The following is a 230,686-nucleotide window of genomic DNA, read 5'->3' as shown; positions in this document are numbered from 1 at the left end:
TGCTTACTACGATGTAGAGCGTGACGAGCAGATGCGCGTGGAGCTGGAGAAAGAGCGTATGCGCCTGGTACAGGCCATGCTGAATGCTAAAACAGGCGGTGCCAGAACACAGGCTCCTGTTACCAGAAGAGCCAGCGTAGTGCATTGCGAAGACGTAGCGCACAGCGAGGAAGAGTCATACTTTGCGCATTAATCATTAAACTGTTTTGAAGATGAAGATTCATAAAAGATATATTTCTGCATTTGTGGCGCTGATGCTGAGCGTGCCGGCTTTTGCACAAGTACCAGCTGCCGCACCAAAGCAAAGTAAGCCGGTGCTGCTGAAAGGTGCTACGCTGCACGTAGGCAACGGCCAGGTGGTAGAGAATGCCGCTGTAGGTTTTGATAATGGCAAGATCACGTATGCCGGCCCGCAGAGTGGTGCCAACCTGAGTGGTTATGATGTAGTGGACGTAACGGGGCAACATATTTACCCGGGTCTGATACACCCTAACTCTACTCTTGGATTGAACGAAGTAGAAAGCGTACGCGCAACTATCGATTGGCGTGAAGTTGGTGATATCAACCCGCATGTGCGTTCGGTTATCGCCTACAACACAGACTCTGATATCATCCCGACTATCCGTACAAACGGTGTGCTGATGACGCAGGTAACGCCTGTTGGTGGTACCATTGCGGGTTCATCCTCTATCGTGCAACTGGATGCCTGGAACTGGGAAGATGCCATTATAAAAGCTGACGAAGGTATACACTTGAACTGGCCGAACATGCTGATCCAAACCGGCAACAGCGCCCAGGATGCCCGCCTTGCCCGCATGAAGGAGCAGCGCGAGAACGCCCTAAAGGAGCTGACTAGTTTGTTCAGAGATGCCGCAGTATACAAGTCTGGCAAGCACGACAACGAAAACCTGAAACTGGCTGCCACCGCTGGCTTGTTTGATGGGTCTAAGAAGCTGTATATCCATGCCAACTATGGCAAGGAAATCATTGAGTCGGTGAATTTTGCGAAGCAGCATGGCGTGAAAGACGTTGTGATTGTAGGCGGACAGGATGCCGTAGCCGTTGCTGACTTTTTGAAGGCGAACAACATTGCCGTAATCTACTCTGGTGTGCATGCCTTGCCATCTCGCGCTGAAGAAGATGTAGACATGCCTTATAAAACGCCATACTTGCTGCACAAAGCCGGTGTACAGTTTGCATTAGACTATGACCTCAGCATCCACGGTATTCGTAACCTGCCTTTTATAGCTGGTACTGCTGCTGCTTATGGCCTGGATAAAGAGCAGGCATTGGCCTCTGTTTCGCTTAACGCAGCCAAAATTCTGGGTATCGAGAAGCAGGCTGGCTCTGTGGAGGTAGGCAAAGATGCTACTATCGTGGTATCGTCTGGCGACCTGCTGGATATGCGCACTAACAATGTAACGCTGGCGTTTATTCAGGGCCGTAAAATTGACCTGAACAACAAGCAGAAGTACCTGTATGAGAAGTTTGAGAACAAGTATAAGGAGGAGAAGAAAGCCCCTGCTACTGTAACGACTTCTGCGGGTAAGTAAGCTTAAGAATTTATACTTTGATATTGAAAGGGAGCTGCCGGTTTGGTAGCTCCCTTTTTTGTTTTGGGCTATTTATACTTTGTAGCTGAGGTTGTTACTTAGATTGTTTTAGCTTCTGCTTTTCCCTGACGAAAATGTTCGCTTGTGCCTTTCTATAGCCGCCGCTTTCTGCAGCCAGAAGTAAGCTATCCTCACTAGCTGCCTCTCTCCCTCAGCCTTACTTGCTGTACCGTTTCACCTTTGGTTTTGGTGCCCTCTCAGGCCGGGGGGCCTCGTTTCTCTGCATCGCTGCTGTGTTCCCTCCTGCGCTGGGGGCGCTGCCACTAGCGTGGCACCGGATCTCACAAGGCAGCTCTTTAAAGAGGGCCCCTACCCCCACAGAGAAACTGGGATCATCACTTCTTCGTGAGCGGCTTTTGCAGCAGGCACCGATTCCCCTCCTCGGAGGGGGCTGTGGTGGGTTTACACCTTCGTAGTGACAGGTCGTGACCTGTCCGGTGAATGGCAGATGCTACAGCGTATAAACTCCAGTCCGAGCAGCAGCGGCAGGGATGGTTGGACCTGGTACAACATAAAAGAAAGCCCGATAATCGTACTCACTCCGCGTCACCAGCTTAGTTTTAGTGCCCGATTGAGGTTTTCCTTGCTGTTAAAAGTGGATCTATGAGTCCTGATAAAACCCCAACCTCTTTAAAGGCTGGGGGTTTATCAGGAGTATAAAATAAGCGACGAACACGATTACAAATTACGCATCCAGTTATTTCTTAAGGCAACTTGCTCTGGTGTAGCCTGCTCGTTTACCTCAAAGCGGTGCTTTAGGATTTTCTCTCTTTCGATCATTTTTAAGTCCAGCTCCTTTTGCTGGCCATCACGGCTAACTGTAAACTTGTAAGCATCTCCTGGTTTAAGGGCACTTAAACCTCCTAAAACCTGGTTTGCGTTTTGTAGTGTTAATGGGGTGCCATTTACTGCCACTACCTCGTCAAAGTCCTGCAAACCTGTTGTTTTTATACTTTCGTGGATGTTTGCCACACGGATTTTACCGTCCGGAGCTCCAAAGTTAAAGCCCAAGGACTTTATCATTTCTCCGGTGCTTACGGTAGGAGTGTAGTTGATGCCCAGTTTACCGTAATACTCAGTAAGCGGCAAAGGCTCTGCATTTTTGATGTAACGGTTAAAAAAGTCGCCTATCTCAGGATATGTTTTAGCGGTGAAAACATCAAAAAACTCATTCTCCGGGAAAGCCTTTTTCTGGCCATACTCTTTTGATAGTTCATTAATCACCTCTCGCAAACCACGCTTGCCGCCAGATAGCTCCAACAAACGAATGTCTAACAAGGCTGCTGCAACCGCACCACGGTTATAAATGTTGCCATACTGTTTCTGACCTTCCGGGGTGTAAGACGTTAAGGCCAGCTTCAGGATGCTGTAGTTTTTATCCAGGTTGTCATCTACATAAAGCTTTTGCGTCAGGTCCTGGAGGTATGCGGGTAGGTCTACCAGGCCACCACGCAGCTGCATCATATCCGAAGCCCACTCCGTAGTGCCCTCGTACAGCCAAAGGTGCTGCGATGGGGTTGGCTCCACAAAGTTGAATTGCTCTATAATTTCGCTGTGTATGTTAAGCGGCGTGATGATGTGGAAGAATTCATGAGCGGCAATATCGGTTAGCTGTTTGGCGTACTGCGGTGTTAAGTCATGCTCCTTCATCACATAACCAGAACTGAAAGAGTGCTCCCACGCGCCCCAGTCCTGGTCTTCGAAGTGATACAGGAAAGTATAACGATCTACCGGGAAATCTACCACAAACTTATGCGCAGCACCTAGCATAGAGGTCATGTTCTGCATCAAATCCTCCGACCTTATCTTACCTGTTTTAGAGTAAGTATAAATATCGATGGTGGTGCCGTTGTAATCGGTGGCGGCTTTGGTCAGGTTGCCCAGCATAATAGGCGAGTCCACGATGTGGTCGTAACTGTTGGCCGTGTAATAACCCTTTGCATCAGTTTTAAGGGCTGTACCAACCAGCCACTCCTGCGGGTGCTCCAGTTTAATGCGCATAGGTGCTGCCTGCAAACCCTTGAGATAGCCGAAAACACCCTGCCCATTAATTAGGGCATGGTCCTGCTCCAGCGATGTGCCGCACATTCCGTATACTTTCCTGTCTTCTACAGGGGTGTCCCAGGTTTCGGCAACCTGGTAAGAGATTTTACGCACTTTGTCTGGCTTACTTAATTGCCATTGGTTTGTGCTGACCTGCTTTACTTCCAGTTCGCGGCCTTTCTTGTCGTAAGCTTTAAACGCTTTCACAAAGCGGCCGATATCCATGGTCTGGTAAGTGCCGGGTGCTGTGGCTGCAAACTGGAAAATGTTGTTTTCAGCTTTCAGTCCTTTCACGTCCAGCGTTACCTTGAAGTGGTCGTCGGCACGGTCGTTCAGGTTGATCGTATAGGTTAGCTCAGGGCCTTTGCCAGCAGCTGTTGCATCCGGTGAGAAAGAGAGCATTGCTGCAAGCCCGCAGGCGGCAATAATTTTTTTCATATAGCTTGGATTGGTGTTCATCAAGCTGAAAGTATAAAACAAAAATGCTACTCTCTAATCAAATAGATAAACCTGCTTAACAACTCGACCAACTTATACTTTGTAGTGCCGGTGTAGGCAATTGTAAATTTTATATGTCAGCTATACGATGACAGCTGCGAAGCCATTGCAGCTATACACCGCGGTAAGCAGCCATGCAGGAACACCTAACTAAACCTTTCCCTTTGAGGCATCTTTCAGGGGTAAAGAAGGCGCATTAAAAACGTTGCCGGCTGAGGTTCGTTTATAAGGTAGAGTTAACACATAATTTAAAAATACCTCACCTATGGAAAGAGACGAAAGATATTATGGCGATAACCGCCGAGGCAACCATGGTAACAACCGTGACGATCAATTTGAAAATTACCGCGACCGCTACAGTAACCGCGGCAACTATTATGGCATGCAGGACCAGGGGCATGAATACAGAAACGTGCGAGGTACCGGTGGAACATCCTTCGGCGCTGGTGGCCCAGTAGGAGGCTACGGCGCAAGCAGCCACCGTGGTGCAACTGAAAATCGTGGTGATCAGGATAATTATCGCTACGGGGACCCAAACCCATACATGGGCAACAACCGCAACAGGGGCTATAACAGCAACAGGGGCACCGGCTGGCGCAGTGAGTCTGGCAGAGACCATGGCAATTATTCTGGATACGGCTACGGCAACAACGACCGCTATGCACGCCAGGATAACAGCTACCGCTACAGCGGGGAAGGCCGTAACTATAACCAGTTTGCCCGTGATGAAAACAGGACAGATGATCGTTACAGAAGCTACAATGCCGGTACTGCCGACCATTACACAGACCGCGGCCCACACCGTGAGCGCCGCGAAGAAAATAATTACGGGCACAACCGAAGCCGTAGCGAAAGCCCTTACTATGATGGCTCGTACGACGACAGCGACTTTAGATACAGCGGCGAGATTAAAAGCTCAAGAGGTAACCAGGACGAGAACTATGCCACAGGATCTTATTCCTCTAACCGTGCTTACATAAGCGACCAGAAAGCCGGCTCTAACGATGGAGAGCACAGAAGCAGCCGCGATGACAGGCGCTCCGGCCGATCCGGACCTGACTACAGCAGCTGGAGCAGCGCAGGAAGCTACGGTTACGACACCTATGGCACTTGATTTTAAGCCAGTCATATTAAAGAAAAAGCCCGCAGCTAAAACTGCGGGCTTTTTCTTTAATATGATGCCAATTATACTTTATTTACCGTTGCTGCGTAATGTATAAGCAACCTAACCAAACTATGAACACATTAACCAACATGAAAAGTATTTTATCCGCAGCGTTTATACTTGTAATGGCCACTTGCCTGCAGTTCTGTACCATGAAACCTGCCACACCGCTCTCTGATGACGAAACCATACTTGACGCCTACTGGATGTTGTTATCCGTAGAGGGGCAAAATGTTCCGGAGCGTCAGGACAACCGCATGGCTTATATTCGTTTTCAGGAGCGGGAGAGTGATGTAAATGGCTATGCCGGTTGCAATAAGTTTTCAGGAAAGTATAAGCTAACCGATACCTCCCTCCAGCTATCAGACCTTGCCACTACCCGCATGAGCTGCCCAAACATTGCGCTGGAGAATAAACTAATGGAATCGTTGCGAAAAACCACTACCTATCGCCGGTCTGGCGACGTGCTGACACTCTATGCCGGAGATAAAGCTGTAGCTACTTTCAGAGCTGGCAACCCTGCCGATGCCGGTGTGGATATGCGTGAGTAGTATGCCTGGCAGCAGCCTGTAAATTTTAATTTGCTGATGTTTTTAGCAGCAGTTCGTTAAACTTCTCCAGCAGGGCAATATACTTACGCTGTAGTGTCACCAGTTCGGCTTCGCACTCTTTCAGGTTGTTTGGCTTTGGGGTTTCTATGGGCTCTCCGTCAAATGGCAACAGTAGGTTGGTGTGTACAGGCGACTGCGGCATGGCAGGCTCCTTTTTTACACTTTTACTCAAATGCGGGAATTCCTGTGAAAAGTCGTGGTGTATAACCTCGCCCAAACGAAGTATAAAGCTAAACGGAATGCTGCTTTCCTTAAATTTATTGTAAAGCGTTTTACGGCTGATACCGAGCTTATCGGCTACAACACCAATGGCTACTCCGCTTGCTTTGATAGCCTCACGAATGATTTCCCCTCTGTGTGTATTGTTTTTCATTACTGCGCGCTGCATCGTTTCCATGGCACTTTTGTCTAGTATATCTCTACAAAAATATGTAATAAACAGGCAGGAAATGTGCATGTGGACAAATTTTACACAGATGCTGTTTACGTAGTTGGGTAACTATTGAGATCTGTTTGAAAGTCAGGAAAGTATGAATTATGCGTGCGCGTTTATTAACATCAGGTATACATTATCCACAATGGTTTAACGGCTTGTAGATAAGCAGCAGAAAATGAGGTGTAGCGTGATGAAGCAGAAACAAGAAAGCCCTGGCACTACTTCTGTAATGCCAGGGCTTTTATACTTTAGCTGTTGTTACTTTGCAAAGCGTATTCCGAAAAAGTCGCCCTCGTTCCAGGTTGGGCGCTGCTCGCCCTGGGCAACAAGGTAGCCAATCAGGAAGTTAAGCTGCACGTAAGTTTTGCCGGCCTCAAAATCAAACACACCGTCAATGCCGTCCTGTGGCTTGTGGTAATACTTGGCGCGCCATACTTTTACTGTTTCGTCCAGGTTGTTTTTACCATCAGGCGTTTTGTTGCCATACTTAATGTGCAAGGCAGGTATACCTTGGGTTACAAAGCTATACTGGTCGCTGCGCACAAAGCGGTTCTGCTCTGGTTCAGGGTCTTCCTCAATATCCAGCTTCAGGTAGTTGGCAGCTTTGGTTACCGGCTCCATTAGCGTAGAGTGCGGTGCGCCCAATGGCACTACCGAAAGTAACGGCGCTATAATGGTTGGCATATCGGTATTGATGTCGGCTACGATGCTGTTGGCCGGTACCGTTGGGAACTTGGCAAAGTATGCAGAGCCCAGTAAGCCCATTTCCTCGGCAGTAACCATAACTAAAAGGACAGAGCGCTTCGGTGTTTTTTTCAGGCGTGAGTATACACCGGCAATCTCGAGCAGGCTGGCTACACCAGAGGCATTGTCATGTGCTCCGTTGTAGATAGAGTCGCCATCAACAGGCCGGCCAATGCCAACGTGGTCCAGGTGGGCGCTGTGTACAACGTACTCATTTTTCAGCTTCGGATCTGAGCCTTCAATTTTACCAACTACGTTGTAACTCTCAATATCGGTGTAGCTGGAAGTATAGGCTGCGTTAACCGAATGGCCTAGCTCTGTAGAGGCAGGTTTTCCGCTTTTAAGTCCTGCTAGTGTTTCCGTTAGATTAAGCCCTGCTTCAGAAAGCAGTTTCTCTGTCAACTCATGGTTTACAATACCAAAAAGTTTGATGGCTGGGTTATACGTTCTCGAGAAAGCCACTTCGCCGTTGGCATGCATTACATTGTTAACGCCATTGCCAAAGTTTGGCACACCGGCTCTTGGGTTTGTGCTGCCAAGTATAACGCCTACAGCGCCACGGTCTGCCGCATTCTTCAGGATGGTTTGCGTATCCATGCTATAAGATGCTACGGTGTTAGGGAAGCCCTGAGGAGCGCCACGCAACACAAGTACAATTTTGCCTTTCACATCCAGGTTAGCATAATCGTCGTAACCCAGATCTGGGGCACTAATGCCATAGCCGGCAAATACAAGCGGAGCCTGAAGGTTTACGCTGGCATCTTTCGGGTTAGGGTAAACGGCAAAGTCTTTTCCTGCTGTAAGGGTGGTTGCAGTATTTTTTCTGTCCGATAGAACCATGGTGGCGTTGGTGCCCGGTTTAGCAGTTCGCAGCCTTACTGTTTGCAGGTAGGTACCGTTTTCGCCGGCAGGTTGCACCCCCAGTTTTTTATAGTTGTCGGTAATATAATCAACGGCAGTCTGGTAGCCTGGCGTGCCTGGTTTACGGCCTAAAAGTTTGTCGTCGGCTAAAAACCAGATATGTTTTTTGATGGCTTCCGGCTCAACCTTTTTAAGCGATTTGTCAACTTTCTTGTCAACTTTAAGGCCTTGGGCTGGTGCCTGGTGCACAGCTGCCAGCAAGCAGAGCCCAAGTATAAGGCGGTGTGGTTTCATGAGTTAAGTTTAGTTTACAAACCAAATATAAGAAATGAAACCGGAACCCATACATACCATTCTTTTATAACTCTTATCAGCCTGTGTCTCGTAGGTAAAGCTTAACTAAAGCGCGTATGAAACAGCAGGCAATCATTGGCATTGATATAGGGACCACCAGCACCAAAGCGGTGGCGTTTAGCGCCGATGCCAAGCCCTTGTTCCGGTATGCTGTTGAATACCCCATTGACAACCCTGAACCACAACATGCCGAACAAGATCCTGCGCTTATTTTTGATGCAGTTATAGCCAGCCTGAAAAACGTTATCAGGTTGCTGAGCAGCAGCGGTTATACGTTGGAGGGCGTTTGCTTTAGCAGCGCCATGCACAGCCTGATAGCTATGGGCAAAGATGGTAAGCCTCTATCAAACTGCATTATATGGGCGGATGCGCGCAGCGCGGCACAGGCTGCCAACCTGAAGCGCAGCGTAATCGGCCACGATATTTACCTGCACACCGGCACCCCATTGCACCCGATGTCGCCGCTGCCTAAAATTTGCTGGCTACGCGAGGTGCAGCCGCAATTGTTTAACCAAACAGCAAAGTTTATCGGCATAAAAGAGTATGTGTTCTACAGGCTTTTCGGGGAGTATAAAGTAGATTATTCTATTGCGTCTGCCACAGGGCTATTCAATATTTTTACCCTTGGCTGGCATCAGGATGCCCTCGAAATGGCAGGCATCACGGCAGCGCAATTAGCTGAGCCCGTACATCCGGGTTATACCTTCAGGAACATGGACGCCGTATTTGCGCAGCAGTTAGGCATACCCAACAATTTGCCTTTTGTAGTTGGGGCAAGCGATGGATGCCTGGCCAATCTCGGCTCCGATGCAGTTTGTGAGGGAGATGCCGTCGTAACCATCGGCACAAGCGGCGCTATCCGGATTACGGCAGACAAACCTGCAACTGACCTGAAAGAGCGGATATTCAGTTATGTGCTGAGCCCGGAGAAGTATGTTTTGGGAGGCGCTGTAAACAACGGTGGCATTGTGCTGCAATGGTTTAAAGATAACTTTTACGGAGCAGAGGCAAAGGCCGCAAAAGAGAAGGAGGAGGATATTTTTGAGTTGCTTAATACGGAGGCAGCTGCTGTTAAGCCAGGTTCTGATGGGTTACTGTTTTTGCCATACTTGTTGGGTGAGCGTTCGCCGCATTGGAATGCCGCAGCCAGGGCCTGCTTTATTGGCGTACACTATACGCATACCCGCGCCCACTTTTTAAGGGCTTTGATGGAGGGCATCATCTTCGGGGTGTATAGCGTGGGTGTAGCACTAGAGCAGACAATGGGGCCAGTAAAAAGAATTTTCGCAAACGGTGGCTTTACGCACTCCGATCTTTGGGTGCAGATGCTGGCAGATATGTTTCAGGTAAAAGTATACTTAACAGAAACCTCTGAGGGCTCTGCCCTGGGGGCAGCCATACTTGGCATGCATACCTTGGGCATGCTCGAAAAGCTGGAAGATGCAGGCAAGCTGATAAAAGTGCAGAAGACCTTTACTCCAAACCCACAGGCACACCTTATCTACAGGCAAAACTATGCCCTTTTTGAAGCGCTTTACCCAAAACTGGAAAGTAGCTTTAATCAGCTGAGTTCAGTTAAAAGTATAAATAAACCGGATGTAGTATAAACAGCTACTGCTGATGATTAACATATAAACAAGAGAACGATGCAAATAGGATTGGTAGGATTAGGCAAAATGGGCTATAACCTGGCCCTGAACCTCAGAGATCATAAACACGAAGTTGTTGCTTACGATATAGTGCCCGGCACAACCGATGCCATTGCAAAGGAGGGAGTCGTGCCGGCGTATACTATACCCGAAGTAGCAGAAAAGCTGGCTGGCCGAAAAGTAGTTTGGATCATGGTACCGGCCGGCAATGCAGTAGATGCTGTTATCGAGCAGCTGTTGCCACACCTGCAGCCTGGTGATATAATCATAGACGGCGGTAATTCTAATTACAAAGATTCTGTAAAGCGGGCCGAATTGTTAAAAAACAGAGGCATTTTTCTGTTAGACTGCGGCACAAGCGGCGGCTTAGAAGGTGCACGAAACGGAGCCTGCACCATGATAGGAGGGGAGGCAGAACCGTTTGCTTATTGCGAGCAGATTTTTAAAGATGTGTCAGTAGAGAAAGGCTATTTGCACGTGGGCAAGCCGGGCAGCGGGCACTTTGTGAAGATGATACACAATGGTGTGGAGTATGGTATGATGCAGGCCATTGCCGAAGGCTTTGAGGTGCTGCATAAAAGTGAATTCGACATGGATTACAAAGAGGTGGCCCGCGTCTGGAACCATGGCTCTGTGGTGCGCAGCTGGCTGATGGAACTGGTTGAGAACGCGTTTAGCAAAGACCCGGATCTGGCAAGTATAAAAGGTGTTATGCACTCTTCCGGCGAAGGCAAATGGACTGTGGAAACCGCGCTGGATATGCAGGTGGCTACTCCCGTAATTGCCATGTCGTTGCTGATGCGTTACCGCTCTTACGAAACAGATACTTTTTCGGGTAAAGTGGTGGCTGCCTTGCGCAACGAGTTTGGTGGGCACAAAGTAGAGAAAGCCGATGAATAGCCCTGTGTCTTTCTTTACAAGCCATACTATTGTAAACCTTATAGCTTAAACATCTGCAGCCTGCGTTTTCAAAACGGTAGATCTGCCAGTAAAGCCATTTTGAGAGGCCCTGTACTGGCAGATCTACCTTTGAAACTTTTTGGCTACTTGTGCATTAAACTTTGATGTCGTCGTGCTCAGGGTGTGCCTTTAGGTACTTAGCGACAGCAGGGCATTGTGCCTGCACTTTGTAATTCTGCTCTCTAGCGTAGGCAATTCCCTTCTCTATGAGTTTAGCTGCAAGGCCTTTTCCTCTTTCTGGTTCTGGTACATACGTATGGGTAAAGCAGATGATCCCTTCCTCTGGTAAAGTATAAGCTAGTTCTGCATCGTCATCGCCTAGTTTTATGGTAAACTGCTGGTCGTCTTTCTCGTGGTCTATATTTGCTGACATGGTTGCGTTATGATTATTGGAAGTATAACATACGGCTATGCCTGTACTAAGATGTGAGGCAGAGGCGGTTTTAACTTGTGTGGGGTGGCATGCAAAGCAAGTATAATTCCTGCGGCATCAACTTAAAAGCCACCTTGCCATTGCAATCTCAGAAGCGTTTGAAATAGTCTCAAAATACTGCTTTATGTCAGATGGCGCTATCCTTAACAATTATGCGCAGCTTCTTTGTTGCAAGGCCATGCAGCTGGCGGTTGCTTGTTAATCTAAAGTATAAACCCAGGCAAAAGTATACACCTTAGTAAGACCGGTACTTCTTTTTAATCGGGTCGAGCAGGTACTCCAGGCCGTTTATTTTTATCTCGTAAATAGTAGCTAGCTGCATGCCCAGTTTGCCTTCCGGAAATCCCTGCCGGTAAAACCATTCCAGGTAAGAAACCGGCAGGTTGCAAAGCAGCGTGTCCTTATACTTTCCGAAGGGCATTTTCATGCGCACCAGCGAAACTAAAATATCCGAGTCAGGTTGTGAGGTATCTGCCATGTAAGTGTAAAGTATAGCTAAGGCTTAAGTTGCGTTGCAGGAGTAGCGTTTAAGTTAAAATGAACCTGTGGTATACTTTAGGGCTTGATCATGTGAATGTGGTCGATGCCATCTTCGTCGTATACTTCGCCGGTTTGCTCAAAGCCAAAGGCCTCGTAAAACCCTTTGGCGTAAAGCTGCGCTCCAATTTGTATTGGGCCACCTCCGAACAGGCGGTAACATGCTTCAATAGCTTCTTGTACAAGTATTTTTCCTAAACCTGTGCCACGGGTGGCGGGGCTGGTTACAATCCGCCCGATGGACATTTCGGGGTAAGATGTGCCCGGTGGCACTAATCTGGCGCAGGCTTCTAACGCACCGTTTTTGTACAGCAGCAGGTGGTAACAAACCTGGTCTTTGTTGTCGAGGTCTAGGAACACGCAATTTTGCTCTACCACGAAAACCTCACTCCGGAGGCGAAGCATATCATACATTTGCTGGGCCGTAAGCTCATCAAAGGCTTTGCATATAAACGCTAGGGGCATACAATTTTATTTAGAGTCCCAAAGATAACACGGTTGGCGCAAATAACAGGGTAGGAGGCAGTTTTCTCAATGCATTACGCTTACCGGCCCCTGCAACTTTGTGTAGCGGCCACCAGCCAATCGTAGCTTACTCGTTTTTGCCAGCTTTTGGGTTTAAGTTAAAAGGCTCGCTTTACGCTTACATATAGCTGGTATAAACTTTATTTCTTTGGCAAGTATAATTTCATTTTGCCTATCTCTAAATCATCGAGATGGCCCATTTTGCTTTCGTCTTTTGTGATGAGGTGCATGTGCAAAAAAGAGTCGTGATGTGTAAATACGGCTTTGTGTTCCTTCGAGAAGAATCCAATTATCTCAGATGCTTCGTTTTCCAGCTTATAGCTCGTCTGTCCTTGGTGCGCTTCGTCAGGGGATGATACTTTTGTTCCTTCCGGTAAGTTTTGGATATGAATAACGGCGCTAGAAACTACTCCAGCCAACTTAAAGGCAAATGGCCGCTTAAGATCCGTTGTCTTATCGTCAATAAACTCTTCCAGGTCTTTAATGGTCTTGATGCTTGCTGGTAATTCCGATTCGCTCCACTCTGTTACGTTGGCATATACAAAGAAAGGCGCCGAAACGTCAAATCGCTTTTCAACGGTCATTGTGGTGTCAGAAGTTACTCTGGAAACGTAGCTTTTCCCGTTGTTAATCAGCAATTCTCCTGTAAGATAGCTTACTGGCCCAAGCCCGTACAGCCCCTTTTTATCCGAGATGGTGTCAAGGTTAATGTTGCCTCCTAATTCTCCTTTCCACATTACGTTTCGCATCGCACCAACAATTTTTATGTCGGCAAAGGTACCTGTGTCACTCAAACCCGTTTCCTGTTTTGTTGCGTTGCAACTAATCATTACAAGGGCAAATAATCCGGATGCGATTTTTCTCAATGTCATTTTTACGCTATTTCGATTTTAAAATTACTGTGGGGTTTTACATATGGCTTGTGATTGTTTTCAAAGCATTTCTTTACCTGTAAAATGCTGAGAAGAGAAAACTTAAAATTGGCTTCCTCACTTGCCATAAAAAGTTGTATTACTTTCTCGCTTTACTTAACTCGTTCAGTTTAACAGAATACTCATCTAATAAATCATAAATTGCCTTCTGGCTTTTGCCAAATTCTTTGGTGTTGCATTCTGTATTCACTATAAAATATCTGCCAATGCCGCTGTCTTTGTCAAACCATATTACTGAAAACAAGCCAGGGTCACCGCCTGTATGGCCAAAATTTCCGGTAGAGCCGAACCCAATGGTTATACCCATATTATATTCGTCGCTATATTCACTTGTGCTTCTATCGATGAAGTTTTCGGTGTTCAGGTGTGGTGTAAAATATTCTCTGTAGCTTTCTTTTGAGAGAATTGTGCCTCCACCATAGTACCCTTTCATTAACTCTAAAATGTATTTACTCATATCACCAGAGGTTGTTAACATGCCACCATCTGGATAGGTATTAAGCGAGTAGTAAGGATATGGGGTGGTCTTATTTTGAAAGGTATGGGTGTATTTTGAAAAGTCTATTGTACTTATACTCCAGCCAGAACTATTCATTTGAAGCGGCTCCAAAATATGAGTTGTTGTAAATCTATTGTAGGATGTTCCTGTTGCTTTCTCTAAAACAAGAGCGGCAAGTGTTGAGCCTATGTTGGAGTAATTAAAAATTGCGCCGGGCTCATTTCTCAAAAAACCTTCTGCCTCATACCATTTTCCATTTGGGTCAAGGATATTAATCAAGAATTCTTCAATAGAAATTTTTGCAGCTGGAGGATTAAATTTTGTTGGAGAAATGTCTATTTTAAGATTTTCAGCAAGGTTTGTCGTGTCCTTCAATACGATGGCATTTGTGAGGTATCCTTCTGTATCGTTTATGGAAGAAGTATGGGTTGCTAAATGCCTGATGGTAATAGGTATATCAGGATAATATGGGTTAGCTACCTTAAAAGGAAGATACGCATTGATGGGGTCATCTAATTTTAATTTTCCTAGTTCCTGTGCTTTAAGTAGTGCAATGCCTATAAACGTTTTGGAAACAGAAGCTATATTCTGAACCGTATGCTCATCATATTTTTGTTTTGTCTCATAATCAGTTATCCCAAAGCCATTCTTATATAAAATTTCTCTATTGTTTACCAAGGCTATCCCAAACCCGTTGAAGCACAATGTTGGGCTAATGGCAGTTAATTTTTCTGTCAGCTCTTTTTGGATGTCTGCAATTTCTTTTGACTGATTTCTTTTTAATGTATTACAGGATATAAGAAAAAGACTTAGTAATACGAGGGTACTTATTCTTCTCATTTGTTTATTTTGAGTTGTACCTTAACCTTTAGTTTAGCTGCAAATGAGATGTAGCCGAAGTATGAGGCATACACGTAGTTGGCATAAGTTTTTTATTCTGGTTCATTTGCCAGTACCCATGGCAGGTAGCAATCAAACTCAATTTGCACTAGCCCTTTCTTGTCTTTGAATGGTGTCAATGCATCACCATGACAAAAACCAATATAAAAATTGTCCGTGATTTTCATTAAATCAGTTGAATATCCTCCATTCGGTAACGCTATGGAGCAATCTACTCCTTTATAGTCACCTTGGCAGTACATTAGCTTATATTTAAGAGCAATATACTAAATATTTAATATAGAGGGAGCTGGAGTATTTGTAAGCCTATTATAAGATATGAGTTCTTAATTTGAGAATGGAGTAAGGTGAATTTGATGCTGTGCAAGCGCCTTAAAGTATAAGCGGCATTTAAGCCAAAGTATAAGCAAGAGCAGCAGCAGGTACATTAAATGCACTTAGTGTTGCCTGCAACTAAGTATAAATAAAAAGCGCCGATGATCTTTCATCGGCGCTTTTTATTTATGGTGCAAAACTGCTATTGCTCTTGCATCAGTAGTTGTACTTTGGCTTGTACAGCCACATCCTTCTGAAATGCAGCATGTATCTTATCATATTGTTCAAGCGTCAGGCCTTCGTCGGTAATGGCCTTCTCAAGTTTCTGCTTGTTCTCTGGCTGTAGCTTTACAACAGCTTTTACTGCGTTTGCAAAAGCCTCCTTCTCTTTGGCGTCTGTGGCTACTTCGTCAAGCTTTTTCTGCTTGTTGGCCTGTGCCAGTTCGTTAAAGCGGTCTACTGTTAAGTTGGCCTCTTCAATGGTGGTCACAACAGCGTCGCGGCCTTCTTTTTGCACCTCTACGGCAGCGCCATTGGCTTTGATGAATTTGCGAAGCTCATCGTCGGAAAATTCAACTGCCTCCAGTTGCTCTTTGGTAATAGGGGTAGACGCATCTTGCGCGGACGCAGCCTGTCCGGCAAACACAGATGCCACTATAACTGCGGCTGCGATAGTCCCTTTCTTTAGTAGTACCATGTTTGGTTTCTTTTTAGGATTGGGTTAAAAGATTTATTTAAAGTTGCAGGTGCCATGCACTTGGTTAAACAATGCAGCAACAGCTTAGCATACGTTAAAAACATACAGGCTGGTTTACCTACAGCTTATTTAAGTATAAGCAAAAAAGCTCGTAAAATCAAAAAAGCCATATACTTTAGCTTTAATCTATGCAATGGTTTATGTTTGATATTGATTTTGTTTAAAATGAGGTACAGCAGCTTGCTATGAAAGTGAGTAAGCTTGTGCCTGTAAAATGAAGGCGTTTACTTGTGCATCTGCCCAATCCTGGTCCTTTTGCAGCTCCCGGGCAAGTATACGCGCTATTGCCGGAGCTGCCTCTATCGCAGCCCTGGCATCCAGAAAAAGCAGCCGTAGCCGCCTTGCCAATACATCTTCTACGGTGCGTGCCATTTCGTGCCTTGCAGCCCATACTATTTCTGCTTTTGTATAAGTATAAGCCGGGTGTATGCGCTTTGCTAATTCAGGGTGATGCCGCATTAGTTCTTCTATCGCTGCGGCATCTGCCCCGTAGGTAGACAGGGCTCTATTTTTCGTTGTGGGGGTGGCACCATGTATAGGTACGTTTACTGTGCGGCATGGCCGGTGGGGCAGCAGTTTAGCGGCAATAAGCGTGTTTAAAAGGTCTTCTGCCATCTTTCGGTAAACAGTCCACTTGCCACCGGTTATAGTAGCCAGGTTGCTGCCAGAAAGTATGATCTTGTAGTTGCGCGAAATCTCTTTGGTGGCTTTAGAGTTGCCTTGGTGCGCAGCCAGCGGCCGTAGTCCGGCAAAAACAGAAAGTACATCTTGCGGCTGTGGTTGCCGCAGCAGGTAATTACCTGCTGTTTTAAGTATAAATGCAACTTCGTGCTGTAATGCCTGCGGTTCCAATTCTGGTTTGGTGCGAGGGGTATCGGTGGTTCCCAGCAAAAGTTTGCCTTGCCAGGGCACGGCAAACAGCACGCGCCCATCTGAGGTTTTCGGGATCATGAGTGCGCTTGAACCAGGCAAAAAAGAACGATCCACCACCAGGTGCACTCCCTGACTTGGGCGCACAAGCGGTATGGCTTGGGGCTGCTCCATTTTAAGTATGGCATCCACAAACACACCGGTTGCATTAACTACAACCTTCGCCATTGGTTTATACTTTACACCCGTCTCCAGGTCCTGGGCTACCACACCGCATAGGTGGCCCTGCGCGTTTTTCTGCAGCCCCGTTACCCGCATATAATTAAGTACACAAGCCCCATGCGCTGCGGCAGTTTGGGCAAGGTTTAGGGCAAGTCGGCTGTCATCAAACTGGCAGTCAAGGTAGCGGATGCCGCCTTTCAGGCCTTGTGGTTTAAGCGAGGGCAGCGCCTTTAGCGTTTCGGTTTTATGTATAAAAGCCGAGGTGCCCAAACGATGCTTGCCAGCCAATAAATCGTAAAGCTTAAGCCCGCAGAAGTATAAAAAGGCATCCCACCAAGTATAAACCGGCACTATAAAATGTTGCTGTTTAACCAGGTGCGGCGCATTCTGTAAAAGCAGATCGCGCTCTTTTAGTGCCTCCATTACCAGTTTTAAGTGGCCCTGCGCCAGGTAGCGTACGCCCCCATGAATAAGTTTGGTGCTGCGGCTAGAGGTGCCCTTCGCAAAATCGCTTTGCTCCAGCAGCAAAGTCCTGTACCCACGGGTAGCCGCATCAACGGCGATGCCCAACCCGGTTGCCCCGCCGCCAATAACCAGCACATCCCACATGGCGTTGGCTCTGTCTTCTAGTTGGCTGATCATTTTTAGCCGGTTCATGTGCGCCGTTTTAAAGGTATATCAGGTGTATTTTGCTGTGGATTTTACTTACGGCAATGCGTTTGCTTCAGCTAAAGTTAAGGCTTGCTCGGGCTCACGTGCTATAAAAAGTGATGCAGTTATCTGCTCTGATAGGTTGTTTTGGCCTATTTCTGCTTAAATTTTCATAAAATGCAAACAATACGAATATGTGTTCCGTTTCTATCTAAACGTATTCTAAAACCTAAAAATAGAAATAACTATGGACGCAAATGAGTTAAAAAGAAAGGCAGATTCGATGAACCCACAAAAAGAAGAAGGTCCTGTAGCCGCAGCAATAGAAGAGTATACCGCCCGCATACCATCTGATGTGTATCTTTGGGCTGCTCTAGGCTCTATGGCGGTTTCTGCCACACTTAAAGTATTGAGAAAAGATGAGGAAGCACTATTTGTAGGACAATGGGCTCCGTCTTTCCTGCTGCTTGGTGTTTACAACAAGCTGGTAAAACAACTTGGTAAGGACAAATATAGAAGTTAGCAGGTTACTCTAAATACCTATAAACCAGAAGAGGAAGCTAAGTAGCTTCCTCTTCTGGTTTATAGGTATTCGATACGCATCAAGAGTGAACTTCGTGTTCGTTTACCCGCTTGTATTTTACTGCTATCTCGGTGGGTGCTACGTCGCGGTTATGGTGGCTGGCATATGCTTTTGTCACTTCGGCTCCCAGCATCAGGATCACCGCTGAATAAAACACCCAAAGCAACAGAACAACCAAAGAGCCTGCTGTGGCATAGATGCCTGCTACCTTCACATTCTCAAGTATAAGGTTTATGACTTCTTTGCCAATCAGGAAAAGAACAGAAGTGATTATACCCCCGGCTAATGCATTTTTCCAGCTGATTTTAGCATCAGGAAGCACCTTGTGTATAGCTGTGAAGAAGACCAGCATCATCAGGATGTTAAAAGCGGTGTTAATGGTGCGGATTGCCGGGCTAAGGTACTCCTCAAACAGATCGTGGAGTTGCTCGCTGAAAATGCTTAGTATCATATCTAAAAGTATGCTGGAGATAAAGAAGAACCCGAGGCTGGCTACAATCAGGAGGGTTAGTATCCGGTGTTTAAGTAGGGTGAGGTATTTTACATCGTTTTTAACTTTAACCTGCCACACCGAGTTAAGGGCTTTCTGAACAATAAAGAAGATAATTGTGGCGCTTTTGATTATTACCGCCAGGCCTACCACAATGCCCCAGAAGCTTACAGGAATATCTGTTATATTGGCTAACACTTCGTTTACCTGCCGGGCGGCATCTTTACTTATCAGCTCTTTTATGTGCTGCACAATTTCGCCTTGCACCTCATCCTCCGAAAAAAAGAAAGACCCTATAAAAGAAAGAAAAATAAGTATGGCCGGTAACGAGAAAATAGTGAAAAAGGCTATCGCCGCACTATATACGATCGGTTCGCCCTGCTGAAAGTTGTTTTTAGAATCTTTCAGGATTTGCCAGCTGGATTTGAGAAATGTGTTCAAGTATAACGCGTTGTATTTTGCCTGTTTATAAGCATACAAAACGCGCCGGTGCCACAGAGGTTTATACTTTTTACTTTGGATTAAGCATAATTAGTGACACTACCTTTTTTACCTCAGTGCCTTTAAGTTGCCAAGGGGTTAGGTTTTACTTTACAACAGCTTTAACACCAGGTAACTAATTACTTGATCACATCCTCTGAGTATACCAGCCACAACGGCACATTTATATCGGTGTTATACATTTCGGTGGGTACGCTGCCAAGGCTAAGCGACGGGAGTGGGTTGTTTCCCTTCAGGCCGAGCACCAAGAGGTTGTGCCTGCCTTTCTCCAGTTGCAGGGCAATGCGCTCTGCTATACTTTTGTTTGCGGCACGCACCAAGGTATAAGGAACATCCGCAATCTCCTGGTGTCTTTTCTGTAGATCAGCGAACTTTCCACGCACCACTTCTTCGGCCTTTTTTACAGCCTTCTCCTCCGATATCAGCGGGAAAAACTGAGTTGGAAGCCGGTATACGTGCATAATCTCCAGCTGCAGCCCCAACTGGTCGGATAAGGATTTGCTGAGCCTTAAGGCATGAACGGAAGTATCAGAGAAATCTATCGGTACTAAAACCTTCTGAATGTTGAAGCTAGCTGTCTCCGGAAATACCAGCACGCTGCACGGCAGTATACGCAGCAGTTTGGTACCCAGGGACCCGGTGCTTTTATCACTCATCTTTTTACCTAGCAGCGTCAGCTTCACCTTATACCGTTTCACGAGGTCGGCAAGTATAACTTCGGTGTTTGGCTCTTCGCTTACCAGTATTTCGTGGTCGCAGGCTCCGGTAAATTGCTCTGCCACAATGTCGGCAATGTTGGCCTCTACTTCTTTACTAAGGTCCACATCCCCCAGCATCTCCCGGAAGTCCTCGCCCAGCTCATACAGCTTGATGTTGTGCACGAAGTATACTTTCCGGACCTCCAGGCGTTCGCAAATGGAACGGGCAAAGGCAACCAGTTTCTCATCAATGTCGCTCAGGTCTAAGCAAACCATCATGGCTTCTATCGAAATCATAGCTTTGTAGGGTTAGGAGGTGTATTTATGTTACTTTTATTTGGCGTTGTTCCGGCATCCTGCTTTTGCGCGCGTTTCGCCAGCATTTCGGCTACTAATTGCTGGTATGCCTTGCGCTGTTGTGCCTTGCCTAACTTGGTTTCTTCCTCGGCTTCCTCGCTTAAGCCCCGGTACAGGCTGAAACACATCAGCAGAAGTATAATGGCGAAGGGCAGGCCCGTAATAATAACGGCCGTCTGAAGTGCCTGTAAGCCGCCGCCCAGTAATAATACAGCTGCAATGGCGCCACCTGCCAACGCCCAGAAAACACGAATGCCAACTGACGGATCCAGTTTACCGCCCGATGTGAGGCTGACCACTACCAGCGAACCGGAGTCGGAAGAGGTTACGAAGAAGCCGGCTACAAGTATAACTCCAATCACGGAGAGTACCGTTGAAAATGGCAGCTGCTCAAAAAATACAAACAAGGCTGTAGACATGTCGGCGGCCACGGCCTCGGCAATGGTAGGGTCTCCTGCAAGCGTCTCGCGCAGGGCGGTGCTGCCGAAGGCGGTCATCCAAAGGAAGGAGAGGAGCGAAGGGGCAATGAGCACGCCAAGTATAAATTCTTTTATGGTTCGCCCTTTAGATACCCGCGCAATAAAAATGCCTACAAACGGAGCCCAGGATATCCACCAGGCCCAGTAGAACACCGTCCAGCCGCCTTGCCAGTTTCGGGTAGAGTAGGCCTCGTTCCAAAACGAAAGCTGCATGAAATTACCAATGTAAGAGCCGGTGTTCTGCACATAAGAGCCAAGTATAAAAACAGTTGGGCCCAGCACCAGCACAGCTACAAGTATAAACAGAGCAATGCGTATGTTCCACTCACTCAGGATGCGCACGCCTTTGTCTACACCTGTTACTACTGAGATGGTGGCAATGCCTGTGATCACAACAATAAGTATGATCTGTGTCGTGATGTCGTTCACGATGGCAGGGAACACATGGTTTAAGCCAGCCGCAACCTGTTGCACACCCAGGCCTAGGGAGGTTGCCAGGCCAAAAAGGGTTGCAATTACTGCCAGAATATCGATCACATGCCCCACCACACCATGGATGCGCTCACCCAGAAAAGGGTAAAAGGCTGAGCGTACAGTAAGAGGCAACTGCCGGTTGTAAGTGAAATAGGCCATTGCCAGCGCTACCAGCGCGTATATGGCCCAGGCATGAAGTCCCCAATGCAGAAACGTGAAGTTCATGGCTTGACGGGCGGCGGCGGGTGTATTGGGCTCACCCAAAGGAGGGGTCTGAAAATGGTTTAGCGGCTCTGCAATACTCCAGAAAAGTAACCCTATGCCCATACCGGCACTAAACAGCATGGCAAACCAGGCAGAGGTACTGAACTCAGGCTTCGCATGCTGGCCTCCCAACCTTATTTTTCCGAAACGGCTGAAAGCCATGTAGAAGCAGAATACGACAAAAATGTTTACACTAAGTATAAACAGCCAACCCATGTTAGACGTAACGGCCGCCTGGGTTGCGCTGAAGAAAGCTTCAGCATCTTCTCTGAAAATTAGCACCAGGGCTATACTTATCACCAGAAACACAATAGAGGACCAGAAAACCGGCCCATTCACGTCTAAGCCAAACGATTTCTTTGTGTCATTTTTTACTTTACTCATGCATCCTGTTTTATAACGTTAGAAATAATAGCCCATGTTAATGTTAAAGCGCATGTGCCATTTAGTTGTACCTGGCGTGCCTGTGGCAAAAGCGTTTGTCCACTCTGGGCCCAGCCAGGGGTGGTTGTAACCCAAAGCTGCATCGGTATAGATATACATGGGGCCGGCTGTGAAAAGGGCTCCGAGAACATTCATGTGTGCATTTTCAGAGCCATGCTGCCGTTTGTTGTAGTAGCCATAGTTGTTATAAATGTCTATGGCTTGCAGCAGGCGGGTATCCACAGGGATATGGTATGCGATGCCTGCCGTATAAATCTCTCCTTTGTTGGCAACATTGTAGTTAGAGCCATAAGCGCCCATCTCAACATAGCCTAGGTCGGTACCGGGGGCATACTTCGGGTTGATGCGGTAGAGCATAGCCTGCAGCTTTAAATTCCAGGGGCTGTGGGCTGCCTGATGCTCGTAATGCACCGCGCCTGCGTAGCGAGTGCCGTTCTGCTCGGTGTCGATGTTGTAGAGCAGCCCGCCCTGCAGCGATATGCCCAGTTTATGCGCCAGGCTATCGCCCAGTCGCCTTACAACTTTAAAATCAAGCTGGTTGTTTTCTTTGTTGCGGCCTGTTACGTCGTAGGAGTAGCGGTTGGGGCTTGGTTCTGCCAATCCAAACACAAACTCCTCGGCACTTTTGTAGTATGCTGCCTGCCATTGCCAGCGGCCGGAGTCGTGGATATACTTTACACCCATGTCGTGGTCATCTTCAAAGCCCACATAATAGGTGATGTTAAAGAACCAGTTGTTGGAGTTGTACTGCTGAATGCCAAAAGGCACCTGGTTAAGGCCGACCTGAAGCTGAGAGCGTTCTGAAAAATCGTATTGGAACCATCCCTGTTTCAGAAAGCCGCCCCCAAAGGCCTGCGAGTAGTGGCGAAACTCTGCATTTAGTTTGATTCCGCGATATTCAGCTTCAGCGTTGATACGGAACAGGTCGAAACCAAAATCCCCGCCGCGCTCCAGTTGGTCCTCTTTCCAGGTGGAGAGGTTGTAGTTAAAGCGTACTGCCCCTCCCAATTTAAGGTATGGCTTTTCTTCGGGTTTATCCTCCGGATATTGCGCGTGGCAGATGGTACTGATCAGGAGAAAAATCCAAAGTAAGCCGTGTGGTAAAGTTATCTTCAATAGCTCCAGTCGTTAGTTTGATATATTGTACTACTAAAGACGAAGCGAACTTGTAAAAGTTATGCCACACAAGCGCCAAGGAGGTAGGGGCACGGCTTTCCGAAGCAAACACGTTCTAAAAACAAGAAGCCCCACAGATTACATGGTCTGCGGGGCTTCTGTTATACTTCATACTTACTGCCTAAAACAAATGCATCAGCAGCACACGGGGGAGTTATTTCTTCGACTGCGGCTTCGGAACCGGGAAACCGCGGTCACGCATCAACGCATCAATCTTGGCGTCTCGGCCACGGAATTTACGGTATGCCTCGGCAGGGTCCATGGAGTTGCGCGGTGCAAACAGGTACTTAACTAATTTGTCTGCTACTTGCTTATCATAAAACCCGCCTGGTGCTTCTGCAAAGGCTTCTGCTGCGTCAGATGTAAGCACATCAGCCCACAGGTAACCATAGTAACCCGTAGCGTAACCCTCGCCAGAGAATACGTGTCCGAAATGCGGAGAGCGGTGACGCATCACAATCTCTTTTGGCATGTTCATTTTAGCAAGTGTTTCACGCTCGAACTTGGCCGGGTCCAGGTTGTTAGGATCAGCCAGGTGGAAGTGCATGTCCATCAAAGCAGATGCCAGGAACTCGGTAGTGGCAAAGCCTTGGTTAAAGGTAGAGGCTTTCTCAATCTTGGCTACTAATTCCTTAGGCATTGGCTTGCCTGTTTTGTAGTGCTTCAGAAACTGGTTAATCACTTTATCAGTAGATAACCAGCGCTCCAGCAACTGCGACTGGAACTCAGTATAATCGCGTACGCCGCTGTTTAAGGTTGGATACTTTACGTTAGATGCCAGGAAGTGCAGCGCGTGGCCAAACTCATGGAAAAACGTCTCCGCATCGTCCCAGGATACCAGCACCGGCTCGCCTGGGGCAGGCTTCACAAAGTTCGAGTTGTTTGATGACAATACAGTTTCTTTGCCGTCGAAAGTAGTGTGGGCGCGGTAAGTAGTAGCCCATGCCCCGGAGCGCTTACCCTGGCGTGCAAACGGATCAAGGTACCACAGGCCGATATGCTCGCCTGTTGTCTTGTCTGTTACTTCCCATACTTTCACATCCTCATGAAAAACAGGCACAGAGCCTTCGGCTACCGGCGTGAACTTAAAGTTGAACAGCTCACCGGCAGTATAGAAAATTGCCTGTGTCAGGTTGCCCAGCTCCAGGTACTGCTTCACCTCATCAGAGTTCAGGTCATACTTTTCCTGGCGCACTTTTTCGGCGTAGTAGCGGTAGTCCCAGGGCGCTATGGTAATCTTAGTCTTGCTTGTTTTGTTGGCTACCTGCTGCATATCGGCCACTTCTTCTTTGGCTCTGGCAATGGCAGCAGGCCATACGGCATTCATCAACTCCATGGCAGCCTCAGGGGTTTTGGCCATGCGGTTCTGCAAACGCCATTGGGCAAAATTGTCGTAGCCCATTAGCTGCACACGCTCTTTGCGCAGTTTAAGGATGTCTACAATATGCTGTTTATTATCGTTTGCGTCGTTGTTGTCGGCACGGGAGTAGTAGTTTTTCCATACTTTCTCACGCAGCGCGCGCTCATCCGAATAGGTCAGGAACTGGTCCATGGAAGAACGGGTGTTGGTTATGGCATACTTGCCTTCCTGGCCACGGTCAGCGGCTGCTTTGGCCGATGCCTTCACAAATGACTCCGGCAGACCTCCCAGTTGCTCCTTGGTAAGGTATACTACATACTTTTCTTCGTCGGCCAGTATGTTGTTAGAGAACTTCGTGTAAAGCGAAGAAAGCTCTTTGTTTATTTCGGCGTAGCGTTTTTTTGCTTCCGGGCTCAGGTCTGCACCCTCCATGGCAAAGTTTTCATACACCAGTTGCACCACACGCTGCTGGTCAGCAGGTAGTGGATTTTTCTGGGTATTGTCGTACACCGTTTTGATGCGCTGGAACAGCTTTTCGTTCTGCGAAATCTTAGAGTTGAATTCAGAGATTTTCGGAGCCATCTCAGCCTGAATGGCTCTAAACTCTGGTGTGGATACATTGCTGCCCCAAATACCGTAGTAAGTGAACACACGGCCTAGTTCTTCGCCGGCTCTTTCCATTGCCACTATGGTATTCTCGAAAGTTGCTGGCTGCGTGTTGTTGGCGATTGCCTCTATCTCGGCAAGGTTCAGGGCCATGCCTTTTTCTAATGCTGGCTTCAGGTCGGCCAGGTTCATCTTATCAAATGCTGGCACGCCACCGTAAGGCCCGGTCCATTCTTTAAGCAGCGGGTTTGTTTCTGTTTGCTTCTGCTCCATGGCTGTTGGCGTTTGCTGCGACTGCTCCTGTTTCTGTACAGAAGTACAACTCGCTAAAGCTAGTAATGCCAGCAAACCTGATTTTTTACTGGCTGTTATAAGTTGCTTTTGCATATAATTTTTAGTGGATTTAAAGTAGCCTTCACCAGGCCTGGTCTTATAAATTTAACAACAAGGTACGAAATATCCTGGTTTTATGCCGGTTTAAGTGTTTCTGGCAGCTCTGCTTCGTTTTAAGCTTAAGTATACTTGCTGATGCCCAGGCACTTGATCTGATATGGACAAAATTGGGATAGAGGGACGGAATACAAAATAATTAATCTGAAATTTGAAATTTACGTAGAATGTATTGTACCCACAAAGTATAAGCCATGCATACAACCGTTTTTAGTTTTGGAGAAGGCAGCCCGTTTATTAACAGCAGACGGCCTGTAAAAATGGAAATACAGGACAGGCTAATGTGGCAGGCAATACGTCTTGCCAAGCCAGGAAACAAGGTTTTTAAAGATGGATTAGTGATTTATACCCCGCTTCCTGCTTACCTGGATAAGCCTACTACCCTGGAAGTATACTGGGACTTTAAGATTCCTGAGGAGTCAGAAAGCCATTAAAAGTACTCCTGCCAGAATAGCATAACATAGCCTGTACCGGGTAACTGTTTTATTTTTTGCCTTCGTATACAATTGCATGAACCTCGAATTTTTCAACACCCACTCGCATGCAGCAAGATTAGAGATAATTTGGCAGCATGGCACCTTCTTAGCACATCGGGGTAGGAGGGGATATCGAATTGCACTCTATGACCTGGGTAATTTTTTTGCTGAAATATGGACCAACCCTTATACAGATTATGTAAGTATGGTAAGAGGTTATAAGAGCAAAAAAGCCCTGGAGCCATACTTAGCCGAGATCAACATTGAAAGTATGATGGAGTGGTAAGGGCTTTGTTTTGTTGCCAACACACGCATTATAAATTGATGCCCACATGTTACTGCCCAACAACATCTGTAGTATAGTATAGTATAGTATAGTATAGTATAGTATAGTATAGTATAGTATAGTATAGTATAGTATAGCGTATTGTATTGCTTTTGCGAAAGCTATACGTATACTTGCCATAGAAACAGTATCGGCAATAACATAAACACTACCCTACATGGACGCACAAAGTACGCGTAACAAACAAACCATACAGCACCTGTATAATACCATACTCCCTGCACTCGCGCAGCATATAAACCAGAATATAACCCCTGTTACAGCCTTGTTCAATGATTTTGGGCTGGAGCGCCTGGTTGACACCTGGACCAAAGACCCTACAGCAGCCGAAGCGGAAGAAGTAAGTATAGAAAATGGCAATGTACAGCAGTTAGGTTTGAAGCTACGCCTCGAGGGTTTTAAAAGAGCTGGAGCCGGCGCGTTTGACCTTACCAAAGACTTGATTTTTAAACTGGAACGCAACTGCTATACAGTAGGCCCCGATAAAAATACCAACTGGCTTGAGAAAGAATACAGCCAACGCTGGGAAACATCAGAGTATGAAACGATAGCAGCGCGTTGGAGTGAAGAATTAGTTGACGCCATCACAGAAAGAATACAAAGTATAACCGGCTAGTATAAATTTATACTTTAAATAGCAGCCCGTGCAGCACCTGTTTGCATGGGCTGTTTTTTTCTATGTTAACCAACTTGTATAGCCGTTGTTACTGAGCTTGCTACTCACGGAACACCTTCAGGACTTGCTGTTGTGTTTCGGTTTTTACTGTTAAAAAATAAAGACCTTTTGCAAGTGTAACATCAGAAAGCTTGATGAGATTATCTCCGACACTTAGCTTTGTGTTTTGAGCGTACAGTAAATCCCCGTGCACATTATACAGTATAAGGGAAGCCTTCTCAGCCACAGGTGCTACTAGTTGTACCTGCAGTTGATTTTTGAACGGGTTTGGAAATGCCTGAACCTGCAGTTCCTCCTCCATAGCAGATGGATTTACAGCTCTGACAGGGCTTAAGGTTTCATCGCCGGTATTATCGACTTGCCTTAGCCTGTAGTATACTTGGTCGGTGTGGCGGCGGGATATATACTTATCTGTAAAACTGTAGCTACTTTTAGCGTATGTAGTGCCATTTCCAGGAACAGAACCAATGGTAGTGAAGTTTGCTCCATCTGCACTTGCCTCAATCACAAAATACGCATTGTTTTCTTCTGATGCAGTTGCCCATTGCAGTACCGCATCATGTTTCTTCTTAAGAACTGTAAAACTCATAAGCTCTACAGGTAACGTAGCAGCCGGAGTTCTTGCTAATACTCCTACAGCTTGGCTGCTATTGGAAGCAAGAATAACTACCTCTCCGTTAAAGTTATGTTTGGTGCTGGTTACGTTATTGTATGATCCTGCTATTAAAGTACGCTGTATGCCAAAGGAGATTTGAGAAGTGCTGGATTCTTTATAGTATATGTTTCCGCCACCGTCTTGTTCCGTGTACACAACTCTAACTACAGCATTAAACTCATCAAGTATAACGATACCCCTGGTGCCGGCCCTGGATACATCGTATAAATTATCCCAACTGCCGGAAGGCCGCCGCACAAGCAGGGCAATTTCTGGATAGCTGCTATTATCATATCCTGTTTTAACGGCACAATATAAGGTGCCGTTGCTAGCTATGGCTAAGTTCACATGGTCGTCAGCCATACCTATACCAATATTTAAAGCAGATTGCGAAGCGGGTACCTCATTGGCAGTCCAGGAGGTTGGGGCCTCACCATCAATATGCGTTCTAAAGCCAAAGCGTTTCGTATTCTGGTCAGACCAGAATACTCCTATTTTTCCTGGCATGGCAATAATAGCGCATAAATCATCTTTATTCACATCCGTGGCCAAGGCGTGCCGCTGGCTCCAGGTAGTATAGGGGTGATCGCTCCAGCGCACAAAAATATTATCGGTCTCTTTACCATCATAACCTTCCTCGTCATCGTCATCATCTCCGTTAAAGGCAATCCACATGCGTCCTGTTCCGTCTATATCCAGGGTGGCTGTTTCTGTATCATCGTCAAGTGGGATTGTAACAGCAGAGGGGCTGGATTGCCATGCCTTGTAACTTCCTGATTCGTGGTCATAAGCAAGAGATACTAACTGAGCGGTTCCTCCTTGTTGGAGCAGGATGTGAGCAACGCCATCAACTACTTTACAATCAGCTTTTGAATCTGTTTTAGCAGACAACCTGTAGACATTTCTCCAATTTTTCCCATCAAGTTGCCATAAGTGGGTGCCGCTGGAGTTCGGCAGCACAGCCCAATGCTTTCCAGCGTATGTCCATACTTTAGATTGTGGTTTTTCGCCGGTGCTGGCAGAAGATATTGTTATAGCATCTAATGGTTCTACAGATGTAAAGCCTGGCTGAGAAGCTACGTTATAGCTCAAGAATATTGTAAGGGTAAATACAAGTAGAGTTCTTAACATGGCGTGGTACTATAAGCGTAAAAATTATAATATAGATAGCTGTATTATAATAATTGTTATAACGAATATTCATATATTTTGTTTTTGCATAATTTTTCTAACACGGGTTCTTGATTTTTTTAGGCAATTAATCTATAAATAGAAGCTAGCTGGAGATTTCAGCTGTTGTTATAGATTCTGATGCCTGTACCAGATATATTTGCAGCCATGAATCATATTGATCTTAGCGCATACTACAGGCTTTATTCTTTTTCGGATTATAGAAGTATGAAAGCTGCTTTGCCCTACATGCAGCGCGTTGTGCTTGCAAAAGGATTGATGGAAATAGAGGAAGCTGAGATTAGAAATTATCTGTGGCGGATAAAAGGAAAAGGGTACAAAAACTACCTTGGCTCCTTAAGCCGCCAGGAACCGAAATATGCAGCCATGCAGTCTCTAATAACTGCGCTGCAGCTACTCTACAAAAGCAATGGCTACTCGGCCAGGTATATCGTTATCGAAAGGCGGTAAGCTAGCCAGGTAAGATTACCCGCTTTAATTTATGTTGTATACTTCAATCGGTTTCCTGATTTGTCTGGTAATACGAACAACATGCTTGATCAACTTTTATAGGCTTAGCAGGTGCTTTACGCTAACAACAGGTGTACCTGGAACTAAAATACGCTAAAGCCAGGCCCCTGGTGCTTAACCTGAAAGTTGTTGCATGCAATGTATGCAGTTGCTGCCGTGGCCGTTATTAACTAGAAAAATCACATAGTTTACCTGCTCTAGTGATTCCTCTTTTGATGGTTAGGTGTTTTTTCTCTATCTTAAAAAATAAGTTTTGATAAGTACAGTTTACATATAGGAGGGAGAAAGCCATGTTACAGCAGTTTTGGAAATACGTTTGGGTAACACTAATTATTTTGGTGGCACTACAGTTGTGCAGCCAGCAGCAGATAATGCCAGCTGGTGACGTAGACGTAGCTGCAGAGAATGACAGCGCGCTGAAACCGGTTTTCAGTCCGCCAGCTGTGCCCAGTTCTCTTAGTTTTGCAGGTGAGCCGGTGCCGCTTCATGTGCCGGATGTGGCAGAGCGGCTGGATCGCGAACTGCTTGTGAACTCCTATCTGCATGCCACTACGCTTTTAGGCCTGAAGCGCATGCAACGCTACATGCCAGAAATAAAGGCCCTGCTAAAGGAAAACAACATACCTGAGGATTTTGTATACCTGGCGCTGGCAGAAAGTCTGTTTGGGCAAGTTACCTCTCCGGCGGGTGCTGCTGGTTTCTGGCAGCTGATGCCGGATACTGCCCGTGGTTATGGCTTGATTGTAAACGGAGAGGTTGATGAACGTTTCCATGTGCGTAAAGCCACGCTTGCCGCCGTGCAATACCTTAAAAGAGCCAGGGAGCGTTTTGGTTCCTGGACAAATGCCGCTGCCTCGTACAACAGGGGGATGGCTGGCCTTGGCCGTGCACTAGAGCGCCAAGGGGTAAATTCTTACTACGACCTCTACCTAAACGACGAAACCTCGCGCTACATGTTCCGCATACTTGCGCTTATAGAAGTACTGGGCAACCCGAAAAAGTATAACTTTGACCTGCCCGCTGAGCATGGCTATCAACCGCTGCCTTCCCGTTCGGTTAAGGTTACCGCTACTATTGCTGACCTGCCTGCTTTTGCCTTGCAAAAAGGTACCAACTATAAAACCCTGCGCCTGTACAACCCCTGGATAAAAGACTACAGCTTAACGGTGCCTCAAGGCAAGGAGTTTGAACTGAAGCTGCCTCAGGAGACGATGTAAACTAAGGTTTATACTTTGTTCTTAAATTTTACTAGTTGCTTAACTGTTAAATCAAAGCATAAGCCTTAAACTATATTAAAGCAGAGCCTGCCGTACTATTAGCTCATATCCTGTTTTGCTGCGGCTTCTTTAATAACAGCATCCAATTGCTGGCTGCTGTCAATAAGCATCTTGCATATATTCCGAAGGTTCTGGTCTAAATCCATGCGCTCTAGTATTTTAGCAAGGCCCATAATGTTGGCTAGAGGTCTTCTTACTACATGCGACTGGTAAAATGTAATCTCTTTCAATAGTGATTGAGCATCCTTGAGTTGCTCTTGGTAAGCAGTATAATCTGTAATGTCATAGCCTAGGCAGAATACGCCTGCGGGGTTTCCGTGCTCATCCAGCATTGCTTTATACTCCCATTGTGTAATAAGGTACCCTCCTTTGCCATCGTGTTTGCGAATAGTGGCTGGAAAGGTGCTATCTGGATAAGTGAAGCATTTGGCGGAAACCTCCTCGCATACTTTCGTGTCATCTGGGTGCATGGTAATCTCGTAAGGCTGCCCCACAACAGACCCGTAAATATGCTCAAAGGCTTTGCTATAGCAGGTATACCTTCCCTCCATGTTTGTAATAATGATGTAGTAGAAGGTAGAGTTCTCCAGCAGCTTTTTCGTTTCTTCAAAATCAGTCATTCAACAAAAATATAAGAACTTATAAAGTTTTGTAGTTATAACAAAGATTATTATAACTGTATAAGCTGCCAACAAAGTATCTTTCTTCTTCCCCGACTCCACAAACGCCTAACACTCGTCACGCTCACTTTTGTAAATGAGGTTAATGATCAGCAAGCTATTAAGGTGCTCAGGAAGTTTATTGATAACACGAAGAAGAGAAGTAAGGATTTTCGATATCTCTGGGTTGCTGAACGACAAACTGAAAACAGGATCTTCTCTGATAACATTCTGTTCCATATGATCACTAATAAGTGCTAGGATATGCAAAAGACCTCGAATTATTGGCTTGATCTGCAACGTAGGAACGGCATTGTTCCGAGAGGTGAAAGTTTTAAAGCATCTTCTACTTTTGATGCGAAGAAAGTAGACACGAAGAACCTTTCAATGATGAAACTTAACAAACTTTTAAATCTTCGCATTATTAAAAGTAGGGGCTGTGGTGGGAAAAGAGATGAGTTTTCTTTTGGAGAGCTATCAGATGAGCAACAAGTGCATTGGGTAAAATCAGGAATAATAGATTAAATAGATTACTTTCTGATACGTTCTACCTGTAATGAATGCTCAGCTATCTTTAAGGAGGATGAACATTAATGAAAATGCCAGAGGGTTTTCTCTGGCTGTCTTGTTTTTTAAGTATTTAACGTATTTGGCTAAACGGCGGCGGAGGCCGTCGGGCGAAGACTGACGTTTAGGTTTTGTTAGTGGTGGTTCTTTTTTTCAGACTTTTTAATCTATTCCATTCCTCTGGAGTTTCAAGACATAAATTGTCAACCATCTGCAAATAACTAATCTTTCCATTGACGTAATATTCTAACAGGACCTCTTGAAATAGCGCCAGTTGACAAGCTTCAAATTTTTGAAATCGAATTTTTCTTTGTGAAGAGTCATTCAAATAAACTATAAGCCAGTTTTTTGTCCCATTGGAAAGGCCATTTTCAAGAGAAAACCTATTAGGTTCAAAAAGGCCCAGCCAATCCGATCCTTTAAATTCAATTTTTTCAACCTTGTCGATTGGTATTATTTCTTCTTGAATTCTAATACTGTCTTTCAAAAAATGTATTTCTCCACTTAATTTGCCATAAAGAGGCTTGTATTTACCAAGAGAAAATAACTTGATGACCATTCCACATATAAAACAAAATAAAGCTAGATAAACTACCCCATCAAAAATAGCCGTGTTATGGTCGAATCCAAACTCTTGAAGAATAAAGCTTAAAAACAGTAATAGTACTACTGTAGAATATATGATAAATGTGCGGCTTGGGTAAAACTTGTCTGGATGATATATTTCAAGCTTCTCCATATTTTATATTTGAGAATTACTACTAACGTGCTGGTGCAGCCGATGGGCGAGGCGGAGCCGAGCATAAAGGCTGAACTTTGTTGTAGCTCGTAATTTTTCTTTTACATCCCATCTTCTCGGCCAGATAGCCAACTTTTATATTTAGTTTTAAGCCTATCACGTTTTTCCTTCGAGTCAACAATCACATCAACTCCACCATCATAAGGCGCAATAATACATTTTCTTGCAGGGCAGACGAACATTGCTCTAATTTCATCATCAGCAATGGCTTTTAGAATTTCGTTTCTACTATCCTTTTTCCATATTTCAGTTTTTACGAAAATGTCAAAGTACATTACATCTTCATATTCTTCAGGCCGTTCTTTGTGTAGGTCAATCGTTAAGACTTTTTGAAATTCTGAAAAGTCTGTCAGTTCTTTGTAGTTTTCATTAGTTATATCGTCTGTGTAAAGCCCAAATGAAATAGCTATTTCTTCTCCTTCTCCTATTAGGTCTTCAAACAATTTCCTTTGTCTGTCAAGTATGATTTTATACTCGTCTTCTGAATCAGCATATCTTTTGGATTCGGGCAGACTGTGAATTCTAAACCATCGGTCCTGATATATCCATTTTAGTTCGTGATTAATAGGATGTGCTTCAGGATATTCTTTGTTCCAATAGTCTATGAAGTCTTTTTCTTTCATTTTTATGTGCTACAACGTACTTGGCCATAAGGCGGCATAGCTGGCTTATGGGTGTGGTTAGCCACTATATTTTTACTTGATGATGGTACTATTGATTTCACCCAATAATGGTTGGATAGAATTTAGGTCTTCTGGCCAATTATCTTCCCAAGGGTATACCCCACTCACAGTAGGATAAACACATTGCAGCACAGGAAAATCATTGCTTTCATAAAATCTGCTTGCCTGACCAAAGTATTCATCATAGTATTTCGCTTCTACGTCTAGCATTAGGCACTCAAAATCATCTAATATATCAGAGTAAAACTGTCCACCCTTGTATGTTTTGCCTTCTTTGATGTCAAAGGCGATATTGTTGATTAGGATATGGGCTAGTTCTCTTTTGAGACCAATCATTATTATTTCTGGATGCTGATAATTGTGAAATAGCCCTACTGAGTAAGAAAAGTTAGGCCCTTTTTCATCTTCTAAAACATGTATAACATGCAGCCCATGTTCCTTAATGTCTGAAAGCTGTTTTTCATACCCTGTCTTCTCTTTATTCATGTTTTTATAATTACTTATACTGGCTAACTACTGTGTAAACGTCATCGTGACGTTTATCTGCACTATGTGCGGAGTAAAACATACTGTTTATTGTCGTTTTTAGCAGATAACCGTAACTGCATTAACGAATATACTATATATGCTTTAGAATATATAAGCTTATAAGGTATTCTACTTTTAATTTTCTAAATGATATTTCTTAAATATAACATTTAAGAATCATTTAAAGAAGATAAATCCCTCTAAAACAAAAAAGCCCTGTAAATGCTTGATTTACAGGGCTTTTTTGTTTTAGAGTACCCAGAGCCGGAGTCGAACCGGCACGAGTGTAACCTCATTGGTGTTTGAGACCAACGCGTCTACCAATTCCGCCATCTGGGCATGTTCCTCTGTCAGGAACGAGATGCAAACTTAGATAATGTTTCCTGAATACGCAACAAATATTTTTTCTTCAGATAGTATGTTTTTACCTGCTCTAGGGCCTCTTCTTTGGTAACTCCGTGTAAGTCAGGGTATCGCTGCAGTACAGGTAAAATGTCGGCATCTAAAGAAGCCATGGCGCCTGTGCTTTTTTCACCAATTTCATGCAGTTTGGCAGCATCGAAGTCAAACTCCAGTTCCATCAGTTCCTCATTCAGCTCCATCATCTCCATCAAAAAATCGCCAGGAAGCTCGTTTTTGCCTTCTTCCAGCATGCCGTGTTCTTTTAGAATGTACTGCATCCGCAGGTCCGGGTCGGAGAGGGTGCGGTAAGCGTTGGTGTTTTGAGTGCTCAGCTGTAAAATTTCCTGCTGCTTTTCCTGCGGCTCGTTGGCGTAAAAGTCTGGGTGATATTCACGGCTAAACTTGTAGTACGTGTTCTTTAGCGCCTTTTCGTCAAGTATAAAACTTTCTGGTATACTATAAAACTCGAAGTAGTTGCTCATCAACGTAAGGTTTTGAATTTCGTGAGCCATACATAAGAAGCGGCTCATACTTAACAAAGGTACATTAAAAAGAAGAGCTTTGTTGTACGAAAGCCTTTCTAGTGGCTGCCTTTACTTTAAAGGGGGCTTACTGCCAACTACAAAATATAAAATCCACACCGGAGCGTGGGTTTTACAGCATGTACTGCGATCTATATAAAATGCTACTTCAGTAGCGTGATTCCGGCTGTGTTGCCTTGTTGCGTAGCCAGATCCAGGGCGGTAAGGCCACGCTGGTCTTTTATCGTTTTATCGGCACCGTTTTTTAGAAGTACCTGCAGCATATCGTTGCGGCCAAACATGCTGGCAAACATAAGTGCGGTGCCGCCATTGCCGCTTTGCAGGTTTACATTGGCCCCTTTGCTGATGAGTAGCTCGGCAATTGCAGGGTAGCCTTTAAAAGCAGCACCCATCAAGGCTGTATTGCCAGATGCATCCTGTTGGTCTGCGTTTGCGCCAGCCTCCAGAAGTATGGCCGCAGCTTCCTGGTGTCCACCATAAACAGCTAGTATTAAAGGTGTAAAACCACGTGGGTCGGTAGCATTTACATCAGCTTTATTTTGCAGGTGTTGTTTAATGGCAACTACATCGCCGGCACGTGCCGCAGCTAAAAGGTTATCAGACTGGGCAAAAAGCGCTGCTGGTATAAAAAGAAATAAAATGTGTAGAAGAAATGATTTCATGGTAAAGTGTAAGTATAAATGGTTCTTAATTATCCTGTGAAGTATAAAACAGCTCCCCGACTGCCTGCAGCAACTGTTGCCGCGATGTACCTTCCGATGCTCTTAGTGCCCCAGCCGGACGGCGTATCAGCCTGTCTAGCGCAGCTTTGGTGATGGCATGTGCCGTATCAGGCTGCTCGGGGTTAGGGTATTTCTGAAACTCGCTGCTTAGTACATCTGCAAAAAAAGCTTTCAACGCGTTAATAGCCTTGGCAACGGGCAGGTCCTGGAGCCACCCAGCGAACAATACCGCCTCTTCAGCGATGATGTTCTCTACAGCTGCTATGGCAGCCTGGCGTGTGGCAAGTACAGCCTGTGTGCGGCTACTGATCTGATCAATATTAATCAATGTGGTATGGGCCAACTGCCCTGCTGCCGGGGCTATGCCCTGCGGAACAGAGAGGTCCAATAGCACACGCTTTGCCTGTGCCTGCCCAAACTGTTCAGGCTGCAGTTGGTCACCTCCTCCTACACAGCTCACCACCACATCATATTCCTGTAGCTGCAGCAAATAATGCTCGTAAGGTACGTGTTGCACGTTCAGCTCCTGGGCAAGCTTAGCAGCTTTGGCGTTGGTGCGGTTGGTTAGGGTGATAGCTGCAAAGCCAAACGAAGCAGCATAACGGGCAATGTCTGTGCCCATCTGGCCGGTGCCGATAATGAGCATGCGTTTAGTCGGAAACTCTTTTCTTGGGAAAAAATCAGTCAGGCGCTCCAGGGCAGCATATCCCACAGAGGCAGCACCTGCCCTGAAATCGGTTTCGTTGTGTACGCGCTTATGTGTTCTGAAAAGCGTTTGCAGCGCCTGGTGCAGCAAAGGGCTGCCCATCTTCAGGTTATTCGTTAGCTTATAGCTGTCCTTAAACTGGGTGATGATCTGCCTGTCGCCGGTAACTTGGGAGCGCATGCCTAAGCCTACCTCCAGCAGGTAGTGCAGGGTACTTTCGCTGTGGCTGTAGTGGGTAAAGCGTGGTGCAAAGGCTGCTGTGTTTTCTATGCCTTTAAAAAGCAGCAGTTTTTCCTGTATCATGCCGGGAGTGGCATGCTTTGTTTCATAGTATACTTCGGTGCGGTTGCAGGTTGTTACTACCATGGCCCCCTCTATCAACTGCGCTTGCTTAAGCTCCTGCATAAAGGCTGCGGCTTCTTCTTTGCTCAGCTGTAGCGCCTGTCGCCACTCCAGCATGGCTGTTTGGTGGGAGATAGAGATAACCTGTAAAGCACTCATGGAAATAGAAAGTATAAAGTGTAACTGGGTTTTGTTTGCAGTAGCGTAATACTGAGGGTGGTGATAGCGGACTAGGTATTTTTACCCGGCCCGCTATACTTTTTAGTTTTTGGCTACCAATCCGATGACCTCTGCTTTGTTCAGTTTCAGGGCTTTTATCAGGCGGTTGCCATAGTCGGCATCAGCCTGGTAAAAATAGCTGGCCATTTTGTTCACGATCTCCTTGTTCTGGATCTGGCCCAGGTCGCCGGCCAGGTTGCTGATCAGGTGCTTTTTATCAGCTTCAGAAAGAGAGCGGTACAGCTCGCCGGCCTGCGCAAAGTTGTTCTCCTTAGAGATGATGCGCTGCATGGTTTCAGCATCAATTTTACGAACCGAGTACTCATACTGCTTGTTGTCGGCATACGTGCCTTGCCTGGTCACGCTTGGCTCGTAGTTGATGTTGGAGTTTTTGCCACGGTTGCTGAACGCTCCGTTCTGGTTGTTGCTGTTTACCTCTACCTTCGGGGCGTTTACATCAATGCGCTGGAAGTTTGCGCCCAGGCGGTAGCGCTGCGTATCAAAATAAGAGAACACACGGCCCTGCAGCAATTTGTCTTCAGATGGCTCGATGCCCGGTACAAGAGTGCCCGGCGAGAAAGCTGCCTGCTCTACTGCTTCGAAAAAATTGCCTGGTACGCGGTTCAACGTCATTTTACCGATCTTTATGCTCGAAGCAATGGCCTCAGGCCAGATCTTGGTCGGGTCAAGTGGGTTAAAGTCAAACTTGTCCAGGTCCTCTGGTTTCAGCATCTGCACAGATAACTCCCAACCGGGGAAGTTGCCCTTGTTGATTTGCTCATAAAGATCTGCGGTGGCGTGGGAGTGGTCTTTGCCCTGCATTGCAGATGCTTCTGCAGCTGTCAGGCTTTTTACGCCCTGCAGCGATGTCCACTTATACTTCACGTAAGTTACTTCGCCCTGTTCGTTTACCCATTTAAAGGCATGTACTCCAAAACCATCCATCTGGCGGTGGCTGGCAGGTGTGCCCAGGTTAGTATACAGGTAAGTAAGCATGTTGGTAGCCTCAGGCTGATGCGATAAAAAGTCGAACACACGGGCCTGGTCCTGCTTGTTATAGATAGGAGAGGGTTTAAACGAATGTACCATATCCGGGAATTTCATCGCATCGCGGATAAAGAACACAGGCAGGTTGTTGCCCACCAGGTCGTAATTTCCCTGGTCGGTGTAAAACTTAACGGCAAAACCACGCGGGTCGCGCAGCGTTTCCGGAGAGCCTTGCTCATGCACTACAGTAGAGAAACGCACGAAAAGCGGTGTTTTCTTTCCTTTTGTGTTAAAGAGAGAGGCCATGGTATACTTCGAGAAGTCGCCGTAGCTTTCGAACTCACCGTAGGCTCCAACGCCACGGGCGTGCACTACGCGCTCGGGTATACGTTCTCTGTCAAAAGAGGCTAGTTTCTCGATCAAGTGAACATCTTCCAACAATACCGGACCGTTTTCGCCAGCTGTTTTAGAGCTCTGGTTGTTGCCTACAGGGGCACCTGTGTTGGTGGTTAATGGCTTTTGCTGTGCAAAAGTCACTTGCGCTGATGCCAACAAAGTAACTCCTAATAAAAGTACTTTTTTATACATGTTTGTGATGTGTTTAGATTAATGACATCACAAAATTGACGTAACAGCGCTTATAATTCAAATTGATAATTGCTATTGCATTATAGATGTAAACTATATGTGTGTGCAGTTAATTAAAGGCCAGCAGGTTGCGGGGTTTTGTACTAGAAGCGCGTGGGTAAAACTACTGCAGTACGTGCAGGTGTGCTTGGTTTATACTAGTACTTTATACTTGCCTGTACGACCACGCCTCGGGTTTAGCAGCAAAAAGTGTTTTAGTAGCCGGCCATACTTGCCCGAAAAGTTCTGAGCGGCGGTAGTTGTTCAGGTGCTCTTCGGAGTCCCAGAGGCTGTAGGTGCTGTAAATGTTGGGGTTGTTCAGGTCCTGTAGCAGCTCCACATGGTTACACCCTATAAAAGCCTGTATCCTATCTTTGGAGTTATGGAAGATTTCTAAAAATTCAGCTGTTTTTTCTGGCTGAAAGGTCATCCGGACAATGCGAATCAACATAATTGGAAAAAGTAAAAGTAATTTGCTAAAGCGTAATGGCTCGATACAGGCGGCCTGAAATTGCCATAAAGATAGTGGTTAATGGGATGATTGTTTATCTTTTTTGTAATGCATAAAGGCAACTGCCAGGTACGCTAAGGCGCTGATCCCAAAAACATACTGCAGGTATTGGCGCCCTTCCTGGTAAAAGACAAAGGCAATTATAAACAAAGCAGTTGACTCTATTAATAAGCAAGCTTGCTTTACTGTATGATGGTTTAAATGCACCTTCTTCTCGAGTAAAAGCAGCAGGAGTATAGCCAGCGCCAAGCCGATAAGTGTTATGCCCGAAAGCAGGTGGGCGTGCGTGGTTTTATCTATACCTTTCAGCAATAACACAAAAGCCGTCAGGAGGTGTATAAACAAGGACAGTTTAGCTTTTGAGACCTTCATTTGTTGCTGGCATAAATGATAGAGTATAAATCAAGCCCAAGATATTGCCATCAGCTTCCCGGATAGAAACGCACATCTACCTGCGAGTCGAAGCCCAGGCCAAGCAGCTCGGCGGCGTGGCCTTTGTTAATGCCAATGCAAAGCTGCCCCAGGCTGTTGTAAGTGCAGCAGCAGTCGCCATCATCAACCTGGTTATATGTGGGGTAAATGCGGCCCATCGTTTCACGGGCAAAATGGATCGTATAAGTTCTGCCATGGGCAATTGTTTCGATGCTGTCGCGGGTGATGTTTGTGATCAGGTTGCCGTAACGGTCCACGTGAATTATGTGGCCGGTTATGGAGTGGTCGTTCAGGCGGAGCTGGCGATTAAGCAGTTGCCTGAAATTATAAGTCTGATCACCTAAAACCTCCAGGTCGCCGCCCTTGGCCAGGTAAACGGCAGCGGGAGCAAGCAAGTCTTTAGCCGGGAAAGCCAAGTGAGGGTGTTCGGTTTTTAACTCTACCACCACATCGGGCCTGCCATCGGTTAAAAGCGAGAGCAAACCATTGTCGCAGAGTAAAAAGTAATGGCCTTTATACTTTGCCGCATGATATTTGCCCTGTTTACTGCCATGGGTGTTTACGGCCACCAGGTGCACCGTACCCTCCGGGAAATCCCGGAAAACCGCACCCAGCACATACTCGGCCTGCGCAATGTTGTAAGGCTCGATGCCATGCGAGATGTCCACGATAGTGGCATCAGGGTTTTGGGATATTATTTTAGCCTTTACAGCGGCCACGTAATGGTCGGTGTACCCAAAGTCGGAGAGAAACGTAATTACAGCCATACTACGAACTATAATTTAAGTAGATTTGTATTAATATTAAGTAATTTAAGTAAATTAAAAGAATATAACCAACTTACTATATACGGAGATAAGCATTTGGTAGAGAAAGTAATAACCCTAGAGAATATTTCTCTGATTGATTTTTTGGGAATAGAGAACCAGAACATCAAGCAACTGGCAGCCGCTTTTCCAAGCAGCAAGATTATTTCCAGGGGCAACGAGATCAAAATTCAGGGCCAGACGCCCGAAATCACCAAAATTCACGAGATACTCGCATCTTTAATAGACCATTATCATAAGTTCGGAAAGATTACGCATAACAGCGTAAATAGATACCTTTCTACGGATCCTTTTACCGAAGAAGAAGTAATTGCTACCTCTTCTGATGTGATTGTGTATGGTAGCAAGGGAGGCATTATCAAGGCCAAAACCCCGAACCAGCAGAAACTGGTGGATACTGTAGAGAAGCATGACCTGACCTTTGCGCTTGGTCCGGCTGGTACGGGTAAAACCTATATTTCGGTGGCAATGGCTGTACGAGCCCTCAAGAACAAGGAGGTACGGAAAATTATCATCTCAAGACCTGTGGTAGAGGCCGGCGAAAGTCTTGGTTTCCTGCCCGGCGATATGAAAGAGAAGGTAGACCCTTACCTGCGGCCGATCTACGATGCCCTGGAAGACATGATTCCGGTGGAAAAGCTGAAATATTACCAGGATAACAAGATCATCGAGATAGCACCGCTGGCCTACATGCGTGGCCGTACGCTAAACAACGCTTTTGTGCTGTTGGATGAGGCACAGAACACCACGCCAGCGCAGATGAAGATGTTTTTGACGCGTATGGGACCGAACGCCAAAGTAATGGTGAACGGCGACCGCTCGCAGATAGACTTACCGCGCGGGCAACGTTCGGGCTTGTTTGAAGCCATGAACATACTGCGTGATGTAAAAGGCATCGGATTTGTGGAAATGAAGGCCGAAGACGTAGTGCGCCACCGCCTGGTAAAAGACATCGTAAACGCTTACTCTGTGATGGAGGAACAGAAACGTGCTGCCAGGGAAGCCGCAGAAGCTACTGCTGATGGAGAGCCGGTAAAAGTGAACGGTTACCGAAGAAAGCAGAATACTGAAAAAGCAGAAAGCTGATTTGTTTGATTGCCGGCGCAAGCACTAGCGAGGCCAGGTAATGCATTTAATAACTGTTTCAGGGTACCAATTTGTGCCTGTACAGCATGTGATTTTATACAAAGAGACGCAAAATTTTGCGTCTCTTTGTTTTACTAGTTTTATACTTTTGCCGCATGATAGCGCTTAAGAGAATTGATAACGAACAGGACCTGCAAGCTGCACACAAAATAAGGGAGCAGGTATTTGTGCACGAGCAGAAGGTGCCGCGAGATGCAGAGTATGACCAATATGAAGGTGTGGCCAAACATTACCTGGCTACCTATCATGGTGTGCCCTGTGGCGCTGCCCGATGGCGTAAAACCGATGATGGTGTGAAGTTGGAGCGTTTTGCCGTGCTGCAGGATTACCGTAGCAAGAATATCGGCGGCCTGCTGCTGCAGGCTGTGCTGGAGGATGTGCTTAAAGCTTATCCTGGCACGAAAATATACTTAAATGCCCAGTTGCCGGCTGTTAACTTTTACAAGCGTCACGGCTTCGTAACTGAGGGCGAGATGTTCAGCGAGTGCGACATTGATCACTTTAAAATGATTTACAAAGGCTGATGCTGCGGTGGGCGCCATATCCGTTCGTGCGCGTCACGCTAAGCTTTATAGCGGGAATACTGCTTTATATTATTTTGGGCAGGGAGTTCAGGTTTAGCCTGGAGCTTCTTGCCTTTTTCTTTGCAGCTTTTGTAGCGGCAGCCATACTTTCTAAAAAGTATAAATCTGCTTTTGTTACCAACATTGCCGGCATAGCTGGCCTGCTTAGCTTTTTTGCTGCCGGCCTGTTTACCACCCATTATCACACAGAAACCCATGCTACACAGCATATAACTCATGTAGATGGCACGCCAACACATTATGTAGGTGTGGTAGAGGATTATGTGCTGCAGAAGCCCGGTTACCAGAGCACCGTACTACAGGTAGATCAGGTAAAGGTTGATGGGCAATGGCAGCAGGCAAAAGGTAAAGTGCAGCTATCGGTGCCCCACGATTCGGAGCGGCAATACGAACTTGCCTACGGCGACAGGTTGCTGATAAAAGGTGCGCCCCAGCTTGTAGCAGCTCCGCTAAATCCCGCTCAGTTTAACTATAAGCAGTTTCTGGCTAACAAAAACATCTACCACCAACACTACCTTCATACTTACCAGTACCAAAAATTAGGGAGCTCGCCGGGTTCTGGTGTTTTATACTTTAGCATACAGCTTAGGCGAAAATTAGACAACCTGCTGCAGGTGCGGCTTAACGAGCAGCGGGAGTATGGTATTTCGTCGGCGCTTATACTTGGCGTGAAAGATGAACTGGACAACAGCATCCGGAATGCTTATGCCCAAACCGGAACCATGCACGTGTTAGCTGTGTCGGGGCTGCATGTGGGGCTTATCTTTTCGGTATTGGTACTGTTGCTGGCAAAGTTTAACCGGACTGTTAGTCAACGTGTTGCCGGAGCTATACTTACGCTGGTTATACTTTGGTTATATGCTTTTATAACAGGGCTTTCTCCATCGGTGTTGCGGGCGGTGCTTATGTTTAGTTTGGTTACGGTTGGCATGGCGCTGGGCCGCAATACAAATATTTACAACACGGTGTCCATTGCTGCATTGGTGCTGCTTTTCATTAACCCGTATAACCTGCTGGAGGTAGGCTTTCAGTTATCGTTTATAGCGGTGCTGGGCATTGTTTACCTGCAACCGCGTTTTTATAAGTTGCTGGAGGTAAATAACTGGCTGCTGGATAAAGTATGGGCTTTGTTTACCGTTGCCATCGCGGCGCAACTGGCTACAATGCCTTTGGGCCTTTTCTACTTTCACCAGTTCCCGGTATACTTCTGGCTGGCTAACCTGGTGGTGGTGCCGCTGGCCACATTTGTGCTATGGTCGGGGGTGGCGGCGCTTGCCTTTAGCTGGGTGCCGGGTTTAAGTTGGCTGCTCTTCAAGGTACACTTCGTGATCATCTGGTGCATGAATGAGTTTAACCTGTGGGTGCAGCAGTTGCCACAGTCCATCATCAACGGCATCGACATTACGTTTTTTCAAACCATACTTTTATACTTGCTGCTGCTGGCTTTTATACTTTTTATGGCATTTAAAAAGCTCCGGTATCTAAGTATAGCAACCGGTATTGTGGCCATACTTTCGGCGCAGGAAATAAGGGAAGCGGTGCAGCAGCAAAACCAGAAGATACAGGCGGTGTATAGTTTGCGGGGTAGTACCGGGCTTGCCCTTTTTAAAGGACAAAGCGCACGGCTGATAGCGGATTCTGCCTTGTTACAAAACCAAAGCAATTATACTTTTAACGTGCAGCCGCATCTGTGGCAACTCGGTGTGCAGGAGCCTCAGTTTGTATCGCTGGAGCAAAGTATAAATTCAGGTATTGCTTCAGAGGTTTTACCAGATAGTAACCAGTTATTACTGGCAAACGGTAATCGCTGGCTTATACTTTCGCGTGTGCCTGCGGTGCAGCCTAGGGGTAATTTTACTGTAAACTATATATTGCTGCGGCGTAACGTGCGGGTAAGGCCAGAAGTTTTACATGTTTACACTTTTGATAAAGTTATACTTGATGGCTCCAGCAGCGCCTGGTATCGGGAGCGCATGCGGCAAGAGTTAGACACTTTGGGTATCGCGTATCATGATGTAATGGAGGCAGGGGCATTTGTGGTGAATGAGTAATGCAAACGTGAATTTAATACCACAACCAGGCTCTGCAGCCAACAGCACAAACACAACGTTGCCACTTTAGCACAAACAAACGCTTTTCCTTACCTTTGCATCTTCAAAGAGAGAAAACTATGAGTGAATTTACCCCATTAAGCGAAGTAGGTGAATTTGGCCTGATCAGGCTGATAAACGAAAAGATCGAGATTCAGAACCCATCTACTGTAAAAGGAATCGGCGATGATGCAGCTGTATTGGAGCCTGGAGAAAAGCAGATTGTAGTATCTAGTGATATGCTGTTAGAAGGCGTTCACTTTGACCTTACCTTTTGCCCCCTGAAGCATGTGGGGTATAAAGCGGTAGCTGTTAATGTGTCTGATATCGCGGCGATGAATGCTAAGCCTACTCAGATAACAGTAAACATCGCACTTGGTGCACGCTATACGGTAGAGGCTGTCGAGGAATTGTATGAGGGCATCCGGCTGGCCTGTGATAACTATAAAGTAGACCTGGTTGGCGGCGATACCACATCATCTCATGCAGGTTTGGTGATAAGTATAACAGCCATAGGAGAGGTGGCTAAAGGCGAAGCTGTGCTGCGTAATGGCGCTAAAGTAAACGACCTTATTTGTGTTACCGGTGACTTGGGTGCCGCTTACATGGGCCTGCAGATTCTGGAGCGCGAAAAGCAAGCGTTTATGGCAAACCCTGAAATGCAGCCGGAGCTTGAAGGCAAGCAGTACATTGTAGGTCGCCAGTTAAGGCCGGAGGCACGTATGGATGTTGTTTACGACCTGAAGGAGCGTGGCATCAAACCTACTTCAATGATCGATGTGTCGGATGGACTGGCTTCGGAGCTTTTCCATATCTGCAAGCAATCGGGTGTGGGCGCTACTGTTTACAAAGACAACCTGCCAGCTGATGAACAAATGCTGCAGACGGCACTTGAGTTTAATATCGACCCGCTTACCTGTATCATGAACGGTGGCGAAGATTACGAGTTATTGTTTACGGTGCCACTGGCAGACCACGAAAAACTGAAAAACCACCCTGACATAAGCATTATAGGCGTGATAACCGAGGAGAGCGCAGGTATAAACCTGGCTACAAAACATGGTAACTCTTACCCGCTTCAAGCGCAGGGCTGGAGCCATTTTTAGATCTCCTGACAAAGGCTATTTTGATGATAAACAAAGGATGATTTTATACTTTAATGAAGTATAAAAAGAGAAGAGGCAGCTATTTCAGCTGCCTCTTCTCTTTTAAACCTATAGTTTTTTGTCCTTTGTCAAGCAAAAATCAATCTTCCGGGAATGGTATGAACACGAAGTTCTGGAATTCGCCGTCTACCACAAAAAGGCAGCAGAACTCATCAGCGTCTTTGTAAGCAGCTTTAAACTCCTCCACCTTGTCCGGCATTACCAGCTGGCGCTGCACAAAGTCCTCTAAATAAGACGCGTTAATATGCCAGTCCAGCGCAACCTCTTCTTTGGCCAGGAAAATTGAGCCAACCGGTACCTGTGTGCGGCTGAAAACAAAAATCGGGTAATCTGATATTTTACGCTTACGCACCTGGTAAGACGCTTCTTTCAAAGTCTCGGCTACTACCACAAAATCTTTGGAAATAGTGCCGAGGTATTTGCCGTTTAATTCCGGATCGTTTTCCATAATGGTTTATCTAGCTGTTAACAGTACTATATTTTCTACGTGATGCGTCTGCGGGAACATATCTACTGGCTGTACGCGGGCTACGTCATACTTTTCAGACAGCAGTTCCAGGTCACGGGCCTGAGTGGCCGGGTTGCAGCTTACATACACAATGCGGTTCGGGTGCACCTGCAGCAGCTTTTCTACCACATCCTGGTGCATGCCTGCGCGCGGAGGGTCCGTAATAACCACATCTGGCCTGCCGTGTCGCTCAATCAACTCATCCGAAAGTATATCCTTCATATCACCAGCATAAAAGGTAGTATTAGTGATGTTGTTTATGTGTGAGTTGACTTTTGCATCCTCGATAGCACTAGGCACATACTCAATGCCGATAACTTCACGGGCCTGCTTTGCAACAAAATTGGCGATGGTGCCAGCTCCGGTATATAGGTCGTATACCAGCTCATTTCCAGTTAAGGCAGCCAGCTCGCGGGTTAGCCTGTAAAGTTCGTAAGCCTGGTCTGCATTGGTCTGGTAGAATGATTTTGGACCGACACGGAATTTGATGCCCTCCATTTCCTCGTGTATGTAGGGTAAGCCCTTGTAGCAAACTACTTCCAGATCGTGGTAAGTTTCGTTGCCTTTCGGGTTTACCACATATTGCAGCGATGTGATTTCCGGGAACGTTACCTCCAGGTGCGCCATTAGCTTTGGCATTGCCTCCTGGTCTTCATACTTCACCTGCACAATCACCATCAACTCGCCGGTGTTGGCTGTGCGGATGATCAGGTTGCGCAGCCAGCCTTCCTGCTTCACTACATCATAGAATGGCAGGTTGTGTTCTTTGGCAAAGTTTCTTACTTCTAAACGGATTGCGTTAGACGGATCGGGCTGCAAATAGCAATGCCTGATGTCAAGTATTTTATCAAAGCGGCCTGGAATATGGAAGCCTAATGCGTTGCGGTCAAACTCCTCGCCGGACTGAATCTGCTCATTGGTAAGCCAGCCGTTGTTAGAGAAAGTATACTCCAGCTTGTTTCGATAGTATCGGGTTTTGGCAGAGCCAAGTATAGGGTCAAATTTAGGTAAAGCCACCTTGCCAATACGCTCGAGGTTGTCTTTTACCTGCTTTTGCTTGTACTGCAGTTGTGTATCGTAGCTGATGTGCTGCCACTTGCAACCGCCGCATACACCAAAATGCTCGCAAAAGGGCTCTACGCGTAAATCAGAAAACTCCCTGAAGGCTACAGGTACAGCTTCCATAAAGCTTTTCTTTTTGCGGGTAACGCGCAGGTCAACTACGTCGCCGGGTGCTACGCCGCCCACAAAAATAACCATGTTGTCGTGGCGTGCCAGGCATTTGCCCTCGGCCACCATGTCCTCGATTCTTATATTCTCGAGTATCGGTAATTTCTTTTTATGCTTATTTCTCACGATGGTGCAAAAGTACAAAAATATGAGCAGATAGAACGCAGATTATAGAAGTTCGAAGCGGAAGTATAAGTTCCAACACGTTTTTCATGGCGGTTGAGGGTAGGAGACCACGATAAGCTGGTAAACAGAAGCGTCTCATAACTCTGAAATATTCCAGATTTCTCAATGCTTTAGAAATGACAGTCAGCACAATTAGCAATAACTTTTATCTTTGCAATTGCACAAACATCAGAACAAAGTATAAATGAAAGATAAGGTTGTTTTAATTACAGGCGGAACATCAGGTATAGGTAAAGCGTTGGCATTTGCCTTTGGAAGGGAAGGGGCCAAGGTTGCATTTTCGGGCCGCAAGCAGGTTGGTTTAGACGAAACGGCCGCAGAACTGGCAGCAGCTGGCATAGATAACCTGCCTGTACAGGCTGATGTAAGTATAGAGGCTGACTGTGAACGCATGGTGCAGGAAACCGTGAACAAGTATGGCCGCCTGGATATCCTTATCAATAACGCCGGTATTTCGATGCGTGCTTTATTTGAAGACCTTAACCTGGATGTGCTGCGGCAAGTGATGGACATAAACTTTTGGGGTACCGTTTACAGCACAAAATACGCGCTGCCATACATAAAAACAGTAAAGGGCTCTGTTATTGGTATTTCTTCTATTGCCGGTTATAGAGGTTTGCCTGCCCGCACAGGTTACTCTGCTTCTAAATTTGCCATGCACGGTTTTCTGGAAACCTTGCGTACCGAGTTGTTATACTCTGGCGTACACGTGTTATTAGCCTGCCCTGGTTTTACAGCATCCAACATACGAAACTCAGCTCTGGCTGCCGATGGCCAGCAACAAGGCGAAACACCGCGAGCAGAAGAGAAAATGATGAGTGCTGAAGAGGTGGCTGACAGAATATTGATCGCAACTAAGAAACGCAAACGCGACTTGGTAATGACCACACAGGGAAAACTAGCTGTATGGGTTAACAAGTTGTTCCCGAGCCTTGCCGATAAGCTGGTTTACAATGTAATGGCCAAAGAGAAAGATTCTCCACTTAGTAAAAAGTAGCTTCCCGAGAAAAGACTGTTTGACAAAGGGCAAAGGAGTAAGGTAAAACAAACTTAATCTTTTGTCCTTTGTCAGGGTAACTACGGCAGCTCCAGCAGGTTGTTTTTGCGGATATAGGCTTTGGATCCCTTCCACCTTATTTCATACCAGATGTCCTGCTCGCCTGTAATAGGCACCTTGTGGCCCTGTGAAGCTGTAGCCAACCAGGATGCACCCGCCGACGGGGCCGACATAATGGCTACATGGTTATTTTTGATAATACCAGCATCGCCCAGGCTAAGGAAGTTGATGTAATAAAGTATAAACAGCAGGTACAGCGTAAAACCAATCTTAAATGGGCGTGTAAAGCGATGCCCCCTACGCCAGCTAAAAAACATGACTGTAACAGTAACCACAGCAGCAAGCAGCATTACCTCCAGTATGCGCATGTAATGCTTGTTAAACTGCGTTTTAAAAAACTGCAGGTCGTTGTACTCATAACCCTGCAAGCGGTGAGCCTGCGCCAGCTCTTCCATCTTTCTAAGCGTAGATCGGCTGGGCTCCTTGGTGTAGAACATGTGCAGGTAATACATGGCACCGGTATAATCGCGCAGCCCTTCTTTTATATAAGCCATTTTTAACAGCATTTGTGGCGAGTAAGCCTGCTGATTTTGCAGCACATGCTCGTATAAACCTTGTGCCTCGGAGTAATGCTGCTTCAGGAACAAAGAATCTGCTTTAAGAAGGGTAGAATTATCTGCCTGAGAATAAGCTGGTTTAGAGAAAAGCGTTAAAAAAAGTAATATAAACGCCGATATTTTGAACCAAAGATTTTGCATTTAAACAGATGGTTGTTACTTTTGCATCGCAATTCAGGGAAACGACCTTGAGAATGCAAGTTAGTAAAAAGATTCTGTAGCTCAGCTGGTAGAGCAATACACTTTTAATGTATGGGTCCTGGGTTCGAATCCCAGCGGGATCACTATAGAAGTAAAAGCCTTTTCAAACGGAAAGGCTTTTACTTCTAACTTTTACAAAACTTGGCAATATCTGAAAATTTATTTTGCAGTTTAAAATAAAACTTCTAATTTTGCCCTCCCAAACAACGGGAAACAGTACCGATTCTGTAGCTCAGCTGGTAGAGCAATACACTTTTAATGTATGGGTCCTGGGTTCGAATCCCAGCGGGATCACAAATAAGAAAGCCACTCCGAAACGGGTGGCTTTTTTTATTGCCCTTGTTACAAAATATATTCCGCTTACCGTTAATGTCAATGCTTTTAAGGCTATAAATAAGAATAACATTACCCAAATACAAGCATTACAGAGCTTAATTAAGCGGAATAAGGCTTATGTTACCATGCTTTTGATAGCTTTTTGCTATTTTTAAGTATTAAAACTTTTAGCAAGCAGCCGGCAACCGCTTCTTTCACTAAACCAGTTTGCCATCACACCTAATCTATGGAGAACGCAATCAGTATCCGAATACCGATCTCAGTAACTTATCCAGCAATTGAAGAAGTGCTGAAGAAACGGGTAGTCGGAGAGTACATTCCCAAGCCAGAAGAAGGTATTGACGCGCCACCTTACGCCCATATTTTGGATGCTGGAATTGCAAAGAGCAGCACCGGTGCAAATGATATTATTCTTGCAGTTAAAATTCGGATACTGCGCACCATGCTGAAGCGCGACAAAGTAGATTTGTATGTGCAGGCAACACTTGACTATGATGCGGCTACTGAGCAGTTGTTTGTACAGAAATTTAAACTTGAGTCAAGAACCTCCAGCGGTTTTTATAACACGGCCCTGGAAGTGCTGGCAAATAAAGTAGCCTATAACCAGATTTTAAAGAAGACCAGATTCAACCTAAAGGATATCATCTCGAATGAGTTGGAGAAGGCTAATGGCATGCTGCATAAAGGGCTGCAGGTAAAAGGTGTAATGCTTACAGGGAGCGTGGAAACAGTTCGTGTACAGGAATTTGCTTTTCAGCCAAGTTGTGTGGCGCTTATGCTTGAAATGCAGGGAAATTTGGAGGCTGATGTTTTAGACCTGCTTAGCCTTCTGGCGGAGTAGTAGTGCCCGTTATTTTCTTGTAGAAAGTATAAGCCCCGGCAATATAAAGTTGCCGGGGCTTATACTTTCTAGGCTTCTGCTTTAAAAAGCGTTTCAAAGAGCTTATACTTATACGTAGCGTATTCTCTCATAACAGCTGCCAGGGCAAAGAACATTACGCCTATCAGCACCGGGTAAATTAAGTACAACACCGGGTGCAGCAGGGGCAGGAACAGCATGGCATAAAGCGCCATCCCCAGGAAGTTGTAGAAGTATGACGACTTTGCCTCAAAGCTAAACAGGCCGCCTTTGATAGCCTTTGGGCTTATAATTGAAACAATAATGCCAAAGGGGGTAAGCAGCAGTACAGAACCTATGTACAACGAAAAGATGAACAGCGCATTGTCGTGGTTAAAGAGCGTAACATACAAGCATGTGAGTGCAGCATCCATCATCAGCGGCACGCGCAAAGGCATCAAACTCGCCTTCAGGAAATCAACATAACTGCCGCTACTGCGTTCGATCGAAAGCCACAGATTTTTGTAAAAGCCCCACGAATTGTTAAACACATAGCTGTAGATAATCATAGGGCCTACAAAGATCCACATAACCACATTCTTATCGAAGATGTGTGTACCTGTCTTGTAAGCAGAAAATGCATCTACGGCTAGGAAAAAGCCTTTAAACACTAATCCAAAAAGAATCATCTGCTTGGCTAGCTTGTGGTTTTTGAATAACCTCCAGCCAAGGCTGCGGCGGGCGTTTGTGCTGTAGGTTACCTCGCGCCGTTTAGGCTCGGCAGCGGCCTGCTCCACAAAAAAATTAGCAGCTATCAGAAAGCCTAAGCTTGCTATGTGCACAATCAGGTATAACCATTCTTCAGAGGCTGTAAACATAGGCACTCGTGCCTGCAAAGCCACAAAGCCACCGGCCAGTACGGCAGCGGAGATAAAGTTTATGTGCAGCCAGCGCATGCGCCTTTCTACAAACACCTGCAGCGAGCGCAGCGTTACGTGCGCTGTAAACAGCACGAGCACACTTTGCAGCAAATGCAGCAATGTATACTCCGGCGACATCAGGAACAGCAGCACCAGGAAGTTTAGAAGTATAAAGTAAAATGGTGACACCAGCTCTACCACAAACTCCGTCCAGAATTTTTGCAGCGCCCTTACCGGGTAAATGCGCTGTATAACCTGCGCCTTAGGTATGTATGCCGGAAAAAAACCTCTAAGTATGATAATAGCTAAAAGAGAAAGATTGGTATATTGTAGCACCTGCTGCACTCCCGGGTTTACGCCACCCTGATCCGCTTTGGCCAGCAAAAAGGAAAAAAGCCAGGCATATAAAGCAGACCCTATAATGCCCAAAGATAATAGCAGCACACGCTGTAGCTTCTTCTGCCTGAAAAAGCTGGCAAAGCGGGCACGGCATGAAAACAAGATCAAATCCATGTATAAATTCTTTTAATGCTTAAGTTGATTTCAGGAGCCGGGTCGCTGCTATCAGGTAAGCATCCAGTCGATGTTTGTTTCTGTGGTGGTGTGGTGCGGCAACAGCAATTGGAACAGCGCCTGGTCGATCAGGTTTTCGCCGTTCATGGTAAACTCCTGCACAGAGCCGTTATACATCAACTGCCCGTCGTTGAGCACACCAATATGGGTGGCTACTTTCTCCACGTAGTTCAGGTCATGCGATGAGATTAGCACTACCCTGTTCGGGGTGCTGTAATTACGTATCAGGTTTACCAGCAGCTGCGCAGCAATCGGATCTAAGCCGGTAAAAGGCTCATCTAGCACAAGTATACTTGGTTTATGAAGTATGGCAGCTGCTATGCCCACCTTCTTTTTCATGCCTGTAGAGTATCCTGCAATGTTCTTATGCAGCGATTCTCTGTCGGTAAAAAAATAATTGGTAAGGCTGGTAATACGCTCTTCGGCTTCTTCCTTTGAGAGCTTGTACAGCTTGGCAACAAAATTCAGGTACTCCAAACCCGTAAATTCTTCAATAAGCGGATTATCCTCGCAAAGTGCACCAAGGTTCTGTTTTACCTCGATCGGGTTTTTATGGTAATCCTGTTCAAATAAGGATATAGTGCCGCTATCCGGCTGAATGAGATCAAGAATGCAGTTAAGAAAGGTGCTTTTACCAACTCCGTTCTTTCCTAAAAGGCAGTAGCATTGCCCTTTCTCTATGGTGATGTTCAGGTCCTGGAGTACCTGCTTTTTCCCAAACGCTTTTGTTAGTCCGTTGATCTCTATGCTCATATACCTTTGATGCTAAAGTGCCAATGCCCTAATTATTAAACAGTTACTTTTTAATAAAGTTAAAGGGTAGCTACAAAACGTCCTAATTATTGCTATATAAAAGCTGCTTGTTGTTTTTAAACTTGCGCCGCAATAACTAAGAATACAATGTTGCTAGTCTTCTGAACAAGCGGTAGCCCAAATATGGTTTCTGAAATACAGAATTAAATCATATTATTTTCTGAGGAAGGTGCAAAGCAACCTAAAGGTGCTGAAAGGGCTTTTTAAAAAGATAAAATAAGAAAACTTACTTTAAAGCTATTGTAGCGTAATGTTGCATATATCGGAACGGCTATTTACTTTTGTATCCACATTTTACCTGCGCACGTGGTGAAACTGGTAGACACGCCATCTTGAGGGGGTGGTGCCTTCGGGTGTGGGAGTTCGAATCTCCCCGTGCGCACTCAACCTTCCTGCTTTATACTTTGCCATTTTACAGGCAGAGAATTCACACATCACTTATCCGGAAAATATACAAAAGTAAAGGTTTATACTTTGTAATGCATTGATATGTAGTCGTATAGCAATTTTTCGGGTTGTTGCAGTACGGAAATTGTTTTACCGGTTTTTCTCGAATGGATTATCCGGCTTTACAAGTATAACTTTCTCGCGCTCTACTACCACAGCCCCTGGAGCCGCGCCTTTGGGTTTTCTTACCCATTTTTTTGGAGTATAAAGTACAGGACAAAGCGAGTCGGCTTTGCGCTTGCTGTAATAGGCTGCTAGTTGTGCTGCTTTTTCGAGCACGGAAGTAGGTATGGTTTTGCCAGCCTGGTGTTTGATGATAACATGAGATCCAGAAACATCTTTTGCGTGCAGCCAGAGATCTTCTTTGTAGCTGTGGCGCTGTGTAAGCTCGTCGTTATTTTTGGCGCTTTTGCCTACTAAAATTTTAAAGCCCTCTGTCTCAAATAAACGGAAAGGTGCTTCCTGCTGTGCCTGCTGCTTAGTCGTCAGCAGCGATGTGTACGTTTTAAGGTATAGCTTAAGCTTCTTGTAGTCGTCGGCTTCTGAAAGCGCTTGCAGGGCATCCTCAAGTATGATTACTTCTTCCAGTTTACGTTCTACCTTTTCCTCCAGCTGCTTTACCTCCACGTGCTGGTTTTTAGCTTTCCTGTATAGCCGCTCCGCAAATTTCTGTGGTGTTTCGTTCTGCTTTAGCTTGTAAGTACGGGTTTGGTCGGTGTAAAAATCATACAGCTCTACTTCGGTGGCCCGCGGCGGAATATTTGTAAGATTGGCCATCAGCACGTCGGCTGTCTGGGAGTAGGAGCGGTCGTGCTTTAGTTGGTGCAGCTTTGCCTCCGACTGCTCCAGCACCGTTTGGGTTACATGCAACTTGCGCTCCAGTTGCTGTTTTGCCTGCGTGTACTGCCGCTCATAGCCTGTTTCGGACAAGTATAAACGAGTGTAGGCATTTAGCGCTTCCAATGGCTCGGTATAAGTATAAACTACCTCACCTAATGGCAGCAGCGAAAGCCGCAGTTTATCGTTCAGGCGAATTATATAATAAATGTCCGGGCTTTCCAGCATCTCCAGCATACTTTGTACCAGCTCCCATTTCTGTTCAAGGGTTTGCTCCTCGTACTGTTGCTGTGCTAAGTATAAAGCGGGTAAGTCTCCGAAGGTCGGATATACTTTCCTGAGGTCGCCGTGGTGCATAGCGAAAGCTTCATAGTTCTGTCGCAGGGGGCGGTGCATGTGCAATGGGGCCAGGTCCGCATCAGCGCCAAGCTTTTTTCTGAATAACTCGACCGGGGCTTCGTGCTGATAAAGTATAATGTTGGAACGGTTGCCGAATAGCTTGAACAGAAGTATGAAATCAGCTGTAAGCTTTAAATAAAAGCTGCGTTCGTTCTGGTGCTGTACAACCTCCTGTACTGTTTGCCCCTGCATCGGCTGCAGCAACTCCATGGTGTTGGCACGTGCTCTTTTAAAATCAGAGGGAAAAGATAAGGCCGAGAATTGCGGAGATAACAGGGCCCTGATATAAAACTCCTCCTGCTCACCGGCAAACCCAAGTATAAGCTCACTTTTATTTTGAGTAAAAGCTGTTACGGCTTTCATACCTATTAATTTGTGGCCAAGGGCTGTAGTTAGTTGGCGTAAAAAATAGTAGTTATGATGCATGGCTGGGGTGGTGATAGTCGCTTGTTAAAATGAGAAAGGGCAGTATAATCAAATTCGATCAGGCTTTTATTGCTTCTCGAAACGACGCTTGGAGAATAATTATACTTCGACCTGAAGGCCATCGTACGCTAAGCGTATAAAGTCAGGCAGTTGGGGTTCCACTTCGCGGTGCTGGCCCAGCAAATGACTGATGTGTGTCAGGTAAGCCTTCTCGGGTTGCAGTTCTTCAAGTAGGTCTACAGCCTCTTGCAACGAAAAATGAGAAATATGAGGCTCTTTACGCAAGGCATTTAACACTATAACTTTAGAGCCTTTTATCTTTTCCTTCTCCTCCTGGGATATTTGATTGGCATCTGTGATATAAGTAAAGTCGCCAATGCGATAGCCAAATACGGGTAATTTGTAGTGTAATACCCGTATAGGAATGAAGGGTACACCTACTACCTCAAATGACTCGTTATAGACGCTGTGCAATTCTACCTGTGGAATGCCGGGGTACTTATAGTCCGCGAAAATATAAGCAAACTCTCTTTGGAGCTGCTCCAGTACGCGTGGTTCGCCGAAAAGGGGAATGTCTTTGTTCTGGGAAAAGTTGTAGGCGCGTATATCATCCAGGCCGGCCGTATGGTCTTTGTGCTCATGGGTAAACACCAGCGCATCCAGTTTTTTAATGCGCTCGCGCAGCACCTGTTGCCTAAAGTCAGGTCCTGCGTCTATGATAATACTTTTATCGTCTACTTGTAGGTGCACCGACACGCGCAGGCGTTTATCGCGGTAATCTACAGAGCGGCACACCTCGCAATTGCACCCAATTACTGGTACGCCTTGCGAGGTGCCCGTGCCTAAAAATGTTACTTTCAATTGGCGTTCTCCTGATTTCGGATGTCAAGATAGAGTTGCCGGTTTTTTTCACTTAGCCGGCTTTCGTCGACTGTAATCGTACGGAGGATATCATAGAGGCAGTTAATCTTGCCCTCCAGGCTGAAATACTTGTTTACTACAGCCACTTTCATATCCTTCAGCACACAGTAACCGGCTTTAAAGTTGCCCTTTTCGTAGCGCAGCACAAAATCCGACTCTGCAAAAATATCCTCCAGTTTGTTTAAGAATGGCCGCGTGTACTTAAGCTCCATTTACTCCGCCGTATACTTTTTAACGGTTATCACTAGGGCGTCAAAGTCAAGTGGCTTTGGAAGGTAATCGTTAATGCCAGCCTCCTTAAAGTCTTCCATAGAGTAGTTGTTGGCGTTACCGGTTACAGCTATAATCGGAATTTTAGCGATTTGCTTGTCCTGGTGCGCACGTATTTCGCGGGTACAGTCCATCCCGTTTTTCACAGGGATGTTCAGGTCCATCAAAATAGCGTCTATCTTGTTACTCTCTACTTGCTTTATTACTTCCCCGCCGTTTTTAGCAGTCAGTATTTTGTAATTCTGAAGCTCAAGTATCTTTTTCGTCAGGTTCAGGATAACAGAGCTGTCCTCTGCGATCAGGATAGTTTTATCTGCCATAAGAGTAATTATATGATGATTTCTTTATAGGATTTTCTGTAATTTTCATATTGTTCTAGCAACTGCGCAAACATATCATCCACAGTATCAAATTTATCGTTCTTGATCTCGTGTTCAAGTTGTTTGGCAAGTTCAGCAAGCAGGTTTATGCCAAGCGTAAAGCCGGTTCCCTTAAGTTGATGCAATGTACTCAAAATACTCTTGTATTGTTGTGATTGCAGCTCTTTTTTAGCCTCCTCTAAAAGCTCTGCGGCTTCCTGCTCAAATTCTGTGTATAGTTGTTTCGTAAAATCGGCACCGCCAATTTGCATGAGTTGCTCAACAACATCGTGGTCAATAATAGGTGCTTCTGTTGCAGAACTCTCTGCTATTTCAGCCGTAGCAGCACCAACTGTGGTACCTGGGGCATCGTGGTGTTGTTTCCATTTTATTAGAGTAGTATACAGGTCAGAGCCCTTAACTGGTTTAGATATGTAGTCATCCATACCCTGGGCCATGAACTTCTCTGCATCATCTTTCATAGAGTATGCCGTCATGGCCACAATAGGCGGGCACTTGCTACCCAGTTTCTCTTTGATGTGCCTGGTAGCCGTTACCCCGTCCATCTCAGGCATCTGGATATCCATGAAAATGATATCGTAGGTATTGGCAGTAGCACAGTCGATGGCCTCAAAACCGTCAGAGGCGATGTCTATTTTGCAGCCCAAACGCTCGAGCTGCTTTTGCGCCACTTTCTGGTTTATCTGGTTATCGTCTACCAGCAGTACGGTAGGTGCGTAGTCAAGCACTTTATACTCAATATCCTGCAGCTTAAGGTTTTTGATGTGTTCTGATATCTCGTTTTCATTGGCTTTGCGCACCATTATGTAGAACCAGAACACGCTGCCATCGCCTGGTATAGACTCTACGCCAATATCGCCGCCAAGCAGGTGCGTAAGTTCTTTTGAAATCGCCAGGCCCAGGCCTGTACCGCCAAACGTTTTGGTAGACGAATTATCGAGCTGGGTGAAGTCTGTGAAGAGCAACGCCTGGTTATCCGGGGTAATGCCAATGCCGGAGTCTTTTACGCGTACTTGCAATTTATACTTGTCAGCGTCAAGCCACTCACTCTCCACGGTTATACTTACATCGCCGGAGTTGGTGAACTTAATGGCATTAGACGTAAGGTTTGATAATATCTGTAACAGGCGGGTTTCGTCTGTTTTAACGTAGCGCGGTGTTTTCTCTGAGATATAGTAAGTAAATGTTAAGTCTTTTTGCTGCGCCCTGTTTGCAAACAGCGAGTGTATCTTACTTATCGTTTCGTGCAGGTCTACGCTGCTTTCGCTTACAACAAGTTTGCCAGCCTGTATCTTAGAAAGGTCAAGTATGTCGTTCAGTATAGCCAGCAGCGCATCCGATGATTTTCGTAATGTATCGATGTACTCGCCCTGCTCCGGGTCTATGTTTATCTGGCTCAGCAGGTCTATCATGCCGATAATACCATTCATAGGGGTGCGAAGCTCGTGGCTCATGTTGGCCAAGAACTGCGTTTTTACTTTCAGCAGGTTTTCGGCTTCTTCTTTAGCACTCAGCAATTCTACCTGGGTGCGTTTCAGTTCGGATACATCGCGGGCTACACCTTCCATGGCAATGGGGTTTCCTTCTGCATCGTAGCTCATGCGGCAGTCAATCAGCAGGTTTACAGTAGCGCCATTTTTATTCAGCATGTTTACTTCATAATCCCGGATGCTTTCATTCTCCAGTACCATGCGTTTGAGCTCGGTAAAATCTTCGCGGTTTGTATAGAAGAGCTTTACATTCTTGCCCAAAACGTCCTTTTCGCGGTAGCCCAGGAGGTCATAAACAGAGGGGCTTATCAACTCTATTTCCCCGTCCAGAGCAGTTCGGTAGTATACGTCCTGAAAAGACTCAAACACGTGCCTGAACTTCTCCTCATTTTCGGCAAGGGCAATCTGCGATTTTTTCTTATCTGTTATGTCAAGGGCTATACCTGATATCTCCTCAAAAGTGCCGTCCTCGAGGTAAATAGGGTGGAGGTATACTTCGCGCCAACTTTCCGGACTTACCAAGTGAACCTCAAAGTGCTGCGGGTCTCCCTTAAAGGCAAGTGCATACTTCTCGTTCCAGAAATCATAGGGGTTCTGGTGCAGCGGCAGCATGTTCTCCGTATCTATTTTAGTATACGGAACAAGCTTATTGTTGCTACGCTGCTCAAAGGTTTGAGCAAAATTGCGGTTAAATGATGTTAACTCGAAGTTGCGGTTTAACGACCACATATGGTGCGTGCCACTTTCGAAGATAGCGTTTAGCCTGGCGTTTTGCGTGTTTATCTGCTCTTCGTTGCGCTTACGCTCAATGGCTAGTGCCACCTGGTTTGATATGAAGTGCAGAATTTCGATGTCAGTATGCACATAGGCATCCGGGTTCTGGTAATCCTGGAGGGTAATAACGCCTATAATTCTGTCGCCGATGGCCAGCGGAGAGCAAAGTATAACCTCTGGTATTGCACCATGTATAATCAGGTTTTCCTGTTCTGCCAGTTGCATAAGGTCTTGCCGCTGCATGTACAAAGGCTTGCCTGACTGTATGATATACTCTGATAAGCCAATAGTAAATGGCCTGCGCCGTTTTGTGGTGCTTGTTTTATCGATGTACTGGTCTACAAGGTAAACAAAGTGCAGGTGCGACTGCTCTTCATCGCAAAGGGCAATGTAGATATTGCGTGTTTCGATGATCTTGCTCAGCTCGCGGTGGATGGCAGAGTAAAGCGAGTTAAGGTCTTTACTGCTGATGGCGAGGTTGGCAATACTATAGTATACTTTCTGTAGGCGCTCGGCCTTGATGCGGTCCGTGATGTCGTGGAGGATGGCACGCGTGGCTACTGGCCTGTTATCCTGCCAGTTACAGGTTATGCTTCCGATAAGGTGCACCGGTTTTCCTGCCTTTGTCAAGAAAACTGTTTCGATCTTATTCACATTTTCGCCTTTGTACAGGTTACGCAACTGGTAAATCAGTTTTGCCTTGTAGTACGGGTGTACAATGTCGTTAAGTGTTAATGTCTCAATGTCCTCGTCGGTATAGCCAAGGCGGTCTTTCCAGGCTTTGTTTACGAAAATAAACTTATTGTCAACAGAGATATTCTGAATAAGGTCATGGGCGTTGTCAAAGATGTCCTGCAGGCGTATTTTGTTATCCTTCAGGGCTTCCATGGCAATGCGCTTATCGGTCATGTCTTTGCCCACGCTGGTTAAGCCTACCACTTCGCCGTCGGCATTAAACTCAAACATGCTGTTCCAGCGAACAGTTTTGATTTTGCCGTGCTTCGATACCAGGTCGCGTTCGTAATGGGCGTTCAGTTGCTTTTTAAGCATCCCGCGTACAAACTCTTCGTGGCGCACCTTTTGGTCATACTCGGGTACCAGCAGCTCAAAGTAGTTTTTCCCAATCAGCTCCTCACGGCTATACTCTATGTACTGTAAAAAGTACTCGTTGGCATAAGTGATATTGCCGGAAGTGTCAAGACTGAAATAGATGAGGTTTACTTTGTCCAGGAACGCGCGGAACTGGTCCATGGACTCGTTCAGAATTTCCTGTCGCCGCCGTTCGCGCTGTGCCTGCTTTTGCTCTGTGATGTCGCGCTTAAATACTTGTACATAGTGCTCCCCGTCTATTGTAATCCGGTTTGCATTAATCTCGCTATCAAATTGGGTTCCATCTTTACGAAGGCTCTTCCACTCAAAAGTCACGGGTTTGCCGGTTTGAAGCACCTGTTGCATTAATAGTGCTGTTTTTTCATCGGAGTTTGAGCCATCGGGCTGGTACTCCGGCGAAAAATCCATGGGGGTATGGCTGATGAGGTCTTCGCGTGAACATCTGAAAAACTCGAGTGCTTTTTCGTTGCATTCGATTACACGCCCTTCTTTAAAAAGAATAATGGCATCATAAGAAGCCTCAAACAGCTGCCTGTATTTATCCTCAGATAAAGAAAGCTGATGCATAAGCCTGTGCCTGGAAATATAGTTACCAATGGCGCTTCCAATAAAATCCAGCAAGGCAACAAACGACTGCGACATGTGCGGGTCATCGGCGGGCCAGATCAGGATAAGGGCCAGAAGTTCTTTTTCTGTGGTAATAGGCACCACCGTCAGGTCTTTGCGGGTAGCTTTCTTTAAGAGGGTGCGTGTATCGGCAAGTGCTTTCCGCTTCTCTGTTTTCAAAAGTTTTTTAACCAGAGAGGCAGGTATTTCAGTATGTTCTGGCAAACTATCCGGGCCTGTCTCCCCAGCAGAGTACGAAAGCTGGAGTATGTTTCTTTCCTGGTCAAAAGTATAAACCGCGCCTCCTGTAACATCGCTCTTCTCAATCAACTCATCTAAGGTATTGTTTAAAACCTGGTGCTGGCTGTCGGAAGAGGATAAGTTGACGATCAGTTGATTTACAAACTCGAGCTGGTGGTTTCGGAAGCGTACATCTTTTTCGGAGCCAATTACTTCGTACAGGTTTTTTACAAACCCAAAGATAACGGGTTCGTCACGGAAGCTGCCTGCCTGCAACGATATCTCTACGGGCAGCAGTTGTTTGTTTTTTTCGTGCAGCCACCACTCAAAACGCTGTGTGCCACCTGTAAGGGCCTGGTTTAGCTGGTTCTTTAAAGCTACCCGTTCAAACAAGTTAAGGCCAAAGTTTCTGAAAATGGATTTCTCAAGCAGATCTTCTTTCTTTTTATGGATAAGCTTAAGGGCACTTTGGTTCAGGTCGATGAAGTTGCCGGCGCAGTCAAGTATAAAAAGCGGCTCCACGCTATTTTCGAATATATTGTGGTAGCTGTCGCCATCAAAAGGAACAAGGGTAGATGGCTGCCCCACACCTGAGAACTCTGCACAAACAAAATCCTGCCCCTGAAAACTTACCAGCCTGATGCTGTAGTGGTTGGCGCTGCTGCTATCAGGGGCGGCCTGGTAATTTCCTGAAACCGTTTTCGTCCGGACCAGCTCTTCTAGCAACTCCCGGTAAGCGTCTTTGTCCATGGCCAGCAAACGTGCCATTTGCTTGGAGGCTGTAGTGATGTACCTTCGCAAGTGCGAGTTAGTAGCCAAAACATCTCCGGAGGGCAATGCTACAGCTAAACCGTTGGTAGGCATTGCGAGCTGTGCCAGCACCTCCAGCAGGCTGTTTGCAATCTGTATAATTTCCTGGTCAGGCTTACGGGTTGCTATATTAGGCATTTTAGAAAGATACTTAGTTTAAAGAGTGTAAATTACGCTTTGCGTTACACTCTTGTATTAATTTTACAAATTGCGTCATAAATTAGCAAAAAAAGCGCTGTTAATGAATAACGCTGCTGTTCTTAACACTAACTTATCGCTGTTGGTGCTAAATACTACAGATTTATGCGTGTAGCTGCCCATGAAAAAACTTTTATTTGCTGTAACCACCGACCTTAACCACGACCAGCGCATGCAACGCATTTGCAGTTCGCTGGCCGGGCAAGGCTATGAAGTAGAACTGGTGGGCCGGCAAAAGCCTGATTCAAAGCCTCTGGTACAGCAGCCCTACAAACAGCACCGGTTACAATGCAAGTATAACAAAGGAAAGCTTTTTTACCTGGAGTACATGCTGCGGCTATACTTTTACCTCGGCAAAAGCCGTTACCATGCCCTCTGTGCCATAGACCTGGACACCGTACTGCCAGTTTATTTTCAGGCAAGAAAACAACGTATACCTTTTGTATACGACGCCCATGAGTACTTCCCGGAGGTAATAGAGGTAACGGACAGGAAATTAATAAAAGCCACCTGGACTGCCATAGAACGGTTTATCTTAACGCGAACAAGTTACGCCTATACGGTTACACAATCCATTGCGGATATTTTTTACAGAAAGTACAATACAAAGTTTGAAGTGATACGCAACCTGCCGGTGCTCTACCCTGATGCGCCTGCTGTAAAAGAACCCCGCACTATACTTTACCAGGGCGCTGTAAATGCAGGCCGTGGCCTGGAACCGCTGCTGGAGGCGATGGTTGGCTTAGATGCGAAACTTATAATTTGCGGGGACGGAGATGTATTTGAAAACCTGAAGCAGTTGGCTGAACAATTGCAGGTGGCGCATAAAGTTGAGTTTAAGGGGCAGGTTCTGCCAAAGGACCTGCTTCAGATTACCCGCCGATGCCAGGTAGGGGTTATGCTTTTAGAGAACAAAGGCCTGAGCTATTATTACTCGCTTGCCAATAAGTTTTTTGACTACGTGCACGCAGGCGTTCCGCAGGTGATAATTGATTTTCCGGAGTACAGGCAACTGAACGAGCAGTATAACGTGGGGCTGCTTACTACCCTTAATGTGCAGGAAATAAAAGAAAAGCTGGAGTTGCTGCTAACAGATGATGCACTTTATCAAATACTGGTAGCTAACTGTGAGAAAGCAAAACAAGCATTAAACTGGCAACACGAAGAGCAAAGGCTGTTTCGGTTCTACGAAAGATTATGGCAAGTATAAATGAGCAGAAGCACCTGGTGGTGGTGGTCGGACCAACAGCCGTGGGTAAAACAGACTTATGTGTGCAGTTGGCAAAGCATTATAAAACCGACATCATATCCGCCGATTCTAGGCAATTTTTTAAAGAGATGAGTATTGGTACGGCCAAACCTACCGCTGCAGAGCAGCAGGGTGTTTCGCATTATTTCGTGGATTCGCATCGTATTACTGAAGAATATAATGCAGGCGCTTACGAAACAGATGTGCTGCAACTGCTGGAGAAACTCTTTCAGGAGCATGATGTGGTGGTGCTAACAGGTGGCTCTGGTTTATATGTGCGGGCCGTTTTGGACGGTATGGATGATATGCCGGAGGTAGCGCCAAGTATACGGGAAGCATTAACAAGAAAGTATGAAGCAGAGGGTATAGAGCCCTTGTTACAGCAATTACAGCAACTCGACCCTGCTTACTTTGGCCAGGTTGATAAAGCCAATACCCAGCGTGTAATCCGTGCGCTGGAAGTATGTTTAAGCAGCGGACAGCCTTATTCAACTTTCCGGAAAAGCGAAAAGCAGGAGCGTCCGTTCAACATCATCAAAATAGGCCTGACCCGCGACAGAACGGAACTCTATAACCGCATAGACCAGCGCATGGACCTGATGCTGCAACAGGGGCTGCTGGATGAGGCCAAAGCTTTATATCCGTACCGGCAGCATAATGCGCTGCAAACCGTTGGCTACAAAGAAATATTCGATTTTCTGGAGGGCAAGTATGATTGGAAGGAAGCAGTAAGGTTGCTAAAGCGAAACAGCCGCCGTTACGCCAAGCGCCAGCTAACCTGGTTTACCAAGCACCCCAACGAGTATACCTGGTTCCATCCGCAGCAATGGCAGGAGCTGGTAGCATTTATTGATGAGCAAGTTACAAACGCTAAACAACAGTTATAAAAACCTTACCGTTACATAACTATCTGAGTTTCTCCCCTGGTCATCCGTGCAGGATATTTTATACTTGCCAGCCTGCTTGGGTTCAAAAAACACCTTCTCGTTAGCTGCTGTGGCTTTTATAAATTTATCGTTGATGTACCAGTATACCTGCTTTACTTCGTTGTGGGCATTGCAATGCAGCATCAGTTGCTGGCGCTCTTCCTGCTCAAGTAAATATTCCATACCAGCAGCAGGCGAAGTAATAACCGGTGCATATTCCTTAAAAATACGGCTGCAGGTAGGGTTGTGCGCCGGGATCGGCTGGTACGGTATTCTTTCAGAATCGTAGAAGGTAAGTAGCTCCGGCGCGTGGTTTGGGTAAAGCTGCTGCACGAACCCCGTAGCGGGCTGGCAACTGGTGCAGTAGCTATACTTTTTATCTGCAGAAACCGCAATGCGTTTCAGGTGGCTGCACTTTTGGGTGGAGGAGATGCCGGGAATAAATGTATCCATTACCTGATTTTTGCAGAAGCTGTTAGTGGGGTTGCCACTTTCTGCACATACCACTCTTAAACCTATGCCCTTGGGTTGCTGAAACCACCCGTCAGTAGAGTTATAGTCGATGCTGTTGAAGATGTCGAAGAGCAGGGGAGTGGCCGAGTCGGTGCCGTTTAGTTCGGGTACGCCCTCGCCGGAGAAGTTGCCTACCCACACACCTACTGTATACTTTTTGTTGTAGCCTATGCTCCAGGCATCTTTGCGGCCATAGGAGGTGCCGGTCTTCCAGGCGATTTTGGGCAGGTTCGGGCTGTTATGGGCATTGTGCGGGAGGTCGGGCCGCGTAAGCTGCGTCAGGATCTGATTTGTCATGTAAGCTGAACCCGGCGATAGCAGTTGCGTTTCTTGTTGCGTAGTGTCTTCCTGCAGCCACTTAATGGGGCTATACTTCCCCTGGTTAGCAAAAGAAGAATATAGTAAAGTCAGCTCTTCCAACTTCACATCACATCCACCTAAAATTAACGACAGGCCTAATTGGTTGCCAGTACGTTTCATCTCCGAAAACTCTGCCTGCTTCAGCTTCTGCACAAAAGTATAAACGCCTAGCTGGTCAAGCACTTTCACGGCCGGCACATTAAGCGAGGTTGCCAATGCATGTGCTATGGTTACATTCCCGTTGTAGTTGCCAAAGTAGTTTTGCGGTCGATACCCGGCATAATCCACGGGCACATCGGTGATGACCGTTTTAGGAGTTAGTAAACCTTTGTCAAAAGCAGTAGCATACAGAAAGGGTTTTAAAGTGCTACCAGGAGATCGAACCGCCCTTATGCCATCAACCTGCCCGTGGTGGGTAAAATCATTGAAATCAGCAGAGCCCAAGTAGGCCTCTACTGCCTTTGTTTGGTTATTAATGACCAGCACCGCCGCATTGTGGATGTTCTGGTAACGCAGCCGCTGCATGTAGTTGTAGGCCAGTTGTTCCACTTTTTCCTGTACCTGCCGGTTTAGCGTGGTTTTGATGATGGCTTGGTTCTTATACCTGCGGTACATGCGGTAGGCAAAATGTGGTGCTACCCTAGGTGCCTGTTGTCTGCGCGCCTCCAGCGGCTCCAGCAAAGCATCTTCAATCTCCGCAGTTGGGAAAGCCTGTTGCTCCCGGTAATACCGCAGCCACTTATTTCGAAATTTAATGATCCGCTCGTTCTGCTCGCCGATCCGCAGCGAGGAAGGCTTGTTCGGGATTACCGTCAGCGTAACCGCCTGCGCCAGGCTTAGCTGCTTCGGCGACTGCTGAAAGTATAAAACAGAAGCGGCCTTCACGCCTTCAATGTTTCCCCCAAAAGGCACCAGGTTCAGGTATAGCTGCAGGATCTCATCTTTACTATAATACCACTCCAGCTGCATTGCCCGGAACATCTCGTAAAGCTTGTTGGCATAGGTGCGTCGCTGCGGGTAAAGCAGCCGCGCTACCTGCATGGTAATGGTAGAGGCGCCAGAGGTTTTCTTTTTCTGAAGGATGTTGTTAGCAAAGGCTCTGGTAATGGCAAAAGGATTGATGCCTGGGTGGTAGTAAAAGTAATTGTCCTCCTTCAGCAGCACCGCCTGTTTAAGGACAGGGTTTATTTCGTCAACCTCCAGCTGCATCCGCCACTTATCGTCCCTGCTCAAAAAAGCATTAATCACGCTGCCATCGGAGGCGGTGATGACGGGGGAGTAGGAGATATTGATTTTGAGCGGGTAAAGGTGGTTGAGTAGGGTAAAGGCAAGGCAAAGTATAAGCACAAAGTATAAAGCATACTTCAGCAAAGGTTTGCTGTGAGTTAGCAATCTTTGGTGCAGTTTATACTTCGGATTTTGTATTTGCATTTTGGTTGATTATGAATTTATTCAAACAACATTTTGTCGTGTTGCTATCTCTACTTTTGCCTATGATCACTTACAATTACTACACCTACATCTTAACCAATCCAAAGAAAACAACTTTATACATCGGCGTTACAAATGATATTGTTCGGCGGCTGGAAGAGCATACCGTAAATGCTGGCAACCCTGCCACCTTCGCCGGTAAATATTACTGCCATCTCCTGATGTTTTACGAACGCTTCAGCTCAATTGAACATGCTATAGCACGCGAAAAGGAGTTGAAGAAGTGGAGCCGCAGCAAGAAAGAAGCTTTAATCAAAACTATCAATCCACATTGGCTACCGCTTAATACAGAAGTTCAGGAGGATTAATTACCCATTTGTCATTTCCTTTTAATTGTCATTTCGAGTTACGCGAGAAATCTGGAATATTTCGGGGCCATGAAAAGCTCCAGATTTCTCACCTTGTTCGAAATGACAGTAGTGGCTTATCTTACTTTTATACTTCCACCCCCCGAGTAACTATGATACTCCGCATTATACATGGCGTCTGCTCCAATCGGGCCTAGCTGGAAATCACCCTTCGACACCGCACGTACCTGGTAGAAGAAATACTGCTGCTCTGGTTTGGCGGTGGCATACAGGTTAATCCTGTCATCCCGGATATCAATATGATCCGGGGTAGCGGGTTTCTGAGCTTCAATCCAACCGAACTCTCGGGCCGTCATCAGGCGCGGGTTTTCTATCTCGAAGCCAGCTGGCAGCATATCGGTAATGGCTACGTTAGGTATGCTTCTGCCATCCAATGCCTGTAGCTCCACACGCACCACTACCAGGTCGTTTTGCCTGAAGGTGTTGTTCGTGATCTCCTTGCCATTACGGTCAAAGAAGGTTTTGCGTACTTTCATGTAGCTGTCTTCTTTTTTGATGTCGCCGCTCTGGCTGATGCCTTCCAGCTCCCAGAAATAGTATAAAGTACCGTTCCCCTTGCTGCGTATGCTGATCGGTCCGCTGCCTATGTTATTTGTTAAGGTAAGATCGTTGCCGGTAAAGGTGCCGATCTGCTTGCCGTTCTGGTATACCTGTGCCGTTTGGTTGCCTTTGTTTCTGCTCGAGAGTTTTCCTAGGGCCATCAGGGCAAAAGCACGTTCTTGGGTGTTGTACCAGCGTTTCGAGCGTAGTTCGTCTGATAAGTGCTTTGCTATGGTGCCTATCTGCGGGTTATCCGGATCAGCCTCTATTAAACCATTTAACGAAATAGCCATGTCCCGGATAGGGGAGTAGAAACTGCCATCCAAAGCGCGTACCGAGGTCTCACCAGCGAAGGAGCGGGGCAGGACCTGGTTAAAGCTTTCGCGGCTGCCATTCAGGGCGTAGGTGCTGGCCAGCAGGTAACGCGCATCTAGCGATAGCAACTCCGGTTTGGCCTTGTAGTAGTTCATCGTTGCCCAATCTACCTTCCCGGCTATACTTAGTACATATAATGAGTAAGTAGTTTCGCGGGCGGCTATGTACTTGCTTTGCACCTTGCGGCTGGCATCGTAGTAACGGTACTCTTCCATGGCCTTGCCTTTTACCTTTTGCTGCAGGTAACGCACGGCTTTGTCGAGCACCTCCTGCGTTACCGGGAACCCGGCTTTTTTCGCTTCCAGTAAAAAGTGCGTAGCGTAGGTGCTGCTCCACCAGTCGGTGTAAGTGGCGCCGGGCCAGTAGGTGAAGCCACCGTCGTACTGCTGCATCAGCTCAATTTTGGTGATGGCCTCCTGCACCAGGTAGTTCGGGTTGAAGCTGCGGCTTTTTTTATCCTGATTTAACGAACGGGCTAAGTCGGTATAGTATAGCAGCGGAAAAGCCGTGGACGTAGTTTGCTCGAGGCAACCGTGCGGGTAGCGCAGCAGGAACGTAATATCGTCGGTGAACTGTGCCAGCGGCGAACGGCTTACCACCAGCTTAGCCGATACCGACGAAGGTATGAAATCGTTTGCCAGTTTGATGTCTGCGGTGGCGCCATCTTTTATACTTCCAGCATCGGTTACTTTGCTTAGTGGTGCAATGGGGCGAACGGTAATGTCGGTGTTGCTGGTGAAAGCCTCGTTCAAGGCATTCACCACCACCTTAACTGTGGCCTGACCAATGGCAGGCGTAGCCACTAATTTGTAAGTAATCTGCGCCTCGGCGTTTGGATTTATACTTGCTGATTTTTTTGTTTCGCCAACCACACGCAGCGGACCTGTCACCGAGATAGTGCTACCTGCTGTTGCTTTGGTGGCGGTCGTATTGCTGAGCGTTACCGGCACTAGTATGGTGTCGCGTGGGCTCACAAATCGAGGCAACGCCGTGCTAATCACCACCGGATCCGAAACCCGCATCATCTTTTCAGAAGAGCCAAAGGCGTTGTCTTTGTAAGCCACAGCCATAATGCGTACCGCTCCCGAAAACTCAGGTATACGCACCCGTACAATAGCCTCCCCATTGCCATTTGCCTTTAACTGCCCACTCCACAGCGACACAAGCTTAACACGTTTGTTAGTTAGTGGATTGATGCGTTTTGCCAGATCGTAACCGTCGCCGCCGGTGCTGGAGCGGGTGCCTAACTCTGGAAATAAGAAAGGATATAAATCGTAGCCAGTTACCTCCAGCGCGCGCTTCTGGTAGAAGAAGCCGTGTGGGTCTGGGGTCTGGTAATCTTTAATCTGAAGGATGCCTTCGTCTACTACTGCCAGCGTAACCTCAGCGTTTGGAGCAGTTTTCACCTTTACCTGCTGCACGCTGTTTGAGCGGGATGCCTCCGGGGCAAGTATGGCTACAGCCAGTTGCGTACTCTTTTTGGTAACTGATAAAGGCTTAAATCCACGGGCAATGGTAAGCGGCATCTGGCTGTCTTTTACCTGGCGCAGCGCAATGGCGGTAATGTAGGCTGTTGGCAGGTGCTCATCTTTGATAGGTAGCGTAAGCGAGGCCGCTTTCTTATCGGTTTTGAGGTAGTAATAGCTCAGTACTTTATTCTGCTCCACGGTAACCAATATCTTACCCGCAAACGGCGATTTAAACAACACTTTAGCTTCATCGCCTACTTCATACTTTTCTTTGTCAAGTGAGATATCTACCTCGCCTTCGGTGTTCACGGCAAAGGATGTGCTCTCGGTATCGCCCCAGCCGTAGGCATAAAATTCCTGCGCTACATAGTTGTAGGCGCCTGGTCGCATCACACGTATTTCATACTGACCTGAAGTGATGGGCGTAAAGTTAAACGTAGCTCCGCTGGCAGGTATCTGTATATTTTTACTGATAATGACATTCTCCTTGCGCTGCGATTTATAGTTATACTCGTCGCTGTAACGCTCAATCACCGATTCGTAGGTATAGCGCACCAGCTGTACCTTGGCTGTGGCCGAAACAGGAGAGCCATTTCTATCCAGGGCAATAAGCGGAATGTTCATCGCACGGCGGGTACTCACGTAATCATCAAATTCTTTGATGCCGAAGAAGGCCTGCTGCGTGCTCACGTCAAACTTGTTCAGGCGGTTTACGGGCCGGCCTGTTTCATCAAAAACCGTAGTATAAAGCGAGCCGTCCAGTAAACCGATATCCCGGAAATTCTCCAACTCAAATACCTCCTGGCCTTTGCCCTGTGCATCTGTTTGTCCCTGGCGGGTGCTGGTCTGGATGTTCACAGAGCCGGAAGTATGAATATCAAACGTATAATCGGGGAAGCGTCTGGCCTCGAAGGTTTTCTTTTTCAGGCTGAGCTGCGCTTCGTAGTTGCGGTTGGCAGCAGGTGGACCAAAAAGGTTTTGCGCCGTGAGATTAAGTATAAGTTTCTCCCCGGAAGTATAAACGCTTTTGTTCAGTACAGCAGTTACCTTCAGGCGGTCAGGCATAAACTCCTCTACACCAACCTTCTTTGAGTTCAGCAGTACATCGTTGCCGGAGTAAACTTCCAAAGTATAAGTACCTGTAACAGCTGCGGTGTTAAGTATAAAACTGGTTTCGCTGGCTCCCTGGTTGTTCAGTTTTCCTTTGGTGCTGCGGTACTCTTTGCCGTTGGGCAGCAGCAGTTTTACCTTAACAGGCAGACCGGCAACTGTTTTCCAGTCCGGGGTGCGCACCACAGTATTTACATGAATGGTGTCCCCGGGGCGGTAGAGGTCGCGATCGCCATAGATAAAGGCATCGTAGTTCAGGTCGGTCAGGCGTTTGCCTCCCACCTCGAAGCGGGAGGTATTCACCTGTGTCTGGCTGTAAGGCATGTAATTAAAGTCGTCGCCTTTGCGGGCCGTGATCATGCCGATTTTAAAATCCGGGGCATTTGTGCTCATGTTGCTGAACCGGGCCACACCATCTTTATCGGTTGTAGCTTTGTGCACCATCTGGTTATTCGTGCTGATAAAGCGTACCTCGACTCCCTCCATGGTTGTAGCCTCCCGGATGGAGTTGGCAAAAACCATTACTTCGTCTTTGCCCTGCTTCGCAATCAAACCGATGTCAGAAACTGATACGATCTTCGAATCCTTTAGCCAGTTTTTGTCGGTACTTTCTACCGTTATCACATACAGGCCTTTAAACTGGCTGTCGAAGTCGAGGTCGTGCAGGTTGAGGTTGAGCAGGTAATTGCTGCCTTGCTTGCGCAGGCTTTCGGTGTTGTACTCGCGCTCAAAAAGTGTGTTGCCGTTGTTCTCGTTCACATCGTAGTATGAGCTGGAGTAATATTCTTCTGTTGCCTCGTCGTAGTAGCCGTCGTACATTTTACCCTCGCGCAAGTAGTGCAGGATGTTGTTTTCATATACCTTGCTGATGCTGACCTTGATGCGTGGGACTTTGTTGATGTTAAGCGCGATGTTGCGGGCACCTTGGCTGCTGAGGTAGATGCTTTTGGCATTGGCGAAGCTGATGCCGGGGTCTACGGCAGCAAACGTGACGCTGTGGCGGTAAGGCTGGCCCATGGATTTGCCTTCCATACCCATCAAATCGCCGGAGAGGTTTAATGTATAAGTGCTGCTCTGGTCAAAATTGCCTTTCAGTACCAACCCGTTTTGCAGGCGCTCTACCGTAAACTCACGGCGTGGGCTTATACTTATCAGGTTGCCAATGTTGCTGTTGGTAACAGGTTGGGTGGTTAATATATAAATGCGCTCCTGGCCTTCTTCCAGCGCAGTAGTCACTTCCGAAACCATCATGCGCTGGCGGCTTGGCAATAATACATCCTGCTCTATGGTATGGTCGGTTTGCTTGGTGCTGCCGGCTACGCTCAGGCCTTTCGCAATGTGTAAACGCAATGGGATTTCTTTCTCTTGCCCCTCCACGTTCTTTACACGAATGGTGATGTTGTCGCGGTTGCCGCTGGCTAGTTCTACAGGTAGTTCTTTAGAGCCGGCATATACTTTTAAGTGCTCCCGCAACTCCTGGAACAGCACCGGGTAGTTAAAGTCTAATAGCAGGCTTGCCTCCAGCTGGTTGGGGTTGTTCTCGTTTGCTACCCAGTAGCTCTTAACCTGTTGTAAACTTAAGTATGGCGTATGGAAAGTTAAACCTTGGCCGGCTGGTATCTTATACTTTCTAGCAGAGTGCCTGAGCAGGTTTTCGGTTAACTCAGCTTTATAGTCTGTAGTAGGGGCAAAAGGTTTATCCGGAGAGAAAACCAGCTCGTTAGGAGCCGTCCATTTATACTTGCCGGCCACTTTCGGGCTAATGGTAAAGTATGGAATAGTATCCCATTTGTTCAGCAGCGAATCGCTTATCAGGTCTTTATCAAAGGTGAAAACCAGGTTCTGCTCCTGGGCTATCTCCTGGTTAAAATTTTTGCTTTCCAGCCGCAGTTCGTTGCTGTTGCCTTTACAGCCAATAAATAAAAGCAGGAGCATTACAGCTTTAAATTTGATGAGGTATTTAAAAAGGAGAGGAGCTTGTATCAATTTCATAGTTTACAAGGGTAAAGGCGATATAAAGCTAAATGTAAGCATTGTTTTAGTTAAAGAAAACTCTTGATGCGGTTGCATAAAGTAGCTTAAACGAATGGCACTAAGCGGGTGAAGATATTTTTTATTAAATAAATAATTAAAATTTTATCATTGATAATCAAATAGTTGTGGTTGTTAAAGGCTTTTTAAAAGAAAAAGAGTACAACAAATGCAGCTGCTGGCACGTGAATTGCAAATCACATAATCAGTTAGTTTTAGTTTCAACAAACTATCAATGTTATGAAAAAGATTAGTCTAGTATTAAGCCTTGCATTTATGATGCTTATAGTGATGAGTAGCTCATCTCAGGCGCAGGAGAGAAAGAAGTGGAGTCCACAGGCTAAAGGTGCAGTAATTGGTGCAGCCACAGGTGGTGCGGCTGGTGCCATTATTCATAAGAAAAACCGTGTAGTAGGTGGTGTTGTTGGTGGTGTAGTTGGTGCCGGTGCCGGTTACGGTGTTGGTAAAATCATCGACAACAAGCGAAAAAAAGAAGAGGCAGCTGCTGCTGCAGAACGAATTGCTGTGATTGAGAGAGCAAATGATTATAAAGTAGCCTCGTCTAGCAGAACAACTTCAGCTCCGGCTAGAGCCACTAAAAAAGCCGCTGTTACTCCGGCTGCCCCTCAGCCTGCAGCCATGGCTTATGCCGCAAACGATAATGTGCCGGCAATTATTAGTTCAGGCTATGTGTTAAACCCATACTATGGCGACCCAAGCAAGCCATATTATACTTCAGAATACAGGAGAAAAAGCTGGTAAGTTTGATCTATACTTTATAAAAGACCAAGCGCCCGGCGCTTGGTCTTTTTCTTTCAGGCAGATGCACCTTTATTTTAAATCTTACGTGTATATGCCATAATGAAAACATCAACATATCTAAATTTAAGAATTATGAAACCGTTTAGTTATATAGCATTTATACTTATGTTTTCTTTCCTGGTGGCTTGTGATAGCGGCAAGGAGGCTGTGGATGTGCAGAAATTAAACCAGGACTTTATAGGCGCCTGGAACAGTAAAGACTCTGAAAAAGTGATTGCCATGATGGGCGAGGATGTACAGTTCCTGCAGGGCGAGATGCAGTTAAGAGGAAAATCAGAAGTGTCGAACCGCTGGGTGCGCGAAACGATAAACACCATAAATAACCTGAGGTTAAGCAATGTAAGCTCATCGGTGGGTGAAGACCTGGCTTACGGCGCGGGCACATTTACAGTTGATGTGTTACCGGCAGGGCCAGAGGAGCCGCACGGAGTAGGAGAGGGCAATTATGTGCTTATCTGGAAAAAAGGCGAGGATGGCGAATGGAAACTGAACTATGCGCAGTTAGAAGACATGCCGGTGCAAGCCAGAAACTTCTAAAATTATACTGTATTCAATAAAAGAGGCCGCTGGAGTTTATACTTCAGCGGCCTCTTTCATAATATTATAGGTGCTTAGCAGCAGCCGTCTATGCCGCAGCTTCCGCCTTCTGCCTTTATTTCTTCAAGCTTGGGGGCCACCTGCTGAAACACATTCAGGAAAGTATCGGCAGGTTGTGCACCGCTTACTAAGTACTGATCGTTGATGACAAAGGCTGGTACACCGGTAATACCGGCTGCCTGTGCCCATTGCTCCATCTCGCGCACCTCGGCTTTACCTGCCTCGCCTTCAAAAAATCCTTCCAGCTTCTCTGCAGCAATCCCGTTTTCGATACCGATTTTAGTTAGCAGCGCTGTATCGTTCATGTTGTTGCCTTCGGTAAAGTAGCTGTAAAACAGCGCTTCTGCTACTTGTTCCTGTACGCCACAGGCACCAGCCAACCATATCAGGCGGTGGCCATTAAAGGTATTGTTAACAGTTGTAGACTTTCCGAAATCAAACTTGATTCCTTCCTCAGCACCAGTCTGGGTCATTTGTTCGTTCATGGCATCTAACTTTGAAAGTATGGCCGGGCCATACGCTTTTTCAAAGTATTCCAGCTTGTCCTGTCCTTCTGGTGGCAAAGAGGCATTTAATTCAAAAGGCTTAAAGTTTATAGCAAACTCATACTTGCCATCTGTTGCCGCAATGGCTTTTTTCAGGCGTTGTTCACCTATATAGCACCACGGGCAGTTGATGTCGGATACAATGTCGATTTTTATTTTTTGTGTACTCATGTCTGTTTGTGTCGTGTATACTTGCTCCCCTTAACAAAATAGCGAAGCTAAAGTTTACATTTGATCACTTAAGGTTTGTCTCTTTGCGTTAAGTAATCCGGCAATTCATACTTGTTTTTTATCAGCCCAATGGCGCTCTATAAAGCCAACCCTGCCAGACCCGACGCTGTACATTTTATAATGCGACGGATTCTTTTTGTAGTAATCCTGGTGGTACTCTTCTGCAGGCCAGAACTTTTGAGCGGGCAGTAAAGGCGTAACGATGGGGCCGTTAAAACGCTTGCTGTTTTCAAGCTCTTTCTTCGACTCCTCGGCCTGTTGTTTCTGCTCTTCGTTGTGGTAAAAAATGGCTGTCTGGTAAGATGATCCCCTGTCTCCGAACTGCCCACCTGCATCTGTCGGGTCTATCTGCTCCCAGAAAACCTCCAGTATCTCTTTGTAAGAAATTATGCTGGGGTCAAAAGTAATCTGTACAGCTTCGTAGTGGCCGGTAGTGTCGGAGCATACTTCTTTGTAAGTCGGGTTTTCGGTGTGGCCCCCTGTGTAGCCAGACAGCACTTGTATCACACCATCCCACTTATGAAAAGGCTTAACCATGCACCAAAAGCAGCCGCCTGCAAAGGTAGCCAGTTCGTACTTGTTGTCGTTGCTATTTTCCATGTATTATAACGCTTGGTTTATACTTCCTGATTGTACGCTGCACATCGGCTAGAGTATCAGATTATACCTTAACAAAACATACACACACTTTGTTAGGGTACAGAAGTATAAAAGCCGCTCAAGTATAAACTTAAGCGGCTTTTTGGGTTAATAGAGCTTTACAGCTTTATACTTCTGCTATTAGTCTAAACCACCTTTACGGGTTGCAGGTCTGGCTTGTGGCCAATTCATCTGTTCGCCTGTGCGTGGGTTAACAGGCATAACACTACGCTCACGCGATACCAGTTCCGGCTCTTCGCTGGCCATGTATGCCAGGATAGCCGTCAGGATAACGTTGCTGCGCACGTCGTCAAAAACGATCTTGTCGTACGTGTCGCGGTTGGTGTGCCAAGTGTAGTTGCCATAAGACCAGCTTAGAGAGCTCAGCATAAAGGCCGGTACGTCATGCGGAATGAAAGAAGCATGGTCAGAGCCGCCACCACCCGGGAAACCAGGGTATGAGGTCTGAATGTCTCTGGTGATTTCACGCGGAACAGCGCTTAGCCAACGGCCCATGTAGTCGTAAGAGTTAAGGAAACCCTGGCCAGAGATATTGGCAACACGGCCGGTACCGTTGTCCTGGTTAAACACGGCTTGCGTCTTTTTCACGATCTCTGGGTTATCTTCCACGAAAGCGCGCGAACCGTTCAGGCCCTGCTCTTCGCTACCCCAATGGCCTACCAGGATGGTACGCTTCGGGTTAGGGTATACTTCTTTCAGGATGCGCATTACTTCCATCATCAGGATAGTGCCTGTACCGTTGTCAGTTGCACCAGTACCGCCATCCCAAGAGTCGAAGTGAGCAGAAAGTACCACGTACTCATCAGGTTTCTCGCTGCCTTTGATCTCTGCAATGGTGTTAAATGTAGGAACCGGCTTCTTGGCGTGCTTCGACTCAGCTACTACTTTAATGCGCGGCTTGCTGCCGTTCTCGGCCAGGCGGTATAGCATGCCATAGTCTTCCAGGGCAACATCTACGGTAGGTATTTTTTTAGTATAAGCGCTGAAGATTTTGTTTACACCAAATCCGCTGGACCAGTTAGACATCACAATACCAGCTGCACCTGCATTCTCAAGGGCTACAGGCAGAGAGCGGGACGTTTTACCGGTTGCTGCGATTTTCTTACGGTACGCGTCGTTTTGTGCATCGCGCTCTTTCTTCATTTTCTCAAGAGACTCCTCTGTCGCAAACTCTTTCCAGTTATACTCCGGGCGGCCGCTTGGCTGGTTCATCGAGATCATCACAAACTTGCCTTTTACACTTGGTAACCAACGCTGGAAAGCAACAGAGTCAGCGAAATCAGGCATCGTGATCACCTCAGCTGTTACTCCTTTAGAAGGCGTAGCAGGGCTCCAGGCCAGCTGCATTCCCTCAATGGATTTTACACGTGGGTGCACCATGTCGATGTGCGTAATACCGCGCTCCCAGCCTCGCCACTCGCCATAATTTTGAATGCGGGCATCAATACCCCAGTTTTTATACTTGTTTACTGCCCAGTTACCAGCCTCCTGCATTTGCGGTGTGCCTACCAGTCTTGGCCCGATGCCGTCCATTAGTTCATGGCCCAGTTTCTCAAGCTGAGAGTTTTCAGTTGCCTGCTTAATGATGTTCTGGATTACAGGGTCTTGTTTAACCTGCGCCTGTTGTGTTTGCTGCGGCTGCTGTGCCTGGGCTACGCTGCCAGTTAACAGCAAGAACGCCAACAGGAAATGTGCGCGTTTTCTCATGTTAGATAATTTAGTAAGTATAGGATTGAAGATTAGTTCAAGTATGTTTTCAGGTAACGGTTCGGCAAATTAAGGATTCAGGCTTAAAACAAAAAGCTAATTGTAAAGCCTGAAGAGTGCCTGCATACAAGAGGCAGCTGCAAAAATCAACGCCAGTTGTATAGCAATCTATGTTAAGACTGATTTTTAAGTATAGGGTTTAATGTATACTTTAAATTTGCACAATTACCTTTCAGGAAAAAACCGTTGCATTTGGATTTAAGAAGCTAGCCTATAAGTATGAAAGCTTATGTAAAGTGGAATTGCCGCTAACGATTAGTGCCTGATTTTGGCTTGTTTGGGCGTGGAGTTAAAATGAAGAGTATAAGCTAAATGGAGGGGCAGACGAAATATTATTTCAGCAGTAGCATACTTACTTGCTATCCATTTTTTGCTTTGCCGTGATGCACCAAAGCATTTCATCCATAAATTTTGCTGCCCGCTTCTCTGTGGCCTCCTTTTCGGTGGGCTTCCCTTCTTCGTCAAAAGAACTTTCTACTTTAGGTACCGGAAACATAGCCGGCACCACCCAGGCCCGCATCTTCCAGAGCGAAAACTGTATTGCCCGCATTACCTGCATGCCGCCAAAAGCCCCCGCCGATACTGTAACCAAACCAATAGGCTTGCGGTGCCACTCGTCGTAAAGCAGGTCTACCACATTTTTAAGGCTTGCCGGGTAACCTCCGTTATACTCTGGCGTGGCTATAATCACACCATCTGCTTCCGTAATCTTTTTAGCGAAGTCCAGTGTTCCTTCAGTTGGTGCTTTCTGGTTTTTTAATCGCTCCTCAAAAATCGGGAAATTATATTCTTTCAGGTCTAGTACCTCGGCTGTGGCCAGTTTATTTTGGGTAATGTATGATTGAAAGAATAATGCCACACGGTGTGTGTTGCGCCCATCGCGCACGCTGGAGGATATGATGGCAATGTGTGGCATAGCAGGAGCAAATAGTCTAGAAGAACCAGTTTCCGGCACCGGCTTACTTTAGCTGTTAAACGATGATTGGTTGCTGGAGTTTTTAATGCTGGGGGCAGGTACGAACAGGCGCTGCTTCCATACTTGGATATGCAAGTATAAAAGCGTTTGATGACTTTAGTTTGCTGCGCAAGTATGAACTCAAAAGTATGGCAGGAGGTTAGGTTCTGAAAGTATAAACAGCCGGGTAAAGCAAACGGGAAAATAGTTTATCTTTGCAGCTTTAAAATTTACGATATGATTTCAGTTGATGCGGTAAGTGTAGAGTTTAATGGCTCAGCGCTTTTTAGCAATGTTTCTTTTAATATAAACGAGAACGACCGGATAGCCCTGATGGGTAAAAACGGGGCCGGTAAATCTACGCTGTTAAAAATAATAGCAGGTGCAAGCAAACCAACGCGTGGTAAAGTATCGGCACCGAAAGATGCTGTAATTGCTTACCTGCCACAGCACTTGCTCACCGAAGACAACTGCACCGTGTTTGAAGAGGCGTCCAAAGCTTTTGCTAAAGTGCTGGACATGAAAAAGCAGATGGATGAGCTGAACGCGCAACTCGAAACCCGCACCGACTATGACTCTGATGAATATTACAAGATAATTGAGCAAGTGTCGGAACTAGGCGAAAAATACTACTCTATCGAGGATATTAACTTTGATGCAGAAGTAGAGAAAACGCTGAAAGGCCTGGGTTTTACAAGAGAGGATTTTGCGCGGTCCACGAAAGAGTTTAGCGGTGGCTGGCGCATGCGCATCGAGCTGGCTAAAATCCTGTTGCAGCAGCCCGACCTGATCCTGCTTGATGAGCCAACCAACCACCTCGACATTGAGTCCATCCAATGGCTGGAGGATTTCCTGGTGAACAACGCAAAGGCGGTAATCGTGATCTCGCACGACAAAACTTTTGTAGACAACATTACCAACCGCACCATTGAGGTAACCATGGGCCGTATTTACGACTACAAAGTAAACTACAGCCAATACCTGCAACTGCGCCAGGAGCGCCGCGAGCAGCAGCAAAAGCAGTTCGACGATCAGCAGAAGGAAATTGCCGAGATACAGGGTTTTATCGATCGCTTTAAAGGCACTTACTCTAAAACATTGCAGGTGCAATCGCGGGTAAAAATGCTGGAGAAGATGGAGATTGTGGAGGTGGATGAAGTAGACACTTCTGCACTTAACCTTAAATTTCCGCCGGCGCCGCGTTCGGGTAACTACCCTGTAATTGCCGAAGAGCTAACCAAAAAGTATGGCGATTATACCGTTTTTAAAGATGCTTCGCTTACCATTGAGCGTGGCGAGAAAATAGCCTTTGTGGGCAAAAACGGCGAGGGTAAATCCACGCTGGTGAAAGCCATTATGGGTGAGATTGACTTTGACGGCAAGCTGCAACTTGGCCATAACTGCATGATCGGTTACTTTGCCCAGAACCAGGCTTCTTTACTTGATGGCGAACTTACCGTTTTCCAGACGATAGATGAGATTGCTATTGGCGATGCCCGCACCCGCGTAAAAGATTTGCTTGGGGCCTTTATGTTCAGCGGCGAAACGATAGACAAAAAAGTAAAAGTGCTTTCGGGTGGCGAGAAAACACGTCTGGCCATGATCAAGCTTCTGCTGCAGCCCGTTAATTTGCTTATACTTGACGAACCTACCAACCATCTTGATATCAAAACGAAAGATATTCTGAAAGATGCCCTCCGCGCTTTTGACGGTACACTTATACTTGTATCTCACGACAGGGACTTTTTGGATGGGCTGGCTACGAAGGTATTTGAGTTTGGCAACAAACGCATCCGCGAGCACTTCGAAGACATCAACGGTTTCCTGAGAAATAAAAAGATGGAGAACCTGCGGGAAATAGAAAGAACCGTAGCAAAATAACCAAAAGCCTCTGCCCCAAAGCAGGGGCTTTTTTAATGTTACAGGCTACAGTATAAATCAAAACTTAGCGTATACGGTAGGTAGTGCCGCGAAAAATACCAGCTGTAGGGTACATACTTTTAAGTGCCTGGCCTTGTAAAATAAGCGGGGCGGATAGTTTAGAGTCAAGTTACGGTAAATGAAAAGCAGTTCTTGGGAGCTTTTAAGAAAAGAGTTAAAATCATTAGTAGAATTACGAAAGTCGGAGCGGCTGTGGCACCTGCCTGTGCTGGCCTCGTTGTGCGTTGGCTTGCCTTTGCTGGTGGGCTATTATTTTGGTAGGCTGGATTATGGCATACTTGCCTCTACAGGAGGTTTGGTTATACTTTACATGCCCTCTACCGCACTTGCTCACCGCATGGTCACGTTACTGGCCTGTTCCTTTGGCTTCATCTTTTCTTTTGCGATTGGTATTAGCTTCAGCTTTAACCCGTTGCTTTCTGCATTGGTGCTGGGGGCGTATGCGCTGTGCGTGCATTGGGTTGCCAAATACTTTGCCATGAAGCCCCCAGGAAATTTCTTTTTCATCATGCTAGTATGCATTGCTAGCGCATCGGCCTTTAATATTTCAAGTATACCAACCCGGATAGGTATACTTGCCATGGGAACCATGTTTACCTGTGTGCTGGCCTTTTTCTACAGCCTGCTCATCGTTAAAAAAAGCATGCCCAAAGCCGAGCTCATCGTGGTAAAAGACAGCACTTACGCCAACCTGGTGGAGTCTGCCATTATAGGTACTTTTGTAGGAGGCTCGCTATTAGTCGGGCACCTGCTGGAGCTGAATAACCCCTATTGGGTACCTATTTCTTGTTTGGCGGTAATGCAGGGCATAAGTGTGCGCCATATCTGGCAGAGAAGCCTGCACCGGATTTTAGGAACGTTCATTGGTTTAGGGCTCACCTGGCTGCTGCTATCATTCAACTTGTCTGCTCTGGATATCTGCATCAGTATACTTATACTTCAGTTTATCATCGAGATGCTGGTGGTGCGGCATTATGGCTTGGCCGTTATCTTTATCACACCCATGACCATTTTTATAGCCGAGGCAGGAAGTGCCATGACAGCCGACCCGAATAAGCTGGTGTATGCCCGTTTTCTGGATATTGTACTGGGAAGTTTGATAGGAGCGGGAGGTGGGTGGCTGTTGCACCACCAGCAACTGCGGCAAAAGGCGCAACGGCAGTTACGCAAAACAAGGATTGCTTTTTTAAGAAGATAAAATTAGTGGCCACCTAGTTACGAAGCAGGCAGGTACTATTGATAAAAGCTGCTAAAGGTCATTTTTTAGCAACTTTTTGCTTTCAAACTTGCATGCTGACCAGCGGCGCTGGGCAAGTTATTTTAAACCATACAAACTGGGTTTAAGTAATTAGGTGCTAAAGTATGTAGCTTTTTTCAGCAGGCTACTGATCTGGATAACAACATAAGAACTATGGCTAACAAAACCCCGAAGTACGTGAGCGCAGAAGAAGCGCTTTCGGTGATCAAGTCCGGCAACAGAGTGTTTTTGCACGGTAGCGCATCCACTCCTCAATACCTTATCCGTAAACTGGCTGATATGGCCGACGATCTCCGTGATGTGGAACTGGTAAGCATTACTACCTTTGGCGAAATGCCTCTGGCTGAGGAACGCTATGCGACGTCCTTTTTCATTAACTCACTTTTTGTGTCGGCAAATGTGCGGGAGGCTGTGAATAGCGGTCGTGGCGATTATGTACCTATTTTCCTAAGCGAGATTCCAAGGTTGTTCCGGAGTGGCACTATGCCGATTGATGTAGCCCTTGTACATGTATCGCCACCTGACAGACATGGATTCTGCTCCCTTGGAGTTTCGGTGGATATTGCACGCGAGGCCGTTTTAAATGCAAAGTATATTGTAGCGCAGGTTAACCCGCAAATGCCACGTACCCACGGCGAAGCTTTAATTCACACCCGCCGTTTTGATGCCATGGTAGAGGTAAACGAACCGATACCTGAAGTAGACTATGGGCTTAAAATAACTGATGTAGAGCAAAAGATAGGTCAATACATCGCCGAACTGGTTGATGACGGCGCTACCCTGCAAATGGGAATAGGGGGTATACCGGATGCTGCGCTTCAATGCCTGGGTAACCACAAAGGTTTGGGTATACACACCGAAATGTTCTCTAACGGCATTATGCCACTTGTGGAAAATGGGGTCATTACCAACGAGTTTAAATCAAAGCACCCAGGCCGAATTGCCACCGGGTTTATAGTAGGTAACCGCAAGCTATACGACTTCGTGGATGATAACCCGCTTATTACCATGTTGCGCACAGACTACGTAAACGATGTGAACATTATCCGCCAGCAGCCTAAAATGACCGCCATCAACAGCGCTATTGAGATAGACTTAACAGGCCAGGTGGTATCAGACTCCATAGGAACGTACCAGTATTCCGGTATCGGCGGGCAGATGGATTTTATCCGTGGAGCAGCGTTGTCGGAGGGAGGGAAGCCTATCATTGCACTTCCGTCTGTTACTAAAAAAGGTATTTCACGCATTACTCCTTTCATAAACCAGGGAGCGGGTGTAGTTACTACCAGGGCGCACGTGCACTACGTTATTACAGAGTATGGCGTGGCATATTTGTACGGCAAAAACCTGCGCCAACGTGCCCGCGCACTTATCAACATCGCGCACCCAGACCACCGCGAACACCTGGAAGAGGAGGCGCGCAAAAGGTTTATACATTTGTAATATAGTATAAGTATAAAAGGCGGCCGCTCCGAAATGCTCGGGGCGGCCGCCTTTCTTATACTTGTTTTACAAGTGAAATACCTGTGCTCTAGAACATATACGTTACGCTAACCATCGTTCTGTTATTGCCTTTGGTGGCGTGGTACGCTTCGGTGCTGCTGATCGGTAACTGTAGTGTGCCACTTAAAGCCACATTCTTGATGTAGGCGCTCAGGCCAACGTTGCCAAAGTATGACTCTCCGCCTTTCTGTGCGTTTGTTTCACCTGCTACTTCATCGCCTTTTGCATACTCGTAGTATACCCCTGCACTTGGCAGCAAAGCTACGGCACCTATACGCTGCCAGTAAAAAGCATTGGACGAGGCACTAATTCTATCCCCGAATTTATAGCCGCTTTTGTTCTCGGTGTTAAATCTGTAGGTAACATCATTGTTTAGTCCCAATTGCTTGTAGCGGATAGTATAAATACCGTTGATCAGGTAGTCTGTACTGCCGGTGCCGGGCTGCATGTTAACGGGCATTGGCTGCTCGTGGTGCTTTTCCTGGTAGGCGCCTGTAGCCAGTTTAATGCCACCACCCAATTGCAACGAGTGCTTTAAAGTATGGCGCAGGCTATCACCGGTGTTCAGAATGTTGTAGGTAGCCATTAAAGTTACATCACCGAAGCCATTGCTTTTTAATGTACCGTGGTTGTCGCGTTGCTCGCTTTGCAAATATGGCACAAAGGCAAAAACCTGAATGTTTTTAACAGGCACAAAGCGGCCCCATAGTTCTGTTGTGGCAAATCGCTCTTCTGTTACAACTGTGTGTCCGCCATGGGTAGAGGTGATCGTGTAAGCCCGGGTACTGTAGCGTAAACCGGCAAAGTTTTTATGGAACTGGGGCAAAATGCCAAAGTAGCTGCCGCCCATGGTGCAGCCTTTGTCGCAGGCGTGGCTGCTGGTGTTAAATGCGATAAGGGCTGTTAAGAGTAAGAATAATTTTTTCATGACTTAAATGCTTTATTGTATTCATTGATAAATGTTGATGCCGCAAAGGCAGGTAAAGTAAAAGCTCTAAGTCAGGTATTGGGGCGGGTGGAAAATACTGTGCGTGATCAGGGGATATAACCCATAGCTACAAAGTATACTTTTAGCTTTTTCAACATAAGCCAGTTCTTGTGGTGCCACCTTAATGGTAGTTGCCATAAGTATGATATCAGGGCTGGCGTGTTGGTTATGCGCTTGTTGCTTTCTCTCTGTTTCTTTCTCCAACTCCTTTTTCAGGTAGCAGGCGCCTTTACATTCTGATGTTGGCTGGATGCGCTGCTCACACAGAAAAGTGGCAATATAACTGCGGTTTGCCCGAAACGCCATATAGATGCCTGTGTGGCCCATTGGTTCAGCCAAGGCACTTATAAGTAATAGCAACCATGTATAGCGTTTCATCTCAAAACTTCTTCTTTTTCCTGCTTCAAAGGTCGTAAGGGTGGCTATGCGCAAAAATGATAAAGGTCACTAGTAAAAGAGACAAAGGTCTTTTATTCCGTGTAGCGTCCGGCATACCTTTGTTTCAATAACAATCACCAAACTCTCAGGAATTTTAAATACTTAATGTTCTCACGACAATGAAAACCAAGAGCAAACAATTAAGCAAACTGCTTAAGTCAATGCAGTTTGGAGCGATGGCTCTCCTTTGCAGCGCTATACTTTTTAGCTGTTCATCAGGAGAAAACGATGCAACCACAGCCAATACGCAAGAGGAAAGCGGGCTGGCGCACCACGCACCGGAGGCTGCAGTAGAAGATGACGGCAAAGGAGTAGGCCCTGTTACCTCAGTAGAAGTAGGAGCGGAAGTGGACCAGGCGCTGGCAGCAAATGGTAAGTCTATCTTCGAAGGCAAATGTTCTGCCTGCCACCAGTTATCAGACCAGAAAGTAGTAGGACCTGGCCTTGCCGGCGTAACCGGAAAGCGCAAGCCGGAATGGGTCATGAACATGATCATCAACCCGGAGGAGATGACCAAAAAAGACCCTACTGCTAAAAAACTGCTGGCAGAGCACTTAACACAAATGACAAACCAGAACGTGAACGAGCAGGATGCAAGAGCCATTCTGGAGTTCCTGAGACAAAATGACCAATCTATCTAAGACCAACATTTACACAAACCATATTTTTATGGAAACGCTGATAAATAAATTCAGAAAAGTCGCTCCCAAAGCTGCCCTGGTAATGGCAGTAGCAGCGGGCGCAGCGCTACAGGGATGTAGCAACTCGGAAGGAGGCAATAAGGGTGCCACCGCCGAAGGTGTAGCAGCCGACGCAGCTACTGCAGTTTACGTTGCCCCAGGCAAGCACGACGAGTTATACTCGTTCCTGTCTGGCGGTTTTAACGGGCAGGTGTCTGTTTACGGCTTGCCATCAGGACGTTTGCTAAAGATTATCCCGGTATTTACGCAGCACGGTGAAAACGGCTACGGCTACAGCGAAGAGTCTAAGGCCATGTTGCAGACTTCGCACGGTTTCGTGCCCTGGGACGACTTGCACCACCCTAAATTATCTCGTACTGATGGACAAACAGACGGACGCTGGTTATTTGTAAACGGTAACAACACACCACGTGTAGCCCGCATCGACCTGAAAACCTTTGAGACTGTTGAGATCATGGAGTTGCCAAACTCTGCCGGTAACCACTGCTCGCCGTACCCAACCAACAACAACGAGTACGTAATTGCAGGTACACGCTTCTCTGTTCCGCTGGATATGAAAGGTGGTACAAAGGATGTGAGCTTAGATAAGTATGAAGAAGAATTCCGTGGTTCTATCTCTTTCATCAAAGTAGATCCTGAGCACGGTGACATGGACCTGGACTTCCAGATTCTGGTGCCAGGCTTTGACTATGACTTAGCGAACGGTGGCAAAGGCCCATCAGAAGACTGGGTGTTCTTTACAACTTATAACTCTGAAAAAGCCGGTACTTTAAAAGAAGTAGGCGCATCGCAGAACGATAAGGATTACCTGGCAGCAGTAAACTGGAAATTAGCGGCTAAATATGCCAAAGAGGGCAAAGCGCGCGAAATGCCGGCTAACTACTACCACAACAAAATGGATGAGAACTCGCACATCGCAAAATCTACTGTGAAGAAGAAAGTGCGTTACTTGTTACCGGAAGAGTGCCCGGGTATGATGTACCTCCTGCCTGCTCCTAAATCACCTCACGGCATCGACGTAGACCCATCTGGCGAGTTTATGGTAGTAAGTGGCAAACTTGCCTCAGCTATTCCGGTGTTCTCATTCTCTAAAATGCAGGATGCTATCAAAAACAAGAAGTTTGACGGCGAGAAAAACGGTATCCCTGTGCTGCAGTACGAAGCTGTGCTGAAAGGCGAAGTAAAAGAGCCAGGCTTAGGGCCATTGCACACCGAGTTTGACGGTAAAGGCAACGCTTATACTTCTATGTTCGTGTCTTCTGAGATCGTAAAATGGAAGTTGAACGAACTGCAGGTGGTAGACAGAATGCCGGTATACTACTCAGTTGGCCACTTGATGATACCTGGTGGCGATACAAAACAACCACATGGCAAATACCTTGTAGCGATGAACAAAATTACAAAAGACCGCTACCTGCCAACCGGTCCTGAGTTAGCACACTCTGCGCAGTTGATCGATATCTCTGGTGAGAAAATGAAGATGCTCCTTGACTTCCCGACTGTAGCCGAACCGCACTATGCGCAAGCTATCATTGCAAGCAAAGTAGCTCCTAATAGCAAGAAGTTCTACAAACTGGACGAGAACAGTCACCCGCACGCTGTGAAGAAAGAAGCAGACGTGAGCGTGACCAGAGAAAGCAAGAACAGAGTACGCGTGAAAATGACAGCCATCCGAAGCCACATGACACCAGATAACATCGAAGGCATACAGGAAGGAGACACCGTTTACTTCCACGTAACTAACCTGGAGCAAGACTGGGATGTACCGCACGGATTCGCGGTAATGGGTGCCAACAACGCCGAAACCCTGATCATGCCGGGTGCCACACAAACCCTGAAATGGATACCGAAAAAAGCAGGTGTGTATCCGTTCTACTGCACAGACTTCTGCTCGGCGCTACACCAGGAAATGCAAGGTTACATCCGGGTATCTCCAAAAGGCTCTAACGTACCGATCAGTTTCTCTACAGGTAAAAAGAAACAAAACATACCAGGGGTAGCATCAACAAAATAATGCTCTAACCGGGTAAATCAGCGGAGGTTGCCCAGGTAACCTCCGCTGATCTTTTTTAACACGTTGCGAAACATACTTCAGCTGAAGAAGAAATCATCCAAAGGTCTCGAATGGATTGGAAGGGATCAGGGTGATAAGTAACTGAAGACAAGCCGGTAGAACTGTAGAACCCTTTTACCTCGCAACCAAATTTCTGTTCACCTTAAATTTTAGAAGGATGAAAACTTATCAAAAAATGCTGATGATTGTGGCAGCTTTATCTTTAGGCTTGTTGTTTATGTACCCGATGTGGATGATACAACTGCAGGCCCCACAATACCCTGAAGGATTGGAACTGCACATTTGGGTTAATAAACTCGGAGGCAGCACAGAAGGTGTACTTCAAAACTTTAATATCCTGAACCACTACATCGGTATGGAGCCGATACACGCTGACTCTTTTGCCGAGCTCAGGTTTATGCCTTACATCGTGGTTGCCTTTATGGTAACTGGTGTGCTGGTGGCGTTGATCGGTAAAAGAAAACTGGTGCTTGCCTGGACTGTACTGCTCATGCTGAGCGGGGCAGCTGGTATCCTCGACTTCTATTTATGGCTGGTTAAATTCGGCACTAACCTTGATCCGATGGCCGCCATCAAAGTGCCGGGAATGACCTATATACCGCCGCTTTTAGGTAGCAAGACTATGCTTAATTTCGATGCGCTTTCTTTACCTGCATTGGGCAGCCTGGGCATTTTTCTGGCGATAACTTTTTCAGGTTTGGTATACTTCTTTAGCCTGAAAGACCAGGTAAGCAAACCGATCATTAAGCAAAAAGAGGTGCTTGTATCATGAAAAACGTGAAAGTATACTTGTATGGCCTGGTGCTGGCAACGCTACTTTTAGCAGGTTGCCAGGCAGAGCCGAAGCCAATTGCTTATGGCGCCGCCAATTGCACGCATTGCAACATGACAGTAGCAGATAACCGCTTCGGTGCCGAACTGGTGAACAGCAAAGGGAAAGCCTTTTTCTTTGACTCCGCTGAATGTTTGATGGCTTATGTTAATGAGCAACCCGAGCAAGGCGACAACGCTTCCTTTTTAATGGTGACAGATTTTACCAGACCCAATGAGTTAATAGATGCACGCAGCGCGAAGTATCTACAAGCCAAAGCGCTTCCGAGCCCGATGGGCATGTACTTAACCGCAGTAGCCGATCAGGGCGCTGCAGCTAAAATGCAACAGGAGTATGGCGGCCGCCTGCTAACCTGGAGCGAGGCGGTTAAAGCCGTTAAAAACGATGAAAGACCTGAATAAACTATATTATATTTTTTGCACTTTGGTGCTGCTGCTGTCGGGAAATGTAGCCTTCGGCAGTACACTTAAGGTGTGTAAATCCTGTGCTTATACTTCGGTTAAACAGGCGGTAAAAATGGCTAAGCCAGGCGATACCGTCCTGATCGAGAAGGGTGTATACCAGGAGCATGGGATTGAAATAGATAAACCGCTAACCATACAAGGAAGCGACAACCCGGTTATAGACGGAAACTACAAAGGCCAGATTTTAACAGTTCTGGCAAGCAACGTAACCATACAAGGGCTTACGCTGAAAAACATAGCTACCAGCTACCGCCAGGACGATGCCGCTATACGCGTAGTGGAGCAAAGCAACGTCCGCATCCTGAACAATACGATCCTGAATACCTACTTTGGCATTTACCTGCAAAACTCTGACAACTGCGTGATAAAGGGAAATGTTGTCTCAGGCAAAAACGTAACCGGCTTAAACGAGTCGTCGTTGGGTAACGCCATACATCTGTGGTATTGCAACAACGCAGAGATCAGCAACAACAAAGTACGAGGACACCGCGACGGCATATACCTGGAGTTTGTGAAAGACAGCGAGGTAAATAACAACCTGAGCCGGCACAACCTGCGTTACGGCCTGCACTTCATGTTCTCTGACCGCAACGTGTATACCTACAATACTTTCACCAAAAACGGAGCTGGTGTGGCGGTTATGTACACCCGAGACATCCGTATGGAGCACAACACTTTTGAAGATAACTGGGGTGCTGCCTCTTATGGTTTGCTTTTAAAAGAGATTACCAACAGCGTAATTTATAACAATACCTTTCGCCGCAACACCACCGCTATTTACATGGAAAGCTCTAGCAGGCTGGATATACAGCGTAACGACTTTGACCGCAACGGCTGGGCGGTAAGGTTGCTGAGCAGCTGCTCCGACGATGTGTTTAAACTGAACAACTTTACGGGTAACTCATTTGATGTAAGCACTAATGGCAACTCTACCTTGAACAAGTTTGAGAACAACTACTGGGATAAGTATAGCGGCTATGATCTGGATAAAGATAAGCTGGGCGATGTACCTTACCGGCCTGTAAGTTTGTATTCGATGCTGGTGGAGCGCGTGCCGCCTTCGGTTATGTTTATGCGCAGCTTTATGGTAGACCTGCTTGATAATATGGAGAAGGTGCTGCCAAGCTTTATCCCTGAAAACCTGGTTGATGAACAGCCTTTAATGAAGAAAATAGAGCATGATAACGATAGAAAACTTACGCAAGTCTTACGGTAGGCTGCAAGTGCTGAAAGACATAAACGTCAGCTTTGAAGCTGGCAAAGTTGTATCTGTCATCGGGCCGAACGGCTCCGGCAAAACCACCATGAGCAAGTGCATACTTGGCATGGCCCTGCCTGATGGCGGCGACATCAGGATAAACGGGGAAAGTATACTTGGACAACACGCTTACCGCAGCCAGATCGGCTATATGCCGCAGATTGGAAAGTACCCTGAAAACATGAAAATCCGGCAGGTTATCGAAATGATCCGGGACATCCGCAAAGATGTGAAAGAGGTGGACGAAGAACTGGTCGGGCTGTATGGCTTACAGGCAATGTATGAGAAACGCATGGGCTCACTATCAGGAGGCACAAAACAAAAAGTGAGCGCTGCACTAGCGTTCATGTTTAACCCGCAAATACTTATACTCGACGAGCCCACCGCTGGTCTTGATCCCATCTCTGCAGAAATACTTAAGTGCAAGATTCTCAAAGAAAAGAAAAGGGGTAAGCTTATACTTATCACTTCGCACATCATGAGCGAGATCGAAGAAATAGCAGATGAGGTAATGTGCCTGGTAGATGGCAATGTGAAATTTCATGACACTATCCAGGACATTAAAGCGCAGGCAAACGAAGACCGTTTAAGCCGTGCAATTGCCAAAGTTATGAATGAGGAGGACTAGGCCATGAACAAGATCATCAAGTACGTATTTTACGACATCATCCGAAACAAAATAGTACTGGCTTATACGTTGTTTCTGCTGTTGCTTTCCATCGGTTTGTTTAACCTGGGCGGCAGCCCTGATAAAGCTATACTTAGCCTGCTGAACCTGGTGCTGCTGACGGTGCCGCTGATAAGCATTGTGTTTGCGACCACGCATTTTTACAACTCTTATGAGTTTATGGAGCTGCTGGTGGCGCAGCCCATCAACCGCAAAAAGATCTTTATGAGTGAGTTTCTGGGTGTGGCCTGCTCGCTTTCAGGGGCATTTATACTTGGCGTGGGTTTGCCAGTGCTGCTGTTCGGGGTAAGTATAACAGGCTTATACTTAGTTTTTACAGGCGTGTTTATCACGTTTATATTTGTGGCCATGGCCTTCCTGGCATCTGTTATCACCCGAGATAAAGCAAAGGGAATCGGAATAGCTTTGCTGCTGTGGTTTTACTTTGCCTTGATTTACGACGGCATTGTGCTGTTTATACTTTACACCTTTGCAGATTATCCACTAGAGAGTGCAACACTTGCGCTCACAGCCTTAAACCCAATTGACCTGGGCCGTATTATTGTGCTACTTAACCTGGATGTGTCGGCGTTGATGGGCTATACCGGTGCTTTGTACAAAAGTATACTTGGTAGTTTGTGGGGCATAGGCCTGGCTTTTGCGCTGCTGTTTTTGTGGGTAATAGTGCCTTTTATTAGTTCGAGCAGGATCTTCTCCAAGAGAGATTTGTAAATATAACAGTACCTGTAGCGGCAGTATTTGATGAAGTGTTTTTGTGTTTTGAAAGCGCAGCGCGTTATGCTCTGCGCTTTTTCTATTTTAAGGCTTTGGCCATGCAGAAGACCACATGGCAGGGTGCAAATTAAACCGTAAAGGGAGGGAAGCGTACAATCGACTAAGATTGTTTAAAACACCTAACAAAAAAAAGGCCCACATTATGAAAAAAAGAACTCTCGCATTAAACAAAATACTATTCGGCCAGCTGCTGAAGCCCATGCGTTTTGGTATGGTGGCATTGCTTTGTGGCTCCATACTTATGAGTTGCTCTTCGGGTGATGGTGAAAACCAGAGTACCGAGGCACAAGAGGAACCAGGCTTAGCGCAACAGTCTTCTAACGAACCAGCAGAGGATGATGGCAAAGGAATCGGACCTGTGTCTTCGATAGAAGTTAGCGCTGAAATTGATGATGCGCTTGCTGCAGAGGGCAAGTCCATTTTTGAAAGTAAGTGCTCTGCCTGCCATCAGCTTACAGACCAGAAAGTAGTAGGCCCAGGCCTGTTAGGAGTAACCGAAAAACGCAAGCCAGAGTGGATCATGAACATGGTGATCAACCCGGAGGAGATGACCAAAAAAGACCCCACCGCCAAGAAGCTGCTAGCCGAACACTTAACACAAATGACCAACCAGGATATCGCAGAAAAAGATGCCCGTGCTATACTTGAGTTCTTAAGGCTAAACGACCTGCAAGCACAAGGGAAGTAACTTAAACTAAACCCCGGAAACATGAAAGCACTTAACCAAAGATTAAACAGCATAGCACCCCGGCTTAGCATACTGGCGGTTTTGCTGGCTGGTATAATACTTCAAGGATGCGGCGGCTCTGAGGATACAAATGCAAAAAATGAATCGATAGCAGAAAATGCTGCTGAGGCCGTTTATGTGCCACCTGGAGAGCATGACGAGTTATACTCCTTCCTCTCGGGCGGGTTTAATGGCCAGGTATCTGTATATGGCATACCATCGGGCAGGCTGCTAAAGGTAATACCGGTGTTCTCGCAATTCCCGGAGAACGGCTACGGCTACAACGAAGAAACAAAACCAATGCTGATGACATCGCATGGTTTCGTGCCCTGGGACGACCTGCACCACCCGAAACTGTCGCGTGCCGATGGTATGGCCGATGGCCGCTGGCTATTTGTGAACGGGAACAACACACCGCGTGTGGCTAGAGTTGACTTGCGCACTTTCGAGACAGTCGAGATCATGGAAATACCGAATTCTGCCGGTAACCACTGCTCGCCGTACCCAACCAATAACAACGAGTACATTATTGCCGGTACGCGTTTTTCTGTTCCGTTGGATACAAAAGCAGGGGGTATCGCTGACGAAAGTATTTCGGAGTACAAAGACAAGTTCCGTGGCTCCATCTCTTTTATCAAAGTAGACAAAGAGCATGGCGATATGGAGCTTGATTTCCAGGTGCTGGTGCCGGGTTTTGACTACGACTTGGCGAACGGTGGCAAAGGCCCGTCCGGTGACTGGGTGTTTTTTACAACCTACAACACCGAGAAGTCGGCTACCCTGAAAGAACTTGGCGCGTCGCAAAAAGACAGGGACTACCTGGCCGCTATCAACTGGAAAGTGGCTGCCAAGTATGCCGCAGAAGGCAAGGCACGCGAAATGCCAGCTAACTACTACCACAACAAGAGAGACCACAACACGCATAAAGCTACCTCTACCGTTAAAAAAACAGTTCGCTACCTGCTGCCTGAAGAGTGCCCGGGCATGATGTATTTGATTCCGGCACCTAAATCGCCGCACGGCATCGACGTAGACCCATCCGGTGAGTACATGGTAGTGAACGGTAAGCTGGCTTCATCACTTCCGGTATTCTCTTTCTCTAAAATGCAGGATGCTATTAAGGTTAAGCAATTTGATGGTGAAGAGAGCGGCATTCCGGTGCTGAAGTATGAAGCCGTACTGGCTGCCGAAGTGAAAGAGCCCGGCTTAGGACCATTGCATACTGAGTTTGACGGTAAAGGAAATGCCTACTCTACTATGTTTGTGTCGTCGGAAGTAGTGAAGTGGAGTCTGAAAGACTTTCAGGTAAAAGACAGAATTCCGGTATACTATTCGCCTGGTCACCTGATGATTCCGGGGGGCGATACAAGAGAGCCCTATGGGAAGTACCTGGTAGTGATGAACAAGGTAACAAAAGACCGTTACCTGCCAACCGGACCAGAATTACTTCACTCGGCGCAACTGATAGATATTAGCGGAGAAAAGATGAAACTGCTGCTGGATTTTCCGACGCTGGCCGAGCCGCATTACGCGCAGGGTATACCGGCTAATCTGGTAGCGGAGAATAGTGTGAAGTTTTATAAGCTGAACGAGAACCAACACCCCGAAGCAGTTAAATCTGAGAAGGACGTAAGTGTGACACGGCAGGGCAAAACCGTGAAGGTGAACATGACATCCATCCGAAGCCACTTTGCACCAGATAACATTGAGGGTGTGCAGGTTGGCGATACGGTGGTCTTCCATGTAACAAACCTGGAGCAGGACTGGGATGTACCGCACGGCTTTGCGGTAATGGGAGCCAACAACGCCGAAACCCTGATTATGCCGGGTGCCACCCAAACCCTGAAGTGGGTACCAAAGAAGGAAGGCATTTATCCATTCTACTGTACAGACTTCTGCTCGGCGCTGCACCAGGAAATGCAAGGTTACGTGCGGGTATCGCCGCGAGGATCCAACGTGCCGATCAAGTTTAACCTCGGTGAGCCTAAACCGGCACCACCGGCCCAGGCTGGTATGGACTAGTAGTGCTCTGATCGGGCAGGACAGCGGAGTTTGTATAAGCAGGCTCCGTTGTTCTTTTATACTTTTCACCTGAAACCATAGAAGTATGAAAACCTCGAGTAAAATTCTGATGATAATGGCCGCTCTATCCCCTGGATTGCTGTTTCTGTTTCCGATGTGGAAGATTTACCTGACAGCACCGCAGTATCCGGAAGGCCTGGAAATGCATATCTGGGTAAACAAAATCACAGGCGATACAGAAGGTGCGCTCCAGAATTTCAATATCCTGAACCATTACATTGGGATGGAAGCGATACATGCCGAGTCGTTCACAGAGCTCAAGGTGATGCCCTACATTGTGGTTTTTTTCATGGTATCCGGTGTAGTTCTGGCCTTAATTGGTAAGCGGAAACTTATACTTTACTGGGCCGGGCTTTTGATGCTGGGCGGTGCTGTAGGCGTTCTGGATTTTTACCTGTGGCTGGTCCGGTTCGGAACCCATTTAGACCCTACTGCCCCGATCAAGATACCGGGCATGACCTACATACCACCCTTACTAGGCAGAAAACAGTTACTTAATTTCGATGCGCTTTCCTTGCCATCAACAGGTAGCATTGGCATCTTACTCGCCCTTATTTTTGCAGGCATCGCCTATTACCTGAGTCATAAAAAGAAAACACAAACAAACGCTTTAACCTGATCATGAAACTGCTAAAAAGCATTGCAACCCTTACCTTTCTTGCTGTCCTGAGTGCATGCTCCGTTGAGCCCAAACCCATTCCGTACGGAGAAGCCAATTGTACCCATTGCAACATGACCGTTTCTGATAACCGCTTTGGTGCCGAACTTGTAAACGACAAAGGCAAACCATTTTACTTTGATGCGGCAGAATGCCTGGCGGCTTACCTTGTGAAACAGCCGGAACTACAGCAGAGTGCTTCATTTGTAATGGTGACAGATTACACAAATCCCGGGAATTTGGTAGATGCCAAAAATGCGCATTTTCTGCAAAGTGAAGCGATACAAAGCCCGATGGGGATGAACTTAACTGCTTTTGCGGACGAACTTACAGCCAAACAAATGGAGCAGGAGCACGGCGGACGTATACTAACCTGGGACCAGGTGCAATCAGCGGTTAAAAATGATACTAAGTTTCAAAGATAAAGTCTTAAGTATACTTTCTTTTCTTATCCTGTTCACAAGTGGGCAACCGGCTTTAGGAGATACCCTGAAAGTATGCAAAAGCTGTAGCTATACTTCGGTAAAGCTGGCAGTGCAGCAAGCAAAAGCAGGCGATGTGGTGCTGGTGGAAGGCGGCAGTTACCAGGAATCAGGTATAGAAATAAACAAGCCACTCCGCCTGATCGGGAAAGGCAAACCGGTAATAGACGGCAACAACACAGGCCAGATTATCACAGTTTTGGCTGATGACGTAACCATTGAAGGATTTACGCTGCAAAACATTGCCACCAGCTATACCCGCGACGATGCGGCCATACGGGTAATTGAGCGGAATAACATCCGCATCCTGAACAACACCATCCTGAACACCTACTTTGGCATTTATCTGCAGAACTCAAACAACATTACGGTAAAAGGAAATGTGGTGAAAGGAGAGAATACCGGTAAAACTGAGTCGGCGCTGGGCAATGCCATACATGTATACTATACTGATAATGTAGCGATAACGAATAATATAGTTCAGGGCCACCGCGACGGTATTTACCTGGAAGTGGTGAAAAACACGAAAGTGCACCGCAACACCAGCCAATATAACCAGCGTTACGGCCTGCACTTTATGTTCTCTGACGGGAACACCTATACGTACAACATCTTCCGAAACAACGGTGCCGGAGTTGCTGTGATGTATACTGATAATGTGCGGATGGAGCACAACACTTTTGAAGACAACTGGGGAGCAGCCTCTTATGGTTTGCTTTTAAAGGACATCCGCAACAGCGTGATTTACAACAATACGTTCCGGCGCAATACCACCGGTATCCACATGGAAAGCTCCAGCCGCCTGGATATTAAAAGCAATAACTTTGAGCGCAACGGCTGGGCAATAAAACTGATGACAACCTGCATCGAAGACACCTTCCGGCTGAACAACTTTACCGGTAACTCTTTTGATGTGAGCACCAATGGTAAAAGCCAGCTGAACCATTTTGAGCATAACTACTGGGAAAAGTATAGCGGCTACGATCTGGACAAGGACCAGGTAGGAGATGTGCCGTACCGCCCGGTTAGTTTGTTCTCGATGCTGGTGGAAAAGGTGCCGCCATCGGTTATGTTTATGCGCAGCTTTATGGTAGACCTGCTTGATAATATGGAGAAGGTGCTGCCAAGCATTATCCCGGAGAACCTGGTGGATGAAAAACCCTTAATGAAGAGAATAGAGCATGATAACGATAGAAAACTTACACAAGTCCTACGGCAAACTGCAGGTACTCCGTGACGTGAGCGTTGCGTTTGACAAGGGGAAAGTTGTGTCCATTATCGGGCCGAACGGGGCAGGCAAAACCACCATGAGCAAATGCATACTTGGCATGGTGCTGCCCGACCAGGGCGATATCAGAATGAACGGCGAAAGTGTACTGAAAAAGTATGTCTACCGTAGTCAGATTGGGTATATGCCACAGATTGGAAAGTACCCGGAAAATATGAAAGTGCGCCAGGTAATCGAGATGATCCGGGACATTCGTAAAAACGCTTCCATAGATGATGAACTGATCGGCTTGTACCGCTTAGAAGAAATGTATGAAAAGCGCATGGGAGCCCTGTCGGGTGGTAACCGGCAAAAAGTAAGTGCCGCCCTGGCCTTCCTGTTCGACCCGCAGGTGCTGATACTCGACGAGCCCACCGCTGGGCTGGATCCGATAGCCGCTGAGATCCTGAAGGGAAAGATCCTCAAAGAAAAGAAAAAGGGCAAGCTGATTCTGATCACATCGCATGTGATGAGTGAGATAGAGGAAGTGGCTGAAGAAGTACTTTGCATGGTAGATGGCAGCATTAAATTTTACGAAACCATTGCCAACCTGAAAATGCGCACCCAGGAAGATCGCCTGAGTCGTGCTGTTGCTAAAATCATGAACGGAGGAAATACCCCATGAACAAGATCATCAAATACGTACTCCTGGACATCATCAAAAGCAAGATTGTTATTGCTTATACGTTGTTTCTGCTGTTGCTTTCTATCGGTTTGTTTAACCTGGGCGGCAGCCCTGATAAGGGCATACTTAGCCTGCTGAACCTGGTGCTGCTGACGGTGCCGCTGATAAGCATTGTGTTTGCGACCACGCATTTTTACAACTCCTATGAGTTTATGGAGTTGCTGGTGGCGCAGCCCATCAACCGCAAAAAGATTTTTATGAGTGAGTACCTGGGTGTGGCTTTCTCTCTTTCGGCTGCATTTCTGGTAGGGGTGGGCGTGCCTGTTATTATTTTCAGTACGGGGCTTACCGGTTTATACTTAGTGCTTACAGGGGTTTTCATCACGTTCATTTTTGTTGCCATGGCTTTTCTGGCATCGGTCAGCACCCGCGATAAGGCAAAAGGCATAGGCATTGCTTTGCTGCTATGGTTCTACTTTGCCTTGATTTACGACGGCATTGTACTGTTTATACTTTACGCCTTCGGTGATTACCCTTTGGAGTACGCTACTTTAGTAATGACAGCCTTAAACCCAATTGATTTGGGCCGTATTATTGTGCTGCTGAACCTGGATGTGTCGGCGTTGATGGGCTATACCGGGGCTTTGTACAAGAGCATCTTTGGGAGTGTGTGGGGAGTTGCTGCAGCTTTTGGACTGCTGTTGCTATGGGCGCTTATACCAGTTTGGAGCTCCAGAAGAATATTCTCCAGAAGAGATTTGTAGTTGCCGTATGGCAGGTGAGTTAAAACAGCGTGAGCGCAAAAAATACCTTTTGCGCTCACGCTGCTAGTTTAAAATCCTTCCTGCCCTTTTTTAAGAGATTCTGTTGTGGTAACAGTATCTACATCAAAGACTTCATTCGAGTCTGATTCAAATTCTAGCTGCGGGTTTCTTTGCGAACCAGATCCAATCTCCACTTCATCCGATACGGTGGCATCGCTTTCAGTTGCGTTAGGCTCTCGTTCGGTATTGGTGTTGTCACCGCAGGCAAATGCAAAAACCCCGAGAAGTATGACAAGTAACTTTTTCATAGTTGAAGCGCATTATTGAATTATAAAAAACGAGCTAAACCTGAGTAAGTTACAAGAAATGCCGCCAGGGCATTGTACCGTACTTTACGCAAAGTATGTCACAATGCATCCGCCTCATCCGAAGCATACCATTCCGCAAACGAGTGCTGCGTTTCCCAAAGCTTTAGGCTGTGCAAACCAACTTTTTCAGGCAACACATGTCGCAGTCTTGCTTTAAAATCCAGGAGCATGTTTTCGCACGTAGGCTGGTAAGGCGTCAGCAGCAGTTTATGGTTTAGTTTGTGCAATGTACTTATCAGTTCCGGTGCACTATCAGCGCGTAAAAAAAGCGAATGGTCCACTTCATCAAGTATAACTTTCTGCACCAGTTGCTTTAAATCACCAAAGTCCAGGACCATGCCATTTTTCGGGTGTGCTTCTTCTGCCAGGGGCTCTCCGATTATAGTTACCTGCAGCCTGTACGAGTGCCCGTGTATGTTCCGGCAGGCCCCGTCGTAGCCTTGCAGGGCATGGGCCGCCTCAAACGTAAACAGCCGGGTTAGCCTTATTTAGTCATTGCTTATACAACTGCTTTCTGTAGTCTTGCCAGCATCAATTGGTCTTCGGCCTCCAGCAGTTCATCGAGCATGATCACCTGGCGCTCCAGCTCATCCTTAAAAATGGCAGGCAGTTGCTTTTTATAGTATTGTATGCCCTCCTGCAGGTTATCCCAGAAATTCTGCAGGTATTTGTACTGCTTATCCGTTAAAGTATCGAGTTGTTCCTCCTTCTTTTTCTTCCAGTAATCAATGTACATTTTCAGCTCGTTCACAAACATGTGCGGGCGGTACGTATTGTTCAGGGCGTTAAAGCGTCCGTAAATATGGTCTACCATCTCCTGCAGTTTAAACACACCCGAAAAGTAGGCAAGGTTAGGGCCAGGGCAGATAGAGATTGCTTTGGTGGCCGCCTTTTTGCTGATGTTGTAGAGCTGTACCGCTGAGTTGGCTAAACCTTCGCACAAACACTCTTTTGCGAGTATTTTAGCTTCCTCGGCAAAGTATGTGATGGTGTCGAGTTGCTGTGCCTGCAGTTGCTCCAGCTTGCGGCGCTGGTATTTGCGGGATGCTGTGCAAATGGGCTCATCTGTAAACTCTGTGTTTGATACCAGGTGCTTTTTGATGCATGGGCTACCCGGCTTGCCTTTATCGGCACGTTCCTTTTTTAGGAGCTCATTGGATGTGTTGCGCAGCGAGTTAAACGGAACACCTAGCGGCGAAATAGGGCTCAAGTATAAATCCTCGGCTTTGGCTGCGGCCAGTTGCTGTAGTGTTGGCTCATCTACTGTTGTGGCTTCAGGCACAAGTAAAAACGGTGTGCCCCAACCGGTAGCGTCAGCGCCATAGTGCTCCAGCAAAAAATTATGCTCTTCTGCGGTACCGATACCACCTTGCACGGTAAGCCTTTGTTCCGGCGCCTGCACCGGAACCGGTACCCCTTTGGCAGCAAGTGCTGTACTAAACAAAGTATAAAGTTCGAGACGCAAGGCCTCACGGTTCTGCTTAAATTCTTCCAGTATCGGGCCTATCAAATACCCGTCGGTGGCAAAGGCGTGCCCACCGCAGTTCAAGCCAGACTCAATCCGGAACTCCGACACCCAGATTCCTTTTTTTGCCAATATCTTACCCTGCACCATAGCAGAGCGGTAGTCGCTTACTTTTATGGTAACTTTCTTATTAAACAAGCCGGTTGCATTAGGGTAAAAGCACGGGAAGTTTTCCAGGTAGCTGTACAAGCGCATGTTCATGCCAGCCGAGAAAACAACCGACGAGCGTACGGTGCTGTTGGCAAAGCCACGCAAGGCAGCCAGGGCATCAGCGTATTCCTGTGGCAGCGCCTCACCGCTTTTGGTGTAGTTGGTCCTGTCCAGTTTGGTCATGATGTTCACGTCTATACTTCCGGGCACCATGGCATTGCACAATTCTTCCTGCAGGTGCTGTTTCCAGAAAGGATCTGCTGTCTCTTTCATCTCCAGGTACTTTTCCCGCAGCAGCGACTGCTCCGGGAGCATTTCAAAGTATTTCGTCAGGTCAGATTCCGGTGTAAAGTCCTGTTGCTGCACCTCGGCCATTTGCTGCTTTACCAACTCATCCAGCAAGTTTAAGTATGCTGTTACGCGCTTGGCACGGTAATCTTCTTCCTTCTCCGGTATCGGGCTAAATGTTTTGCTATAAACCTGGCTATAATGCTGTCGCATTTGCTCCAGCAGGCTATCGTCGCTAAGCGATACAACAGAGGATATTCCGAAGCGCGCTACTTTAAGCGGCGAATCGATGGAGAAGGAGAGACCCATAACGGGTATGTGGAAGGTGTGCGTTGTAGCTTGTGGCATTTGGCTTGTGTGTTACTTAAATGTTTTAGAAACTGTTTCTGGAAGCTTCGCCTGAAAAAGGAGCAGCAGGAGCAAAGCCTTTAAAGTGTGCACAAGGTACAGCAAGCGCAAAACCTGCTAAATGAGTAGCGTCAGCACTATATATGACATCTGTCATTTTATGGTGCAGTAGACTGCGTTAAATTTGTATATACAAGTATGAAATATGAATACCTTGATTGAGAATAGCCCGGAATTAGTGAACCCGCTTACCTACGAAGCCTACAAAAAACTGGTAGAGGAGCTGGTAGCGCAAGAAAAAACCTCTGGTGATGAACAGACAGCGCAGAAGATTGCTTTTACAAAGCTGAACCTGCAGCGGATGAAGCGCGTGGAGAAACAGTTTATCATACAACCTGAACTAAAGGCATTACTAGTGCAAAACCAGGTAAACTGGAAGTGGCTGGTTTTGGTAGAGGCCTGGTGCGGCGACGGTGCGCAACTGCTTCCGGCTATGGCAGCTATTGCCGAAGAGGTTCCTGCTGTTGAGCTAACTGTTTTGCTTCGCGATGAAAACCCTGGGTTGATGAACACCTGTCTAAGCAACGGCAGCCGTTCTATTCCTAAGTTAATTTGTGTGGATGCAGAAACAGGAGAGCGTTTATTTACCTGGGGATCACGCCCTAAAGCCATCCAGGAGCAGGTTGTGGCGCTTAAGGCTGCAAACCCTGCCATCAGCCACGACGAGCTGGTACAGCAGGTGCAACTGTGGTATGCTAAAGACCGCAGCCAGGCTTTGCAACAAGACCTGCTGGAACTAGTACAAGAAGCATTGGCTAAAACTGCAGCAGCGGTTTAACCCGACTTTTATACTTTAGTACCGGCTTATACTTTGGATATCAACGCAAAAAGAAACTGGTTGCTGGTGGCGCTACTCAATTTGGTTGTAGTAGCGCTGCTGGGGCTTTTGCTGCGTTGGATGTTTGTGTCGCCGGTGGCAGGTATAAATTACAAATACCTGTTGCATGCACACTCGCATGTGGCGCTGTTGGGATGGCTATACCCTGCCTTATTTGTCTCCTTACTAGTCGCTTTTTTACCCCCTGGCTTACAGGACAAGAAGACCTATGCATGGCAGTTCTGGCTATCGCAGGGGGCGGTACTGGGAATGTTGCTGAGTTTTCCGGTGCAGGGCTATGCAGCCGTTTCCATCACATTCTCTACTCTGCATATTTTATTTAGCTACTGGTTTGTTTACCGTTTTTTAAAAGATGCCAGGCAAGCAAAATTGAGCCAGGGAAAACACCGCTTGTCTTTTCAGTTTGTGAAGGGAGCGCTGTTCTTTCTGGTGCTTTCCTCTTTTGGTCCCTGGGCAATGGGGCCTATCATGGCGCTGGGGCACAGCGGTGGACAGTTATACTATAACGCCATCTATTTTTACCTGCATTTCCAGTACAACGGTTGGTTTACTTTTGGGGTACTAGGGTTGGTTTTCTGGTTGCTGGAGCATCATAACATCAGCTTTAGCCTAAAGTATGGGCAGTTGTTTTTTAAGGTGATGTGCTGGGCTTGCCTGCCTGCTTACCTGTTGTCTGTGCTCTGGATAAAGCCTGATGCGTGGGTTTACTGGCTTGGGGGGCTGGCAGCCTTGGCGCAGGTAGGGGCACTTGTATTACTGGCGGCTATCTTATGGCCTTTACGCAGGCAGGTGTATACTTTGTTTGGTAACTGGAGCCGAAGTATACTTCTGTTGGCAACGCTGGCTTTTATACTTAAAACGCTGATGCAGTTCTCTACTACTTTCCCATACATGGCTGATCTGGCTTACAGGTTGCGCTTCTTCATTATCGGGTATCTGCACCTGGTGCTTATCGGGTTTGTGAGCTTTTTTATACTTGCCTTTTTTGCGCAGCGGGGTTGGCTAAGCTTTAAAAGTACTATGAGCAGGTGGGGGATAGGCCTGTTTATACTTGGCTTTGTCTCCAGCGAAGCGTTGCTGTTTCTGCAGGGCATCTTGTTCTGGGCAAGTGTTGGCGCAATACCAAACTACAATGAGCTGCTGTTCGGAGTAAGTATACTTTTACCGCTGGGAATCTTGCTATTTTTTGTGCCGCAGGTAAGATATCATGCTCTTGATGTTTCTAAAATGCGGCAGCGCCCCGTTAAGAGCAGAAGTTCTGCTTCTAAATAAATTTAACCTTGCCTCGCAGCAGCTACAGTATTGTCCTGTTTTTGTTTTTTTTGTAGTACTCAATTTTAGAGTGGAACATTTCGGCCATTCGCTCTGCCCGCCATTTTGCTTCGGCTGCTTTTTCGCCGGTAAACAATTCGTCTATGGTTTGGTAGAAAATATGCAGCCACCTTTCAAAATGCGCTTCGTCTACAGGTAAAGTAATGTGCTTGCTGCCCGGGCTGCCCTGGTAAGTTAACTCTCCTAACAATACAGTTTGCCAGAAGCGGTACATAATATCCAGGTGCCTGGCCCAGTTCTCCTGTATCCGCTCTTCAAAAACCGGCCCCAACAACTCGTCTGCTCTTACTCTTGTGTAAAAAGTATCAACAAGCTGCTTGATGTCGTCTAAATGTATGATCTCTCTGTTTTGTGTCATGGTACAAGTTTACGCTTTTTGTGTAAGTCAATTAGGGTTAATAAAGAATAAGTCAGTAGCTCCGGGTCCACCCCCTGGCCCCTTCTTGTCTAAGGCGGGTAATTCTGGTATTACGAAAGCTTAAGTATAAGCTCTGTGGTTTATGCTTAACCTCCCTTCAACCAAGATCCTTACAGGATGACGAAAAAGGAAGGCTTTAACGGGGGTGATAGCGGTTAAAGCAGTAAGTAAAATTCCCCTCCCTAGAAGAGGGCAGGGGACGGAGCTGTAAACTAATCAATTCAACCCCAATTCATCTGCGGCCTTAACTACAGCCCAGGCTATTGCCGCAGTTCAGGCATTTGTAGCAGGTGCCGGAGCGTATAGTAATGTGGCCGCAGACGTTGCAGATCGGAGCATCGCCCATCATGTTAGCCAGTACCTGCTGCGTTTGTTCCATCAGCAGCGTCCGGCTTTGCGCTACCACCTTATACATACTACCATTTGGCGACGGAGTAAGTTCAGTAGCAGGTTCCTCAGCAGCGGGTGCAACAGGTTCCTTTTTTATGATCTCAGGCTCTTGCTGGTGCACATGTACCAGGTCGGTTCTGCCAAGGTACTCGTAGCCCAGCAACCTGAAAAGGTAATCAAAAACAGAGGTAGTTGATTTAATGTTTGGATGCTCTACACGGCCAGCCGGCTCGAAGCGGGTAAAAGTGAAGCGGTTTACAAACTCATCCAAAGGCACGCCATACTGCAACCCCAGCGATACGGAAATAGCGAAGCAATTAAGTATAGATCGGAAAGAGGCACCTTCTTTATACATATCTATAAATACCTCGCCCAACGCGCCATCGGCGTACTCGCCGGTTCTGATATATACTGTGTGGCCGTCAATTTTTGCTTTCTGGGTAAAGCCGTTGCGCTTGTCTGGCAGTTTGCGGCGATCTACCATGGCGGTTAATTGCTGCCGGAAGGCCTTGTTGTTTTCGTCGGCAAGTATGGCTTTGGCTGCCTGTAGTACCTGCTCTGCGGTTGTGCTTTCAACTTTATTTTCAGGGGATGTTTCCTCTTTTTCGGAAGTGCTGCCAGAGCTAAGCGGCTGGGATAACTTGCTTCCGTCGCGGTAAAGCGAGCAGGCTTTTAGCCCTAGTTCCCAGGACAGTTCGTAGCAGCGCGCCACTTCGGCAACTGTGGTCTCGTTTGGCAGGTTAATGGTTTTAGAGATGGCCCCCGAAATAAAAGGCTGTACTGCCGCCATCATGTGAATGTGTCCGTCGGCAGGTATAAAACGTTTGCCTTTGCTGCCGCAGCGGTTGGCACAGTCAAATACAGCGTAGTGCTCCTGTTTTAAGTAAGGTGCGCCTTCCACGGTCATGGTACCGCACACGTAATCGCCTGCTTCTTCCAGTTGTTTGGCCGTGAAACCAATCGCACGGAGTAAGTTAAATGCTGGTTGCTGATACTGCGCAGCCGTAATGCCTAATCGTTGCAAACAAGCTTCTCCTAGTGTATAAACTGAGAATAAAGACGTTAGATCATAAGCAGTAGGCAGCGCGTTTTCAAGTATAGCCATATCCTCATCCGTAAAGCCAAACGCCTGTAGCTTGTCTGGGTTCAGGTGCGGGCAACCGTGCAGCGTAGCATGGCCTTTGGCATAGTTTACAATGGCCTGTACCTCTTCCGGAGTATATCCCAGTTTTTGCAGCGCCAAAGGTATAGATTGGTTTATGATCTTGAAATAACCTCCTCCGGACAGCTTTTTATACTTTACAAGCGCAAAGTCAGGTTCTACCCCGGTGGTGTCGCAGTCCATTAACAAGCCGATGGTGCCGGTTGGGGCAATCACAGAGGCCTGGGCATTGCGATAGCCATACCTTTCGCCGAGTTCTATAGCTTGCTCCCATGCCTGGCAGGCAGCCTGGTGCAGGTAGTCCGGGCAATGTGCAGGGTCTAAGGCTTTTGGTTTGATAGACAGGCTATCATACTTTTCCGGCGTATTTTGTGCAGCATAGCTGTGGTTACGAATCACGCTTAGCATGGCCTCTTTATTAAGTTCATACTTTGGGAAAGCACCTAATGCCGCCGCCATTTCTGCGGATGTTTTGTAAGCAGCCCCCGTCATAATAGCGGTTAAGGCAGCGGCCATACTTCTGGCTTCTTCACTATCGTATGGCAGACCCTGTATCATCAGTAAAGCCCCCAGGTTGGCATACCCTAAGCCGATGGTGCGGTAGTCGTAAGAGCGTTGCGCTACGGCCGATGAAGGAAACTGCGCCATCTGCACCGAAATATCCAGCACAATCGTCCAGAGGCGGCAAGCGTGTTCGTAAGCGGTGACGTTAAAGCGCTGCTTTTCTGTGTCGTAGAATTTTGTCAGGTTTAACGAGGCAAGGTTGCAGGCCGTGTTGTCCAGGAACATGTATTCGGAGCAGGGATTGGATGCCCTGATCGGCCCTTCGGCGGGGCAGGTGTGCCACTCGTTAATGGTGGTGTCAAATTGTAAGCCCGGGTCGGCACAAGCCCAGGCTGCGTCTGCAATGTCCTGCCACAACTCCTGTGCCGGTATTGATGTTAGGGCTCTCCCGTCGGTACGTGCTTTCAGTTGCCAATTGGTGTTTTGGTGCAGCGCCTTAAAAAAGCTGTTAGGCACCCGCACCGAGTTGTTTGAGTTTTGGCCTGATACCGTTTGGTAAGCTTCCCCGTTGTAATCTGCGCTATAACCGGCTGCAATCAGAGCTGCTACTTTCTTTTCCTCGTCTTTTTTCCAGTTGATAAATTCCCTGATCTCGGGGTGGTCCAGGTCGAGGCAAACCATTTTGGCTGCTCGCCTCGTGGTGCCTCCGGATTTTATCGCGCCCGCCGATCGGTCGCCTATCTTCAGGAACGACATCAACCCCGATGAGGTGCCTCCGCCGCCCAGCACTTCGTCTTTGCCGCGTATGTTCGAGAAGTTGGTGCCCACGCCAGAGCCATACTTAAAGATACGCGCCTCCTGCACCCACAAATCCATAATACCGCCCTGGTTTACCAAATCATCTTCCACGGCAAGTATAAAACAGGCATGTGGCTGCGGCCGCTCATACGCCGACTCCGACTGCTGCACTTTGCCGGTGGCGGGGTTTACGTAGTAGTGCCCCTGTGCTTTGCCTTTTAAGCCATACGACTCATGCAAACCCGTATTAAACCATTGCGGCGAGTTAGGTGCTGCATACTGGCCCAGCAGCATGTATACCAGTTCGTCGTAAAAGGCTTGGGCATCGGCTTCCGTTTTAAAGTAATCATACTCCTCTCCCCATACTTTCCAGCAATTTGCCAGCCTGTGCACTACCTGTTTTACAGATGTTTCGGGGCCGGTGCATCCGTCTGGTTGCGGTACGCCGGCTTTGCGCAGGTACTTCTGCGCCAGAATATCCGCCGCAATCTGCGACCAGGCAGCAGGTACCTCCACATCTTTTATCTCGGCTACCACCTCGCCGGTTGGTGTTCTGATGGTAGAGGAGCGGAGCTCGTAGCTAAACTGCTCGTAAGGCGACTGCTTCTCTGTCGTGAATTTTCTTTGTATGGATAAACCGGTGGGACGGGCTGTAGTGGTTTTTTTCATGTAAAAGCGCACGTTTTAAAGTATGGTTCGAGATAGAAGATAAGATGCCAAAAGTGCTATATAGCATTCGCTTAAAGAATGACGAAGATCATTTTAATAGAAGACTTAAGTATCTTTTATTCTGAAATGCCTGCTGTACTTTTGTAATGGTGATTGAGTACAGACTTTTAATCTTTAACTACATGGAAACCACACAAGCAATCAAAACATTAGACGTAACGGTTTTAGAACCACGCATGAAGCACCCCACCATTTTCGAATGGTTTGATAACCTGGAAGGGGGCGAAGCTTTTATCATACACAACGACCACGACCCCAAGCCCCTGTACTACCAGTTGCTGGGCGAGCGTGGCAATGTTTTTAAATGGGAGTACCTGGAGCAGGGCCCCGAAGTATGGGAAGTGAGAATAAGCAAACTTACCCCCGAAGAAGGCGAAACGGTAGGCGAATTGGTTGCCAAGGATTACCGCAAAGCGCAGGTGTTTAAAAAGTATGGCATCGACTTTTGCTGCGGCGGTAAAAAATCGGTAAAGCAGGTTTGTGCCGAGAAAGGCATCAGCCAGGACGAACTGGAAGCAGAACTTTTGGCAACCGACGAAGCCGAGCAGAACCGCCAGGTAGAGTATGATAAATGGGAGCCATCTTTTCTGGCAGATTATATCGTGAACATGCACCACAAGTATGTGCGGGAAGCCATTCCGGCGTTGTATGAGTATACTACAAAAATTGCCCGCGTGCACGGCGAACGGCATCCGGAGCTAATAGAAGTAGTAAAGCACTTCACTAACGTAGCCAACGAACTCGAGTCGCATATGCCAAAAGAGGAGCGCGTACTGTTCCCCTACATTAAGCAACTGGACGAGGCAAAGAAAAGCAATGTAAGGCTTGATAAGCCGGCATTCGGCTCTATTCAAAATCCGATCAACATGATGGAGATGGAGCACGAGCATGCAGGCAGCGAGCTGGAGAAAATCCGGGAGCTGACCAACAACTATACTTTGCCAGCGGATGCCTGTGCTACTTACACGGTTGCTTTCAAAAAACTGAAAGAGTTCGAAGATGATCTTTTCCGCCATATCCACCTGGAAAACAACATCCTGTTCCCGAAAGCGCTTGAGCTGGAAAAGGAAATATTGAATTAAAAGATTCTATTGCCCTCGCGGTGTCTTTATGGTCCGCGAATGTTTACGAAGCACAAAATTCGTGTGCCGGATGCTCGCAAGACCACCAGATGCTGCGAGGGCTACTAGATTACACCATAGCATTAAAAAGGGCATAAGCCCATCCAAGCCATGAAAAAAGCTACAATAAAACCACAGAAACGAGATCAAAGCTTAGTACCTCTCTCTCGGGAGCACCACTTCGGTTTACTGTTCTGCTGGAAAATCCGGCAAGGACTAAAAAACGGTACAGATCTTAGCTTGCTAGCCGATTACGTGCGGTACTTCTGGGATAATATCCTGAAGGAGCATTGCCAGGAAGAAGAGTGGCTGCTGAAAAGACTGCTGCCATCGGATAGTACCGCTCAAAGTAGACTGGATGAGGAACACAGCCTGTTGCACGACATAATCGAGCTGATTAGTGAGGGCAAGCAACTAAGTCCTGAACTGTTCCAGGCGCTTGAGAAAGACCTGGTGGAGCACATCAGGTGGGAGGAACGGGAGCTCTTTCCGTACCTGCAAGCCATCGTACGTGCCGATGAATTGGAGTTGGCAGGAAAATTACTGGAGCACAAACACGATGTGCGCAACGATAATTTCACACCTGAATTCTGGAAGGCAGCCTAGCCATGGAGATCGCAGCAAATACTAAAATATCGGTTATACTTAAAGCCAACCCAAGTGCCATCGAGGCAATCGCCTCCATCAACAAGCACTTTGAAAAGCTGCGAAACCCGCTGCTCCGCAAAATACTGGCCTCTCGGGTAACCATTGCCGATGCTGCCCGCATTGGCGGCTGCTCAGAAGCAGACTTTTACAAAAAGCTGGCGCCGCTTGGCTTTACACAAAAACAGGCAGACAGTACCTCCACCCCAAAACCGGTTAAAAGTACAGCCGAGAAGCCAACTTATTTAAAGCAACTGCCCCAGGAAAGTATACTTACGCTGGATGTGTGCGAGGACATTGCCACCGGCCACGATCCTTTTCTGAAGATAATGGAGGCGGTAGAGCAGGTTAAAAGCGGCAATGCGCTGCAGATCATAAATTCTTTCGAGCCAACTCCTCTTATCTCTATACTCCAGAAGAAAGGCTATGCTTCTTATGTAGAGGTGTTGCACCCTGAGTTGGTGCATACTTATTTCTGGCCGGACAACGCAAGTATAAAACCGCTTGCTGTTACCGCGCCAGTTACAAACGATTTTGATGTTATGGTGAGAGATTATGAGGGCAAACTTAAGTACCTGGACGTGCGCCACCTGGAAATGCCGCAACCGATGATAACGATCCTAAGCGAACTGGAAACGTTACCAGAGCATGAAGCCATCCATGTGACGCACAGAAAGGTGCCTCAGTTCCTGTTGCCCAAGCTGCAGGAGCGTGGCTGCGAGATAGCCATCAAAGAGATAGGACCCTCTGAAGTACACCTGCTTATCTATAAAACTGCCGCGCCATGAGCACCGCGTCTACTTCCAATTCTCCGGGTAAATGGGTAGTGCTGCCGCATTATGCCTTTGCAGCTGTTGCCTTTCTGGTACTAAGCATTTTATTGCTTTTTTCCACCGATGCCTTTAGCGGCCATTACTTTCACCCGAAGCTCTTAACACTAACGCACGTGGCGGTGCTGGGCTGGGCAACCATGATCATTTTTGGAGCATTATACCAACTGCTGCCCGTAGTGCTGGACTGCAAACTATACAGCGAAAAGCTTGCAGTTTATACGTTTATTTTGCTGGGTACAGGCACTATACTGCTGGCATACTCTTTCTGGTACTTCCAACTGGGCTGGTCGATGCATGCCGCAGCCTGTGCTTTGGTTATCTCTTTTGTATTGTTCAACATCAACGTGATTCAAACGGCACGCAAGGCACCCAAATGGACGATAGAAGCTGATTTTATCGTTACCTCTGCTATCTGGCTTTTGGTAACGGGCATAGTTGGTTTGCTGATGGCGGTCAATTTTACCCTCCCGTTCCTGCCCCTGGACCATGTGCATTACCTCAAACTGCACGCGCACATAGGTATGGCCGGTTGGTTTTTGCTGTTGATTATTGGCGTGGGGGCAAAGCTGATCCCGATGTTTTTGCTGGCGCACCCCGAAGATACCCGAAAACTTAGCTGGGCCTACAACCTGATAAATGCGGGGCTGGTGTTATTTATACTTGATCATATGGTGCTGCATACAAAGCTATTGCCGCTCTATGGTGGCCTGGTGGTAGTGGGTGTGTTGCTGTTTTTGTTGTACCTGCGCGATGCAAAAAACACGATGCAGCGGAAAGACATAGACCTGGGCATGCAGCAAACGTTTGTTGCCCTGGTGCTGCTGCTGTTACCGCTGGCGCTGCTATTCGTGGTAAGCACCGACCTCGGTCTGCCGCAGCGGTTGTTGTCTTCTATCTACCTGGTGTATGGCATCTCCGTTTTCCTGGGGTTTGTATCGGCACTTATACTTGGGCAAACCTTTAAAACGCTGCCCTTTATAGTATGGATGCATGCCTACGAAAACCATGTGGGCCGCTATAAAACACCGCTGCCAAAGGATATGTACAGCCACAAGCTGCTACGCTGGCAGAATATCTTTTACCTGGTTGGGTTTGTGGTATTCGTTGCTGGCGTGTTGCTCAGGGAGCAGCAGGTTATACTGGCCGGAGCCATCTCCTTTTCCATTACAGCCATACTTTACACAGCCAATGTGTTTCAGATGCTATTGCACAAAGCACACAATTTAAAACCATTAACTTATGGAAAAGCAAACGCCTGATACCGAAATAGGGCCAGAGGTATTCGAAACGCTGAAGTATATCATAGATCCTGAAATCGGAATCAACATAGTAGACTTAGGCCTTGTTTATACCGTAAGCCTTGAAGGAGACAACCTGCATGTGCAACTTACGCTAACAACGCCGGGTTGCCCCATGAGCGGCACCATTGTGATGGCTACCGAACAGATTCTGCTCAAGCGCTTTCCTGACTTAAACGCAAAAGTAGAGTTGGTCTGGACCCCGATGTGGACCACCGATATGATAAGTGAGGAGGGAATGCAGCAATTAAACAGCATGTCTTAACTTTGCGGCTGCGTTTTTGTTTATGAGTTTTAGCGTATGTTATCCAAAACAACCGAGTATGCCCTGCGGGCCATTGTTTATATCGCTCTTCATAACGAGGGAGGGCATAAAGTAGGTATAAAAGAGGTGGCCAACGAACTGGACCTGCCGCAGCCATTCACCGGTAAAATATTGCAGGACCTGGTGCGCAAAGGTGTCATTGCTTCATCTAAAGGGCCAGGCGGAGGCTTTTACCTGCACAGGCCAGCCTCAGACCTTACCATACTGGAAGTCGTACGCCATATTGATGGACTGGAGGCTTTTACGAGATGTGGCATGGGTATGAAAAAATGCTCTGATCTGCACCCTTGCCCACTACACAACGATATCAAAGCCTATCGCGATAACCTGCTGAAAGTGTTCAGTTCTAAAACGATACAAGATCTTATTGACAGCATTAAAACTGGCCATTATTTTATAACCAACATCGAAAAAGAACAAGCTGACCACTTATAGCCTCTATCCATTTTTAAAACAAATACACCTGTCTGAGAATCTGACAAAGGGCAAACTCAGCGCTATGGAGCCCTTTGCCCCCGCCCGAAAAGAAAGTACAGGCGGGCTTTTTGTCTTTTTATACTTTGCCGGAAACTAGTTTACGCTCTAGTCATTATGGTTCAGGCTATACTTGGTGTGGCTGTAAACGGAGCCGCTTTTTTCAGGCTGCGTGGCGGGCATAATCTGAACCAACGGGCCGTGTCGCTGCACATGCTCGAAGACCTGCTGGGCTGGGTAGCGGTGCTGGTGGTAAGTGTTGTGCTGATGTTTTTCCCGCTGCCATGGCTCGATCCGCTTCTTTCTATTGGTATCTCGCTGTTTATGCTGTTCAATGCCTTTAAAACTGCATGGGCCTCCGTTAAAGTGCTGTTACAGGAAAACCCGCTGGCGCCAAAGCTGGATAGCCTGAAGGAGCAAATACTGGCATCAGGGTTGGTGCAGGAGGTGCATCAGTTGCGGGTGTGGTCTTTAGATGGGGAGCACCATGTATTAACTGCACACGTGGTTACAAACAAACTAGACTCTCCTGAAATGGCAGCCTTACTCAAGCAAAAGGTAAGAACATCTCTTAAAGCATTTGGGATTACAGAGGTTACGCTGGAACTGGAGCATCAGCAGGAGAAGTGTAAGTATAAACAGGCGGCCTTAGCCTAAATTATTGTCTCAACAGTAGCGTATAATTAGCCAATCTTATAACTGTAATGGCTGGCAGCTAGTAAAAGAGAGTTATGCAAACTCTTAAACGACCCACCAAAGAAGATCTGGCTGCAGTAAACGGAAGAACCGTACCTGATGTAATTGCTCCGAATCTGAAAGTGCTTTTCTGCGGCATTAACCCTGGCCTTTACACAGCTTTTGCCGGGCACAACTTTGCCCGCCCCGGCAACCGCTTCTGGCCTGCCTTGCACGCTGCTGGCTTTACGCCCCGCCTTTACAAACCCGAAGAAGACCGGCAACTGCTGGAACTGGGATATGGCATTACCAACATTGTGGAAAGGGCAACAGCCAATGCAGCAGAACTATCGGCGGTAGAACTGATAGAAGGTGGTATAACCCTGGTAGAGAAAGTGATTGAGTATAAGCCCCAGGTGCTGGCACTACTTGGAATCTCTGCTTACCGGGTAGCCTTTGGCAAAGCTTCGGCGGCTGTTGGTTTGCAGGAGCAAGCCATAGGAGATACCAGGTTATGGGTGCTGCCCAACCCAAGCGGCCTGAACGCACACTTCCCTCCGAAGAAGCTGCACAAAGTATACCAGGAACTCAGGATATATGTAGACGGGACCACAGATTAATAGGGATTGAATGGATTACTGATTGTTTGTCTGTAGCATCATTATCCAACCAACCCTGCCCCTCCTTGTCTAAGGAGGGGAATTCTGACACTACCTTAGTACAAGTATAAGCATCGTAGCTTGTGCTTAACCTCCCTTCCACCAAGATCCTTGACAGGATGACAAAGGAGAAACATAAGCTCTAGGCATGGCAGTTGAAACAGTAGGTAAAAACTCCCCGCCTTAGACAAGGAGGGGCAGGGGTGGTTGGAACCGGTGCTGTAAATCAACAGTCAAAATCAAAGCTTACCGCTTCTTCAGCATTTCCCCATACCTGTTTTTGTTGTACCTCTCGCCCTCTTTTACTACCTGCCCATTCACAAGTATAAACTGGAAACCTGTCGATAGCTGCATTGGCTTATCAAACGTGGCATGCTCTTTTACAGCCTTTGGATCAAACACTAAGATGTCAGCTTTATAACCTTCCCTAATGAAGCCGCGCTTGGCAACACCAATGGTTTCCGCGGAAAGGCCTGTCATTTTGCGTACGGCTTCCTGCAGCGTGAGCAGTTTTTTGTCTACTACATACGTTTCGATGATTTTGGCAAATGAGCCGAAGCTGCGGGGGTGGCTCATGGTAGGGCTGCCGTCGGTGCAGATCATCACATGCGGGTCTTTCAGGAATTCCTCCTGCAGGCTTTCGTTCATGATAAAGTATGCGCCCTCTGCTCCGTAAGGGTTGATATTGTCTATCAGTACGTCTTCAAACGGCTTATTCAGTTCTTTGGATAGCTGCGCCAGGTTTTTGCCTTTATACTTTCCGGAACCGATAAGCGTAGCCTCGGGGCCATTGCGCAGGTTTACACGGTTGCGCAGGTAAGTGGCCAGTTCGTTGCGGCGTGTACGCACCACCTGGCTGTAGTCATAAGGTTGCTTGGCCCACTCCGGGAAAAGTATACCAATGGTTGTGTAGCTGGCGGTGTACGGGTAAAAATCTGCTGTTACCTTGGTGCCGCTGGTTCTGGCGCTGTCTAGGAGTTGCAGTATTTCGTGGGCGCGCGCTTTGTTTTTGCCATATACCACTTTTATATGCGATACATGCACCGGGCAGTATTTCCCCTGCACCAGCAGTTCTTTTATCGATGCCTCCACAAACTGGTCATCCTCGTTACGCATGTGGCTCATAATCATACCACCTTTTTCGCCTACTACTTTCGCCAGTCTGTTCAGTTCTTCGCTTTGGGCATAATAGCCGGGGTTATACTCCAGGCCGGTGGTCATGCCGTAGCAGCCAGCATCCATCGCATTGGCCAATAGCTTTTCCATATTCGCCATGTGGTTTTCTGAGGGAACAGAATCATACTTTGCGCCTGACATCATCCGTAGCGTATTGTGGCCGGCAAACATACCCACGTTCACAGCTGGTTTCACCAGTTCCACAGAGTCCATCCATACTTTCATGTCTTCAAAGTATGGGCTTGTGCCATCCTGCCCCAAGAAAATGGTGGTAACTCCCATTGCCAGGAAATTACGGAACTCCGGTGTTTTCATGGGGTTACCGTGTGCGTGCGTGTCTATAAAGCCCGGCGTAACGGCCATGCCATTGGCATTTATAGTTCTTTTAACCTTGTAGCTGGCAGTTGTGTCTTTATCGATTTTGGCAATAGAGTCGCCGCTGATGAGCAGGCTGGCAAAGTATGGCTCTCCGCCGGTGCCATCCACGATCAGGGCTTTTTGTACCAGCAGGTCGTACTCATTCTGGTCGGCTTGTTCCTGTGTGTTCTGGCAGGAGAAGAGGGCGCTTGCCAGTAGTGCCAATGCAGCTATACTTTTTACTTTTCTGAGGCTTGTCATGCTTAAAGTTAAGGTATTTTAGTTAAAAGTATGATACTGCCCAAGGTCAGTTAGGTTGTCCATCATTGTCATGATTTGGTTTGTTCTGATTCGGCACCTCTATGAAAAATATTTATAAGGAGTGGCTAACACAGCTAATTAGTTTCCTGAAAGTATAGCTTAACTTTTCGCGGCTTTTTTCATGTCGCATACCGTGCCTACGATTACTTCCAACCAGGTACCGGGTTTACCAGGGGTAGCAGCAGCGGCGTGTATTACAGCCAGAAACAGCAAGGCCAGCTATTTATACCAAGAGGGGGCGGGGGAGGTGTGGTGCCAGCGGGTTCAGGTAAAAAACTAATAAAGTGGCATGCTTTGCCGGCGCTGTGATATAATGCTATAGTGGTTACAATTGGCTGTGCTTTTAGCCTGCGGTAGAAAGCTGTAAGTCTTCGGGTGGATGTAGGTGAATTTGTTTTGATGCAGCAAAAAGTATAACCGGCAAGTATAAAATCGAAACATAGTTATACATGTATAAGTATAGCTAATTGCCTTTTGTACCTGCTAATCTGCTGCTAAATGTTTTATCAAGGGTCATGTTTCTATACATGGAATCGTTAGATTTACGTTACCCCATTAACAGAAGGCTCTATTCGTATGACTTTGCAACGTTACCTGTTACTGATTGCCTGCGCTACCGGTGTACTGGCCTGCTCTCCCGACGAAGAAACTACACCTACGGTAGCGGCAGAGGAGCCGACACCCTACTCGTTTTCTATTCCGAATACTTTTCCGCAGAGTTTTCAGGTGCCTGCCGATAACCCTACCACAGTAGAAGGTGTGGAGCTGGGCAGGTTCCTGTTTTATGAGAAAAAGCTGTCAGGAAACAACACCATGTCGTGTGGCAGCTGCCACCAGCAGGATAAAGCTTTTACCGATGGCAAAGCGCTGGCTGTAGGCATACAGGGTAAAGACCACCGCCGCAGCGCCATGTCGCTGGCCAACCTGCTGTGGGTAAGCCAACTAAACTGGGATGGAAGCGCCACCAGCTTAGAAGAGCAGGCACGTGTACCGATAGAGAATGAGGTGGAACTGCACCAGAGCCTGGCCGGCGCGGTACAAAAGCTGCAGGTTGCCGAGCTGTATCCGCCGCTCTTTAAAAAAGCCTTTGGCTCCGAAACCGTTACAGAAGAAAACCTGCTGAAGGCGCTGGCCCAGTTTCAACGAACCCTTATTTCCGGCAACTCGCGCTACGACCGTTACCTGCAAAAAAAAGAAGAACTTACGCCTGACGAACTGGAGGGCATGAAGCTGTTCCTGACGCACCCGGAACCAGGCCAGGGCCTGCGAGGTGCTAATTGTGGCGACTGCCACGGAGGTACGCTGCTGTCTTTGCAGACTTTCCACAACAACGGCCTTGATGTGGAATTGAAAGACAATGGCATGGGCGACATAACCGGCAACCCACGCCATAATGGGTTGTTCAGGGCTCCATCAATGCGCAACATTGCCCTTACGGCACCCTACATGCACGATGGCCGCTTTAAAACCCTGGAAGAGGTGCTGGACCATTACAACGATCACATGCAGTACGGCAGCCCCAACATCTCGCCGCTTATTGTAGAGGCATCCAACGAGGTAGGTGGCAAAACACTTCAAATCACAGAAGAAGAAAAACGAAAGATCATCGCCTTTTTACACACCCTCACCGATACTACTTTCATAAAAGACAAACGCTTTTCAGATCCCTTTAAATAATACCTATGAAACGTATTGCACTACACTTTTTGATTTGCACCCTTGCTGTTTTCCTGCTTTCAGGGTGCTCTAACAGCGACGAATACACCGCCGGTAATGTAACCGTGGAGGTGCAGAACATGGTGGGATCAGAAGCCTTGCAACTTGAAACTAAAACCTATACTAGCCCGGCAGGAGATACCTACTCGGTTAGTAACTTTAAGTACTACATCAGCAATGTAAAACTGATCAGCCAGGATGGGCAACGCGTTTTTATAGAACCAGACAGTTACCACCTGATTGCACAGGGCGGCAAAACTGCTTTTGAGCTGAAGGATGTTCCGGCAGGCGTGTATACCAGCCTTGAAATGGCCATTGGCATAGACCAGGCACGCAACCATTCCACGGACCAGTACGGTGATTTAGACCCAAGCAACGAAATGGCCTGGGATTGGGATACAGGCTATAAATTTTTAACCTTGGTTGGGGCTTATTCTGGAAATACTAAAACCGGGAACCTGGTGTTCCATGTGGGTGGAGACGCCAATTATAAAACAGTTACGATGAATCTGCCGCAAGCCGTGGACATCCGCGCTAAACCAAAGTATAACCTAACGCTTCAGGCAGATGTAAATGAGTTATTCGGAGGGCCAAACCTGATAGACTTTGACGTGATGAACACCGGTGGGCATGGTGCCGGACCAAGTGTGCTAGCTGAAAATTACAGCAACGGTTTTCTGAAGGTTACCGAAGTAAAATAGCCCCGGCTTTAAAAAAGTATGCGCATAACCCAAAAGTATACTTTGCTGGCATATGCTGGTTTGCTACTACTGGCAGGCTGCGATAAATCAGGGCAGGATGTAGCGGCTCCTGCTGCAGAGAAGTATGTCTTTTCGATTCCGGCCAACCTTGCTGCAAGCGTACCAACTCCCGAAAGAAACCCAACTACTAAAGAAGGCATATTGCTCGGGCGTATGCTGTTCTACGATCCTGTGCTTTCCAAAAACGGTAACGTATCCTGCGCCACCTGCCACCAGCCAGACAAGGCTTTTACAGATGGAAAGGCACTTAGTACGGCCGGTGTATCGGGGAAACCTTTGCTGCGGCATGTGCCCACATTAGCGAATGTAGCCTGGATGCAGGGCCTGTTTTGGGATGACGGTGCCAAAGACCTGGAATCGCTGAGTTTTGGGCCCTTAACACACCCCGACGAAATGGGGCAGAACCTGAAGGAACTGGCGCGTAAACTACAGCAGCACGCAAAATACCCGGCTATGTTCCGAAAAGCCTTTGGTACTGATTCAATTACCTCAGCAGCTATTGGGCGTGCATTGGCACAGTTTCAGCGCACGTTAATTTCTGGTAACTCCCGCTACGATAAATATATACGCAACGAGGCAGGAAGTTCGCTTACGGCGCTGGAGTTAAATGGACTCGTGTTGTTTAAAGAACATTGCAGCAGCTGCCATACTTCCGATTTTTTTACAGATAACCAATACCACAACAATGGCCTGGATGCGGCTTACTCTGATGCGAACGAGGCAATGGAGTATGGCAGAGGCCGCATCACACACGCACCAGAAGACATTGGGAAGTATAAAACGCCAACCCTGCGCAACATTGCCCTTACAGCACCCTACATGCACGACGGCAGGTTTACAACCCTGGAACAAGTGCTGGAGCATTATGCTTCTGGCGTAATAGCATCGGCTACGTTAGCCCCGGAACTGCAAAAGCAGGAGAGGTTGGGAATCCCTTTAACTCAAGCAGAGAAAGAAAGCATCATCCAGTTTTTGGGTACCCTGACAGATGAGGAGTTTGTAAAGAACCCGGAGCTGCAGCCGGTAAGGGAATAGCGTTTTCTGCCAATTCAACAGCCGTGAGAAATCTGACATATGGCAGGAACTCGAAATACCTCAGCTTACTCACAATGTTCGAAATGACATGGTGTTTTATAGTAAACTGCTGCTCTCAACTATACTTCCACCAAGGCTTAATAAGTCAGCTTTTGCTTTCTCGAAGCCAGCCGGATCAATGGGGCGTGTGGCATCCGCTATAATGGTGGCTTTGAAACCTTCTTGCAGCGCATCTTTTGCAGTAAAGTATACGCAATAGTCGGCGGCTAAACCTGCCAGGTATACTTCTGTTACTCCTTTGCCGCGCAGGTAATCGGCCAGGGCAGTAGATTTTAAGTGTCCGTTGTCGTAAAAACCGCTGTAGCTGTCTATCTCCGGGTTCATGCCTTTCCGGAAAATGGCCTCTACTTTTTGCATGTTCAGGTCTGGGCAAAACGCAGCACCTTCTGTTCCTTGCACGCAATGGTCTGGCCACAGCACCTGCTCCAGGCCATGTAGTAGTGTAAGGTCAAATGGCTTTTTGTTTGTGTGGTTAGAGGCAAAGCTTTTATGGTTGGCCGGGTGCCAATCCTGGGTAGCTGTTACCAGGTCAAATTTCTCCTGCAGTTGGTTTGCTATAGGTATGATCCGGTCTCCCTGGGGTACTGCCAATGCTCCGCCAGGTATAAAATCGTTTTGGATATCTATTAGCAAAAGTGCTTTCATGGTATCTGCTTTATTAAGTATAAATTTGGCTAAAGCGCTAGTTAGCCTTACTCGATGGTCAGTATCGTTTTGGCCAAACGTATCACTTCTTCATCTCCGGTATGCTTACCCGGTTCGTCGGATAGTTTTACTACAGGCATCCACTCTAAATCCTCGGGTTGCGTTTCAGTCATTTTTATGACCATGTTCATCGGCTCCAGGTCCACATCGTTGGTAAAGTTAGTGCCGATACCGAATGAGATGCCGATTTTGCCTTTGCAGAACGCCACGATGCGTGCTACTTTATCATAATTAAGCGCATCAGAGAACACGATGGTTTTAGAGCGTGGGTCGATGCCCATACGTTCATAATGGTTGATTATTTTTTTCGCAAACGCAATCGGGTCGCCGCTGTCGTGCCTTACACCGTCAAAAAGCTTACTGAACATCTTATCAAACTGGTTCAGGAAAACGTTGGTGGTGTAGGTATCGGAGAGGGCAATGCCAAGGTCGCCGCGGTATACCTGCACCCAATGTTGCAGCCCGAGCGTGTTAGCCATTTTAAAGCCATAGCGCGCCGCATGAAACATAAACCACTCGTGTGCGTGCGTGCCAATTGGTTTCACGTTATTTATCCGCGCCAGGTGCACGTTGCTGGTACCTACAAAACTGCCGTCGCCATGCTTTTTCAGCGTTTCTACAATTAACTTGTGCACGTGGTAAGAGTGGCGGCGGCGGGTGCCAAACTCTGCAATTATCACCCCAAGCGCTTTATACTTTTCAATCTTTTCACGGCCAACGCGAATTACGCTGTCATCGGCAGCGCGCTGGAGTTTACTGAGCGGATAGTACAACTCCGAAACAAGCGCCATCAGGGGCACTTCCCAAAGTATGGTCCGGTACCAGTAGCCATCAATGGTCAGGTGCAGTTGGTCGCCTTCCTGGCTAATTGTTACCTCGCTTGGGTCGTAGCAGTAGCCTTGCAAAAAATCGAGATAAGTAGGGTCCAGGTAGGGGCAGGTAACGGCCAGGTACTCTTTTTCTTCTTTTGTAAGGCGCAGCCCTTCCATGGCATCTACCGCTTTGCGCAAAGCCTCTGCAAAACCATCCGGAAAAGAATGCTTGCCTCTGTTTATAAATTTGTAACGTGCCTTAGTGCGCGGGAAAAGCTTAACCACGGCGTGCTGCATCGTAAACTTGTAAAAATCATTGTCCAGGATAGAGGGTAACTTCGGAATCTGATCTGTAGGCATGGCCATCTGTTCTTGTTTCGGTGTATACTTTTGTGGGTTGCCCTTGTGGCAGGTGATCCAGGGCTTTACTTTTTAGATTTAGAAACTGTTCAGGGCAAGGTATAAATTATACTTCAAAAATACCTCCTGGCTTTGCAGGAGTGCATCCCTCAGAGAGCGATAAAAGAAGGATTGAGCAGGTCTGGTTTATTGTACACCAGTTCCGATTGCAGGTTGGTGGTGTAAATATTTCTGCCGAGTGCACGAAGTATAGCATGTGCAGCAGCGGTGTCCCACTCCATGGTTGGGGCGTATCGGGGGTAGATGTCCGCCTTATTCTCAGCGAGTAGCATAAATTTGAGGGAGCTGCCCATGGCCGTGAACTGTACTTTATTAAATTGCGCTGTAAACTTAAGTGTTTCCGGTGTGAGGTGCGACCTGGAGGCAATTACAGTTACCTCAGGCTGAAGTAAAAGCTTTTCCATGGTTAGTTCCTGTGCCAGCGGTTGCAGCGGCGTCACTTCTTTTTTTTCTGATTTGTAGACATTCGCACCGGTGCCGCCAAAGTATAGACTATCAGAAACCGGAGCGTAAATAACGCCTGCTACGGGCGTGTTTTTCTGCATCAGCGCAATGTTTACCGTAAACTCGCCGTTCCGCTTCAGAAACTCTTTTGTACCGTCCAGGGGGTCTACGAGCCAATACCATCCCCAGTCTTTGCGCAAAGTATAATCAGCCTGTAAACCCTCTTCCGATAGTATGGGCAATTTGGTGCGCTGCAGGTGGTTTGTGATAACCTGGTGCGCCGCTTTGTCTGCCGCTGTAAGCGGAGAATTGTCAGTTTTTAGCGTTTGAGAGAAATCACCGGAAAGGTATACTTTCATGATGGCCTTGCCTGCATCTAAAGCAGCGGCGCTGGCTATTTCTAAAAGTTGCCCTATTGCAACTGGAGGCGGTGGGTTATGCTGCATGTGTTATTCTGTAACGGTTCTGTATTATTAAGAAACAATGGCTGCTGTTTTGGGCTTTGCATGCACCTGCAGCAGCGGCGCCACATAACGCACCGGCTTGTGCAACAATTCGTCTATACTTTCCAGGTTTGTTTTTACTTTTATGTGGGGGTGGAACGGTGGCTCGTACGATGCGCTGATGCCAGTAAAATGAGCAATGGTGCCTGCTCTGGCTTTTAAGTATAAGCCTTTTATGTCGTGTGCCTCGCAAACATGCAAGGGGCAGTTTACGAAATCCTCTGTAAACTTATCTTCCCCGATCATGGTTTTTACCAGCCGCGGCACTTGCTGCATCTGCTCCGGGCTTATTTTGGACTTAAAAGGATAGGTGTTGTCCATGGCTTATACTTTTGATGCTATATGTTTACCCTGATTACTGCTGTTGAGTTGTGGTGGTGTAACGGAGGAGCATTTTTATGGCCTAAGCACAGCGATAGCGCAATCATCTCTTCGAGTTCTTGCTCATAAATATCAATGGCAGCGCTTTACTCCACCTCCTATAGTGGGCAATGGTTTGCAGGCCAAGGCACATCTGGCTTTACAATAATATTATTTTCCGGTTGTTTTATAAGGTTGAGCAGCGTGTGGTGGCGTGCCCGAATGTGGCCTAAAAGTATCCAGGTAGAAAGATGAAGGCGACCCAGTTAACACCCGCTTTGTGGTAGCTAAACTCGCGCAGCAGGATTATTTTTGGTGCAAAGCCGCCTTTCAGTAGCTCTGCCAGCTGTTCTCTTACAAGCGTTTCTACAGGTTGCCCTACACTTTGCTGTGCAGCAGTTCTATCCAAAATCTTGGTGCTGTTCGTATGTGATGTTTGTAAAACGGCAACAGCCTGCAGTCGGTTAATGCAGGTGCGCTACTTTATCATTATTTACCCAATTGATGTCGTTGAGGTATAAACCAGCAGTTGCTTTCTGCCTTAATTTGAATATTCCGCAGGCATCCGCTAAAACCTATACATTGCAGACCACATGAAGCCACTTGCTCTTTTTACCTTACTCGTGCTTATACTTGCCGCTTGTGGTGGCAAGCAGGAAAAAGTGCAGCCAACGGTAGAGGATATCACGGAGTCAGTATATGCCTCGGGAGTTGTGAAAAGCAGAAACCAATACCAGGTATTCGCAACAGTAAGTGGCGTAATACAGCAGTTGTTTGTTACAGAAGGAGATGTGGTGAAGAAGGGTGACCCGCTGGTGAAACTGGAAAACGAAGCTGCCCGCCTTAATACCGAAAATGCCCGGATTGCTGCTGCATACAACCGTGTAAGCGCCAATGCCCAAAAACTGAAAGAAGCACAGGAGGCCATTGATCTGGCCCGAAGCAAAAAGCAAAACGACTCGCTGCTGCTGGTGAGGCAGCGCAACCTGTGGGCAAACCAGATCGGAACAAAAGTAGAACTGGAGCAACGCGAACTGAATTACAAAAACGCCCTTACAGCCTACAGATCCGCTGTACTTCGGTACAACGACTTAAAAAAACAGCTTGATTTTGCTGCCCGGCAATCGCAGAAGAATCTGCAGATAAGCGAAACAATGGCGGAAGACTATACTATTAGAAGCGAAACTGATGGCAAAGTATACAGCGTGCTAAAAGAGCAGGGGGAGCTGGTGAGTCCGCAGGTGCCGCTGGCTGTGGTAGGCGATGCTAAAGAATTTATACTTGAACTGCAGGTAGATGAGTATGACATTGCCCGTGTAAAGCTGGGGCAGCAAGTGTTGCTGAACCTGGATAGCTACAAAGGCCAGGTGTTTGAGGGGAAAGTATACAAGATAAACCCTGCCATGAACGAAAGAACCCGCTCGTTTACCGTGGAGGCCAGTTTTGTGACCGCGCCGCCTGCCTTGTACCCAAACTTAACCACCGAGGCAAACATTATTATACAGACTAAAAAAAATGCCCTTACCATACCACGCGAGTACCTGGTGGATGGCGGCTTTGTGCTAACGGAGAACAAAGATAAAGTACCGGTTAAAACGGGCATGAAGGATTATCAGAAAGTAGAGATAGTGGACGGCATCTCGAAAGATGATGTGTTACTCAAACCAGCCAGATGAACAGCAAACTTATCTTCAGCATAGCGAAGTCGTTGCTGTTGGCCCGGTGGCGGCAAACCCTGGTGGCGGCCGTTGGTGTTACGTTCAGCATTGCCATGTTTATCACCTTGCTGGGGTTTATGAATGGCTTAAACGATTTGCTTGATGGCCTTATACTTAACCGTACGCCGCATGTGCGCCTTTACAACGAGATAAAGCCAAGCGAAAACCAGCCTGTTAATGCCGCTGCAGCATACAAGCACTCCTATAATTTTATCAGGTCGGTTAAGGCAGGTGTTACCCGCCAGGAAATCTACAACAGCGGCCCCATTATGCAGGCTGTAAAAAACGACCCGCGCGTTTTTGGTGCTGCCCCAAAATTAACAATACAGGTGTTTTACACCGAAGGCACCATCGACATTACAGGTGTGATCAATGGGGTGGATGTAGAGGAAGAAATGCGGCTGTTCAACTTTCAGGATTATGTGACAGCCGGTGATGCGATAGATGTGCAGCAGGTGGCCAACAGCATTATACTTGGCAAAGGCCTGGCAGAGATTCTGGTAGCCGATATCGGGGATGTAGTGCAGGTAACTACCGCGCAGGGCGAGCGATTTCCGCTAAAGGTGGTAGGGTACTTTCAGTCGGGGGTGCAGGAGATAGATAAAGTGCAGAGCTATGCCTCTATTGCAACAACACAGAAGTTGCTGGGAAAGCCCAAAAGCTACATCACAGATATACAAATTAAGCTGCACAACCTGGAGGAAGCTCCTGCTGTGGCAGCGGCATATGCGCAGTTGTTCCAGGTAGACGCAGAGGATATACAGACGGCCAATGCCCAGTTTGAAACAGGAAGCAATGTACGTTCGCTTATTTCGTATGCCGTAGGTATAACGCTGCTCATTGTAGCCGGCTTCGGAATTTTCAACATTTTGAACATGATGATCTATGAAAAGATGGACTCCATCGCCATACTTAAAGCTACCGGTTTTTCGGGCAGCGATGTAAACAGGATCTTCCTGGTTATTGCCTTGAGCATTGGTTTCTTCGGGGGCATTGTAGGGTTGCTTTTTGGGTTCTTGTTTTCTGTCGTCATCGATAACATTCCGTTTAATACGGCCGCCTTGCCTACCATCAAAACATACCCTGTAAACTATAGTCCGGTGTTCTACTTTATCGGAGGATTTTTCTCGCTGATTACTACCTACTTTGCAGGTTTTTTTCCGGCTCGGAAAGCCAGCAGGATAGACCCCGTTGAGATTATCAGAGGAAAATAGAGCGCACAAGCCACAACTACAGCATGAGCAACATTATACTTGAGGCAAAGCAAATAAACAAGGCGTTTCACGACCCGGTAACGGTGCAGGTGCTTTCTGATATTACCTTTTCTGTAGATAAAGGCGAGTTTGTGTCTGTAATCGGCAAATCGGGTTGTGGTAAGTCTACGCTGCTCTATATTTTATCTACAATGGATACCGATTACCAGGGGGAGCTATACATTGATGACGAACTGATGACCGGTAGGAGCGATGTGGAGCTGGCGCGTATCCGAAACGAGAAAATAGGTTTTGTGTTCCAGTTTCATTACCTGCTGAACGAGTTCAGCGTGCTGCAAAACGTAATGCTGCCCGGCCTGAAGCTGGGCAAGTATAGTGAGCAGGAAGTTGAGCACCGCGCTTTGGAGAGGCTGAAGATGCTGGGAATTGAGCACCTGGCACAGAAAACGGCTTACCGCATTTCGGGTGGCGAAAAACAGCGCGTGGCCATTGCCCGTGCCCTTATCAACGACCCGCACATTATCATGGGCGATGAGCCTACCGGGAACCTGGATGTGAAGAACAGCGATATGGTATTCGATATTTTTAAGGAGCTGGCGGAAGTGCATAACCAGACGCTACTCATCGTTACCCACGACCAAAGCTTTGCCCAAAACAGCGGGCGCATCATTGAGATGGAAGACGGCAGGATTATCTGATGCCCAACCGGAAAAAGGCAAAGCTGTTTTTAGGCGACACAAATTCAATTTAGCTGTTTATAAAGCATCGCCGGCCTATAATTAGCTTAGGTTTTGTTAAATTGCATTTTCATAGTGCTTTCGACCTAACCAACCCGGATTGATGAAATTGATCAAAAATCTAAAAATCAGAAGTAAGCTGCTTCTACTTCTTTCGTTGCTGTTGTTCCCGCTTTTATACTTTGTCGCAACTACTTTTAACCGGGAACTTGATGAGCATGAGCAACTAAAGGATGAGTCGTATCAGCTAACAGAGTCAGAGAAAGTATCAGCCTTGATACATGCATTCCAGCGGGAAAGAGCGCGTATGCTGGCTGCTTCCGGCGGCGATTCGCTTATGATGATGGAAGCTAGAGCGCAAAGAAGTTTAACGGATGCGGCCCTGCGGGACTTAAATGATTTCCTGGACAGCACCGGACACACGATACCTGAACTCTCGTTGCTAAACGAGTTAATTCTGCACCGCACCAACCTCGACAATAACCAGTTGGATTTGTATGGGTACAGAAAGTACTCTTCAAGCCTGATTTTCTCTTTCCTGGATAGGATTGATGCCAACGCAACAGGAATCAGTACAGCTGAACTCGAAATTCAGTTATCAAACTTCCGGAACCTGGCTGAGACAAAGATCCAGTTATCCCGTATCCGAAGCCTGCTGATGAACGCCATCCAGAGCGGAGAACTTACCCTGGACGAGTATGTACTGTTAAACTCACACAAAACATCTTACGATGAGGCGCTCCGAAGTTTTAACAGGTATGCTGATGAGGAGTCGGCAAGCGCTTTACGGGATGTGCAGGCAAGCGATGATTATAAGAATACATCTCTTTTAATTGAGCGGTTGGTAAGCAACCCCCAAGCAGATGTTAAATCTTTGAATGCGAACGCCGTCTTTAAGATGTCTACAGAGAGCGTTGAAGCGTTACGGAAAATAGAAATGGACCTTATCAGCCGGATTCGGGGAGAGGTAAACGAGGATCTAAAAGAAAGGGAGCAGTATCTGTTTGTGCTGGCAGCGGTACTGGTGCTTATACTTGGCGCTGCTACTTTCCTGTCATTATACATCATCAACATTATATCGGCTTCACTTTCCACCCTGCGCACGGCAGCCGATAAGATAAAGCTGGGAGCCACAGATGTTGTTATTGATGTGTACAGCACAGACGAAATTGGTAAGGTGGCAGACTCATTCAGAGGCGTTTTAGAGAAAAATATTTACCTGTCCGGCGTGGCCAAGGCTATTGGTGAAGGCAAATACGACATGGACGTGGAAGTGCAAAGCGAGCAGGACGTGCTCAGCTACACTATCCGCGACATGAAAGAAAACCTGCAGCGCTTTACCACCGACAATGCCAACCGCAACTGGATACTTTCCGGTGTTACAGAACTTAATTCGATAGCAGTAGGCGAGAACAATGTATCCAGGCTAACGGAAAATGTTTTAGCCTTTTTGAGCAGCTATACTGGTGCCGAGGCCGGTGTGGTATACTTGCATAACGATGGAGCTAAATTAGAGCCTGTGGCCGGCTATGGCGTAACACAAAGTATAGAGCAGCTACCTTCGTTTATGATTGGGGCTGGTAAAGTAGGGCAAGCTGTAAAAGAGAAGAAAGTGAAGTTGCTGGATGGCGTGGGCGAAGAGCATTTACGCATTAAAACCGGCCTTTCTGATATCACACCTGCCTCCATCATCATTATTCCGCTCAACTTCTACAATACCATAGTTGGCGCCATAGAGCTTAGCACCAGAAAAAACTATACCGAGCTGGAGCTTGAGTTTTTCAGGGTGGCCGCTGAACGCATTGCCGTTATAGTGCATACGCTTAAAACCCATGCACAAACTGAGGAACTGCTGTTTGAAACACAAAACCAGGCCGAGGAACTGGAAACACAGCAGGAAGAGCTACGCCAGCTTAACGCCGAATTAAAGGCATCGGAAGAAGAATTGCGCGTAAACCAGGAAGAGCTTCAGGAAAAGAACACCGAACTCGAAGAGAAGGCGCAGTTGCTGGAAGAGCAGTTTGAGGCTATCCGTGCTAAAAATAAAGCGCTGGAAGATGCGCGCCAGGCCATTGAGCTTAAAATGCAGCAGGTAGAAACAGTAAGCAAGTATAAAAGCGATTTCCTGGCTAACATGAGCCACGAGTTGCGCACGCCACTAAACAGTATTCTTATACTTTCAAGGCTGCTCGCCGATAACCCTGACCTGACGTTAACAGCAAAGCAGATAGACCACGCCCAGATCATTCATAAATCCGGCAACGATTTGCTTAAGCTGATAAACGAAATACTGGACCTCTCTAAAATTGAGTCGGGTATGATTAAGCTGGAAACAGAGGAGATCAGGCTGAGTGACATTAAAATGGAGCCGATGTTTAGGGAAGTGGCTGCCCGCAAGAAAATCCACCTGACGGAAACGCACGAAGACAGCGCTGTTGACACCATTGTGACGGACCGGTTCAGGTTAGAGCAGATACTTAAAAACTTTATCGGCAATGCCCTAAAGTTTACCGACGAAGGCGGTGAGGTAGAAATAGCGATATATCCTGTCGTAAATAACAAACCGCGCTTTAAACAAGAGCACCTGAATGGGGCAAATGAAATAATTGCCTTTTCGGTGCGCGATACGGGCATCGGCATACCGAAAGAAAAACAGGACGAGGTATTTGAAGCCTTCCAGCAGGTGGATTCGTCGACAACGCGCAAGTATGGCGGCACAGGTCTGGGGCTGACGATAAGCAAAGAACTGGCTGCGCTACTTGGCGGAGAGCTACGGCTGGAAAGCGAGCCAGGCAAGGGCAGTACCTTTACCTTATACTTGCCACGTGTGGCACAAGCGCAGGAGCAAGGCAAAAAAACGCTGGCACAGGCCCCGGCTAGCCAGCAGGTACCTAAAGTGGAATCGGTGACGCAGGCTTTTGAGCAATTTGGCGCAAACGGCCATGAGGACGTTAAAATGCTGATTGTGGAAGATGACAAGGGTTTTAGCGACATACTTGCCGATTTTGCACGTGCCAAGAAATTTAATGTAATGCAGGCTTATACCGGGCGCGAGGGTTTGCAGTTGGCGCGCCAGGAGATGCCCAATGCCATGCTGCTGGACATAAACCTGCCGGATACAACAGGTTGGGATGTGCTGAAAGAAATCCGGGAAGACAAAGCGCTGCGCCATATCAATGTGCATGTTATGTCGGCCTACGACCGTGAAGTAACCGGCGGTTTCCAGGATAACGAAGAGTACCTGCCCAAGCCTGTGACGCTGGAAATGCTGAATAAAGCCTTCAGCACCATTACCAGTACCTTAGCCAAATCCATTGAAACCATACTTATTGTAGAGGACAACCAGGTGGAGAACAAAGCGGTGGCAGAACTGCTGCTGGCCCATGGCCTTAAATCTACATCGGCATACACGGCAGAGGAGGCGGAGCAGGTACTGGCAAAGCAGAAAATAGACTGCATTATACTTGACCTGAACCTGCCAGGCATGAAAGGCTATGACTGGATGCGAAAGATAAAATCAAACCCGGGCCTTGCGGATATTCCGATTATTATTTACTCTGGCAAAGATCTAAGCGAGCAGGAGGAAGCGCAGCTGAAGGAGTTTGCTAACACGATCATCATCAAAAATGAGTATTCGTACCTGCGCCTGCTTGATGAGGTGCAGCTGTTCCTGCATAAGGTTAACCAGAAACTACCTTCAGGCAACGACTTTAAAATGAAGTTGCACGTGCCGGAAGAGGTGCTGCAGGGTAAAAAGGTGCTGATAGCAGATGATGACGTGCGTAATATCTACTCGCTGAGCAGCTTATTGGAGTTGCACAACATGCAACCCGTAGTGGCTTACAATGGGGTAGAGGCGCTGCAGAAGCTGGAAAAGGAAACAGACATTGACATGGTGCTGATGGATATCATGATGCCGGAAATGGACGGAATTGAGGCAATAAAACGAATACGGGAAAACATCCGTTTTAAGCAGCTACCGATAATTGCCTTAACTGCCAAAGCCATGAAAGAAGACAGGGAGAAGTGCCTTAACGCTGGTGCCTCAGACTACATACCTAAACCAGTAGATACAGATAAGTTGCTAACCTTAATGCGGGTGTGGCTATATGAAGCATAGCATGGATGTACAGTTTGAGCAGGAGGTAGAGCAGCTGATAAAAGACATACGGCAGCATTACGGCTATGATTTTAACGGCTACGCACGGGCATCTGTTTACCGCAGGGTGAAACGTTTTCTGGCAAATAATCACCTGCAAACCATTCCTGAGTTGCGGGAGCAGGTATTTTCGGATAGCTTTTTTTTCGAAGGTTTTCTGCAGGAAATTACTGTAAACGTAACCGAGATGTTCCGGGACCCAGCTTTTTTCCTGTCGCTGCGGCAGAATGTGCTGCCAATGCTTTCTACTTACCCGTTCATAAAAATATGGGACGCCGGTTGCTCCACAGGAGAGGAGTTATTCTCGCTTGCTATACTTTTAAAAGAAGAAGGCCTGCTGGACCGAACGAAGATATACGCAACGGATATAAACCAGAAAGTGCTGAAGCAGGCAAAAGAAGGCATTTTCTCTGCCTCCAATATTGCGTCTTACACGTCGGGGTACTATGCATCGGGTGGCAAGCAAGAGTTTGCGAGCTACTACGTTAGTAACTACGGCAGCTTAAAGTTCGACTCATCGCTTATTAAAAACGTAGTGTTTTACCCACATAACCTGGCAACCGACTCTACCTTTAATGAGTTTCACCTGATCTTGTGCCGCAACGTGTTAATATACTTTAACCGGGAGTTGCAGGAAAGAGTGTTTACTTTATTCGATGACAGTCTGGTAGATTTAGGCTATCTTGCCTTAGGTAAAAAAGAAACGCTTGCAATGTCAGGTATTTTCAGCAGATATGCCTTCGTGGATAAAGAGAATCGTATTCACCGAAAAACCGGCTGATGAGAAAGACACCTGACTTGATCGTAATAGGAGGTTCGTGGGGTGGTATAAAAGCCTCGCTGGAAATACTTCAGGGCCTGCCGGAAGATTATAAAATACCAATAGTGCTGGTGCTGCACCGCCTTCGCGACCAGGAGGGCAACCTGAAGCAGCTGTTTGACAAGCGCCTGAACCTGAAAGTAGAAGAAGTGGAAGATAAAGAGGCTGTTTGTAGTGGATATGTTTACATTGCACCTGCCAATTACCATGTTTTACTTGAAAATGATAAAAGTTTCTCGTTAGATGTCTCAGATTTAGTAAATTACTCTCGTCCCTCTATAGATGTAACGTTTATTAGCGCTGCCGATACCTATGGCGAGGGTGTTATAGGCATACTTTTGAGTGGCGCCAGCAAAGACGGAAGCATGGGGCTTAAACGTATTGCCGATGCAGGTGGTATTGCCCTTGTGCAGGACCCGGCCGAAGCAGAAGTGGCTGTTATGCCACTTGCAGCCATCGAGGCTGTGCCAACTTGTTCTGTGCAAGGCCTTAACAGTTTAAAAGATTACTTACTTTCCCTAACATGATCGCTGACCAGCCATTACACGATTTAGACTTAGAAACAGTTGCTGTACATCCGGTTAAGATTCTTTTGGTAGATGACCTGGCGGAAAACCTGATTAGCCTGGAGAGCCTGCTATCTGATGGAAGCGAAAATATTACTTACCTCTTTGCCCGGTCAGGAGAGGAGGCCCTTAAGATTGCTTTAAAGGAAGAACTGGCGCTGATACTGATGGATGTGCAGATGCCGGAGATGAACGGGTTTGAAGTGGCGCGCTACCTGAGCAACACCTCTAAAACAAAAGACATTCCGATAATTTTTGTAACAGCAATTGACGAACAGGCTACCCACGTGATTGATGGCTTTGAGGCGGGTGCTGTTGATTTCCTGTTTAAACCGCTGCACCCTTTTATTACCCGTGCAAAAGTAGCTTCGTTTGTTCGTTTCTACATCCAGAAAAAAGAACTTGTGAAAGCAAACGAGGTAGTAAAAGAAGCCAATACGAACCTGGAGGCCAAGGTACAGGAACGCACCAGGGAGCTGACAAGAGTAAACAAAGACCTGGATAATTTTGTGTATACTGCCTCACACGACCTGAAGGCCCCTATCAATAATATTGAGGGTTTGATGATTGCATTACAGGAGAACCTGGATGACCCGAACCCGAATATGGAGGAAGTGGCCTCAATTGTGAAAATGGTGAATGCGGCCGTAGGCCGCTTCAAAACCACGCTGCAGGATTTAACCGAAATTGCCAAAGTGCAGCACGAGGACAAATCGTGTGAGAAAAACGTTGCTTTCAGCGAAATACTTGATGATGTTAAGCTCAATATTAAAAATCTGATAGAGTCATATGGAGCAACGTTTTCAGAAGACTTTACAGAGGCGCCCTCCATTGTTCATTCCCGGAAGAACCTGCGTAGCATCGTGTATAATTTGGTATCTAATGCCATAAAATACAGCTGCCCCGACAGAAAACCCGTAATTTCGCTTAAAACGCATCAAACCGAAAAATACACAGTACTTACCGTGCAGGATAATGGGCTTGGTATACGCCCAGAGGACCATGAGAAAGTGTTTAGCATGTTTACAAGGCTGCATAACCACGTAGAGGGCACAGGAGTGGGCATGGCCATTGTAAAAAGGATAGTGGAAATCAACGACGGCAAAATAGAGCTGGAAAGCGAACCAGGAAAAGGGACATCGTTTAAAGTATACTTTAAACTTAAAAGCCTGTAGGGTGAGTTCAGCAGTATTCTTTTTCTTGTACGGCGGCTAGCTCGCAACACATAGTGCCCACCCGATAAATACATTTTATACTTGCTGAAAGAATCCTGATTTCAGTCCTTATTTTATTGCAGTACGTTTAGTTTTATATAGCTTCGAACTTATATACCGGTGATTTTATACTTCTTGCCGGTATGAAAAAGCATTTCGAGCAATTAAAATTACATCGTGCTATGAATAAAGGACTTGCAGAGCTGTTTCAGGTGGTAAACAAAGATAAAAGAACTATCGTCGGTTTGATGTCGGGTACATCCCTGGATGGATTAGACATTGCCCTGTGTGAATTTACAGGCCACGGCCCCCAAACAAAAATGGTGCTGCGCGAGTTTGCCACCATGCCCTACGATACCTCTTTTAAACAGGAAGTAAAAGCCATCTTCTCCAAGCGACAGGTAGACCTGGAGAAAGTATGCTTGCTCAACGCTTACATTGGCAGTTTCCATGGCGAACTTATAAATAATTGTTTGCAGGATTGGGGCGTAAAGCAGCACGAAGTAGACATCATAGCCAGCCATGGCCAAACGATTTACCATGCCCCAGCCTCACTCCATGGTATCCCTGTTATGCCTAATGCCACGCTGCAAATCGGCGATGGAGACCATATAGCTGTTAAGACGGGCATCATTACCCTTAGCGATTTCCGGCAGAAACATGTGGCCGCAGGCGGCGAAGGTGCCCCGCTGGCGGTATATGGCGATTATCTTCTTTTTTCTGAAAAAGGGCAAAACAGAATCATGCTGAATATTGGCGGCATTGCCAATTTTACCTTCCTTCCCGGCGATTTAGACACCAAGCGAATATTCTCGACAGACGTAGGGCCGGGCAATACACTAATGGATGCTTATGTGCAGAAAGAGTACCCCGGTAAATATTTTGATTTAGATTCGGATATTGCAAAGAAAGGTACGTATAATACAAAATTAGTAACAGCGCTATTAGATCATTCTTTTTTTGAGCAAGGCTTTCCTAAAACTACAGGTCCTGAGTTATTTAACCTGGAATACCTGGAGCATGCACAGCAAAAGTCGGGGACTACGCAGCTTTCTCCGGAAGATGTAATGGCTAGCTTAAATCGCTTTTCTGCAATTGGTATAAGCGATGCTTTGCAAAGAACCTTAAAGGGAGAGAAGTTTGAGGTGTTTCTAAGCGGCGGCGGCATGCACAACCCGCTACTGATTCAGAATATTGAGGAGATGGTGACAGGTTTAACCATAAGAAATACCGCTGAGTTGGGTGTGTCTCCGGATGCTAAAGAAGCAGTATTGTTTGCAACGTTAGCCAACGAGTGCCTTGTAGGTAACCAAATTAATTTCGGGCCTGGGCAAACACGGGTACCCTCTGTGCATATGGGGAAGATAAGTTTACCAGCGTAGTTAATTAAAGCTAGATTTTATGTACCACAAAAATAAAATACACTATGAGAGACATTTACGTAATGGGGCGGCCCAGCTTAAGGGCAGCCTTACTGTGGGCATTCCTGCTGGTTTTGCTTTGCCAGGTGGCCTCTGCGCAGGGCACGCGCTATACCGTAACGGGTACTGTAACAGATGCCCGCACTAAAAGCGCACTACCCGGTGTTGTGGTAAGGCTTCAGAATACAAACACCGCTACCGCAACCGATGCAAACGGCAAGTATAACCTGGTTGCAAACCAGCCTGCAGGCACCTATCAACTGGTTTTTTCCATTATCGGTTTTAAGCCGGAAAACAGGCCGGTAGTGTTGGGCGCCTCCGAGAATGTAACCGTGGATGTGCAGCTAAGCGAGGACATTGTAGGCCTGGACGAGGTAGTGGTAACAGGTACCTCTGTGGCAACAAGTAAAAAGCAGCTGGGCAACGCCATCTCCACCGTATCGGCGGCATCTCTGGAGAATAGTGTAGCCACGTCTATCGATCAGGCTTTGGCTGGTAAAGTGGCCGGTGCACAAATCTCGCAAAACTCCGGAAACCCCGCAGGTGGCATAAGCGTGCGCCTTAGAGGCACAAGTACTGTAGTTGGCTCCGGAGACCCGCTCTACATCGTGGATGGCGTTATCATCAACAACACTTCTCCTGAACTTATTGACCTGGGTGGTTATGCCCAAAACCGTTTAGTAGATATCAACCCGAACGATATTGACCGCATTGAGATCATTAAGGGTGCAGCGGCAGCGGCCATTTATGGTTCCAGGGCCAGCAACGGTGTGGTACAGATTTTTACAAAACGAGGCAAGGAAGGAAAACCAAAAGTATCAGCCTCTACCCAATTCAGGGTTAGTGAAGTGCGCAAAACGCTGGAGTATAACGATTATCCTTTCCGTTTTATAAATACTATCGCATCAGACCTCACACAGGAACCTGTGCAGCGCTACGATTACCAGGATGAAATCTTCAGAACGGCGCTAGGCACAGAAAACAATATCTCGGTTTCGGGGGGCAGCGCCAATACACAGTATTTTCTGAGTGGTAACTTTTTAAGTAACCAAGGTATAGTAGATGGTTCCAGCTTTAACAGGGGAGGAGCCCGTGTACGACTGGATCAGACGTTGAATGACTGGATATCTGTTTCTTTCGGAGCCAACTATACGTTAAGCACCAGCGAAGAAATTCCGAATGGCGGCTTGCTTGAAACATACGGTGCCTTAACAGGATTTATCTTCAGCAATAACTTCATCAACCCACAGCCGGTTAACGGTGTTTATCCGTCTACTGCACCTACCAACGTGCTCCGCAGAACCAACCCCCTTGAGGCGATTAACCGCTTCGATTTTCAGCAGCGAACCAACCGCTTTATCGGTGACTTTCAACTAATGCTGACACCAATCAATAACCTGAACATCAATTATACATTAGGCTATGACAATGCCACCCAGATTGCGACAGGTTTTATCCCGGTAGGTAACACCACACCCTCCTACGATGCAGGCTACTCACGGCGTGCCGACAGAACTTCTTACCTGTTAAACAACGACCTGAACATATCTTACAGAACGATGCTATCCGATTGGCTGGAATCTACAACAGGTGTGGGTGGTACAGCCCAGGTAGAGAAGTATTATACTTCAGCTATTACAGCTACACAGTTGGGGCCAATTGCGCGAATTGCCAGCGGGGCAACAGTTGTTTCTTCAGAGGAAAGAAGCGACATCAACATACTTGGATTCTTTGCACAGCAAACCTTCGGCATCGGCGACCGCCTGTTCCTGACGGGGGCAGGACGCTACGACGTATCTTCTGTTTTTGGAGAAGATAACAGGTGGCAATTTTACCCTAAAGTAAGCGCCAGTTACCTGATATCAAACGAAAGTTTCTGGCAAGGCCTGAGCAATACAATACCGATTCTTAAGCTTAGGGCATCTTACGGACAGGCAGGTAACCTGACAGCGCTTCGGGCATACGAACGGTACACCAACTACAATCCTGTTGCATTGCCAGGCTTTCCGGGAGTCGTGTCTTCTACACTCTTAGGCAATTCAGGCATCAAACCAGAGAGACAAGAAGAAATAGAGGTTGGTGCTGATATGAGTTTTCTAAATGGCAGACTTGGACTTGAATTCTCTTATTACCACAAAAACGTAGAAGATTTACTCCTTCAAATAACACTAACTCCTTCCACCGGCTTCCTGAGCCAGTATGCCAACATTGGCACCATGACAAATAAAGGTTTTGAGCTGATGCTGACTGGCGCACCGGTTCAAAAAGAGAATCTTAAGTGGACATCCACGCTGATCTACTCCAGAAACAAGAATGAGGTAAATGACATACCGGGTGGGGTGTTGCCTTTTCCGGGTGGGTTTGGGCAGGTTGCCGCAGTAAACGGTTACCCGCTTGGTGCTTTTTACAGTACGTATTTTGCCCGTAACCCGGATGGCTCGCTCTTGCTAACCCCAGCCGGACTGCCGCAGCCTGAGCGTATAGGGCGCAACCCTGAAACAGGCCAGCCAACCGGCGCTACTGTTCCTAAAGTTATCGGAGATCCGAACCCGGACTGGACAGGCTCCTGGGTAAATGAAGTGACCGTTGGCGCAGGTTTATCTTTCCGGGTACTTTTTGATGCAGCGTATGGCTTTGATGTGTTCAATTTTACCCGCCGTGTAGGAGAGCGTGATTTGTACGGTGGCCTGGCCGGGTACGAACCAGAGCTTAGAGGCGAAGTGCCAAAAGGTACATCCGCTGCATTGTTCGGTATTTTTGAAAATTATATTGAAGATGGCTCTTATATCAAGTTAAGGGAAGTATCAATAGGTTATGACTTTAAGCCGGCTTTTATCGGAAACGGCAGCGTGCGCGTGAGCCTGGCGGGTCGTAACCTTTTCTCGATTGATGATTACAGCGGTTTTGACCCTGAAGTAAACGCTGCAGGACAGACTACTGCCGTTCGGGGCTTCGACTTTGTGGAGGTACCTATACCAAGAACCTACGCCTTAGGCCTTACTGTGTCGTTCTAATCTTCTCTAACTAAACAGGAAATCAAATGAAAAATATAGCGTCATATTTAAAGATAAGTGTACTGTCAGGCTTTCTGTTGCTGTCAAGTGGCTGCGAGCTTGATATACCAAACCCCAATGCGGCAAGTGATATAGAGGTGCTTTCTTCCCGTGAAGGTATCATCGCGCTGAGCGTGGGCTTAAGGCAGTTTTATTCCACTTCTGGTGTAGAAGCCGCCCGTTTATACACCGGTGTAACTGGCCGGGAGATGAAAGGTGTGGCTACCTTTACGAATATACTAGAGCTGGAGGCAGGCGGCACAGCATTGCCAACTTTTAATGGTAACATATTGGGTTTATGGTCCAGGATGCAACGCACCATGAGCATGAGTGAGCAGATACTGGAAAATGCTCCGAATATTCAGGCGTTATCGGGTGGCACATTAAGCGGGGTATTAGCACATGCGCATTTATTTAAGGCAATGGCTTTGGGGAATTTAGCGAATGCTTTTGAACAGGCAAACATAGAGACAAGCATTACTGAAAAAGTCTCTTTCGTGCCCCGCGCCCAGGTTTTAGCGGCAGCAATTTCCCACCTGAACGAGGGCATAGCCTTACTTGATGCCACGCCGCCTTCGCAGGAGTTTACTACGCTTGTTACAGGTTCTGCGTTTGATCTGAGAAACACCTTGTATGCCATGAACGCCAGGTATAACTTATATGCGGGCAATTATGACGCTGCGCTCACAAATGCAAACCTTGTGGACCTTACTGCGACATCAGCGTTTGTGTATAGCACGTTAAGCCCGAACCCTATATACAATACCGTTTTCGTGCTGAAATACTTTAGCCCTCGTGATGACCTTGGTTTACCGGCAGATCTTTTCGAAGAAGGAGATGCAAGAGAGGACTTTTACCTGACTGGTCCTATAGTAGATGTAGGCGGGGATCCGGTAAGAACATTGCAGGGTTTTTTTGATACGCAAACGTCTAACATTCCTGTATACTTACCTGATGAAATAAAACTTATAAAAGCTGAGGCTATACTTCGCAGCGATGGGGTGTTGGATGATGCATTGGCACTTATAAACGAAGTAAGAACGCAGGCTTCAGGCGACCCTTTTGGGGTTAATGCCTCTTTGCCAGCTTATAGTGGTCCGGTAACCAGAGAGGCGCTATTGCTGGAAGTGTACAGGCAGCGGTCAGCAGAGTTATACTTATCGGGGCAGAAGTGGGAAGACAGTCGCCGCTTTGGCCGTCCCGCACCACCAGAAAGCACGGCAGAGCGTAACAGGAACTTCTATCCATACCCTGACCAGGAAAGGCTAACCAACCCCAATACGCCAAATGACCCAGTAATATAAGTGAATATAAGTTGATAGAAGAACCCGTTCTGATGTATACTTGGAGCGGGTTCTTTTATGCCTGATTACCTACAAGGGCCAAATCCCTTCCGGGTTTAGCAAAACATAAACGGTGTCACCTGGCTGTAAATTATTTTCTGTTGTAGTTAAAGTAAGTATGGTACCGGCAAGTATAACCTTTAGTTCGTAGTGGTTGCCATAGAAGGAAACAGCCGTTACTGTGCTTTCAAGTCCTGTGCTGTTGCCTGCTGCCAAGTGGAAGAACTCTGGCCTGACCAAACAATTTCTCCCCTTCAACTTAGCTTTAGCGGCACCCGGGAAGCGTTTGATCAACGCTGCATCAAGCAAGTTATACTTACCGAAAAGCCCCGCAACATACTCATTGATGGGTTGGCGGTATACTTGCTCAGGCATGCCGCGCTGTATTATGCCTCCGTTTCTCATTACCAGAATTTCATCAGCCCAAGAAAGTGTGTCTGCCGGGTCGTGGGAAATGAGGGTGCAAGTGATTTCAAGGTTTTCGGAAATATCCTCTATAACCGACTTTAAGGTAGCTTTATGAACCATATCCAGGTTGGAGAAAGGTTCATCAAGCAGCAGTAGCCGGGGAGAAGAGGTTAGCAGGCGTGCCAGGGCTATACGTTGTTTCTCGCCTCCGGATAGTTGGTTTGTTTTACGTTTTAATAAGTGGTTGATTCTGCAAATCTCATAAAGAAAGGCAGCTTCGGCATCGGGGAGTGTGTTTGCATACTTTAGCACCTGTTCTACCCTTAAAAACTGTGGCAACTCATATTGCTGCGATAAGTAGGCAATTTCCGGATGGCCCGGTACAAGTACATCATGTGGCCCCAGTACTTTATCTCCCTCAAACAGCACCTGCCCCGACTCAGGCTGAACCAAGCCAGCTATGGTTTGCAGTAAGGTGCTTTTTCCGGATCCTGTTTCTCCGGCAATGGCAATTTTTTGAAATTCCTGCTGGGTAAAAGAAATATCTGTTAAAACTGTGTTTTCTCTCTCAGAGACACTTATATCGGATACATCTAAAAAGCTCATAAAAAAACGGGATGTTGGCTCATGCTTTTGTTTGCCAGTACTTTATAAATTTGAGGTCTGCTTTTAAGCAGAAACAAAGGTATACAGGGCCCAAAAGTAAGGTATTGAAACCGGTAATCCGATTAGCTGTGTCTAAAGTATAAGTTGCTCCAGGGGGAGTTAAAAAAACAGCCTCGCTGTAAGCCGCTCCAGATAGGCAACTTACAGCGAGGCTGTTTCACGTTAATACGGTTGTAAACTTACAATTTTGTGAAGCCCAGATGGCCAAGGTAAGTACCGGCAGCCATAAACGCAGACGATACAAGCACCCCCAAGCTAATAGCTACAAATGCTCTTTTACGCTCAATTTTAAATATACTGGCTGCTATAGTGCCCATATATGCCCCTGTGCCCGGAAGCGGTATCATCACGAAAACCATTAAACCCCAGAAGCCATACTTCTGTACGTTTGCTCCCGCAATTTTTTTAGCACGCTTAGACAGGAAAATAACACCTTTCTTATAATTACGAAAGGGCCAGAACCGCTGACCAAACGTATCGATCAGCCACATGAACAACGGGAAAACCATAACGTTAGCCACCGTGCCAATAATAAAGGCCACAAAGTAATGCACATTATTTAATATGGCATAAGGTATACCTGCTCTCGCTTCACCAAAAGGAGAAATACTAAGTAAAAAGGTATAAATAAGAGTCTCCAGCATAGGTATTCAAACGAAAAATCAAATCTCTTAAATAATACATTCTAAGGCAAGCAGATTTACGCCTCCGGCACCTTTAGAATGTAATTTTTTTCCTGTTAAAGGATGTAGAGGAGTAACAGGCCTGCCTGCACAATAATTCAAACGTAACTAACTCATTTTTAGCATACGGGAGCAATATGCTGTGTTTGCTGCACTACACATAGGGTTTTGCGTTTGCCTGATTTTGGATGGCGTATAGACGCGAAGATAACCTGAGGCTAATATCCGCCATACGATTCTTCTTAAAGTATAAATTTAATTGTTGATGAATCAGCTGCTGGCAAGTATGGTTTTTCTTCAAAGCGCAGTAAGAATGGCCGATCCATACAATATGAGGCGGCCTTTCTTCTGGTAATGAGAATATGCTATACTTTTGATTTGATTATTTTTTGCCAGGTACTGTCCAGAAGTAAATTTTGGCGCCATCTACCTCAATTGTTTTTTCAGGTTCCCAATCGCCCATATCAAAGGCATGCGATACAATGCGTGTGCCCGGCTTCAGTTCTTTAAGCAGTTTGGGGCGAAGCTTCATGTTTACAGAAGGAAGCAAGTATAGCGTAACCACAGATGCTTTGCTAAAATCTGCCTCGAACAGGTTGCCTGTCTCAAACTGAACTCTGTTTTCAACGTTAGCTTCGGCAGCATTTTGCTTAGCTTCTTTAATGCGCTCCGGATTTATATCAATGCCCTTACCTGTTGCGCCATACTTTTTAGCAGCTGTAATTACAATGCGGCCATCGCCACAACCCAAGTCATACACTACGTCGTTTTTGTTCACTTTTGCCAATTCAAGCATAGCATCTACTACTACCTGTCGGGTTGGTACATAGGGTACATCTAGTTTAGGTGGCGCAGCAGTTTGGGCAGCGGCTTGAGATGTTGCCAGCAGGCTTAGTAAAAACAGGATAAAAGTTGTTTTAAGTGTTTTCATCTTTTAGAAGTTAGGTGTTAAACTTAATTGAATCTGATGCCTGAGAAAGCGCAATGCTACCAGCTAATAAGAAAACGGTGGTAACAGAACGTGTTTAAGTGCGAAGGGTGATGCTGAAATTCTGTACGGTAAGAGGCTCTTGTATAAACCTTTGTGTATACGTAATGCCTTAACAGCAGTTTGTGGCAGAGGCAGCAGAATAAAACACACTCTTTTTGCGCCGCCTGAAAGCTAGTATGAAAAGGGTGTACGTAAGGCGATTCAGCTTTTGCGCTGCAGTTTCTCGATTGTGGGCAAGGCTAAGAGTAACAGCACGCCGGCAAAAAGCACTCCAATACCCACTAATGCCCCAAAGCCAGTATAAACTAAGCTCGAATATAACAGGTAGCCACTAGTAAGACAGAAAATAAGCGGCAGAACAGGGTAAAATGGTACCCGAAAGGGCCGTTCCAGAGCTGGTTCCTTTCGGCGCAAGATAAACAAAGCCACCCCTACCAGCAGCAGGAAAAACCAAAATACCGGAGCAGTATACTCTACAATGGTTTCGAAGCCGTTGCGCGTGAGAAAGCCCAGGCCAATAAGAGCAAGTGAGATAAGCCCCTGTACCACAAAAGCATTAACAGGAGATGAAGTTTTGGTATTCCACTTGCCCAGCATGCTGAACACCGGGAAGTCACGGCCCAGGGCATAATTGGTGCGCGCCCCGGTAAAAATAGTAGCGTTAGCTGAGGTTAATGCAGATATGGCCACTAAAACGCCAATCAACACAACTCCGCCCTCTCCGAACGTTACACGCATTAAGTCTCCGGCAATTGCATCGGATTGGGCCATGTTGCTTAGGCCCAGCACATTTAAGTAAGCAAAATTAATGAGCATGTAAACTGCCGTGATGATAAAAATGCCCAATATCAAAACAGTAGCCATGCCGCGTTTACCTGACTTCAGTTCTGCTGAGATATAAGCTGCCTCGTTCCAGCCTCCAAAGGTTAGCAGCACAAAAACCATGGCAAGGCCTAAAGAGGTACTTGGAGCGGCAATTGTAGGTAAGGAGGCAGTTGCCGATGCCTCTGGTGGGGCAAAGAAAAAGCCTGCCACTACAATAAGTAAAATGCCCAGCACTTCCACGGTTGTCAGCAGCTTTTGTGTGCCAGCCCCAAACGTGACTCCTACAATGTTTATCCCTGTTAAAATCACCACAACAACTCCGGCATATATTACCGACGTGTATTCGCCGATGCTATAAATTTGTGCGGCATAGTCGCCAACAATAAAAGAGAGTAGGGCAATAGAGCCTGTCTGTATTACACTCATCCGTGACCAGGCAAACAAGAAAGCCAGTCTTTTGCCGAACGCGCGTGTCAGAAAGTGATAATCCCCACCAGTATTCGGGAAGGTGGTTGTAAGTTCGGCATAACAAAGCGCTCCCACCAACGAAACAACGCCTCCCAGTATCCAGGCAACCAGGAACATTGTGCCTGTGTCGGTGTTGGCTGCCACCATGGACGGAGTCCGAAAAATGCCAGCACCTATTACAATACCCACTATAACGGCAATGGCATCGGTCATGCTTAACGCAGGTTTTGGCTGCGCATCTGTTTCTGTAGCAAGCCTGTTTTCAGTTCGTTGTGTCATTTGTGCCTTATTTAGATACTCCGGAAGCCTGATCTTATACTTTAAACTCAATCCTAGTGCGTGAGTGCCCGCTCACTTTAAAGTATTGGCATGCGTTTTAAAAGTTATAGTGCTTAACCTTAGCTGGTTGCGATTTGATGTTTAGTAGAAGTATAACGTAGAGTAAACAGGATAAGGTTGGCCTGTAAGAAATAAGTGCGTAACTAAATTATTTGTGCGGTGCTGGTAGCCAGAGGTGAAATCGTCAGACCTTCACGTTTTTCCAGTTGCCTTTTCTGAAAAGCCACCAACTTACAAGCGCATGGAACGAATGGCAGAATGCAATGGCAATGAAAGCTCCTGTTGCCCCGAAATCAAACTGAATGGCTAATAAGTAAGCTAGCGGAATCTCAATAAACCAAAGCACGACAATATTTATGATGGAAGGTGTTTTGGTGTCTCCGGCGCCATTAAATGCCTGTATCATGACCATGCCCAGACCAAAAAATACGTAACCCAGGGTAATAATTTTGAGTGCTTCTGTGGCAACGCTTACAACCTCAGGGTCCTGGGCGAAGAACCCCGACAAGTGCTCCCCGAAAAGTATGAACACAAGTGTGATAAAGGCCATGAAAATGACATTGTAACGCGCAGTAAGCCATACTGCCAGCTCTGCCCGTTTGCCTTTTTGCGCCCCCAGGTTTTGCCCTACAAGCGTAGCTGCTGCCGATGAAAGCCCCCAAGCAGGCAGTATCGTAAAAGTAATAACCCGAAAAGCGATAGTGTAGCCTGCCAACGCCTGGCTGCCAAATTCTGCTATCAGCCGCGTCAGAAAAATCCAGCTTGCAGAGTCTATAAGAAATTGCCCCATACCACCAGACGATACTCTGAGAATGCGCATGACAACGGCGGTACTAAGTATAAAGTTGGAGCGCGTAATCTTAAGCAGATGCCTGCCATTAAGCAGGTGGTATAGCTGGTAAGCAACACCAATGCTTCGCCCGATAGTAGTAGCCCAGGCGGCTCCCTCTAATCCTAAACCATCAAAGGAACCTACTCCGAAAATAAGCAGGGGATCTAGCACGATGTTGGCTCCATTTGCCAACCATAAAGCACGCATGGCCAGGTGGGGTTGCCCAGCCCCCCTGAAAGCACCGTTAATCAGAAACAGCAGGATAATGGCAATGTTACCGGCAAAGATAATGCGTGCATAGTTTATACCTGTGGCGATTACTTCTGGCTCTGCGCCCATCAGAGCCAAAATGTCGCCTGCAAAAGCTGTTGCCAAAGCACCCATCAGCAGCGCCAGAACAGACCCGGTTGCTATTAACTGAAACGTAATGCTGCCAGCCTGGTGGTAATTCCTTTCGCCAACCCTGCGCGATACCATGGCGGTCGCGGCTATACTTACGCCCATGCCCACGGCATATATTATCATCAGCACCGATTCGGTTAAGCCAACTGTTGCAAGGGCATTGGAGCCCAGTTTCCCCACAAAAAAAATATCCACCACCGCAAACAATGATTCCATGACCATCTCCAGAATCATGGGTATGGCCAGCAACACAATGCTGCGTTTTATACTAAGCGTAGTATAATCCTGCTCCTTGCCTTTAACGGCAAACCAAATCAGTTTTAGAAAGCTCTGGAAATTATGCATCTGTGCTTTTGTGTGCGCAAAGTGGCTACAGTCTACGTTAATTAGAGCCACAGGTAACTGTTAGCGTTAAATTTAGCCTAAAAGCAGGTTTGTATTTGAAAAAATCACAGGCCGATGCCGGGGATTTACAGTCACGTTATACTTCAACCGCTTGTATGGTAGTCAAAACGATACATAGTAAGGCCCAAAGTATAGCTTTATAGAAATCGGAGACACATGTGTCGTTATACTTCTTGCCTTGGTTTTACTTCTAAATCTTCGGGTACAGCATGTACAACTTTGTGAGCTGTTACAGGATAGTGCCTACTTTCCTTGATGCGTTAGAGGTGCCTTTGGTATAGGTATTTTCCGAATTGTAGAATTCTAAGCATCTAAGAAGTAATAGTGGCTGTGGTAAAAGCAAAAGCTTTAGATTTTAGACTGCAACTCTCTGGTTAAGTAAATTTGCTTTGATGTAAGCTACGAGTAAAAGATGTCTTTTAGAATTTGATGTAGGTGTAAGTAAGTACTAGCTTACTTTGCAAATTCATGTCGGAACATTAAACTTAAAAGCCGAACATAAACGCCAAAAGCAACAATAAGTTTATGCTTGTTTTTGCCATCTTGTATTGTTAAGCTTAAAGCTATACAGGTAGTTTTAGTACATTGTGTACAGCTATAAAGAAGGGTTTTGCATTTATTATTATCATTTATATAATCATTCTTAGTTAAGAATCGTATGTATTTATATATACCTATTTTTGAAGTTTAACTGCAGTAATATTATCTTGCTCTGCGGTTTTTTCTTTTTTTTACATAAATTGCTGCAATAACCTGACCGGTTTTTAAAGATTTTTATTAGCTTTAATATGTAATTAAAAATGTTTCAAAATATACAGGAGGAGGGGAATAAATCAGAGCGTGAGATGGTGCTTCTTCTGAAACAGTAAGAGTGCTTATAAATTTATACTATAGCAAGATTTTAACCGGTTTGCTATCAAAGATTCTTCTGATCAGTTTGATTGCAGCGCGAGCCCGGTTTCAATTTGAGTAAAATGCAGTAGGTGCTAATATCATCTAATGTCTGTTGTCAATAATTCAATATAATCTAAACTATTAGCTAAGTTGTTATGAAAAAAAGTATACGATGTCTCTTTTGGGGGATTTTCTTTCTCCTGTTTCATTACCAGGCTTTTGCACAAAGCAAAACGGTTACTGGTACGGTAACATCTGCCGAAGATAATTTCAAGCTTCCGGGTGTTTCCATCTCTGTTAAAGGGCAGGCCCGTGGTACCACTACAGATGCCACAGGTAACTATTCAATTAGTGTTGCTCCAGAAGATGTGCTAGTATTCACTTTCATAGGTATGAAGCCTGAGGAAAGAACAGTAGGCACAGCTACTACTATTAATATTGTGCTTCAGGCTGATGCCAAAGCTTTGGACGAAGTAGTGGTGGTAGGTTACGGCACTCAGAAAAAGGCGAATTTAACTGGTGCAGTTTCTACTGTTGAAACTAAGGTACTAGAGTCTAGGCCTATTACTGATGTGGCGCGTGGCCTTCAAGGTACAACTCCCGGTTTAACTATTTCAACCTCAAGTGGTGCTATAGGACAGAACCCAAACATCAGGCTAAGAGGTATGACTGGTACGCTTAGTAACTCTGGTGGTGCTCAGCCGCTTATACTTGTAGACAACGTAGAGATAGAAAGCTTGCAGATGGTTAACCCGGAAGATATTGAGACAATATCTGTTCTAAAAGATGCGGCTTCTTCTTCTATATATGGTTCAAGAGCAGCTTGGGGTGTAATTTTGATTACAACTAAATCTGGCAAAAAAGGTGCTTCACCAAAAATTTCATACTCAAATAACTTCTCTTGGAGTAAGCCGACTACAACACCTCAAATTGCTCCTGCAGCAGAAGGTGCTGAAATGGCTTTCCAGGCACTAAGAAGAACAAACCCTAGCACAAACGTTTTTGGTGTTGTGGGTATGTATATTGATGAAGCTTCAATTGAGAAAATGCGTGAGTGGGAGCGTATGTATGGCGGTCAGGATCTTGGAAATGAAATGGTGCTGGGCCGAGATTTTGACATTAGAGACGGCCGCTTGTTCTTTTATCGCTCATGGGACCCAGGAAAAATGTATATGAAAGACTGGACTCCTCAGCAAAAGCATGATGTTTCAGTATCAGGCGGCAGCGAGAAAACAAGCTATCACTTAGGACTTGGTTATTTGGGTCAAGAAGGTGTTTTGAAAGTTAATCCAGATGAGTTTAAAAGGTATAACATGACTTTGAGTGTGAATACCAGCGTAACTGATTGGTTTGACGCTAGAGGTAAAGTTTTGTATTCAAACTCGTTAACTACTCGCCCGTTCTATTTCTCGAGTGAAACATATGACCCTTGGTACTATCTGTACAGATGGCCTGCAGTATACCCTTATGGTACTTATGAAGGCTACCCTTTCAGGAGCGCAATCTCAGAAGTTGAACAGGCTAAAATGACTGATAACAACTCCGGTATGACTCGTATCAACATTGGTGGTACATTGAAGCCCTTGAAAGGACTTACAATAGACGCAGATTATACTTATACAGGAAATAATACCAATGAGCATCAGACAGGTGGAGTATTATCTGCATATAACTTCTGGTCTACTGGTGCTGCTCTAAAGTATGAGCCTTATAGCTCAGCTTCTTACAACAGAGTGCAGTACAATAACTGGTGGAGTAATAGAAGTACTGGTAGGTCTTTTGCTACCTATACGAAAGACATCGATAGTCACTCTTTCAAAGTAATAGCTGGTGGTGACGTTGAAATATATGAGAATTGGTTCCAGTCATCTCAGAAGAGAGACTTGATGGATCCAGATCGAGGAGAAATCAATTTAGCAACAGGAGATCAATTTGTGTCTGGTAACCACGGAGAGTGGGCTACACTTGGTTTCTTCGGTCGTTTGAATTATTCATTCAAAGACAAATTCCTTCTTGAATTCAACGGTAGATATGATGGTTCTTCTCGCTTATCACCGAGCAAAAAATGGGCATTTTTCCCATCTATGTCAGCCGGATATGTTATTAGCGAAGAACCTTTTATGGAATTCTCAAAACCTGTTCTTTCTTTCCTGAAGTTTAGAGGATCTTGGGGTGCAATTGGTAACGAAAATGCTGCTCTAAGCACTATTTACAGAACCATGCCAACAAGTAGTTCTAACTGGCTTATAAATGGCAATAATATGCCTACTGTGGCTACTCCAGGCTTTATTTCTGATGCTTTAACTTGGGAAACAGTTACAACTCTTGACTTTGGACTTGATTCAAGATTCTTCAACAATAACCTTGGAATCGTATTTGACTGGTACAGAAGAACAACTTCTGATATGCATAGCCCGGGACTTACACTTCCAGGATCATTTGGTACAACTCCACCAAGAAGAAACTACGGAGAAATTCAAACTACAGGCTGGGAGTTAGCTGTAGATTGGAATAAGAGCTTTGCTAATGGCTTGAATTTCAATGTAACAGGTATGCTTTCCGACTTCCAGGAGAAGGTTACAGAATACGCGAATACTACCATGGGTATCAACTCTTATTATGAAGGAAAGACACTTGGTGAAATCTGGGGTTATGAAACAGATCGTTTCTTTACCGCTGATGACTTCGTAAAAGATGGTAGTGGAAACCTTGTGATGCAAAATGGCAAGTATGTTTTAAATGATGGTGTTCCAGGCCAATCATTATATGAGAGTGGCTGGTTCTTCTATGGCCCAGGCGATATCAAGTATAAGGATTTGAACGGAGATGGTGTTGTTGACTACGGCTCATTAACAGTTGATGACCATGGTGATATGAAAGTAATTGGTAACTCAACTCCGCGTTATCAATATGGACTAAGACTAGGCGCAGATTGGAAAGGATTTGACCTTAGCTTATTTATGCAAGGTGTGGGTAAGCGTGAAATGTGGGCAAATGGTCCGTTGTTCATTCCTGGTTACAGAGCAGGAGAGGCATGGTTTGAGCACCAGCTAGACTATTGGACGCCAGATAATCCAAACGCTTATTATCCGCGCCCTACAGATGCTCAGGGTGCAGCAAATGCTAACAATGGCAAAAACTTTCTTCCACAAACAAAGTATTTGCTTGACTTATCTTATCTAAGAATGAAAAACTTAGCAGTAGGTTATACTATACCACAAAATTTAACGCGCAAAGTACATGTAGAAAGATTGCGTGTTTATGTAAGTGGCGAAAACCTATTTGAGTTTGATAACCTTGATGTTCCGATTGACCCAGAAGTTGACTATACAACTGCTGGCTTGAATGACTCTAATACTTTTGGTAGAGTTTACCCATATCGCAGAACACTTTCATTCGGACTTCAAGCTACTTTCTAAAATTAAAATCACAGAGGAATGAAAAAGAAAATATTCATATTGGCTCTCTTTGCAACAACACTATTTAGTTGTGAAAAAGATTTTCTTGAGACTCCACCACTAGACCAGTTAACTGACGAAACCTTCTGGAAAAGTGAAGAAAATGTAAGAACTTTTTCTTACGGTTTTTATCCAGCATATTTTACAGGTTACGGATCAGGTTTTACTTGGGGTAACTATTTTTCTGGTCAAAGCCTTAATGACGACTTTGCCCCAACAAGTCCAGGTCAATTCACCCGCAATGTACCAGCATCAGGCGGTGGCTGGACCTTTAGCTGGGTTAGAAAAGCTAATATATTCATAGATAGAGTGCAGGACGTGCCAATGAGTGATGATGCCAAGGCCCATTGGACTGGCGTAGGTCGTTTCTTCCGTGGCATGGAGTACGCTGACTTAGTGAATAGCTTCGGCGATGTGCCTTGGTATGAAACGGAGCTGAAAGAAACGGATACTGAAGAGCTTTACAAGCCACGCGACTCACGTACTTTCGTTATGGACAAGGTACTGGCTGACTTCAGGTTTGCAGCTGAGAATGTAAGATTAACTGACGGTGCAAAAGGCTTAACAGTTAATAGAGATGTAGTGCTTGCTTTTATGTCGCAAGTGTTTCTTTTTGAAGGTACATGGCAGAAGTACCACCTGAATAATGCTGCAAAAGCCGCAGAATACCTAGAAGCTTCTAAGTGGGCAGCAGAGCAACTAATCAGTTCAGGTAGATATTCTTTATCACCAAGCTACAGAGGCGTGTTCAACTCACTTAATCTCGCTGGTAATCCAGAAGTTATACTTTACAGGCAGTATGAACCAGGTATGCTGACACATGCTCTGAACAGCTATAACAACAAGGAGCCACAAACAGGTGCATCCAAAGATGCTATAGATTCTTATCTTGCAGAAGACGGGTTGCCAATTTCAATATCCCCTTTATACCAAGGCGACAAAGGAATTGATGATGTAATGACAAACAGAGATCCTCGCATCACAGAAACCTTTGTTTCTGATGAACTTCGACTCAATGGTATTTCTAGCAACTACTCTACAACAGGATATGCCACTCATAAATTTCTTAACGAGGCTATTAAGGATCAGCCGGATGGAAGTTCTAACCTAAATCCTACTGATGCTCCGGTAATTCGTTATGGCGAAGTTTTACTTAATTATGCTGAGGCTACTGCCGAGTTAGCCACAGTTGGTGGTCCTGCCATGACGCAGATTGATTTAGATAAGTCTATCAACAAATTAAGAGCCAGACCAGGAATCGGGTTGCCAGCATTACAAGTACAAGGCAATCTGCCGGCTGTCAGTGGAGTTACTTATGATGATCCGCAAAGAGACCCAAGTGTGCCATCTCTTATTTGGGAGATTCGTCGGGAGCGCAGAGTTGAACTGATGATGGAAGGCTTTAGATTAGACGACCTTAGAAGATGGAAGAAGTTGGAGTATACAGACACAGAAGCTAACATAGACATCAATCGAGGTGCTTGGATTAGCAGGGCTGAATATCCTAAATTACAGTCAAGTGTAGTATTGACAGGAGCACAAGAAGGTTATATTATACCAGCTACAGCAGCAGCCTCACAGCGATTGTTTGTAGATCCTAAAGTATATCTGAACCCACTTCCACTTGATCAAATCAAATTGTATGCAGACCAGGGAGTAGAGCTAAAGCAAAACCCAGGTTGGTAATCAAGTAATGTTTAAAAACAAAAAGCCCTCCATTGGTCAAAAGCCTGGGGGGCTTTTTATTAACAGGATTATGATGATTAAGAGATTTACACTTTTTGTCTCCTTACTTATACTTGCCACAGCCACTTATGCCCAGGAGAGCAAGTTTGCTCCAAAAAGAGAATTCAGAGGTGTATGGATTGCAACGGTACAGAACATTGACTGGCCTACTAAGGCTGCCGTAGGAGTAAACCCTGCCGCACAACAGCAGGAGCTTATTCAGATACTGGATGAACACCAGAAGACAGGTATAAATGCTATTATGCTGCAAGTGCGGCCATCAACAGATGCCTTTTATGCCAAAGGGCGCGAGCAATGGAGCCGGTTTTTGACGGGTAAGCAAGGCCTGGCGCCAGAGCCTTTTTACGACCCGCTGGAGTTTGCCATTCAGGAAGCGCATAAACGTGGCATGGAGCTACATGCCTGGATAAACCCTTACCGCGCTACCACAAGCTTAGTGGACTCCTTAACCAGCCCAGACCACATTACAAGGAAAACGCCGGAGTGGTTTTTTAGCTACGGAGATAAAAAGTACTTTAACCCAGGCATACCGGAAGTAAGGTCTTACATAGTAGACGTTATACTTGACATCGTGCGCAACTACGATATCGACGGCATTCACTTCGACGACTACTTTTACCCTTACCCCGGCAAAGATCCGCTCCCAGATTCAACGGCCTATATGCAGTATGGGCAAAGCTTTGCCAACATTGAAGACTGGCGCCGCAATAACGTGGATGTACTTATTGAAAGCCTGGGCGAGAATATACGTTCCGAAAAAAGGCATGTAAAGTTTGGTATAAGCCCCTTCGGGATATGGCGCAACCTGGCTCAGGACTCGTTAGGTTCCGAAAGCAATGGCTTGTCGGGGTACAGCGCCTTGTATGCAGATGCCCGCAAATGGGTGCAGGAGGGCTGGATTGATTACGTTAACCCGCAGCTGTACTTTCCTTTTCATTACGCTGCTGCCCCCTACGAGAAACTACTGGATTGGTGGGCCGCTAATTCGTTTGGCAAGCATGTATACATAGGGCAGGGCGTTTACCGCGCCATGGAAGACAGAGAAGGCTGGCGAAACAGGCAACAGCTGCCAAACCAGGTGCGTTACCTCCGCGAGAATCCTAACGTGCAGGGTAGCGTGTACTTCAGCTCCAAATCGCTTACAAACAACCTGGCCGGGTTCAGAGATTCGCTGCAACACAATTTTTACAAGTATCCTGCCTTGCACCCGCAAATGCAGTGGCTGGATGATACCGCACCGGCAGCGCCCTCGGAGCTAAAGGAAAAGAAATTCCTGATCTTTAAATCAAACAAGAAAGCAAAACTTAGATGGGAGCGCCCGCAGGATGAGCAGGTGTACGGCTATGTGATTTACCGCTTTGAGGAAGGGGAGCCGTTAAACCTGGAAAACCCGAAGCATATTGTAAAGGTGATTTTTGATCATACCCTGGAGTCTTACGATGACGAAAGCATCAGGAAAGGGAAGAAGTATCAGTACGTAGTAACTGCCATAGACAGGCTTAAAAATGAAAGCGCCCCATCTAATGCAATAAAGGCGAAGTTTTAAATTGGGGCTGTAAGTATAAGGTGTGTCACCGAGTATATCTTTGTTCCCTCTCAGGAAAGAAATGCGTCTTTTGTTTTTCTCTTTTGAGTGGGGCTTTGGGTTGATTTTTTTAACTTAAATAGCGCACGTACACATCTTTTCTAAAGTATAAAATACCAGGCATACATGGCCTAAAAACATACTTAGCTATGAACAGGAAAAAGACAGTAATAACGTTTATGTTGGCGGCATTGATTCTAACGGCCAATGCCATTGCACTTACCAACAAGGCCAGGCCAGCTTACGATGCTCAGATTGCATCTGCCGCCAAAGGCCCCGCCTGGATACGCATAAACCAATTGGGCTATACACCACAAGGAATAAAAGTAGCCGTTTGGGGAAGCAAAGGCACAGAGAAACTAAAGCGGTTCGAGTTAGTGGATGCCACTACAAATAAAGTGGTGTACAAAGGGAAAGCCGGAGAGGCGTATGGCGCTTACGGTCCTTTTAAGCAATCCTACAGGCTCAATTTTACGGCTTTTAACGAACCCGGCAATTACTTCTTAAAAGCTGGCGTTGCCACGTCTCCGGTTTTTAAGATTGGTGCTGATGTATACAAAGGAACAGCCGATTTTGCGCTGCGCTACATGCGCCAGCAACGCAGCGGTTTTAACCCATACTTAAAAGACTCCTGCCATACTGCTGACGGATATACGATGTATGGCCCAATGCCTGACAGTACTATTATCGATGTGTCTGGTGGGTGGCACGACGCGTCGGATTACCTGCAATATGCTACCACCTCTGCCAACGCTACGTACCACCTGCTGGCAGCTTACCGCGACTTTCCGGGGGTGTTTACAGACAAGCATCAGGCTAACGGTTTAGATGGCACGAACGGTGTGGCCGATGTGCTGGACGAGGCAAAGTGGGGACTTGAATGGCTTCTGAAACTGCACCCGCGCGAAGACTGGCTCTTTAACCAGTTAGCCGATGACCGCGATCATCAGAAAATGCGATTGCCTAACCACGATAGCGTAGACTATGGCTTAGGAAGGGCACGGCCAGTATACTTTGCCACCGGCGAACCACAAGGCTTGGGCAAGTATAAAAACAGAGCTACAGGCGTTGCCTCAACAGCCGGTAAATTTGCAAGTGCCTTTGCCCTGGCATCACAGCTCTACAACAGTAACGACAAAGAACTGGCAAGCCTGTTTGGCCAGAAAGCACAATCGGCTTACAAACTGGGCCTTGCCAAACCTGGCGTTAGCCAGACAGCGCCTAACCGCGCGCCATACTTTTACGAAGAAGATAATTGGGTAGATGACATGCAATTGGGAGCAGCTGCCTTATACCAGCTTACCGGTAACCAGGACTACTTTAAGCAGGCTTATACGTATGGGCTACAGGAAAAAGTAACGCCCTGGATGGGAGCAGATACAGCACGCCACTACCAATGGTATCCGTTCCATAACTTCGGGCACTTTGAACTGGCTAAAAAAGCAGATGCCACCACCAAGGCAGAACTGATTGGTTTTTACAGAGAGGGCATTGAGCGTGTGTTTGCCAAAGCGAAAAACAATGCCTTTTACCGGGGTGTGCCGTTTATCTGGTGCTCTAACAACCTCACCACATCTTTTGCCATACAAAGCTACCTGTACCGCAACCTGAGCGGCGACCAGACTTACGCTGAACTGGAGCAGGCTAACTTTGATTGGCTGTTTGGCTGCAACCCATGGGGCACCAGTATGGTGTTTGGCTTGCCTGAAAACGGCGATACGCCTGTCGATCCACATTCTGCATTTACGCAGCTTTACAAATATCCTATCGATGGCGGCTTGGTAGACGGACCCGTGTACGGCAACATCTACAAAAACCTGATCGGCATTACACTTTACGAGCCGGATGAGTATGCTGAATTCCAGTCGGACCTGGTGGTATACCACGATGATTATGGCGACTACAGCACCAACGAGCCAACTATGGATGGTACGGCCTCGCTTATTTACCTGCTGGCCGCTAAAGAGAATAGTTCCGGGGAGGGAGCTCAGCCAAAAAAGTAACCGTAGATGCGCATGGTGCCATTATCCGGGGTGATGTATCAGCGAAGAAAATAGCGCTTGTCTTTACCGGAGATGAGTTTGCGGATGGCGGCGAGCACATAAAGCAGGTGCTGAGCAAGCAACAGGCAAAAGCATCGTTCTTTTTTACCGGTAATTTTTACGGCAATGCTGGTTTCGCTACGTTGATAGAAGGCCTTAACAAAGACGGACACTATTTAGGAGCGCACTCTGATAAACACCTGCTTTACTGCGACTGGACAAAACGGGACAGCCTCTTGGTGACGCAAAAGCAGTTTAGCAAAGACCTCAGGGATAATTACCGGAAGATGGCAAAGTATGGGGTAAGCAAGCAGGACGCGCCATACTTTCTGCCGCCTTACGAGTGGTACAACCAAAGTATAAGCAACTGGACAAAAGAGGAAGGGCTGCAACTGGTAAACTTTACCTACGGCACCCGCTCTGCCGCTGATTATACTTACCCCGAAATGGGAAACCGTTATGTAAGCTCCGAAACTATATTGCAATCTATATTTGCCCTCGAGGCAAAAGACCCCAGTGGACTGAATGGCTTTATGCTGCTCCTGCACATAGGCACCGATCCACGGCGCACAGATAAATTCTATTACCGGCTAGAGGAACTACTGGTGCAGTTAAAGCAGAAAGGCTACGAGTTTGTGAGGCTGGAAGAGGTGCTTTAACGTTTATCAGAATTGTATAAGTATGGCTGCTTTACGTTTGTTATAGCAGCCATTAACCTGAAGTATAAAATGAAGAAATTTCTACTCTTAACTTTTATGGTAGGCTTACTTGCAGGTTGCCAGCGCCCTGCCGCCACGGCACAGCTTGTACCCCAAAGTATAGATTACCTGACGCGCGGCGAATGGGGAGCCAACGCGCCTGTCTTACCTATGCGCAGCCACAAACTTGCTTATCTCACCATCCACCACACCGCCACAAAGCAACTGCCAGATAAAAGCCTCACCGATAAAATGAAAGCTTTGCAGCAATTCTCGCAGCAGGAAAGCAAATTAGGAGATGGCAGAACCAAGCAGCCCTGGGCCGATATTCCATACCATTTATATGTAGATGTACATGGGCAGGTAGCCGAGGGTAGAGACATAAACTATGCCGGCGACTCGAACACAGGATACGACCCGGCAGGGCATTTACTGGTGGTAGTTGAAGGCAACTTTGAGGAGGAAGAAATTACGGCGAAGCAAATGGAAACCCTGCGGTTACTTGTGCCGGCGCTCGCAAAAAAGTATAAAATTACGGCAGATAGGCTCGGCACTCACAAAGATTACGCTTCTACTTTATGCCCGGGCTCTAAGTTGTACGCCCAACTGCCATACTTCCGGCAGTTGATTGCAAAGTAGGATATTAGTTGTTGTAAACGCGCAACACAAAAAGTATGCTGGATGCCAGATAATTGCTTCATAAAGGAATTAGAAATAAGATTGAGAAGTATAGAAATTCACCTTGCACTATGATAAAGCACACAATTTTATACTTGGCTATACTTGTTTTTGGAATGGTGCTACCTGCAGCTGCCCAGAAAACGCCACAGGAATTACTACGCCAGAAAACGGAGGAGCAGCTAAAAGCATTGCTGGCAAGTTCTCCGGCTGTAACGGGGCTTGTTGCCGTTGATTTAACTACCGGTGAGCGCATCGTATTTAACGAAGATGCTGTGTTTCCGCAGGCCAGCGCCATTAAAATCCCGATACTGATGGAAGTATACCAGCAGGCAAACCAGAAGAAATTCTCTCTATCTGATACGCGGGCTATTAAGCAGGCTGATGTTGTAGGCGGTACAGGCATCATAAAAGACCTGGCCCAACCTGCTTCTTTCAGTATCCGGAACTTAGGTATATTGATGATTGCCTTAAGCGACAATACCGCTACCAACTCCCTTATTGACCTGGTGAAGCTAGAGAACATTAATGCTACCCTTAAAAGTCTTGGATTTACGCAGACCCGTGTGCAACGCAAAATGATAAATGCGGCAGCATCTGCCCGTGGTGAAGAGAATATTTCCACTCCGTCGGAAGCTGCTAGCATACTGGAAATGCTTTACAAAGGGGAGTTTATCAACAAAGCTGTTTCAGGGGAGATTGTAGCAATACTACGAAAGACAACCCGCGAAACCAGCCGCCTGGCCGAGGGCATTCCTGCGCATGTTTCTATCGCTTTTAAGCCGGGTATACTTAATGGAGTGTCAACGGAGTGGGCTATTGTAGAGCTGCAGGAGCGGCCTTATGCCATTGCCATGATGGAAAGTTACAAAGTAGCGGAGCAGGCAGAACGGGTAATGGAGCAGGCTTCGGCTATACTTTACCAATATTACTGGCGATTAGGCAATGCAAGCCGCTACGGCACCTATGTAGACCCTGAATTGATAAAGTAGCGATATCTCTTAAACAACATCCTCTTAAGGAAACCACCTTTAGCCTTGCATCTGCTTTTTATACACGGAGCTATTTCTCCAGGCAATGCACATGTATGATTTCCTCAAGAGGATGTTGCAAAAGCAGGTTTAGTAAAGCAGGTACTTGCTTCTAGTATCTTTAAAGTAGGATAGTTCGCTATCCCAGTTCTTTACAATTTCGTGGGGCGATACTCCCGCCTGTAATTGCTCCCGAACCTTTGGGGTTCCCCAAAGGCGGTCCATTCGCCCTTCTTTCCATTCCAGCTTATCAGGATACAGCGTTTTGAGGGCATGAAGTATAAATACGCCAGCCTTCGCCGACTCAAATGCATTTCGGTCTGTTATAACTATTCCGGCTCCGTGGCATTGTTCTCCCATAAACTTTGGCGGGTATATTTTAATGCCATCCACTATACTATCAGGCACGAAGGTAGCGGGTTTAAAAGATACGCCTGCCAGCTTGTAGCTATTGAGTTGGTCTGCTAATTTATTTCCGTCTATCCAGGGTGCTGCTATGTACTCGAAAGGCTGCATGGTGCCACGGCCCTCGGAAATATTTGTGCCTTCCAGTAAGCAGGTAGCGGGGTAAACGGCAGCTGTTGTAAGCGTCAGCATGTTTGGCGAGGGCTTTATCCAGGGCAGGCCGGTCTGGTCGTACCATTGTTGGCGCTCGTAATTTTGCATCGGGATTACCGTAAGCCTGGCTTTTGATAAGTTTTTAGTCCCCCGCTCCGCGTTAAACATAAGCGCCAGTTCACCTACTGTCATGCCATGGGTTACGGGCACTTGCTCCTGGTTGCTTATCGGCTCTCCGGCTTTCCCGGCAACAGGGCCATCCACGTACAAACCCCCGATGGCGTTAGGGCGGTCGAGTACCAGGTATGGCTTGCCTTGTTCTGCGGCGGCTTCCATTACGTTGTTCATGGTGGCGATATATGTATAAAAGCGTGCGCCTATATCTTGTATATCAAACACCAGCACGTCCACATTTTCCAGCATGGCAGCAGTAGGTTTTCTTACTTTGCCATAAAGCGAAATTACGGGTAAGCCAGTCCTCGAGTCTTTCCCATCTGCCACGTGGTTGTCTTCTTCGCCGCGTATGCCGTGCTCAGGCCCGAATAAAACGGTAAGTTCAACATCCGGGTGCTGGTGCAGCACATCAACCAGGTGGCGGCCATCGGGTAAAAGGCCTGTATGGTTTGTAACAAGGCCAACTCGTTTGCCTTTTACCAGCGGCAAAAAATCTGGTGTAAACAAGCGTTCAGCACCGATAACTACGCTACTTGCAGGGGCAGGCAGCGCTGTAGCTACTGGTTTGGTGCTTTTGCATCCGCTTATGCCCAACACAAAGCACGTTAGAAGCAAGAGGGAGGTTAGGTGTTTCATCTGATAAGGTTTAAGGGCGTTTATACTTTATACTTTCTGCTGTGTGCTGTCCTCACTTTTAAGCAAGTATGAAAATAATGTCTCGTTACCACATAGGCTGACAAACAGCAAGTGCGCATAGCTTTATTCTTTTAATGAAGTCGGTTTTTTGCCCGCTTTGGCGCTTTCGTCTTGCAGCACATAACGGTAAAACCCACCGCCGTTGTCCCAACTGCAGAAAATGAGGGTGCGGCCATCCGCAGATACGCCAATGCCACGGGCTTCTGCGCCACCTACTTCAGGTAAGGGTAAAGTCCACATCACTTTCTTGCTGTCGTCGCGGAAGTGAAACGTAGATGGCCCCACACCGCTAGCCCGTACGGCTGCATAGATATTATTATCGGCACCAACCACCAATGCATTAGAGCCGGCGGCTGTGCTGGTAATATCTTCTTCTCTTTTATAAGTGCTGCCGTCTTTGCTGCTGTACTTTTGGATGGATGGGCTGCCTGGGTTTGGGAAGTATAGCGTTAAGCCATCTGGTGTCATGGCAAAGGTGCGTGCAAGTATGCGGTTAGGTAGCGTCAGCGTACGTACCAACTCAAATGTAGTTGGGTCGGTGGCGCTTTGTTTTAATACATAGTTTTGGTCTTCAGCAAATAACGACATGGCGTAGATTTCGCCTTTGCTGTTTACGCGAGGCGATGTAATGGCGCGCATGCCCGCCGGCACCTCCCAGACAGCCATACCCTCACCGGTAGTTGCATTTACTTTAAGCAGGTGGCGGTTGCGGGCTACAAGTATGTTTCCATCTAAATCAATGCCAATGCCATTCAGCGGGTTTAAAGTATAAGTTTCGCCTTTTATACTTATTGATTTAAGCGGAGAGAAAGGTGCATCAGTTCCATCAGGGTTCTTTATGACCAGGGAGCCAGCGTAATCAGCAAGCCACAATTTGCCTTGCTTGTCCCATAGGGCTCCGTAACCGGCACCAGGTGCATTGTCTATTTTACCGGCAAATACATACTTCGGAGCTGGCACTTCAATTAAATCCTCCAACGGTTCGTGGCTTTTCATTAGCTTAAGTTCCGTAGCCGGCCCATGAACAATGTTTCTGCCGTCAGTTGCAATAACCCGGTGATAGAAAACTACTGGAGATCCTTCTGCAGCAGTACCCAACAAGTTATACCAGTCCTGCTCGAGTAGCTTAAGGGTATTTTCGCGGCCTGTGTTTTTATCCCAGAGTATATTTTTAAACTGAGCATCAGCGGCAAGCTGGTAAGTATAAGAAATAAAATCGCCCTCGGGGTCTTGCGCCTTGCTCCAGGAAACACGGTAAAGCGCCTCAATGTTGCGCACCGCATAGGTGTTGCGGCTGTTATGGGAAGTAAATTGCGGTGCAGCAGGTGCCTGGTTGTAAGTTGGGTAAAGTTGTGTTCGGAGGGCGCCTTCCGGGTTATTTTCAGTATGCAGCTGCACGTATAAGGCCCCAACAGCCAGCCATTCCGGGAGGTTATCTGTAAGCTCTATACTTGCCTTAAAACTGCCTTTGCGCCTGTTGCCAGTTTTTACCTTCAGCGGCTGAAGCAGCGTCCCGGGTTCGGTATTCCGGCCTTTGTACAGCCCAACAGCAGCCTCTGATTTTAAGAGTTTTGCATCTAAGCCACTAAACTGCCCTTGCACTAGTAGTCTGTTGCCTTCTACCTTAGCTGTTACAGTACCTGTTCCGCCTTCCGATATACCGGCCACCGGCGCAAGTATGCCTGTTGCCTCGCCACTAATTTGTATATCCCGCCGCACCAGGTGGCCGTTTACGCCAAATATGGCTGTTGGCAGAGCTTTTTCATTTAGTACTGCCATGTCATCAGCAGCCTTCTTTTTAATGTCGTAGGTAGTGTAGGCGATTGAATCCTGCTCAAAGAAAATATCCATGATAGTGATCGTATTTTGCGGTTCACTATCTAGTGTTAACCAGCCTCTTGGTCCTGCACCTGCTGCGCCAGTATTCAGCAGTTCCAGCTTCCCTCTTTTGCCCGGATAGTAAGCGTGGTGGTGGCCGCTGATGTAAGTATGCACATTATACTTTTCGAGCAAAGCATGCAGCTTTTCAGGGTTTGCCAGTACATTTCCTTTAGAGTCGCGTTCCTGCGCTACACTATAAAGCGGCATGTGCCCCAGTACAAAGCGCATTTTTGCATTTTTTGCCTCAGGCTTTTCGAACTGTGCTGCCATCCACTTCAGGTTTTCTTCGGTTATTTCTGATGAGGATGCCTCCCAGGAAACGAAGAAAACGCCATCCTTTACAAAAGAGTAATAAAAAGGAAAGTGGCTGCGATCGATGAACTGTAGGCCTGGGTTACTTTCAGATTTGCCCCAGTAAGTTGCTGCTGCTTGTTGCTCCAGAGGGTAGGAGCGTGGCCCATCGTGGTTGCCTAAGGTAAAGGCGAATGGAATGTTGGCATCGCGCAGGGGTTTTACGATGTGTTTATCAAAGCCTGCCCACATTTTAGTTAGTTTAGCAGTATCTGTAATGCCCATACCTGCTACCATGTCGCCGCTGCAAACCACCAGGTCTGGTTGCCATACACGCGGAATGCGGTTCATAATACTATCTACCTGCCATTCGTAGGTGGCGGAACCCAGCCCGGAGTTAAGGTCGCTGATAATGCCAATGCGCAGATCGCCGCGGTTTGCCTGTTCCGGAAAGCCTTTGCGCTCTACCAGACGGATGGCATCTGCCACCATCTTACCTTCTGCTCCATTGCCTAGCAGCTCCAGGTAATCGCCGGGCCCAAGTATAAAATCACCAAAAACGTTCCATTTGCCACTTGTAGAGAGGGAAGTTTGGTCTTTGGTAAGGGTATCGGTTTTGGTGCCGTGGTGCAGCACATAGGTTGCCTTGTTTGTGTTAGCGGTTGGGTTAACGGTCCACCAGGTGGCAAGTTGGTACTTGCCGCGCCTGATGCCATCGAACGCGTATGTAGCTTTGCTGTACTTTTGGGTGGCAGTTGCTATCCGCGAAGGTGTATTGCCGTAGTAATTGGCGTGGTTGCTTTCTTTCCAGAGACCAGATTCGGTATAGTGAGGGCTGTCGGTATCCAGGTAAACTATGTTTTGCTGCTGGGTAGGTGCTAGCTGAGACAGCACCAGGGCAGAGGCGTTTTTGCGCAAGCTGTACCGGTTGCCACCTGCCGCATCAACCGGAATGTTAACTACCTCATCAGCGGCTACCATGGCTGAAGATCCCCCACCATCTAAATTAACAGCTTCGTAGCAACCAACTTCCAGCATCATCTGGGCCAGTTCGTCCATCGTAACGCCAACGCTTGCCTGTTGCCGCCCATCTACCACCATCATCAGGATGGTGTTTTCGTTAAGGTAGCCAATGGCAGTACGCGGGTGCCTGACCAAATGGCCCGCCGGAAAACCTTCTGCTATACTTGAGTTGCTCAGTTTGCCATACTTTACCAGAACTGGCCCGCCGCCTACAGCCTGGTTTGCCAGCCAGCGCTGCGCTCCTTTAGGTGTTGTAGCTGTTGGTTTGCCGCCCTGTGCATTGTTGGGAGCAGGGTATTTGTAAAGTAAATTTTCCTTACCTACGGCATAGGGCCATACAATTTCAGGTTTTCCGTTTACCATACCAAAAGCGCCCCTTGTTACTTGCCCATTTGGTCCGGGTGCTACTGTTTCGCCATCCGAAACAAGTATACTTACCGAAGACGTAGCCGCAAAGTAACCGCCATTAATAGCCAGTATAGCGTTGTTCTGCTCATATGCTTCCTGGGTGGTCTGGCGAATGGTGTTGCTGCCTACTGCCCTAAGTTTCAGGTTTTGGTCTTTCAGGTCGATGGTTGCATAAACTGCACGAACCCGCGCACCATCACTTAACTGGCCATTCGCCTCGAAAACACGCACAGAAGAGGGTAGCAAAATGTTGAGGTCTTCACGCGGTTCCCATGTTAAATTAAGTTGCTGTGCCTGCGCAGTTAATGGCCGTGCAGCTAAGAGCAGGTAGAGGAGGCATGCAAATAAGGCAGCGACGTGTTTCATAGTATAAGATTATAAGGCAGTTTAATTAAAATGTTAATGCTGTTGTAGAACAGACTCAAGATACTATATATTTTGCGGTTTTATGCATTTTGTGTCTATAATAAAAGCATAAAACTGTAGAGTTATAATTTGATTTTGTAGCTTTAACAGGGAAACTAAAAAATATACATTATTTGGATGCTGTTTTATGCATTTATAGCGCGTCCTTGATAATATTTTTAAAATAGTATGAACAAAAACATAGATAAATCTAGAGTATGAAGCACAAAATAACTTACATCTTTTTGCTTGCTTCACTATGGTTATCAGCTACCATAGTGAAGGCGCAGTCTTTTAAATTTGCATTCGTATCAGATACACACATTGGTAACAATACCGCAGAAGAAGACCTGCAGCGAACTATAGCCGATATCAATGCAGACTCCACATTAAGTTTTGCCCTTTTTACAGGAGATATAACAGAGTTCGGGTCTGATGAAGAGCTGAAGCAGGCAAAGAAGGAATTAGATAACTTAAATAAGCCATGGTATATAATATCCGGTAACCATGATTCTAACTGGTCAGAGAGTGGCAGCAATTCATTCAGGACAGTTTTTGGGACTGAAACATTTGCTTTTACCCATAACGGCTACCTTTTTGCCGGCACAAGTTCTGGTCCTAACATGCGTATGGGCCCTGGACAAGTGCCCAGAGAAAATATTGTGTGGCTAGATTCTGTTCTGACAAATATGGAAGATCCTGAAATGCCTGTAGTATATGTTAATCACTACCACCAAGATTCTTCTCAAAACAATTGGTATTCAGCCATCGATCTATTGAAGAAACGCAATGTGCAATTAATTCTGCATGGCCACGGTCATGGTAACCGCAAGTATCAATATGATGGCATCCCAAGTGTTATGGGGCGATCGAACCTTCGGGCTAAAGATACTGAAGGAGGATATAACGTTGTTACGTTTAAAAATGGTGTGGCAAGTTTTGAAACCAGAAAGCCTGTGTCGAAAGTGCAGCAAAAATGGCTCGATGTGCCTCTGGTTAATCACGAATTTGCAAAAGATAAGAACCAATACTACCGACCATCCTTTGCTGTAAACGACAAGTTTAAAAATGTGAAAGTAGTGTGGGAGTATCAGAATGATAGTGATGTGGGAGCCGGTACAGCAACAGGTAAAAAGCTTATTTTTGCAACCAATACAAATGGGTGGATTTATGCGCTGCATAGCAAGAGCGGACAGCAAAAGTGGCGATATAAAACGAATGGCAAGATCTATTCTACACCAGTTGTATCAGGCAAATATGTAGTAGTTGGCTCATCTGATAACAATATTTACTGTCTTTCTGCAACTACCGGAAAGCTAATTTGGAAATTTCCAGCACTTCGTCCTGTTCTGGGTTCGCCGGTAATTAATGACAATATCGTATACGTAGGCGCCTCTGATGGACATTTTAGGGCGTTGGATCTGAAAAGCGGAAAACTAGTTTGGGACTTTGATCAGGTAAACAACTTTGTGGTAACCAAGCCACTAATTTATAAAGGTAAAGTTTACTTTGGTAGTTGGGGAAATGATTTCTATGCCTTAGATGCTGTTTCTGGCAAGTTAGAGTGGAAGTGGAGCAATGGTTCTGCTAATCGGATGTTCTCACCTGCTGCTTGTTACCCTGTTGCTGCCAATGGCCGTGTTTTCATCGTGGCTCCGGACCGCCATATGACATCCCTTGATGCAAATACAGGTAAAGAAATATGGCGTAAACAGATGAAAGGTATTCGGGTTCGGGAGTCGATGGGATTATCTACGGATAGCTCTTTGGTATTTGTAAAGACAATGGATGGGGAGTTATATGGCGTATCAACAGCAGCAGACACAATGCAAATAGCCTGGAAATCTGAATTGAAGCTGCCCTATGAATTAGCTCCTTCTGCAATAGTAGAGAATGAGAACATTGTATTTGTGCCATCACACTCAGGTTTAGCCAGCGCTATAGATAGAAGAACCGGAAAAGTAATATGGAAATACAAAAGTTCTAATAGCTTAATGAATCCTATCATGCCGCTAGGTAAGAACAGAGTAGTTTTGAGCACAATGGATGGTAAAATAACCTGCCTTGAATTTAGTACTGCAAAATAAAAAGTTGACTATTTTAGAAATAAGTTAAGAAAAAACTGAGGTAAAACTCCTGATATAAAAGGCCTGTCATATTAGTAATGACAGGCCTTTTTAATTAGAGTCTGATCCTGCAACATTTATACTTCCTCTACCAGTATGGGCATGTTATTTTCAAAATCGTAAAGTGTGAGGCCGCGCAATGTATAGTATGCGTGCCAGAAATTTCTGAGGGCACTTATATAACTACGGCTGGCTTTGTCTCTTTCTTCTGTCGCGATGTTGAGGTCAAGTATACCTATTTTGCCATCCAGGTAACGTTTCCTGGTTATCAAGTAGCGTTTCTCGGCTATCTCGTCAGCGCGTTTGGCGCCCTCCATTTGCTTGCGCAAAATTTTAAATCGCTTTACATGCAGGTAAATTTCCTGTTCAAAATTGATCTTCTGCAGTTCGATATTCGATTTGACCAATGTATGATTGGCTTGTGCAGTTCCTATGATGGCATCCGTTCTGCCCCAATCCATTACAGGGATGCTAAAACCCATCCTGATGCGCTGCTGCTGAGACGGGTCGTTGTAGGCTTCCTGTATGTCAATTGCCTGTTGCGTAAGGCCAAAAGAAGCATATAAGTTAGCAGAAAAACCGGTTTCGCCTTTGGCCTTTGCTAATCGCATTTCGGCTTCCAGCAATTCGCGTTTAAAGCCGATAACACGCTGGCGGTTTTTCTGGGCCTGCTCAATGGCCAGTTCTTCACTTACTTCAAACATAGGTATCTTGTCCGGAAGAATCAATTGGATCTGGTCGTCATCTGTAATGCCTAAAAACACTTTTAACCTTAAGGTGTTTGCCTCAACATCTAGTGCAGCCTGCTCAAGGTTGTGGGTGGAGTTAAGTAGAGTCAGCTCCATTTGTAACAGCTCGTTTTCAGGGATAGAGCCTGCTTCGTACCTGCTCTTGGCTATTTTGTAAAGTGTATCGTTGTTGGTTACATTCTTTTGCGCAATCTGGTACCCAATCTGGCTCAGCAACAGGTTAAAAAAATGGTTTGTAGCCTCTTTTGCAATTTCTTCCATATCCTCACGGAATTCGCGCTGGGCTTCTTCGTACCGGAGAGGAGCTATTTTTCTGTCCCAGGCACGGTTGTTAAAGCCGAATAAAGGTTGGTTCAGGGTTACGGTGGCAGGCACAGAAGAGTATCTGGTGCTGTTTGCGTCTGCCTGAAAATCATCAATGCGCTTTAGCTGGCTGTTTACGGAGATATACCCCCCGGTTGGCCATATTTCCTGCCCAAGCGAAAGCTGCATAGAGGAGTTTGCGTTGTGCGTGTTGATAAAGACAAGGCTTCCGCTATCGTTCAGGAGTGGCTCTATGGTTCGGTTATACTCTGGCACCACACCGCTTAGGGTAAGCTGCGGTAAAAAGTTAGAGCGGTATGTTTTATACTGCCATTGCCTGTTTTCGAGTAACACAGAGGAGCTCCTGTATTTAGGGGACTGCTTCTTGGCTAATTCTATAACATCTTTATAAGTATAAAGTCGTGTCCCGGGTGGGGTGTGGGCAAATGCTGGTTGTAAAAGTAATGTCAGAATGAATAGAAGGGGAAAAGATTTCTTCATGGTTAGCATTTACTGTAGTGGTATGGTATAAAAACTGGCTGCAAAGTATGTTTTGTAAAGGTATGGAAGCGGTAAAAGGTAAACGATATCATGCATGCTAAGCCTGTTTTAAAAAGATGGGCTTTTTGCGTGTATTAATTTATTCTAATATTTTTTGTAAAACAAGTATTGCTTGCATGAATTTGCAGGAATATTATAAAATAGCTGCGTAAATATGTAATTTGTAAGAAAGTTAGTATATTTAACAGTTCTAAGCGTGCGCGTTTGTGCGTTTTTAAGCTGTGGTTCTACCCAAATAAGATCCGGCATGTGTAAATATATGCAGCAGACTTTGGTAGTAAAGTACAACAATAGCGAAACTGCAACCATAGTTAGGACTGTATGATTTGCGGCCTTTATAAGGCAGGCATTAGTTAAAGAATTACCATATTATAAGTTATAATGGAGATAACAACCGAAAGAGAATCGAACTACGATGGTCTTGAGAAGATGTCTGTAAAGGAGATCCTGGAGAGCATAAACAATGAAGACAAAACTGTTCCGCTTGCTGTAGAAAAAGCAATTCCGCAGCTGGAGAAATTGGCCACCGTAGTCTCTGAAAAGATGAAGGCCGGAGGAAGGTTGTTTTATATTGGCGCCGGCACCAGCGGTCGTTTAGGTATCGTGGATGCATCGGAATGCCCTCCGACTTTTGGTGTGCCCTTTGATTGGGTGGTGGGAATTATAGCAGGCGGCGACACCGCAATACGTAAAGCGGTGGAGTTTGCTGAGGATGATCCCAATCAAGCCTGGAAAGACCTAGCAGCTTATGATATTGACGAAAACGACGTGGTGGTGGGATTAGCTGCGTCTGGTACAACCCCTTACGTAATAGGCGGTTTAAAAGCCGCTAATGAGCGCGGCTTAGCCACAGGTTGCATTGTTTGCAACACAGGCAGCCCGGTGGCGGCAGTAGCACAGTTTCCGGTAGAGGTGGTAGTAGGGCCAGAGTTTGTTACCGGCAGCACACGCATGAAGGCAGGAACAGCACAAAAGCTTGCCCTGAACATGCTCAGCACAAGTGTAATGATACAACTTGGCCGTGTAAAAGGAAATAAAATGGTGGATATGCAGTTAAGCAACCACAAGCTCTATAACCGTGGCGTACGTATGATCATGTCTGAAACCGGAGTAAACGAGCAGATGGCTACCACTTTGCTGGACAAGTATGGCAATGTAAGGCAGGCAATAGAAAACTTCTTGATTTCTTCTTAACTTTACATAGCGTTGCGCTGCAAAAGGAGTGCAAAAACTAACCTGTTAATCTTTTAATCTTCAGGCTGTTGTTTCAGAGGTATGGGGTCTATGCCCATAGCTGCGGTCAACAGGCTTTGATAAACCTCTGCTTATGTCTCCAATCATGCTTTTGTCTTTTCTGGTGGGTTACTTTGCCGTACTGATCGGCATTTCATACTTTACCTCAAAAGGCGCTTCTGATAACTCAAGCTTTTTCATAGCTAACCGCAACTCCAAATGGTACTTTGTGGCCTTTGGTATGATCGGTACTGCTTTGTCTGGTGTAACGTTTATATCGGTGCCGGGAGCGGTAGTAAACAGCAGTTTTGGCTATTTCCAGTTTGTGCTGGGCAATACAGTAGGCTTTGTGCTGATAGCGTTTGTGCTGTTGCCGCTGTATTACCGCATGAACCTGATCTCCATTTATACTTACCTGGAAAAGCGCTTTGGCTACTGGAGTTATAAAACGGGTTCCATGATTTTTCTGGTTTCGCGTACCATTGGCTCTGCTTTCAGGTTATACCTGGTAGCCATTGTGTTGCAGAAGTTTATTTTTGATGCCTGGGATGTGCCATTTGTTGCCACCGTATCCATTTGCCTTGTGCTTATCTGGCTGTACACGCATAAAGGCGGACTCAAGACTATCGTTATTACCGATACGCTCCAGACGGTTTTCATTGTATCATCGGTTATACTTTCGATTATTTTTATCGCCAGCAGCCTTGACCTGAACATTGTGCAGACATTTGAGGCGGTAAAAGACAGCTCTTACTCTAAAATGTTTTTCTGGGAAGATTTCATGGGCACCAAAAGCCACTTCCTGAAGCACTTTATAGGTGGTATTTTTGTAACGATTGCCATGACAGGCCTTGACCAGGACCTGATGCAGAAGAACCTGAGCTGCAAAAACATCGGCGAAGCGCAGAAAAACATGCTCACCTTTACAGGGGTTTTTGTTTCCATCAACATCTTCTTCCTGAGTGTAGGCGCTTTGCTTTACATGTACGCTGAAGCCAACGGCATTAACGTGGCAGCACTTGCCACCCCTGACCACCTTTTCCCGGAAATTGCCCTGAACCACATGGCAATGATACCGGCAGTTATTTTTATGCTGGGCTTAACAGCGGCTACTTTTGCCACTACCGACTCAGCCCTTACAGCCCTTACAACCTCTTTCTGTGTTGACTTCCTGAACTTTACTAAAAAAGCCAACCACGACGACGTGAAGCTGATCCGTACACGCCACCTGGTGCACATCGGTTTTTCAGTTATCATGCTGCTGGTTATACTTGTGTTCAAACTAATAAACGACGACTCTGTTGTAAACGCCATTTTTAAAGCAGCCGGTTATACGTATGGTCCGCTGTTGGGCTTGTTCGCTTTCGGTATGGCTAATAAACGTGCCGTAGCCGATAAACTGGTGCCTTACATTTGCGTTATCTCACCTATCCTGACGTATATCCTGGATACCAACTCTGTTGACTGGACAGGCTATGCAATGGGTTTTGAACTGATCGTGATCAATGCGGCCATTACTTTCGGGCTTCTGCTTGCTACAAGTAAGCCCGGAGGTGGAGTAATGATGGAAGCATTAACAGAAGCCGAAACAGGCAATAAGGTAAAACAAACCATTTAACTAGCTTACCTTCCATGGAAATTGAAAAGCTTTTGGAGTCCTTTTTGCCAAAAGCGCGTATACGGGCACGACTGATTGACGTGGTGTCTTACGCTTCTGATGCTGGCTTTTACTACCTAAGGCCAAAGGCGGTGGTACAACCTGTATCAGAGGAAGAAATAAAACAGCTTTTTGCTTTTTCGCACCAGCATAGGGTGCCACTTACTTTTCGCACGGCAGGCACCAGCTTGTCCGGGCAATCTATAACAGATGGTATACTTGTAGACCTGAGCCAGTTCTGGAATAAGGTGCAGGTAGAGCAGGACGGAGAGCAGGTAAGGGTACAACCCGGTGTTATTGGCGCTATTGTAAATGCGCACCTGCGCCCCTTTAAGCGCAAAATAGGACCAGACCCGGCAAGTATAAACTCTGCCATGGTAGGAGGGATCCTTTCCAACAACGCCAGCGGCATGTGTTGCGGTGTGAGCAAAAATTCTTACCACACTACCAAATACATTCGTTTTATACTTCCGGGGGGTAATAGCTTTACCACAGAAGCAGAAGCCGATTATACCCGGTTTGAGACAGAGTGCCCGCAGCTTTTTGAAACACTACAGGCACTAAAGCAGCAGGTGCAAAGCAATCCGCAGCTGCACGATATCATCCGGCACAAGTATAAAACAAAAAACACCGTTGGCTACTCTGTTAATGCATTCATCGATTACGAGCATCCGCTGGATATACTGGCGCATTTGCTGATCGGAGCCGAAGGCACATTAGGTTTTATCGCCGAAGCTGTGCTACAAACGGTGCCCGATTACCCTGCAAAATCAACAGCTCTTTTATACTTCCCGGATATTTACGCGGCTTGCCAGGCAATTGTACCGCTTACAACGGCTGGGGCCGAGGCTGTGGAACTGATGGATCGGGCTTCGCTGCACTCTATTGAGCACATGGCCGGTGTGCCTGCTGTAATCCAGACGCTACCTCATAAAGCTGCAGCTCTGCTTGTGGAGTTTCAGGCAAACACGCCGGAAGAGGTACAGGAGAAGATTCTAAGTTTTATGGCCCTTGCGCCGGAGCTTGCATTGCTGGAGCAACCTGTGTTTACCACCGATCCTAACGCGCAGGCTTTACTGTGGAAAGTACGCAAAGGGATGTTCCCGGCAGTAGGTGCCGTGCGTGCCAGCGGCACTACGGTGTTGTTAGAGGATATTGCAGTTCCGGTTGCGAAATTGGGTGATGCCATACTTGACCTGCAGGAGCTTTTCAGAAAGCACGGATATGCCAATGCCATTATCTTCGGCCATGCCAAAGACGGTAACATACATTTTGTAGTTACGCAGGCTTTTGATTCGCCGTCAGAAGTAACCCGCTACGATAAGTTTATAAAAGAAGTGGTAGCGCTGGTGGTGCAAAAGTATAAGGGGGCGCTAAAAGCAGAGCACGGCACAGGCCGCAACATGGCACCTTTCGTGGAAACTGAATGGGGGCCTGAGATTTACGAGGTGATGCGTACCCTGAAGCAGGTGGTTGATCCTGAAAATCTGCTTAACCCGGGCGTTATCATCAACCATGATAAGAATGCGCACATCCAAAACCTGAAAGACCTGCCAAAAGTGGAGGAGGAAGTAGACAGGTGTATGGAATGTGGCTTTTGTGAGCATAAATGCCCGAGCCGCAACATTACCCTTACGCCTCGCCGCAGAATTGTGGTACGACGCGAACTGCTAAACCTAAAACGGAAAGGCGAAAAAAAGCAGCACGATGAGTTGTTGGACCAATACCAATACGATGGCTTGGATACCTGCGCTGTGGATGGCCTTTGCGCCACCGCCTGCCCCGTTGATATTAATACCGGTGATCTGGTTAAACGCCTGCGGCGCGAAAGCCACAACGATTTTGCCAATAACCTGGCGCTGCTGGTGGCTAAAAACTTTAAACCTGTTACCGCTGCCGTTAAATTTGGTTTACGATCAGGGGCTGGGGTAAATAAGATTTTCGGAGCGAATACACTTGCCAGCTTTACCAAAAGTGTAAAAGGGGTTGTACCTGAATTTCCGCTCTGGACAAAACAACTGGCTCCTGCCCCGGGTGTGGCAGCTTCAATTGCCAGCGTACAAAACAACTCGGTTGATGATGCGGCTGTCGTATACTTCCCGACCTGTATCTCCCGCACGATGGGCTCTGCTGAAGGTGGTAAGAAAAACATTATTGATACGTTTAAGAGTATCTCTGATAAAGTAGGCGTTCAATTCATCATTCCGAAGGAGGTGCAGAGTGCCTGCTGCGGGCAGATATTTTCATCTAAAGGGTACAGCAAAGCCTTTGCCTATACTGCCAACGAAACCATCAGCAAAGTATGGGAGTGGACCGACAGAGGTCGCCTGCCGCTGGTGCTAGATATTACTTCCTGTACTTATACGTTGCAGAACTGCCGCCCTGTACTTACACCGGAAAACAGGCAGAAGTTTGATGTGCTCAAGATTATTGATAGTATAGACTATATCGCTGACTTTATACTTCCGAAGGCTACTGTCTTACAAAAGAAAGAAAGTGTGGTGGTACACCCTGTTTGCTCGCTGCAGAAAATGGGAATAGAGAATAAGTTTGTAAGTATAGCCAAGCAGCTGGCACAGGAAGTAACGGTGCCAATGCACGCCGGTTGTTGCGGTATGGCCGGAGACAGAGGATTTTTGGTGCCGGAGCTAACAGCTTCTGCTACAGCTCCAGAGGCGCAGGAGGTAAAGCAGCAAGAATATGATGGCTATTACTCCACAGCTAAAACCTGCGAAATGGCAATGACCGAAGCAGTAGGCAGGAACTATGAATCCATAGTGTACATGCTGGACGAATGCATATAATTTGAATCTAGCCTATTCATAAGTATAAAAGCAACAGCGCCAGCCCTGGTAAAGAGCTGGCGCTGTTGCTTTTATACTTATGAAGTGCATTTATACCAGGGTTACAGCTTCGGTGTATTCTTTCAGGAAAGAGTCGCGAGGGCTTAAATCAGTAACAAGGTAATGAATGGCATTCAGGTCGCATACTTTCATGTTCTGGTTAGAGCCCAGCTTTTCGGCGATACTCATTATGGCCGTTTTCTTTGCTGCGCGGATCATGGCTTTTTTCACCTGTACAACCTCCCAATCAGAATCTGTTAATCCGTCTGCAATTGAAAGGCTGTTGGTGCCAAGTATACAAAGGTCTACTTTTATTTCTGCCAGCTGGTTTATAACCTGCGAGCCTATTATAATCTGAGAGCTTTTGGAGAGTTGCCCCCCTAAAAGTATAACGGTGCTGTTAGAGCGTTCGGCCAGCTCAAGGGCTACCAACGGGCTTACTGTAAAAAAAGTGCATTTCAGGTTGTCGGGTACCATGCGGGCAACCTCTATCATCGTGGTGCCCCCACCCATCAGTACCGTCATGCCATCCTGCAGCATTTGTACTATTTTGCCTGCAACTTCTTTCTTTGATTCTTTTGCATAAACATCTACCTGCTGAAAAGGGTAATGAAAGGATTTAGACAATGCGCCGCCATGTACTTTTAATACTTTGCCGCTTTCGGCCAACTCGTTCAGGTCTCTGCGAACAGTATCCTCCGATACGTTCAGCTTCATGCTCAGGTCCGAGGAAAGTACTTTGTTGTGTAAGTTTATCTGCTTTATAATAAAAGCCTGGCGTTCTTCTTTTAGCATGCTGTCATTTTCAATGGGTAGGAATCAAATATAACAGATTTTCTATAAATTATTTAAAAGGATATAAAGATAAAATACCAGCCTAAAGGGTATATATATGTATAAAGCCTGCTTTCTTTTAATCCTGTGCAGGAAAACAAAAGAAAGCAGGCTTTAGAAAAAAGCAAGGTAGTTGCTATACTTTAACGTATATTTTGTTCTTATCCATCCAGAAGCCCACCAGCCACATTACCAGCATATACGAAAGTGCAAAAAGCAGCGAGGCTGTTTTACCCTCAGACCAAGAAAGGAAGAGATGGTCATAAATCCATTTCTGTAGACTTACATCGCCAATTCTGATAAAGCTGAGCAACTTGATAACCAGCGTTGCCAGGGCAAAAATAAACAACGGGTTCTTACCGAATGCCTCGAAAAAGAAGGTCCATTTTACCAGCCCGGCAATTTCGATGATCAATATAAGCCCGCTAAGTATAAGCACACTAAGGCCTACCGAGTGCAGTACGTAAGAGCTCGTCCAGAGTGGTTTGTTTATCGGGAAGCTTGTGTCCCAGAGCAAGGCAAGTATAACCAGTACGCCACCCACTAAAGCCAGCTTGATAACGGTGTTCAGGTTATTGCCATTTTTCTGGATAAATATACCTGCAAAATAACCTGCTATTACATTTACAGTAGCAGGCAAGGTGCTCAGCAATCCTTCGGGGTCAAACGGAATGCCGAAGCCTTTGTACAGGTTTTGATCAGGTATAAGCAGGCTGTCGAATTTTAAGGCAGCATTTCCTTCCAGGCTGTAAGGGTCGTTAGGGTTGCCAAAGAAGTACATGATAGCCCAGTAGGAGAGAAGCGCCACTATACTAAAAATGGCTGCGCCTTTATACTTAAGGTAATGCACCACCAGCGATGCGATAAAGTAGCAAAGTGCAATGCGTTGCAGCACACCCATAATGCGCACGGCAGTAAAGTCCTTCAATACAATTTCGCCATCCAAACGAGTTACAAAAGGAAACAAAGTAAGGAACAAGCCGATCAGGAAAATGAGCGCCGTCCTCTTAAATACCTTCTTCAGGAAAACGCTGTCGGGTTGCAGGCTGAACTTGCGCAAGCTGAAGCTCATGGCATTGCCCACCACAAACAGGAACGATGGGAAAACCAGGTCAGTAACGGTGAAGCCGTGCCAGGCGGCGTGCTTAAAAGGAGCGTAAATACTTCCCCAACTGCCGGGGTTGTTTACAACTACCATCAAGGCAATTGTCATACCTCTCAAAACATCAAGTGAGAGATATCTTTCTGAGGCATTGTCTTTAAGCAGGCCAGCCTCAGTTGTTTCACGTACCATAGCGGTTTTGTTCATTTGGGGGTTAATTAGTAGGCGTAAACAAAAAACATAGTTGTCATTTTGTACTAGTGGCGTTATCGTAACATAAAAAGGCCGCCCCGTTTTACCAGAGCGGCCTTATACTTATTGAGAAACGGCTGTTGTGTCAGCTTTAACTTTTTTAGCGTTATCAAGGGCGTCGTATACTACCTGCATCACTTTGGTGCGGGTGTTTAGTCTGCTTAGTTTCGGATTTTCGCGCGTTGGGTTTACACGGTTCGATAAAAACACATAAACTAAATTGTTTACAGGGTCTATCCAGGTGTAGGTGCCGGTAAAGCCGGAGTGGCCAAAGCTAACAGCCGGTGCCGATGGCGCTGCGTTGCTGTTCTCAGCGCCTGGTTTAGATGGCCTGTCAAAGCCAAGGGCGCGGTAGTTGCCTTCGTCGCAGAACTGGCATTTGCTAAACTCACTAACTGCGTTGCCGCCAATGTAGGTTCTGTTTGCAAAGGTGCCGTCGTTCAAGTATAACTGCATTAGCTTAGCCAAGTCGTTGGCATTGCCAAATAAACCTGCATGGCCGCTTACACCACCTAGCATGGCCGCACCCTCGTCGTGTACTGTAGTGTGCAGCAACTGCCCTCTGAAATGCGCTTCATACTCTGTTGGCACGATCTGCGATGGGGCGTAATGCTTGTAAGGGTTAAACGTAAGCGAGGTAGCGCCGATTGGCTTGTAAATGTTCTCCTTTAAATAAGACTCAAATTCCTGGCCTGTAATGTTCTCCACTACCTTTGGGGCAAGTATAAACGAGAGGTCGCTGTACACATAGCCTGGTTTTGCGTTTAGCGGCGAATCGGCAATTTCCTTATACATTTTGTCTGCATACTTGCGGTGGATGTACAGGTTGTTCGCTACTTTGATCGGGAAGCGCGCCGAAGAGTCAGCTTTAAAAGTGCCCCACTTAAATTTGCCGTTTTTCTTAACAGTTTGCTGCCAGAAAGGTATCCATGCTTTTAGGCCGGCCTGGTGTGTAAGTATGTCTCTATACTTCAGGTTTTCCTTGTTAGAGCCTTGCATCATGGGTAAGTAAGACCCAAGGGTATGGTCTACATCAAAACGGCCTTCTCCTTTTAACTTCATTAAAGCAGCCAGCGAGGTAGAGATTTTCGTGACAGATGCCAGATCGTATAGGTCGGTGTTTTTAACGGCTGTCTCGTTGTCGTAGGTATGGTAACCGAAAGCTTTCTGGTAGATTACTTTTCCGTCTTTGGCAACTAACACTTGCGCACCTGGTGTCGCTTTCTCACGGATAGCCTCTGCTACCAGCGAGTCGATGCCTGCAAAGTCGCTTGTTTTCAGGCCAACAGCCTCCGGCGAAGTATAAGCCAGGCGCAGATTGCCTGTTGTGCTCAGGCCGTCTCCAATTCTGAATGCATTTGAAACCGTAACCGGCAATTTTCCTTTAGCGCCAACGCCACCGAATATAATCTGAGAAGCGACATCCTGTGCCAGCGCATTTTCCTGGTAGGCAGTAAGTACAGCATGCGCCTTATCTACGCTCTCAAGGTTAGCCAGGCTGTACACATTGCCAAATACACTTACTACAGTCGGCTGCGTACGAATCAGGTCTTTCAGGAACAGGTTCATTTCGGAGGTGATGCCGAAGTTGCTGCTGCCAGCCTTTAAGTTTAGTTTATGCACACCGGCAATTACCAGGTTATACTTTGCCAGTTGCTCTTTTAGTTTTTGCAGCTCTGCAAGCGTGGCTGTCGGCTTCAGGAAAAATGTGTCTACTTTAGTGTAGCGTGCCAGGCCTCTCTGGAAATCGGTTTCCTTGTCTGTGCCTATGGCTAATGCTGCTACTCTTAAAGTATCCAGCGTTTGGATGGGCAGTATGTTTTGCTTGTTGCGCAGCAGCGTGATTGACGACTCCATTAGCTGGCGGTTCAGGTATTCTGCGTGCGGGTTGTTCAGGTCGGCAATCAGGTTTTCAGTTTCTATTGGTTGCCATTTGTTCAGTCCCATCCAAAGTTTAGCAGCCAACACTTTGCGTACCCGTGCATCAATTTCTGCTTGGGTAATTTCCTTGTTCATGATGGCTTTCTTTACTTCTGAGATGGTTGTTTTTACATCCATCGTATTCAGCATCACATCATTGCCAGCCAATAAGGCTTTTACATCTACTACTCCGGGTGGGTAAAACTTGGCTACACCCTGCATGTTTAGTGCATCGGTAAACACCAGCCCTTTATAGTTTAGCTCCTTCTTTAGCAGGTCAGATACTATAGACTTGGAAAGGGTGGAGGCCAGGTTTGGTGTGTTGTCCAGCACCGGTATGTTCATGTGCGCCACCATTACACTACCCAAGCCGTTTTGCATCAGCTGGCGGAATGGGTAAAGTTCGGTAGAGTCTAATCGTAGGCGGGAAAAGTGTATAACCGGTAAGCCGTAGTGCGAGTCAACGTTGGTATCGCCGTGGCCCGGAAAGTGCTTGGCGCTTGCCAGCACGTGATTGTCCTGCATGCCTTTCATGTAGGCAATGGATTTGCGCGCCACGTTATACTTGTCTTCGCCGAAAGAGCGGAAACCGATCACCGGGTTATTTGCATTGTTGTTGATATCCACGGTAGGCGCAAAGTTAATTTGTATGCCCATGCGCTTGCATTGGCGGGCAATCTCTGCACCCATCTCGTAAAGCAGTTTTTCGTCGGTTATGCCGCCCATGGTCATCTGGTAAGGGAAGCGGGTCGTGCTATCCAGGCGCATGCCCAGTCCCCACTCTCCGTCTATACTTACCATCAACGGCACTTTTGTTTCCTGCTGATAGCGGTTGGTCATTTTTGCCTGGCGCACCGGGCCGCCCTGGAAAAAGATCAGGCCACCAACTTTGTAGGTTTTGATCAGGTTGCTGATAGAGTCGATATGCGCCTGGTTCTTGTTGGAGTATACCGGTATCATGATCAGCTGGGCGATGCGCTCTTCTGGCGTTAGCCTTTTCATCACAGAATCTACCCAGCGCGACTGTAAACCAGCCAGGAAAGCAGGGTCTTTAGCCGGGTCGAAAGCTGGCGCAGCAGTCTTCGGATCAGTTGTTTTGCGGATTTTTGAGGTTTTTGACTGCGCCTGCACGTAATTACAGCAGAGCAGGGCCAATAGTAAAAGCGACAGATACGAGAAAAATTGTTTTTTCAAAGCAACGGTTATCTTAAAATGGATTGATATACTGCAATATAACATAAATTACATAATCGTATTTTTATTTGCAGGATTTTTTTTAATTCCCGCAAAAAAAAGCAATATTGAGGTGCTATTAGAGGGGATTGGTTTAGAGCAGGCAAGGTAGCAAGCTAATTACTGAAAAGAAAGCACTATATAAGCCGCCTTAAGCGTGTTTGTACAATGTTTGAATTCGACATAAAATTTGTAATATTTATACTTGCGAATGTTTAAGCAAATGAAGCTAAGTGCTTTAAAATTTTCTCTTATACTAGCCTCGGGCTTTCTAATGGCCTCGTGTGCGGTAAACCCGTATGCATCCACAAACAAACTTTATAAGAAGCAGGCAAAAGCTTACGGAAAATCGTTGTGGGCTGTGCCACAGGTTAACCCCGAAGAAGTTGCCTATCCGCAAGGCGATTACTGGGTTGGCGCAACTAATTTTAACATGCGGAAACCAAATTATGTAATCATCCATCATACGGCCCAAAACTCTACAGAGCATACCCTGAAAACTTTTACCACAAAAGCCACCCAGGTAAGTGCGCATTACGTTATCGGCCGCGACGGCAAAGTATACCAGATGCTGAACGACCATTTGCGGGCATGGCATGGCGGTGCAAGTAAGTGGGGAAATAATACTGACATCAATTCATCATCGATAGGCATAGAGTTGGATAACAACGGAGCTGAGCCTTTTGCAGAAGCGCAGATCAACAGCTTACTGGGTGTGCTGGAAATGCTTAAAAAGAAACACGGTATTCCTGCTGCCAACTTTATAGGTCACTCAGATATTGCGCCATCCCGTAAAGTAGACCCTAATCCGACATTCCCGTGGCAGAAGTTGTCGCAAAGTGGCTTTGGGCTGTGGTACGATGCGGATGTGCTGGATAGCGTGGTAGTGGCAAAAAACTATGCCGACTCGGTTGCAACCGGTAAAGTAGACACAACTTTGCTGCAACAGGAGGTGCTTGTGTTGCAGCAGGAGCCAAAATACAAAGTGCCCGATACCTTTAACCCACAGGACGCGCTACGCATTATTGGCTACGACACACGTAACATGGAAGCCGCCATTAAAGCCTTTAAGCTGCATTTTATACAAACAGAGGTAAATGCAGAACTGACTGAAAAAGACAAACAAATACTTTACAACTTGTACCAAAAATGCCTGTAAGCGCACCTGTGCAAGTATAGATACAACAGAAAGAATTAGTATAAATAGAATTACTGCAAACAGAAAACTATGGCTCGATTAAATCTTCTTGAGGAAACACGTTTTGAGAAGCTTCCAACCACCATTTACCCGGATCAGAAACAAGCCTCTGTTAAAGTGGCGCAGCGTATTGCCGACCTGATCAGGAAAAAACAGCAGAACAACGAGATGGCTGTGTTGGGGCTTGCTACCGGTGCTACGCCGGTAGGAGTTTATGCAGAGCTGGTGCGTTTGCACAAAGAGGAAAACCTTAGCTTCAGCAACGTAATCACGTTTAACCTGGACGAATACTATCCTATGCAGCCAACAGCTGTGCAGAGTTACGTAACGTTCATGAACGAAAACCTCTTCGATCACATCGATATAAAGAAGGAGAACATACATATACCGGATGGTACCTTGCCGCTGGAGGAAATTCATGAGTTCTGCCTGGAGTATGAGCGCAAAATAGAAGCACTTGGCGGGCTTGACCTTCAGATTTTAGGTATAGGCCGTACAGGACACATCGGTTTTAACGAGCCTGGTTCTGCACCAAACTCTGGTACACGCCTGGTAACGCTGGATGACCTGACCCGCCGCGATGCCTCCCGTGACTTTGGTGGTAAAGAGAACGTGCCGCGAAAGGCCATTACTATGGGTATAGGTACCATCTTTAAAGCCCGCGAAATTATACTGATGGCCTGGAGCGGTAAGAAAGCGCCTATCATTAAAAAAGCGGTGGAAGGCGAGATCTCTTCGGATGTGCCGGCTACCTACCTGCAGCTTTCCGATAACGTGGAGTTTGTGCTGGATGTAGACGCCGCCTCTGAACTGACCCGCTTTAACACGCCATGGCTGGTAAAAGACTGCGTTTGGGACGATATGCTGATTAAAAAAGCAGTTATCTGGCTTTCCCATAAAGTTAAAAAGCCAATCCTGAAGCTTACCGAAGAAGATTACAACAACAACGGCATGGCGCAGCTGGCAACCGAAAAAGGACCGGCTTACAACATCAATATCGATATCTTTAACAAACTGCAGCGCACCATTACCGGCTGGCCGGGAGGTAAGCCAGGCGCAGACGATAAACAAAGACCAGAGCGCGCCGAGCCGGCCCGTAAGCAGGTGGTTATCTTCTCGCCGCACCCGGATGATGACGTGATTTCGATGGGAGGTACTTTTATCCGTTTGGTAGACCAGGGGCACGATGTGCACGTGGCGTACCAGACCTCTGGTAACACAGCCGTTTGGGACGACGATGTGCTGCGCTACATGGAATTTGCCATCGACTTTAACAAAAGTATAGGCAAGGAGACTAACCAGCTGGAGGCTATTTACAAAGATATGCGCGGCTTTATTGCCCAGAAACAGCCAAACCAACTCGACCCGAAAGAAATACGCGATGTGAAAGCCTTTATTCGTAAGAGCGAGGCCATATCAGGAGCACGTTATGCAGGCCTGGCAGATGATCATATTCACTTTATGGCGCTGCCCTTTTACGAAACAGGTAAAACAGTTAAGAACCCGGTAACAGAGCTGGACGTGAACCTGACCATCGAACTGCTACAGAAGATAAAGCCGCAACAGGTTTTTGCCGCCGGCGATTTTGCCGATCCGCATGGTACACACATCGTTTGCTTCAGAATTATAGAGGAGGCGCTGAGAAGGTTGCGTGCAACAGAAGAGTGGGCGAAAGATTGCTGGCTGTGGATGTACCGTGGCGCGTGGCACGAGTTTGAAACCCACGAAATTGAAATGGCTGTACCGCTGTCGCCGCAGGAAGTGGAGCGTAAGCGCTTTGCCATCTTTAAGCACCAGTCGCAGAAAGACCGCCCTGTTTTCCCGGGAGACGATGAGCGTGAGTTCTGGGTGAGAGCAGAAGAAAGAACCCGCGAAACTGCCAAGATCTACGACAACCTTGGCCTGGCAGACTACGAGGCGATGGAAGCCTTCGTTAAATGGAAATTTTAAGTTACTTATAAACGGTGAGTGATACTTTCTTGTGTGGCGCTGCAGGTATACTTTTTATACTTGCGTGCCATACCTGAAGGTTGACTTCCATTTGTCTTTTATCTTTCTGAAACGATAAGAGCAGCACCCTTACAGTATAAAAGTATGAGCATCAGAACCAAACTAGTTGCCTTTGCCCTAAGCATTGCCGCTACATTTGCTACCTTACCCTTTGCTACTGCACAAACTGTTTCGCTTATTCCGGAGCCGGTGCAGCTAACCATGCAGCAAGGCAGCTTTGCCATCACCAAAGACACCAGGATTTATGTGGATGGCAAAAATGATGAGCTGAAAAAAATAGGACAAGGGCTGGCACAGCAAATACAGAAAGTTACAGGCGTGCTGCCGGCGCTAGAGCAAAAAAGCCCTAAAAGCAAAGCTAAAAACCTGATATACCTCACGCTGCAAGGTGCCAGCGACACCTTGGGTGCAGAAGGCTATACGCTGCAAGTAAAACCCTCACGCATTACACTAGCTGCCAACAAGGCCAACGGTATTTTTCTGGGTACGCAAACCATGCGTCAGTTAATGCCAGCCAAGGCAACTGCTGCTGCTGTAACAATACCGGCTTTAAGTATAGTAGATAAACCTGTATACGAGTGGCGTGGCATGCACCTGGATGTTGTGCGTCATTTTTACCCGGTAGAAGATGTAAAAAGATACATCGATTACCTGGCGATGCACAAGTTTAACACTTTTCACTGGCACCTGACCGACGACCAGGGCTGGCGCATCCAGATCAAGAAGCATCCGAAACTGACGGAAGTGGGCGCATGGCGCGACAGCACCCTGATTGGCCATTACTGGGACCTGCCACAGACCTTTAAGAACGAACGCCACGGTGGTTTTTATACCCAGGAGCAAATCAAAGAGGTTGTAAAGTATGCCCAGGAACGCTACATAAATGTGGTGCCCGAGATAGAAATGCCTGGCCACGCGCTTGCGGCATTAACGGCTTATCCGGAATTGTCATGTACTGGCGGGCCGCACAGCGTAGAGGCTAAATGGGGTATTTTCCCTGATATTTTCTGCGCAGGCAACGAGCAGACCTTCGCTTTCCTGGAGGATGTGCTTACTGAGGTGATGGAGCTTTTCCCGAGTAAAATTATTCACGTGGGTGGAGACGAAGCCCCGAAAACCCGTTGGAAAGTATGCCCTAAATGCCAGAAGCGCATAGCTGACGAAGGCCTGAAGGATGAGTATGAGCTGCAAAGCTACTTTGTGCAGCGCATGGAGAAGTTTGTTAACAAGCATGGCCGCATTATCATTGGATGGGACGAAATACTGGAAGGCGGACTTGCGCCAAATGCATATGTTATGTCGTGGCGCGGCACAAAAGGCGGCATTGCGGCAGCAAAAGCAAAGCATAACGTGGTGATGACGCCAGGCACCCCTTTATACTTTGACTACTACCAGGGAGAGCGTGAACTGGAGCCGATTTCTATTCACGGTTACAACCCTCTTGAGAAAGTATACAACTTCGAACCAATGCCGGCAGAGCTGTCAGCAGAAGAGAGCAAGTACATACTTGGAGCACAAGCCAACCTCTGGACAGAGTACATCTCCACATTCTCGCATATAGAGTACATGGTAATGCCCCGCATGGCCGCTTTATCGGAGGTGCTATGGACACCGGCTGGGAAAAAAGAGTGGGATAGTTTTAAAAACCGCATGCAGCAGCAGTATAAACGATACGATGCCATGGGGATAAACTATGCGAAAAGTGCATTTAACGTAAGGCAAAACCTGCAGGTAGATACAGCAAATTCAAGCGTGCTGGTGAGCTTTATGAACGAGGCAGCCAATACCAAAATACATTATACGCTTGATGGATCTGAGCCAACCACGGCATCGCCTGTTTATACTAAACCTCTTACACTAAATGAAACAGCCACAATAAAGGCAGCCTCTTTTGTTGATGGAAAGCAGATAGGAAAGGTAAGCACTAAAACTTTTGATGCTCATAAAGCCTTTTCAAAGTCGGTTAACTTGAGTACGCCCGCACACGCCAGCTACGCGAATAAAGCTAAGTTGATTGATGGCTTGAAGGGATCTACGGACCAAACTGACGGCCATTGGACAGGCTTTTTAGGAACGGATATGGAAGTGGTGCTGGACCTGGAAGAAGTGAAACCGGTAACTAAAATCAGCTCCTCCTTTATGCAGAACATCGGTTACCGTATTTTCCTGCCGAAGCAAATAGAGTATGCAGTTTCAGAAGACGGCAAAAACTATAAAACAGTTAAAGTTATCTCTAACCCAGACCCTACTGCACAAGAAGGCATACTTACCCGTGAGTTTGGAGCGGCCATACCTGCTACCAAGGCCAGGTTCGTGAAAATAAAAGCTGTTAACGTGGGCGTTAGTCCGAAGAAATACCCGTCTGCAGGACAGAAAACCTGGCTTTTTGCTGATGAATTAAAAGTAGAGTAAGTATAAAAAGTACACAAAAGTATGGCCGAAGTTGATCTGTGCAGGATTGGCTTCGGCCATACCTTTTTTGTACCTGGAATACGGCTAGCTTCTGTAACCAAAACACAAGATATAGCGATTGACGCATGAGGTGAGGCTACAGGCAATTAAATTGAGCAAGTAAATGCAAGCGCCTTTGCAATGCCACCTGTTAGCCTGGTATCCGTTAATAGTATAGCCTTGTACAAAATAAGCTATGGGAAGATACATCTTTTGGGTTATTGCCTTGCTTCTACTTTCGGGGAGCTTTAGTGGCTGCGGCAGCAATTACAAAAACGCATCAGAAACATCAGGACAAACAGAAATGAGCATTCAGAAAGAACCCTTCGGCACGGCACCAACAGGCGAAAAAGTATGGCTTTATACATTGAAAAACGCCAAAGGCATGCAGGTGCAACTCACGAATTATGGCGCTATTGTTACCTCAATTATTACACCGGATAAGTATGGAAAATACGGAGACGTGGCTTTGGGCTTTAAGGATGTGAGCGGCTACATCCCTAACGAACCTCATATTGGAGGTATTATAGGCCGTTTTGCCAACCGCATTGCCAACGGAAAATTTACGCTTGCCGGCAATGAATATACGCTGGCTAAAAACGATGCGCCCAACCACTTGCATGGCGGCAATATTGGGTTTGATAGAGTAGTATGGCAGGCCGAAGCACTCCCGAAACAAAATGCTGTTAGGCTAACCTATAAGAGCCAGCACCTGGAAGAGGGATACCCGGGCAACCTGGCAGTTGCAGTAACTTATTATCTGACAGAGGGTAATGCCTTAAAGATAAACTATGAGGCGACTACCGACATGGCAACGCCTGTAAACCTGACAAACCACAGTTATTTTAATTTAAGTGCAGGCCAGGAGCCGGATATCCTTAAACACATCGTGCAGCTAAACGCAGATACGTATACAGCCACAGATAGCTTGCTCATCCCGACAGGTGAGTTTATACCTGTTAAAGGCACACCCTATGATTTTACCACGCCGCATCCTGTTGGTGCGCGCATTAACAACTTACAAGGGTACGGCTACGACTTAAACTATGTGATAAATAATGGCGGAAATAACCTGACGCATGCTGCAACGGTGTATGAGGCAAGCACAGGCCGTGTATTGGAAGTACATACTACCCAGCCGGGGATACAGCTTTACACGGGCTATCACTTAAAAGGAGACTTAACAGGAAAAAGCGGGATAAAGTATAAACGCTACGCCGGCTTGTGCCTAGAAGCCCAACACTTTCCTGATTCCCCAAACCAGCCCAATTTTCCATCAACTATCCTACAACCAGGAGAAAGGTACCAGGAGACGACCATCTATACGTTTAAAGTACGCGAAGAGAAGTGAGCTTCGGGCACAAGAGGCTAAACGGTTGAGCACTTAAGGTATGGCCGCGCGGGTTAAACAAAAGATGAAAAATTTTAGCAGCCATTTAGGACGTTAATTCGTAACAAATGCAGAACCTAACCTAAAGCACCCGAATCATGACCTTTTACTCGACAAGCCCAGAGCACCTGCTTTTTGACGCCGCCAGAAACGGAGATACGGATTACCTGAAACAAAGAATTGCCGAGGGGGCAGATCTTGGCATAACCAATGGCAGAGGCTTTACGCCCTTAACTATTGCCAGCTATGATGGCCACCTGGAGGCTACACGTTTGCTGTTAGAGGCTGGCGCTGATCCAAATGCGCAGGATAGCGGCGGCAACACAGCTTTAATGGGCGTAAGTTTTAAAGGCTACCCTGAAATAGCGGAGTTGTTGATAGCGCATGGGGCAGAGCTTAATGCCCAAAATGGCAACGGGGGTACCGCACTTATGTTTGCAACACTATTTGGCCGCAACGAACTCGTGAAATTACTTCTGAAGTATGGTGCCGATACAACTGTCAGGGATGTACGCGGCTATACTGCAGTAGACCTGGCGCACCAGCAAGGCAATCAAGATGCGCTTTCTTTATTTCAGAGTAAGCAAGCAAACGCCTGAGCAGACACAAAACTACAAACGATTAAACGGATAAAAGGACTAACTCCGGTTAGAAGGATGATTAGCTCACAACCGTGTAAGTATGTATAGGGAGCGTTGGCAATTTTGCCATCATTCCCTTTTTTTATGGGCCACAGTTGCCAAAGGTATTTTCATACTTGAGAGGCGTAAAGCGCTTCTTCTGCTGCTGCTTAAGCAGCCCGCAAAGTATAAATCGGAACGTGATTATTTGCAGTGATACAAGCTTCTGCAAATAAAATCTGGCCTGATTCTTTGCCTTCTGTTTTAATAAAGCCTTAATAAGAATGCCTTTTTTGTAGCCCTGTAGCTGGCAAGTAAGTATACTACTGTACTGTATATCGATTGCTGCCGCCAAACCTGTTTTTGGGTAGCAGCAATGCTAAATTAAAGTGAACTAGATCATGTTTATAAAAAAGAACCTTAATCATAGTGGCCCTGATGTTGTTTTAATTGGTGCCGGCATAATGAGCGCGACACTTGGGGTGCTACTAAAGCAACTGGAACCCGACCTTACAATCGAGATTTACGAAAGGCTGGATAAGGCAGCGGCCGAGAGTTCGGATGCCTGGAACAATGCTGGTACAGGGCACGCTGCCTTTTGTGAACTTAATTATACTCCTGAGCTGCCTAACGGCAAAATTGATGTCTCTAAAGCTGTCCGGATTGCGGAGTCTTTTGATGTGTCGCGGCAGTTGTGGGCTTACCTGGTGGGTAACGACCTGGTAAAGCTTCCGTTGAATTTTATTAAAAGTATACCGCACATGAGTTTTGTGTGGGGAGAGAATAACGTGTCTTTTTTACGGAAGCGATACGAAGCGCTGCAGGAGTGCCACCTGTTTAAGGGAATGCTGTACTCTGAAGATCCGGAGCAGCTAAAGCAATGGATGCCCCTTGTGATGAATGGCCGGAACGCACAGGAAAAAATGGCTGCCACTTACATGCCGATCGGTACAGATGTAAACTTCGGAGCCCTTACAAGAAGTATGTTTAGCTACCTGCAGCAGCAGCCGGGGGTATCGATGTACTTTGGGCATGAGGTGCGTAAGCTGCGGCAGAAAAGTGACGCAAGGTGGCGTTTAAAAATTAGAAATGTAGCTACAGGCGAGAAGAAAAAAGTTTACGCTGGCTTTGTGTTTATTGGTGCCGGAGGTGGTGCACTTCCTTTACTTATGAAATCCGGTATACCGGAGGGCAAAGGGTATGGTGGTTTCCCGGTAAGTGGCCAATGGCTTAAATGTATCAACCCCAAAGTTATCGAACAGCACCACGCAAAAGTATACGGTAAAGCAGCCGTAGGGTCGCCACCGATGTCTGTGCCACACCTGGATACGCGCTTTATCAACGAAAAAAGAGAATTGCTTTTTGGCCCCTATGCCGGTTTTACCACACGGTTTCTGAAGCAAGGCTCATTGCTGGACCTCCCGCTATCTGTAAAAGTAAACAACCTGCGGCCTATGGTGGCGGCAGGGATCAAAAACATACCGCTTACCAAGTACCTTATTAACCAGGTGCGGCAATCGCCAGCCGACAGAATGATCGCCTTACGAGATTATGTACCCGAGGCCAAGCCTGAGGATTGGGTGCTGGAGCATGCGGGCAAGCGTGTGCAGGTAATTAAAAAGGACCCGGACCAAATTGGTGTGCTAGAGTTTGGCACAGAGGTAGTAAGCGCAGAAGATGGTTCGCTGGCAGCATTATTGGGAGCCTCTCCGGGAGCATCCACGGCAGTATCTATCATGCTTGGCTTGTTGCATAAATGCTTTAATGCTAAAGTGAGCACAGAGGAGTGGCAAACAAAACTGAAACAAATGATTCCGTCTTACGGGCAGTCGCTGGCAGACGATGAATTGCTTTTAAAAGAAGTAAGAGCCTGGACTTCAGAAGTGCTGGACCTGGTAACGCTAGAGCAAACACGTAGCTAGCACTATTATAAACACACAAGCCTTCCCTATTGGATTTGCTGAACGGCAAGGCCAATAGGGAAGGCTTGTGCTTGATAGTGGCCCACGCCTGTGCTACATTTGTATAGTTGTTCCTGCCATAAACGGAGTAGGGGCTTAGTTTGCCTGCTCTTTATGAGGCTTTCTCGGGTGCAAAACAGCACTATTACATAGCATGGCAGCAGGAAATCTATCAAATTAATTTAAATTAAATGAAGTACAGTTTACTTTTCCTGGCATTCGTGCTGATAAGTACAGGGGTGTTTGCCCAGCTTAAATTTGAACCTGCAGCACCTATGAAGTCTGCACGCGGTGCCATTGCAAGTGCAGCCGATACCAGTTTTATTTATGTAGCCAATGGCTATTCTAAAACATCAGGGGCCACCTCTGAAATAGAAAAGTATGATTTCGCTCGCAATACCTGGTCTGTATTAACTGCTAAAAGCATAGCTAAAAGATTTGCATCAGCTGCAATTGCAGGGGGCAGCCTGTATGTGTTTAACGGTTACGACGCACACAACCACCTGAATAAGAAGGTGGAGATGGTTAACCTGCAAACCGGCGCCATACAACAGCTTGCCGAAAATAACCCCTTACCCGTTGCAAGTAGTGGCATAAGTGTTTGGGACGATATGATTTATACTTTTGGAGGTGCTCTAAATACTTCCGGAAGCTATTCTGATAAACTTTTTAAGTTTGACCCTGCCACCAATTTATGGACGGAATTGGCTAGTATGCCTGAGGCAAAAGAAACGAAAGGTGCCATCGTGGATGGTAACCTGTATGTGTTTGGCGGCTTCAATGGCAAGCAATCCCGCAGAATAGACAAGTATGACATTCAGCAGAACACCTGGTCGCACATCGGGGACATGCCCGTTGGCGTGTCTGCAAACTCCATTGCTGTTAGCGGTTCAAAAATTTATATTGTAGGCGATTATACTAACCAGAAACTGCTTGCCTGTTTTGATGTGAACACCTTTACGCTAACTCCACTACAAACTAATATTACTGGGCGCAGGCATGCAGCAAGCCATGTAGTTGATGGTAAGCTATACGTGATAGGAGGTAACCAGCAAACACCTATTTCCAGCTCGTTAGCAACCGTGGAAGTGGCAGAGGTTCTGGAGTTAAATTGATATAGTTGCCAGGTAAAAGTATAAAGTACAGGTTAATTCTGGTTCTATGTTTTTAGTCCTAAAAAAAGCGAGGCGCTGGTAAACCAACGCCTCGCTTTTTTGAATCCAAAGTTGTGATTAATTAATCAGGCACATCAACTCTGAGCGGCAAGGCCTTATGCCAAAGTTTGTTAAAGATAAAGTAGGTATACGTTCCTTAAGAATTGAGCCACTCTAAGGCATCATTCAAATTATTGAAATTGCGCATTTCAAACTTATCCTTCAGCGCGTCTGCAGCCTTATTGGCAGCTACTTCGCGGCTTCCTTCGCCAATTGTGAGTCTGGCAAACTTTTGTAAACGAGTAGTCCTGAGGTCTAAGACAAGTTGCTCCACAATGGCATTGTAAGTCTCGTCAGCTAATGATAAAACAGATTTAGTTGAGTCGGCTAATACTTTTTTAACATCATAGTTTCTGATGGTACCCAGCAACTCGCTTAGTATAAACTGCAGTTCAGGAACAGATTCTTCATCGATATTAGGCCACTCCACCCATAGCACATCTGTTGCTGGGTTATACTCCAACTTAATAAATTTATTGGGAATGATCATTTTTAAGTTACGCCTTTCGTTTGTATCGTGCAAAGATAAACTTTCTTACTTATCATTGGTTAGATGAAAATTAATTCGGGAGCGGGTAAGCTTTAAAGCAAGAAGTACTGCTTTTTGTTTGCAAAGCTTCTGGTAAAACCAACCTTTAGCGGCAAAGCAGCAAGAACCGATGAGTTATACTTTCCCCTGAAGTACCACAGAGGAGCCTACTTTCTGCGCCTCTGGCAGTAGTTGCTTATGGCTTTTCTTTTGCGGGTATAATATCCGGTTGTTTTCTTTAGGCTTCTGAATAGCTTTTTTTCGTGCGGGTCTGTGTGCGGTATATGGCAGATAGGGCATACCGGTGTGTTTATGTGTTCCTGCAATTCAGCCATGCCGTCTTCCATTTGCTTTAAGCAAGCAACAATGGCAAGCGTTCCCAATATTCCGATAAGCGTAAGTATAGATGTGATGATCATTTTTAAGCGTACTTAGGTTAAATAAATTCGCGGCTACCTTGTAAAGGCGGCACTTCAACAGGTACACTTCCCGGCGCAGAAACAAAGGGAAGCGTATTTTCTCAACATACTTTCTGAGGAGCCCCTCAGTTAAGCAGACACAGCGGATCCTTCAACAGCATCGTAAAGTATAACACAGCTCAAATCTGATATAAGGTGTATACTTAAATAGAAACACAATTTGTGGTGTCGTAATAGAACGATGCAGGTATTTGATAAAACTAATAGAGCGCTTTATTTATTGCTTAAGTTAAAACTTTTTTAGCGATATAACGTAAGGCTGTCATTTTTAAATTTTGAAAGTTGCAGCCAGAAACTAATGTTAACAAGGTGTTTGTTTTATTAAGTTGCTGATATGTAATTATTTGTGGTCATGTTTAAAGTAGAGCAGGTACATGCGGTCTACGAATGAGGATTTTATGTAAAGCTGGATAAAAACGTTGAGTACTATTTAAATGCTTTGTTTTTAAATAGTACATTATTTAGGATTATGTGATTTTCCTGTGATGGCAAAGAAGAAGCTTTTGAAGCTTGGCCGCCACTTTAAAGTATAAAAGCCTTGTAAATGCTACCTATACTAAGTGGCATCCGGTAATCAGTAAAGTTCTGAAATAAATTTTGCCTTTATCCCTTAGGCTACTTAAGTTTGCTTTACCAACTAAGCACAACCTTGAAAGGCAGAGTCATTTTCTTTACAGTATTCATCTTCATAGGCTCCCTGTTGCCTAACTCTGACCTGCATGAGCTTTCTAAGATACCCACGCTTTTACAGCACTACCAACAGCACCGCCAAAGTGCCAATTGGCAGCTAAGCTTTAGCGATTTCCTAAAGATGCACTATGCCTGTTCTGCAGAGCAGCAAACAGCAGGAGAACATGACAGTCTTCCGTTTAAGCAAATGGGTAACTCTGCCTACGATTATTTTGTGAGTACCCCTGTGGTGCAGCACCCGACGGACTTTATAGAGCAAATGCCTCTTGTGTTAACGCACCACTTACATACAGCGCCGTCTAATCTTTTTGATGGCTCTATCTGGCAGCCGCCACAATTCATCTAACCTCATACTTACCAGAACCAGGTTTCAGGGGCTTTGGCTTTATAATAAAGCTACAGCTGGAATGCCGCAGTTGGTTATATGATAGCCTGATCACGCCATACTTTATGGATGGGTTATAAAGCCTGTTTCTAAAGTATAAACCTGGTTCTTCTTCATTTAAAATATGCTTTTCTCTTACCCGGAGTTTATACTTTGGCGTGTAGAGAGTTGCTGTCGCATCAGGTTTAAATACCATTACCATGCTTAGTAAGATCATCCATTTTTCCATCAAGAATAAATTAATCATTGGGCTGATGACCCTGGCACTTATCTGCTGGGGAGCCTACAATGTGACCAAACTGCCCATCGATGCCGTGCCTGATATCACGAATAACCAGGTGCAGGTTATCACGGTGTCGCCTTCGCTGGGGGCGCAGGAGGTAGAGCGGCTTATCTCTTTTCCGGTAGAGCTTTCGGTAGCCAGCATTCCGGATATCATCGAGATCAGGTCTTTTTCCCGCTTTGGCCTCTCGTTGGTTACGGTGGTGTTTGAAGAAGACACCGACATATACTGGGCCAGGCAACAGATAACCGAAAAACTGAAAGAAGCCGAAGACCAGATACCAGCTGGTGCCGGTGTTCCCTTTTTAGCTCCCGTTTCTACGGGCCTGGGCGAGATTTACCAGTACGAACTGCACCCCGAAAAAGGCTACGAACACAAGTATGATGCGACCGAACTGCGCACCATTCAGGATTGGATTGTGCGCCGGCAGTTGCTGGGTACGCCCGGTGTGGCCGAGGTAAGCAGCTTTGGCGGCAACCTGAAGCAGTACGAAGTAGCGCTGGACCCGGATAAGCTCCGGGGCATGGGCATCACCATAACCGAGGTGTTTGATGCGCTGGAAAACAATAACGCCAATGCCGGTGGCGCCTACATCGAAAAAGACCCCAATGCATACTTTATCCGCACCGAAGGCCTTGTTAAAAGTATAGAAGATATTGGCCGCATTGTGGTAAAAGATGCCCGTTCTGGTGCTCCTGTCCTGATACGTGATGTGGCGGAGGTGCGCGAAGGATCTGCCATCCGCTACGGTGCCATGGTAAAAGACGGTGCCGAAGTAGCAGGCGGCATTGTGATGATGCTGAAAGGGGAGAACTCCTCCAAAGTGATCCAATCGGTAAAAGATAAGATAGCTGAAATTCAGAAAACGCTGCCGGAAGGAGTGGTTATTGAACCGTTCCTGGATCGTACCAAACTTGTAAATCGTGCCATCAGTACCGTAGAAAAAAACCTGGCTGAGGGTGCCCTGATCGTAGTATTTGTGCTGGTGCTGCTGCTGGGTAATCTGCGGGCAGGCTTACTGGTAGCCTCTGTAATTCCGCTCTCGATGCTGTTTGCCATCTCGCTGATGAACGTGTTTGGCGTAAGCGGCAACCTGATGAGCCTGGGTGCGCTGGACTTTGGTTTGATTGTGGACGGTGCCGTGATCATCGTGGAAAGTGTGATCCATAGAATACAGATGAGCAAGCATCACCATGTTGGCATAAAAGTGTTGAGCCGTGAAGAAATGGACGAGGAAGTACATGGTTCTGCCAGCAAAATGATGGGCTTTGCCTCGTTCGGTCAAATCATTATACTTATAGTATACCTGCCTATACTTGCGCTGGTGGGCATAGAGGGCAAGATGTTCAAGCCGATGGCCCAAACCGTTGCCTTTGCCATACTAGGTGCTTTCCTGCTGTCGCTTACTTATGTGCCGATGATGGCCTCGGTGGTGTTAAGCCGCAAAACAACGCACAAAGAGAACATCTCAGACCGCATTATGAAGGCCATTAACAGGGCCTACCAGCCGCTGCTGAACTTTGCGCTTCAGGCAAAGGCTCTGGTTTTAATTATAGCAGTTGGCTTGTTTACCTTATCTATCTTCTTGTTCACACGCATGGGCGGTGAGTTTATTCCATCCCTGGACGAAGGCGACTTTGCCATCGAAACCCGTGTACTTACCGGCAGCTCATTAAACGAAACCATTGAGGTGGTAAGCAAGGCCTCGGGTATACTTAAAAAGGAGTTTCCGGAGGTGGAGAAAGTGGTTACCAAAATCGGATCGGCAGAAGTGCCTACAGAGCCTAACCCTGTGGAACTGGGCGATATGATCGTTGTACTGAAGGATAAGGACGAGTGGACCAGCGCAAGCAGCCGCGAAGAACTGGCCGATAAAATGTCGGCTATACTTCACGAGCACCTGCCGCAAGCTTCTTTTGGGGTGCAGCAGCCGATACAGATGCGCTTTAACGAACTAATGACCGGCGCACGCCAGGATGTGGTAGTGAAGATCTACGGAGAAGACCTGGACTCGCTGGCGATCTATGCTGAAAAGCTTGGCAATTTGGTGCAACCAGTAGAAGGTGCCGAGGATTTATACATCGAGAAAATGACAGGTCTGCCGCAGATCATGGTGGAGTATAACCGCGAGATGCTGGCACGTTACGGCCTAAGTATAAACGTGGTAAACCGAACCATTACCGCTGCTTTTGCCGGCGAAGAAGCAGGGCAAGTATACGAAGGTGAAAAGCGTTTCGACCTGGTGGTGCGCCTGGACAAGCAGAACCGCCGCGACATTACCGATGTAGAGAATCTTTTCGTGAGCAACGCAGCCGGTTACCAGATTCCGCTGAACCAGCTGGCCACAGTAGAGATGAAGGACGGGCCGAACCAGATACAGCGCGATGGTACTCGCCGCAGGATTTCAGTTGGCTTTAACGTGCGCAACCGCGACGTGCAAAGTATAGTGAACGAGATACAGACCAAGGTAGATAATGAGCTGCATTTACCAGCTGGTTATTCGGTTACTTATGGCGGCCAGTTCCAGAACCTGATCGAGGCAACTAACAGACTTTCAGTAGCTGTGCCGCTGGCATTGCTGCTGATCTTTACCTTGCTGTTTTTTGCCTTTAAATCTGTGAAGCAGTCCATTATCATTTTCACGGCCATTCCGCTTTCGGCTATTGGTGGTGTGTTTGCATTGCTGCTTCGCGATATGCCGTTCAGTATATCCGCAGGAGTAGGCTTTATTGCCCTTTTTGGTGTGGCAGTATTAAATGGCATCGTGATGATCGGGCACTTTAACCAGCTAAAGGAGGGCGGCCTGAAAGACATCGAAGAGATTATCCGCAAAGGTACAGCTGCCCGCTTAAGGCCCATTATCATGACGGCTACGGTAGCCTCGCTTGGTTTCCTGCCGATGGCGCTTTCTAACTCGGCAGGTGCGGAGGTGCAGAAGCCCTTGGCCACGGTGGTAATTGGTGGCCTGGTATCCGCTACGCTGTTGACGCTGGTGGTGCTGCCCATTATTTACTACTTCTCCGAAACAGGTTTAAGAAAGCTCAAGCCGGCTAAAGTAGCAGCAACATTGCTTATACTTTTAACTCCGTTTGCAGCCTTTGCCCAGGCACCGCAACCACAGCCAATGAGCCTGGAGCAGGTACAGCAGCTTGCCCGCGAGAACAATCAGCTTATCCGGAAAGGAGAGCTGAATGTGGAGATGCGCGGAGCCATGAAGAAAACAGCGGTAGATTTGCCAAAGACAGATGTGACCTACTCGCAGGGCCAACTGAATACGCCGCTAACAGATAACCGGGTGGATGTGCGCCAGAGTATACCTTTTCCGACGGTTTGGGGGGCGCAGGGCAAACTATTAAGCGAGCAGAAGGAGCTAAGTATGCGCCAGCTGCAGCTTCAGCAGCGGGACTTGGATTACCAGGTGCAGCAGGTATATAGCCGCCTGTCATACTTACACGAGGTAACCCACCTGCTGCAGCGCCAGGACAGCATTTTTAAAACGCTGGAGCATGCGGCAGAGGTTAAGCTCCGGACAGGGGAGAGCGGCATACTGGAGAAAACAACCGCCGAAACGCAACGGTTGGAAATTGCTGATCGCCTGCGCCAGAACGACGCTGCCATTGCTGCAGAACAGGCAAGATTAAACGCATTGGTGCAGGCCCCTCAACCCTTGTCCATTATGCCTGAAAGACTGCAACCAGCAACAGCAGCAACCCAGCAACTGCTCGACAGCCTAAACCACCCCTACCTGAAAGTATACCAACAGCAGGTAAATGTAGCGGAGCGTGAAAAACAACTGGAGAAAAACAAACTAGCCCCGGATCTGACTTTTGGCTACTTCAACCAATCTTTTGCCGGTACAATGGAAGTAAATGGAGAAACCAGGACTTATACTAAATCTGACCGCTTTTCCGGCTTTGAGGCTGGTGTATCGGTGCCATTGGTATTTGGGGCACAGCAGGCGCGAGTGAAAGCCGCAAGTATAAATAAGCAGATGGCCGAGGCCGAGCTAAAGAATCAACAGGCACAACTGGAAAATGACTGGAATGCAGCCCTTGCCAATTACGAACGACTGGCAAAGAGCCTCGACTTTTATCAGCAGAAGGTGCTGCCCAATGCAAAACTAGGCATAACGCAAGCCGACAAAGCCTACCGAAGCGGCGAAGCCGGTTACCTGAACTACCTGCAGGCCGCTGACCAACAACTGCGTGTGCAGCAAAACTACCTGCAACTGCTGCTGGAGTACCAGCTGGCCATCTATCAACTTAACTACCTCGGAGGAAAATAATCATGAACAACTATAAAATCATACTTGTAGCAGGTGTACTGCTGCTGAATGGCTGCTCAGAGCCGGCCACAAAAGAAGTTACAGCAACAGCCGAAACCGCAGAAGCTACTAATCCAGAATTAGTGCTGCTTACAGCGCAGCAACTGCAAAATACGGGTGTAGTGTTGGGCAAGGTACAGGAGGTAAGTATGGGGGCAACTTTGCGTCTGTCTGGTGAGGTAGATGTGCCGCCGGCAGGTATGGTGCATGTTTCGGTGCCTTATGGCGGCTTTTTAAAGCATACAAGTTTGCTGCCGGGAGCCAAGGTTAAAAAAGGGCAGGTATTGGCTGTACTGGAACACCCTGACTACATACAACTACAGCAGGACTACCTCGATACAAAAGCTAAAATTGAGTATGCTCAGCTGGAGTATAACCGCCAGAAAGAACTGACGGAGGAAAAGGTAAGCGCCCTGAAAAACTTTCAGCAGGTGCAGGCCGAGATGCAGATGCTTCGTAACAGCCAGGCAGCTTTAAGGCAAAAGCTACTTATGATCAACATTAACCCGGACAGACTGAGCAGCTCCAACATAAGCAGAAGTATAACTGTTGTTTCGCCGATTAATGGCTTTGTGCAAAACGTGAATGCCAACGTGGGAAGTATGGTAAACCCTAGTGATGTATTGTTTGAGTTATTGAATATAGATGACCTGCACCTGGAACTGAACGCATATGAACGCGATGTGAACCTGCTGAGCCCGGGCCAGAAAGTTACCTATCGCTTAGCAAATGATTCTCAGGACAGAACTGCTGAGATTGCCCTGATAGGTAAAAGTGTAGCGGGTTCTAAAGTAATACCGGTACATGCCCACCTGGAACAGACAGATATGAAGCTGATGCCCGGAATGTTTGTGACTGCTACCGTAGAAACTGCACAACGCAACGTAACAGCGCTACCTGAAACAGCCATTGTGCAGTTCGAAGGTAAGTCCTACATCTATGTTAGATCAGGTGAAGGTGAGTTTAGGCGTGTGCAGGTAAAAACAGGTGTTAAGAACAAGGAGCTGGTGGAAGTTACGTTACCTGAAAATCTGAAAACTTCAGAAGGCATTGTGCTAAAAGGCGCACATAACCTGCTTGCCATGCAGGCTAACACAGAGGAAGAGGAGTAAGCGTAGGATTTATTTGAAGATATGTTTTGCTTTGGCGTAGATAGATTCTTGTCTTTTCGAACCCTGTGAGAAATTTGAAACGTTGCGGGATTAGGAAAGCATGCAGATTTCTCACAGGGTTCGAAAAGACAGCATGCAGGCTAAAAGATAAAAGAAATAGCCCACCTGAAGGCTCAGGTGGGCTATTTCTTTTATCTAACCACTTATTCATACTTGTTTTGTAACAGATTGGTTTTCAATTGCTCGTAAAATTAGTATTTTGGTTTCTAGGGAATAATCAGGTGTCAATATTATTTAAAGGAAACAACTTTAGCTTAAAGTATAGTTATTCTACAATATTTGCCCCCAATCTCAGTTTATACTTTGAGCCTATTCCTGAAAACAAACTATGCACTACAAGCATTTCTGGCTTTTTGCCATCGCCTTTCTCCTGAATACTAGCCATACTTTCGCGCAAGCAATAAAAATTGCAGGTAAAGTTTTAGATGCTACAACACAGCAGCCTGTACCATATGCCAACATAGGGGTTGCCGGAAAAGAGCTTGGTACGGTTGCCAACGCTTCAGGGGAGTTCTCTTTCACAGCCAATACCAAAGACCTGCCACTTAACGGAAGTATAGTTGTGTCATGCGTAGGGTATGAAAGTACAGAACTGCAAATTAATATGTATGCCGCCAAACCTTACCTGGTTAAGCTGAAACAGAAAAGTATACCTATAGCAGAAGTAAGTATAAAACCCCGGAAGCTGAAGAAAAAAGTGCTGGGCAAAAACGACAGGGAGTATCTTACATCTACTGCTTTCTTTAATCTGTATGATAAAGTTGATGACAAACTTGGCCGGGAGCTGGGCAACATCATAAAGCTGAATGACAAAGCATGTTATGCAAATGATTTCAACATCTACATCAATCACAATCCCTTTGCCATGGTTAAGCTAAGGCTTAATTTTTATACAGTTGTAGATAACATTCCTGGTGAAAGTATACTAAAAGAGGATATCATTTTTGAGTTGGCAGATAAACAGCGCGGTTGGGTTACAGTCGATCTGCAAAAGTATAACATTGTACTGGAAGGTATGGAAGAGGTGGCTGTTACGCTCCAATGGCTTGAAAGTAAGCAGCAAAATCCAAAGGATTATTTCCTTAGTATCTCTGGTGCCATTTCTCCTGCTAAAAGGTATGTGAGGCGAGAAAAAAGTGAAGCTGAGTGGACTAGAACAAATGCTTACCTCAGTTTATACTTAAATGCAGACTGTTACAAACCTGAAAACTATACTGAAATAACTGCACAGTAAAGCAAACGGCTTGTCGTCTTCCCCTGCTGCAAGCTTAGAGCCTGCACAACTTGCAGCTGTATATGAGGCCGGTTTATAATTGGCGAATGTTTTGTCCGCGGATGATTAGCCAGTTGCGAACTGGCTGCCATACTAAACCACCTTTACCGCTGAGTTAAAACTGGCGGTAGGCATTTTAGGTAAACAGCCTCCTAAGGAGCGGCTTCTTCATAAACTTTCACCTCCAGTTTATCCGGGCAACCTTCCAGCAACTGTTTTATACTTTGGCCCAGAACCGGGTGCACCAGATCTGGCGCAATCTCAACTAAGGGCATAAGTGTGAACCGGCGCAGATGCAGTTGCGGGTGCGGTATAGTTAAACGTTGTGTTTGCTGCACCAGGTCATCGTAAAAAAGTATATCGATATCAATTACGCGGGCACCCCAATGCTCCTGGCGGATGCGGCCTAACTCATGCTCGATAGTATTTATACTTTGCAGTACTTGCTCCGGCGAAAGCATGGATTCTACTTCCAGTACCTGGTTCAGGAAAGTGGGCTGGTCGGTTTTACCCCAGGCAGCTGTTTCGTATACTTTAGAAGTATGGGTTATACTTCCCACACGCTGGTTTATACTTTCGCGGGCTTGCTGCAAGTATAAAGTCCGGTTGCCGAGGTTGCCGCCCAGCAGTAAGTATAGCTTAGGCATGCTTCCTGAAAAAATCGATGGTTAAGTCAGCGGCGGCTTTGGCTGCGGCGGGTAACTCTTCTGCCTCGTACGGATGGCTTCCTCCAAAAGAGTGATCGGCCTGCGGCAACAAGTTTAACTCTGCATCCGGTTTCCAGCGTTTCAGGTTGTGGGCCATTTGGATTGGCAGCGTTTCATCTTCCTCGCCGTGTATAAGCAACAGGGGCTGGCGCATGTTCAAAATCACGTTTGGGATATCGAGGCGATGGCGGTTCTTTTCAAAGTCTTCCACGATCTGGTAGTAAAGCGGCATTTTCTGGCCGGTGCGTCCGTTAAGTACCCATTGCACACCTTCTTGCTTCCAGGCTTCCATTTGCAGTTCTTCCCAGCGGTTGTCGTACTGGCTTACGGCAGCCCAGGTAGCCATCGCTTTTACACGAGGCTCTTCTGCCGCTTTAAGTATAACAGCACCGCCGCCTCGGCTGTGCCCTACCAGGTAAATTCGGTTAAGGTCCAGTTCGTTTTGGTTAAGAGGCCCCTGTGGGTCGTGCAGCAGGTCAATCAGCGCCTGCATGTCGTCCAGCTCCAGGCTAAAATTGTTCTGGCCAAAGGCTTCCATGTCGTGCAGGTCAGCATAATCCTCTACCGAGGTGCCGTTGTAGGCGAAGTTAAATTTTACGAATGCAAAGCCCTGCGATTCGTAGTAGCGTGCCAGCAAATTAAAGTGGCCCCAATCCTTAAAGCCCTTAAAACCATGCGTGAAAATTACAACGGGTTTCGGCTCTCCGTTTTCCTTAAAGGTGGCATCGGCAGTAAAAGGCCGGCCATGCGGGGGGTATACTACAAAATCAACTTTCATACTACTTCTTTATTTACCTGTTGTCTTTAAACTGTTTTGCGGCTGATGCGCCATACCTGAGAAACCATGTTTCGGATAAAAGTAATTTTGGTTTCTGTGATGGGGCAGGTGCGTGCCAACCTAAACACATGCTGTTTAACGTAATCCGACAATTCAGCAATTTAACAATTAATAATATAAAACGCTGTTTTGCTAATACACGTTTGGAAAGCACCCCAAGAGGCAGTAATATTGCAAACTTAACACATGAGCATCAGCCTAAAGGATATACAAGCGCCCATTGCGCCTGAAATGGAGCTGTTCGAGAAGAAGTTTAGAGCCTCAATGAAAACGAGGGTTTTGCTTCTTGATCGAATAATGAGCTACATTGTAAAGCGCAAAGGCAAGCAGATGCGCCCCATGTTCGTGTTCTTCACAGCCAAACTTTTCCGGCAAACTATTGACGAACCTACTTACCGAGGCGCTGCGCTGATAGAGTTGCTGCACACGGCAACGCTGGTACACGACGATGTGGTGGACGACGCCAATTACCGCCGTGGCTTCTTCTCTGTAAACGCCCTCTGGAAAAATAAGATTGCCGTACTTGTTGGTGACTATTTGCTGTCTAAGGGCTTGCTGCTGTCGCTGCAAAACGACGATTACGAACTGCTCAAGATCGTATCGAATGCGGTGAAGGAGATGAGTGAGGGCGAGCTGCTGCAAATCGAAAAGGCTCGTCGCCTGGATATAACAGAGGAAGTATACTTTGACATTATCCGTCAGAAAACAGCCTCGCTTATTGCCTCTTGCTGTGCAGTAGGGGCAGCCTCTGCAGGTGCCTGCAAAGAAGAAGTTGAGAAAGCCCGTTTGTTCGGCGAAAAGGTTGGTATCGCTTTCCAGATAAAAGATGACCTGTTCGATTACGGTACCGCCGAAATCGGCAAGCCTGTGGGCATCGACATCAAAGAAAAGAAAATGACTTTGCCGCTGATACACGCTCTGCGCGAAGCGGACTGGCTGACAAAGCGCCGCGTTATCTACAATGTGAAAAACAACAACGGCGACAACAAGCGCGTGCAGCAGGTAATTGATTTCGTGAAGCAGTCCGGCGGTATTGACTATACTATACAGGTGATGAACCAGTACCATGCCGAAGCCCTGGCCATACTGCATACTTTCCCCGATTCCCCATCGCGCCGTTCGTTAGAGTACCTCATTGCTTATACTATAGAGCGGGAGAAGTAGGCTTATAAATGAAATTGCTTTATAGTTATAGCTTACTTTCCTTAATTGTACTAGCTACAGTTCTTTTATATAGTAAAGCCTTTTTCCATTTTCAGTTACGTCGGAGGCTTGATCCTGAATTAGCAGAGGCTAAGTTTCTGCACTTATTCTTTAACCCACTTCTTTTCTTTGGTAATCCTGCCATATTTTTTCCTGTTTACATCAAGTTCAAAGACTTCGAAGATTTAGAAGCCAATAGGTTGTAAAACAAGGTAATGCTTTATGTAAAGCTGTTCTGGATTTCTTTCGGAGGAATGATAGTACTGAGTTTTGTGGCAGCTATTTATGGTGTAACAGAGGTGGGGAATTAAGGTCTTATACTCTGATAAAATAAGTGCGCACCAAAGCCGGAAGGGTATGTGCTTCAGAACTAAGAAAGTATAAATCCCGTCATTCAAACCCATCTTGTAAATCCTGACTCAGGCAAATTTGTAAATCTCAACCGAAATTTTGTAACAGGTAGTATAGGTGCCCTAGCTAGCTTTGTGCATGCAAAATAAACCTATGAAAAAATGAGCCTGAACACTAACACCTGGAACCGCCTGCGCTATACGTTATACTTGCCTGTTTACGATCTTATAGCAGATCGTATTTTCCGGAAGTATAGGAAGCGTTCTGTAGAACTGCTGGCTGCCAAACCCACGGATGCCATACTTATACTTGGCGCCGGTACCGGCTTAGATCTGCCTTACCTGAAGGGATACACCAACCTAACTGCCATCGACATCACGCCAGGCATGATAAGCAAACTGAAACAACGTGCTGATGAACTTGGCATGCCTGTACATGCACAGGTTATGAACGGGCAGCAACTCGATTTTGCCGACAACAGTCTCGATGCGGTTATACTTCACCTTATACTTGCGGTTATCCCAGATCCTGTGGCGTGTATAAAAGAGGTGGAGCGGGTGCTAAAGCCCGGCGGTACTGCAATGGTATTCGATAAATTCTTGCCCGACGGACAACAACCGTCTATACTTCGCCGGTTGTTTAACCAGCTAGCCAGCACGCTGTTTTCCGACATTAACCGTAGCATCGGCAGTATAGTAAGCCATACTTCTTTAAAAGTGGAGCTAAATGAGCCGGCTGCTTTGGGAGGTGCATTCAGAGTGATCAGGATGTGTAAGCCTGCAGAAAATGTAGCATAACTCCAGTTGCGTGTATCCAACCACCCCTCCGCCTTATAAAAAGCAGGGAGTATTGGCATTACTGTTGCAATAGTATAAACTCTGTCGCTTTGGCTTAACCTCCCTTTTACCGCGATCTTTACAGGATGACAAAATAGTAGAACAGCAGCTATAGTGAGCCAAGTAAATATAACAAGTATAAACACTCCGCCTTAGGCAAGAAGGGGCTGGGGGTGGTTGGCTACTTTAGCAAAAAGCGAAGGCCGCTACTATTGCAGTAACGGCCTTCGCTTTTTATACTTTAAGGCTAGCGAATTACTTCTCTGCCAGCAACTGTTCCATGGTTTTGTTGAAGTCAGTTACCCATTCTTCGTAGTACTTACCTGTGCCAGGCCCAGAGAAGCCGGTGTGTATCTTGCGCACTTTGCCGTCGCGGCCAATGAAGATGGTGGTAGGGAAAGAGAGTACATGGTTTAGTGCCGGTAGTGCCTTGGCAGCGGCTTTTTTATCTGATGTGCCGGCTACTAACAGGTCATAATTCACATTCAGGCGCTCCTGCATTTTCTGTAGGCGCGGTGCTGCTTTTTCAAACTCAGGGCTGCGCTCAAACCCAAGGCCGATTATCTCTAAGCCACGGTCCTTGTTCTTGTCGTAGTAGGGTGCCAAAAACTTAGTTTCGTCCATGCAGTTAGGGCACCAGGATCCCACTAACTGAACAATAACAACTTTGCCTTTATACTTATCGTCGGTAAGCGAAACAGGCTTGCCCTCCAGGTTCGGGAACGTGAAGTTGAGTGTTTCATAGCCTGGCTTCAGGTAAGTTAAGGTATCGGCACTTGCTAATTGGGCGTCTGCATTACGCTTTGCGGTCCAGGTTTCGATATAGTCCATGCCTGAGTAGAAATTGCCGCTTAGTATGCTGTCGCCTGCTGGGGTAGCTGTAAACAGGTAAGCGTGGTTGCCATCAAAAGTAGAAAGCTTAAGCTCGTTGCCGGCCACCTGGCCTTCCAGGTAGCGGTAATCTCCGGTTTCTGTTAAAAAAGTGCCGGTGGCGTAGTTGTCTTTTTGTGCAAACACACCAATGGAGTTATAGCTTTTGCCATCCTTGTCAGTAAACACAACTTCCCATTTGCCATCAAAGTTAAAAGTAGCAGGAGCGGGGTTTGCCTCAAACCTGTTTTTGTTGCCATGCGCTGCTGTAAACGGCAAAGAGTAGCGGTAATCCAGGTCGTTGCGCACAAAGCGTCCGGCCATTTTGTCTCCATCCACTTTCGCGATCAGGTCAGCATCAAAAATGTGCAGCCTGATTTTAAGGGAGTCGCCGTCTTGCTTTATATCATCTACCAGTATCCGCTCTTCGTCGTTTACCAGGTATAAAACGGTTTTCCCGTCTTTCGCCTCGGCCTCCATGATGAAAGGAATTTCTTTGCCATCGGCACGCTGCAAACCAACACGCCAGGTGCCCGGTTTTAGAGAGGTATCTTCCGATGTGGAAGAAGTACAGGAGGTTATCAACTGTGTTAATGCCAACACCAACAACAAAATTAGCTTGGCAGGGGTATTAAGTACATATGTGTTCATGGGGCAAAGTTAAGATATACAGCTAGTAAATACTACTGCATTGCCAGACAAGTATACAGTAACAGGCTTACCGTATATTCATTGTGGCGAATGTTGTTCTAAACCCCTTTGCTTCGTACATTTGTAAACTTCAACAAGTAGAATTAAAAACGTTAAGAATAGCAAAACTATGGCATTTGATTTAGAAATGATCAAGGCAGTTTATGCCGGCATGGAAGAGCGCGTATCTGCTGCCCGCAGTAAAGTTGGCAGACCGCTTACCCTGACAGAAAAGATCCTGTACGCACACCTTTACGAAGGCCCGGCTACAGGTGCACACGAGCGCGGTCAGTCTTACGTAGACTTCGCTCCGGACAGGGTGGCTATGCAGGATGCGACGGCACAAATGGCCTTGCTTCAGTTCATGCAGGCTGGTAAGGCGCAGGCAGCAGTACCTTCTACTGTGCATTGCGACCACCTTATTCAGGCACGCGTTGGCGCTGACTCTGACTTGCAGGACGCATACTCAGAAAACAAAGAGGTTTATGACTTCCTTGCTTCTGTTTCAAATAAGTATGGCATCGGCTTCTGGAAGCCAGGTGCGGGTATCATCCACCAGGTAGTGTTAGAGAACTACGCTTTCCCGGGTGGTATGATGATCGGTACAGACTCACACACACCTAATGCTGGTGGTCTGGGCATGATCGCGATAGGTGTTGGTGGTGCTGATGCCGTAGACGTAATGGCCGGTATGCCTTGGGAGCTTAAATTCCCGAAAGTGATCGGTGTGAAGCTGACAGGTAAAATGAGCGGCTGGACTTCTCCGAAAGACGTTATCCTGAAAGTAGCAGGTATCCTTACTGTAAAAGGTGGTACTGGTGCTATCGTGGAGTACTTCGGCGAAGGTGCAGAGTCTATGTCTTGTACTGGTAAAGGTACTATTTGTAACATGGGTGCTGAGATTGGTGCAACAACATCGGTGTTTGCTTACGACAATAGCATGCGTGCTTACTTAAACTCGACTAAACGCGAAGAAGTAGTGCAGATGGCAGACGAGGTAGCGCACCTGCTACGCGCTGACGACGAAGTATACGCTGATCCGGCTTCTTACTACGATCAACTAATCGAAATTGACCTTACTACACTTGAGCCACACGTAAACGGACCATTCACTCCGGATGCGGCATGGCCAATCTCTCAGTTTGCTGCTGTTGTAAAAGAGCACAACTGGCCAGCTAAATTAGAAGTTGGTTTGATCGGTTCTTGCACCAACTCATCTTACGAAGATATTACACGTTCTGCGTCTATCGCGGCGCAGGCTGTTTCTAAAAACCTGGAGGCGAAGGCTGAGTTCACCATCACTCCTGGTTCTGAACTGGTACGTTATACTACAGCGCGTGATGGCTTGTTAGACACTTTCGCTGAAATGGGCGGTGTTGTATTGGCTAACGCTTGCGGTCCGTGCATCGGCCAGTGGGCACGCCATACGGACGATCCAACGCGCAGAAACTCTATCATCACGTCGTTCAACCGTAACTTTGCCAAGCGTAACGATGGCAACCCGAATACACACGCATTCGTGGCATCGCCAGAGATAGTAACTGCTTTTGCTATTGCCGGTGACTTAACGTTTAACCCACTTACTGATACCCTTACTAACAGAGACGGACAGCAAGTGAAATTAGATGAACCACAAGGCATTGAGTTGCCAGTAAACGGTTTTGCAGTAGAAGATGCCGGTTATATTGCCCCTGCAGAGGATGGCAGCACAGTACAGGTTGTAGTTGATCCGAAGTCTGATCGTCTGCAGTTACTGGAAGGCTTTAAGCCATGGGAAGGCACAGACCTTAAAGGCCTGAAGCTGCTAATCAAGGCGCAAGGCAAGTGTACTACTGACCACATCTCTATGGCTGGTCCGTGGTTAAAGTACCGTGGCCACCTGGACAACATTTCAAACAACATGTTGATCGGTGCCATCAATGCTTATAACGGTGAGCCTAATAAAGTATACAACTCCATGACACGCGGTTATGATACGGTACCAGCTACAGCGCGCACCTATAAAGCTGCAGGTATCGGAACAGTTGTAGTAGGCGACGAAAACTATGGTGAGGGTTCTTCTCGTGAGCATGCTGCCATGGAGCCACGCCATTTAGGAGTTCGTGCGGTTATCGTGAAATCATTTGCGCGTATCCACGAAACGAACCTGAAAAAGCAAGGTATGCTAGGTCTTACATTTGCCAACAAAGCTGATTATGATCTGATCGAGGAGAATGATTCTATCGATATTCTGGGTCTTGAGAACTTCACGCCAGGCCAGCCGCTTAAAGTTGTGTTAACGCACGCTGATGGCAGCCAGGACAGCTTCTTGGTGAATCATACTTACAACGAAGGACAGATTGCCTGGTTCAAGGCGGGTTCTGCCCTCAACCTGATACGTTTACAGCAGAAGCAGGCCGCTAACGCCTAGTTGCTGAAAATATAAATTAAAAAGGCCTCTCTGGTACCAGAGAGGCCTTTTTGTTTGTCGGTATATTAGTATGGATTATACGGTAGCAAAAGCAGTTTCAGAAACAGGTAGTTGTAACGGTGTTGCTCTTCCTACCGCCATACTTATCTTTTCATTAGCACGATACGCTTTACAACAGTTATACCTTCGTACGTAAAATGCGCCAGGTACACACCAGTTGCAAGACCAGAAAGATCGGCTACGGCTGCACCTGAGGTAGTGGAAACAGGAACATGAATCGCTCTACCCATCAGATCTGAAACCACAACTTTAGGCATACCTGTAAAGCTGTTGCCCTCCAATTGCAGGTGCAACAGGCCTGTTGTAGGGTTAGGGTATACCTGCAATGTATTTGTAAGTGCATTCGGCAAGCCGGTAGGGTTTCCTGCTTTCACCTCTACTACTTTTGTAACAGATACCTCCTCGCAATAAAACCTATCAGAAACAGTAAGCTTTACATTATAAGTGCCAGGCTGGTCAAAAGTAAATGTCAGGTCTTTTTCTGTGAAGGGCTGAACCGAGCCATAGTCCCAGCGCCAGTCTTTTGCGTTTATACTTTTATTAGTAAAGGTAACCGGGTAGCCAGCGTAAATGTCTTTTTCAACTTCAAAGTCTGCTACCGGGGTTTTAGGTAAGGAGAAAACCCCAGGTACGGCGGCACTTTCAAAAAGAGAGTCGGCGCCTGCTGCGTAAATAGTGGTTTGCTGGCTAAGGTTTTCTAAAGTATAAGAGGCGCCTTTGCCCAGGTGCTTGGTTTTTAGCTGGTCTGCGTAAAAATTAAAGACGGTTCCCCCTTCAGGTGTCCATTTTATACTTTCACCGAGGCATGCTGTATCAGCAAGAGCCACAGGTAAATTGCTTGTCCTAAAGCTAGTATACTTTTGCTGAGCTGCTAAGGCATTTTCTTTTAATTTACTAAGGTCATCAGCAGCCAGTATGGCAAAAGCAACCGTTTTGGTTTGGCCAGGGGCCAGGTTTTGTAGCGTTGCACCAAGCACATGCGATACGTTGTCTCCTGTCTGTCCGCCTGCCGATTTTCGGGCAATACCCTTGGATAGTGTTCCATACTTTTCTTCGGATGTAAAGCTGTCTTCTATCATCAGAGGATCATCATCCGCTCCCATGTTGCTGATGGCGTAGTAGCTTGGATCAGTACCGGAGAGCAGTTTAATGCCTACATGCGGCAAAGGTGCAGAGACATGATGAACATACCCAAGTTGCGTTTCTTCATCCCAGCCAGCTACATTCTGGTAGTATTCACCAATATCCCAATCCGCAAACAAGCCAGCGTGTACTGTTTCCAGGGTTTCTTCTCCTGTATTTTTAATAAGGTATTCCAGTACCACGTAATCTTGGTGATTAGGGCTATCCCAGGCATAGGCTATTTGCTTCACCTGAACACCTATATTGGGCTCATTAGGGGTTTGGTGATCATCATGCATTACATGCCGGATCTCTTGAGTAGCAAGCGGTGTGTTAAGGTGGCGCCTTACGTTGCTGCTTGTCATAAAATCTCCATCATTTTCCCACATCTGAGACCTGAGGTTGTCTGATACCTGACTTTTTGAGGCCGCGACCATCAAACCGCCTTCAAATAACAAAGGAATACCGCCATTGTAGGTTACACCGTCGCCTTCGTTAAAATTGAAGCCGTTGTAACCCAAATTGCCTTTACTGTTCAGGGTAATTTTAAGCTTGTTTACATCTAGGGTCAAGTAATCAGGGTTGATTTTGATTACATAGTTCTGGTAATCTTCGTAGCTTCCATCTTTAAACGTCAACCTGAAAACTACTGTATGGTTAACAGGAGCATCTTCTGCCACAGAGAAACTAAAAGTTGGCTCACTGCCGGCACTTACAGTTTCCATAGTGGCCATGCTGCCTGGTGTTGCTTTGTTTTTAATAATGGTAACGTAAGGCGATGTGGTGCTAAGCGTTACCTCCAGGTTTGAAGTAGGGTTAAGGTAATTTGTAAAGTCTGCGTTTATACTTGATTCCGTGTTGGCAAGCGGAGGGTATTTATCTGCAAGCATAAAACTGGTGCACCGCACCGATGTAAGGTTCTGCTGTTTTATGGCTTTTTTGAGATTTACGCGCCCAGAACCAAGCATATCAACAAAAGCCTCGTTGCCTGGCAGCGAATAAATATAATCTGTGCTGACACGAAGGCGTTCCATCACTTGCCGGGCATTCAGTTCCGGGTATTTTGATCTTACCAAAGCTGCACAGGCTGCTACTAGTGGCGCTCCGAATGAGGTGCCATTGCCGCCGCCATAGGATTCTTCGGATGCATGCGACGTAGTATAGATGTTTCGGCTTGGTGCGGCAATGTCTATGTTATAGCTATGCGTGTACCCAGAGAATTTAATGTCTTTAGAATCGGTGCCTCCTACCGAAAGCACGTTGGCATATGAGGCAGGGTAGTAATCAATGTTTCCTGCTTTATTTCCACCGGATGCTATGACAACGGCATTTTTTTCGAGTACGGCGTAGTTAATAATATCCTGCTCAAATTGCGAAAATCCCTCGCCGCCCCAGGATAAGTTGATGATGCTACATCCTTTGTTAGCAGCATACACAATTGCCTCATATCCGCTAAATCCTCCTGATGCTGATGAAAACACCTTTAGTGGCATAAACTTAACATTATAGCCCACGCCTGCCAGACCAATGCCATTGTTAGCTGCAGCAACTGCCACGCCAGCCACGCCTGTGCCATGTCCACCGTATTGGGTATCGTCGAAAGTGTTGTTGTCACGGTCGCTGAAATCCCAGCCTTCATAATTGTCTATGTAGCCGTCGCCGTCATTGTCAACCCCGTCAATCGGGTCGTTGTGGTTGCGCTTTACTTTCCTGATCAGGTCTTTGTGCTTAAGCCTGAAACCTGTGTCCAGAATACCAATAATCACGTTGGTGTCGCCTTTCTCAACGGCCCATGCCTCATAGGCACCGATCAGTTTTAAATAGTGCTGTGTGGTTTTGGTAGAGTCTGCTGCAGGGTCGTTTGGTTGGTGAAACGGTACCCGCTCGTAAAGAGGCTCCACGTATTCCACCATACCTGTTGCCAGCAAAGCGCTTTTAGCTTTTTCAAAACTGAGGGTTTTTGAGTATGTTAGCTCATAGATCCGGCTTATTTCAGGGGCTGCTGATTTTCTTGCGTTAGCAGGTATAACAGATTCCGGAAATTTGAGTTTAGTATTTTGTGCACCTATTTGCTGAAGTGCTTGCCGTAAAGGGGCGTCTGAGACGCGGGCGTTCTGGTACTGCTTCAACTTGTATACCAATGTATAAGGTTTGGAATTGGCTCCAACGCGTTGGTGCTGCTGGGCACTAGCAGTAAAGCTTTGGCACGCAAACAGCACAACGGCAGCAGCAAATAAAAGTACACGCCTTAGCATCAGGCTTTCTGTAAACATTTTATCAATGGCTAAATGGTTTCTTGTTATAAATTCAAGATAGACTGTGTGTTGGAAGAGGGGGCTAATAAAGTATCAAAGGTAAAGATGAAAATTAATTGCGCCGCCATACCAATGGATATTTTTACGTAACTTTCAGAAATAAAATCAAACAATATAAGAAAATTATTATATATAAAACGCTGACTATGAAACTTGACCTGCTTAATAAGCACGAAGATGCCTTAAACACAGCTATTAAAGCCTTACACGAAAGAACATTCTATGCCCGTTATCCTGAAAATCCGTCGCCGGAGATTTATGGTGAGAATGCAGATAAAGAAGGCCGCGAAAAGTATAAAGCCCACCTCAACACAAATTTTACCGAACTTTTGCAGCAAGAGCCCGAGCAATGGGTAGGGCAGGAGGAGTCGCCGTACGAGCAACAACTGCTTCATGTAAAATACCCATACCTTTCTCCGGATACATTAGTGAACAGAGCCGAGGAGGCGTACCACCAATGGCGTAAAGTAAAGCCCTCTGACCGTGCAGCTATACTTGTAGAGTCGCTGGAGCGCATGAAGGAACGTTTTTTTGAGATTGCCTACGCTACGATGCACACTACCGGGCAGGCGTACATGATGTCTTTCCAGGCATCAGGCCCACATGCTGCTGACAGAGCATTGGAAGCAATAGCCGCAGGCCTTGAAGAGCAAACCCGTTTTCCGGAAGCAACAGAGTGGGAGAAGCCAATGGGCAAGTATAACCTGAAGCTGAACAAGACCTGGAAAGCCGTACCGAAAGGTGTTGCGCTCGTAATTGGCTGTTCTACCTTCCCGACGTGGAATACCGTGCCTGGTATGTATGCAAGTTTGGTTACAGGTAACCCTGTTATCATCAAGCCACACCCGAAAGCGGTATTGCCAATTGCCATTGTAGTGGCCGAAGTACAGAAGGTGTTACAGGAGAACGGGCTTAACCCTAACATTTGCCAGCTAGCTGTTGATGCTGATGATAAACTGATTACGAAGGAACTTGCCGAGAATCCGAAAGTGAAGCTGATTGATTATACTGGCGGAACTGAGTTTGGTAACTATGTGGAAGGCCTTAAAGGCAAGACTGTATTTACTGAGAAAACAGGTGTGAACTCTATCATCATAGACTCAGCAGAGGATCTGGATAAGGTGGCTCAAAACCTTGCCTTTTCCGTAAGTTTATACTCTGGCCAGATGTGTACCGCACCGCAGAACTTTTTTATACCTGAAGGCGGTGTTAAAGTGGCTGGCGAAACCGTACCATTCGATGTAGTTGTCCAGAAAATATCTGATGCGGTGTCTGGTTTGGTAAATAACCCGAAGGCTGGCCCGCATGTACTTGGCGCAATCCAGAATCCGGCAACAGCAGAGCGTGTTAAAAGTGCAGCCTCTGTAAAGGGTAAAGAAGTGCTTAGCACCTGCGATTTTTCTAACCCGATGTTTGCCAATGCCCGCACCTGCTCTCCTGTGATCTACGAAGTAGACGCTACTGAGAAAGAAAGCTATAGCCGTGAGTTGTTTGGCCCGATTATGCTGATGATCAAAACGAAAGACACAGCTCAGTCGATTGCTTTGGCTAAGGAAATGGCTATGAACTACGGTGCCATCTCTTGTGGGGCGTACACTACAGACCCTGAAATTAAGGAGCAGATTATGGATGAAATGAGCCTGGCCGGTACGCCGGTTTCTTTTAACCTGACAGGCGGCATTTACGTGAACCAGAACGCCAGCTTCTCTGACTTCCATGTGACAGGTGGCAACCCGGCAGGCAATGCTTCTTTCACCAACCCTGAGTTTGTGATAAAGCGCTTTACCTGGGTTGGCTTCCGTGAGCCGGTTGTTGGCTAAAGTATAAACCATAGTATAAACAAAAAGCCTCCTGCTATAACGGGAGGCTTTTTGTTTATACATTACCCGAAAAGTTTCCCGATATCATCTTTCAGGTTGTCTAAACCAGTTTTAAGGTCTTGCCACTTGCTCTGGGTGTCTTCGGAATCGTTCAGTTTGTTTGCAATCAATTCCCGTTTACGCTCCAGCGCGGCAATGTGCTCATGGTATGTATGGTTAGAGTCTGCTGTTGTTGCGTTTGCACGCCCACGCAGCGTCTTTATCTTATTGTCAAGTTCGTTAAGGCTCTTTTGTATTTCGTCTTTCGTCAGGTGGTCTGGCGCTCTCATGTGATCAGGGTTTAAATGATATGTATCCATAATATCGCTTTCGTTAGCTTGTGTAATGCCTGTTTAGGCTAACTATACTCTAAATACAGGCAAAAGCTAAAAAAGGATATAGTTATTGAAGTATGTTTACGCGTAGCAAGTGGCATGTTTTTAGGGTGTAGCTTTTATATGCGCTTAAATAATAAAAAAGATGCGCTGGTTCTTATACAGTTAAAGGTGATAACGGAGCTTTAAATTGTTTTAGGAGCTATGCCAGTTGCGGCCTGCATTACCAATATACTTTTGCAGCAATGCTATGTATAACGCTGTGTAATGGCTTTTTTTAGCTACGGAAGCGTTTCTGCTACCTGTTTTATTTTGTTTAACCAGTATATCGTTTTGGCTATATGCAATTGCTGAAGGGCTAGGTTGCATTGGCTTGAAAATCAAATAGTAATCAATAATACCTACTATTATTGATTTGTTGATTACAAAAGACGATATTTGCGAGCATTAAACACGGAGGTGCAATTTTGCGCCTGAGTTAATAGTTATACTTTAACTTAAAGACAGGAATGGGGAATTACAATGAGTCGCTAGATTTGGTGATGTTGGTTGACGACGACGACACTACAAATTATTTGAATGAGCGCCTGCTGAAAGAGATGCAGGTAGCCAAACAAATTGTTGTGATGAAGAACGGAAGAGAAGCGATTGATTACCTTAAAACTGCCGCAACTGGTAACGGAACAGTTATATCTCCAAATCTTATTTTCCTGGATATCAAGATGCCTGTTATGGATGGGTTTTCTTTTTTGGAGGAATACCAGCGCGCCGGGCTTGATGCAGCTGACCAGGTGGTTATACTTATGCTTACTTCATCAGCAAGCTTTTACGACCTGGAAAGACTTAGAAACTACAAGAAAGTAAAACAGCATTTCTCTAAGGCACTAACCAAGCATGATGTGCGCGAGATAATGAAAGAGTACTTTTCAACAATATCTTAAGAATAAAAAAAGGGCTGCCTGACAGCCCTTTTTTTATTCTTCATTTTTCTCTTCAACCAAGTCTTCTACAGGCCAGGTAAATAAGAATTTAGTTCCGCGGCCATGAGACTCTAGCCATACGTTGCTGCCTTTTTCGGTAACAATCTTTTTTACAATAGATAGCCCCAGCCCTGTGCTGTCCAGCCGTGCATTTTGCAGCCCACGCTCAAACATATCAAAAATCTGTGCCTGGTGTTCAGCCGGGATGCCAGGGCCATTATCTTCTACTGAAAACAAAAGCCTGTCTGGGTGCTTCTCATACTTTATCTTTATGATGCCGTTCTCTGGGTCGTCGTGGTATTTAAGGGCGTTGGCTATTAAATTGCTTAACACCTGGTTCAGGTAAATTTCCTGGGTATACAGGTTAGGCAGGTCTGGCTGTACCTCGATTTTAAAATAAGCTGGTACCTGAAGCGAGCTGATGATCTGGTGCAGCAAAACAGTAAGGTCTACCAGCCTGCGTTGTATATCGTGGTGGCCAGCCAAAGAGTAGGTAAGTATACCGGTTATCAGCCTGTCCATTTTCATGGTTTGCTCGCGCATCATCGGGAGCAGTATAAGTGCTTCTTCCAGGTGGTTTGAGTCTATGCATGCTTCCAGCGCTGTAGTTAAGCCGCCAATGTTCTGTAAAGGCGAGCGCAAGTCATGGGAAACTGTGTGTGCAAAAGAGTCCAGGTTCTCGTTTATCTTCTGCAATAACTTGTTTTTTTTGTCGCGCTCGGCAAGTAGCTCCCCAATCTCGGTGTTAGACTGCTGTAGTTTTGTGTTAAGCCTCCTGATCTCATACAACTGCTGCTCAGCCTCCAGGTTGCGAACCCGGAGTTGCTCCAGCAGTTCAAGCAGTTGCATGTTCTGTTTCTTTATCTCGGCATAAGGCGAAATGTCTTTCTCCTGGTCAAACTCAAGCGTCCATTGGTCTAATACCGCTTTCGTCAGCAATGCGGTTTGTGAGGGTATTTTGCGCCGCAGCACAACCTTGGTGCCTTTCTCAGACTCTGTTTCTATATGAAACTGATCAACCAGCTTTTTAGAATTGGCGATGCCACTCCCGCGGCTGCTTTCATAGTTAAACCTGTTGCTCTGCTGAAGTATAAAATCCAGGTTGCCGATGCCGCGCCCCCTGTCGCTTATAATGGCCTCCAGGTAATTAAAGCCATTTTCCTCTACATAATTATACTGTATTGCTCCGTTGCCTACATACTCCACCACATTCCGGCAAATTTCAGATACGGCAGTCGCAAACTTTGTTTGGTTAGCAAGCGCAATACCAAGCCTTTCAGAAAGCTGCATCGCCCGCTTGTAAGCCAGTACAATGTCCAGCTCGTTGTTTATGTTAATACGGAGGATGTTGCGCAGCATGCTTTCTAAATTTTAGCTTTACAAACTACTACCAGCGTATCATCGGTGTTACGGGTGTAGTCCAGGTAAAGTACGGATGCGATGGTAGTTGGGTGGTGCCTAAGCAAATTAGGATACTTGGAAAGCTCCCAGCGCGTTTTCAAGCCATCAGAATGCATAATCAGCGTTTTGTTGCGGATCCAGTCTAGCTGCTGGTTGTTAAGTGTGTTAGGTATGTTGTAACCGAGTATGCCGTTATAAGATATAACGTTTTTATACTGTGGTGCACCAATTGCAGAAGCCTCCTGCGAGTACAGTTTTCCGTTGATGTTGCCGATGCCGCAATACTCCATAGTGCCGTTACACATGCGTGCTGTAAAACCTACGGCGCCACGGGTACGCTTGATGGAATTGTGGATGGCTCTAAGCCTGTTGGCAGGGTCCAGGGAAACGTTCTCGTGAAAAGCTTTTATAGCCTGCGCAGATGCCTCGTTCGCGTTAGTGCCATGGCCTAGCCCATCTAGAGCGATCACATCGAAGCGGTTGTTTTTTATACTTATTGCAAACCCATCGCCGCACACACTTTCGTTTGGTTTTGGTACCATAACATAGCCTATCTCTAGCGGGGCAGGCACTATAGGCATTTTGGCCCTGGCATCGCTTTTTGCAAAGTGTACCAGTAGCACGGTGCCAAAGTTAGGCTGTGAGTATATATCAAAGACAGCCGAAAGTCTTTTTATGGCACCCAAGCCCTCACCTGCAGACCCGAAAGTGGATACGCCGTCTTCCTGCATGCGAAGTGGCTCAGCCATGCCCGGGCCTTTGTCAAGGCAGATGATCTCAACAGTAGTAACAGGCTGGCCGACAGGCTTAACAAGCAACTCCCCGCCATGCGCAGAGAATTTGGTAAGGTTAGAAAGGAGCTCGGCAACGATGATGTTGATTTTGCCTACATCAGCTTCAGAAAAGCCCCAGCTAACAGCCAGCTTTGCAATATCTCGTTTGGTTATACTTGTGTAACTGCGGTCAGGTAAGGTAAATCTGATATGGTGGTTAGCGTCCATGCTTCCAATGTGTTATCGTAACTGTGGTTCCTGTACCGGGGGTGCTTTGGATATCAAACTCATTTACAAGCCGCTTGGCGCCTGGTAAGCCCAGGCCCAGGCTTCTGCCTGTAGAAAAGCCATCTTGCATGGCCTGTTTTATATCGCTTATTCCCGGCCCTTCGTCCACAAAAGTTAGTCTTACGCCAGTTTGAGCATTTTTGCTGATGATTTCTAAAATAACTTTTCCGCCGCTGGCATACTTAAGCATGTTCCGGACAAGCTCGCTGGCAGCTGTAATTAGTTTGGTTTGATTAACAAGGCTCATTCCTATTTTCACAGCGTACTCGCGCACTCTGTTTCTAAATGGCACTACGTCTTGTTCTCGCACGATCTGCATCGTGTCTTTAGTCATTACGATCATCGGGCCCTTCCTCATCGTCTTCAGTTGAGCTGCTGTGCAAGCCAATCATGTCTTGCAGCAGTTCCATGCCTTTTTCTACATTAAGTGCAGTATGCACCCCTTGTAAGGTTAAGCCAAGTTCGACCAAGGTAATTGCCACAGCCGGCTGCATGCCAACTACAACTGTTTCGGCATCCATGATGCGCGACATAGAAGCTATGTTGCCAAGTATGCGCCCCATAAAGGAGTCTACTATACTTACAGCCGAAATATCGATAAGCACACCTTTTGCTTCGGTTTTGCTTACCATTGTTATCAAGTCATTCTCAAGATTAAGCGCCACTCGGTCATACAAGTCAATTTGTATTGTAACCAGCAGATAGGGGCCCATCTTTAATATTGGGATTCTATCCATTCTGTCTTATCTGGTAATGCCAAAACCTGTGTTCTTCTGTACTTTCTTCACCTCAACATTGCTCATGCTAAAGGCCAGCTGCAATGCGCTTGCCAACGAGGCTTTTGTCTTGATGTTTGATAGATCGATACCCAGGTGTACAATAGTTTGTGCTATCTCTGCGCGGATACCGCTAATGATACACTCAGCACCCATCAGGCGGGTGGCACTAACTGTTTTAATTAAATGCTGGGCCACAAGGGAGTCTACCGCAGGTACACCCGAAATGTCAAGTATGGCAATGTTACTGCCTGTGTTCACGATTTCCTGCAGCAGGTTTTCCATTACGATCTGGGTGCGCGCGCTGTCCAGAGTACCAATAATCGGCAGGGCAAGTATACCGTCCCAAACACGGATCACAGGCGTGGAAATTTCGTTTATCTCATCTGTCTGGCGAAGTATAACCTCCTCACGGCCTTTTATAAAGGTTTCGAAAGTGATGATGCTTAGCTGGTCCAGCAGGTTATTTATAACGCTGATTTCCTTGTAAAGCAACTCTGGGCGGTCCTGGTATTCTTCTTCCATTACGCTGCAGATAGCCTTTTTAAGGCTAAGCACATAAGTTGCGGTTTCGCGGGGGCTAAAACCCTGGCGGGCGCGGGTTATCGATACATCACTTAAAATATCGGTAATCTGCTCAAACTCTGCTGCATAAATATTGTCTACGTTACCAGACTTTACGGCACGGGCCAGCGCATCCAACAGTTCGTCAGACTGCTTTGATAGCTCGTCGTTTGTCATCAGGTCATCACGTAGTGCATTATCAGCTAGTTGATTTTGCAGCCAGATTTCCAATATCTTCTTTTTTTGCTTTTGCAATATTGTGGAGGTAATGTTCATGTTGTCAGGAATGAACGGTTAAATTTATATTTATAATTAAACTACAGGACAAGTGTACATAATGCACTTGCAGTACTCAAAGGTATGGAATTTAAAGCAGATGATAGATTATTTCGATTGTGGGTTCAAAGTTTATGACAGGAGTAGTAATACGTTTGTAATACGAAAATAGATCTGCCCATAAAATTACGTGCTCAGGAACTCAAATACGCATTTCATACTTAAGTAGTTTTTACAGAGGGTGTGTAGCAAAGCCTTGAATAAAACAGCAGCGTTACAGGCCATTAGTATAGTAGTAGGAGTTGCAGCAGCATGAAGTATGATAGAAGTTGCCATTGAGGAAGCTATGCGGCAAGCAGCAATTGCAAAGCTGGACGCAAGCAAAGGGTTGAAACGGAAGAAGCTTAACCGGTTTGGTTCGGAACCGGAACGCACTTATTACGGCTATTTAGGCGAGCAGTTAGTAATGAAGTATTTAGGTATTACCGAAGACACAGACGATTACGAGTATGATGTGTTGTACAAAGGATACCGGCTGGATATAAAGTCTATTTCCTGCAAATTTAAACCGCCTGTTTCGTTTCTGTGTACCGTAAACTCTTGCTACGACGAAGGTGAACACCGCCAGGATGCTGATTTCTATGTATTCGCCAGGGTTAAGTATGATTTTACAGTTGGCTGGATTTTGGGTTTTATGCATTGCGGTGATTTTTTTCGAAAATCAACTTACCTACCTAAAGGCTCTGTTTATGAGGGCATGGAATTTTTCAAGGCTAATGCCAATATTATTCCGATAAGTAAACTGGAGCCCATGCGCTACCTGAAAGAAATCCATGAGTTTGTGTAGGTAAAGTATAAAACTAGTTACAGCTTGCCGACACTTATGAGGTTGTGCACAACGTATACTTTGGTTTGATCTAAAATTCATAAGTTTGCAGCACTCATACTTTAATCAGAACTATGTCGGAGCAGACTGCCTGGGACAGAAACACAGCCGTTGAAGAAAGCAGTTATTACTGGAAAAAAGAGCCTGTTGCGTACCCTGGCAAGTACAAGCCTGGTAGCAGGCCAACAGTTGTAGAGCTTTTCTGCGGTTGCGGCGGCACCTCCACCGGCTTTCTGATGGCAGGCTACGACATACTGCTTGGTTTAGACATCTTGAAGCCGGCCATCGAAACTTTCCGGGCAAACCATGCAGGGGCAGCCGCTGTGCTAGGCGATGTAAGCGCCTTTAACCCCGAAAGTATAGCCGGCTTAACAGGTGGCGCTAACGTAGATGTTTTAATCGGTGGAATACCATGCCAGGGCTTTTCGCTTAACAACCGTAAACGGCACGACGACGACAAACGAAACTTTATGTACCGTGAGTTTATACGGTATGTGCAGGCGCTGCAACCAAAAGTGGTGGTGCTCGAAAACGTGAGCAACATACGAAGCGCAGGTGGCGGCACTTTTGTAAAAGCCATTGAAGAGGAAATAGGAATGGCGGCCGGCATGAAAGTAACCAGCCATATACTTTACGCCCCGGATTATGGTGTACCCCAGAAACGCAAGCGGATGATTTTTGTGGGAGTGCGTGAGGCAACCTTCAACTTTGATTCTGTTTTAAAAACCCATGGGCCTGGCACCGGTAAACCTTATGTTACAATCTTAGATGCCATCGGAGATTTGCCTGGCCTGCAACCCGGCGAAAGCAAGCATGCCTATAAATGCGACCCCTTTACCAGTTACCAGAAACTAATGCGCAGCGGTGCCAGCGAAATATTAACCGGACATACTGCACCCAAGCACCCCGCCGCTACAATCGAAAGAATAAGAACTACTATACCGGGCAAACCTATGTACGAAAAGTTTCCGCAGCGCATCAGGTTAGCCTGGGACATACTTAGCCCTACGCAGGTTTCGGGTGGTATCAGGCCACAGTTCCAGTTTGGGCACCCCGAAGATAACAGAGGGCTTTCTATCAGGGAGCGTTGCCGCCTGCAAAGTTTTCCGGATACGTTTGAGGTAAAAGGCGGCATTGTGCAGGGCAGGGTGCAAACAGGCAATGCTGTGCCACCGCTGCTTGCCAAAGCAGTTGCCTTAGCGCTTAAGCCATACTTGCGCTAGCTTCCTCTTATCTTACACTTCTGAGCATGGTATAGCTTCTAAAAGCAAAGCCTTATACTTGGCCAAGTATAAGGCTTTGCTTTTGTCGGAGTGGCGGGATTCGAACCCACGGCCTCCAGCACCCCATGCTGGCGCGATACCAGGCTACGCTACACCCCGAAAAGTACATGCAAATTAAATTTAAGGTGTTCATTTTTCAAAATAGTGGCCCCGATATTATAAGAGGTGTGGCAAATATTTGCAGCTACAGGAAGTATAGTGGTGCCAGCCTCAGGAGAGCAAGTATAAAGTAGGTGCTCGTATCAGCATATGCCTATAACAATGCCCCGGCAATTGCAGTAAAACGAGACAATGAATGCAAAGAGCCAAATGGACGAGAAAAACCAATATGAGATTTTAAGAAAGCTGACCAAGCGCACAAACAAAATCATCTTTTCTTACGATGTAGAGTCAGCATCATTCACTTTTCTTAACGATGTTTTTGATGCAATCTGGAAACGCACAAAAGAAAGTGTGTTAAACGATGCCTCTATCATGCTTAAAACCATACATCCAAACGACAGAGAATATTTAGCTAAAGAATATACTGAGCTTTTAAGTGGCATCTTAAAAGAGGAGGTGGAGTTCAGAATTGTTTTACCTGATAAAGCGACCAGGTGGGTATTGATTACGCCACATCTGCTGCTAGACAAAGATGGGAGGCGCTGCATTGCCGGAATAGGAGAGGATATAACTGTGGCAAAGGACAATATTAGAAACCTCCAGAAATTTGCTGCAAAAAAGAATTCAGTCCTGGAGATTTTGTCGCATGACCTGGCCGGGCCGCTTGCAAACATACAAGCATTAGCGGGTATGATAGGTGAAAGCACCAAAAAGTATGAGGATGCGGAACTGCACAATGTGATCAGGATAATTGAGGAGAGTAGCGGCAGAAGCGTGCAGTTAATCCGTGAATTTGTGCAGCAGGAGTTTTTAGAATCATCTAATGCGGGTTTGGTGAAAAGAAGGGTGAACCTGGTGGCAAAAATATTGGAAATAATCACGCAGTATCAGCAAGCTGAAGACCACATAAGCAAGAAGTTTACCCTAGAGACCTCCAACGACCTTATCTATGTGTATTTAGATCAGAATAAGTTTATGCAGGTAATCAATAACCTGATATCCAATGCTATCAAATTTACGCATGACGACGGTTTGATAGAAACGATTATAGAAGAACAGGCAGAAGGCGTCATGATCACTATCCGGGACAACGGCATTGGCATACCAAAGCGATTCCACAACGAACTTTTTGATAAATTTACCAAGGCCCGACGGCAGGGTTTACGGGGCGAACCATCAACGGGCTTGGGTATGTCCATCATCAAAACGATTGTAGAGTGGCACGATGGCAGAATCTGGTTCGAAAGCGAAGAAGAAAAGGGAACAACTTTTTACATTAAAATACCTAAAAGCTGACAGAAGAAATTTATACTTACCGTGGTGGGCATGTTTTAAGCATCATGCTAAATTAAGCTTTGTCCTCAAGTTCTGCTAGTATAACCTGTACGTCCTCCATGGTAAGCGGCTTATGTATAAACCCGGAAATCAATTCATACTCCCTGGCCCTTGCTGTATCAGAGGTGTCGAGGGAGGAGGTAAGAATATAGATGTGACACTTGCCCAGCAGATTCTCTTTGTACGGCTGCAAGGCATCTAAAAAGTCCCAACCACTCATTATCGGCATATTCAGGTCCAGGAAAATGATGTTAGGAAGGTTGGTTTCACAATCTTTTGTTATAAAACCAAGGGCCTCCTCAGCAGATAGAAAAGCGTGCAGTTCTGTCGCAAATTCAGCCTCCTCTAAAGCTCTTTCTGTTAAGAAGTTACTTATTTGATCATCGTCTATGCTAAATGTTTTCATAGTATAAGGGTATGTGTATCACAAACTTGGTTCCCTGGTTTAGCTGGCTGTAAACTTCAATTTTACCGCCCATAACCTCTACATGGGTTTTTACCAGAAACAAGCCAATTCCTCTGCCTTTGGTGAGTGTGTTATTATGAAATTTCTTGTATAGTTTAAAAACATCTTCTCCTGCCTTAGCTGTATCAAAGCCTTTGCCGTTGTCGGAGAAAGATATAACGGCAAAGCCCTCAGTACTTTCAAAGCAGTTTACTTCTATAACTAGTTGCCGCTCCTCAGAACGGTACTTGATAGCATTAGAAAGCAGACTGTCGAAAATACTGTACAGGTACGACCTGTTGGCATTAACCTTCAGCCGTTCATCTATGTCAGTAACTACTTTGCCTCCGCAGTTTGCTAGTGCATCCTGCATGGTGTGGCAGGCCTGCCAGAAAATTGCAGCCAGTGGTACCTCTTCTGCTTCAAGAACATCGCGCTTGTCTCTTATGCCCAAGATCATATTCACGTCTTTAAGCACAGTATCCAGCTGCACAATACTTTCTTTAAGGCTGCTCAGGGCGTAATCAAAAGTGTCCAGGTTTTTCTCAGCTTTGTTCAGCAGGTTTACCAGCCCCAGGGCATTGGCCACGGGAGCTCTTAAGTTATGGGAAACGATGTAGGTAAACTGCTGCAGGTCGCGGTTTTGCCTGTACAGGTCCTGTGTCATCAGCAGTTGCCTTGCCTCAGCCTCCTTCCTGAAAGTGATATCCCGAAGTATGGCACTATACTGCACTATACTTCCTGCATTATCTCGTATAGGGGTTATATCCATTGATATCCACATCTTTTGCCCGCTTTTAGTATAGTTAAGCAGTATGGCATTAAAGTGCTTGTTCTGGCGGAGGCCTTGCCTGATCAGCTCAATTGTTTCTTGATCAGATTCGGGACCCTGTAGCAGGTCGCCGGGTTTTTTGCCGCGCATCTCGGGTGGCGTATACCCCGTCATGCGCGTAAAGCCTTCGTTTACCCACTCTGTCACGCCTGCTGCATCTGTAATAATTACCCCGTTATCAGTCCGGCTAACTACCATCGAAAGCCTTTCAAGCTCTTGTTGTGTCTTTTTCTGTTCTGTAATATTAGTTTGTATCGTGATATATCTTTCCAAATTGCCAATGCTATCATACACCGGGTTTGCCTGCACCCACAGCCATACACCTTTGCCATTTTTTTTGCTGCTTAATGTTTCGAATGCGATGGGCTTTCCCTGCAGCATATTTTCTTTAATAAGTTCGAAAGCTTGTTTATCCATACTTTCGGAGTGCTGAAACGCTGCCGGTATTTTGCCTTTTACCTCTTCCAAAGTATAGCCGGTTAGCCTGGTAAAGCCATCGTTAACCCAATCTACCCTGCAGTTTTTGTCGGTGATGATGATGCCGTTGGTTGTTTGGCTGGCTACTAGCGATAGTTTTTCTAGCTCTTGCCGGGCCACTACTTTTTCGGTTACATCATCAAAGTATATCGAAAGTCCTTCTTTGGATGGGTAAGCCTTTACCTCGAGCCAGATTTGTTGTGCCTGTAAGTAAGAACTAAAGTGCACGGCCTTGCCCGTTTCTACTGCCAAATGGTATTGCCTGTAAAATTCTCCGTTAACTTCAGTTGGGTATACATCCCAGATGTACTGCCCTAGATGTTCTTGCCTGTTCAAGCACAATATTTCTTCAGCGGTACTGTTGATGATGGTGAACTTCCAGTCAGGGGCCAGCATCACGAAAGCATCAGTTATACTTTCAAAAATGGTGTTTAGCTTTTGAGTTTGTCTGGATATTGTCTCGAAGGAGCGTACAATGGGTGTTATATCTTTGGCAATTGTTTGCACGCCGATTACCTGCCCATGCGCCTGTACCGGAAACTTAATAGCATCGAAGGTAAGCTGCTTATGTGTTCGTGCCTGGCAGCTTATATCAAAGCGCAAGGTACTGCCGCAAAGCGCCTCTTTAAAGTATAAATGGTTTACAGCAGACATTTCCGGGGGCAGGAACACGCTTGCCTGCTGCCCGATTATCTCGTCTCTTGTTACACCCAGAACTTCACAGAATGCTTTGTTTACCTCCGTTATGGCACCAGTTTTATCTTCCAGGAAAATGAGATCAGGGTTATTCTCAAACAAAGCCTTATAGCGGTTTATACTTTCTTCGAGCTGCTGCTTGCTTTTTGCTAGTTCGCTTGCATCGCGGGCATAGCAAAACATCAGCTCTTCGCTACTGCTCCATTGGGCAGTCCATCTAAGAGGTATTACTTTGCCACTCTCGCAAATGTAGCTGTTCTCGAAAACAGATAAATCCTGCCCCTGCATAAGCAGGCTGGCAAATTCAAGCGTTGCGGCCCTGTCTGGGTGGTAAACAAACCCTATATAGGGCTCGCCCTCAAGTTTTTGGGGCGCATAACCTAAAAGCTTCTTGCTAGCTTCACTTACCTTCACAAAGCGCCCCTGCTTATCAATGCAGCAGAACATGTCGGGAGCGTTTTTTACCATTCTTTCAGTAATGCTCGTCATGCTTTTGTTTTTAGGTGAAATATGGTATAGCAATAGCAGCTTTATAGTGTTGCAACATCTATATAGAGCTTATTTAAATAAAATTAAGTAAATACAGTTTACTTTTAGTTTTATTTTTGGATAATGGATTGTTTAATTATGATTTAAAATGCAAGCGTAGCCTTAAAGCCTTTTGTAATAAACGGTGTATGACTAGATAGGAATAATATATTATTGGTAACATATTGTAATAATGTAAGTTTATGGTGAACAGGATGGGGTGAGGTATAGAATGGTACTGTAAAAAGTATAAAACCCTGCCTTGTAAAAAGCAGGGTCTCATTATTGTTTTAGTTTACTTAGCATCAGCTGTCATTCAAAGGCAGCCATATTAACTAATTCCAAATTGCAGGAAGGGTGGTAAAAGTAATTGTAAAAAAATAAGCTGCAGCGAGGCAGGCGTAGCGCTTGCAGATTTAAGATCCTACAACTGTTGTTAAAGTATACTTAGATTTACAAAAGAGTTGTAGTCTTAGCTGAGATGCTGTGCCATTAACGTAGCCTTTTAAATTTATAAGAGTAAACCCCTTTTCTGGATGTAACGGTTATGCTGTCTCCGTTCGCATCAACATCTCTGTAACCGGCATAGTCTACAGTAGCTTCCCATACCATGGAGGTGTCGTTTTTAGATACGATCTCGTAAGTATCGAGGCGTTTTTGCCCCTGGAAGAGCACGATATAGTCTGTATCACTAGAGTCTGGTATAACAAAAGTAAATGATTCTCTGGCACCACTGTTAGGGTGTGAAATATGCATGTTGTCACCGGCAAAAGTATGGCGGACGTCCAGGTAAGCAGAGTCTATATCTCTATGTGCCACCTGGCCTGCATCGTTGTAAAATAAAACGGATTTATAATTATTAGACCACTCACCTTGTAATTCTACTTTTACTTCGCCTTTTTGGTTAAGGGTTGTTATCTCGTTCTCATTATCATCTTTATCGCAAGATGAAAGAAGGAATAGTGCTGCGGGAATTAAAAAAAGCTTTTTCATAGATATAAAAAATTTAAGTAGCATAAGGTACGTCAGGCCACGGTTAAAGTTTGCGATTAACAGATAGCTGCTTTTACATTTTGTGTATAGTTCTAAAAGTCAAAGCAATCTGTTTGTTCCTTATTCATCTGCCAGCATATAGCTGCTGATGACTGACCTAAATAAAACTCGCTGTCCTGTTTATTTATTGTGTTTAAGTAAGAATAAGATGACAGAGAGTGCATGACGCCTGCGTTGCTTTATACGGATGGGCAGTAAATGTATAAAATTGTAAATGTTGATTCCTTACTTCACATTGGAGATTTATATAGTAAAAAAGTATAAGTGTGCTGGCAAATTTTATTGGATTTAATATGCAGCTCAATTTTCTTTTTAGAGGGAAATGATAGCTTTTGAGTTCAGTTGTAAGGGTAATAAAAGTCTAGAATAAAGGTGAAACTTGCATTGAAGCTTTCCTGATTTTTGGAAAGCTTCAGGTAACTTTAAGTGTAGCGCATCAGCTCTTGCCTTGTCACTAATCTGAGGAATGGTTTAGAGGCAGCTATAAAAAGAAAAAGCCCCACTTAAAAGTGGAGCTTAATTTTACTTGTGCACCCGAGAGAAATAGAACCCAGTTTGGAATGTGCCTCTATTCGCTTTAAACGAAGAATATTTAAAATGTTAGATTAATGTTGTATTAAAATGTTGTATTATAATTAACTTTGCGTCAGTTACTTATAAAGTTAAACATTTCACATATGGTGTTCTCTACAAAGGCTTATATGCAAACTCCTAACAAACAAGGTGTTGGCAGAATCTATCTTCGGTACGTCTACAAACGTAAACCAGATGCGCTAAACCTGAAACTGAAAGTACATCAAAGCAAGTTTGATTCTGACAAAGGGTTTGTGTATACCAAGTATCCAGAGGCATCGGTCATAAATTTAGCCATACGAAAAGCAACGCAACTGATAGAAGATATTGCAGGCAGTTTAAGAAACCCGGATTTCAAGCAAGTCAAGGAACTATACCTGCAACGTATGGCAGAAATAGAAGAGCAGGAAAAGGAACAAGCAGAAGTAGTTAGGGTTCAGAACTTCAACAACAAAATAGACAACCTTTACAACTATATCACATCGCTAGAGATACCGGAACAAATCAAAGCTTTAAAAGCTAGGATAGCAGAACTTGAAGAGCAACAACGAGAACTCAACAAGCTAGGGTTTCGAAATGAGACCTTCGAAGAGCAAGAGTTTAAACGGTTCCTTGCAGAATACCCGGACACGTTCAAGACCAAGAGCAAGAGCGCACAGGCACACATTAAAGTATGGGCTTCAATCCTATTAGAGTTCTCAGAGAAGACCAACACACCGTTGTTACCGGACATCTTTGATTACAAGTTTTACGAAGAGTATGCTAGGTTTTTGATGTATGGCGAACGGAATTACTTCAACAACAATTTCGGTAATCACATCAAAGATTTACGGGCGTTCCTACGTTGGCTGGAAGAGGAAAAAGGTGTATATGTGAACAAAGGATATAAGAAGTATCCAAGGCTCAAAGAAGAGATTGAGGTCATTTATTTGACAGAAGAGGAACTACATTTGCTTTGGGAGTACCGCGAAGAGGTCAAACCAGAGTATCACAAGTATATAGATTTATGTATATTTGGGAACATCACAGGCTTACGTATTAGCGACATCCTGCGTTCGTATTGGAAAGTAGAGAACGGTGTGTTGATGGGCAAGACCAAGAAGACCAAAGGCAACTACCAAGTGCCGTTGGTGTTAGACGACCGAATAGAAGAGATATTGAAGCGATACAACTACAACTTGAAGTTGGTTTCATCTGTCAAGTACAACGAGTACATCAAAATCATTCTGAAAGCCTTATTCAAGAAGCACGAGATAAACCAGCAACCGATTGCCTTAATGCGTTATAAGCTGCAAGAAGAGTTCGTAACACACCACTATAAACATGAGTTGATAGCAAGCCATAGCAACAGGCGGGGGTTTTGTACTCGCTTATGGCAAGCCGGGCATAGTGAGCGGGATATACTGCTAATGCTAGGCTCTAAGAGTAACGAGGTACTGAGACGTTATATACACAACGACACTGAAAACCTAGTAAGGAAAGTAACAGAAAAAGTTCTAGCTAAGAAGCAAGCGGTGTTGGCTGCACTGGCAGAAGTTGAATAGAAACCAATCCTAACTAATAGGACGGAGACGTTTTAACAATTTGATAATAATAATATTGATAACTTATAAATGAGTAAATAATCACTTTGAATTTACCTATAGTGCTTTATTTTTGAAAATTCTACTTTTAGCTTATCTAGCTTTAAACTATCACCTTCAATTTCGGTCTCTCGCTTTTTTCTTCTAATCATTTCTTGGATTTGTACGAAGTTTGATTCTTGCTCTGGACATTTTGGACCAAGTAAGATTTTGCTAAGATGAATAGGGAATGATTTACTATTTAATCTAAAATCAATTATCGGATTAAAAATTGAATGGGAGTATGTCATAACCCAATCAGTTTTAATTTTATCCAGAGCATCGTTGTCAATAATTAGAAGCCTAACTTCCTCCTCAACTTTGTAATCGTGTGCTTTAAAGAAATGCTTCCAGTGGCTCAGTTTTCTAAACTCAAATTTGAAACCTGTTCTTGATTCAACCTCTTTTTGTATATTTTTAAGAAAGTCTAATTCTTTGTGTTTACCGTCTGCATCAGCATATTTCACTTTTTGTAGTAAAACATACTGGTTTAGGTTGCTTTTTTTTACATCAAAAATCAGACACACTCCCTTCGCATCATCGGAATACAATCGCCAAAGGGTGAGGTCATCCATTCTTTCAATATTAGAACATGAAGTAATATATCGCTTATTTAAGGCTGTGATGGTACTATGGTGTTCCTTTGTTAGTGGCTTTTCTACACTCAGCATATCACTATCTTTACTTAAATAGCTATCAACGTAGTTAACTTCTGATTTATCATTCATACCAACTAAACCACTCATCCTAAAAGAAAGAAAATTTAGCATATCAAATATTGTTTTGAGTGATGTGTACCTACAAATTTGAGTAGCTTCAAATTCACCAAACATCTTATTAAAGAATTGATTTTCAATAGAATTTATGCCTGTTATATCATCATAAAATCTATATGTATTTGATGCGTCGTTGAATATTATTTTATTTATAAACCCCTTATTGTTTAAAAATGATATAAACTCTGAATTATCTTGTAAATGAGCATTTGCTGCTTGAATGATAATATTGTGTATCTCGTATTTGACTTCCTCGATACTCCTTATTTTCTCAGGATTAGTTAGTCTTGATATGATTTCATCATATGGAACTACTTTAAATACAAGGTCTTTCTCATTCCTGTCATAGAGATAAAAGGTCTCACCGTCAGTTGCAATGCCGAATCTAGCATTTGTTAATGCAAGAGCGGAACGTAATTGTTGAATTGCATCAGCCAAGAAAGGAGTCCCTTTAACCTCAATGACAGCCAAAGGATGTATATTTTTATAAATAACAATATCGAAATATCTCCTTACCTTAGAGACTTCCCATCTATCATGCAGGCGTATCTCTAAGCTGGTTCCTTTAAGGGAATCTTCAAGCCTTCTAGTTACAATTTCTTCTAGTTCTGAATGATAACTCATCAAATTGTCAATATATACTTTAAATAACTTCTTGTGTAAAACTCTAACTTCTATTGGGTATTTTTTCAGCTGGGTATCACTCTATAGTCGCAAAGAGTTGTTACTTATGATAATAAATAGTTATGCTAAATTTTATCTTCTAATAAGTTTTTAAGATGTTTGGCAATGCCATCCACATCCGGGAAAATGGTACTAGCATTGATACCATAGGCATTCAGTTTTCTCCTAAAACCTTTCTTTAAACTACTGCTAAAAATTAGCTTCCTAACTCTCTTGGGGTTGAGATAATTGTTTAAAGGTACTTTTGGGTCTTCTTGAATAGTGAAGAATCCAAATTGATTCTTTATCCTATTCGTAACATGTGGTATAGATACAAGACATGCATCTTTTATGTCGAACGGCCCGCAATCCGGCAGGTCGTACATTACCCCTTCTTTATAAGTTAAAATATAGACAGCAAATTTGTTATCTGACGTTTCTCCTTTGATTAACTCTGTAGCAAAATATAAAGCTATAAGAGGGTTAGATGTCCAGTCTAAAAGACGTGTAGGGAGTCCGTGATGTTGAGCTATGGCAAGCCACTCCCAGTCATTAATTGGTCTATGTGATAACAATGGTAAAGCCTGATTTTTGAACATTTCAAAAGTCCTGCTCTCATCGAAATAACCATAATTGTTAATAGGAATTCTTCCAATAGATGGAATCAATGCGAAGGTGTCACTTTCTACACCTCTAAAGAAATACCTAGTATCAGGGCTATAAAAATCTATTGCAGCATTAAAATCCTCAAATGATTCTAATTCGGTAATGTTCATGTGGGAAGGAATATAGTCGTACCAAATCTATAAAGTTTTTAGAAATGATTAGGTAAAACTATTTCTCAGAGCTGGTATTAGGAGTAAATATATTTCCTCTACTTGGTGAGTTAATGATGTTGAAGACTCCAAAAGGAGGTGCGATTATTCCCTTCAAAGGGTGCTATTTAATAGGTATACGTTAACTTAGGACGCTTTTTTGTGCATGTAATCTAAGTTTACATTAATCTTCTGCGCTCTCGTATGGGTGTACTTTCGGAGAACTGTGATATTGCTCTTCTTGCCATCCCGGTAAACTTTGAATGTTTTGTACACGTTCTTGCAAGACTCTCTGTAACTAAAGTATACTTCTAGATTGTCAATCGTGGCAGTAACGCTATCACCATCTTGGTGAACTTGAAAGCCAATCTCTTTGAAGAATGAACTCACTTCATCTAGTCGTTTCTTCTCATTGTACCTTCTCGTACTAGCATTAGAGGCAGCAGCCCAGTTAAAGGTATTTGCCGTTAAGATGTCTGGGAATTGAATTTGTTCTTGAATGTTCATAGTTATTGTAAATTTGGTTAATGATTAATATGTTGTTATAAAAGCTGACTTTCAGCCATTGCTTTCTTTATTTTTATAACTGTGTTCTTTGCTATTCCATGTAGCTTCGTGCACTGGTTCAGAGAAAGTCCTTGCTTTAAGTCCCGTACTAGTTTAGGGTATTCTTTTAATAGTTTGTCATTGTCTTTTCTCCACCCGGGAGGTCTGCCTACTACTTTTCCTTTCTTGATTGCATGTGCCATACCGCTCCTGATTTTGGCAGAACGTTGCTTATTATCCTCCATGCTCACCTCCGCATAAACAGATATGAGAATGTTGGTGACAAAGGTTTCTTCCCCGTCTTCATCCAAACTTTCAAAGTTTTGATTCTTGAACACAATAGAAATCTTTCGCTCATGCAGAAAGTCGATTGTTTTGCGTATCATTCGAGCATCACGTCCTAGTCTCTCTACCGAGGTCACAATAACCTTTCTGAAATTTGCCTTCTTTGCTAAAATGAAAAGGTGCTCTAAGTCCGGTCGTTTGTTTCCAGTTCGCCCGGATATATTATTGGCAATCGTTTCAACAATCTCGTAGTTTTTAGAAAAACAGTATTGTTTGAGTTCCTCTAACTGATACTCATAGGACTGTTGGTCGCTACTGACTCGGCAGAACAATAGAACTGGAGTTTTCGCTGTAGCTGGTTCAATCATAGCTAAACTTAAAGATGAACTAGTTTATTAAGACTTCGTGGCTTGACTACTGGTTAATATTTGATATTTTTTTGCCGACCTTTATTTTGAACCACTTACCCCGGCTAAGGTTAGTAATTCATAAAAAGTCTAGTTGCAATGAAGTTAATTAGCTTCATAGATGTTGATTGATGGTAGTTACTCATCATCTAAAACAACACTATCAACTTTTTCTTTGAAAGTATCAATTTGAATGCTGTTTACCTCGTTCTTGTATACATTACAATTTTTACCTTCAAAGCTTCTTATCGATAACTGACGACCATTAAGCATAGGAAATATTTCAATGCCTGTATTTTTATCGTCTCCTATATTAAAATCGATTTTCCCTTTGACTTCATCGACTTCATAGGTGATGCCGTTTGTGTCTAATCGTTGGCCATCATAAGTTATGAACGATAGTTCTTTGATGTAACCCTTTAGCATTTTTGCCTGCTCGAATAATGGATTGTCCATGTTTTGCATTTTGATTCTAGTACTTTATTATTAATCTTTTGTATAATTTGACTCATCTTTATTATTCAGCTCAGATAACTTTTTCCTACCCCTTTTCTTCTTAATATCTGTAATCAGGTCATAAACTTCCTGAGTCTCTTTCAGGTCATCTTTGATTTCTTGTATTTTCATTTTGATTTCATTGCTATCACTATCAGATTTAGTAAACTGTATTGGCGATTCAAGGTCATTCTTTAAATGATTGAATAGTACTTGTATCAAATCTTGTTCATTTTTCGAAAATCCTCGCCCAGCGGACCCTTTCATCTTATTATTAAATGCACCCCGGGTAAGCCCAATGTAGTCGGCTACTTTTGAAGCGCTTATACCATAGACTGTAAGTAACTCTACTAACTCCATTTTATAACATATAACTATACATACTGAATAATTGAATACAAATGTATTAAATTAAATAATTAAATACAATAGTATTCAATTATTGTTTTAGTGGTTTTACTTTATGTGTTGATAATCAGTAATAAAACTTTGTAGTAAGTGCTAGAAAAGGTTTGCCTGTTCTATGAAGTACAGTTATGATAGGCAAGTCATTTTCTAACAGAGGGTTTTGAGTAGGTTAAGAGAATACTTTAGTTACTCCTCCCAAAGCTTCTCTAGGTTCTCTATTTTTTCTATTCTTCTCTCAGAAATAAGCTTCTTTAGCGTCTGCCTAACTGGGGGAGGGAGCGTTTGATTAGAGCAGTCATTATCCGAGATTGACACGGAAACATCATTAAATACCCCTTTTTTAATGGCTCCGGCAATTACATGCCTTAGATGGTAAATTTGGTATGCAAAGAATGAAATGTTATCTGTTTCGGCTTTACAACGTACGTGCATGATTCCATCTGCTTTGATATTTGCAAGTACAAGGTCAAACATAGTTATACCGGGGAACGGAAGCGTATTATCAGTATACGGTTCACCAAGAGAGCACTTTAGTGCCCAGCGTTGATGCTTCATTTTAATGTCACAAGTTACCCAGTTGTAGGAGAAAGAGTTATCAGGTTCATCATTTACAAAATGCATTTTGAACCACGTATCCATCATCCATGCGAAGTACATCGCATCCTCTACTGTTGTGATTTTGAATCCTTTATCGATAACTGCCTGTGCTGTTACTGGTTTAGCTGTCGCCGGAATGCTTGTCTTTGTTAATCTGCTTTTCATATTGTTATTATTGTTAATGATTTGCAGCTTATAGAATCGGCAAAACGGAAAGTTTTTTTTCTAAAAAATATTTTTCAGGAGGGGATTTGGGATGTTCATTCTCTATTTCAGATGTATGGTTTGTATATCTGTAATCCGAGTGGTGTAGCAGGGCGATTTGAAGTCGCTCTTCAACTCCCATGATTTATCAATTCCCTGTGTGGCTACTCGTACCTTGCTCCTGCCGAATCTATCAACTAGCCCATCCACTGACTTGCATCAACTTGGTGTGCTTGCACCTATCTACTGTATCCAAAATAGCTAGCTGTATCTGATTTTCTGGAACTATCTCCGTTACTATTACACCAGACTTCTTGTACCAGTACCCCTCCCGGTACATTTCTTTCAGGGCGATGCTGGCATAATTAATCAGTTCTATATCAGAATTTGTAGCCACGGGCAGACAGATGGTTTTGATTTTGGAGTAACGATTTGTGCTAACAAATACAGTTGCCAGACTTGCGCAGCTTTTCTGCTGGCGCAGTTTTCAAGCGCACTTTGCAGTATAAGATGCATTAGCTTCTTCTAATTCACCATTGGGATGCAATTTCTTTCCAAAGTTTCTGGATGCGCAAATGCCTTTCTTCGGAGGGGCAGCATCTTCAAGTTCAAGGCATGATTCTCCAAGCAACTCTATGAACACAAAGTTTGTTGTAACACATCTAAACTAAACTCGTTGAATATAAATTATATTTTATTGAATAAAACAAAGCGATTATGAAGTTTAGATATTTCGCAATCTCCCTTTTCCTTTCGATTATGGTGCTTGCATGTAATGATAAGGAGGATGAGCCTAATCCTGTCACAGACCCTAATGAAGCAGAAAGTGCTTGTTATGTAACAGAGTATACGACAACTAATAACTATCCTAATTCTTATGATAATTCATGGGAGGAGTATAAGTCTACCATAAATATAGCCTACGATGCCGACTACAGAATTAAGCGGATTGACGAACTTGTTTTTAACGGAATCTGCACAAACGGCCAATGTATTGATACCAAAGACCATTTGGAATTCTTGTATGACAACAATGGGAAACTTATGCAGATAGAGAGTTATGAAGAGGGTGTCATGTATCAAAAAGCTGTTTACGATTACAACAGCGCAAAGCAGGTTTCAAAATTTATCATCTATGGGGAAAAAACTGGTGTTGCTGGCTTAATAATGTATGGGTACTACATGTATGAGTACAATAACAGAGGAAACATAACTAATGCAAAGTTTTTTGATGCTAGTAATAATCAGTTTGTGGAAGAGTATAAATTTGAATATAACAGTTCTAACTTAATGACGGCTATAGACGCCATTGAGATAGATGGATACAGAGTAAAGGTACAATATGAATACGATGGTAATGAATTGGTTAGGAAGGCATGGGCAACTGCGGATGGAAGATGGGGGGAAGAGATTATGTTTGGAGATAAGAACGGAGCCTTTGCAGCAACTATAAAAAAAAACCCACTAATATTCAACTATCCTGTACCTGACATCACGCCTATATTTGATGAATATGAATACGAATTTAAAAAAATAATTACCAACATCAGAGGCTGGGAACCCGGGCCCCAAGACCTTCTCGAAAATATGGATAGAACTGGCAGCCCAACATATGAATTCAGTAAAGAGGGGTATCCAACTAAAGTTGCCTTTGATAATTATGGTGGTGGGAAATTGACAACGATATATAAGTATAAATGTGAATAATATACTATTTGCATCCACTTCATGTAACCCCCCAATTTGTCTCGCACCACCTCGAAAAGATTTGTCTAAGTTCTGCGTCTTTGACAACTTTATGTAGCACAGAATTAATCTTACTTTACATGAGTGCAAATTGCAGGCATATTTTACTGGGGGTACTATATGTTTTCAAGCTTTGTCTGTTACACCTTTTTTTGAATACAACACGGATATGTTAAT

Annotated in this window: 190 protein-coding genes, 5 tRNA genes and 1 pseudogene (1 of these 196 running past the window's edge); 100 read left to right on the top strand and 96 right to left on the bottom strand. The window is 46.1% G+C overall.

Translation table 11 applies throughout. The features are described 5' to 3' along the window. Both Q1A23_RS12930 and Q1A23_RS12925 read left to right on the top strand, forming a co-directional pair. Window positions 1-193, top strand: partial view of an amidohydrolase family protein gene (locus tag Q1A23_RS12930; RefSeq protein WP_299823971.1) — the 3' portion only. It extends 2,831 nt beyond the left edge of the window; 193 of the gene's 3,024 nt are visible here — the last part of the coding sequence; its start codon lies beyond the left edge, outside the window; it ends in the stop codon at window positions 191-193. 19 nt (window positions 194-212) lie between these two features. Further along, a complete protein-coding gene (locus Q1A23_RS12925; protein WP_299823969.1) occupies window positions 213-1,553 on the top strand; it encodes an amidohydrolase family protein in 1,341 nt (446 codons plus the stop codon). Between the two features lie 738 nt (window positions 1,554-2,291). On the opposite strand, the gene Q1A23_RS12920 is transcribed toward Q1A23_RS12925, so the two are convergent. Beyond that, a complete protein-coding gene (locus Q1A23_RS12920) occupies window positions 2,292-4,094 on the bottom strand; it encodes a PDZ domain-containing protein (protein WP_299823967.1) in 1,803 nt (600 codons plus the stop codon). Window positions 4,095-4,419: 325 nt separating this feature from the next. On the opposite strand from Q1A23_RS12920, the gene Q1A23_RS12915 reads away from it, so the two are divergent. Both Q1A23_RS12915 and Q1A23_RS12910 read left to right on the top strand, forming a co-directional pair. Then, window positions 4,420-5,268 carry a hypothetical protein gene (locus Q1A23_RS12915; RefSeq protein WP_299823965.1) on the top strand — a complete coding sequence of 283 codons (849 nt, stop codon included), beginning with the start codon at window positions 4,420-4,422 and terminating at the stop codon, window positions 5,266-5,268. Window positions 5,269-5,390: 122 nt separating this feature from the next. Beyond that, a complete protein-coding gene (locus Q1A23_RS12910; protein ID WP_299823963.1) occupies window positions 5,391-5,870 on the top strand; it encodes an META domain-containing protein in 480 nt (159 codons plus the stop codon). Between the two features lie 25 nt (window positions 5,871-5,895). Here the strand turns inward: Q1A23_RS12910 and Q1A23_RS12905 are convergent, their stop codons facing one another. Both Q1A23_RS12905 and Q1A23_RS12900 read right to left on the bottom strand, forming a co-directional pair. Next, window positions 5,896-6,327 carry a helix-turn-helix domain-containing protein gene (locus tag Q1A23_RS12905; protein WP_299823962.1) on the bottom strand — a complete coding sequence of 144 codons (432 nt, stop codon included), beginning with the start codon at window positions 6,325-6,327 and terminating at the stop codon, window positions 5,896-5,898. 297 nt (window positions 6,328-6,624) lie between these two features. Next, a complete protein-coding gene (locus Q1A23_RS12900) occupies window positions 6,625-8,265 on the bottom strand; it encodes a M28 family peptidase (RefSeq protein WP_299823961.1) in 1,641 nt (546 codons plus the stop codon). Window positions 8,266-8,381: 116 nt separating this feature from the next. On the opposite strand from Q1A23_RS12900, the gene Q1A23_RS12895 reads away from it, so the two are divergent. Both Q1A23_RS12895 and gnd read left to right on the top strand, forming a co-directional pair. After that, the gene (locus tag Q1A23_RS12895) at window positions 8,382-9,932 is read left to right on the top strand and encodes a gluconokinase (protein ID WP_299823960.1); all 1,551 of its coding nucleotides are present in this window, start codon (window positions 8,382-8,384) and stop codon (window positions 9,930-9,932) included. Between the two features lie 39 nt (window positions 9,933-9,971). After that, window positions 9,972-10,874 carry a phosphogluconate dehydrogenase (NAD(+)-dependent, decarboxylating) gene (gene gnd, locus Q1A23_RS12890; protein WP_299823959.1) on the top strand — a complete coding sequence of 301 codons (903 nt, stop codon included), beginning with the start codon at window positions 9,972-9,974 and terminating at the stop codon, window positions 10,872-10,874. A gap of 154 nt (window positions 10,875-11,028) precedes the next feature. On the opposite strand, the gene Q1A23_RS12885 is transcribed toward gnd, so the two are convergent. The 8 genes from Q1A23_RS12885 to Q1A23_RS12850 form a co-directional block, all read right to left on the bottom strand. Next, window positions 11,029-11,307 carry a GNAT family N-acetyltransferase gene (locus Q1A23_RS12885; protein ID WP_299823958.1) on the bottom strand — a complete coding sequence of 93 codons (279 nt, stop codon included), beginning with the start codon at window positions 11,305-11,307 and terminating at the stop codon, window positions 11,029-11,031. A gap of 295 nt (window positions 11,308-11,602) precedes the next feature. Beyond that, window positions 11,603-11,845, bottom strand: coding sequence for a DUF3820 family protein (locus tag Q1A23_RS12880; protein ID WP_299823957.1), 243 nt, complete (start codon window positions 11,843-11,845; stop codon window positions 11,603-11,605). Between the two features lie 77 nt (window positions 11,846-11,922). Next, complete coding sequence (locus Q1A23_RS12875; RefSeq protein WP_299823956.1) at window positions 11,923-12,369, bottom strand: GNAT family N-acetyltransferase; 447 nt, start codon at window positions 12,367-12,369, stop codon at window positions 11,923-11,925. 200 nt (window positions 12,370-12,569) lie between these two features. Beyond that, on the bottom strand, window positions 12,570-13,301 hold the full coding sequence (locus Q1A23_RS12870) for an acetolactate decarboxylase (protein ID WP_299823955.1): 732 nt from the start codon (window positions 13,299-13,301) through the stop codon (window positions 12,570-12,572). A gap of 139 nt (window positions 13,302-13,440) precedes the next feature. Then, entirely contained in the window at window positions 13,441-14,700 is a 1,260-nt protein-coding gene (locus Q1A23_RS12865; RefSeq protein ID WP_299823953.1) for a serine hydrolase domain-containing protein, read from the bottom strand. A gap of 92 nt (window positions 14,701-14,792) precedes the next feature. After that, the gene (locus tag Q1A23_RS12860; protein ID WP_299823952.1) at window positions 14,793-14,927 is read right to left on the bottom strand and encodes a hypothetical protein; all 135 of its coding nucleotides are present in this window, start codon (window positions 14,925-14,927) and stop codon (window positions 14,793-14,795) included. A gap of 350 nt (window positions 14,928-15,277) precedes the next feature. Beyond that, window positions 15,278-15,772, bottom strand: coding sequence for a hypothetical protein (locus Q1A23_RS12855; protein ID WP_299823950.1), 495 nt, complete (start codon window positions 15,770-15,772; stop codon window positions 15,278-15,280). A 243-nt stretch (window positions 15,773-16,015) separates the two neighbouring features. After that, window positions 16,016-17,581: a glycerol-3-phosphate dehydrogenase/oxidase gene (locus tag Q1A23_RS12850; protein ID WP_299823948.1), complete on the bottom strand. Its 1,566-nt coding sequence runs from the start codon at window positions 17,579-17,581 to the stop codon at window positions 16,016-16,018. A 241-nt stretch (window positions 17,582-17,822) separates the two neighbouring features. Between Q1A23_RS12850 and Q1A23_RS12845 the strand changes: the two genes are divergently transcribed. Then, on the top strand, window positions 17,823-18,098 hold the full coding sequence (locus Q1A23_RS12845) for a hypothetical protein (protein WP_299823947.1): 276 nt from the start codon (window positions 17,823-17,825) through the stop codon (window positions 18,096-18,098). Between the two features lie 79 nt (window positions 18,099-18,177). Here Q1A23_RS12845 and Q1A23_RS12840 read toward each other — a convergent pair whose 3' ends face one another. The 5 genes from Q1A23_RS12840 to Q1A23_RS12820 all read right to left on the bottom strand — a co-directional run bounded on the left by Q1A23_RS12840 (window position 18,178) and on the right by Q1A23_RS12820 (window position 25,394). Beyond that, window positions 18,178-19,089, bottom strand: coding sequence for a YihY/virulence factor BrkB family protein (locus Q1A23_RS12840; protein ID WP_299823946.1), 912 nt, complete (start codon window positions 19,087-19,089; stop codon window positions 18,178-18,180). A gap of 179 nt (window positions 19,090-19,268) precedes the next feature. After that, on the bottom strand, window positions 19,269-20,144 hold the full coding sequence (locus tag Q1A23_RS12835) for a universal stress protein (protein WP_299823944.1): 876 nt from the start codon (window positions 20,142-20,144) through the stop codon (window positions 19,269-19,271). Further along, on the bottom strand, window positions 20,141-21,805 hold the full coding sequence (locus tag Q1A23_RS12830) for a BCCT family transporter (RefSeq protein WP_299823943.1): 1,665 nt from the start codon (window positions 21,803-21,805) through the stop codon (window positions 20,141-20,143). Before Q1A23_RS12830 ends, Q1A23_RS12835 begins: the two co-directional genes overlap by 4 nt. A gap of 18 nt (window positions 21,806-21,823) precedes the next feature. Continuing rightward, window positions 21,824-22,981, bottom strand: a complete 1,158-nt coding sequence (locus Q1A23_RS12825) for a hypothetical protein (RefSeq protein WP_299823942.1) — start codon at window positions 22,979-22,981, stop codon at window positions 21,824-21,826. A 214-nt stretch (window positions 22,982-23,195) separates the two neighbouring features. Next, on the bottom strand, window positions 23,196-25,394 hold the full coding sequence (locus Q1A23_RS12820) for a M3 family metallopeptidase (protein ID WP_299823940.1): 2,199 nt from the start codon (window positions 25,392-25,394) through the stop codon (window positions 23,196-23,198). A 257-nt stretch (window positions 25,395-25,651) separates the two neighbouring features. Between Q1A23_RS12820 and Q1A23_RS12815 the strand changes: the two genes are divergently transcribed. From Q1A23_RS12815 to Q1A23_RS12805, 3 genes are all read left to right on the top strand, one after another. Continuing rightward, the gene (locus Q1A23_RS12815) at window positions 25,652-25,891 is read left to right on the top strand and encodes a hypothetical protein (protein ID WP_299823938.1); all 240 of its coding nucleotides are present in this window, start codon (window positions 25,652-25,654) and stop codon (window positions 25,889-25,891) included. Between the two features lie 76 nt (window positions 25,892-25,967). After that, a complete protein-coding gene (locus tag Q1A23_RS12810; RefSeq protein ID WP_299823936.1) occupies window positions 25,968-26,219 on the top strand; it encodes a hypothetical protein in 252 nt (83 codons plus the stop codon). 217 nt (window positions 26,220-26,436) lie between these two features. After that, complete coding sequence (locus tag Q1A23_RS12805; RefSeq protein WP_299823934.1) at window positions 26,437-26,895, top strand: hypothetical protein; 459 nt, start codon at window positions 26,437-26,439, stop codon at window positions 26,893-26,895. 100 nt (window positions 26,896-26,995) lie between these two features. Here the strand turns inward: Q1A23_RS12805 and Q1A23_RS12800 are convergent, their stop codons facing one another. After that, the gene (locus Q1A23_RS12800) at window positions 26,996-28,741 is read right to left on the bottom strand and encodes a T9SS type A sorting domain-containing protein (protein ID WP_299823932.1); all 1,746 of its coding nucleotides are present in this window, start codon (window positions 28,739-28,741) and stop codon (window positions 26,996-26,998) included. Window positions 28,742-28,948: 207 nt separating this feature from the next. On the opposite strand from Q1A23_RS12800, the gene Q1A23_RS12795 reads away from it, so the two are divergent. Further along, window positions 28,949-29,251: a hypothetical protein gene (locus Q1A23_RS12795; protein ID WP_299823930.1), complete on the top strand. Its 303-nt coding sequence runs from the start codon at window positions 28,949-28,951 to the stop codon at window positions 29,249-29,251. Window positions 29,252-29,601: 350 nt separating this feature from the next. Further along, window positions 29,602-30,528 carry a lytic transglycosylase domain-containing protein gene (locus tag Q1A23_RS12790; protein ID WP_299823929.1) on the top strand — a complete coding sequence of 309 codons (927 nt, stop codon included), beginning with the start codon at window positions 29,602-29,604 and terminating at the stop codon, window positions 30,526-30,528. Between the two features lie 98 nt (window positions 30,529-30,626). On the opposite strand, the gene Q1A23_RS12785 is transcribed toward Q1A23_RS12790, so the two are convergent. Together Q1A23_RS12785 and Q1A23_RS12780 are read right to left on the bottom strand one after the other, a co-directional pair. After that, the gene (locus Q1A23_RS12785) at window positions 30,627-31,208 is read right to left on the bottom strand and encodes a PAS domain S-box protein (RefSeq protein ID WP_299823928.1); all 582 of its coding nucleotides are present in this window, start codon (window positions 31,206-31,208) and stop codon (window positions 30,627-30,629) included. Window positions 31,209-31,316: 108 nt separating this feature from the next. Continuing rightward, window positions 31,317-31,487: a hypothetical protein gene (locus tag Q1A23_RS12780; RefSeq protein ID WP_299823927.1), complete on the bottom strand. Its 171-nt coding sequence runs from the start codon at window positions 31,485-31,487 to the stop codon at window positions 31,317-31,319. Between the two features lie 24 nt (window positions 31,488-31,511). Between Q1A23_RS12780 and Q1A23_RS12775 the strand changes: the two genes are divergently transcribed. Further along, the gene (locus Q1A23_RS12775) at window positions 31,512-31,772 is read left to right on the top strand and encodes a hypothetical protein (RefSeq protein ID WP_299823925.1); all 261 of its coding nucleotides are present in this window, start codon (window positions 31,512-31,514) and stop codon (window positions 31,770-31,772) included. A 166-nt stretch (window positions 31,773-31,938) separates the two neighbouring features. On the opposite strand, the gene Q1A23_RS12770 is transcribed toward Q1A23_RS12775, so the two are convergent. The 11 genes from Q1A23_RS12770 to Q1A23_RS12720 form a co-directional block, all read right to left on the bottom strand. Next, the gene (locus Q1A23_RS12770) at window positions 31,939-32,553 is read right to left on the bottom strand and encodes a hypothetical protein (protein WP_299823923.1); all 615 of its coding nucleotides are present in this window, start codon (window positions 32,551-32,553) and stop codon (window positions 31,939-31,941) included. A gap of 101 nt (window positions 32,554-32,654) precedes the next feature. Continuing rightward, the gene (locus tag Q1A23_RS12765) at window positions 32,655-33,236 is read right to left on the bottom strand and encodes a hypothetical protein (RefSeq protein ID WP_299823921.1); all 582 of its coding nucleotides are present in this window, start codon (window positions 33,234-33,236) and stop codon (window positions 32,655-32,657) included. Window positions 33,237-33,308: 72 nt separating this feature from the next. Beyond that, window positions 33,309-33,782 (bottom strand): DUF4262 domain-containing protein, encoded by a 474-nt coding sequence (locus Q1A23_RS12760; RefSeq protein WP_299823919.1) that lies wholly within the window; start codon window positions 33,780-33,782, stop codon window positions 33,309-33,311. Between the two features lie 297 nt (window positions 33,783-34,079). Further along, window positions 34,080-34,163: transfer RNA gene (locus Q1A23_RS12755), tRNA-Leu, on the bottom strand. Between the two features lie 11 nt (window positions 34,164-34,174). Continuing rightward, window positions 34,175-34,756: a Fe-S protein assembly co-chaperone HscB gene (gene hscB / locus Q1A23_RS12750; RefSeq protein ID WP_299823917.1), complete on the bottom strand. Its 582-nt coding sequence runs from the start codon at window positions 34,754-34,756 to the stop codon at window positions 34,175-34,177. A gap of 155 nt (window positions 34,757-34,911) precedes the next feature. Next, window positions 34,912-35,430, bottom strand: coding sequence for an ankyrin repeat domain-containing protein (locus Q1A23_RS12745; RefSeq protein WP_299823915.1), 519 nt, complete (start codon window positions 35,428-35,430; stop codon window positions 34,912-34,914). A gap of 25 nt (window positions 35,431-35,455) precedes the next feature. Next, window positions 35,456-36,697, bottom strand: coding sequence for a glutamyl-tRNA reductase (gene hemA / locus Q1A23_RS12740; protein ID WP_299823913.1), 1,242 nt, complete (start codon window positions 36,695-36,697; stop codon window positions 35,456-35,458). A 102-nt stretch (window positions 36,698-36,799) separates the two neighbouring features. Next, window positions 36,800-38,332, bottom strand: coding sequence for a catalase (locus Q1A23_RS12735; protein ID WP_299823911.1), 1,533 nt, complete (start codon window positions 38,330-38,332; stop codon window positions 36,800-36,802). A 205-nt stretch (window positions 38,333-38,537) separates the two neighbouring features. Beyond that, complete coding sequence (locus Q1A23_RS12730; RefSeq protein WP_299823909.1) at window positions 38,538-38,822, bottom strand: antibiotic biosynthesis monooxygenase family protein; 285 nt, start codon at window positions 38,820-38,822, stop codon at window positions 38,538-38,540. A gap of 78 nt (window positions 38,823-38,900) precedes the next feature. Beyond that, window positions 38,901-39,254: a hypothetical protein gene (locus Q1A23_RS12725; protein WP_299823907.1), complete on the bottom strand. Its 354-nt coding sequence runs from the start codon at window positions 39,252-39,254 to the stop codon at window positions 38,901-38,903. A 50-nt stretch (window positions 39,255-39,304) separates the two neighbouring features. Continuing rightward, window positions 39,305-40,081, bottom strand: coding sequence for an SAM-dependent chlorinase/fluorinase (locus Q1A23_RS12720; RefSeq protein ID WP_299823905.1), 777 nt, complete (start codon window positions 40,079-40,081; stop codon window positions 39,305-39,307). Between the two features lie 96 nt (window positions 40,082-40,177). Between Q1A23_RS12720 and Q1A23_RS12715 the strand changes: the two genes are divergently transcribed. The 4 genes from Q1A23_RS12715 (at window position 40,178) to thiL (ending at window position 45,067) form a co-directional block, all read left to right on the top strand. Continuing rightward, entirely contained in the window at window positions 40,178-41,227 is a 1,050-nt protein-coding gene (locus Q1A23_RS12715; RefSeq protein WP_299823903.1) for a PhoH family protein, read from the top strand. A gap of 155 nt (window positions 41,228-41,382) precedes the next feature. Next, window positions 41,383-41,811, top strand: coding sequence for a GNAT family N-acetyltransferase (locus Q1A23_RS12710; RefSeq protein ID WP_299823901.1), 429 nt, complete (start codon window positions 41,383-41,385; stop codon window positions 41,809-41,811). After that, window positions 41,811-43,922 carry a ComEC/Rec2 family competence protein gene (locus Q1A23_RS12705; protein ID WP_299823899.1) on the top strand — a complete coding sequence of 704 codons (2,112 nt, stop codon included), beginning with the start codon at window positions 41,811-41,813 and terminating at the stop codon, window positions 43,920-43,922. The genes Q1A23_RS12710 and Q1A23_RS12705 overlap by 1 nt, the downstream gene beginning before the upstream one ends. Window positions 43,923-44,041: 119 nt before the next feature. Further along, window positions 44,042-45,067 carry a thiamine-phosphate kinase gene (gene thiL / locus Q1A23_RS12700; protein ID WP_299823897.1) on the top strand — a complete coding sequence of 342 codons (1,026 nt, stop codon included), beginning with the start codon at window positions 44,042-44,044 and terminating at the stop codon, window positions 45,065-45,067. A gap of 139 nt (window positions 45,068-45,206) precedes the next feature. Here the strand turns inward: thiL and Q1A23_RS12695 are convergent, their stop codons facing one another. Together Q1A23_RS12695 and rlmD are read right to left on the bottom strand one after the other, a co-directional pair. Further along, window positions 45,207-45,575 carry a hypothetical protein gene (locus Q1A23_RS12695; protein WP_299823895.1) on the bottom strand — a complete coding sequence of 123 codons (369 nt, stop codon included), beginning with the start codon at window positions 45,573-45,575 and terminating at the stop codon, window positions 45,207-45,209. A gap of 6 nt (window positions 45,576-45,581) precedes the next feature. Next, window positions 45,582-46,934, bottom strand: coding sequence for a 23S rRNA (uracil(1939)-C(5))-methyltransferase RlmD (gene rlmD / locus Q1A23_RS12690; RefSeq protein ID WP_299824390.1), 1,353 nt, complete (start codon window positions 46,932-46,934; stop codon window positions 45,582-45,584). A 301-nt stretch (window positions 46,935-47,235) separates the two neighbouring features. Between rlmD and Q1A23_RS12685 the strand changes: the two genes are divergently transcribed. Then, window positions 47,236-48,048 carry an SDR family oxidoreductase gene (locus Q1A23_RS12685; protein WP_299823894.1) on the top strand — a complete coding sequence of 271 codons (813 nt, stop codon included), beginning with the start codon at window positions 47,236-47,238 and terminating at the stop codon, window positions 48,046-48,048. Between the two features lie 80 nt (window positions 48,049-48,128). Here Q1A23_RS12685 and Q1A23_RS12680 read toward each other — a convergent pair whose 3' ends face one another. After that, window positions 48,129-48,866: an SH3 domain-containing protein gene (locus Q1A23_RS12680; protein ID WP_299823893.1), complete on the bottom strand. Its 738-nt coding sequence runs from the start codon at window positions 48,864-48,866 to the stop codon at window positions 48,129-48,131. 70 nt (window positions 48,867-48,936) lie between these two features. Between Q1A23_RS12680 and Q1A23_RS12675 the strand changes: the two genes are divergently transcribed. The 3 genes from Q1A23_RS12675 to Q1A23_RS12665 all read left to right on the top strand — a co-directional run bounded on the left by Q1A23_RS12675 (window position 48,937) and on the right by Q1A23_RS12665 (window position 50,103). After that, a tRNA-Lys gene (locus Q1A23_RS12675) sits at window positions 48,937-49,009 on the top strand. Between the two features lie 138 nt (window positions 49,010-49,147). Next, window positions 49,148-49,220 (top strand) — tRNA-Lys (locus Q1A23_RS12670). Between the two features lie 268 nt (window positions 49,221-49,488). Next, a complete protein-coding gene (locus Q1A23_RS12665; RefSeq protein WP_299823891.1) occupies window positions 49,489-50,103 on the top strand; it encodes a DUF4403 family protein in 615 nt (204 codons plus the stop codon). A gap of 68 nt (window positions 50,104-50,171) precedes the next feature. On the opposite strand, the gene Q1A23_RS12660 is transcribed toward Q1A23_RS12665, so the two are convergent. Next, a complete protein-coding gene (locus Q1A23_RS12660; RefSeq protein ID WP_299823889.1) occupies window positions 50,172-51,533 on the bottom strand; it encodes a hypothetical protein in 1,362 nt (453 codons plus the stop codon). A gap of 51 nt (window positions 51,534-51,584) precedes the next feature. After that, entirely contained in the window at window positions 51,585-52,346 is a 762-nt protein-coding gene (locus Q1A23_RS12655; protein WP_299823888.1) for an ABC transporter ATP-binding protein, read from the bottom strand. 360 nt (window positions 52,347-52,706) lie between these two features. Here Q1A23_RS12655 and Q1A23_RS12650 point away from each other — a divergent pair. Then, a tRNA-Leu gene (locus Q1A23_RS12650) sits at window positions 52,707-52,788 on the top strand. A 155-nt stretch (window positions 52,789-52,943) separates the two neighbouring features. On the opposite strand, the gene Q1A23_RS12645 is transcribed toward Q1A23_RS12650, so the two are convergent. The 5 genes from Q1A23_RS12645 to Q1A23_RS12625 all read right to left on the bottom strand — a co-directional run bounded on the left by Q1A23_RS12645 (window position 52,944) and on the right by Q1A23_RS12625 (window position 61,254). Next, the gene (locus tag Q1A23_RS12645; RefSeq protein WP_299823887.1) at window positions 52,944-54,452 is read right to left on the bottom strand and encodes an NFACT RNA binding domain-containing protein; all 1,509 of its coding nucleotides are present in this window, start codon (window positions 54,450-54,452) and stop codon (window positions 52,944-52,946) included. A gap of 162 nt (window positions 54,453-54,614) precedes the next feature. After that, window positions 54,615-55,376: an MBL fold metallo-hydrolase gene (locus Q1A23_RS12640; RefSeq protein ID WP_299823885.1), complete on the bottom strand. Its 762-nt coding sequence runs from the start codon at window positions 55,374-55,376 to the stop codon at window positions 54,615-54,617. After that, window positions 55,373-55,648 carry a hypothetical protein gene (locus tag Q1A23_RS12635; protein WP_299823884.1) on the bottom strand — a complete coding sequence of 92 codons (276 nt, stop codon included), beginning with the start codon at window positions 55,646-55,648 and terminating at the stop codon, window positions 55,373-55,375. Before Q1A23_RS12635 ends, Q1A23_RS12640 begins: the two co-directional genes overlap by 4 nt. Next, a complete protein-coding gene (locus Q1A23_RS12630) occupies window positions 55,649-56,026 on the bottom strand; it encodes a response regulator (protein WP_299823882.1) in 378 nt (125 codons plus the stop codon). A gap of 8 nt (window positions 56,027-56,034) precedes the next feature. Then, window positions 56,035-61,254: a PAS domain S-box protein gene (locus Q1A23_RS12625; RefSeq protein WP_299823881.1), complete on the bottom strand. Its 5,220-nt coding sequence runs from the start codon at window positions 61,252-61,254 to the stop codon at window positions 56,035-56,037. Window positions 61,255-61,435: 181 nt separating this feature from the next. Here Q1A23_RS12625 and Q1A23_RS12620 point away from each other — a divergent pair, with 181 nt between their 5' ends. Continuing rightward, a complete protein-coding gene (locus Q1A23_RS12620) occupies window positions 61,436-62,524 on the top strand; it encodes a glycosyltransferase (RefSeq protein WP_299823879.1) in 1,089 nt (362 codons plus the stop codon). After that, window positions 62,512-63,450, top strand: coding sequence for a tRNA (adenosine(37)-N6)-dimethylallyltransferase MiaA (gene miaA / locus Q1A23_RS12615; protein ID WP_299823877.1), 939 nt, complete (start codon window positions 62,512-62,514; stop codon window positions 63,448-63,450). Before Q1A23_RS12620 ends, miaA begins: the two co-directional genes overlap by 13 nt. Here the strand turns inward: miaA and pbpC are convergent. Continuing rightward, on the bottom strand, window positions 63,445-65,793 hold the full coding sequence (gene pbpC / locus Q1A23_RS12610) for a penicillin-binding protein 1C (RefSeq protein ID WP_299823875.1): 2,349 nt from the start codon (window positions 65,791-65,793) through the stop codon (window positions 63,445-63,447). The two genes, miaA and pbpC, sit on opposite strands and share 6 nt — an antisense overlap. A 62-nt stretch (window positions 65,794-65,855) precedes the next feature. Between pbpC and Q1A23_RS12605 the strand changes: the two genes are divergently transcribed. Then, window positions 65,856-66,161 carry a GIY-YIG nuclease family protein gene (locus Q1A23_RS12605; RefSeq protein WP_299823873.1) on the top strand — a complete coding sequence of 102 codons (306 nt, stop codon included), beginning with the start codon at window positions 65,856-65,858 and terminating at the stop codon, window positions 66,159-66,161. 116 nt (window positions 66,162-66,277) lie between these two features. Here the strand turns inward: Q1A23_RS12605 and Q1A23_RS12600 are convergent, their stop codons facing one another. Beyond that, window positions 66,278-71,707 carry an alpha-2-macroglobulin gene (locus Q1A23_RS12600; protein WP_299823871.1) on the bottom strand — a complete coding sequence of 1,810 codons (5,430 nt, stop codon included), beginning with the start codon at window positions 71,705-71,707 and terminating at the stop codon, window positions 66,278-66,280. Between the two features lie 279 nt (window positions 71,708-71,986). Here Q1A23_RS12600 and Q1A23_RS12595 point away from each other — a divergent pair, with 279 nt between their 5' ends. Then, entirely contained in the window at window positions 71,987-72,508 is a 522-nt protein-coding gene (locus tag Q1A23_RS12595) for a glycine zipper 2TM domain-containing protein (protein WP_299823870.1), read from the top strand. A gap of 132 nt (window positions 72,509-72,640) precedes the next feature. Then, window positions 72,641-73,105: a nuclear transport factor 2 family protein gene (locus tag Q1A23_RS12590; RefSeq protein ID WP_299823868.1), complete on the top strand. Its 465-nt coding sequence runs from the start codon at window positions 72,641-72,643 to the stop codon at window positions 73,103-73,105. A gap of 74 nt (window positions 73,106-73,179) precedes the next feature. Here Q1A23_RS12590 and Q1A23_RS12585 read toward each other — a convergent pair whose 3' ends face one another. The 4 genes and pseudogenes from Q1A23_RS12585 to Q1A23_RS12570 form a co-directional block, all read right to left on the bottom strand. Beyond that, the gene (locus Q1A23_RS12585; protein ID WP_299823866.1) at window positions 73,180-73,881 is read right to left on the bottom strand and encodes a DsbA family oxidoreductase; all 702 of its coding nucleotides are present in this window, start codon (window positions 73,879-73,881) and stop codon (window positions 73,180-73,182) included. 126 nt (window positions 73,882-74,007) lie between these two features. Further along, window positions 74,008-74,541: pseudogene (msrA, locus tag Q1A23_RS12580) on the bottom strand (peptide-methionine (S)-S-oxide reductase MsrA); the annotation flags it as partial. Between the two features lie 180 nt (window positions 74,542-74,721). After that, window positions 74,722-76,308, bottom strand: a complete 1,587-nt coding sequence (locus Q1A23_RS12575) for a M20/M25/M40 family metallo-hydrolase (protein WP_299823863.1) — start codon at window positions 76,306-76,308, stop codon at window positions 74,722-74,724. Window positions 76,309-76,720: 412 nt separating this feature from the next. After that, window positions 76,721-77,284 carry an NAD(P)H-dependent oxidoreductase gene (locus Q1A23_RS12570; RefSeq protein ID WP_299823861.1) on the bottom strand — a complete coding sequence of 188 codons (564 nt, stop codon included), beginning with the start codon at window positions 77,282-77,284 and terminating at the stop codon, window positions 76,721-76,723. Window positions 77,285-77,560: 276 nt separating this feature from the next. Between Q1A23_RS12570 and Q1A23_RS12565 the strand changes: the two genes are divergently transcribed. From Q1A23_RS12565 to Q1A23_RS12555, 3 genes are all read left to right on the top strand, one after another. Then, on the top strand, window positions 77,561-79,204 hold the full coding sequence (locus tag Q1A23_RS12565) for an ABC-F family ATP-binding cassette domain-containing protein (protein ID WP_299823859.1): 1,644 nt from the start codon (window positions 77,561-77,563) through the stop codon (window positions 79,202-79,204). Window positions 79,205-79,382: 178 nt separating this feature from the next. Next, window positions 79,383-80,462 carry an FUSC family protein gene (locus tag Q1A23_RS12560; protein ID WP_299823858.1) on the top strand — a complete coding sequence of 360 codons (1,080 nt, stop codon included), beginning with the start codon at window positions 79,383-79,385 and terminating at the stop codon, window positions 80,460-80,462. A 213-nt stretch (window positions 80,463-80,675) separates the two neighbouring features. Next, window positions 80,676-81,965, top strand: a complete 1,290-nt coding sequence (locus Q1A23_RS12555) for an acetyl-CoA hydrolase/transferase C-terminal domain-containing protein (RefSeq protein ID WP_299823856.1) — start codon at window positions 80,676-80,678, stop codon at window positions 81,963-81,965. Window positions 81,966-82,053: 88 nt separating this feature from the next. Here the strand turns inward: Q1A23_RS12555 and Q1A23_RS12550 are convergent, their stop codons facing one another. Both Q1A23_RS12550 and Q1A23_RS12545 read right to left on the bottom strand, forming a co-directional pair. Further along, a complete protein-coding gene (locus Q1A23_RS12550; RefSeq protein WP_299823855.1) occupies window positions 82,054-82,953 on the bottom strand; it encodes a hypothetical protein in 900 nt (299 codons plus the stop codon). A 66-nt stretch (window positions 82,954-83,019) separates the two neighbouring features. Next, complete coding sequence (locus Q1A23_RS12545) at window positions 83,020-83,391, bottom strand: hypothetical protein (protein WP_299823854.1); 372 nt, start codon at window positions 83,389-83,391, stop codon at window positions 83,020-83,022. A gap of 179 nt (window positions 83,392-83,570) precedes the next feature. Here Q1A23_RS12545 and Q1A23_RS12540 point away from each other — a divergent pair, with 179 nt between their 5' ends. From Q1A23_RS12540 to Q1A23_RS12475, 14 genes are all read left to right on the top strand, one after another. Beyond that, window positions 83,571-84,092, top strand: coding sequence for a cytochrome c (locus Q1A23_RS12540; protein ID WP_299823852.1), 522 nt, complete (start codon window positions 83,571-83,573; stop codon window positions 84,090-84,092). A 28-nt stretch (window positions 84,093-84,120) separates the two neighbouring features. After that, window positions 84,121-86,166, top strand: coding sequence for a Sec-dependent nitrous-oxide reductase (gene nosZ, locus Q1A23_RS12535; RefSeq protein ID WP_299824388.1), 2,046 nt, complete (start codon window positions 84,121-84,123; stop codon window positions 86,164-86,166). A gap of 217 nt (window positions 86,167-86,383) precedes the next feature. After that, a complete protein-coding gene (locus Q1A23_RS12530; protein ID WP_299823850.1) occupies window positions 86,384-86,998 on the top strand; it encodes a hypothetical protein in 615 nt (204 codons plus the stop codon). Further along, entirely contained in the window at window positions 86,995-87,459 is a 465-nt protein-coding gene (locus Q1A23_RS12525; RefSeq protein WP_299823849.1) for a nitrous oxide reductase accessory protein NosL, read from the top strand. The genes Q1A23_RS12530 and Q1A23_RS12525 overlap by 4 nt, the downstream gene beginning before the upstream one ends. After that, a complete protein-coding gene (locus Q1A23_RS12520; protein ID WP_299823847.1) occupies window positions 87,443-88,738 on the top strand; it encodes a nitrous oxide reductase family maturation protein NosD in 1,296 nt (431 codons plus the stop codon). Before Q1A23_RS12525 ends, Q1A23_RS12520 begins: the two co-directional genes overlap by 17 nt. Next, a complete protein-coding gene (locus Q1A23_RS12515; RefSeq protein WP_299823846.1) occupies window positions 88,701-89,408 on the top strand; it encodes an ABC transporter ATP-binding protein in 708 nt (235 codons plus the stop codon). The genes Q1A23_RS12520 and Q1A23_RS12515 overlap by 38 nt, the downstream gene beginning before the upstream one ends. A gap of 3 nt (window positions 89,409-89,411) precedes the next feature. Beyond that, on the top strand, window positions 89,412-90,179 hold the full coding sequence (locus Q1A23_RS12510) for an ABC transporter permease subunit (protein WP_299823844.1): 768 nt from the start codon (window positions 89,412-89,414) through the stop codon (window positions 90,177-90,179). Window positions 90,180-90,384: 205 nt separating this feature from the next. Further along, window positions 90,385-90,930 carry a cytochrome c gene (locus tag Q1A23_RS12505; protein WP_299823842.1) on the top strand — a complete coding sequence of 182 codons (546 nt, stop codon included), beginning with the start codon at window positions 90,385-90,387 and terminating at the stop codon, window positions 90,928-90,930. 21 nt (window positions 90,931-90,951) lie between these two features. Next, window positions 90,952-92,991 carry a Sec-dependent nitrous-oxide reductase gene (nosZ, locus tag Q1A23_RS12500; protein ID WP_299823840.1) on the top strand — a complete coding sequence of 680 codons (2,040 nt, stop codon included), beginning with the start codon at window positions 90,952-90,954 and terminating at the stop codon, window positions 92,989-92,991. Window positions 92,992-93,076: 85 nt separating this feature from the next. Continuing rightward, window positions 93,077-93,670, top strand: coding sequence for a hypothetical protein (locus Q1A23_RS12495; protein ID WP_299823838.1), 594 nt, complete (start codon window positions 93,077-93,079; stop codon window positions 93,668-93,670). Between the two features lie 2 nt (window positions 93,671-93,672). Continuing rightward, window positions 93,673-94,134 carry a nitrous oxide reductase accessory protein NosL gene (locus tag Q1A23_RS12490; RefSeq protein ID WP_299823836.1) on the top strand — a complete coding sequence of 154 codons (462 nt, stop codon included), beginning with the start codon at window positions 93,673-93,675 and terminating at the stop codon, window positions 94,132-94,134. Beyond that, complete coding sequence (locus Q1A23_RS12485) at window positions 94,112-95,428, top strand: nitrous oxide reductase family maturation protein NosD (RefSeq protein WP_299823834.1); 1,317 nt, start codon at window positions 94,112-94,114, stop codon at window positions 95,426-95,428. Before Q1A23_RS12490 ends, Q1A23_RS12485 begins: the two co-directional genes overlap by 23 nt. Further along, a complete protein-coding gene (locus Q1A23_RS12480) occupies window positions 95,373-96,083 on the top strand; it encodes an ABC transporter ATP-binding protein (RefSeq protein ID WP_299823833.1) in 711 nt (236 codons plus the stop codon). The genes Q1A23_RS12485 and Q1A23_RS12480 overlap by 56 nt, the downstream gene beginning before the upstream one ends. Beyond that, window positions 96,080-96,847 (top strand): ABC transporter permease subunit, encoded by a 768-nt coding sequence (locus Q1A23_RS12475; protein WP_299823831.1) that lies wholly within the window; start codon window positions 96,080-96,082, stop codon window positions 96,845-96,847. The genes Q1A23_RS12480 and Q1A23_RS12475 overlap by 4 nt, the downstream gene beginning before the upstream one ends. Window positions 96,848-96,915: 68 nt before the next feature. Here the strand turns inward: Q1A23_RS12475 and Q1A23_RS12470 are convergent, their stop codons facing one another. From Q1A23_RS12470 to Q1A23_RS12460, 3 genes are all read right to left on the bottom strand, one after another. Beyond that, window positions 96,916-97,155, bottom strand: coding sequence for a hypothetical protein (locus tag Q1A23_RS12470; protein WP_299823829.1), 240 nt, complete (start codon window positions 97,153-97,155; stop codon window positions 96,916-96,918). A 98-nt stretch (window positions 97,156-97,253) separates the two neighbouring features. Continuing rightward, on the bottom strand, window positions 97,254-97,688 hold the full coding sequence (locus Q1A23_RS12465; RefSeq protein ID WP_299824386.1) for a 6-carboxytetrahydropterin synthase: 435 nt from the start codon (window positions 97,686-97,688) through the stop codon (window positions 97,254-97,256). Window positions 97,689-97,714: 26 nt separating this feature from the next. Beyond that, window positions 97,715-99,526, bottom strand: coding sequence for a hypothetical protein (locus Q1A23_RS12460; protein ID WP_299823827.1), 1,812 nt, complete (start codon window positions 99,524-99,526; stop codon window positions 97,715-97,717). A 205-nt stretch (window positions 99,527-99,731) separates the two neighbouring features. On the opposite strand from Q1A23_RS12460, the gene Q1A23_RS12455 reads away from it, so the two are divergent. Both Q1A23_RS12455 and Q1A23_RS12450 read left to right on the top strand, forming a co-directional pair. Then, window positions 99,732-100,364, top strand: a complete 633-nt coding sequence (locus Q1A23_RS12455; protein WP_299823825.1) for a thioredoxin family protein — start codon at window positions 99,732-99,734, stop codon at window positions 100,362-100,364. Between the two features lie 33 nt (window positions 100,365-100,397). Then, complete coding sequence (locus Q1A23_RS12450) at window positions 100,398-101,696, top strand: hypothetical protein (protein ID WP_299823823.1); 1,299 nt, start codon at window positions 100,398-100,400, stop codon at window positions 101,694-101,696. 22 nt (window positions 101,697-101,718) lie between these two features. On the opposite strand, the gene Q1A23_RS12445 is transcribed toward Q1A23_RS12450, so the two are convergent. Next, window positions 101,719-102,114, bottom strand: coding sequence for a group III truncated hemoglobin (locus Q1A23_RS12445; protein ID WP_299823821.1), 396 nt, complete (start codon window positions 102,112-102,114; stop codon window positions 101,719-101,721). A gap of 304 nt (window positions 102,115-102,418) precedes the next feature. After that, on the bottom strand, window positions 102,419-105,697 hold the full coding sequence (locus Q1A23_RS12440; RefSeq protein ID WP_299823819.1) for a vitamin B12-dependent ribonucleotide reductase: 3,279 nt from the start codon (window positions 105,695-105,697) through the stop codon (window positions 102,419-102,421). A 182-nt stretch (window positions 105,698-105,879) separates the two neighbouring features. Between Q1A23_RS12440 and ric the strand changes: the two genes are divergently transcribed. From ric to mug, 8 genes are all read left to right on the top strand, one after another. Then, window positions 105,880-106,839: an iron-sulfur cluster repair di-iron protein gene (ric, locus tag Q1A23_RS12435; protein WP_299823817.1), complete on the top strand. Its 960-nt coding sequence runs from the start codon at window positions 105,880-105,882 to the stop codon at window positions 106,837-106,839. Between the two features lie 150 nt (window positions 106,840-106,989). Next, window positions 106,990-107,484 (top strand): hemerythrin domain-containing protein, encoded by a 495-nt coding sequence (locus Q1A23_RS12430; RefSeq protein ID WP_299823815.1) that lies wholly within the window; start codon window positions 106,990-106,992, stop codon window positions 107,482-107,484. A gap of 2 nt (window positions 107,485-107,486) precedes the next feature. After that, window positions 107,487-108,311 (top strand): DUF2249 domain-containing protein, encoded by an 825-nt coding sequence (locus tag Q1A23_RS12425; protein WP_299823813.1) that lies wholly within the window; start codon window positions 107,487-107,489, stop codon window positions 108,309-108,311. Further along, a complete protein-coding gene (locus Q1A23_RS12420) occupies window positions 108,308-109,615 on the top strand; it encodes a hypothetical protein (protein WP_299823811.1) in 1,308 nt (435 codons plus the stop codon). The genes Q1A23_RS12425 and Q1A23_RS12420 overlap by 4 nt, the downstream gene beginning before the upstream one ends. Next, complete coding sequence (locus tag Q1A23_RS12415) at window positions 109,596-109,919, top strand: metal-sulfur cluster assembly factor (protein WP_299823810.1); 324 nt, start codon at window positions 109,596-109,598, stop codon at window positions 109,917-109,919. The genes Q1A23_RS12420 and Q1A23_RS12415 overlap by 20 nt, the downstream gene beginning before the upstream one ends. Window positions 109,920-109,955: 36 nt before the next feature. Then, on the top strand, window positions 109,956-110,414 hold the full coding sequence (locus Q1A23_RS12410; RefSeq protein WP_299823808.1) for an Rrf2 family transcriptional regulator: 459 nt from the start codon (window positions 109,956-109,958) through the stop codon (window positions 110,412-110,414). A 156-nt stretch (window positions 110,415-110,570) separates the two neighbouring features. Then, window positions 110,571-111,110 (top strand): cation diffusion facilitator family transporter, encoded by a 540-nt coding sequence (locus Q1A23_RS12405; protein WP_363322050.1) that lies wholly within the window; start codon window positions 110,571-110,573, stop codon window positions 111,108-111,110. Between the two features lie 74 nt (window positions 111,111-111,184). Then, window positions 111,185-111,748 (top strand): G/U mismatch-specific DNA glycosylase, encoded by a 564-nt coding sequence (gene mug / locus Q1A23_RS12400; protein WP_299823807.1) that lies wholly within the window; start codon window positions 111,185-111,187, stop codon window positions 111,746-111,748. A 285-nt stretch (window positions 111,749-112,033) separates the two neighbouring features. On the opposite strand, the gene Q1A23_RS12395 is transcribed toward mug, so the two are convergent. Beyond that, window positions 112,034-113,581, bottom strand: a complete 1,548-nt coding sequence (locus tag Q1A23_RS12395; RefSeq protein WP_299823806.1) for an amidohydrolase family protein — start codon at window positions 113,579-113,581, stop codon at window positions 112,034-112,036. Between the two features lie 636 nt (window positions 113,582-114,217). On the opposite strand from Q1A23_RS12395, the gene Q1A23_RS12390 reads away from it, so the two are divergent. Genes Q1A23_RS12390 through Q1A23_RS12380 form a run of 3 tightly spaced genes read left to right on the top strand, consistent with a single transcriptional unit; the run spans window position 114,218 to window position 117,153 of the window. Next, entirely contained in the window at window positions 114,218-115,318 is a 1,101-nt protein-coding gene (locus Q1A23_RS12390) for a cytochrome c peroxidase (protein WP_299823805.1), read from the top strand. A gap of 5 nt (window positions 115,319-115,323) precedes the next feature. Continuing rightward, window positions 115,324-116,058, top strand: a complete 735-nt coding sequence (locus Q1A23_RS12385; protein ID WP_299823803.1) for an MbnP family protein — start codon at window positions 115,324-115,326, stop codon at window positions 116,056-116,058. 18 nt (window positions 116,059-116,076) lie between these two features. Then, window positions 116,077-117,153, top strand: coding sequence for a cytochrome c peroxidase (locus tag Q1A23_RS12380; protein ID WP_299823801.1), 1,077 nt, complete (start codon window positions 116,077-116,079; stop codon window positions 117,151-117,153). 96 nt (window positions 117,154-117,249) lie between these two features. On the opposite strand, the gene pncA is transcribed toward Q1A23_RS12380, so the two are convergent. The 5 genes from pncA to Q1A23_RS12355 all read right to left on the bottom strand — a co-directional run bounded on the left by pncA (window position 117,250) and on the right by Q1A23_RS12355 (window position 120,866). Continuing rightward, complete coding sequence (gene pncA, locus Q1A23_RS12375; protein WP_299823800.1) at window positions 117,250-117,858, bottom strand: bifunctional nicotinamidase/pyrazinamidase; 609 nt, start codon at window positions 117,856-117,858, stop codon at window positions 117,250-117,252. 47 nt (window positions 117,859-117,905) lie between these two features. Next, on the bottom strand, window positions 117,906-119,090 hold the full coding sequence (pncB, locus tag Q1A23_RS12370) for a nicotinate phosphoribosyltransferase (protein ID WP_299823798.1): 1,185 nt from the start codon (window positions 119,088-119,090) through the stop codon (window positions 117,906-117,908). A 149-nt stretch (window positions 119,091-119,239) separates the two neighbouring features. Beyond that, the gene (gene cysQ, locus Q1A23_RS12365) at window positions 119,240-120,040 is read right to left on the bottom strand and encodes a 3'(2'),5'-bisphosphate nucleotidase CysQ (protein WP_299823797.1); all 801 of its coding nucleotides are present in this window, start codon (window positions 120,038-120,040) and stop codon (window positions 119,240-119,242) included. Window positions 120,041-120,067: 27 nt separating this feature from the next. Further along, window positions 120,068-120,418 carry an adenylyl-sulfate kinase gene (locus Q1A23_RS12360; protein ID WP_299823795.1) on the bottom strand — a complete coding sequence of 117 codons (351 nt, stop codon included), beginning with the start codon at window positions 120,416-120,418 and terminating at the stop codon, window positions 120,068-120,070. A 268-nt stretch (window positions 120,419-120,686) separates the two neighbouring features. Beyond that, a complete protein-coding gene (locus Q1A23_RS12355) occupies window positions 120,687-120,866 on the bottom strand; it encodes a hypothetical protein (RefSeq protein WP_299823794.1) in 180 nt (59 codons plus the stop codon). Between the two features lie 184 nt (window positions 120,867-121,050). Between Q1A23_RS12355 and Q1A23_RS12350 the strand changes: the two genes are divergently transcribed. From Q1A23_RS12350 to Q1A23_RS12305, 10 genes are all read left to right on the top strand, one after another. Next, on the top strand, window positions 121,051-122,133 hold the full coding sequence (locus Q1A23_RS12350; protein WP_299823792.1) for an efflux RND transporter periplasmic adaptor subunit: 1,083 nt from the start codon (window positions 121,051-121,053) through the stop codon (window positions 122,131-122,133). Beyond that, window positions 122,130-123,389 carry an FtsX-like permease family protein gene (locus Q1A23_RS12345; RefSeq protein ID WP_299823790.1) on the top strand — a complete coding sequence of 420 codons (1,260 nt, stop codon included), beginning with the start codon at window positions 122,130-122,132 and terminating at the stop codon, window positions 123,387-123,389. The genes Q1A23_RS12350 and Q1A23_RS12345 overlap by 4 nt, the downstream gene beginning before the upstream one ends. A gap of 23 nt (window positions 123,390-123,412) precedes the next feature. After that, window positions 123,413-124,087, top strand: coding sequence for an ABC transporter ATP-binding protein (locus Q1A23_RS12340; protein WP_299823788.1), 675 nt, complete (start codon window positions 123,413-123,415; stop codon window positions 124,085-124,087). 142 nt (window positions 124,088-124,229) lie between these two features. Continuing rightward, a complete protein-coding gene (locus Q1A23_RS12335) occupies window positions 124,230-128,246 on the top strand; it encodes a response regulator (RefSeq protein ID WP_299823786.1) in 4,017 nt (1,338 codons plus the stop codon). Window position 128,247: 1 nt separating this feature from the next. Further along, window positions 128,248-129,066 (top strand): protein-glutamate O-methyltransferase CheR, encoded by an 819-nt coding sequence (locus tag Q1A23_RS12330; RefSeq protein WP_299823784.1) that lies wholly within the window; start codon window positions 128,248-128,250, stop codon window positions 129,064-129,066. Further along, window positions 129,066-129,632: a chemotaxis protein CheB gene (locus Q1A23_RS12325; RefSeq protein WP_299823782.1), complete on the top strand. Its 567-nt coding sequence runs from the start codon at window positions 129,066-129,068 to the stop codon at window positions 129,630-129,632. Before Q1A23_RS12330 ends, Q1A23_RS12325 begins: the two co-directional genes overlap by 1 nt. Continuing rightward, a complete protein-coding gene (locus Q1A23_RS12320; protein ID WP_299823780.1) occupies window positions 129,629-130,846 on the top strand; it encodes a hybrid sensor histidine kinase/response regulator in 1,218 nt (405 codons plus the stop codon). The genes Q1A23_RS12325 and Q1A23_RS12320 overlap by 4 nt, the downstream gene beginning before the upstream one ends. A 221-nt stretch (window positions 130,847-131,067) precedes the next feature. After that, the gene (locus Q1A23_RS12315) at window positions 131,068-132,267 is read left to right on the top strand and encodes an anhydro-N-acetylmuramic acid kinase (RefSeq protein ID WP_299823778.1); all 1,200 of its coding nucleotides are present in this window, start codon (window positions 131,068-131,070) and stop codon (window positions 132,265-132,267) included. Window positions 132,268-132,311: 44 nt separating this feature from the next. Next, window positions 132,312-135,320 (top strand): SusC/RagA family TonB-linked outer membrane protein, encoded by a 3,009-nt coding sequence (locus Q1A23_RS12310; RefSeq protein WP_299823776.1) that lies wholly within the window; start codon window positions 132,312-132,314, stop codon window positions 135,318-135,320. A 26-nt stretch (window positions 135,321-135,346) separates the two neighbouring features. Then, window positions 135,347-136,663 (top strand): RagB/SusD family nutrient uptake outer membrane protein, encoded by a 1,317-nt coding sequence (locus Q1A23_RS12305; RefSeq protein WP_299823774.1) that lies wholly within the window; start codon window positions 135,347-135,349, stop codon window positions 136,661-136,663. A 69-nt stretch (window positions 136,664-136,732) separates the two neighbouring features. On the opposite strand, the gene Q1A23_RS12300 is transcribed toward Q1A23_RS12305, so the two are convergent. The 5 genes from Q1A23_RS12300 to Q1A23_RS12280 all read right to left on the bottom strand — a co-directional run bounded on the left by Q1A23_RS12300 (window position 136,733) and on the right by Q1A23_RS12280 (window position 142,661). Continuing rightward, on the bottom strand, window positions 136,733-137,716 hold the full coding sequence (locus tag Q1A23_RS12300) for an ABC transporter ATP-binding protein (protein ID WP_299823772.1): 984 nt from the start codon (window positions 137,714-137,716) through the stop codon (window positions 136,733-136,735). A gap of 239 nt (window positions 137,717-137,955) precedes the next feature. Next, on the bottom strand, window positions 137,956-138,420 hold the full coding sequence (locus Q1A23_RS12295; protein ID WP_299823770.1) for a small multi-drug export protein: 465 nt from the start codon (window positions 138,418-138,420) through the stop codon (window positions 137,956-137,958). A 421-nt stretch (window positions 138,421-138,841) separates the two neighbouring features. Then, window positions 138,842-139,390, bottom strand: coding sequence for a class I SAM-dependent methyltransferase (locus tag Q1A23_RS12290; RefSeq protein ID WP_299823769.1), 549 nt, complete (start codon window positions 139,388-139,390; stop codon window positions 138,842-138,844). Window positions 139,391-139,651: 261 nt separating this feature from the next. Next, window positions 139,652-141,022, bottom strand: a complete 1,371-nt coding sequence (locus Q1A23_RS12285; protein ID WP_299823767.1) for an amino acid permease — start codon at window positions 141,020-141,022, stop codon at window positions 139,652-139,654. A gap of 244 nt (window positions 141,023-141,266) precedes the next feature. After that, window positions 141,267-142,661 carry an MATE family efflux transporter gene (locus Q1A23_RS12280; RefSeq protein ID WP_299824383.1) on the bottom strand — a complete coding sequence of 465 codons (1,395 nt, stop codon included), beginning with the start codon at window positions 142,659-142,661 and terminating at the stop codon, window positions 141,267-141,269. A gap of 1,109 nt (window positions 142,662-143,770) precedes the next feature. On the opposite strand from Q1A23_RS12280, the gene Q1A23_RS12275 reads away from it, so the two are divergent. The 7 genes from Q1A23_RS12275 to Q1A23_RS12245 all read left to right on the top strand — a co-directional run bounded on the left by Q1A23_RS12275 (window position 143,771) and on the right by Q1A23_RS12245 (window position 154,814). Next, on the top strand, window positions 143,771-147,034 hold the full coding sequence (locus Q1A23_RS12275; protein WP_299823765.1) for a TonB-dependent receptor: 3,264 nt from the start codon (window positions 143,771-143,773) through the stop codon (window positions 147,032-147,034). Between the two features lie 18 nt (window positions 147,035-147,052). Further along, window positions 147,053-148,759: a RagB/SusD family nutrient uptake outer membrane protein gene (locus Q1A23_RS12270; protein WP_299823764.1), complete on the top strand. Its 1,707-nt coding sequence runs from the start codon at window positions 147,053-147,055 to the stop codon at window positions 148,757-148,759. Window positions 148,760-148,829: 70 nt separating this feature from the next. Beyond that, window positions 148,830-150,365, top strand: a complete 1,536-nt coding sequence (locus Q1A23_RS12265; RefSeq protein WP_299823763.1) for a family 10 glycosylhydrolase — start codon at window positions 148,830-148,832, stop codon at window positions 150,363-150,365. A 188-nt stretch (window positions 150,366-150,553) separates the two neighbouring features. Further along, window positions 150,554-152,407, top strand: coding sequence for a glycoside hydrolase family 9 protein (locus tag Q1A23_RS12260; RefSeq protein ID WP_299823761.1), 1,854 nt, complete (start codon window positions 150,554-150,556; stop codon window positions 152,405-152,407). 20 nt (window positions 152,408-152,427) lie between these two features. Then, window positions 152,428-153,105 carry a polysaccharide deacetylase family protein gene (locus Q1A23_RS12255; RefSeq protein WP_363322062.1) on the top strand — a complete coding sequence of 226 codons (678 nt, stop codon included), beginning with the start codon at window positions 152,428-152,430 and terminating at the stop codon, window positions 153,103-153,105. 69 nt (window positions 153,106-153,174) lie between these two features. After that, window positions 153,175-153,783 (top strand): peptidoglycan recognition family protein, encoded by a 609-nt coding sequence (locus Q1A23_RS12250; protein WP_299823759.1) that lies wholly within the window; start codon window positions 153,175-153,177, stop codon window positions 153,781-153,783. A gap of 110 nt (window positions 153,784-153,893) precedes the next feature. Further along, window positions 153,894-154,814 (top strand): serine hydrolase, encoded by a 921-nt coding sequence (locus Q1A23_RS12245; RefSeq protein ID WP_299823758.1) that lies wholly within the window; start codon window positions 153,894-153,896, stop codon window positions 154,812-154,814. 129 nt (window positions 154,815-154,943) lie between these two features. Here the strand turns inward: Q1A23_RS12245 and Q1A23_RS12240 are convergent, their stop codons facing one another. Both Q1A23_RS12240 and Q1A23_RS12235 read right to left on the bottom strand, forming a co-directional pair. Then, on the bottom strand, window positions 154,944-156,221 hold the full coding sequence (locus Q1A23_RS12240) for a DUF1343 domain-containing protein (RefSeq protein ID WP_299823757.1): 1,278 nt from the start codon (window positions 156,219-156,221) through the stop codon (window positions 154,944-154,946). 123 nt (window positions 156,222-156,344) lie between these two features. Beyond that, entirely contained in the window at window positions 156,345-160,250 is a 3,906-nt protein-coding gene (locus Q1A23_RS12235; RefSeq protein ID WP_299823755.1) for a phosphodiester glycosidase family protein, read from the bottom strand. 257 nt (window positions 160,251-160,507) lie between these two features. On the opposite strand from Q1A23_RS12235, the gene Q1A23_RS12230 reads away from it, so the two are divergent. Beyond that, window positions 160,508-162,376, top strand: coding sequence for a PQQ-binding-like beta-propeller repeat protein (locus tag Q1A23_RS12230; protein ID WP_299823753.1), 1,869 nt, complete (start codon window positions 160,508-160,510; stop codon window positions 162,374-162,376). Window positions 162,377-162,492: 116 nt separating this feature from the next. On the opposite strand, the gene Q1A23_RS12225 is transcribed toward Q1A23_RS12230, so the two are convergent. Further along, window positions 162,493-163,968, bottom strand: coding sequence for a TolC family protein (locus Q1A23_RS12225; protein ID WP_299823751.1), 1,476 nt, complete (start codon window positions 163,966-163,968; stop codon window positions 162,493-162,495). A gap of 441 nt (window positions 163,969-164,409) precedes the next feature. Between Q1A23_RS12225 and murQ the strand changes: the two genes are divergently transcribed. The 3 genes from murQ to Q1A23_RS12210 all read left to right on the top strand — a co-directional run bounded on the left by murQ (window position 164,410) and on the right by Q1A23_RS12210 (window position 169,722). After that, window positions 164,410-165,222 carry an N-acetylmuramic acid 6-phosphate etherase gene (murQ, locus tag Q1A23_RS12220; RefSeq protein ID WP_299823749.1) on the top strand — a complete coding sequence of 271 codons (813 nt, stop codon included), beginning with the start codon at window positions 164,410-164,412 and terminating at the stop codon, window positions 165,220-165,222. Window positions 165,223-165,355: 133 nt separating this feature from the next. Further along, window positions 165,356-166,879, top strand: coding sequence for a sodium:solute symporter (locus Q1A23_RS12215; RefSeq protein WP_299823747.1), 1,524 nt, complete (start codon window positions 165,356-165,358; stop codon window positions 166,877-166,879). 14 nt (window positions 166,880-166,893) lie between these two features. Then, entirely contained in the window at window positions 166,894-169,722 is a 2,829-nt protein-coding gene (locus Q1A23_RS12210; RefSeq protein WP_299823746.1) for an FAD-binding and (Fe-S)-binding domain-containing protein, read from the top strand. Window positions 169,723-169,812: 90 nt separating this feature from the next. Here the strand turns inward: Q1A23_RS12210 and Q1A23_RS12205 are convergent, their stop codons facing one another. The 3 genes from Q1A23_RS12205 to Q1A23_RS12195 form a co-directional block, all read right to left on the bottom strand. Then, window positions 169,813-170,556 (bottom strand): DeoR/GlpR family DNA-binding transcription regulator, encoded by a 744-nt coding sequence (locus Q1A23_RS12205; RefSeq protein ID WP_299823745.1) that lies wholly within the window; start codon window positions 170,554-170,556, stop codon window positions 169,813-169,815. 175 nt (window positions 170,557-170,731) lie between these two features. After that, window positions 170,732-171,889 carry a DUF5009 domain-containing protein gene (locus Q1A23_RS12200; RefSeq protein ID WP_299824379.1) on the bottom strand — a complete coding sequence of 386 codons (1,158 nt, stop codon included), beginning with the start codon at window positions 171,887-171,889 and terminating at the stop codon, window positions 170,732-170,734. A gap of 123 nt (window positions 171,890-172,012) precedes the next feature. Further along, window positions 172,013-175,063 (bottom strand): glycoside hydrolase family 3 N-terminal domain-containing protein, encoded by a 3,051-nt coding sequence (locus tag Q1A23_RS12195; RefSeq protein WP_363322049.1) that lies wholly within the window; start codon window positions 175,061-175,063, stop codon window positions 172,013-172,015. 250 nt (window positions 175,064-175,313) lie between these two features. Between Q1A23_RS12195 and Q1A23_RS12190 the strand changes: the two genes are divergently transcribed. From Q1A23_RS12190 to Q1A23_RS12160, 7 genes are all read left to right on the top strand, one after another. Next, a complete protein-coding gene (locus tag Q1A23_RS12190) occupies window positions 175,314-176,261 on the top strand; it encodes an N-acetylmuramoyl-L-alanine amidase (protein ID WP_299823743.1) in 948 nt (315 codons plus the stop codon). A gap of 69 nt (window positions 176,262-176,330) precedes the next feature. Further along, window positions 176,331-178,250, top strand: coding sequence for a glucosamine-6-phosphate deaminase (gene nagB / locus Q1A23_RS12185; protein WP_299823741.1), 1,920 nt, complete (start codon window positions 176,331-176,333; stop codon window positions 178,248-178,250). 144 nt (window positions 178,251-178,394) lie between these two features. Beyond that, on the top strand, window positions 178,395-180,722 hold the full coding sequence (locus Q1A23_RS12180) for a glycoside hydrolase family 20 protein (protein WP_299823739.1): 2,328 nt from the start codon (window positions 178,395-178,397) through the stop codon (window positions 180,720-180,722). 235 nt (window positions 180,723-180,957) lie between these two features. Beyond that, a complete protein-coding gene (locus Q1A23_RS12175; RefSeq protein ID WP_299823737.1) occupies window positions 180,958-182,112 on the top strand; it encodes an aldose epimerase family protein in 1,155 nt (384 codons plus the stop codon). 137 nt (window positions 182,113-182,249) lie between these two features. Next, a complete protein-coding gene (locus Q1A23_RS12170) occupies window positions 182,250-182,750 on the top strand; it encodes an ankyrin repeat domain-containing protein (protein WP_299823735.1) in 501 nt (166 codons plus the stop codon). Window positions 182,751-183,172: 422 nt separating this feature from the next. Further along, a complete protein-coding gene (locus Q1A23_RS12165; RefSeq protein WP_299823733.1) occupies window positions 183,173-184,693 on the top strand; it encodes a malate:quinone oxidoreductase in 1,521 nt (506 codons plus the stop codon). Window positions 184,694-184,923: 230 nt separating this feature from the next. Beyond that, a complete protein-coding gene (locus tag Q1A23_RS12160; RefSeq protein WP_299823732.1) occupies window positions 184,924-185,847 on the top strand; it encodes a kelch repeat-containing protein in 924 nt (307 codons plus the stop codon). Window positions 185,848-186,043: 196 nt separating this feature from the next. Here the strand turns inward: Q1A23_RS12160 and Q1A23_RS12155 are convergent, their stop codons facing one another. Further along, window positions 186,044-186,436, bottom strand: coding sequence for a hypothetical protein (locus Q1A23_RS12155; RefSeq protein WP_299823730.1), 393 nt, complete (start codon window positions 186,434-186,436; stop codon window positions 186,044-186,046). Window positions 186,437-186,642: 206 nt separating this feature from the next. Beyond that, a complete protein-coding gene (locus Q1A23_RS12150) occupies window positions 186,643-186,894 on the bottom strand; it encodes a hypothetical protein (RefSeq protein ID WP_299823728.1) in 252 nt (83 codons plus the stop codon). Window positions 186,895-187,603: 709 nt separating this feature from the next. Between Q1A23_RS12150 and Q1A23_RS12145 the strand changes: the two genes are divergently transcribed. Next, complete coding sequence (locus tag Q1A23_RS12145; RefSeq protein ID WP_299823726.1) at window positions 187,604-187,990, top strand: hypothetical protein; 387 nt, start codon at window positions 187,604-187,606, stop codon at window positions 187,988-187,990. Here Q1A23_RS12145 and Q1A23_RS12140 read toward each other — a convergent pair. After that, complete coding sequence (locus Q1A23_RS12140; RefSeq protein WP_299823724.1) at window positions 187,983-188,225, bottom strand: hypothetical protein; 243 nt, start codon at window positions 188,223-188,225, stop codon at window positions 187,983-187,985. The genes Q1A23_RS12145 and Q1A23_RS12140 overlap by 8 nt on opposite strands. A gap of 4 nt (window positions 188,226-188,229) precedes the next feature. Here Q1A23_RS12140 and Q1A23_RS12135 point away from each other — a divergent pair, with 4 nt between their 5' ends. The 3 genes from Q1A23_RS12135 to Q1A23_RS12125 all read left to right on the top strand — a co-directional run bounded on the left by Q1A23_RS12135 (window position 188,230) and on the right by Q1A23_RS12125 (window position 195,042). Then, a complete protein-coding gene (locus tag Q1A23_RS12135; protein ID WP_299823722.1) occupies window positions 188,230-192,597 on the top strand; it encodes a CusA/CzcA family heavy metal efflux RND transporter in 4,368 nt (1,455 codons plus the stop codon). A 2-nt stretch (window positions 192,598-192,599) separates the two neighbouring features. After that, window positions 192,600-193,748 (top strand): efflux RND transporter periplasmic adaptor subunit, encoded by a 1,149-nt coding sequence (locus Q1A23_RS12130; protein WP_299823721.1) that lies wholly within the window; start codon window positions 192,600-192,602, stop codon window positions 193,746-193,748. Between the two features lie 388 nt (window positions 193,749-194,136). After that, a complete protein-coding gene (locus Q1A23_RS12125; protein WP_299823719.1) occupies window positions 194,137-195,042 on the top strand; it encodes a carboxypeptidase-like regulatory domain-containing protein in 906 nt (301 codons plus the stop codon). Between the two features lie 191 nt (window positions 195,043-195,233). Here the strand turns inward: Q1A23_RS12125 and folK are convergent, their stop codons facing one another. Both folK and Q1A23_RS12115 read right to left on the bottom strand, forming a co-directional pair. After that, window positions 195,234-195,728, bottom strand: coding sequence for a 2-amino-4-hydroxy-6-hydroxymethyldihydropteridine diphosphokinase (gene folK / locus Q1A23_RS12120; RefSeq protein WP_299823717.1), 495 nt, complete (start codon window positions 195,726-195,728; stop codon window positions 195,234-195,236). Further along, window positions 195,721-196,566: an alpha/beta fold hydrolase gene (locus Q1A23_RS12115; protein WP_299823715.1), complete on the bottom strand. Its 846-nt coding sequence runs from the start codon at window positions 196,564-196,566 to the stop codon at window positions 195,721-195,723. The genes folK and Q1A23_RS12115 overlap by 8 nt, the downstream gene beginning before the upstream one ends. 246 nt (window positions 196,567-196,812) lie before the next feature. On the opposite strand from Q1A23_RS12115, the gene Q1A23_RS12110 reads away from it, so the two are divergent. Both Q1A23_RS12110 and Q1A23_RS12105 read left to right on the top strand, forming a co-directional pair. Further along, on the top strand, window positions 196,813-197,790 hold the full coding sequence (locus Q1A23_RS12110; protein ID WP_299823713.1) for a polyprenyl synthetase family protein: 978 nt from the start codon (window positions 196,813-196,815) through the stop codon (window positions 197,788-197,790). Window positions 197,791-198,341: 551 nt separating this feature from the next. Then, window positions 198,342-198,977, top strand: a complete 636-nt coding sequence (locus tag Q1A23_RS12105) for a methyltransferase domain-containing protein (RefSeq protein ID WP_299823711.1) — start codon at window positions 198,342-198,344, stop codon at window positions 198,975-198,977. Between the two features lie 294 nt (window positions 198,978-199,271). On the opposite strand, the gene Q1A23_RS12100 is transcribed toward Q1A23_RS12105, so the two are convergent. Beyond that, window positions 199,272-200,537, bottom strand: a complete 1,266-nt coding sequence (locus Q1A23_RS12100) for a TlpA disulfide reductase family protein (protein WP_299823709.1) — start codon at window positions 200,535-200,537, stop codon at window positions 199,272-199,274. Window positions 200,538-200,706: 169 nt separating this feature from the next. Between Q1A23_RS12100 and Q1A23_RS12095 the strand changes: the two genes are divergently transcribed. Further along, window positions 200,707-202,986 carry an aconitate hydratase gene (locus Q1A23_RS12095; RefSeq protein WP_299823707.1) on the top strand — a complete coding sequence of 760 codons (2,280 nt, stop codon included), beginning with the start codon at window positions 200,707-200,709 and terminating at the stop codon, window positions 202,984-202,986. A 143-nt stretch (window positions 202,987-203,129) separates the two neighbouring features. Here the strand turns inward: Q1A23_RS12095 and Q1A23_RS12090 are convergent, their stop codons facing one another. After that, window positions 203,130-206,441 carry a S8 family serine peptidase gene (locus Q1A23_RS12090; protein ID WP_299823705.1) on the bottom strand — a complete coding sequence of 1,104 codons (3,312 nt, stop codon included), beginning with the start codon at window positions 206,439-206,441 and terminating at the stop codon, window positions 203,130-203,132. Window positions 206,442-206,629: 188 nt separating this feature from the next. Between Q1A23_RS12090 and paaN the strand changes: the two genes are divergently transcribed. Continuing rightward, window positions 206,630-208,303, top strand: coding sequence for a phenylacetic acid degradation protein PaaN (gene paaN, locus Q1A23_RS12085; RefSeq protein WP_299823703.1), 1,674 nt, complete (start codon window positions 206,630-206,632; stop codon window positions 208,301-208,303). Between the two features lie 62 nt (window positions 208,304-208,365). Here the strand turns inward: paaN and Q1A23_RS12080 are convergent, their stop codons facing one another. Then, entirely contained in the window at window positions 208,366-208,632 is a 267-nt protein-coding gene (locus tag Q1A23_RS12080) for a hypothetical protein (RefSeq protein ID WP_299823701.1), read from the bottom strand. A gap of 554 nt (window positions 208,633-209,186) precedes the next feature. Here Q1A23_RS12080 and Q1A23_RS12075 point away from each other — a divergent pair. Next, the gene (locus tag Q1A23_RS12075) at window positions 209,187-209,618 is read left to right on the top strand and encodes a response regulator (protein WP_299823699.1); all 432 of its coding nucleotides are present in this window, start codon (window positions 209,187-209,189) and stop codon (window positions 209,616-209,618) included. A gap of 33 nt (window positions 209,619-209,651) precedes the next feature. On the opposite strand, the gene Q1A23_RS12070 is transcribed toward Q1A23_RS12075, so the two are convergent. From Q1A23_RS12070 to Q1A23_RS12050, 5 genes are read right to left on the bottom strand one after another with little or no spacing between them, the layout of a single operon-like run. After that, window positions 209,652-211,016: an ATP-binding protein gene (locus tag Q1A23_RS12070; protein ID WP_299823697.1), complete on the bottom strand. Its 1,365-nt coding sequence runs from the start codon at window positions 211,014-211,016 to the stop codon at window positions 209,652-209,654. Between the two features lie 5 nt (window positions 211,017-211,021). Continuing rightward, on the bottom strand, window positions 211,022-212,059 hold the full coding sequence (locus Q1A23_RS12065) for a SpoIIE family protein phosphatase (protein WP_299823695.1): 1,038 nt from the start codon (window positions 212,057-212,059) through the stop codon (window positions 211,022-211,024). Then, window positions 212,049-212,453: an anti-sigma regulatory factor gene (locus Q1A23_RS12060; protein WP_299824376.1), complete on the bottom strand. Its 405-nt coding sequence runs from the start codon at window positions 212,451-212,453 to the stop codon at window positions 212,049-212,051. Before Q1A23_RS12060 ends, Q1A23_RS12065 begins: the two co-directional genes overlap by 11 nt. Next, window positions 212,446-212,856: an STAS domain-containing protein gene (locus tag Q1A23_RS12055; protein WP_299823694.1), complete on the bottom strand. Its 411-nt coding sequence runs from the start codon at window positions 212,854-212,856 to the stop codon at window positions 212,446-212,448. Before Q1A23_RS12055 ends, Q1A23_RS12060 begins: the two co-directional genes overlap by 8 nt. A gap of 6 nt (window positions 212,857-212,862) precedes the next feature. Next, entirely contained in the window at window positions 212,863-213,735 is an 873-nt protein-coding gene (locus Q1A23_RS12050; protein ID WP_299823692.1) for an STAS domain-containing protein, read from the bottom strand. 319 nt (window positions 213,736-214,054) lie between these two features. Here Q1A23_RS12050 and Q1A23_RS12045 point away from each other — a divergent pair, with 319 nt between their 5' ends. After that, entirely contained in the window at window positions 214,055-214,582 is a 528-nt protein-coding gene (locus tag Q1A23_RS12045) for a hypothetical protein (RefSeq protein WP_299823691.1), read from the top strand. Between the two features lie 113 nt (window positions 214,583-214,695). Then, window positions 214,696-215,844 (top strand): DNA cytosine methyltransferase, encoded by a 1,149-nt coding sequence (locus tag Q1A23_RS12040; RefSeq protein ID WP_299823689.1) that lies wholly within the window; start codon window positions 214,696-214,698, stop codon window positions 215,842-215,844. An 85-nt stretch (window positions 215,845-215,929) separates the two neighbouring features. On the opposite strand, the gene Q1A23_RS12035 is transcribed toward Q1A23_RS12040, so the two are convergent. Then, a tRNA-Pro gene (locus Q1A23_RS12035) sits at window positions 215,930-216,003 on the bottom strand. Between Q1A23_RS12035 and Q1A23_RS12030 the strand changes: the two genes are divergently transcribed. Continuing rightward, the gene (locus tag Q1A23_RS12030; RefSeq protein ID WP_299823688.1) at window positions 215,970-216,137 is read left to right on the top strand and encodes a hypothetical protein; all 168 of its coding nucleotides are present in this window, start codon (window positions 215,970-215,972) and stop codon (window positions 216,135-216,137) included. The two genes, Q1A23_RS12035 and Q1A23_RS12030, sit on opposite strands and share 34 nt — an antisense overlap. Window positions 216,138-216,195: 58 nt before the next feature. After that, window positions 216,196-217,302, top strand: a complete 1,107-nt coding sequence (locus Q1A23_RS12025) for a sensor histidine kinase (RefSeq protein ID WP_299823686.1) — start codon at window positions 216,196-216,198, stop codon at window positions 217,300-217,302. Window positions 217,303-217,354: 52 nt separating this feature from the next. On the opposite strand, the gene Q1A23_RS12020 is transcribed toward Q1A23_RS12025, so the two are convergent. From Q1A23_RS12020 to Q1A23_RS12010, 3 genes are all read right to left on the bottom strand, one after another. Beyond that, entirely contained in the window at window positions 217,355-217,747 is a 393-nt protein-coding gene (locus tag Q1A23_RS12020) for a response regulator (protein ID WP_299823684.1), read from the bottom strand. Beyond that, entirely contained in the window at window positions 217,734-220,280 is a 2,547-nt protein-coding gene (locus Q1A23_RS12015; protein WP_299823682.1) for a PAS domain-containing sensor histidine kinase, read from the bottom strand. Before Q1A23_RS12015 ends, Q1A23_RS12020 begins: the two co-directional genes overlap by 14 nt. 531 nt (window positions 220,281-220,811) lie before the next feature. After that, entirely contained in the window at window positions 220,812-221,312 is a 501-nt protein-coding gene (locus Q1A23_RS12010) for a hypothetical protein (RefSeq protein WP_299823680.1), read from the bottom strand. A gap of 737 nt (window positions 221,313-222,049) precedes the next feature. Here Q1A23_RS12010 and Q1A23_RS12005 point away from each other — a divergent pair. Beyond that, window positions 222,050-223,489: a tyrosine-type recombinase/integrase gene (locus tag Q1A23_RS12005; RefSeq protein ID WP_299823678.1), complete on the top strand. Its 1,440-nt coding sequence runs from the start codon at window positions 222,050-222,052 to the stop codon at window positions 223,487-223,489. 92 nt (window positions 223,490-223,581) lie between these two features. On the opposite strand, the gene Q1A23_RS12000 is transcribed toward Q1A23_RS12005, so the two are convergent. The 9 genes from Q1A23_RS12000 to Q1A23_RS19605 all read right to left on the bottom strand — a co-directional run bounded on the left by Q1A23_RS12000 (window position 223,582) and on the right by Q1A23_RS19605 (window position 229,247). Beyond that, a complete protein-coding gene (locus Q1A23_RS12000) occupies window positions 223,582-224,967 on the bottom strand; it encodes a DUF2971 domain-containing protein (protein WP_299823676.1) in 1,386 nt (461 codons plus the stop codon). 125 nt (window positions 224,968-225,092) lie between these two features. After that, complete coding sequence (locus Q1A23_RS11995; RefSeq protein WP_299823674.1) at window positions 225,093-225,782, bottom strand: FRG domain-containing protein; 690 nt, start codon at window positions 225,780-225,782, stop codon at window positions 225,093-225,095. A 186-nt stretch (window positions 225,783-225,968) separates the two neighbouring features. Next, window positions 225,969-226,328: a hypothetical protein gene (locus Q1A23_RS11990; protein ID WP_299823672.1), complete on the bottom strand. Its 360-nt coding sequence runs from the start codon at window positions 226,326-226,328 to the stop codon at window positions 225,969-225,971. 35 nt (window positions 226,329-226,363) lie between these two features. Next, the gene (locus Q1A23_RS11985) at window positions 226,364-227,020 is read right to left on the bottom strand and encodes a recombinase family protein (RefSeq protein ID WP_299823670.1); all 657 of its coding nucleotides are present in this window, start codon (window positions 227,018-227,020) and stop codon (window positions 226,364-226,366) included. A gap of 177 nt (window positions 227,021-227,197) precedes the next feature. Continuing rightward, a complete protein-coding gene (locus Q1A23_RS11980) occupies window positions 227,198-227,515 on the bottom strand; it encodes a hypothetical protein (protein ID WP_299823668.1) in 318 nt (105 codons plus the stop codon). Between the two features lie 30 nt (window positions 227,516-227,545). Beyond that, window positions 227,546-227,914 carry a hypothetical protein gene (locus Q1A23_RS11975; RefSeq protein ID WP_299823666.1) on the bottom strand — a complete coding sequence of 123 codons (369 nt, stop codon included), beginning with the start codon at window positions 227,912-227,914 and terminating at the stop codon, window positions 227,546-227,548. 234 nt (window positions 227,915-228,148) lie between these two features. Next, window positions 228,149-228,724: a hypothetical protein gene (locus Q1A23_RS11970; protein ID WP_299823664.1), complete on the bottom strand. Its 576-nt coding sequence runs from the start codon at window positions 228,722-228,724 to the stop codon at window positions 228,149-228,151. A 102-nt stretch (window positions 228,725-228,826) separates the two neighbouring features. Further along, window positions 228,827-228,973 (bottom strand): DUF4113 domain-containing protein, encoded by a 147-nt coding sequence (locus Q1A23_RS19610; protein ID WP_363322047.1) that lies wholly within the window; start codon window positions 228,971-228,973, stop codon window positions 228,827-228,829. Then, a complete protein-coding gene (locus tag Q1A23_RS19605; protein WP_363322061.1) occupies window positions 228,957-229,247 on the bottom strand; it encodes a hypothetical protein in 291 nt (96 codons plus the stop codon). Before Q1A23_RS19605 ends, Q1A23_RS19610 begins: the two co-directional genes overlap by 17 nt. A 233-nt stretch (window positions 229,248-229,480) precedes the next feature. Here Q1A23_RS19605 and Q1A23_RS11960 point away from each other — a divergent pair, with 233 nt between their 5' ends. Continuing rightward, a complete protein-coding gene (locus Q1A23_RS11960) occupies window positions 229,481-230,470 on the top strand; it encodes a hypothetical protein (RefSeq protein ID WP_299823660.1) in 990 nt (329 codons plus the stop codon). Window positions 230,471-230,686: the final 216 nt, after the last annotated feature.

The sequence above is a fragment of the uncultured Pontibacter sp. genome (assembly GCF_947492645.1).
Classification (GTDB): domain Bacteria; phylum Bacteroidota; class Bacteroidia; order Cytophagales; family Hymenobacteraceae; genus Pontibacter.
This window is presented reverse-complemented; position numbering and strand designations above follow the sequence as displayed.

Coding starts and splice junctions, on each gene's coding strand:
- Q1A23_RS12925 (WP_299823969.1), top strand. CDS start 213: ATGAAGATTCATAAAAGATATATTTCTGCATTTGTGGCGCTGATGCTG.
- Q1A23_RS12920 (WP_299823967.1), bottom strand. CDS start 4,094: ATGAAAAAAATTATTGCCGCCTGCGGGCTTGCAGCAATGCTCTCTTTC.
- Q1A23_RS12915 (WP_299823965.1), top strand. CDS start 4,420: ATGGAAAGAGACGAAAGATATTATGGCGATAACCGCCGAGGCAACCAT.
- Q1A23_RS12910 (WP_299823963.1), top strand. CDS start 5,391: ATGAACACATTAACCAACATGAAAAGTATTTTATCCGCAGCGTTTATA.
- Q1A23_RS12905 (WP_299823962.1), bottom strand. CDS start 6,327: ATGGAAACGATGCAGCGCGCAGTAATGAAAAACAATACACACAGAGGG.
- Q1A23_RS12900 (WP_299823961.1), bottom strand. CDS start 8,265: ATGAAACCACACCGCCTTATACTTGGGCTCTGCTTGCTGGCAGCTGTG.
- Q1A23_RS12895 (WP_299823960.1), top strand. CDS start 8,382: ATGAAACAGCAGGCAATCATTGGCATTGATATAGGGACCACCAGCACC.
- gnd (WP_299823959.1), top strand. CDS start 9,972: ATGCAAATAGGATTGGTAGGATTAGGCAAAATGGGCTATAACCTGGCC.
- Q1A23_RS12885 (WP_299823958.1), bottom strand. CDS start 11,307: ATGTCAGCAAATATAGACCACGAGAAAGACGACCAGCAGTTTACCATA.
- Q1A23_RS12880 (WP_299823957.1), bottom strand. CDS start 11,845: ATGGCAGATACCTCACAACCTGACTCGGATATTTTAGTTTCGCTGGTG.
- Q1A23_RS12875 (WP_299823956.1), bottom strand. CDS start 12,369: ATGCCCCTAGCGTTTATATGCAAAGCCTTTGATGAGCTTACGGCCCAG.
- Q1A23_RS12870 (WP_299823955.1), bottom strand. CDS start 13,301: ATGACATTGAGAAAAATCGCATCCGGATTATTTGCCCTTGTAATGATT.
- Q1A23_RS12865 (WP_299823953.1), bottom strand. CDS start 14,700: ATGAGAAGAATAAGTACCCTCGTATTACTAAGTCTTTTTCTTATATCC.
- Q1A23_RS12860 (WP_299823952.1), bottom strand. CDS start 14,927: ATGAAAATCACGGACAATTTTTATATTGGTTTTTGTCATGGTGATGCA.
- Q1A23_RS12855 (WP_299823950.1), bottom strand. CDS start 15,772: ATGGTACTACTAAAGAAAGGGACTATCGCAGCCGCAGTTATAGTGGCA.
- Q1A23_RS12850 (WP_299823948.1), bottom strand. CDS start 17,581: ATGAACCGGCTAAAAATGATCAGCCAACTAGAAGACAGAGCCAACGCC.
- Q1A23_RS12845 (WP_299823947.1), top strand. CDS start 17,823: ATGGACGCAAATGAGTTAAAAAGAAAGGCAGATTCGATGAACCCACAA.
- Q1A23_RS12835 (WP_299823944.1), bottom strand. CDS start 20,144: ATGATTTCGATAGAAGCCATGATGGTTTGCTTAGACCTGAGCGACATT.
- Q1A23_RS12830 (WP_299823943.1), bottom strand. CDS start 21,805: ATGAGTAAAGTAAAAAATGACACAAAGAAATCGTTTGGCTTAGACGTG.
- Q1A23_RS12820 (WP_299823940.1), bottom strand. CDS start 25,394: ATGCAAAAGCAACTTATAACAGCCAGTAAAAAATCAGGTTTGCTGGCA.
- Q1A23_RS12815 (WP_299823938.1), top strand. CDS start 25,652: ATGCATACAACCGTTTTTAGTTTTGGAGAAGGCAGCCCGTTTATTAAC.
- Q1A23_RS12810 (WP_299823936.1), top strand. CDS start 25,968: ATGAACCTCGAATTTTTCAACACCCACTCGCATGCAGCAAGATTAGAG.
- Q1A23_RS12805 (WP_299823934.1), top strand. CDS start 26,437: ATGGACGCACAAAGTACGCGTAACAAACAAACCATACAGCACCTGTAT.
- Q1A23_RS12800 (WP_299823932.1), bottom strand. CDS start 28,741: ATGTTAAGAACTCTACTTGTATTTACCCTTACAATATTCTTGAGCTAT.
- Q1A23_RS12795 (WP_299823930.1), top strand. CDS start 28,949: ATGAATCATATTGATCTTAGCGCATACTACAGGCTTTATTCTTTTTCG.
- Q1A23_RS12790 (WP_299823929.1), top strand. CDS start 29,602: ATGTTACAGCAGTTTTGGAAATACGTTTGGGTAACACTAATTATTTTG.
- Q1A23_RS12785 (WP_299823928.1), bottom strand. CDS start 31,208: ATGACTGATTTTGAAGAAACGAAAAAGCTGCTGGAGAACTCTACCTTC.
- Q1A23_RS12780 (WP_299823927.1), bottom strand. CDS start 31,487: ATGGAACAGAATGTTATCAGAGAAGATCCTGTTTTCAGTTTGTCGTTC.
- Q1A23_RS12775 (WP_299823925.1), top strand. CDS start 31,512: ATGCAAAAGACCTCGAATTATTGGCTTGATCTGCAACGTAGGAACGGC.
- Q1A23_RS12770 (WP_299823923.1), bottom strand. CDS start 32,553: ATGGAGAAGCTTGAAATATATCATCCAGACAAGTTTTACCCAAGCCGC.
- Q1A23_RS12765 (WP_299823921.1), bottom strand. CDS start 33,236: ATGAAAGAAAAAGACTTCATAGACTATTGGAACAAAGAATATCCTGAA.
- Q1A23_RS12760 (WP_299823919.1), bottom strand. CDS start 33,782: ATGAATAAAGAGAAGACAGGGTATGAAAAACAGCTTTCAGACATTAAG.
- hscB (WP_299823917.1), bottom strand. CDS start 34,756: ATGAGCCGCTTCTTATGTATGGCTCACGAAATTCAAAACCTTACGTTG.
- Q1A23_RS12745 (WP_299823915.1), bottom strand. CDS start 35,430: ATGAAATCATTTCTTCTACACATTTTATTTCTTTTTATACCAGCAGCG.
- hemA (WP_299823913.1), bottom strand. CDS start 36,697: ATGAGTGCTTTACAGGTTATCTCTATCTCCCACCAAACAGCCATGCTG.
- Q1A23_RS12735 (WP_299823911.1), bottom strand. CDS start 38,332: ATGTATAAAAAAGTACTTTTATTAGGAGTTACTTTGTTGGCATCAGCG.
- Q1A23_RS12730 (WP_299823909.1), bottom strand. CDS start 38,822: ATGTTGATTCGCATTGTCCGGATGACCTTTCAGCCAGAAAAAACAGCT.
- Q1A23_RS12725 (WP_299823907.1), bottom strand. CDS start 39,254: ATGAAGGTCTCAAAAGCTAAACTGTCCTTGTTTATACACCTCCTGACG.
- Q1A23_RS12720 (WP_299823905.1), bottom strand. CDS start 40,081: ATGGCTGTAATTACGTTTCTCTCCGACTTTGGGTACACCGACCATTAC.
- Q1A23_RS12710 (WP_299823901.1), top strand. CDS start 41,383: ATGATAGCGCTTAAGAGAATTGATAACGAACAGGACCTGCAAGCTGCA.
- Q1A23_RS12705 (WP_299823899.1), top strand. CDS start 41,811: ATGCTGCGGTGGGCGCCATATCCGTTCGTGCGCGTCACGCTAAGCTTT.
- thiL (WP_299823897.1), top strand. CDS start 44,042: ATGAGTGAATTTACCCCATTAAGCGAAGTAGGTGAATTTGGCCTGATC.
- Q1A23_RS12695 (WP_299823895.1), bottom strand. CDS start 45,575: ATGGAAAACGATCCGGAATTAAACGGCAAATACCTCGGCACTATTTCC.
- rlmD (WP_299824390.1), bottom strand. CDS start 46,934: ATGGTGGCCGAGGGCAAATGCCTGGCACGCCACGACAACATGGTTATT.
- Q1A23_RS12685 (WP_299823894.1), top strand. CDS start 47,236: ATGAAAGATAAGGTTGTTTTAATTACAGGCGGAACATCAGGTATAGGT.
- Q1A23_RS12680 (WP_299823893.1), bottom strand. CDS start 48,866: ATGCAAAATCTTTGGTTCAAAATATCGGCGTTTATATTACTTTTTTTA.
- Q1A23_RS12665 (WP_299823891.1), top strand. CDS start 49,489: ATGGAGAACGCAATCAGTATCCGAATACCGATCTCAGTAACTTATCCA.
- Q1A23_RS12660 (WP_299823889.1), bottom strand. CDS start 51,533: ATGGATTTGATCTTGTTTTCATGCCGTGCCCGCTTTGCCAGCTTTTTC.
- Q1A23_RS12655 (WP_299823888.1), bottom strand. CDS start 52,346: ATGAGCATAGAGATCAACGGACTAACAAAAGCGTTTGGGAAAAAGCAG.
- Q1A23_RS12645 (WP_299823887.1), bottom strand. CDS start 54,452: ATGAAAGCCGTAACAGCTTTTACTCAAAATAAAAGTGAGCTTATACTT.
- Q1A23_RS12635 (WP_299823884.1), bottom strand. CDS start 55,648: ATGGAGCTTAAGTACACGCGGCCATTCTTAAACAAACTGGAGGATATT.
- Q1A23_RS12630 (WP_299823882.1), bottom strand. CDS start 56,026: ATGGCAGATAAAACTATCCTGATCGCAGAGGACAGCTCTGTTATCCTG.
- Q1A23_RS12625 (WP_299823881.1), bottom strand. CDS start 61,254: ATGCCTAATATAGCAACCCGTAAGCCTGACCAGGAAATTATACAGATT.
- Q1A23_RS12620 (WP_299823879.1), top strand. CDS start 61,436: ATGAAAAAACTTTTATTTGCTGTAACCACCGACCTTAACCACGACCAG.
- miaA (WP_299823877.1), top strand. CDS start 62,512: ATGGCAAGTATAAATGAGCAGAAGCACCTGGTGGTGGTGGTCGGACCA.
- pbpC (WP_299823875.1), bottom strand. CDS start 65,793: ATGCAAATACAAAATCCGAAGTATAAACTGCACCAAAGATTGCTAACT.
- Q1A23_RS12605 (WP_299823873.1), top strand. CDS start 65,856: ATGATCACTTACAATTACTACACCTACATCTTAACCAATCCAAAGAAA.
- Q1A23_RS12600 (WP_299823871.1), bottom strand. CDS start 71,707: ATGAAATTGATACAAGCTCCTCTCCTTTTTAAATACCTCATCAAATTT.
- Q1A23_RS12595 (WP_299823870.1), top strand. CDS start 71,987: ATGAAAAAGATTAGTCTAGTATTAAGCCTTGCATTTATGATGCTTATA.
- Q1A23_RS12590 (WP_299823868.1), top strand. CDS start 72,641: ATGAAACCGTTTAGTTATATAGCATTTATACTTATGTTTTCTTTCCTG.
- Q1A23_RS12585 (WP_299823866.1), bottom strand. CDS start 73,881: ATGAGTACACAAAAAATAAAAATCGACATTGTATCCGACATCAACTGC.
- Q1A23_RS12575 (WP_299823863.1), bottom strand. CDS start 76,308: ATGAGAAAACGCGCACATTTCCTGTTGGCGTTCTTGCTGTTAACTGGC.
- Q1A23_RS12570 (WP_299823861.1), bottom strand. CDS start 77,284: ATGCCACACATTGCCATCATATCCTCCAGCGTGCGCGATGGGCGCAAC.
- Q1A23_RS12565 (WP_299823859.1), top strand. CDS start 77,561: ATGATTTCAGTTGATGCGGTAAGTGTAGAGTTTAATGGCTCAGCGCTT.
- Q1A23_RS12560 (WP_299823858.1), top strand. CDS start 79,383: ATGAAAAGCAGTTCTTGGGAGCTTTTAAGAAAAGAGTTAAAATCATTA.
- Q1A23_RS12555 (WP_299823856.1), top strand. CDS start 80,676: ATGGCTAACAAAACCCCGAAGTACGTGAGCGCAGAAGAAGCGCTTTCG.
- Q1A23_RS12550 (WP_299823855.1), bottom strand. CDS start 82,953: ATGAAAAAATTATTCTTACTCTTAACAGCCCTTATCGCATTTAACACC.
- Q1A23_RS12545 (WP_299823854.1), bottom strand. CDS start 83,391: ATGAAACGCTATACATGGTTGCTATTACTTATAAGTGCCTTGGCTGAA.
- Q1A23_RS12540 (WP_299823852.1), top strand. CDS start 83,571: ATGAAAACCAAGAGCAAACAATTAAGCAAACTGCTTAAGTCAATGCAG.
- nosZ (WP_299824388.1), top strand. CDS start 84,121: ATGGAAACGCTGATAAATAAATTCAGAAAAGTCGCTCCCAAAGCTGCC.
- Q1A23_RS12530 (WP_299823850.1), top strand. CDS start 86,384: ATGAAAACTTATCAAAAAATGCTGATGATTGTGGCAGCTTTATCTTTA.
- Q1A23_RS12525 (WP_299823849.1), top strand. CDS start 86,995: ATGAAAAACGTGAAAGTATACTTGTATGGCCTGGTGCTGGCAACGCTA.
- Q1A23_RS12520 (WP_299823847.1), top strand. CDS start 87,443: ATGAAAGACCTGAATAAACTATATTATATTTTTTGCACTTTGGTGCTG.
- Q1A23_RS12515 (WP_299823846.1), top strand. CDS start 88,701: ATGATAACGATAGAAAACTTACGCAAGTCTTACGGTAGGCTGCAAGTG.
- Q1A23_RS12510 (WP_299823844.1), top strand. CDS start 89,412: ATGAACAAGATCATCAAGTACGTATTTTACGACATCATCCGAAACAAA.
- Q1A23_RS12505 (WP_299823842.1), top strand. CDS start 90,385: ATGAAAAAAAGAACTCTCGCATTAAACAAAATACTATTCGGCCAGCTG.
- nosZ (WP_299823840.1), top strand. CDS start 90,952: ATGAAAGCACTTAACCAAAGATTAAACAGCATAGCACCCCGGCTTAGC.
- Q1A23_RS12495 (WP_299823838.1), top strand. CDS start 93,077: ATGAAAACCTCGAGTAAAATTCTGATGATAATGGCCGCTCTATCCCCT.
- Q1A23_RS12490 (WP_299823836.1), top strand. CDS start 93,673: ATGAAACTGCTAAAAAGCATTGCAACCCTTACCTTTCTTGCTGTCCTG.
- Q1A23_RS12485 (WP_299823834.1), top strand. CDS start 94,112: ATGATACTAAGTTTCAAAGATAAAGTCTTAAGTATACTTTCTTTTCTT.
- Q1A23_RS12480 (WP_299823833.1), top strand. CDS start 95,373: ATGATAACGATAGAAAACTTACACAAGTCCTACGGCAAACTGCAGGTA.
- Q1A23_RS12475 (WP_299823831.1), top strand. CDS start 96,080: ATGAACAAGATCATCAAATACGTACTCCTGGACATCATCAAAAGCAAG.
- Q1A23_RS12470 (WP_299823829.1), bottom strand. CDS start 97,155: ATGAAAAAGTTACTTGTCATACTTCTCGGGGTTTTTGCATTTGCCTGC.
- Q1A23_RS12460 (WP_299823827.1), bottom strand. CDS start 99,526: ATGCCACAAGCTACAACGCACACCTTCCACATACCCGTTATGGGTCTC.
- Q1A23_RS12455 (WP_299823825.1), top strand. CDS start 99,732: ATGAATACCTTGATTGAGAATAGCCCGGAATTAGTGAACCCGCTTACC.
- Q1A23_RS12445 (WP_299823821.1), bottom strand. CDS start 102,114: ATGACACAAAACAGAGAGATCATACATTTAGACGACATCAAGCAGCTT.
- Q1A23_RS12440 (WP_299823819.1), bottom strand. CDS start 105,697: ATGAAAAAAACCACTACAGCCCGTCCCACCGGTTTATCCATACAAAGA.
- ric (WP_299823817.1), top strand. CDS start 105,880: ATGGAAACCACACAAGCAATCAAAACATTAGACGTAACGGTTTTAGAA.
- Q1A23_RS12430 (WP_299823815.1), top strand. CDS start 106,990: ATGAAAAAAGCTACAATAAAACCACAGAAACGAGATCAAAGCTTAGTA.
- Q1A23_RS12425 (WP_299823813.1), top strand. CDS start 107,487: ATGGAGATCGCAGCAAATACTAAAATATCGGTTATACTTAAAGCCAAC.
- Q1A23_RS12420 (WP_299823811.1), top strand. CDS start 108,308: ATGAGCACCGCGTCTACTTCCAATTCTCCGGGTAAATGGGTAGTGCTG.
- Q1A23_RS12415 (WP_299823810.1), top strand. CDS start 109,596: ATGGAAAAGCAAACGCCTGATACCGAAATAGGGCCAGAGGTATTCGAA.
- Q1A23_RS12410 (WP_299823808.1), top strand. CDS start 109,956: ATGTTATCCAAAACAACCGAGTATGCCCTGCGGGCCATTGTTTATATC.
- Q1A23_RS12405 (WP_363322050.1), top strand. CDS start 110,571: ATGGTTCAGGCTATACTTGGTGTGGCTGTAAACGGAGCCGCTTTTTTC.
- mug (WP_299823807.1), top strand. CDS start 111,185: ATGCAAACTCTTAAACGACCCACCAAAGAAGATCTGGCTGCAGTAAAC.
- Q1A23_RS12395 (WP_299823806.1), bottom strand. CDS start 113,581: ATGACAAGCCTCAGAAAAGTAAAAAGTATAGCTGCATTGGCACTACTG.
- Q1A23_RS12390 (WP_299823805.1), top strand. CDS start 114,218: ATGACTTTGCAACGTTACCTGTTACTGATTGCCTGCGCTACCGGTGTA.
- Q1A23_RS12385 (WP_299823803.1), top strand. CDS start 115,324: ATGAAACGTATTGCACTACACTTTTTGATTTGCACCCTTGCTGTTTTC.
- Q1A23_RS12380 (WP_299823801.1), top strand. CDS start 116,077: ATGCGCATAACCCAAAAGTATACTTTGCTGGCATATGCTGGTTTGCTA.
- pncA (WP_299823800.1), bottom strand. CDS start 117,858: ATGAAAGCACTTTTGCTAATAGATATCCAAAACGATTTTATACCTGGC.
- pncB (WP_299823798.1), bottom strand. CDS start 119,090: ATGCCTACAGATCAGATTCCGAAGTTACCCTCTATCCTGGACAATGAT.
- cysQ (WP_299823797.1), bottom strand. CDS start 120,040: ATGCAGCATAACCCACCGCCTCCAGTTGCAATAGGGCAACTTTTAGAA.
- Q1A23_RS12360 (WP_299823795.1), bottom strand. CDS start 120,418: ATGGACAACACCTATCCTTTTAAGTCCAAAATAAGCCCGGAGCAGATG.
- Q1A23_RS12350 (WP_299823792.1), top strand. CDS start 121,051: ATGAAGCCACTTGCTCTTTTTACCTTACTCGTGCTTATACTTGCCGCT.
- Q1A23_RS12345 (WP_299823790.1), top strand. CDS start 122,130: ATGAACAGCAAACTTATCTTCAGCATAGCGAAGTCGTTGCTGTTGGCC.
- Q1A23_RS12340 (WP_299823788.1), top strand. CDS start 123,413: ATGAGCAACATTATACTTGAGGCAAAGCAAATAAACAAGGCGTTTCAC.
- Q1A23_RS12335 (WP_299823786.1), top strand. CDS start 124,230: ATGAAATTGATCAAAAATCTAAAAATCAGAAGTAAGCTGCTTCTACTT.
- Q1A23_RS12330 (WP_299823784.1), top strand. CDS start 128,248: ATGGATGTACAGTTTGAGCAGGAGGTAGAGCAGCTGATAAAAGACATA.
- Q1A23_RS12325 (WP_299823782.1), top strand. CDS start 129,066: ATGAGAAAGACACCTGACTTGATCGTAATAGGAGGTTCGTGGGGTGGT.
- Q1A23_RS12320 (WP_299823780.1), top strand. CDS start 129,629: ATGATCGCTGACCAGCCATTACACGATTTAGACTTAGAAACAGTTGCT.
- Q1A23_RS12315 (WP_299823778.1), top strand. CDS start 131,068: ATGAATAAAGGACTTGCAGAGCTGTTTCAGGTGGTAAACAAAGATAAA.
- Q1A23_RS12310 (WP_299823776.1), top strand. CDS start 132,312: ATGAGAGACATTTACGTAATGGGGCGGCCCAGCTTAAGGGCAGCCTTA.
- Q1A23_RS12305 (WP_299823774.1), top strand. CDS start 135,347: ATGAAAAATATAGCGTCATATTTAAAGATAAGTGTACTGTCAGGCTTT.
- Q1A23_RS12300 (WP_299823772.1), bottom strand. CDS start 137,716: ATGAGCTTTTTAGATGTATCCGATATAAGTGTCTCTGAGAGAGAAAAC.
- Q1A23_RS12295 (WP_299823770.1), bottom strand. CDS start 138,420: ATGCTGGAGACTCTTATTTATACCTTTTTACTTAGTATTTCTCCTTTT.
- Q1A23_RS12290 (WP_299823769.1), bottom strand. CDS start 139,390: ATGAAAACACTTAAAACAACTTTTATCCTGTTTTTACTAAGCCTGCTG.
- Q1A23_RS12285 (WP_299823767.1), bottom strand. CDS start 141,022: ATGACACAACGAACTGAAAACAGGCTTGCTACAGAAACAGATGCGCAG.
- Q1A23_RS12280 (WP_299824383.1), bottom strand. CDS start 142,661: ATGCATAATTTCCAGAGCTTTCTAAAACTGATTTGGTTTGCCGTTAAA.
- Q1A23_RS12275 (WP_299823765.1), top strand. CDS start 143,771: ATGAAAAAAAGTATACGATGTCTCTTTTGGGGGATTTTCTTTCTCCTG.
- Q1A23_RS12270 (WP_299823764.1), top strand. CDS start 147,053: ATGAAAAAGAAAATATTCATATTGGCTCTCTTTGCAACAACACTATTT.
- Q1A23_RS12265 (WP_299823763.1), top strand. CDS start 148,830: ATGATGATTAAGAGATTTACACTTTTTGTCTCCTTACTTATACTTGCC.
- Q1A23_RS12260 (WP_299823761.1), top strand. CDS start 150,554: ATGAACAGGAAAAAGACAGTAATAACGTTTATGTTGGCGGCATTGATT.
- Q1A23_RS12250 (WP_299823759.1), top strand. CDS start 153,175: ATGAAGAAATTTCTACTCTTAACTTTTATGGTAGGCTTACTTGCAGGT.
- Q1A23_RS12245 (WP_299823758.1), top strand. CDS start 153,894: ATGATAAAGCACACAATTTTATACTTGGCTATACTTGTTTTTGGAATG.
- Q1A23_RS12240 (WP_299823757.1), bottom strand. CDS start 156,221: ATGAAACACCTAACCTCCCTCTTGCTTCTAACGTGCTTTGTGTTGGGC.
- Q1A23_RS12235 (WP_299823755.1), bottom strand. CDS start 160,250: ATGAAACACGTCGCTGCCTTATTTGCATGCCTCCTCTACCTGCTCTTA.
- Q1A23_RS12230 (WP_299823753.1), top strand. CDS start 160,508: ATGAAGCACAAAATAACTTACATCTTTTTGCTTGCTTCACTATGGTTA.
- Q1A23_RS12225 (WP_299823751.1), bottom strand. CDS start 163,968: ATGAAGAAATCTTTTCCCCTTCTATTCATTCTGACATTACTTTTACAA.
- murQ (WP_299823749.1), top strand. CDS start 164,410: ATGGAGATAACAACCGAAAGAGAATCGAACTACGATGGTCTTGAGAAG.
- Q1A23_RS12215 (WP_299823747.1), top strand. CDS start 165,356: ATGTCTCCAATCATGCTTTTGTCTTTTCTGGTGGGTTACTTTGCCGTA.
- Q1A23_RS12210 (WP_299823746.1), top strand. CDS start 166,894: ATGGAAATTGAAAAGCTTTTGGAGTCCTTTTTGCCAAAAGCGCGTATA.
- Q1A23_RS12205 (WP_299823745.1), bottom strand. CDS start 170,556: ATGCTAAAAGAAGAACGCCAGGCTTTTATTATAAAGCAGATAAACTTA.
- Q1A23_RS12200 (WP_299824379.1), bottom strand. CDS start 171,889: ATGGTACGTGAAACAACTGAGGCTGGCCTGCTTAAAGACAATGCCTCA.
- Q1A23_RS12190 (WP_299823743.1), top strand. CDS start 175,314: ATGTTTAAGCAAATGAAGCTAAGTGCTTTAAAATTTTCTCTTATACTA.
- nagB (WP_299823741.1), top strand. CDS start 176,331: ATGGCTCGATTAAATCTTCTTGAGGAAACACGTTTTGAGAAGCTTCCA.
- Q1A23_RS12180 (WP_299823739.1), top strand. CDS start 178,395: ATGAGCATCAGAACCAAACTAGTTGCCTTTGCCCTAAGCATTGCCGCT.
- Q1A23_RS12175 (WP_299823737.1), top strand. CDS start 180,958: ATGGGAAGATACATCTTTTGGGTTATTGCCTTGCTTCTACTTTCGGGG.
- Q1A23_RS12170 (WP_299823735.1), top strand. CDS start 182,250: ATGACCTTTTACTCGACAAGCCCAGAGCACCTGCTTTTTGACGCCGCC.
- Q1A23_RS12165 (WP_299823733.1), top strand. CDS start 183,173: ATGTTTATAAAAAAGAACCTTAATCATAGTGGCCCTGATGTTGTTTTA.
- Q1A23_RS12160 (WP_299823732.1), top strand. CDS start 184,924: ATGAAGTACAGTTTACTTTTCCTGGCATTCGTGCTGATAAGTACAGGG.
- Q1A23_RS12155 (WP_299823730.1), bottom strand. CDS start 186,436: ATGATCATTCCCAATAAATTTATTAAGTTGGAGTATAACCCAGCAACA.
- Q1A23_RS12150 (WP_299823728.1), bottom strand. CDS start 186,894: ATGATCATCACATCTATACTTACGCTTATCGGAATATTGGGAACGCTT.
- Q1A23_RS12140 (WP_299823724.1), bottom strand. CDS start 188,225: ATGGTATTTAAACCTGATGCGACAGCAACTCTCTACACGCCAAAGTAT.
- Q1A23_RS12135 (WP_299823722.1), top strand. CDS start 188,230: ATGCTTAGTAAGATCATCCATTTTTCCATCAAGAATAAATTAATCATT.
- Q1A23_RS12130 (WP_299823721.1), top strand. CDS start 192,600: ATGAACAACTATAAAATCATACTTGTAGCAGGTGTACTGCTGCTGAAT.
- Q1A23_RS12125 (WP_299823719.1), top strand. CDS start 194,137: ATGCACTACAAGCATTTCTGGCTTTTTGCCATCGCCTTTCTCCTGAAT.
- folK (WP_299823717.1), bottom strand. CDS start 195,728: ATGCCTAAGCTATACTTACTGCTGGGCGGCAACCTCGGCAACCGGACT.
- Q1A23_RS12115 (WP_299823715.1), bottom strand. CDS start 196,566: ATGAAAGTTGATTTTGTAGTATACCCCCCGCATGGCCGGCCTTTTACT.
- Q1A23_RS12110 (WP_299823713.1), top strand. CDS start 196,813: ATGAGCATCAGCCTAAAGGATATACAAGCGCCCATTGCGCCTGAAATG.
- Q1A23_RS12105 (WP_299823711.1), top strand. CDS start 198,342: ATGAGCCTGAACACTAACACCTGGAACCGCCTGCGCTATACGTTATAC.
- Q1A23_RS12100 (WP_299823709.1), bottom strand. CDS start 200,537: ATGAACACATATGTACTTAATACCCCTGCCAAGCTAATTTTGTTGTTG.
- Q1A23_RS12095 (WP_299823707.1), top strand. CDS start 200,707: ATGGCATTTGATTTAGAAATGATCAAGGCAGTTTATGCCGGCATGGAA.
- Q1A23_RS12090 (WP_299823705.1), bottom strand. CDS start 206,441: ATGTTTACAGAAAGCCTGATGCTAAGGCGTGTACTTTTATTTGCTGCT.
- paaN (WP_299823703.1), top strand. CDS start 206,630: ATGAAACTTGACCTGCTTAATAAGCACGAAGATGCCTTAAACACAGCT.
- Q1A23_RS12080 (WP_299823701.1), bottom strand. CDS start 208,632: ATGAGAGCGCCAGACCACCTGACGAAAGACGAAATACAAAAGAGCCTT.
- Q1A23_RS12075 (WP_299823699.1), top strand. CDS start 209,187: ATGGGGAATTACAATGAGTCGCTAGATTTGGTGATGTTGGTTGACGAC.
- Q1A23_RS12070 (WP_299823697.1), bottom strand. CDS start 211,016: ATGCTGCGCAACATCCTCCGTATTAACATAAACAACGAGCTGGACATT.
- Q1A23_RS12065 (WP_299823695.1), bottom strand. CDS start 212,059: ATGGACGCTAACCACCATATCAGATTTACCTTACCTGACCGCAGTTAC.
- Q1A23_RS12060 (WP_299824376.1), bottom strand. CDS start 212,453: ATGACTAAAGACACGATGCAGATCGTGCGAGAACAAGACGTAGTGCCA.
- Q1A23_RS12055 (WP_299823694.1), bottom strand. CDS start 212,856: ATGGATAGAATCCCAATATTAAAGATGGGCCCCTATCTGCTGGTTACA.
- Q1A23_RS12050 (WP_299823692.1), bottom strand. CDS start 213,735: ATGAACATTACCTCCACAATATTGCAAAAGCAAAAAAAGAAGATATTG.
- Q1A23_RS12045 (WP_299823691.1), top strand. CDS start 214,055: ATGATAGAAGTTGCCATTGAGGAAGCTATGCGGCAAGCAGCAATTGCA.
- Q1A23_RS12040 (WP_299823689.1), top strand. CDS start 214,696: ATGTCGGAGCAGACTGCCTGGGACAGAAACACAGCCGTTGAAGAAAGC.
- Q1A23_RS12030 (WP_299823688.1), top strand. CDS start 215,970: ATGCTGGCGCGATACCAGGCTACGCTACACCCCGAAAAGTACATGCAA.
- Q1A23_RS12025 (WP_299823686.1), top strand. CDS start 216,196: ATGAATGCAAAGAGCCAAATGGACGAGAAAAACCAATATGAGATTTTA.
- Q1A23_RS12020 (WP_299823684.1), bottom strand. CDS start 217,747: ATGAAAACATTTAGCATAGACGATGATCAAATAAGTAACTTCTTAACA.
- Q1A23_RS12015 (WP_299823682.1), bottom strand. CDS start 220,280: ATGACGAGCATTACTGAAAGAATGGTAAAAAACGCTCCCGACATGTTC.
- Q1A23_RS12010 (WP_299823680.1), bottom strand. CDS start 221,312: ATGAAAAAGCTTTTTTTAATTCCCGCAGCACTATTCCTTCTTTCATCT.
- Q1A23_RS12005 (WP_299823678.1), top strand. CDS start 222,050: ATGGTGTTCTCTACAAAGGCTTATATGCAAACTCCTAACAAACAAGGT.
- Q1A23_RS12000 (WP_299823676.1), bottom strand. CDS start 224,967: ATGAGTTATCATTCAGAACTAGAAGAAATTGTAACTAGAAGGCTTGAA.
- Q1A23_RS11995 (WP_299823674.1), bottom strand. CDS start 225,782: ATGAACATTACCGAATTAGAATCATTTGAGGATTTTAATGCTGCAATA.
- Q1A23_RS11990 (WP_299823672.1), bottom strand. CDS start 226,328: ATGAACATTCAAGAACAAATTCAATTCCCAGACATCTTAACGGCAAAT.
- Q1A23_RS11985 (WP_299823670.1), bottom strand. CDS start 227,020: ATGATTGAACCAGCTACAGCGAAAACTCCAGTTCTATTGTTCTGCCGA.
- Q1A23_RS11980 (WP_299823668.1), bottom strand. CDS start 227,515: ATGGACAATCCATTATTCGAGCAGGCAAAAATGCTAAAGGGTTACATC.
- Q1A23_RS11975 (WP_299823666.1), bottom strand. CDS start 227,914: ATGGAGTTAGTAGAGTTACTTACAGTCTATGGTATAAGCGCTTCAAAA.
- Q1A23_RS11970 (WP_299823664.1), bottom strand. CDS start 228,724: ATGAAAAGCAGATTAACAAAGACAAGCATTCCGGCGACAGCTAAACCA.
- Q1A23_RS11960 (WP_299823660.1), top strand. CDS start 229,481: ATGAAGTTTAGATATTTCGCAATCTCCCTTTTCCTTTCGATTATGGTG.